The 230,686-nt window shown below is 58.7% G+C and carries 198 protein-coding genes, 8 tRNA genes, 1 other RNA gene and 7 pseudogenes (2 of these 214 cut by a window edge); 88 read left to right on the top strand and 126 right to left on the bottom strand.

Features of this window, described 5'->3' with window-relative positions; all coding sequences use genetic code 11:
* The 21 genes from AC06G5_RS09890 to leuC form a co-directional block, all read right to left on the bottom strand.
* On the bottom strand, positions 1 to 309 hold the 5' portion of the coding sequence (locus tag AC06G5_RS09890; RefSeq protein WP_413705317.1) for a (2Fe-2S)-binding protein. 231 nt of this gene lie to the left of the window's left edge; only the first 309 of its 540 coding nucleotides appear in the window; the start codon lies at positions 307 to 309; its stop codon lies off the left edge, out of view.
* Positions 302 to 3,133, bottom strand: coding sequence for a xanthine dehydrogenase family protein molybdopterin-binding subunit (locus tag AC06G5_RS09885; protein ID WP_480459345.1), 2,832 nt, complete (start codon positions 3,131 to 3,133; stop codon positions 302 to 304). Before AC06G5_RS09885 ends, AC06G5_RS09890 begins: the two co-directional genes overlap by 8 nt.
* Before the next feature lie 415 nt (positions 3,134 to 3,548).
* Positions 3,549 to 3,625: transfer RNA gene (locus AC06G5_RS09880), tRNA-Asp, on the bottom strand.
* Positions 3,626 to 3,717: 92 nt separating this feature from the next.
* A tRNA-Asp gene (locus AC06G5_RS09875) sits at positions 3,718 to 3,794 on the bottom strand.
* 53 nt (positions 3,795 to 3,847) lie between these two features.
* A tRNA-Val gene (locus tag AC06G5_RS09870) sits at positions 3,848 to 3,923 on the bottom strand.
* Positions 3,924 to 4,179: 256 nt separating this feature from the next.
* Positions 4,180 to 4,956 (bottom strand): SDR family oxidoreductase, encoded by a 777-nt coding sequence (locus AC06G5_RS09865; protein WP_413428629.1) that lies wholly within the window; start codon positions 4,954 to 4,956, stop codon positions 4,180 to 4,182.
* The gene (locus AC06G5_RS09860; RefSeq protein ID WP_413428628.1) at positions 4,953 to 6,164 is read right to left on the bottom strand and encodes an O-succinylhomoserine sulfhydrylase; all 1,212 of its coding nucleotides are present in this window, start codon (positions 6,162 to 6,164) and stop codon (positions 4,953 to 4,955) included. Before AC06G5_RS09860 ends, AC06G5_RS09865 begins: the two co-directional genes overlap by 4 nt.
* An 81-nt stretch (positions 6,165 to 6,245) precedes the next feature.
* Positions 6,246 to 7,751 carry an amidophosphoribosyltransferase gene (gene purF, locus AC06G5_RS09855; RefSeq protein ID WP_008016246.1) on the bottom strand — a complete coding sequence of 502 codons (1,506 nt, stop codon included), beginning with the start codon at positions 7,749 to 7,751 and terminating at the stop codon, positions 6,246 to 6,248.
* A 41-nt stretch (positions 7,752 to 7,792) separates the two neighbouring features.
* Positions 7,793 to 8,353, bottom strand: a complete 561-nt coding sequence (locus tag AC06G5_RS09850; RefSeq protein WP_480459343.1) for a CvpA family protein — start codon at positions 8,351 to 8,353, stop codon at positions 7,793 to 7,795.
* 98 nt (positions 8,354 to 8,451) lie between these two features.
* Entirely contained in the window at positions 8,452 to 9,132 is a 681-nt protein-coding gene (locus tag AC06G5_RS09845; RefSeq protein WP_413428627.1) for an SPOR domain-containing protein, read from the bottom strand.
* A complete protein-coding gene (folC, locus tag AC06G5_RS09840; protein WP_480459342.1) occupies positions 9,116 to 10,423 on the bottom strand; it encodes a bifunctional tetrahydrofolate synthase/dihydrofolate synthase in 1,308 nt (435 codons plus the stop codon). Before folC ends, AC06G5_RS09845 begins: the two co-directional genes overlap by 17 nt.
* The gene (gene accD / locus AC06G5_RS09835; RefSeq protein WP_007975665.1) at positions 10,420 to 11,340 is read right to left on the bottom strand and encodes an acetyl-CoA carboxylase, carboxyltransferase subunit beta; all 921 of its coding nucleotides are present in this window, start codon (positions 11,338 to 11,340) and stop codon (positions 10,420 to 10,422) included. The genes folC and accD overlap by 4 nt, the downstream gene beginning before the upstream one ends.
* Before the next feature lie 217 nt (positions 11,341 to 11,557).
* Positions 11,558 to 12,184, bottom strand: coding sequence for a phosphoribosylanthranilate isomerase (locus tag AC06G5_RS09830; RefSeq protein ID WP_480459340.1), 627 nt, complete (start codon positions 12,182 to 12,184; stop codon positions 11,558 to 11,560).
* 63 nt (positions 12,185 to 12,247) lie between these two features.
* Positions 12,248 to 13,072 (bottom strand): tRNA pseudouridine(38-40) synthase TruA, encoded by an 825-nt coding sequence (truA, locus tag AC06G5_RS09825; protein WP_032829430.1) that lies wholly within the window; start codon positions 13,070 to 13,072, stop codon positions 12,248 to 12,250.
* A gap of 282 nt (positions 13,073 to 13,354) precedes the next feature.
* Positions 13,355 to 15,970 (bottom strand): motility hub landmark protein FimV, encoded by a 2,616-nt coding sequence (locus AC06G5_RS09820; RefSeq protein WP_413705318.1) that lies wholly within the window; start codon positions 15,968 to 15,970, stop codon positions 13,355 to 13,357.
* Between the two features lie 205 nt (positions 15,971 to 16,175).
* The gene (locus AC06G5_RS09815; RefSeq protein WP_413428426.1) at positions 16,176 to 17,186 is read right to left on the bottom strand and encodes an aspartate-semialdehyde dehydrogenase; all 1,011 of its coding nucleotides are present in this window, start codon (positions 17,184 to 17,186) and stop codon (positions 16,176 to 16,178) included.
* 176 nt (positions 17,187 to 17,362) lie between these two features.
* On the bottom strand, positions 17,363 to 18,475 hold the full coding sequence (gene asd / locus AC06G5_RS09810; RefSeq protein ID WP_007986960.1) for an aspartate-semialdehyde dehydrogenase: 1,113 nt from the start codon (positions 18,473 to 18,475) through the stop codon (positions 17,363 to 17,365).
* A gap of 66 nt (positions 18,476 to 18,541) precedes the next feature.
* The gene (gene leuB / locus AC06G5_RS09805) at positions 18,542 to 19,624 is read right to left on the bottom strand and encodes a 3-isopropylmalate dehydrogenase (RefSeq protein ID WP_413428425.1); all 1,083 of its coding nucleotides are present in this window, start codon (positions 19,622 to 19,624) and stop codon (positions 18,542 to 18,544) included.
* A 65-nt stretch (positions 19,625 to 19,689) separates the two neighbouring features.
* Positions 19,690 to 20,457 carry a class I SAM-dependent methyltransferase gene (locus tag AC06G5_RS09800; protein ID WP_413705320.1) on the bottom strand — a complete coding sequence of 256 codons (768 nt, stop codon included), beginning with the start codon at positions 20,455 to 20,457 and terminating at the stop codon, positions 19,690 to 19,692.
* Between the two features lie 146 nt (positions 20,458 to 20,603).
* Positions 20,604 to 21,248, bottom strand: coding sequence for a 3-isopropylmalate dehydratase small subunit (gene leuD / locus AC06G5_RS09795; protein WP_413428423.1), 645 nt, complete (start codon positions 21,246 to 21,248; stop codon positions 20,604 to 20,606).
* 2 nt (positions 21,249 to 21,250) lie between these two features.
* Positions 21,251 to 22,681 carry a 3-isopropylmalate dehydratase large subunit gene (gene leuC / locus AC06G5_RS09790; RefSeq protein ID WP_413428422.1) on the bottom strand — a complete coding sequence of 477 codons (1,431 nt, stop codon included), beginning with the start codon at positions 22,679 to 22,681 and terminating at the stop codon, positions 21,251 to 21,253.
* A gap of 148 nt (positions 22,682 to 22,829) precedes the next feature.
* Here leuC and AC06G5_RS09785 point away from each other — a divergent pair, with 148 nt between their 5' ends.
* Positions 22,830 to 23,720: a LysR family transcriptional regulator gene (locus tag AC06G5_RS09785; RefSeq protein WP_413705321.1), complete on the top strand. Its 891-nt coding sequence runs from the start codon at positions 22,830 to 22,832 to the stop codon at positions 23,718 to 23,720.
* 67 nt (positions 23,721 to 23,787) lie between these two features.
* A complete protein-coding gene (locus tag AC06G5_RS09780; protein ID WP_480459336.1) occupies positions 23,788 to 27,066 on the top strand; it encodes a sensor domain-containing protein in 3,279 nt (1,092 codons plus the stop codon).
* Positions 27,067 to 27,120: 54 nt separating this feature from the next.
* Here AC06G5_RS09780 and AC06G5_RS09775 read toward each other — a convergent pair whose 3' ends face one another.
* The 10 genes from AC06G5_RS09775 to gltX form a co-directional block, all read right to left on the bottom strand.
* Positions 27,121 to 27,567, bottom strand: a complete 447-nt coding sequence (locus AC06G5_RS09775; protein WP_102701161.1) for an Hsp20 family protein — start codon at positions 27,565 to 27,567, stop codon at positions 27,121 to 27,123.
* A 132-nt stretch (positions 27,568 to 27,699) separates the two neighbouring features.
* On the bottom strand, positions 27,700 to 28,659 hold the full coding sequence (locus AC06G5_RS09770; RefSeq protein WP_413705322.1) for a tRNA dihydrouridine synthase: 960 nt from the start codon (positions 28,657 to 28,659) through the stop codon (positions 27,700 to 27,702).
* A 171-nt stretch (positions 28,660 to 28,830) separates the two neighbouring features.
* Entirely contained in the window at positions 28,831 to 29,274 is a 444-nt protein-coding gene (locus tag AC06G5_RS09765; protein WP_413421552.1) for an acyl-CoA thioesterase, read from the bottom strand.
* A 50-nt stretch (positions 29,275 to 29,324) separates the two neighbouring features.
* Entirely contained in the window at positions 29,325 to 30,158 is an 834-nt protein-coding gene (locus tag AC06G5_RS09760) for an alpha/beta fold hydrolase (RefSeq protein ID WP_413421550.1), read from the bottom strand.
* Positions 30,159 to 30,187: 29 nt separating this feature from the next.
* Positions 30,188 to 30,727, bottom strand: coding sequence for a TetR/AcrR family transcriptional regulator (locus tag AC06G5_RS09755; RefSeq protein ID WP_007986938.1), 540 nt, complete (start codon positions 30,725 to 30,727; stop codon positions 30,188 to 30,190).
* A gap of 183 nt (positions 30,728 to 30,910) precedes the next feature.
* Positions 30,911 to 30,986, bottom strand: a tRNA-Glu gene (locus AC06G5_RS09750).
* Between the two features lie 80 nt (positions 30,987 to 31,066).
* Positions 31,067 to 31,142: transfer RNA gene (locus AC06G5_RS09745), tRNA-Ala, on the bottom strand.
* 53 nt (positions 31,143 to 31,195) lie between these two features.
* A tRNA-Glu gene (locus tag AC06G5_RS09740) sits at positions 31,196 to 31,271 on the bottom strand.
* A 79-nt stretch (positions 31,272 to 31,350) separates the two neighbouring features.
* Positions 31,351 to 31,426 (bottom strand) — tRNA-Ala (locus tag AC06G5_RS09735).
* A 203-nt stretch (positions 31,427 to 31,629) separates the two neighbouring features.
* Positions 31,630 to 33,111, bottom strand: coding sequence for a glutamate--tRNA ligase (gene gltX / locus AC06G5_RS09730; protein ID WP_413705325.1), 1,482 nt, complete (start codon positions 33,109 to 33,111; stop codon positions 31,630 to 31,632).
* A 241-nt stretch (positions 33,112 to 33,352) separates the two neighbouring features.
* Between gltX and AC06G5_RS09725 the strand changes: the two genes are divergently transcribed.
* Positions 33,353 to 34,441 carry an HlyD family secretion protein gene (locus AC06G5_RS09725; protein ID WP_480459332.1) on the top strand — a complete coding sequence of 363 codons (1,089 nt, stop codon included), beginning with the start codon at positions 33,353 to 33,355 and terminating at the stop codon, positions 34,439 to 34,441.
* Positions 34,431 to 35,981, top strand: coding sequence for an MDR family MFS transporter (locus AC06G5_RS09720; protein WP_480459331.1), 1,551 nt, complete (start codon positions 34,431 to 34,433; stop codon positions 35,979 to 35,981). The genes AC06G5_RS09725 and AC06G5_RS09720 overlap by 11 nt, the downstream gene beginning before the upstream one ends.
* Before the next feature lie 144 nt (positions 35,982 to 36,125).
* Here AC06G5_RS09720 and uvrB read toward each other — a convergent pair whose 3' ends face one another.
* Positions 36,126 to 38,141: an excinuclease ABC subunit UvrB gene (gene uvrB / locus AC06G5_RS09715; protein ID WP_413421544.1), complete on the bottom strand. Its 2,016-nt coding sequence runs from the start codon at positions 38,139 to 38,141 to the stop codon at positions 36,126 to 36,128.
* A 335-nt stretch (positions 38,142 to 38,476) separates the two neighbouring features.
* Here uvrB and AC06G5_RS09710 point away from each other — a divergent pair, with 335 nt between their 5' ends.
* Positions 38,477 to 39,673 (top strand): amino acid aminotransferase, encoded by a 1,197-nt coding sequence (locus AC06G5_RS09710; RefSeq protein ID WP_413421543.1) that lies wholly within the window; start codon positions 38,477 to 38,479, stop codon positions 39,671 to 39,673.
* A gap of 231 nt (positions 39,674 to 39,904) precedes the next feature.
* The gene (locus AC06G5_RS09705; protein WP_046038165.1) at positions 39,905 to 40,114 is read left to right on the top strand and encodes a hypothetical protein; all 210 of its coding nucleotides are present in this window, start codon (positions 39,905 to 39,907) and stop codon (positions 40,112 to 40,114) included.
* Here AC06G5_RS09705 and AC06G5_RS09700 read toward each other — a convergent pair.
* Positions 40,111 to 40,341, bottom strand: coding sequence for a hypothetical protein (locus AC06G5_RS09700; protein WP_108217803.1), 231 nt, complete (start codon positions 40,339 to 40,341; stop codon positions 40,111 to 40,113). The two genes, AC06G5_RS09705 and AC06G5_RS09700, sit on opposite strands and share 4 nt — an antisense overlap.
* A gap of 227 nt (positions 40,342 to 40,568) precedes the next feature.
* On the opposite strand from AC06G5_RS09700, the gene AC06G5_RS09695 reads away from it, so the two are divergent.
* Positions 40,569 to 40,644 (top strand) — tRNA-Asn (locus AC06G5_RS09695).
* Positions 40,645 to 40,777: 133 nt separating this feature from the next.
* Here the strand turns inward: AC06G5_RS09695 and AC06G5_RS09690 are convergent.
* Complete coding sequence (locus tag AC06G5_RS09690; RefSeq protein WP_413421540.1) at positions 40,778 to 42,295, bottom strand: nucleobase:cation symporter-2 family protein; 1,518 nt, start codon at positions 42,293 to 42,295, stop codon at positions 40,778 to 40,780.
* A 254-nt stretch (positions 42,296 to 42,549) separates the two neighbouring features.
* Here AC06G5_RS09690 and AC06G5_RS09685 point away from each other — a divergent pair, with 254 nt between their 5' ends.
* Both AC06G5_RS09685 and AC06G5_RS09680 read left to right on the top strand, forming a co-directional pair.
* Positions 42,550 to 42,831: a BrnT family toxin gene (locus tag AC06G5_RS09685; protein ID WP_413421538.1), complete on the top strand. Its 282-nt coding sequence runs from the start codon at positions 42,550 to 42,552 to the stop codon at positions 42,829 to 42,831.
* Between the two features lie 3 nt (positions 42,832 to 42,834).
* Complete coding sequence (locus AC06G5_RS09680) at positions 42,835 to 43,140, top strand: BrnA antitoxin family protein (protein WP_413421536.1); 306 nt, start codon at positions 42,835 to 42,837, stop codon at positions 43,138 to 43,140.
* A 60-nt stretch (positions 43,141 to 43,200) separates the two neighbouring features.
* Here AC06G5_RS09680 and AC06G5_RS09675 read toward each other — a convergent pair whose 3' ends face one another.
* Positions 43,201 to 44,031 carry an arylamine N-acetyltransferase family protein gene (locus AC06G5_RS09675; protein WP_480459328.1) on the bottom strand — a complete coding sequence of 277 codons (831 nt, stop codon included), beginning with the start codon at positions 44,029 to 44,031 and terminating at the stop codon, positions 43,201 to 43,203.
* Between the two features lie 189 nt (positions 44,032 to 44,220).
* Between AC06G5_RS09675 and AC06G5_RS09670 the strand changes: the two genes are divergently transcribed.
* Positions 44,221 to 44,553, top strand: a complete 333-nt coding sequence (locus tag AC06G5_RS09670; protein ID WP_480459327.1) for a hypothetical protein — start codon at positions 44,221 to 44,223, stop codon at positions 44,551 to 44,553.
* A gap of 35 nt (positions 44,554 to 44,588) precedes the next feature.
* Here AC06G5_RS09670 and AC06G5_RS09665 read toward each other — a convergent pair whose 3' ends face one another.
* Together AC06G5_RS09665 and AC06G5_RS09660 are read right to left on the bottom strand one after the other, a co-directional pair.
* On the bottom strand, positions 44,589 to 45,995 hold the full coding sequence (locus tag AC06G5_RS09665; RefSeq protein WP_413421530.1) for a DUF1254 domain-containing protein: 1,407 nt from the start codon (positions 45,993 to 45,995) through the stop codon (positions 44,589 to 44,591).
* A gap of 112 nt (positions 45,996 to 46,107) precedes the next feature.
* Positions 46,108 to 47,679, bottom strand: coding sequence for a sensor domain-containing diguanylate cyclase (locus AC06G5_RS09660; protein ID WP_413421528.1), 1,572 nt, complete (start codon positions 47,677 to 47,679; stop codon positions 46,108 to 46,110).
* A 207-nt stretch (positions 47,680 to 47,886) separates the two neighbouring features.
* Here AC06G5_RS09660 and AC06G5_RS09655 point away from each other — a divergent pair, with 207 nt between their 5' ends.
* Entirely contained in the window at positions 47,887 to 48,354 is a 468-nt protein-coding gene (locus tag AC06G5_RS09655) for a hypothetical protein (RefSeq protein ID WP_413421526.1), read from the top strand.
* A gap of 219 nt (positions 48,355 to 48,573) precedes the next feature.
* On the opposite strand, the gene AC06G5_RS09650 is transcribed toward AC06G5_RS09655, so the two are convergent.
* The gene (locus AC06G5_RS09650; protein WP_480459326.1) at positions 48,574 to 50,325 is read right to left on the bottom strand and encodes a L,D-transpeptidase family protein; all 1,752 of its coding nucleotides are present in this window, start codon (positions 50,323 to 50,325) and stop codon (positions 48,574 to 48,576) included.
* A gap of 81 nt (positions 50,326 to 50,406) precedes the next feature.
* On the opposite strand from AC06G5_RS09650, the gene AC06G5_RS09645 reads away from it, so the two are divergent.
* The 6 genes from AC06G5_RS09645 (at position 50,407) to AC06G5_RS09620 (ending at position 56,064) form a co-directional block, all read left to right on the top strand.
* On the top strand, positions 50,407 to 51,108 hold the full coding sequence (locus AC06G5_RS09645) for a murein L,D-transpeptidase catalytic domain family protein (protein ID WP_413421523.1): 702 nt from the start codon (positions 50,407 to 50,409) through the stop codon (positions 51,106 to 51,108).
* A gap of 108 nt (positions 51,109 to 51,216) precedes the next feature.
* Complete coding sequence (locus AC06G5_RS09640) at positions 51,217 to 52,923, top strand: copper resistance system multicopper oxidase (RefSeq protein WP_480459325.1); 1,707 nt, start codon at positions 51,217 to 51,219, stop codon at positions 52,921 to 52,923.
* A 10-nt stretch (positions 52,924 to 52,933) separates the two neighbouring features.
* Positions 52,934 to 53,821, top strand: coding sequence for a copper resistance protein B (locus AC06G5_RS09635; protein WP_480459324.1), 888 nt, complete (start codon positions 52,934 to 52,936; stop codon positions 53,819 to 53,821).
* A gap of 52 nt (positions 53,822 to 53,873) precedes the next feature.
* On the top strand, positions 53,874 to 54,257 hold the full coding sequence (gene copC, locus AC06G5_RS09630) for a copper homeostasis periplasmic binding protein CopC (RefSeq protein WP_480459323.1): 384 nt from the start codon (positions 53,874 to 53,876) through the stop codon (positions 54,255 to 54,257).
* 3 nt (positions 54,258 to 54,260) lie between these two features.
* Positions 54,261 to 55,184 (top strand): copper homeostasis membrane protein CopD, encoded by a 924-nt coding sequence (gene copD, locus AC06G5_RS09625; RefSeq protein ID WP_413705328.1) that lies wholly within the window; start codon positions 54,261 to 54,263, stop codon positions 55,182 to 55,184.
* 118 nt (positions 55,185 to 55,302) lie between these two features.
* Positions 55,303 to 56,064, top strand: a complete 762-nt coding sequence (locus AC06G5_RS09620) for a transporter substrate-binding domain-containing protein (RefSeq protein WP_480459874.1) — start codon at positions 55,303 to 55,305, stop codon at positions 56,062 to 56,064.
* Between the two features lie 69 nt (positions 56,065 to 56,133).
* On the opposite strand, the gene AC06G5_RS09615 is transcribed toward AC06G5_RS09620, so the two are convergent.
* Complete coding sequence (locus tag AC06G5_RS09615; RefSeq protein ID WP_413421516.1) at positions 56,134 to 56,355, bottom strand: hypothetical protein; 222 nt, start codon at positions 56,353 to 56,355, stop codon at positions 56,134 to 56,136.
* Positions 56,356 to 56,460: 105 nt separating this feature from the next.
* Positions 56,461 to 56,583 (bottom strand): annotated as a pseudogene (locus AC06G5_RS09610) (DUF6124 family protein); the annotation flags it as partial.
* A gap of 371 nt (positions 56,584 to 56,954) precedes the next feature.
* Here AC06G5_RS09610 and AC06G5_RS09605 point away from each other — a divergent pair.
* The 7 genes from AC06G5_RS09605 to rffA all read left to right on the top strand — a co-directional run bounded on the left by AC06G5_RS09605 (position 56,955) and on the right by rffA (position 62,757).
* Positions 56,955 to 57,905 (top strand): glycosyltransferase family 2 protein, encoded by a 951-nt coding sequence (locus tag AC06G5_RS09605; RefSeq protein ID WP_413421514.1) that lies wholly within the window; start codon positions 56,955 to 56,957, stop codon positions 57,903 to 57,905.
* 2 nt (positions 57,906 to 57,907) lie between these two features.
* Positions 57,908 to 58,804: a DapH/DapD/GlmU-related protein gene (locus tag AC06G5_RS09600; protein ID WP_413421512.1), complete on the top strand. Its 897-nt coding sequence runs from the start codon at positions 57,908 to 57,910 to the stop codon at positions 58,802 to 58,804.
* Entirely contained in the window at positions 58,804 to 59,430 is a 627-nt protein-coding gene (locus tag AC06G5_RS09595; protein ID WP_413421510.1) for a hypothetical protein, read from the top strand. The genes AC06G5_RS09600 and AC06G5_RS09595 overlap by 1 nt, the downstream gene beginning before the upstream one ends.
* Before the next feature lie 293 nt (positions 59,431 to 59,723).
* On the top strand, positions 59,724 to 59,960 hold the full coding sequence (locus tag AC06G5_RS09590) for an acyl carrier protein (protein WP_057715611.1): 237 nt from the start codon (positions 59,724 to 59,726) through the stop codon (positions 59,958 to 59,960).
* 137 nt (positions 59,961 to 60,097) lie between these two features.
* Positions 60,098 to 61,060 carry a lysylphosphatidylglycerol synthase transmembrane domain-containing protein gene (locus tag AC06G5_RS09585; RefSeq protein WP_413421509.1) on the top strand — a complete coding sequence of 321 codons (963 nt, stop codon included), beginning with the start codon at positions 60,098 to 60,100 and terminating at the stop codon, positions 61,058 to 61,060.
* A gap of 17 nt (positions 61,061 to 61,077) precedes the next feature.
* Complete coding sequence (locus AC06G5_RS09580; RefSeq protein ID WP_480459321.1) at positions 61,078 to 61,491, top strand: class I SAM-dependent methyltransferase; 414 nt, start codon at positions 61,078 to 61,080, stop codon at positions 61,489 to 61,491.
* 126 nt (positions 61,492 to 61,617) lie between these two features.
* The gene (gene rffA / locus AC06G5_RS09575; protein WP_413421506.1) at positions 61,618 to 62,757 is read left to right on the top strand and encodes a dTDP-4-amino-4,6-dideoxygalactose transaminase; all 1,140 of its coding nucleotides are present in this window, start codon (positions 61,618 to 61,620) and stop codon (positions 62,755 to 62,757) included.
* Positions 62,758 to 62,916: 159 nt separating this feature from the next.
* Here the strand turns inward: rffA and AC06G5_RS09570 are convergent.
* Positions 62,917 to 63,099: pseudogene (locus AC06G5_RS09570) on the bottom strand (IS5/IS1182 family transposase); the annotation flags it as partial.
* 194 nt (positions 63,100 to 63,293) lie between these two features.
* Between AC06G5_RS09570 and AC06G5_RS09565 the strand changes: the two are divergent.
* Positions 63,294 to 64,937, top strand: coding sequence for a hypothetical protein (locus tag AC06G5_RS09565; protein WP_480459320.1), 1,644 nt, complete (start codon positions 63,294 to 63,296; stop codon positions 64,935 to 64,937).
* Between the two features lie 341 nt (positions 64,938 to 65,278).
* Here the strand turns inward: AC06G5_RS09565 and AC06G5_RS09560 are convergent.
* A pseudogene (locus AC06G5_RS09560) lies at positions 65,279 to 65,496 on the bottom strand (hypothetical protein); the annotation flags it as partial.
* 50 nt (positions 65,497 to 65,546) lie between these two features.
* Between AC06G5_RS09560 and dusA the strand changes: the two are divergent.
* Positions 65,547 to 66,551: a tRNA dihydrouridine(20/20a) synthase DusA gene (dusA, locus tag AC06G5_RS09555; RefSeq protein WP_480459871.1), complete on the top strand. Its 1,005-nt coding sequence runs from the start codon at positions 65,547 to 65,549 to the stop codon at positions 66,549 to 66,551.
* Between the two features lie 57 nt (positions 66,552 to 66,608).
* On the opposite strand, the gene AC06G5_RS09550 is transcribed toward dusA, so the two are convergent.
* The gene (locus tag AC06G5_RS09550; protein WP_413421556.1) at positions 66,609 to 67,442 is read right to left on the bottom strand and encodes an undecaprenyl-diphosphate phosphatase; all 834 of its coding nucleotides are present in this window, start codon (positions 67,440 to 67,442) and stop codon (positions 66,609 to 66,611) included.
* Positions 67,443 to 67,965: 523 nt separating this feature from the next.
* Between AC06G5_RS09550 and AC06G5_RS09545 the strand changes: the two genes are divergently transcribed.
* The 4 genes from AC06G5_RS09545 (at position 67,966) to AC06G5_RS09530 (ending at position 71,946) form a co-directional block, all read left to right on the top strand.
* Positions 67,966 to 68,706, top strand: a complete 741-nt coding sequence (locus AC06G5_RS09545) for a winged helix-turn-helix domain-containing protein (protein ID WP_413421502.1) — start codon at positions 67,966 to 67,968, stop codon at positions 68,704 to 68,706.
* A gap of 29 nt (positions 68,707 to 68,735) precedes the next feature.
* Positions 68,736 to 69,479, top strand: coding sequence for an EAL domain-containing protein (locus AC06G5_RS09540; RefSeq protein ID WP_413705333.1), 744 nt, complete (start codon positions 68,736 to 68,738; stop codon positions 69,477 to 69,479).
* A 34-nt stretch (positions 69,480 to 69,513) separates the two neighbouring features.
* Positions 69,514 to 70,194: a helix-turn-helix domain-containing protein gene (locus tag AC06G5_RS09535; protein ID WP_413421498.1), complete on the top strand. Its 681-nt coding sequence runs from the start codon at positions 69,514 to 69,516 to the stop codon at positions 70,192 to 70,194.
* Between the two features lie 357 nt (positions 70,195 to 70,551).
* Positions 70,552 to 71,946, top strand: coding sequence for an undecaprenyl-phosphate glucose phosphotransferase (locus AC06G5_RS09530; RefSeq protein WP_480459318.1), 1,395 nt, complete (start codon positions 70,552 to 70,554; stop codon positions 71,944 to 71,946).
* Positions 71,947 to 71,997: 51 nt separating this feature from the next.
* On the opposite strand, the pseudogene AC06G5_RS09525 reads toward AC06G5_RS09530, so the two are convergent.
* Both AC06G5_RS09525 and rfaH read right to left on the bottom strand, forming a co-directional pair.
* Positions 71,998 to 72,184 (bottom strand): annotated as a pseudogene (locus tag AC06G5_RS09525) (IS66 family transposase); the annotation flags it as partial.
* Positions 72,185 to 72,437: 253 nt separating this feature from the next.
* On the bottom strand, positions 72,438 to 72,944 hold the full coding sequence (gene rfaH, locus AC06G5_RS09520) for a transcription/translation regulatory transformer protein RfaH (protein WP_480459870.1): 507 nt from the start codon (positions 72,942 to 72,944) through the stop codon (positions 72,438 to 72,440).
* A 667-nt stretch (positions 72,945 to 73,611) separates the two neighbouring features.
* On the opposite strand from rfaH, the gene AC06G5_RS09515 reads away from it, so the two are divergent.
* The 14 genes from AC06G5_RS09515 to AC06G5_RS09450 all read left to right on the top strand — a co-directional run bounded on the left by AC06G5_RS09515 (position 73,612) and on the right by AC06G5_RS09450 (position 91,329).
* Complete coding sequence (locus AC06G5_RS09515) at positions 73,612 to 74,052, top strand: low molecular weight protein-tyrosine-phosphatase (RefSeq protein WP_480459317.1); 441 nt, start codon at positions 73,612 to 73,614, stop codon at positions 74,050 to 74,052.
* 37 nt (positions 74,053 to 74,089) lie between these two features.
* Positions 74,090 to 76,315, top strand: a complete 2,226-nt coding sequence (locus AC06G5_RS09510) for a polysaccharide biosynthesis tyrosine autokinase (protein WP_480459316.1) — start codon at positions 74,090 to 74,092, stop codon at positions 76,313 to 76,315.
* A 337-nt stretch (positions 76,316 to 76,652) separates the two neighbouring features.
* Positions 76,653 to 77,771, top strand: coding sequence for a non-hydrolyzing UDP-N-acetylglucosamine 2-epimerase (gene wecB / locus AC06G5_RS09505; protein ID WP_480459314.1), 1,119 nt, complete (start codon positions 76,653 to 76,655; stop codon positions 77,769 to 77,771).
* Between the two features lie 160 nt (positions 77,772 to 77,931).
* Entirely contained in the window at positions 77,932 to 79,197 is a 1,266-nt protein-coding gene (locus tag AC06G5_RS09500; RefSeq protein WP_480459313.1) for an oligosaccharide flippase family protein, read from the top strand.
* The gene (locus AC06G5_RS09495; RefSeq protein WP_480459311.1) at positions 79,194 to 80,258 is read left to right on the top strand and encodes a polysaccharide pyruvyl transferase family protein; all 1,065 of its coding nucleotides are present in this window, start codon (positions 79,194 to 79,196) and stop codon (positions 80,256 to 80,258) included. Before AC06G5_RS09500 ends, AC06G5_RS09495 begins: the two co-directional genes overlap by 4 nt.
* 1,318 nt (positions 80,259 to 81,576) lie before the next feature.
* Positions 81,577 to 82,569: a glycosyltransferase gene (locus tag AC06G5_RS09490; protein WP_480459310.1), complete on the top strand. Its 993-nt coding sequence runs from the start codon at positions 81,577 to 81,579 to the stop codon at positions 82,567 to 82,569.
* Positions 82,566 to 83,306, top strand: coding sequence for a WecB/TagA/CpsF family glycosyltransferase (locus AC06G5_RS09485; protein ID WP_480459309.1), 741 nt, complete (start codon positions 82,566 to 82,568; stop codon positions 83,304 to 83,306). The genes AC06G5_RS09490 and AC06G5_RS09485 overlap by 4 nt, the downstream gene beginning before the upstream one ends.
* 94 nt (positions 83,307 to 83,400) lie before the next feature.
* Positions 83,401 to 84,507 carry an FAD-binding protein gene (locus AC06G5_RS09480; RefSeq protein ID WP_480459307.1) on the top strand — a complete coding sequence of 369 codons (1,107 nt, stop codon included), beginning with the start codon at positions 83,401 to 83,403 and terminating at the stop codon, positions 84,505 to 84,507.
* A 1,098-nt stretch (positions 84,508 to 85,605) separates the two neighbouring features.
* Positions 85,606 to 86,718: a polysaccharide biosynthesis/export family protein gene (locus AC06G5_RS09475; protein ID WP_480459869.1), complete on the top strand. Its 1,113-nt coding sequence runs from the start codon at positions 85,606 to 85,608 to the stop codon at positions 86,716 to 86,718.
* A 13-nt stretch (positions 86,719 to 86,731) separates the two neighbouring features.
* Positions 86,732 to 87,391, top strand: a complete 660-nt coding sequence (locus AC06G5_RS09470; RefSeq protein ID WP_480459306.1) for a YjbF family lipoprotein — start codon at positions 86,732 to 86,734, stop codon at positions 87,389 to 87,391.
* The gene (locus AC06G5_RS09465) at positions 87,388 to 88,155 is read left to right on the top strand and encodes a capsule biosynthesis GfcC family protein (RefSeq protein ID WP_480459304.1); all 768 of its coding nucleotides are present in this window, start codon (positions 87,388 to 87,390) and stop codon (positions 88,153 to 88,155) included. The genes AC06G5_RS09470 and AC06G5_RS09465 overlap by 4 nt, the downstream gene beginning before the upstream one ends.
* Positions 88,152 to 90,236 carry a YjbH domain-containing protein gene (locus tag AC06G5_RS09460; protein ID WP_480459302.1) on the top strand — a complete coding sequence of 695 codons (2,085 nt, stop codon included), beginning with the start codon at positions 88,152 to 88,154 and terminating at the stop codon, positions 90,234 to 90,236. Before AC06G5_RS09465 ends, AC06G5_RS09460 begins: the two co-directional genes overlap by 4 nt.
* Positions 90,233 to 90,652 (top strand): VanZ family protein, encoded by a 420-nt coding sequence (locus AC06G5_RS09455; RefSeq protein WP_413421463.1) that lies wholly within the window; start codon positions 90,233 to 90,235, stop codon positions 90,650 to 90,652. The genes AC06G5_RS09460 and AC06G5_RS09455 overlap by 4 nt, the downstream gene beginning before the upstream one ends.
* A gap of 218 nt (positions 90,653 to 90,870) precedes the next feature.
* Positions 90,871 to 91,329: a phosphohexomutase domain-containing protein gene (locus AC06G5_RS09450; protein WP_413705346.1), complete on the top strand. Its 459-nt coding sequence runs from the start codon at positions 90,871 to 90,873 to the stop codon at positions 91,327 to 91,329.
* 35 nt (positions 91,330 to 91,364) lie between these two features.
* Here the strand turns inward: AC06G5_RS09450 and AC06G5_RS09445 are convergent, their stop codons facing one another.
* Complete coding sequence (locus tag AC06G5_RS09445) at positions 91,365 to 91,994, bottom strand: hypothetical protein (RefSeq protein ID WP_413705347.1); 630 nt, start codon at positions 91,992 to 91,994, stop codon at positions 91,365 to 91,367.
* A 71-nt stretch (positions 91,995 to 92,065) separates the two neighbouring features.
* Positions 92,066 to 92,440 carry a hypothetical protein gene (locus AC06G5_RS09440; RefSeq protein ID WP_480459299.1) on the bottom strand — a complete coding sequence of 125 codons (375 nt, stop codon included), beginning with the start codon at positions 92,438 to 92,440 and terminating at the stop codon, positions 92,066 to 92,068.
* 471 nt (positions 92,441 to 92,911) lie between these two features.
* Here AC06G5_RS09440 and tal point away from each other — a divergent pair, with 471 nt between their 5' ends.
* Positions 92,912 to 93,838 (top strand): transaldolase, encoded by a 927-nt coding sequence (gene tal, locus AC06G5_RS09435; RefSeq protein ID WP_413705348.1) that lies wholly within the window; start codon positions 92,912 to 92,914, stop codon positions 93,836 to 93,838.
* A gap of 112 nt (positions 93,839 to 93,950) precedes the next feature.
* On the opposite strand, the gene rssC is transcribed toward tal, so the two are convergent.
* From rssC to AC06G5_RS09420, 3 genes are all read right to left on the bottom strand, one after another.
* Entirely contained in the window at positions 93,951 to 94,433 is a 483-nt protein-coding gene (gene rssC, locus AC06G5_RS09430; RefSeq protein WP_085716736.1) for an anti-sigma factor antagonist RssC, read from the bottom strand.
* Entirely contained in the window at positions 94,433 to 95,614 is a 1,182-nt protein-coding gene (gene rssB, locus AC06G5_RS09425; protein ID WP_043302549.1) for a two-component system response regulator RssB, read from the bottom strand. The genes rssC and rssB overlap by 1 nt, the downstream gene beginning before the upstream one ends.
* Before the next feature lie 408 nt (positions 95,615 to 96,022).
* Positions 96,023 to 96,712 carry an MlaA family lipoprotein gene (locus tag AC06G5_RS09420; RefSeq protein ID WP_085716738.1) on the bottom strand — a complete coding sequence of 230 codons (690 nt, stop codon included), beginning with the start codon at positions 96,710 to 96,712 and terminating at the stop codon, positions 96,023 to 96,025.
* Positions 96,713 to 96,913: 201 nt separating this feature from the next.
* On the opposite strand from AC06G5_RS09420, the gene pcrP reads away from it, so the two are divergent.
* Both pcrP and AC06G5_RS09410 read left to right on the top strand, forming a co-directional pair.
* A complete protein-coding gene (gene pcrP / locus AC06G5_RS09415; RefSeq protein WP_480459298.1) occupies positions 96,914 to 97,534 on the top strand; it encodes an HAD superfamily inactivated hydrolase PcrP in 621 nt (206 codons plus the stop codon).
* A gap of 122 nt (positions 97,535 to 97,656) precedes the next feature.
* On the top strand, positions 97,657 to 97,920 hold the full coding sequence (locus tag AC06G5_RS09410) for a DUF4404 family protein (protein ID WP_413421449.1): 264 nt from the start codon (positions 97,657 to 97,659) through the stop codon (positions 97,918 to 97,920).
* A gap of 178 nt (positions 97,921 to 98,098) precedes the next feature.
* Here AC06G5_RS09410 and queF read toward each other — a convergent pair whose 3' ends face one another.
* Positions 98,099 to 98,929 carry an NADPH-dependent 7-cyano-7-deazaguanine reductase QueF gene (gene queF / locus AC06G5_RS09405; RefSeq protein WP_413705349.1) on the bottom strand — a complete coding sequence of 277 codons (831 nt, stop codon included), beginning with the start codon at positions 98,927 to 98,929 and terminating at the stop codon, positions 98,099 to 98,101.
* A gap of 61 nt (positions 98,930 to 98,990) precedes the next feature.
* The gene (copI, locus tag AC06G5_RS09400) at positions 98,991 to 99,527 is read right to left on the bottom strand and encodes a copper-resistant cuproprotein CopI (RefSeq protein WP_480459295.1); all 537 of its coding nucleotides are present in this window, start codon (positions 99,525 to 99,527) and stop codon (positions 98,991 to 98,993) included.
* 155 nt (positions 99,528 to 99,682) lie between these two features.
* Between copI and AC06G5_RS09395 the strand changes: the two genes are divergently transcribed.
* Together AC06G5_RS09395 and AC06G5_RS09390 are read left to right on the top strand one after the other, a co-directional pair.
* Positions 99,683 to 100,363, top strand: a complete 681-nt coding sequence (locus AC06G5_RS09395) for a heavy metal response regulator transcription factor (RefSeq protein ID WP_085716743.1) — start codon at positions 99,683 to 99,685, stop codon at positions 100,361 to 100,363.
* Positions 100,363 to 101,712: a heavy metal sensor histidine kinase gene (locus AC06G5_RS09390; RefSeq protein WP_480459294.1), complete on the top strand. Its 1,350-nt coding sequence runs from the start codon at positions 100,363 to 100,365 to the stop codon at positions 101,710 to 101,712. The genes AC06G5_RS09395 and AC06G5_RS09390 overlap by 1 nt, the downstream gene beginning before the upstream one ends.
* A gap of 138 nt (positions 101,713 to 101,850) precedes the next feature.
* Here AC06G5_RS09390 and AC06G5_RS09385 read toward each other — a convergent pair whose 3' ends face one another.
* From AC06G5_RS09385 to AC06G5_RS09375, 3 genes are all read right to left on the bottom strand, one after another.
* Positions 101,851 to 103,095: a lipoprotein-releasing ABC transporter permease subunit gene (locus AC06G5_RS09385; RefSeq protein ID WP_480459293.1), complete on the bottom strand. Its 1,245-nt coding sequence runs from the start codon at positions 103,093 to 103,095 to the stop codon at positions 101,851 to 101,853.
* A gap of 63 nt (positions 103,096 to 103,158) precedes the next feature.
* The gene (lolD, locus tag AC06G5_RS09380) at positions 103,159 to 103,842 is read right to left on the bottom strand and encodes a lipoprotein-releasing ABC transporter ATP-binding protein LolD (protein WP_178076692.1); all 684 of its coding nucleotides are present in this window, start codon (positions 103,840 to 103,842) and stop codon (positions 103,159 to 103,161) included.
* Between the two features lie 7 nt (positions 103,843 to 103,849).
* A complete protein-coding gene (locus tag AC06G5_RS09375) occupies positions 103,850 to 105,100 on the bottom strand; it encodes a lipoprotein-releasing ABC transporter permease subunit (RefSeq protein ID WP_413421437.1) in 1,251 nt (416 codons plus the stop codon).
* A 94-nt stretch (positions 105,101 to 105,194) separates the two neighbouring features.
* On the opposite strand from AC06G5_RS09375, the gene AC06G5_RS09370 reads away from it, so the two are divergent.
* Positions 105,195 to 105,776, top strand: a complete 582-nt coding sequence (locus tag AC06G5_RS09370; protein ID WP_413421435.1) for a PilZ domain-containing protein — start codon at positions 105,195 to 105,197, stop codon at positions 105,774 to 105,776.
* 14 nt (positions 105,777 to 105,790) lie between these two features.
* Positions 105,791 to 106,513: a glycerophosphodiester phosphodiesterase gene (locus tag AC06G5_RS09365; protein WP_007984279.1), complete on the top strand. Its 723-nt coding sequence runs from the start codon at positions 105,791 to 105,793 to the stop codon at positions 106,511 to 106,513.
* Positions 106,514 to 106,555: 42 nt separating this feature from the next.
* Here the strand turns inward: AC06G5_RS09365 and sthA are convergent, their stop codons facing one another.
* From sthA to AC06G5_RS09335, 6 genes are all read right to left on the bottom strand, one after another.
* The gene (gene sthA, locus AC06G5_RS09360; protein WP_007984277.1) at positions 106,556 to 107,950 is read right to left on the bottom strand and encodes a Si-specific NAD(P)(+) transhydrogenase; all 1,395 of its coding nucleotides are present in this window, start codon (positions 107,948 to 107,950) and stop codon (positions 106,556 to 106,558) included.
* 207 nt (positions 107,951 to 108,157) lie between these two features.
* The gene (locus AC06G5_RS09355; protein WP_480459292.1) at positions 108,158 to 109,180 is read right to left on the bottom strand and encodes an FAD:protein FMN transferase; all 1,023 of its coding nucleotides are present in this window, start codon (positions 109,178 to 109,180) and stop codon (positions 108,158 to 108,160) included.
* A gap of 739 nt (positions 109,181 to 109,919) precedes the next feature.
* Positions 109,920 to 110,276, bottom strand: coding sequence for a hypothetical protein (locus AC06G5_RS09350; RefSeq protein ID WP_413421431.1), 357 nt, complete (start codon positions 110,274 to 110,276; stop codon positions 109,920 to 109,922).
* Between the two features lie 122 nt (positions 110,277 to 110,398).
* Entirely contained in the window at positions 110,399 to 110,809 is a 411-nt protein-coding gene (locus AC06G5_RS09345) for a hypothetical protein (RefSeq protein WP_413421427.1), read from the bottom strand.
* Between the two features lie 594 nt (positions 110,810 to 111,403).
* Positions 111,404 to 112,495 carry a polymorphic toxin type 44 domain-containing protein gene (locus AC06G5_RS09340; protein ID WP_413421425.1) on the bottom strand — a complete coding sequence of 364 codons (1,092 nt, stop codon included), beginning with the start codon at positions 112,493 to 112,495 and terminating at the stop codon, positions 111,404 to 111,406.
* A gap of 301 nt (positions 112,496 to 112,796) precedes the next feature.
* Positions 112,797 to 114,260 carry a glyceraldehyde-3-phosphate dehydrogenase gene (locus AC06G5_RS09335; protein WP_480459290.1) on the bottom strand — a complete coding sequence of 488 codons (1,464 nt, stop codon included), beginning with the start codon at positions 114,258 to 114,260 and terminating at the stop codon, positions 112,797 to 112,799.
* A gap of 363 nt (positions 114,261 to 114,623) precedes the next feature.
* Here AC06G5_RS09335 and mfd point away from each other — a divergent pair, with 363 nt between their 5' ends.
* Genes mfd through AC06G5_RS09320 form a run of 3 tightly spaced genes read left to right on the top strand, consistent with a single transcriptional unit; the run spans position 114,624 to position 121,367 of the window.
* Positions 114,624 to 118,073: a transcription-repair coupling factor gene (gene mfd, locus AC06G5_RS09330; protein ID WP_480459288.1), complete on the top strand. Its 3,450-nt coding sequence runs from the start codon at positions 114,624 to 114,626 to the stop codon at positions 118,071 to 118,073.
* Positions 118,074 to 118,083: 10 nt separating this feature from the next.
* Entirely contained in the window at positions 118,084 to 118,662 is a 579-nt protein-coding gene (locus AC06G5_RS09325; RefSeq protein ID WP_413421419.1) for a CsiV family protein, read from the top strand.
* A gap of 11 nt (positions 118,663 to 118,673) precedes the next feature.
* The gene (locus tag AC06G5_RS09320) at positions 118,674 to 121,367 is read left to right on the top strand and encodes an SNF2-related protein (protein WP_480459287.1); all 2,694 of its coding nucleotides are present in this window, start codon (positions 118,674 to 118,676) and stop codon (positions 121,365 to 121,367) included.
* Between the two features lie 144 nt (positions 121,368 to 121,511).
* On the opposite strand, the gene AC06G5_RS09315 is transcribed toward AC06G5_RS09320, so the two are convergent.
* The 3 genes from AC06G5_RS09315 to AC06G5_RS09305 all read right to left on the bottom strand — a co-directional run bounded on the left by AC06G5_RS09315 (position 121,512) and on the right by AC06G5_RS09305 (position 124,138).
* Positions 121,512 to 122,249, bottom strand: coding sequence for an S-methyl-5'-thioinosine phosphorylase (locus AC06G5_RS09315; protein WP_480459286.1), 738 nt, complete (start codon positions 122,247 to 122,249; stop codon positions 121,512 to 121,514).
* Positions 122,250 to 122,261: 12 nt separating this feature from the next.
* Positions 122,262 to 123,260: a beta-N-acetylhexosaminidase gene (gene nagZ, locus AC06G5_RS09310; RefSeq protein ID WP_480459868.1), complete on the bottom strand. Its 999-nt coding sequence runs from the start codon at positions 123,258 to 123,260 to the stop codon at positions 122,262 to 122,264.
* A gap of 170 nt (positions 123,261 to 123,430) precedes the next feature.
* Positions 123,431 to 124,138: a TetR/AcrR family transcriptional regulator gene (locus tag AC06G5_RS09305; RefSeq protein WP_413421414.1), complete on the bottom strand. Its 708-nt coding sequence runs from the start codon at positions 124,136 to 124,138 to the stop codon at positions 123,431 to 123,433.
* Between the two features lie 229 nt (positions 124,139 to 124,367).
* On the opposite strand from AC06G5_RS09305, the gene lexA reads away from it, so the two are divergent.
* Together lexA and sulA are read left to right on the top strand one after the other, a co-directional pair.
* On the top strand, positions 124,368 to 124,976 hold the full coding sequence (gene lexA / locus AC06G5_RS09300; RefSeq protein WP_007974043.1) for a transcriptional repressor LexA: 609 nt from the start codon (positions 124,368 to 124,370) through the stop codon (positions 124,974 to 124,976).
* A gap of 10 nt (positions 124,977 to 124,986) precedes the next feature.
* Positions 124,987 to 125,463: an SOS-induced cell division inhibitor SulA gene (gene sulA / locus AC06G5_RS09295; protein ID WP_413421412.1), complete on the top strand. Its 477-nt coding sequence runs from the start codon at positions 124,987 to 124,989 to the stop codon at positions 125,461 to 125,463.
* Positions 125,464 to 125,556: 93 nt separating this feature from the next.
* Here sulA and AC06G5_RS09290 read toward each other — a convergent pair whose 3' ends face one another.
* From AC06G5_RS09290 to AC06G5_RS09260, 7 genes are all read right to left on the bottom strand, one after another.
* Entirely contained in the window at positions 125,557 to 125,790 is a 234-nt protein-coding gene (locus AC06G5_RS09290) for a hypothetical protein (protein ID WP_008023011.1), read from the bottom strand.
* 94 nt (positions 125,791 to 125,884) lie between these two features.
* The gene (locus AC06G5_RS09285) at positions 125,885 to 126,409 is read right to left on the bottom strand and encodes a DUF6586 family protein (RefSeq protein ID WP_085716758.1); all 525 of its coding nucleotides are present in this window, start codon (positions 126,407 to 126,409) and stop codon (positions 125,885 to 125,887) included.
* Positions 126,410 to 126,670: 261 nt separating this feature from the next.
* Complete coding sequence (gene topA, locus AC06G5_RS09280; RefSeq protein ID WP_413705359.1) at positions 126,671 to 129,298, bottom strand: type I DNA topoisomerase; 2,628 nt, start codon at positions 129,296 to 129,298, stop codon at positions 126,671 to 126,673.
* Positions 129,299 to 129,412: 114 nt separating this feature from the next.
* Entirely contained in the window at positions 129,413 to 129,649 is a 237-nt protein-coding gene (locus tag AC06G5_RS09275) for a DUF1653 domain-containing protein (RefSeq protein ID WP_007986363.1), read from the bottom strand.
* A gap of 98 nt (positions 129,650 to 129,747) precedes the next feature.
* Positions 129,748 to 130,923 carry an acetyl-CoA C-acyltransferase FadA gene (gene fadA / locus AC06G5_RS09270; protein ID WP_008023006.1) on the bottom strand — a complete coding sequence of 392 codons (1,176 nt, stop codon included), beginning with the start codon at positions 130,921 to 130,923 and terminating at the stop codon, positions 129,748 to 129,750.
* A gap of 29 nt (positions 130,924 to 130,952) precedes the next feature.
* Complete coding sequence (gene fadB / locus AC06G5_RS09265) at positions 130,953 to 133,100, bottom strand: fatty acid oxidation complex subunit alpha FadB (protein ID WP_413421409.1); 2,148 nt, start codon at positions 133,098 to 133,100, stop codon at positions 130,953 to 130,955.
* A 626-nt stretch (positions 133,101 to 133,726) separates the two neighbouring features.
* Positions 133,727 to 134,164: a hypothetical protein gene (locus AC06G5_RS09260; RefSeq protein WP_413421407.1), complete on the bottom strand. Its 438-nt coding sequence runs from the start codon at positions 134,162 to 134,164 to the stop codon at positions 133,727 to 133,729.
* A 104-nt stretch (positions 134,165 to 134,268) separates the two neighbouring features.
* Between AC06G5_RS09260 and AC06G5_RS09255 the strand changes: the two genes are divergently transcribed.
* Entirely contained in the window at positions 134,269 to 134,709 is a 441-nt protein-coding gene (locus AC06G5_RS09255; RefSeq protein WP_008022997.1) for a universal stress protein, read from the top strand.
* 186 nt (positions 134,710 to 134,895) lie between these two features.
* Here AC06G5_RS09255 and AC06G5_RS09250 read toward each other — a convergent pair whose 3' ends face one another.
* Positions 134,896 to 136,815, bottom strand: coding sequence for an ATP-binding cassette domain-containing protein (locus tag AC06G5_RS09250; protein WP_008022990.1), 1,920 nt, complete (start codon positions 136,813 to 136,815; stop codon positions 134,896 to 134,898).
* 213 nt (positions 136,816 to 137,028) lie between these two features.
* Between AC06G5_RS09250 and AC06G5_RS09245 the strand changes: the two genes are divergently transcribed.
* Positions 137,029 to 138,957: a transglycosylase SLT domain-containing protein gene (locus tag AC06G5_RS09245; RefSeq protein WP_413421402.1), complete on the top strand. Its 1,929-nt coding sequence runs from the start codon at positions 137,029 to 137,031 to the stop codon at positions 138,955 to 138,957.
* A gap of 99 nt (positions 138,958 to 139,056) precedes the next feature.
* Here the strand turns inward: AC06G5_RS09245 and AC06G5_RS09240 are convergent, their stop codons facing one another.
* Positions 139,057 to 140,844, bottom strand: coding sequence for an ABC transporter transmembrane domain-containing protein (locus AC06G5_RS09240; protein ID WP_413421554.1), 1,788 nt, complete (start codon positions 140,842 to 140,844; stop codon positions 139,057 to 139,059).
* Between the two features lie 251 nt (positions 140,845 to 141,095).
* Here AC06G5_RS09240 and AC06G5_RS09235 point away from each other — a divergent pair, with 251 nt between their 5' ends.
* The gene (locus tag AC06G5_RS09235; RefSeq protein ID WP_413421401.1) at positions 141,096 to 141,275 is read left to right on the top strand and encodes a PA1571 family protein; all 180 of its coding nucleotides are present in this window, start codon (positions 141,096 to 141,098) and stop codon (positions 141,273 to 141,275) included.
* Positions 141,276 to 141,354: 79 nt separating this feature from the next.
* On the opposite strand, the pseudogene AC06G5_RS09230 reads toward AC06G5_RS09235, so the two are convergent.
* Positions 141,355 to 141,441: pseudogene (locus AC06G5_RS09230) on the bottom strand (outer membrane lipoprotein carrier protein LolA); the annotation flags it as partial.
* A gap of 65 nt (positions 141,442 to 141,506) precedes the next feature.
* Positions 141,507 to 142,649, bottom strand: coding sequence for a 4-phosphoerythronate dehydrogenase PdxB (gene pdxB / locus AC06G5_RS09225; RefSeq protein WP_413421399.1), 1,143 nt, complete (start codon positions 142,647 to 142,649; stop codon positions 141,507 to 141,509).
* Positions 142,650 to 142,904: 255 nt separating this feature from the next.
* Between pdxB and AC06G5_RS09220 the strand changes: the two genes are divergently transcribed.
* Positions 142,905 to 144,305, top strand: coding sequence for an MATE family efflux transporter (locus AC06G5_RS09220; protein WP_413421397.1), 1,401 nt, complete (start codon positions 142,905 to 142,907; stop codon positions 144,303 to 144,305).
* 131 nt (positions 144,306 to 144,436) lie between these two features.
* Here AC06G5_RS09220 and tusA read toward each other — a convergent pair whose 3' ends face one another.
* Together tusA and rlmM are read right to left on the bottom strand one after the other, a co-directional pair.
* Positions 144,437 to 144,688, bottom strand: coding sequence for a sulfurtransferase TusA (gene tusA / locus AC06G5_RS09215; protein WP_057400193.1), 252 nt, complete (start codon positions 144,686 to 144,688; stop codon positions 144,437 to 144,439).
* Positions 144,689 to 144,884: 196 nt separating this feature from the next.
* Positions 144,885 to 145,958, bottom strand: coding sequence for a 23S rRNA (cytidine(2498)-2'-O)-methyltransferase RlmM (rlmM, locus tag AC06G5_RS09210; RefSeq protein ID WP_413421394.1), 1,074 nt, complete (start codon positions 145,956 to 145,958; stop codon positions 144,885 to 144,887).
* Between the two features lie 298 nt (positions 145,959 to 146,256).
* On the opposite strand from rlmM, the gene acnA reads away from it, so the two are divergent.
* The 3 genes from acnA (at position 146,257) to AC06G5_RS09195 (ending at position 151,588) form a co-directional block, all read left to right on the top strand.
* Positions 146,257 to 148,998, top strand: coding sequence for an aconitate hydratase AcnA (gene acnA / locus AC06G5_RS09205; protein ID WP_413421392.1), 2,742 nt, complete (start codon positions 146,257 to 146,259; stop codon positions 148,996 to 148,998).
* A 127-nt stretch (positions 148,999 to 149,125) separates the two neighbouring features.
* Positions 149,126 to 149,917: a CPBP family intramembrane glutamic endopeptidase gene (locus tag AC06G5_RS09200; protein ID WP_413421390.1), complete on the top strand. Its 792-nt coding sequence runs from the start codon at positions 149,126 to 149,128 to the stop codon at positions 149,915 to 149,917.
* Positions 149,918 to 150,022: 105 nt separating this feature from the next.
* Positions 150,023 to 151,588, top strand: a complete 1,566-nt coding sequence (locus AC06G5_RS09195) for a methyl-accepting chemotaxis protein (protein WP_480459282.1) — start codon at positions 150,023 to 150,025, stop codon at positions 151,586 to 151,588.
* Between the two features lie 195 nt (positions 151,589 to 151,783).
* Here AC06G5_RS09195 and AC06G5_RS09190 read toward each other — a convergent pair whose 3' ends face one another.
* A complete protein-coding gene (locus AC06G5_RS09190) occupies positions 151,784 to 152,461 on the bottom strand; it encodes an alpha/beta family hydrolase (RefSeq protein WP_480459281.1) in 678 nt (225 codons plus the stop codon).
* Between the two features lie 95 nt (positions 152,462 to 152,556).
* Between AC06G5_RS09190 and ccoN (AC06G5_RS09185) the strand changes: the two genes are divergently transcribed.
* The 8 genes from ccoN (AC06G5_RS09185) to ccoP (AC06G5_RS09150) all read left to right on the top strand — a co-directional run bounded on the left by ccoN (AC06G5_RS09185) (position 152,557) and on the right by ccoP (AC06G5_RS09150) (position 159,449).
* The gene (gene ccoN / locus AC06G5_RS09185; protein WP_111282303.1) at positions 152,557 to 153,981 is read left to right on the top strand and encodes a cytochrome-c oxidase, cbb3-type subunit I; all 1,425 of its coding nucleotides are present in this window, start codon (positions 152,557 to 152,559) and stop codon (positions 153,979 to 153,981) included.
* A gap of 10 nt (positions 153,982 to 153,991) precedes the next feature.
* The gene (ccoO, locus tag AC06G5_RS09180) at positions 153,992 to 154,600 is read left to right on the top strand and encodes a cytochrome-c oxidase, cbb3-type subunit II (RefSeq protein WP_085716778.1); all 609 of its coding nucleotides are present in this window, start codon (positions 153,992 to 153,994) and stop codon (positions 154,598 to 154,600) included.
* A gap of 3 nt (positions 154,601 to 154,603) precedes the next feature.
* The gene (locus tag AC06G5_RS09175; protein WP_413421382.1) at positions 154,604 to 154,801 is read left to right on the top strand and encodes a cbb3-type cytochrome oxidase subunit 3; all 198 of its coding nucleotides are present in this window, start codon (positions 154,604 to 154,606) and stop codon (positions 154,799 to 154,801) included.
* Positions 154,798 to 155,751 carry a cytochrome-c oxidase, cbb3-type subunit III gene (gene ccoP, locus AC06G5_RS09170; protein ID WP_413421380.1) on the top strand — a complete coding sequence of 318 codons (954 nt, stop codon included), beginning with the start codon at positions 154,798 to 154,800 and terminating at the stop codon, positions 155,749 to 155,751. The genes AC06G5_RS09175 and ccoP (AC06G5_RS09170) overlap by 4 nt, the downstream gene beginning before the upstream one ends.
* A gap of 482 nt (positions 155,752 to 156,233) precedes the next feature.
* Entirely contained in the window at positions 156,234 to 157,676 is a 1,443-nt protein-coding gene (gene ccoN / locus AC06G5_RS09165; RefSeq protein ID WP_007974131.1) for a cytochrome-c oxidase, cbb3-type subunit I, read from the top strand.
* Complete coding sequence (gene ccoO, locus AC06G5_RS09160) at positions 157,676 to 158,284, top strand: cytochrome-c oxidase, cbb3-type subunit II (RefSeq protein ID WP_007905434.1); 609 nt, start codon at positions 157,676 to 157,678, stop codon at positions 158,282 to 158,284. The genes ccoN (AC06G5_RS09165) and ccoO (AC06G5_RS09160) overlap by 1 nt, the downstream gene beginning before the upstream one ends.
* A 5-nt stretch (positions 158,285 to 158,289) precedes the next feature.
* The gene (locus tag AC06G5_RS09155; RefSeq protein ID WP_003175465.1) at positions 158,290 to 158,475 is read left to right on the top strand and encodes a CcoQ/FixQ family Cbb3-type cytochrome c oxidase assembly chaperone; all 186 of its coding nucleotides are present in this window, start codon (positions 158,290 to 158,292) and stop codon (positions 158,473 to 158,475) included.
* Positions 158,472 to 159,449, top strand: a complete 978-nt coding sequence (gene ccoP / locus AC06G5_RS09150) for a cytochrome-c oxidase, cbb3-type subunit III (protein WP_413421377.1) — start codon at positions 158,472 to 158,474, stop codon at positions 159,447 to 159,449. The genes AC06G5_RS09155 and ccoP (AC06G5_RS09150) overlap by 4 nt, the downstream gene beginning before the upstream one ends.
* Before the next feature lie 113 nt (positions 159,450 to 159,562).
* Here the strand turns inward: ccoP (AC06G5_RS09150) and AC06G5_RS09145 are convergent, their stop codons facing one another.
* A complete protein-coding gene (locus AC06G5_RS09145; RefSeq protein WP_480459280.1) occupies positions 159,563 to 159,877 on the bottom strand; it encodes a hypothetical protein in 315 nt (104 codons plus the stop codon).
* Between the two features lie 337 nt (positions 159,878 to 160,214).
* Here AC06G5_RS09145 and ccoG point away from each other — a divergent pair, with 337 nt between their 5' ends.
* The 8 genes from ccoG to AC06G5_RS09105 all read left to right on the top strand — a co-directional run bounded on the left by ccoG (position 160,215) and on the right by AC06G5_RS09105 (position 168,693).
* A complete protein-coding gene (ccoG, locus tag AC06G5_RS09140; RefSeq protein WP_413421373.1) occupies positions 160,215 to 161,630 on the top strand; it encodes a cytochrome c oxidase accessory protein CcoG in 1,416 nt (471 codons plus the stop codon).
* 11 nt (positions 161,631 to 161,641) lie between these two features.
* Positions 161,642 to 162,181, top strand: coding sequence for a FixH family protein (locus AC06G5_RS09135; protein WP_413421371.1), 540 nt, complete (start codon positions 161,642 to 161,644; stop codon positions 162,179 to 162,181).
* Between the two features lie 115 nt (positions 162,182 to 162,296).
* Positions 162,297 to 164,747 (top strand): heavy metal translocating P-type ATPase, encoded by a 2,451-nt coding sequence (locus tag AC06G5_RS09130; protein ID WP_480459278.1) that lies wholly within the window; start codon positions 162,297 to 162,299, stop codon positions 164,745 to 164,747.
* A 22-nt stretch (positions 164,748 to 164,769) separates the two neighbouring features.
* Positions 164,770 to 164,997, top strand: coding sequence for a cbb3-type cytochrome oxidase assembly protein CcoS (gene ccoS / locus AC06G5_RS09125; protein ID WP_085716788.1), 228 nt, complete (start codon positions 164,770 to 164,772; stop codon positions 164,995 to 164,997).
* Positions 164,990 to 165,673, top strand: a complete 684-nt coding sequence (locus AC06G5_RS09120; protein ID WP_413421367.1) for a sulfite exporter TauE/SafE family protein — start codon at positions 164,990 to 164,992, stop codon at positions 165,671 to 165,673. The genes ccoS and AC06G5_RS09120 overlap by 8 nt, the downstream gene beginning before the upstream one ends.
* Before the next feature lie 180 nt (positions 165,674 to 165,853).
* Positions 165,854 to 167,236: an oxygen-independent coproporphyrinogen III oxidase gene (gene hemN, locus AC06G5_RS09115; protein WP_413427391.1), complete on the top strand. Its 1,383-nt coding sequence runs from the start codon at positions 165,854 to 165,856 to the stop codon at positions 167,234 to 167,236.
* A 93-nt stretch (positions 167,237 to 167,329) separates the two neighbouring features.
* Complete coding sequence (fnr, locus tag AC06G5_RS09110) at positions 167,330 to 168,064, top strand: fumarate/nitrate reduction transcriptional regulator Fnr (RefSeq protein ID WP_007995802.1); 735 nt, start codon at positions 167,330 to 167,332, stop codon at positions 168,062 to 168,064.
* A gap of 80 nt (positions 168,065 to 168,144) precedes the next feature.
* Positions 168,145 to 168,693: an adenine phosphoribosyltransferase gene (locus AC06G5_RS09105; RefSeq protein WP_007985920.1), complete on the top strand. Its 549-nt coding sequence runs from the start codon at positions 168,145 to 168,147 to the stop codon at positions 168,691 to 168,693.
* 142 nt (positions 168,694 to 168,835) lie between these two features.
* Here AC06G5_RS09105 and AC06G5_RS09100 read toward each other — a convergent pair whose 3' ends face one another.
* The 5 genes from AC06G5_RS09100 to dnaX form a co-directional block, all read right to left on the bottom strand.
* Positions 168,836 to 169,984 (bottom strand): acyl-CoA dehydrogenase family protein, encoded by a 1,149-nt coding sequence (locus AC06G5_RS09100; protein ID WP_413705365.1) that lies wholly within the window; start codon positions 169,982 to 169,984, stop codon positions 168,836 to 168,838.
* Positions 169,985 to 170,181: 197 nt separating this feature from the next.
* A complete protein-coding gene (gene recR / locus AC06G5_RS09095; protein ID WP_057715679.1) occupies positions 170,182 to 170,784 on the bottom strand; it encodes a recombination mediator RecR in 603 nt (200 codons plus the stop codon).
* A 79-nt stretch (positions 170,785 to 170,863) separates the two neighbouring features.
* A complete protein-coding gene (locus AC06G5_RS09090) occupies positions 170,864 to 171,898 on the bottom strand; it encodes an NADP-dependent oxidoreductase (protein ID WP_413427389.1) in 1,035 nt (344 codons plus the stop codon).
* A gap of 275 nt (positions 171,899 to 172,173) precedes the next feature.
* On the bottom strand, positions 172,174 to 172,512 hold the full coding sequence (locus tag AC06G5_RS09085) for a YbaB/EbfC family nucleoid-associated protein (RefSeq protein WP_007985911.1): 339 nt from the start codon (positions 172,510 to 172,512) through the stop codon (positions 172,174 to 172,176).
* A gap of 67 nt (positions 172,513 to 172,579) precedes the next feature.
* Positions 172,580 to 174,661 carry a DNA polymerase III subunit gamma/tau gene (dnaX, locus tag AC06G5_RS09080; protein ID WP_413427388.1) on the bottom strand — a complete coding sequence of 694 codons (2,082 nt, stop codon included), beginning with the start codon at positions 174,659 to 174,661 and terminating at the stop codon, positions 172,580 to 172,582.
* 123 nt (positions 174,662 to 174,784) lie between these two features.
* Here dnaX and AC06G5_RS09075 point away from each other — a divergent pair, with 123 nt between their 5' ends.
* Positions 174,785 to 175,582: a substrate-binding periplasmic protein gene (locus AC06G5_RS09075; protein WP_413427387.1), complete on the top strand. Its 798-nt coding sequence runs from the start codon at positions 174,785 to 174,787 to the stop codon at positions 175,580 to 175,582.
* A gap of 95 nt (positions 175,583 to 175,677) precedes the next feature.
* On the opposite strand, the gene AC06G5_RS09070 is transcribed toward AC06G5_RS09075, so the two are convergent.
* The 7 genes from AC06G5_RS09070 to AC06G5_RS09040 form a co-directional block, all read right to left on the bottom strand.
* Positions 175,678 to 176,298 (bottom strand): methyltransferase family protein, encoded by a 621-nt coding sequence (locus AC06G5_RS09070; protein ID WP_413705367.1) that lies wholly within the window; start codon positions 176,296 to 176,298, stop codon positions 175,678 to 175,680.
* Positions 176,299 to 176,973: 675 nt separating this feature from the next.
* Positions 176,974 to 177,070, bottom strand: an RNA gene (ffs, locus tag AC06G5_RS09065) — signal recognition particle sRNA small type.
* Positions 177,071 to 177,180: 110 nt separating this feature from the next.
* Positions 177,181 to 178,347 carry a zinc-binding metallopeptidase family protein gene (locus tag AC06G5_RS09060; protein ID WP_413427385.1) on the bottom strand — a complete coding sequence of 389 codons (1,167 nt, stop codon included), beginning with the start codon at positions 178,345 to 178,347 and terminating at the stop codon, positions 177,181 to 177,183.
* 171 nt (positions 178,348 to 178,518) lie between these two features.
* Complete coding sequence (gene ligA / locus AC06G5_RS09055; RefSeq protein WP_480459275.1) at positions 178,519 to 180,876, bottom strand: NAD-dependent DNA ligase LigA; 2,358 nt, start codon at positions 180,874 to 180,876, stop codon at positions 178,519 to 178,521.
* A 91-nt stretch (positions 180,877 to 180,967) separates the two neighbouring features.
* Entirely contained in the window at positions 180,968 to 181,822 is an 855-nt protein-coding gene (gene zipA, locus AC06G5_RS09050) for a cell division protein ZipA (RefSeq protein WP_413427383.1), read from the bottom strand.
* 257 nt (positions 181,823 to 182,079) lie between these two features.
* Positions 182,080 to 185,568 carry a chromosome segregation protein SMC gene (gene smc / locus AC06G5_RS09045; RefSeq protein WP_413705369.1) on the bottom strand — a complete coding sequence of 1,163 codons (3,489 nt, stop codon included), beginning with the start codon at positions 185,566 to 185,568 and terminating at the stop codon, positions 182,080 to 182,082.
* Positions 185,569 to 185,570: 2 nt separating this feature from the next.
* Positions 185,571 to 186,230: a GntR family transcriptional regulator gene (locus tag AC06G5_RS09040; protein WP_480459274.1), complete on the bottom strand. Its 660-nt coding sequence runs from the start codon at positions 186,228 to 186,230 to the stop codon at positions 185,571 to 185,573.
* Positions 186,231 to 186,507: 277 nt separating this feature from the next.
* On the opposite strand from AC06G5_RS09040, the gene xdhA reads away from it, so the two are divergent.
* The 4 genes from xdhA to guaD all read left to right on the top strand — a co-directional run bounded on the left by xdhA (position 186,508) and on the right by guaD (position 192,626).
* Positions 186,508 to 187,962: a xanthine dehydrogenase small subunit gene (gene xdhA, locus AC06G5_RS09035; RefSeq protein WP_480459273.1), complete on the top strand. Its 1,455-nt coding sequence runs from the start codon at positions 186,508 to 186,510 to the stop codon at positions 187,960 to 187,962.
* Positions 187,955 to 190,354, top strand: a complete 2,400-nt coding sequence (gene xdhB, locus AC06G5_RS09030) for a xanthine dehydrogenase molybdopterin binding subunit (protein ID WP_480459270.1) — start codon at positions 187,955 to 187,957, stop codon at positions 190,352 to 190,354. Before xdhA ends, xdhB begins: the two co-directional genes overlap by 8 nt.
* Before the next feature lie 116 nt (positions 190,355 to 190,470).
* Positions 190,471 to 191,313 carry a xanthine dehydrogenase accessory protein XdhC gene (gene xdhC / locus AC06G5_RS09025; protein WP_085716804.1) on the top strand — a complete coding sequence of 281 codons (843 nt, stop codon included), beginning with the start codon at positions 190,471 to 190,473 and terminating at the stop codon, positions 191,311 to 191,313.
* Between the two features lie 8 nt (positions 191,314 to 191,321).
* Positions 191,322 to 192,626 carry a guanine deaminase gene (guaD, locus tag AC06G5_RS09020; protein WP_413705372.1) on the top strand — a complete coding sequence of 435 codons (1,305 nt, stop codon included), beginning with the start codon at positions 191,322 to 191,324 and terminating at the stop codon, positions 192,624 to 192,626.
* A 152-nt stretch (positions 192,627 to 192,778) separates the two neighbouring features.
* On the opposite strand, the gene AC06G5_RS09015 is transcribed toward guaD, so the two are convergent.
* Entirely contained in the window at positions 192,779 to 193,543 is a 765-nt protein-coding gene (locus tag AC06G5_RS09015) for a GntR family transcriptional regulator (RefSeq protein WP_008021853.1), read from the bottom strand.
* 343 nt (positions 193,544 to 193,886) lie between these two features.
* On the opposite strand from AC06G5_RS09015, the gene AC06G5_RS09010 reads away from it, so the two are divergent.
* Positions 193,887 to 195,101 carry a benzoate/H(+) symporter BenE family transporter gene (locus AC06G5_RS09010; protein ID WP_480459269.1) on the top strand — a complete coding sequence of 405 codons (1,215 nt, stop codon included), beginning with the start codon at positions 193,887 to 193,889 and terminating at the stop codon, positions 195,099 to 195,101.
* A 112-nt stretch (positions 195,102 to 195,213) separates the two neighbouring features.
* On the opposite strand, the gene AC06G5_RS09005 is transcribed toward AC06G5_RS09010, so the two are convergent.
* Positions 195,214 to 195,558 carry a YggL family protein gene (locus AC06G5_RS09005; protein ID WP_007971486.1) on the bottom strand — a complete coding sequence of 115 codons (345 nt, stop codon included), beginning with the start codon at positions 195,556 to 195,558 and terminating at the stop codon, positions 195,214 to 195,216.
* Positions 195,559 to 195,791: 233 nt separating this feature from the next.
* On the opposite strand from AC06G5_RS09005, the gene dacB reads away from it, so the two are divergent.
* Positions 195,792 to 197,252, top strand: coding sequence for a D-alanyl-D-alanine carboxypeptidase/D-alanyl-D-alanine endopeptidase (gene dacB, locus AC06G5_RS09000; RefSeq protein WP_480459267.1), 1,461 nt, complete (start codon positions 195,792 to 195,794; stop codon positions 197,250 to 197,252).
* A 125-nt stretch (positions 197,253 to 197,377) separates the two neighbouring features.
* Here dacB and AC06G5_RS08995 read toward each other — a convergent pair whose 3' ends face one another.
* The 4 genes and pseudogenes from AC06G5_RS08995 to rlmKL all read right to left on the bottom strand — a co-directional run bounded on the left by AC06G5_RS08995 (position 197,378) and on the right by rlmKL (position 202,923).
* Positions 197,378 to 199,777, bottom strand: coding sequence for a sensor domain-containing diguanylate cyclase (locus AC06G5_RS08995; protein WP_480459266.1), 2,400 nt, complete (start codon positions 199,775 to 199,777; stop codon positions 197,378 to 197,380).
* A 203-nt stretch (positions 199,778 to 199,980) separates the two neighbouring features.
* Positions 199,981 to 200,076: pseudogene (locus tag AC06G5_RS08990) on the bottom strand (hypothetical protein); the annotation flags it as partial.
* A 352-nt stretch (positions 200,077 to 200,428) separates the two neighbouring features.
* Positions 200,429 to 200,524: pseudogene (locus tag AC06G5_RS08985) on the bottom strand (hypothetical protein); the annotation flags it as partial.
* 128 nt (positions 200,525 to 200,652) lie between these two features.
* Entirely contained in the window at positions 200,653 to 202,923 is a 2,271-nt protein-coding gene (rlmKL, locus tag AC06G5_RS08980) for a bifunctional 23S rRNA (guanine(2069)-N(7))-methyltransferase RlmK/23S rRNA (guanine(2445)-N(2))-methyltransferase RlmL (protein ID WP_413422091.1), read from the bottom strand.
* 530 nt (positions 202,924 to 203,453) lie between these two features.
* Here rlmKL and rmf point away from each other — a divergent pair.
* The gene (gene rmf / locus AC06G5_RS08975; RefSeq protein WP_003223300.1) at positions 203,454 to 203,669 is read left to right on the top strand and encodes a ribosome modulation factor; all 216 of its coding nucleotides are present in this window, start codon (positions 203,454 to 203,456) and stop codon (positions 203,667 to 203,669) included.
* Positions 203,670 to 203,924: 255 nt separating this feature from the next.
* On the opposite strand, the gene AC06G5_RS08970 is transcribed toward rmf, so the two are convergent.
* From AC06G5_RS08970 to AC06G5_RS08830, 29 genes are all read right to left on the bottom strand, one after another.
* Positions 203,925 to 204,944 carry a quinone-dependent dihydroorotate dehydrogenase gene (locus tag AC06G5_RS08970; protein WP_413422089.1) on the bottom strand — a complete coding sequence of 340 codons (1,020 nt, stop codon included), beginning with the start codon at positions 204,942 to 204,944 and terminating at the stop codon, positions 203,925 to 203,927.
* 143 nt (positions 204,945 to 205,087) lie between these two features.
* Complete coding sequence (locus AC06G5_RS08965) at positions 205,088 to 206,458, bottom strand: hypothetical protein (protein WP_480459263.1); 1,371 nt, start codon at positions 206,456 to 206,458, stop codon at positions 205,088 to 205,090.
* 43 nt (positions 206,459 to 206,501) lie between these two features.
* The gene (locus tag AC06G5_RS08960) at positions 206,502 to 206,939 is read right to left on the bottom strand and encodes a hypothetical protein (RefSeq protein ID WP_480459261.1); all 438 of its coding nucleotides are present in this window, start codon (positions 206,937 to 206,939) and stop codon (positions 206,502 to 206,504) included.
* Positions 206,929 to 207,648, bottom strand: coding sequence for an oxygen-regulated invasion protein OrgB (locus AC06G5_RS08955; protein ID WP_413422083.1), 720 nt, complete (start codon positions 207,646 to 207,648; stop codon positions 206,929 to 206,931). Before AC06G5_RS08955 ends, AC06G5_RS08960 begins: the two co-directional genes overlap by 11 nt.
* Positions 207,620 to 208,186, bottom strand: coding sequence for a secretion system protein (locus AC06G5_RS08950; RefSeq protein ID WP_480459259.1), 567 nt, complete (start codon positions 208,184 to 208,186; stop codon positions 207,620 to 207,622). The genes AC06G5_RS08955 and AC06G5_RS08950 overlap by 29 nt, the downstream gene beginning before the upstream one ends.
* Positions 208,173 to 208,895 carry an EscJ/YscJ/HrcJ family type III secretion inner membrane ring protein gene (locus tag AC06G5_RS08945; protein ID WP_480459258.1) on the bottom strand — a complete coding sequence of 241 codons (723 nt, stop codon included), beginning with the start codon at positions 208,893 to 208,895 and terminating at the stop codon, positions 208,173 to 208,175. The genes AC06G5_RS08950 and AC06G5_RS08945 overlap by 14 nt, the downstream gene beginning before the upstream one ends.
* A complete protein-coding gene (gene sctI, locus AC06G5_RS08940; RefSeq protein ID WP_480459257.1) occupies positions 208,892 to 209,200 on the bottom strand; it encodes a type III secretion system inner rod subunit SctI in 309 nt (102 codons plus the stop codon). Before sctI ends, AC06G5_RS08945 begins: the two co-directional genes overlap by 4 nt.
* Before the next feature lie 59 nt (positions 209,201 to 209,259).
* A complete protein-coding gene (gene sctF / locus AC06G5_RS08935) occupies positions 209,260 to 209,520 on the bottom strand; it encodes a type III secretion system needle filament subunit SctF (protein WP_413422075.1) in 261 nt (86 codons plus the stop codon).
* Positions 209,521 to 209,530: 10 nt separating this feature from the next.
* Positions 209,531 to 210,703 carry a PrgH/EprH family type III secretion apparatus protein gene (locus AC06G5_RS08930; protein ID WP_480459256.1) on the bottom strand — a complete coding sequence of 391 codons (1,173 nt, stop codon included), beginning with the start codon at positions 210,701 to 210,703 and terminating at the stop codon, positions 209,531 to 209,533.
* A gap of 118 nt (positions 210,704 to 210,821) precedes the next feature.
* Positions 210,822 to 211,268 (bottom strand): transglycosylase SLT domain-containing protein, encoded by a 447-nt coding sequence (locus AC06G5_RS08925; protein ID WP_413422071.1) that lies wholly within the window; start codon positions 211,266 to 211,268, stop codon positions 210,822 to 210,824.
* Positions 211,265 to 212,899 carry a winged helix-turn-helix domain-containing protein gene (locus AC06G5_RS08920; RefSeq protein WP_413422069.1) on the bottom strand — a complete coding sequence of 545 codons (1,635 nt, stop codon included), beginning with the start codon at positions 212,897 to 212,899 and terminating at the stop codon, positions 211,265 to 211,267. Before AC06G5_RS08920 ends, AC06G5_RS08925 begins: the two co-directional genes overlap by 4 nt.
* 190 nt (positions 212,900 to 213,089) lie before the next feature.
* On the bottom strand, positions 213,090 to 213,374 hold the full coding sequence (locus AC06G5_RS08915) for an acyl carrier protein (protein ID WP_413422067.1): 285 nt from the start codon (positions 213,372 to 213,374) through the stop codon (positions 213,090 to 213,092).
* A gap of 105 nt (positions 213,375 to 213,479) precedes the next feature.
* Complete coding sequence (locus AC06G5_RS08910) at positions 213,480 to 214,469, bottom strand: IpaD/SipD/SspD family type III secretion system needle tip protein (protein WP_413422065.1); 990 nt, start codon at positions 214,467 to 214,469, stop codon at positions 213,480 to 213,482.
* Between the two features lie 13 nt (positions 214,470 to 214,482).
* Positions 214,483 to 215,589 carry an IpaC/SipC family type III secretion system effector gene (locus tag AC06G5_RS08905; protein ID WP_413422063.1) on the bottom strand — a complete coding sequence of 369 codons (1,107 nt, stop codon included), beginning with the start codon at positions 215,587 to 215,589 and terminating at the stop codon, positions 214,483 to 214,485.
* 24 nt (positions 215,590 to 215,613) lie between these two features.
* Positions 215,614 to 217,383, bottom strand: coding sequence for a type III secretion system translocon subunit SseC family protein (sctE, locus tag AC06G5_RS08900; RefSeq protein WP_480459255.1), 1,770 nt, complete (start codon positions 217,381 to 217,383; stop codon positions 215,614 to 215,616).
* A gap of 2 nt (positions 217,384 to 217,385) precedes the next feature.
* Complete coding sequence (sicA, locus tag AC06G5_RS08895; protein ID WP_413422059.1) at positions 217,386 to 217,868, bottom strand: type III secretion system translocator chaperone SicA; 483 nt, start codon at positions 217,866 to 217,868, stop codon at positions 217,386 to 217,388.
* 232 nt (positions 217,869 to 218,100) lie between these two features.
* Entirely contained in the window at positions 218,101 to 219,135 is a 1,035-nt protein-coding gene (locus tag AC06G5_RS08890; RefSeq protein WP_480459254.1) for an EscU/YscU/HrcU family type III secretion system export apparatus switch protein, read from the bottom strand.
* Complete coding sequence (gene sctT, locus AC06G5_RS08885) at positions 219,110 to 219,916, bottom strand: type III secretion system export apparatus subunit SctT (protein ID WP_413705381.1); 807 nt, start codon at positions 219,914 to 219,916, stop codon at positions 219,110 to 219,112. Before sctT ends, AC06G5_RS08890 begins: the two co-directional genes overlap by 26 nt.
* A 4-nt stretch (positions 219,917 to 219,920) precedes the next feature.
* Entirely contained in the window at positions 219,921 to 220,175 is a 255-nt protein-coding gene (locus AC06G5_RS08880; protein ID WP_128607088.1) for an EscS/YscS/HrcS family type III secretion system export apparatus protein, read from the bottom strand.
* 8 nt (positions 220,176 to 220,183) lie between these two features.
* Positions 220,184 to 220,843, bottom strand: coding sequence for an EscR/YscR/HrcR family type III secretion system export apparatus protein (locus AC06G5_RS08875; RefSeq protein WP_413422053.1), 660 nt, complete (start codon positions 220,841 to 220,843; stop codon positions 220,184 to 220,186).
* Complete coding sequence (locus AC06G5_RS08870) at positions 220,836 to 221,759, bottom strand: FliM/FliN family flagellar motor switch protein (RefSeq protein WP_413422051.1); 924 nt, start codon at positions 221,757 to 221,759, stop codon at positions 220,836 to 220,838. The genes AC06G5_RS08875 and AC06G5_RS08870 overlap by 8 nt, the downstream gene beginning before the upstream one ends.
* Positions 221,756 to 222,688, bottom strand: coding sequence for a SpaN/EivJ family type III secretion system needle length determinant (locus tag AC06G5_RS08865; RefSeq protein WP_413705383.1), 933 nt, complete (start codon positions 222,686 to 222,688; stop codon positions 221,756 to 221,758). Before AC06G5_RS08865 ends, AC06G5_RS08870 begins: the two co-directional genes overlap by 4 nt.
* Positions 222,685 to 223,140: a type III secretion protein gene (locus tag AC06G5_RS08860; RefSeq protein ID WP_413422047.1), complete on the bottom strand. Its 456-nt coding sequence runs from the start codon at positions 223,138 to 223,140 to the stop codon at positions 222,685 to 222,687. Before AC06G5_RS08860 ends, AC06G5_RS08865 begins: the two co-directional genes overlap by 4 nt.
* The gene (sctN, locus tag AC06G5_RS08855) at positions 223,124 to 224,410 is read right to left on the bottom strand and encodes a type III secretion system ATPase SctN (RefSeq protein WP_413422045.1); all 1,287 of its coding nucleotides are present in this window, start codon (positions 224,408 to 224,410) and stop codon (positions 223,124 to 223,126) included. The genes AC06G5_RS08860 and sctN overlap by 17 nt, the downstream gene beginning before the upstream one ends.
* Positions 224,407 to 224,814: an InvB/SpaK family type III secretion system chaperone gene (locus tag AC06G5_RS08850; RefSeq protein WP_480459253.1), complete on the bottom strand. Its 408-nt coding sequence runs from the start codon at positions 224,812 to 224,814 to the stop codon at positions 224,407 to 224,409. Before AC06G5_RS08850 ends, sctN begins: the two co-directional genes overlap by 4 nt.
* A 13-nt stretch (positions 224,815 to 224,827) precedes the next feature.
* The gene (locus tag AC06G5_RS08845) at positions 224,828 to 226,879 is read right to left on the bottom strand and encodes an EscV/YscV/HrcV family type III secretion system export apparatus protein (protein ID WP_480459252.1); all 2,052 of its coding nucleotides are present in this window, start codon (positions 226,877 to 226,879) and stop codon (positions 224,828 to 224,830) included.
* A 23-nt stretch (positions 226,880 to 226,902) separates the two neighbouring features.
* Positions 226,903 to 228,009, bottom strand: coding sequence for a type III secretion system gatekeeper subunit SctW (gene sctW, locus AC06G5_RS08840; RefSeq protein WP_480459251.1), 1,107 nt, complete (start codon positions 228,007 to 228,009; stop codon positions 226,903 to 226,905).
* Positions 228,006 to 229,658 carry a type III secretion system outer membrane ring subunit SctC gene (gene sctC / locus AC06G5_RS08835; RefSeq protein WP_413422037.1) on the bottom strand — a complete coding sequence of 551 codons (1,653 nt, stop codon included), beginning with the start codon at positions 229,656 to 229,658 and terminating at the stop codon, positions 228,006 to 228,008. The genes sctW and sctC overlap by 4 nt, the downstream gene beginning before the upstream one ends.
* 4 nt (positions 229,659 to 229,662) lie before the next feature.
* On the bottom strand, positions 229,663 to 230,448 hold the full coding sequence (locus AC06G5_RS08830) for a helix-turn-helix domain-containing protein (RefSeq protein WP_413422095.1): 786 nt from the start codon (positions 230,446 to 230,448) through the stop codon (positions 229,663 to 229,665).
* 174 nt (positions 230,449 to 230,622) lie between these two features.
* On the opposite strand from AC06G5_RS08830, the gene AC06G5_RS08825 reads away from it, so the two are divergent.
* Positions 230,623 to 230,686 carry the beginning of a CmpA/NrtA family ABC transporter substrate-binding protein gene (locus AC06G5_RS08825; RefSeq protein WP_413422035.1) on the top strand. 1,148 nt of this gene lie beyond the right edge of the window, so 64 of the gene's 1,212 nt are visible here — the first part of the coding sequence; its start codon is at positions 230,623 to 230,625; its stop codon lies off the right edge, out of view.

Below are 230,686 nucleotides of genomic sequence, written 5' to 3'. Positions count from 1 at the left end.
CTGCTGGACCGGGTTCAGCTCGGTGACCTTGCCCTGCTCGTCGCGGGTCGCATGGCCTTCGATGGTCCGGACCTTCTTGCCTTCGAAATAGTGCGCGCCGGTGATGCAGGTGCGCACTTCTTCGCTGGTGCCGTCGGGGTTGTCGACGATCACCACGCAAGCGTGGCAGATGCCCTGGCCGCAACCCAGGCGCGAACCGGTGAGGTTCTTGTACTCGTGCAGGTAGTCGATCATCGGCAGGTCATCAGGGATGTCCACCGGGCCGACGGATTGACCGTTGAGGGTCAGTTGAAGCGGACGGTTAGCCATTGAGGGCCTCCTTGATGCGTGCAGAAGTGATAGGCAGGTCGCGGACACGTTTACCGATGGCATGGGCCACGGCGTTGCCGATGGCACCGACCACCGGGATCATCACCACCTCGGCGATGCCCTTGGACGGGTCGCTCGGCGACAGTGGCGGAAGGATGTCCGCGGTCTGTTTCCACACCGCAACGTGACGCGCCATTGGCAGGCGGTAACGGTTGAAGTTCCAGTCGCCCTCCCCCGGCCCGCCCTCATACAGCGGCATCTCTTCCATCAACGCATGGCCGATGCCCATGGCGATACCGCCCTCGAGCTGGCCCTTGACCAGTTCTTCCACCAGCACCCGACCGCACTCGACCCACGAGTGATGATTGAGCACCGACACTTCTGCCGTACCTTTGTTGACCTTCACTTCCACCAGCGTCGCGACCGGGCTGTAGTAAGTCACTGCCGCGTTGTTCAACTGGGTTGCCGGGTAGGCGATGTTCTGCCGATCCAGCAAATGGAAACCGGCGCTGTTCATCTGCGCCTGCTTGGCCTTTGGCGCACCGTCGCCATACTTGACCGCCAGCCCGTCGAGCGGCAGACGCTCACGCACGCCGTCGATGCTGAATTCAGCCTCGGCCCAGCTCCAGCGGTTGAAGCCATGCACGGTCGCGCCAGTCACCAGCCCGCGCTCGTGGGCACGCTTGGCCAGCATCGCAAACGGCAACGGTTCCATGCCGTTGGCGGTGAGCTTGCCGTCGACCCAATGGGCGTCTTCGCGACGCACCACGTATGGGTTGGCCTGACCGCCATAAGGGCCTTGTCGCCAGATCTCCAGCGCCGCCGGCCACAGGCCGTGGTTGAACAGCACGCGCGCCGCTTCACGGGTGGCGTGGCTGAAGTAGTAGGCGGAGTTGGTCGCCGACGACGCCGAAGCGATTTTGCCGACCCAACGCGGGTTACGCAGGAAGTTGTCCTGCTCGGCCTGGCTCATGATGTAAGGGTTGCCGCCGGTGATCAGCTGCATTTCCTTCCAGTCGGTTTCGCCGGTCTTCACTTCGTGCGCAGGCAGACCGAGGAAGTCGGCCACTACCATCGCTTGCGAAGTGGACATGCCGGTGCCGATCTCGATGCCGATGTGACGCAAGTTGATGCGCCCTTCAGCGGTGAATTCGATGCTGGCCATCGGTGCTTCCGAACCGGTACCGAAGTCTTTCTGGCAGATGGCGAAGCCCACCCCATACCAGTTGTCCGGATCGGCGGCTTCGCGCTGCTGCTTGATCGCGTCGCGGTTTTTCCAGGTGTCGTGGACGGCCGCCTTGTCGAGAATCTCGTGCAGGCGCAACGCACCGGCCGGGATTGCACCCTGGGTGTTTTTCATACCCGAGCGCAGTGCATTCTTGCGGCGCAGCTCAATGGCATCGACGCCGAGGCGATCGGCGATTTCGTCGACCATCATTTCGGTCGACGCCATGCTCTGCAGGGTGCCGTAGCCACGCATCGACCCGGCTTCTACCGCGCGGGAATGGTAAGCGGTGACCTGCAGATCGTTCTGCGGCATGTAGTAGATCGACTGTGCTGCCGTGGCGCCCACTGCAGCCACCGAAGGGCTGTAGTTGATGCGCCCGCCACCGTCGACGCTCATTTCAGCGCGGAAGATCTTGAAGCTGTAGTCGTTCTTGTCCACCGCCAATTGATAGCGAATGTCGAACGGGTGACGCTTGATGCCGCTCTGGAACTGCTCATAGCGGTCGTTGGCCAGGCGCACCGGCACACCGGCGCCGTACAACGCCGCCAGCGCTGCGTAGTAGACGAAGATGTTGTGGTCTTTGGAGCCGTAACCGACGGTATAGCCCGGGTGCATGTTCAGGTTGGCCAGGCCGAAACGCGACGGCGCGATCATTTTCGCGGTTTCGGTCGCAGCTTCCAGCGGGCACTGGGTGGCGACGACGAAATGCAGGGTCTTGGTGGCCGGGTCGTACCAGCCGTTGCCGTTGTCCGGTTCCATGGCGGCCGGTTCGATCGACGGGGTCTTGTAGCACTCATCGAACACCAGCCAGTTGTCCGGCGGCGCATCGATCTGCTGCTTCATGCGCTCGGCGTAGAACAACCCGCGCTCGGTCAGGTTGCCGTGCAGGTTCGGCTGGGAGTTCCACACCGGACGACGGTTTTTCAGCATCGGGAACAGGATCGAGTCCTTGAGGCTGGCGAACTCATCTTCATCCGCCGAGGTCGCCCCGCCAACGCGCACGTAACGGAAGCTGCCGTACGGATCGCCTTCGTAGAACGGCACTTTGTCGCCGTAGCGGATTGCCTTGTCATTGAACTTGAGCTTGTTCTTGGCCTGACGGAAACGCTCGAAATCGTTCCAGATCAGGATCGCCACGGGGTGCCCGATAAACATCGGCACCTTGCCGGCCGGCAACAGTGGATCCGGTGCATGCTCCTCAGGGAACACGATACCGTCCTTGACCAGGTCTTCGGCGGTAACGATGCGGTCCGGCTGCAACTCGGCACCGAGCCATGACAGATCGATGCCTGCAAAGATGTGGTCGGCCTTGATGGTTTTGAGCAACATGGCGTGGCCTTGTTGCTGCGGCCAGCCCGGCATGTCCTTGGCGCGGATGTCGCGGGCAAAGACTTTGCTGCCGCAGACCTTGGACAAGGCATCGTTACGGGCGCGCGCCTTGCCATTGTTGCCGAGCCACTGCTCGGACGGCACGGTCACGCTGTTTTCCATCAAGGCGGCCAGCGCCTGGCTGCTCAATGGCGTGAGCGTCACGCTCACACCCGCTACCAGCCCGCCCTGAAGGAACGAGCGCCGGGATATATCACGGTTGGACATGGATCATCCTCTGGGCGGTCATGGGGTCCGCCCTTCTGATTATGTACTGGAAATCTCGAGTCTTGCAGAAGCCCTTCTGGACGTGGCAAAGGGCTGTAATGACAGTGCAAAGCTGACCGAAAGGTTAAGTTTATAGACTTACGACCCTGCGGAAAACCAAAAACTGACCAGAAAATCAAAAAAATGCGACTTTTTGGCGCAGTGCATTGAGGGTATCGACGGAAGACGAGAACAAGATTCGCCCTGCCCGAGAACAGGCAAGCAGAAAGGGCTGAGAGGAAAAATACAGGAAGGGAAAAATCAAATTTCAGAAACAAAAAACCCCGGTCTTTCGACCAGGGTCTTTGCTATCGACTCGAAGCAGCCAATGGCTTCTTCGTAGCTCCAAGGCGTTCAGTGGGCCTCGGGGCAGATATGGCGCAGCGGACGGGACTCGAACCCGCGACCCCCGGCGTGACAGGCCGGTATTCTAACCGACTGAACTACCGCTGCGTATCGCTTTGAGCAGATGCTCAAGTAACTCGTCTGACTGAAAACTCAGTAGCTTTTCAATCTCGAGCCAGGCGTGCCTGACTCGGAAAATATGGCGCAGCGGACGGGACTCGAACCCGCGACCCCCGGCGTGACAGGCCGGTATTCTAACCGACTGAACTACCGCTGCGCGTCGGTGGAGGCATTTCAGCCTACCTCTTGCTTTCGCAAGTATCTCGGGAGTGGTGGGTGATGACGGGATCGAACCGCCGACATTCTGCTTGTAAGGCAGACGCTCTCCCAGCTGAGCTAATCACCCGTTTGCATCTCCGAGGCCGCGAAATTTACGCAGGTAACGAACCTAAGTCAATACCCTGCTTGAAGTTTTTCTGAAAAAGACAAAATTCTTTCAATCGGGAGGGCACCTACAGCAGTCAGACCGCTTTCGCGAGCAAGCCCGCTCCCACATTGGACCGCGTTCTTTCAGACACAACACAATCCAATGTGGGAGCGGGCTTGCTCGCGAAGACGGTGGCACTTTCAACATCAATGCCGCAGACAGCGTCCTTGGCCGATTACTCGCTGTAAATCATCTTCTTGGTCATGCCGCCATCGACCACGAATTCCTGACCGGTGACAAATCCGGCATTCCTCGACAGCAGCCAGGCGACCATCGCCGCGACATCCTCAACCGTACCCACCCTGCCCGCCGGATGCTGGGCATGATCGGCCTCGGTCAATGGTTCAGCCCGCCGCACCGAGGGGTCGCGCGCGTCGATCCAGCCAGGACTGACGGCATTGACCCGGATCTCCGGACCAAGACTGATGGCCAACGCGTGAGTCAGGGCCAACAAACCGCCCTTGCTCGCCGCATAGGCTTCCGTGTCGGGTTCCGACTGCCCGGCGCGGGTCGAGGCCAGATTGACGATGGCACCGCTGTGAGCGCGCAGGTACGGTGCACAGTGCTTGGCCAGCAACATCGGCCCACTGAGGTTCACCGCCAACACCCGATTCCAGTGCGCCAGATCCAGGCTTTCCAGCGTGATGTTGTGTGGATCGGCAACTGCCGCATTGCACACCAGCGCATCGAGGCGCCCGAACTGGCCGAGCACCTCGGCCACGCCCAGCGCGACCTGCCCTTCGTTGGCGACATCCATGGCGATGAACCAGGCGTTGTCGCCCAGCACTTTCGCCACTTTCGAGCCGCGCTCCCGGTCCAGATCCGTCAGCACGACTTGCCAGCCTTCACTGATCAGCCAGGCCGAGATCCCCAGGCCAATGCCCCGCGCAGCACCGGTCACCAGCGCTACGCGGCCATTCGAGCTCGTGGTCGGCGTAGCCAACTCGATCACAGCGCAGCCAGGCCGCGCGCCAGATCGGCTTGCAGGTCCGCCACGTCCTCAAGACCGACCGCAATGCGGATCAGGCTGTCACGAATGCCCGCCGCTTCACGCTCTTGCGGCGCCAGGCGGCCATGGGACGTGGTGCTCGGATGCGTGATGGTGGTCTTGCTGTCACCCAGGTTGGCGGTGATCGAAATCAGGCGCGTGGCATCGATAAAACGCCAGGCCCCCTCTTTGCCACCCTTCACCTCAAAACTGACGACAGCACCGAAACCCTTCTGCTGACGCAGCGCCAGCTCGTGCTGCGGATGGCTCTTGAGGCCGGCGTAATGGACTTTCTCGATGCCTGCCTGCTGCTCCAGCCACTCGGCCAGTTGCTGGGCATTGGCGCAATGCGCTTTCATCCGCAGGTTCAGGGTTTCCAGACCCTTGAGGAAGATCCAGGCGTTGAACGGGCTCAGGGTCGGCCCCGCGGTACGCAGGAAGCCCACCACTTCTTTCATCTGCTCGCTACGACCGGCGACCACGCCGCCCATGCAACGGCCCTGGCCGTCGATGAACTTGGTGGCCGAGTGCACGACGATGTCCGCGCCCATTTTCAGCGGCTGTTGCAGTGCCGGCGTGCAGAAGCAGTTGTCGACCACCAGCATCGCGCCTTTGGCATGCGCGATTTCCGACAGAGCCGCAATGTCCACCAACTCGGCCAACGGATTGGACGGCGATTCGACGAACAGCAGCTTGGTGTTGGCCTTGATCGCCGCATCCCAACCGGACAGATCGGCCAGGGCAACGTAGTCGACTTCGATGCCGAAGCGCTTGAAGTACTTTTCGAACAGGCTGATGGTCGAGCCGAATACGCTGCGCGACACCAGCACATGATCTCCGGCGCTGCACAGGCTCATCACCACGGCCATGATGGCCGCCATGCCGGTGGCCGTGGCCACGGCCTGCTCGGCGCTTTCCAGCGCGGCAATGCGCTCTTCGAACGCGCGCACGGTCGGGTTGGTGTAGCGCGAATAGACGTTGCCCGGTACTTCGCCAGCGAAGCGCGCAGCGGCGTCGGCGGCGGTACGGAATACGTAGCTGGAGGTGAAGAACATCGGATCACCGTGTTCGCCTTCCGGCGTGCGGTGCTGACCGGCGCGTACGGCCAGGGTATCGAACGCTACACCTTCGAGGTCGCTGTCCAGCCGACCGGCATCCCATTCCTGACTCATGCTGTCACTCCTTGCCCTGCTCTTGATAGATGAAAGTCTTTTTGCCAGATACAAAACCGGCCCCTCAGGGCCGGTAGTCACTCAGTTGTTGTACAGATCGATGATCGCACTGACTGCCTGCGTCTTGACCTTGGAGGCATCGTTGCGTGCCTGCTCGATCTTGTTCAGGTAAGCCTCGTCGACGTCGCCGGTGACGTACTGGCCATCGAACACCGCGCAATCGAACTTGTCGATCTTGATCTTGCCGCCACCGACCGCTTCGATCAAGTCAGGCAGGTCCTGATAGACCAGCCAGTCGGCGCCGATCAGGTCAGCCACGTCCTGGGTCGAACGGTTGTGGGCGATCAGTTCGTGGGCGCTCGGCATGTCGATGCCGTAGACGTTCGGGTAGCGAACCGCTGGAGCCGCGGAACAGAAGTAAACGTTCTTCGCGCCGGCTTCGCGGGCCATCTGGATGATCTGCTTGCAAGTGGTACCGCGAACGATGGAGTCATCCACCAGCATCACGTTCTTGCCGCGGAATTCCAGCTCGATGGCGTTGAGTTTCTGGCGTACGGATTTTTTCCGCGCGGCCTGGCCCGGCATGATGAAGGTCCGGCCGATGTAGCGGTTCTTCACGAAGCCTTCGCGGAACTTCACGCCCAGGTGGTTCGCCAGTTCCAGCGCCGCGGTGCGGCTGGTGTCCGGAATCGGGATGACCACGTCGATGTCGTGATCCGGACGCTCGCGCTGGATCTTCTCGGCGAGTTTCTCACCCATGCGCAGACGGGCCTTGTAGACCGACACGCCGTCGATGATCGAATCCGGACGCGCCAGGTAGACGTGTTCGAAGATGCACGGGGTGAGGGACGGGTTGGTCGCGCACTGACGGGTGTACAGCTTGCCCTCTTCAGTGATGTAGACCGCTTCGCCGGGAGCCAGGTCGCGAATCAGGGTGAAGCCGAGCACGTCCAGGGAAACGCTTTCCGAGGCGATCATGTACTCGACGCCTTCGTCGGTGTGACGCTGGCCGAAAACGATCGGGCGGATGCCGTGCGGGTCGCGGAAGCCGACAATGCCGTAGCCGGTGATCATCGCTACGACGGCATAACCACCGACACAACGATTGTGCACGTCAGTGACGGCGGCGAACACGTCTTCTTCGGTCGGCTGCAACTTGCCGCGCTGGGCCAGTTCGTGCGCAAACACGTTGAGCAGCACTTCCGAATCGGAACTGGTGTTGACGTGGCGCAGGTCGGATTCGTAAATCTCCTTGGCCAGTTGTTCAACGTTGGTCAGGTTACCGTTGTGCGCCAGGGTGATGCCGTAAGGCGAGTTGACGTAAAACGGTTGAGCTTCAGCCGACGTCGAGCTGCCCGCGGTCGGATAACGCACATGGCCAATGCCCATGTGGCCGACCAGGCGCTGCATGTGACGCTGCTGGAACACGTCACGCACCAGACCGTTGTCCTTGCGCAGGAATAACCGGCCATCATGGCTGGTCACGATACCGGCAGCGTCCTGGCCGCGGTGCTGGAGGACGGTTAGCGCGTCATACAGCGCCTGATTGACGTTCGACTTACCGACGATACCGACGATGCCACACATGCGACGCAACCCCTACTTAATGGATCTGAACTGAGCACTACTCACTGAGGCGTTTTGACCATCGGCAAGAGTTGCTCCTTGAACGGAATATCAGCGGGTACGCTGATTCCGCTGGCAAGCCACTGACTGCTCCACCCGAGGATCAGGTTTTTGGACCAGTCGGCGACCAATAGAAATTTTGGCACGAGCTGTGACTCTTTCCACCACCCGTCCTGCTGTACCGGCCCCAGGCTCAACAGCCCGACGGCGACAACCACCAGCAACCCGCCACGCGCGGCGCCGAAGGCCATGCCGAGGAATCGGTCGGTCCCGGAGAGCCCGGTGACGCGAACCAGTTCGCCGATAAGATAATTGATCATTGCGCCTACGATTAAAGTGGCGACAAACATGATGGCACAGCCCGTGATTATACGGGCCGACGGTGTTTGAATGTACCCGCCCAGGTACTCGGACAGTGAGCCACCGAACATCCAGGCTACGACTCCTGCGATGATCCAGGTCACCAGCGACAGAGCTTCCTTGACGAAGCCGCGGCTCAGACTGATCAATGCGGAGATGGCGACGATTGCTACGATCGCCCAGTCAACCCAGGTAAATGGCACAGTGCAGCCTACAGACGGATAAGGCGGCGCATTTTAGCAGAGCCCATGCTTATCGGTAAGCTGCGATTGTCAGTGCATTTCATATCGGGGCGATAGTTTTAACCACGTTCCGGCTGAAAGCGCACGACAAACCCCTTGAGGTTCTGCTGGCGGTTGAGCAAGTCACGCAGACGGTCGGCTTCAGCGCGCTCGATCAGCGGCCCGACAAACACCCGGTTTTTGCCGTCGGCGGTACGGATGTAGGCGTTGTAACCCTGGCTGCGCAGGGTTTTCTGCAGTTTTTCCGCGCTTTCACGACTCGACAGGCTCGCCAGTTGCACCGACCAGCTGACAGACAAGCCATTGGCATCGACGCGGCTTTGCGTGGTGTCCGGCTTGCCCGGTGCCGCTGTAATGGGCTGGGCAGGCGCTGTCGCAGGCTTGGCGGCCAGAGCCGGGACCGGGGCTGGCGCAGGCGGCGGTGCAACCGGTTTGGCAGCCGCAGCGGTAGCAGGAGCTGGCGCCACCGGCACAGCTGGCACCGCCTGTGCTTCCTGCTGGGCGATTTCGTCATCGCTCGGCACGGGCTCCTGAGGCAAGGCTTGCGGCTCAGGCACCACCACGGGTTCGACCTGCACCTGAGGCATCACAGGCGCCTGCGGAGCCGCAGGGGCTTCGACCGTCACCTGGCGCTGTTCGTCCTGGCGGGAAAACAGCATCGGCAGAAAAATCACCGCCAGCGCAACCAACACCAGGGCGCCAACCATGCGCTGTTTGTATGCCTTATCCAGCAATGCCATTTGCCGCGTCCTCCGTGGAGCGCCGGGCCAGCCATTCAAGGGCCTCGGCGACACAATAAAATGATCCGAACAACAGGATTTCGTCGTCGTTCGTGGCCTGGGCACACTGCCCTTCCAGGGCGGCCGCTACACTTTCGTATGACGTGACCGAAGCACCCAGACCTTGCAACGCATCGTGCAAATCCGCAACCGGACGCGCCCGAGGCGAATCCAGAGGTGCGACAGCCCAGTGCTGGACACTAGCATTCAATTCGCCGACAACACCACCCAGGTCCTTGTCCGCCAGCAGCCCGAACACCGCCAATCGCTTGCCGACCGGCGGGCGACTGGCCAGGCGACGAGCCAGATACTCCGCCGCATGGGGGTTATGCCCCACATCCAGCAATAGATTCAAGCGCTTGCCTTGCCACTCGAACTCGCGGCGATCCAGACGACCGACCACCCTGGTTGCCCGCAGTGCCTCGACAATCTGCGTATCCACCCAAGGCAAGCCGAGCAACAAGTAAGCCTGCAACGCCAGCGCTGCGTTTTCCATCGGCAGATCGAGCAGCGGCAAGTCGCGCAACTCGACTGCATGCCCTTTTGCATCGACACCGCGCCACTGCCAGTTGTGATCGGTCACACCGAGGTCAAAATCGCGCCCACGCAGGAAAAACGGGCAATTGAGCTCGCGCGCCTTGTCCAGCAGAGGTTGTGGCGGATTCAGGTCGCCGCAGAGCGCAGGCGCGCCCTGACGGAAAATACCGGCCTTCTCGAAGGCCACGGACTCACGGGTATCACCGAGGTAATCCGCATGATCGACACCAATACTGGTGACCAGCGCCATGTCGGCGTCCACCACGTTGACCGTGTCCAGACGACCGCCCAGACCGACTTCCAGCACCACGGCATCGAGCCCGGAGCGCTGGAACAGCCAGAATGCCGCCAGGGTGCCCATTTCGAAGTAAGTCAGGGAGGTGTCGCCGCGCCCGGCCTCTACCGCGGCAAAGGCCTCGCACAGCTCGGCATCAGTGGCTTCGATGCCATTGACCTGCACCCGCTCGTTGTAACGCAGCAGGTGCGGGGAGTTGTAAACCCCCACCTTCAAGCCCTGGGCCCGCAGCAAGGACGCCACGAACGCACAGGTGGAACCCTTGCCGTTGGTCCCGGTGACCGTAATCACCCGAGGCGCCGGCTTGCCCAGTGCCATACGGGACGCTACCTGCTGCGACCGCTCCAGGCCCATGTCGATGGCTGAAGGGTGCAACTGCTCAAGGTAGGCGAGCCATTCGCCAAGGGTACGTTGGGTCATAGGCTGGCTGGCACCGGCGGAACCACGATCGGTTCGATAGGGGCAGCAACGAACTTAGGCGTCGGCAGGCCCATCATTTGTGCCAACAGGTTGCCAAGACGCGGACGCAGCTCCTGACGGTCGATGATCATGTCGATGGCACCGTGCTCCAGCAGGAATTCGCTGCGCTGGAAGCCTTCCGGCAGTTTTTCGCGCACGGTCTGCTCGATCACACGCGGACCGGCAAAACCGATCAACGCCTTCGGCTCGCCGACAATCACGTCGCCCAGCATCGCCAGACTGGCGGAAACGCCGCCGTAGACCGGGTCGGTCAACACGGAGATGAACGGAATGCCTTCTTCACGCAGACGCGCCAGTACCGCGGAGGTCTTGGCCATTTGCATCAGGGAAATCAGCGCTTCCTGCATCCGCGCACCGCCGGAAGCCGAGAAGCAGACCATCGGGCAACGTTTTTCCAGGGCGTAGTTGGCGGCGCGCACGAAACGCTCACCGACGATGGCGCCCATCGAACCGCCCATGAAGGAAAACTCGAACGCCGAAACCACGATCGGCATGCCCAGCAAAGTGCCGCTCATGGAAACCAGCGCGTCTTTTTCGCCGGTCTGCTTTTGTGCAGCGGTCAGGCGGTCCTTGTATTTCTTGCCGTCGCGGAATTTCAGACGGTCAACCGGCTCCAGGTCCGCACCCAGCTCGGTACGGCCTTCGACGTCGAGGAAGATGTCGATACGGGCGCGGGCGCCGATACGCATGTGATGGTTGCACTTGGGGCAAACGTCCAGGGTCTTTTCCAACTCCGGACGATACAGCACAGCCTCGCAAGACGGGCATTTGTGCCAAAGACCTTCAGGCACCGAGCTCTTCTTGACCTCGGAACGCATGATCGAAGGGATCAGTTTGTCTACTAACCAGTTGCTCATGCTTTCTTTCTCCAGTACCGGCGGCCCGAACGCTCTGGTTCGCAGCCCCGTGTATGCCCTAGCGCTAAATTCATGTGTGCGGCGACGATCGATGGACTGCCACGGTCAGCGCGAAACATGACCTGCGTGCAACCAGAAACCCTCGGATATGCCTGCTTTGTGCAGTGCATCCGCTTTGTACAGTGCAGTGGACGGCGGCAGTCTGCCAGCCGTCACATCAACAGGTGCTACCGCGTACCGCTTTGATGAATGCCTGAATCTTTGCGTGGTCCTTGATGCCCTTGCTCGCCTCTACCCCGCCGCTGACATCCACGGCGTAAGGCCGAACGCGCGCAACCGCCTCGGCGACGTTATCCGGCGTCAGACCGCCCGCCAGAATGATCGGTTTGCTCAGACCTTGCGGTATCAATGACCAGTCGAATGCCTCACCGGTTCCTCCGGGAATACCTTCGACATAGGTGTCGAGCAAAATACCGCTGGCACCTGGATAGGCATCACAAGCTGCCGCGATGTCATCACCGGCCTTGACCCGCAATGCCTTGATGTACGGCCGGTGCCAGCCTTCACACTCGGCGGCGGTTTCGTCGCCATGGAACTGCAACAGGTCCAGGGGCACGGCGTCGAGGATTTCCCCCAGCTCGCAACGGCTGGCATTGACGAACAAGCCCACGGTGGTCACGAACGGCGGCAGCGCCTTGATGATCGAGCGCGCCTGCTGGAACGTCACCGCACGGGGACTTTTGGCGTAAAACACGAATCCGATGGCATCCGCCCCGGCCTCGACGGCTGCCAACGCATCTTCCATGCGGGTAATCCCACAGATCTTGCTGCGAACGGCTGGCATGTCGACATAACTCCAAGACAAATCCGGGAAAGTCCCGGATGGTAGCAAAAGCGTTCGAGGGCGTCAGCCGCCAAGTTCCGAGAAACCGGTCAGGAAGTGCGGACCGATGTAACGCTCGGGCAATTCGAATTCGTCACGGTACTCGACCTGGACCAGATACAAACCGAATGGATGCGCGGTCACGCCACCGGTCCGTCGAATCCGGCTTTCCAGCACCTCTTTCATCCACTCCACCGGACGCTCACCGGCACCGATGGTCATCAGCACGCCGGCAATGTTGCGCACCATGTGATGCAGGAAGGCGCTGGCGCGAATATCCAGCACGATCATTTTGCCGTGACGGGTGACGCGCAGGTGGTGCAGCTCCTTGATCGGCGACTTGGCCTGGCACTGGCCGGCGCGAAAAGCGCTGAAATCATGGGTACCGAGCAAGTACTGAGCGGCCTCGGCCATGCGCTCGACATCCAGCGGACGGTGATTCCAGGTCACTTCTTCGTTCAGGTGCGCCGGGCGGATCTGATCGTTGTAGATCACGTAGCGATAACGCCGGGCGATGGCCTTGAACCGCGCATGAAAATGCGCCGGCATGACCTTGGCCCAACTGACACTGACGTCGTGGGGCAAGTTGATGTTGGCACCCATGGTCCAGGCCTTCATCGAACGCTCGACCTGGGTGTCGAAATGCACCACCTGTCCGCAGGCATGCACCCCGGCGTCGGTACGCCCGGCGCACATCAGCGAAACGGGTGAGTCGGCGACTTTGGACAAGGCGTTTTCGAGGGTTTCCTGCACGGTGAGCACCCCGGACGCCTGCCGCTGCCAGCCGCGGTAGCGCGAGCCCTTGTATTCAACGCCCAGCGCGATCCGGAAAAAGCCGTCGGCTGCCATTTCGGCGGCCGGGTTATCTATATTTGCCAAGGAGGGACAGCCTGCTGATGTACCAAAGGCGGGCATTATAAGGCCGCCGGGCGGGGATGCCAGAGAGATCTCCACTGACTGTTCCGGCCTCTTCGCGGGCAAGCCCGCTCCCACAAGGTTTTGTGAGCGCCACAGAACCCGGTGGGAGCGGGCTTGCTCGCGAAGGCGGCCTGGATGTCGACATCGCTCTTGCGGCCAAACAAAAACGGCAGCCTCAATGGGCTGCCGCTCTGTCTACAACTTGACGTGCACTCAAGCCAGGCGCGAAAGCATTTCCCTGGCTTCGCTCTTCTGCTCGGCACTGCCTTCGCTCACGACCTCTTTGAGGATGTCGCGGGCGCCATCGCTGTCGCCCATGTCGATATAGGCCTGGGCCAGATCGAGCTTGGTAGCGGCCTCGTCAGTACCCGAGAGGAAGTCGAAGTCATCATCGCCTCCCAGCGCGGCATCGGCCTCGGTAAAGGTCGGCTCGCCGATGTCGTTGGACAGGCTCTCCAGCTCGGCGTTGACATCATCCAGCTCTGCCGCGAACGCATCCGGCGCGTCCATTTCGTCGGCCAGCGACAGATCGAAATCGGCCGGCAATTCCAGATCATCCAGCGCGACCTCAGGAACAGCCGGGGTTTCGGCAACCGGGAAATCCTTCACCCCTGCATCCAGATCCAGCAGGAAATCGTCTTCAGCCAGCATCGCCGGCGACGGTTGCGCACCGAGATCCAGGTCAAGATCGAAGTCCGACAGATCGTCGAGGCTTTCCTTGATTTCAGTCTGTTGCTGCAACACCGACTCGAAACTCAGGTCGTCATCCAGCGGGAATTCTTCCAGATCCGCCAGCGCCGTCACTTCAGGCTCCGGCGCAGCTGCAGGCGCCACCGGTGTGATCGTGTCCAGATCGTCCAGGCTCAGGTCGAAGGCGCTGTCGAGATCGTCCTCGAACGGTGCCGGCTCTGGTGCCGGTGCCTGTGGCTCGTCGAGCAACAGATCCTTGACGTATTGCGCGTCCAGCTCGGCAGCAACGGCGGCTGCGGCGATGCCACCGGCAGCCACCAGCGCCATGGCCGGGAAGCGGCTTTTGAGTTTTTCAACCTGGGCGAAGTTGTCGCCATTGGCCACCAACTGACGCTCCTGGCCGACGAACGCATCGCGGTCGCCTTGCTGGCCGTAGACTTCCATCAGCTTCAAGCGCAGGTCGCTGCGCTTGGGCTCTTGCTTGACGCCATCCTCCAGCAATGCGGCAGCCTGGTTCAGGCGACCGGCATTGATGTGCGACTGAGCCTGGCCCAGCACGTCATCGGAGCGCTCGGCAGCCGGCGCCACCAATGGCGCGGCGATCGGCGTGGTCATCACGACCGGGGCAACCACCGGCGCGGGCGCGGGAGCAGGCGTCGGTGCAGTCGCCAGCTTCACGCTCGGCGGCGGAACTTCCAGGCCTTCGAAGCTGCTTTCCGGCAAATCGAGATCGGCCGAGAACGGCTGTTCTTCGGCCAAGGCACGCGCCATGCGCATATGTTTCTCGGCTTCTTGCTGGGCTTTGCGGCGGCGCGCCAGCAACAGCAGCAAGAGCAGCAGAATCACCGCACCGCCACCCACCAGGCCCAGCAGCACAGGATTGGTCAGCAACTCATTGAATTTCTGATCGTCGGAGGCGACCGGTGTCGCCTCGACAGGTTTCTCGGCCGGCGCCGGAGCTGCCTCGGGCGCCGTGGCCACTGGCGCCGCAGCTTCTGCCGGAGCAGGCGCGGCCACCGGGCTTGCAGCCAGCTCGGCCGACATTGCCGGGGCCGCTGCGGCGGCGGGTGCGCCATTCGCGCCCTCGACCTGCAACTTGGCCAGTTGATTGTTCTTCAACTCGATCAGGCGTTGCAGCTTGTCCACCTGACTTTGCAGGTCGGCCATGCGGCTTTTCAGTTCGGCGTTATCACGACGACTGGTGTCGAGGCTTTCCTGGGTCAGCGCCAGCTTGTTGGCGAGGGCCGTGGCATCTCCGGCAGCACCTTTGCCACGGTTCTTGCCGGATTCGGCGGAAACCAGGCTCAGCTTGTCAACGGCCGCTTGAGCCGCAGCACCATCGGTGCGAGCGCGATTGGTGGCGTCGATCTGCTGCTGCCCTGCCCCGGGCTTGGCCACATAACGGCGGCCCTGACGCCAGGCCTTGTTTTGCGCGGCCACTTCGGCAATGGCCTTGGGTTGCGCCAGGTTCGTGCTCTGCGCCTGGTCCGGCAGGCGCAGCACCTGGCCGGTTTTCAAGCGGTTGATGTTGCCGTCAATGAAGGCGTCCGGGTTCAGTGCCTGGATGGCCAGCATGGTTTGCTGGATCGAACCGCCATTACGCGCTTTTGCGGCGATTTCCCACAGGGTATCCCGTGGCGTGGTGGTGTATCGGGACGGCTTGGTCGCACCGGTAACCGGCGCGGCGACGGATTGAGTCGGTACAGGCTGCGCAGCCGCCTCGGCGGTCTGCGGCGAGAATTTCGATGGATCGAGCAACACACTGTAGTCGCGCAGCAAACGGCCGTTCGGCCACATGACCTGAACCAGGAACTTCACCATGGGTTCGGAAAGTGGCTTGCTGGAGGTCACGCGCAGGATGCTTTTGCCGCTGGCGTTAAGCACCGGGGTGAAGGTCAAGTCATTGAGAAACGCCTGGCGATCGACACCGGCCTTGGTGAAATCTTCCGGCGAAGCCAGGCTCGGCACCACTTCAGCAGCGGTGAGGTCCTTGACATCGAGCAGCTCGATTTCCGCTACCAGCGGCTGGTTGAGCGTCGATTTCAGGGTCAACTCCCCGAGCCCGAGGGCATGCGCCATACCGGAGGACAGCGCCGAGGCGGCCGCTATTGCTAACACCAGTTTGCGAACTTGAACCATTAGCTCATCCTTAGTTTGAACATTCCTCGGCCAGCGAGAAGGTATTGATAGCCGCTGCCGTAAGGCATTGCGCGCAACGGCGAGAGTCGTCGCGCGCGGTCATTTCATTGATGCCCCGGAAAGCCCCGCAAAGTGGCTCGCCTTCAGCATTCCGGCAAGCATAGGCTCGCCCGGAATCATTCGACAAATTGTTGCAAAGTATCTTTTACAGCAGGTCTTTTATCAACAACTCAGCCAGCTGCACAGCGTTGAGCGCTGCGCCTTTGCGTACGTTATCTGACGTCAGCCACAAATTAAGTTCCGACAGGTCGTCGATACCCTGGCGAACCCGACCCACATAAACCACATCCTGCCCTACCGCATCGCCCACCGGCGTCGGGTAATCGCCGGCTTCCACCAGCTCGATTCCGGGTGCGTCCTCCAGGGCTGCATTGACCTTCGCCAGGTCGATTTCACTCGCGGACTGCAGGGTCACGCTATAGCTATCGCCAAAAAACACCGGGGCTTGAATGCAAGTGACGGAAATCTTCAATGAAGGCAACGCCATGACCTGGCGCAGCTCACGCACCAGGCGCTTTTCCAGCAACGTATGACCTTGCTCATCCGGTTTGCCGACCTGGGCCAACAGGTTGAAGGCCATTTGCCGATCAAAGAATTTCGGCTCCAGCGGCCGCACATTCAGCAGTTCGGCGGTTTGCCGGGCGAGTTCAGTCACCGCTTCGCGGCCCTGGGCCGATACTGCCAGGCTGGCGGTCAGGCTGATGCGCTGCAAATCGAGCAATTCCATCAGCGGCGCGAGCACCACCGCCAGCGTGGTGGCCGACGGACTTGGACTGCTGACCTGAAACGGTCTTTTCAAGCCGGCCAACACCTGAGCGTTGGCCTCGGGCACGACCTGCGGCGCCTTTTCCGCCGGCAAGGCACCGGAGAGATCGATCACCGAGCAACCGACATCGGTCGCACGGGAAGCAAAACTCAACGAAACCGCCGGGCCGGCGGCAAAGAATGCCAACTGCACCTTGCTGAAGTCGAACTCATCGACTTCCCGCACCCGCACGTTCTTGCCGCGAAACGGTACGGAACTGCCAGCCGATTCGCTGCTGGCCAACAGGTGAAGGGTGCCGATCGGGAAATCGCGCTCTTCGAGAATCTGCACAAGTGTTTCGCCAACAGTACCGGTGGCGCCGATCACGGCAATATCAATGGACTGGCTCATGGTTTGACCTCTGGCGAAACGGGGGGAGCGGCACTTTACCGGGTGACTGGCATGCAGGCAATTCGGCCGGGCCTTGTGTTGGCTGTGATGGCCCCTTCGCGAGCAAGCCCGCTCCCACAAGGATAAAAAAACCCGCGCCTCTCTCAAAGCGCGGGTTCTTTCATTGCTTCAAACAATCAACGCTCGAGCAGGATCCGCAGCATGCGACGCAGCGGTTCGGCCGCGCCCCACAGCAGCTGGTCGCCGACGGTAAACGCGCCGACGAATTGCGAACCCATGTTCAGCTTGCGCAGACGGCCAACCGGGATGTTCAGGGTGCCGGTGACCTTGTTCGGGCTCAGCTCCTGAATGCTGGTCTCACGGTTGTTCGGCACCAGCTTGACCCAAGGGTTGTGCTGGCTGATCAACCCTTCGATATCAGCGATCGGTACATCTTTGTTCAGCTTGATGGTCAGTGCCTGGCTGTGGCAGCGCATGGCGCCGATACGCACGCAGATGCCATCGACCGGGATCGGGCTCTTGAAGCGACCGAGGATCTTGTTGGTCTCGGCCTGGGCCTTCCACTCTTCGCGGCTCTGGCCGTTCGGCAGTTCCTTGTCGATCCACGGGATCAGGCTGCCGGCCAGCGGTACGCCGAAGTTTTCGGTCGGGTATGCATCGCTGCGCATGGCTTCGGCAACACGACGGTCGATGTCGAGGATCGCGCTGGCCGGATCGGCCAATTGATCGGCGACAGAGGCGTGGGTCGCGCCCATTTGCTTGATCAGTTCACGCATGTTCTGCGCGCCGGCACCGGAGGCCGCCTGATAGGTCATGGCGCTCATCCACTCCACCAGGCCAGCTTCGAACAGGCCACCGAGGCCCATCAGCATCAGGCTGACGGTGCAGTTGCCGCCGATGTAGTTCTTGGTGCCCGCGTCCAGTTGCTGGTCGATGACCTTGCGGTTCACCGGGTCCAGAACGATCACTGCGTCATCCTGCATGCGCAGGCTGGACGCGGCGTCGATCCAGTAGCCCTGCCAGCCGGCTTCGCGCAGCTTGGGGAAGACTTCGCTGGTGTAGTCGCCACCCTGGCAGGTCAGAATCACGTCGAGGGTTTTCAGCTCTTCAATGCTGTAAGCGTCCTTGAGCGGAGCAATGTCCTTGCCCACGGACGGGCCTTGGCCACCGACATTGGAAGTGGTGAAAAACACCGGCTCGATTAGATCGAAATCCTGCTCTTCCAGCATCCGCTGCATGAGCACGGAACCGACCATACCGCGCCAACCGATCAGACCTACACGTTTCATCGCAACTACACCTTCTTGAAATGTGGGCCGCTGCCTTGTCTTGAATTTGGCAGCGGGCCCGAGAGATTACAGATTCCGCAGCGCGGCGACTACTGCGTCACCCATTTCCTGCGTACCGACTTTAGTGCAACCGGCCGACCAGATGTCACCGGTGCGCAAGCCCTGATCCAGCACCAGGCTGACGGCTTTCTCGATGGCATCGGCCGCAGCCTGCTGGTTGAAGCTGTAACGCAACATCATCGACACCGACAAAATGGTCGCCAGCGGGTTGGCAATGCCCTTGCCCGCGATGTCCGGCGCCGAACCGTGGCACGGCTCGTACATGCCTTTGTTGTTGGTGTCCAGGGACGCCGACGGCAGCATGCCGATGGAGCCGGTGAGCATCGAGGCCTGGTCGGACAGGATGTCGCCGAACATGTTGTCGGTGACGATCACGTCGAACTGCTTCGGTGCACGCACCAGCTGCATGGCGGCGTTGTCGACGTACATGTGGCTCAGTTCGACTTCAGGGTAATCCTTGGCCACTTGTTCGACCACTTCACGCCACAGCTGGCTGGACGCCAGTACGTTGGCCTTGTCCACCGAGCACAGCTTCTTGCCACGCACCATGGCCATGTCGAAACCGACTCGGGCGATACGGCGGATTTCGCTTTCGCTGTACGGCAGGGTGTCGTAGGACTGACGCTCGCCGTTTTCCAGGGTACGGGTACCACGTGGCGCGCCGAAGTAGATGCCGCCGGTCAGTTCGCGAACGATCAGGATGTCCAGCCCGGCAACGATTTCCGGCTTCAGGCTGGAAGCCTCGGCCAGTTGCGGGTACAGGATCGCCGGACGCAGGTTGCCGAACAGGCCCAGTTGCGCACGGATTTTCAGCAGGCCGCGCTCAGGGCGGATGTCACGCTCGATAGTGTCCCATTTCGGGCCGCCAACGGCGCCCAGCAACACCGCATCGGCTGCACGGGCACGCTCCAGGGTCTCGTCGGCCAGCGGCACGCCGTGCTTGTCGATGGCCGCGCCACCGATCACATCAAAGCTCAGGTTGAAGCCCAAAGCGAACTTGTCGCTGGCCAATTCCAGAACCTTGACCGCCTCGGCCATGATTTCCGGGCCAATACCGTCACCTGGGAGAATCAGAATCTGCTTGCTCATGCTTTCCTCATGTCATCAGTCGGTGCGCCCTTGGGCGCGCCCGGAAAAATTCTATCGTTCAGAGCTTATCGTTCAGCCATCAGCACCAGCACATCGGTACTGAACGAACCATCGGCCTCAATCTCGAAATATTCGCGCACTTCACTGCCCATCGACTGCTGCAACGCCCGGATCGCCGCGCGCATCACTTCAGGTGTGCGCATGCGTTCGACCCAGCTGTTGTACTCCAGGCGCAAGCGCTGACGGGTGGTACTGCGCGTATGCAGCCCCGCCTCGCTGACCTGGCGCAACCACTCACCGGCGGAATAATCGCGCACATGGCTGGTGTCGCGCAGCACTTCGACGCTTTGAAGGTAAGTGTCGAACAGCGGGCTGCCCGGTGACAACACGTCGATGAACGCCGCCACCCCGCCCGGCTTCAACACCCGACGCACTTCCCGCAGGGCAACACCAAGATCGCTCCAATGGTGCGCCGAATAGCGGCTGAAGACGAAATCAAACTCGCCATCGGCGAACGGCAGGCGCTCGGCGGCACCCTTGACCGTGGTCACGTTGCTCAAGCCACGATCGACAGCAGCGCCAGCCACTACGTCAAGCATCTGCTGCGACAGGTCGTAGGCCACCACTTCCCTGACCAGCGGCGCCACATGAAAACTCACGTGACCGGCGCCGCAGCCCAAATCCAGCACCCGGGCTTCGCCCTGCCCTGCCAGTTCCGCCTGTAGCAGCGCGAATTCAGTGCCCTGGGCGTGTACGGCGCTGCTCAGGTAGGCCGAAGCCTGTTCACCGAATTGCTTTTGGACTACCTGGGTGTGCTGGGCGGTGCTGGTCATTGGGACTTCCTTTTGGGGTGAGTCTTGTGGTGTCTGGGCGGCCGTCTTCGCGAGCAAGCCCGCTCCCACATTGGAATGCATTTCAAAATGTGGGAGCGGGCTTGCTCGCGAAGAGGCCGGCCCTATCTATACAAATCCCGGATCAATCAAGCGTCGCGAAACAACCACGGCTGGCTCGCCCGATGCCTGGCTTCGAACGCAGCAATCGCATCGCCGTCCTGCAAGGTCAGGCCGATATCGTCCAGGCCATTGAGCAGGCAATGCTTGCGGAACGCGTCTATTTCGAAGCTCAACACCTTGCCGTCAGGGCGGGTCACGGTCTGGGCCTGCAGATCGACCTGCAGCTGATAGCCCGGATTGGCCTCGACCTGCTGGAACAGTTCGTCAACTTCGGCATCGCTCAAGATGATCGGCAACAAGCCGTTCTTGAAGCTGTTGTTGAAGAAGATGTCGGCATAGCTCGGCGCGATGATGCTGCGGAAACCGTACTCTTCGAGCGCCCACGGCGCGTGCTCGCGGCTGGAGCCGCAACCGAAGTTCTCGCGGGCCAGCAAGACGCTGGCGCCCTGGTAACGTTCGGCGTTGAGGACGAAGTCCTTGTTCAGCGGACGCCTGGAGTTGTCCTGGTACGGCTGCCCCACATCCAGGTAGCGCCACTCATCGAACAGGTTCGGGCCGAAGCCCGTACGCTTGATCGACTTCAGGAACTGCTTGGGGATGATCTGGTCGGTATCGACGTTGGCACGATCCAAAGGTGCAACAAGACCAGTATGTTGGGTAAATGCTCTCATGCTTACTGCGCTCCCTGAATCATTTCACGGACGTCGACGAAACGACCGTTCACAGCGGCGGCCGCGGCCATGGCCGGGCTGACGAGGTGGGTACGACCGCCGGCGCCCTGACGGCCTTCGAAGTTGCGGTTGGAGGTCGAGGCGCAATGCTCGCCCGACTCCAAACGGTCCGGGTTCATCGCCAGGCACATCGAGCAACCCGGCTCGCGCCATTCGAAACCGGCTTCGAGGAAAATCTTGTCCAGGCCTTCCAATTCGGCCTGCGCCTTCACCAGGCCCGAGCCCGGCACCACGATGGCCTGCTTGATGGTCGAAGCCACCTTGCGGCCCTTGGCGATCACGGCCGCAGCACGCAAGTCTTCGATCCGCGAGTTGGTGCAGGAACCGATGAACACGCGGTCGAGCTGAATGTCGGTGATCGCCTGATTGGCGGTCAAACCCATGTACTTCAAGGCGCGCACGATGGAATCGCGCTTGACCAGGTCCATTTCCTTCGCAGGGTCCGGCACGTTCTGATCGACCGCCAGGACCATTTCCGGCGAAGTACCCCAGCTGACTTGCGGCTTGATCTGGGTGGCGTCGAGCTCAACGATGGTGTCGAACCTGGCATCGGCGTCGGAGACCAGATCTTTCCAGGCCTCAACGGCCAGATCCCACTCCGCGCCCTTCGGAGCAAATGGACGGCCCTTCACATAGGCCACGGTTTTTTCGTCGGCGGCTACCAGCCCAACGCGAGCGCCGGCTTCGATGGACATGTTGCAGATGGTCATGCGGCCTTCCACGGACAGGTCGCGAATCGCGCTGCCGGCGAATTCGATGGCGTGGCCGTTACCGCCAGCGGTACCGATCTTGCCGATCACGGCAAGCACGATGTCCTTGGCGGTGACGCCGAACGGCAATTGGCCTTCGACGCGCACCAGCATGTTCTTCATTTTCTTGGCGACCAGGCACTGGGTGGCGAGCACGTGCTCGACCTCGGAGGTGCCGATACCATGAGCCAATGCGCCGAATGCGCCATGGGTCGAAGTATGGGAGTCGCCGCAGACCACGGTCATGCCCGGCAAGGTTGCGCCCTGCTCCGGGCCGATGACGTGGACGATGCCCTGGCGAACGTCATTCATCTTGAATTCGACGATGCCGTACTCGTCGCAGTTGTCATCGAGGGTCTGGACTTGCAGACGCGAGACCTGGTCAACGATGGCGTCGATGCCGCCCTTGCGCTCCGGCGTGGTCGGTACGTTGTGGTCCGGGGTCGCGATGTTGGCATCGATGCGCCATGGCTTGCGCCCGGCCAGACGCAGGCCTTCAAAGGCTTGCGGCGAGGTCACTTCGTGGATGATGTGACGATCGATGTAGATCAGCGCAGAGCCATCGTCGCGCTGCTTGACCAAATGCGAATCCCAGAGCTTGTCGTAGAGCGTTTTGCCGGCCATCAGACGGTTTCCTCATCAGCTTGTTTCTATGCCCCGGGCTTTGACGATTTCAATAACCCTTTGGCTTGTGAGGTCGATCCTAGGGGGTTACATTAAATAACTCAAATTCATATTTTTTATGCTTTGGATAACCAACTGGAATGCATCCATGGACCTGGCCAATCTCAATGCCTTTATCGCCATCGCCGAGACCGGAAGCTTCTCCGGCGCCGGCGAACGCCTGCACCTGACCCAACCCGCCATCAGCAAACGCATCGCCGGGCTGGAGCAGCAATTGAAGGTGCGGCTGTTCGACCGACTGGGTCGTGAAGTGGGCCTGACCGAAGCCGGGCGCGCCCTGTTGCCGCGGGCCTATCAGATTCTGAACGTCCTCGATGATACGCGCCGGGCCCTGACCAACCTCACCGGCGAGGTGACCGGTCGTCTGACCCTGGCCACCAGTCACCACATCGGCCTGCACCGTTTGCCGCCTTTATTAAGAGAGTTCACCCGACGCTATCCAGACGTCGCGCTGGATATCCAGTTCCTCGATTCGGAAGTGGCCTACGAGGAAATCCTGCATGGCCGCGCCGAACTGGCGGTCATCACCCTGGCGCCGGAACCCCATGCACTGGTCAAGGCCACGCCGGTGTGGGACGACCCGCTGGATTTCGTGGTCGCCCCGGAGCATTCTCTGCTCAACAACGGCAAAGTCAGCCTGGCGGACATCGCCCGACACCCGGCGGTGTTCCCCGGCGGCAACACCTTTACCCACCACATCGTGCAGCGGCTGTTCGAAGCCCAAGGCCTGACGCCAAACATCGCCATGAGCACCAACTACCTGGAAACCATCAAGATGATGGTCTCGATCGGCCTGGCCTGGAGTGTTTTGCCGCGCACCATGCTCGATGATCAGGTGGCGCGCATACCTTTGCCGGGCATACAGCTCACTCGCCAGCTAGGCTATATCCTGCACACGGAAAGGACGCTGTCGAATGCTGCGCGGGCCTTCATGGCCTTGCTGGACGCTCAACTCGAACTGCCAGGGACTCAAGGCTAACTTGTGCTACTCCTATAGAGCCGCGAACACCTGCAACAAATGCCCAAACTCAGCTCAAGGCTTACCAATGCCGAAATCTGTTGACCGTATTCCGCCGATGCCGCGTATTCAGGCACTTGACCCGAAAAGCTCCGAACAGAGCTGGGAAAGCGCCTCGCAATTACTGGCCGCGCTCAACGGCGCGCGCCTGGGCGCCTGGTATTGGGACATCGAGCGCGGGCAGATCAGCTGGTCCCGGGGCACGCAGGCACTGTTCGGCTTCGATCCCCGGAAACCGCTGCCACATGATCTGGAATACCTCGACCTGTTGCCGCCGGAAGACCGCGCGAAAACCCTTCGCGCCTTCCATGCGGTCATCGCCGGCGCACCGCTGGAGCAGGCCATGCACCACCGCATTCGCTGGCCCGATGGCAGCCTGCACTGGCTGGAAATCAGCGGCAGCCTGTTGCCGGACAAGCACGGCAGGCCACGAATGATCGGCGTGATCCGCGAAATCACTCACCAGCGCCAGCGCGAACAGGCGCTGAGCAGTTCGGAAAAACGCTTCGCCACCCTGTTTCACCTGTGCCCGAACATGGTCCTGCTGACCCGCCAGGAAGACGGCCTGATCTCCGAAGCCAACCAGTACTTCGAAAGCCTGTTCGGCTGGCCGGTGCAAAACGCGATCGGCCGCACCACCCTCGAACTGGGGCTGTGGGTGCATCCCGAGCAACGGGCCGACCTGGTCAAGGCTACTAAAGCCAAAGGCGACCTGGTCAGCATGGAAGTGCAGTTTCGCGCCAGCAACGGCCAGATCCATGACGGCATCCTCAGTGCGCAAAAAGTCGAGCTCGAAGGCCAGCCCTATCTGCTGAGCACGTTCCTTGACACCACCGAACGCAAAGTCGCCGAACAGGCCCTCAAGGACAGCCAGGAGCGCCTCGACCTGGCCCTGGACTCGGCGCAACTCGGCACCTGGGACTGGCACATTCCCAGCGGCATGCTCTACGGATCGGCACGGGCCGCCCAACTGCACGGACTGGACGCCAAACCCTTCCACGAATCCTTCGACGAGTTCTTCGAAGGCGTGCCCGGCGAAGAACGCGACACCATGCGCGACGCCTACCGCAGCCTGCGTGAAGGCCCGGCCGGCAACTATCAATTGACCTACCGCGTGCAATTGCCCGACGGCAGCTCGCGCTACCTGGAAAGCCGCGCCCGCCTGTACCGCGATGAAAACGGCGTGCCGGTGCGCATGGCCGGCACATTGCTCGACATCACGGACCAGGTGGAGCGCGAACAACGGCTGGTGGCCTCCGAAGAGAAATTCGCCACGCTGTTCCAGGTCAGCCCCGATCCGATCTGCGTCACCCACCAGGACAGCGGCCTGTTCATTGAAATCAACTCCAGCTTCACCCAGACCTTCGGCTGGAGCACCGCCGATGTGATTGGCCGCAGCGCCGACGAAATCGGCCTGTGGGACGCCTCGGCGAAAAGCCTGCGACGGATCGAACAAGTGATCCGCGAACAAGGCCTGAACAATGTCGCCATTCTGGTCCAGCACAAGGATGGACAGGCCCTGACTTGCGTGATTTCCAGCCGCCAGATCAGCGTTGGCGACCAGCCCTGCATCGTCACCACGCTGCGCGATATCACCCAGCAACAGCGTTCGGAAGCGGCGCTCAAGGCCAGTGAAGAAAAATTCGCCAAGGCCTTCCACTCAAGCCCCGACGCCATCACCATCACCGAACGCGACACCGGGCGCTATCTGGAGGTCAATGACGGCTTCTGCCGCCTGACCGGCTACCGCGCCGAGGAAGTGGTGGGCCGCACGGTGTACCAGGTCGGGATCTGGGCGGAAGAAAAACAACGCTCGGCACTGCTGGCGGAACTGCAAATCAAGGGTCGGGTTCATCATCAGGAAATGCTCGGGCGCAACAAGCGCGGCGAACTGCTCACCGTCGAAGTCTCGGTGGAGCCGATCACCCTCAACGAAACCGCCTGCCTGCTGTTGACCGCGCGAGACGTGAGCCTGCTGAAAAACGCCGAAGCGCAGATTCGTCACCTGGCCTACCACGACCCATTGACCAACCTGCCCAACCGCGCATTGCTGATGGACCGCCTGAGCCAGCAGATCGCCCTGCTCAAACGTCATAACCTGCGTGGCGCGCTGATGTTCCTCGACCTTGACCACTTCAAGCACATCAACGACTCCCTCGGGCACCCGGTGGGCGATACCGTGCTGAAAATCATCACCGCGCGCCTGGAAGCCAGCGTGCGCATGGAGGACACCGTTGCGCGCCTGGGCGGTGACGAGTTCGTGGTGCTGCTCAGCGGTCTCGAAGGTTCGCGCAGCGAAGTCAGCGATCAGGTTCGCGAACTGGCCGACACCATCCGCGAACTGCTGTCGGAACCTATGTTCCTCGACGGCCAGCGCCTGCAAGTGACGCCAAGCATCGGCATCGCGCTGATCCCTGATCACGGTTCGACCCCGACCGACCTGCTCAAGCGCGCCGACATCGCGCTCTATCGCGCCAAGGACTCGGGGCGCAATACCGCGCAGATGTACCACAACACCATGCAGAAGGCCGCGAGCGAACGCCTGCGCATGGAAACCGACTTGCGCCTGGCCCTGTCCCGGGGCGAGTTTCACGTGCATTACCAACCCCAGGTCGACGCCCGGGGCGACCGCATCGTCGGCGCCGAGGCCCTGGTGCGCTGGAATCATCCGGAGCTCGGCGCGCAATCGCCCACCGACTTCATCAAGGTGCTGGAAGACAGCGGACTGATTCTGGAGGTCGGCACCTGGATCCTCGACGAAGCCTGCAAGGCCTTCAAGAAATTGATCGACGACGGACTGGTGAATCCATACAAATTCAGCCTGTGCGTGAACATCAGCCCGCGCCAGTTCCGCCAGAACGATTTCGTCGAACGGGTCGAAAACAGCCTCGCCACCTACGGGCTACCCTGCACGTTGCTGAAGCTGGAAATCACCGAAGGCATCGTGATCCAGAACCTGGAAGACACCATCAACAAAATGCGCCGCCTGAAAAAACTCGGCGTGAGCTTCGCCATGGACGACTTCGGCACCGGCTATTCCTCGCTGACCTACCTCAAGCGCTTGCCGGTCGACACCCTGAAAATCGACAAGTCGTTCATCCGCGACACCACCAGCGACCCGAACGACGCCGAGATCATTCGCGCCATCGTCGCCATGGCCCACAGCCTGGATCTGAAAGTGATTGCCGAAGGGGTCGAGACAGCGGAGCAACTGGAGTTCTTGCAAGGGCTGGATTGTCACTTCTACCAGGGGTATCTGCACAGTCAGCCGTTGCCGGTGGAGGCGTTTCAAAAACTCCTGAAGTGACGGCACACGGTCACAAAAAAGGGCGCCAATGGCGCCCTTTTCTCTTGCTCTGACTCAGTGTTGCAGAGCCGGTTTCTGCACCCCGTTGATCGGGATGCGCTTGGCTTTTGCCTCTTCCGGGATCACCCGCAGCAGGTCGATGCTCAACAGACCGTTGCTCAGGCCGGCAGCCTTGATCTCGATGTGGTCCGCCAGACGGAAGGACAGCTTGAACGCACGCTGGGCAATGCCCTGGTGCAGGAAGGTCACGCCTTCGTTGGCGTCACGTTTGCCACCACTGATGGTCAGCACACCCTTCTCGACTTGCAGCTCCAGGTCATCTTCCTGGAAACCGGCGGCGGCTACGACGATGCGATATTGATCGTCACCGTGCTTTTCCACGTTGTAAGGGGGATAGGTGCTGCCTGGCTCATTGCGCAGGGCGGTTTCGAACAGGTCGTTGAAGCGGTCGAAACCTACCGAGGAACGGAACAGTGGCGCGAGGGAAAATGCAGTACTCATGGTTCAAATCTCCTGAAAACAATCAGCAAGGTTTTTTGTCTCCGCGACCCGAATTCGGCATCGCGTACCCCTTAGATAGGGACCGCTGATTGCATTTCAAGAGAGTATTTTCTGCTTTTTTTAAAAAAAGTTTCAGGCGGCCTCAGCCACCGGCAGCCCCAACAAGCGCGAGACGTTATCCAGTTCGGTCTCACGCCGCAGGACGGTGAAGAGTTCCACCGCTTCGGGATAATTGCGGGTCAGCATCGCCAGCCATTGCTTCAGGCGCCCCGGTGATTGGCGGGGCGTCATCTGCGCCTTGGCTTGCAGCCAGAAGTCCTGGATCAGTGGCAGCAGCTCGTTCCAGGTCATCTCCACGACCTCTTCACCAGCACGGGCAGCGGCTATCTGCTTCGCCAGATCGGGGCGCGAAACCAGGCCACGACCGAGCATGATGTCTTCCACGCCGCTGATCTCGCGGCAGCGACGCCAGTCTTCGACGCTCCAGATGTCACCATTGGCGAACACCGGCACCTTGACCACGTCCTGCACGCGCGGAATCCACTCCCAGTGCGCCGGCGGCTTGTAGCCATCCACCTTGGTCCGCGCGTGCACCACGATATGCTCCGCACCGCCTTCGGCCAGGGCCGTGGCACACACCAGCGAACCGTCCGGGCTGTCGAAGCCGAGGCGCATCTTGGCGGTGACCGGAATGTGTGCGGGGACGGCACGACGAACCTGTTCGACGATCCGGTTGAGCAGCTCGGGTTCCTTTAGCAGTACCGCGCCACCACGGGATTTGTTGACGGTCTTGGCCGGACAGCCGAAGTTCAGGTCGATCACTTCGGAACCCAGTTCGCAAGCCAGCGCGGCATTTTCTGCCAGACACACCGGATCGGAACCGAGCAGTTGCACACGCAGCGGCACGCCGGAGGCCGTCCGGGCACCGTTGAGCAGCTCCGGGCCGAATTTGTGGAAATAGGCTGGTGTCAGCAACTGGTCGTTGACCCGAATGAACTCGGTCACGCACCAGTCAATACCGCCCACGCGGGTCAGCACATCGCGCAGGATGTCGTCGACCAACCCCTCCATGGGCGCCAAAGCAATTTGCATGAAAAACACACTCGAGGAAAAACGTGCAGCAGTTTACTGGTTTCAGCAGGACTCTGCAGAACATCGCAGATCCCCCTGTAGGAGCGAGCCTGCTCGCGAAAAACCCGAGACCACCGTGGGGAGCCAGACTGGTCGCGTTATCGTTGACGACCATCGCGAGCGAGCTCGCTCCTACATTGGCTGGAGCGATAGCAACGCCGGGCCGTACCCCTCGATGAACTCCGCCGGCATGCGCTTGGGCTTGCCCGTGGACAGTTCGATGCAGACGAAAGTGGTCTGCGCCCGCAGCAACGTCGAATTATCACTGGGGCGCTTCAACTGGAAGTGACGGGTCATTTTCAGGCGCTGGTCCCAATCGACGATCCAGGTCGCCAATTGCAACTCATCGTCTTCGTAGGCTGCTGCCAGGTAATCGATCTCGTGGCGCACCACCGCCATCGCCCGATCCAGCCGCCGGTACTCGACCAGATCCAGGCCAAGGCGCTGGGAGTGGCGCCAGGCACAGCGTTCGAGCCAGGTCACGTAGACCGCGTTGTTCGCATGCCCCAACCCGTCGATGTCCTCGGCGCCCACTTGCAGATCAATGATAAATGGCGTTTCCCGATCCCAGCCCATGCCCCATTCCCCCGGTCAGATAAATTCGACCGGGGCAGTGTAACGGATGCTCAAGCGGATTGGCGCGATTGCAGACTGCGACCGGCCAGCAGTGATAACACGCCATCAATCACCCGCGGGTCGGCCAATACACGCTGATGACCACCGTCCTTCAAGCGCAACAAGCGGCTGTCGAACCACGCTTCGTGGATCAACTCCGACTCGCTGACCGGGACAAAGTTGTCATCTTCGGCGTGAACGATCAGGCCGGGCATGTCGAGCTGATAGTGCGCAACATCCAGCATGGCGGCGCGCATGCCGACATCGCTCTCCACCTGGCGAATGAACGCCGAGCGGGCCTTCGGCGGCAGCCCCACATAACGGGCGAAACCACGCAGCACGCCAAGAATCCGCGCCGGGGCGGCAATGCTGACCAGGGTTTCCGTGCGCAAGCCCAACTGCACTGCAAGCATGGCACTGGCGCCTCCCATGGAGTGGCCGATGACCGCTTGCAAGGGTGGCAACTCGGCAGCTGCTTCAAGCATGGCACGGGCGAACAGCACCACATTCGCCTCGTTGCCAGGTGAGCGGCCGTGGGCCGGACCATCCAGGGCGACGACCGAGTAACCGGCATCGACCAGCGCGGTGATCAGGCTGGCAAATTGTGTCGGCCGACCTTCCCAGCCGTGCATCAGCATCACTGCCGGGCCTTGCCCCCAGCGCAGGGCCGAAAGACCAAACCGCAGGGTAATGCGCTCGGATCTCGCCAACAACGGCAGCTCCCAGTCACGGGGCGGCAGATTCCGCGGAGTCATGAAGGCCAGTCGCATTTTGCTAGCGACCAGTTTCGGGGCAAACCAGCCCAAGGTGCCATTAACGCCACGAACCCACTTTAACGCGCTCATCGCATTCTCCTCAGGCCGCAGCCTTCAGGTCAGCGCACTGCCGATTTGGCGGCGCGCAGCAATCGATCGGACAGCTCTCCCGGCCCCAGCGCCCGCGCCAGAGCCAGCCCACCCACCATCAAGGCCATATCGGCCAGGGCTTTTTCGGTTTCTTCAGGACTGGCCGCCAGCTGCGCGACCATCATTTCCACATGCTCATTCAGCGCGACACGAAAGGCTTCCGGCAGCCGCCCCAGTTCGCCGACAGATGCCGGGATCGGACAGGCCGATTCGGAGGAATCACGATGCTTGCGCGACAGATAAAACGCAGCCACCAGAGCGCGGCGCTCTTCGCCGGTCAACTCCGCGTCCATGTCGGCAATCAGGTCGCGACGATGACTGAGCAATTGCTTGAACGCCTCGAGCATCATCGCGTCCTTGCTTTCGAAGTGTGCGTAGAAGCCGCCGACCGTCAGGCCCGCCGCACCCATCACTTCGCCCACACTTGGCTCGGCCGGGCCACGCTGAATCAGCGCTGCGCTGGCAGCCTTGAGGATGCGTTCGCGGGTTTGAGCTTTTTTATCGTTCATCGTTGCCTCCGAATATTACGACTAGAATATTATTCTCATAATAATTTTACGCAAGTCGTGGATGTGACCGCTGGTCTGAAGAACAGTCTGGAAAGAAATGGGAGATTTGGCCAAACGCCAGACAAACAAAAGGGCCATTCAATAATTGAATGACCCTTATAAATCCCGCAAAGCGGGTAATCGTGGCGTCCCCTAGGGGACTCGAACCCCTGTTACCGCCGTGAAAGGGCGGTGTCCTAGGCCACTAGACGAAGGGGACACAAACCCTTCTATACAACTGATCAGTGCTGAGAGCTGATCGATTCAAGGCCGGTGTGGCCAGACCTTGAACTGTAAAATTGGTGGAGCTAAGCGGGATCGAACCGCTGACCTCCTGCATGCCATGCAGGCGCTCTCCCAGCTGAGCTATAGCCCCGGATTTTTCGCCTCGCGGCGGAGCGACATCTTGCAACATCGCTTCTGTAAAACTGGCGTCCCCTAGGGGACTCGAACCCCTGTTACCGCCGTGAAAGGGCGGTGTCCTAGGCCACTAGACGAAGGGGACGCAAACCCTTCTATACATCTGATCAACGCTGAGTGTTGATCGCTTCAAGGCCGGTGTGGCCAGACCTTGAAGTGTAAATTGGTGGAGCTAGACGGGATCGAACCGTCGACCTCTTGCATGCCATGCAAGCGCTCTCCCAGCTGAGCTATAGCCCCTCATCGTTGATGTCATCGCTGAGGACGGGGCGAATCTTAAGGGCGTATCGAAAGCCTGTCAAACTTATTTTTCAAAAAATTTAAAATTTTTTGCCGACATAACAATCACTTACCGCCCTCCCCCCGAAAAATCGGGGGTCTGAGGACCACTGCGCGCCCAACGACGGGCGTACACAATGGCCATCAGTCCTGCATCAAGCGTGTCAGGCGATAGCGCCCAACAGCTTTTCCCACTCTTTGTTTTCTTTCTTCGACACGCCGCCCAACAGGTCAATGGCCTGGCGCAGACGGAAACGGGTCAGGTCCGGCCCGAGAATTTCCATCGCATCAAGCACCGACACCGAACTGGCCTGGCCCGTGATCGCGGCGAACATCAGCGGCATGGCATCACGCAGCTTCAGCTCCAGGGACTCGACCACTGCCTGAATGGTCGCGGTGATGCTGTCCTTCTCCCACTGACGCAGGCTTTCGAGCTTCCACAGGATCAACTGCATCAGCTGGCGGACCTGATCGCCCGACAGCTTCTTGGATTCGAACAACTTCGCATCCGGGTTCACGCCACCGGCAAAGAAGAACCCGGCCAGCGGTGCCACCTGGCTGAAGGTTTCGACCCGGCCCTGCACGTGCGGCGCGATCTTCATCATGTAGTCGGAATTGAACGCCCACTTCTGCACGCGTGCGGCGAACTCTTCCACCGGCAGGTCACGCAGCCACTGACCGTTGAGCCACGACAGTTTCTCGATGTCGAAGATCGGCCCGCCAAGGGACACGCGCTTCAGATCGAAGTTGTCGACCATTTCCTGCAACGAAAACTTCTCGCGCTCGTCCGGCATCGACCAGCCCATGCGCCCCAGGTAGTTGAGCATCGCCTCGGGCATGAAGCCCATGCGCTCGTAGAACGTCACCGAGGTCGGGTTCTTGCGCTTGGACAGCTTGCTCTTGTCCGGGTTACGCAGCAGCGGCATGTAGCACAGTTCCGGCTGTTCCCAACCGAAGTACTCGTAAAGCAGGATCAGCTTCGGTGCCGATGGCAGCCACTCTTCGCCGCGCAATACGTGGGTGATGCCCATCAGGTGATCGTCGACCACGTTGGCCAGGAAGTACGTCGGCAGGCCGTCGGTCTTCATCAGGACTTGCATGTCCATGCGGTCCCACGGGATTTCAACGTCGCCGCGCAGCATGTCCGGCACCACGCAAACGCCTTCGCTCGGTACTTTCATACGGATGACGTGCGGCTCGCCAGCCGCCAGGCGACGGGCGACTTCTTCCTTGGACAACAGCAGCGCGCGGCCGTCGTATCGCGGGGTTTCACCGCGAGCCATCTGCTCGGCGCGCATCTGGTCCAGCTCTTCGGCGGTGCAGAAGCACGGGAAGGCGTGCCCCATGTCGACCAGTTGCTGGCAGTACTTCTGGTAAATGTCGCCGCGCTCGCTTTGACGATACGGACCGTGCGGGCCGCCGACGTCCGGGCCTTCGCTCCAGTCGATCCCCAGCCAGCGCAAGGCGTCGAAAATCTGCTGTTCGGACTCGCGGGTCGAACGCAGCTGGTCGGTGTCTTCGATCCGCAGGATGAACTCACCGCCGTGCTGCTTGGCAAAGCAGTAGTTGAACAAGGCGATGTAGGCGGTACCTACGTGGGGATCCCCGGTAGGCGATGGCGCGATGCGAGTGCGGACGGTGGTCATGGCATGTCTCGAAAAGATAAAAAGCGAAGTTCAAAGCGAACGTCAAACAAGAGGCGAATGGTAACAGGCGACACAGGCCAGGCTCCAGCGAACAGGGCATTTAAGCCAAGGTTGCGTCTGTAACGCCCGTATGGCGCGGTGAATGGCCGAATATCAGCCGATGGCATTTACCGCTTATCGGCTGTATGCCAGATTTGCCTGCTGATAACTTCTCTTACAATTTCTCGACTACAGTTTGCCCATGCCTGCCCAACTCAAGCGTCGCCTCTTCACCTTCCTGCTGATTGTCCTGTTGATTGGCGGGGGCCTGTTTGCCCACTGGTTCTTCAAGGGGCGCTTTTATGAAAGCACCGACAACGCTTATGTCCAGGGCGAGATCACCCGTGTGTCGAGCCAATTGGGCGCGCGCATCGATCGGGTGCTGGTGCAGGACAACCAGCATGTCGAGAAAGGCCAGTTGCTGATCAAACTCGAAGGCGACGACTTCCGACTCGCTGTCAACCGTGCCAGCGCGACCCTCGCCACCCGCGAGGCCGAACGCCTGCAAGCCCAGAGCAAACTGACCCAGCAGGCCAGCCTGATTGCCGCCAGCGAAGCGCAAGTTGAGTCCAGCCAGGCCAGCCTGGGTCGCTCGCAGATCGACCTCACCCGCGCCGAGACCTTGCGTAAACCCGGTTATGTCTCGGAAGAACGGGTGACCACCCTCTCCGCCGACAACCACATTGCCCGTTCGCAACTGGCCAAGGCCCAGGCGGACGCGCAAAGCCAGCGTCAGCAGGTCAACGCACTGACCGCCGAAATCAAACGCCTCGACGCGCAGATCGCCAACGCCAGGACCGACCTCGCCCAGGCGGAACTGAACCTGACCCGCAGCGAAATCCACGCGCCCATCAGCGGCCTGATCGGCCAGCGTGCAGCCCGCGAAGGCCAATTCGTGCAGGCCGGCGCCTACCTGCTGTCGATCGTGCCGGACGAAGACATCTGGATTCAGGCCAACTTCAAGGAAACCCAGATCGGCCACATGCAGCCCGGGCAGAAAGCCGAGCTGACCTTCGACGCCTACAGCGACACCCCGATCGAAGCCCGGGTCGACAGCCTGTTCGCCGCCTCGGGCGCACAGTTCAGCCTGTTGCCGCCGGACAATGCCACCGGCAACTTCACCAAAGTCGTACAACGGATTCCGGTAAAACTGACCTTCGCCGCCGATAACCCGCTGCGCGGCAAGATCCGCCCGGGCATGTCGGTGACCGCCAAGGTGAACATCAAGGACGCCCCTGACGACGTCACCACCAAAGTGAGCAGCAAAGACGCCCCTGACGATGGCCGGTGATCAACTGATCCGCCCGGCCGGCGAACCGACCCGGCGCGACTGGATTGCGGTGATGAGCGTGATGCTCGGCGCCTTCATGGCGGTGCTGGACATCCAGATCACCAACTCCTCGCTCAAGGATATCCAGGGTGCGCTGTCGGCAACCCTGGAAGAAGGTTCGTGGATCTCCACCTCGTACCTGGTGGCGGAAATCATCATGATCCCGCTCACCGCCTGGCTCGTGCAGCTGCTGTCGGCACGGCGCCTGGCGGTTTGGGTATCCCTCGGGTTTCTCGCGGCCTCCCTGCTCTGCTCCATGGCCTGGAGCCTGGAAAGCATGATCGTGTTCCGCGCCCTGCAAGGGTTTACCGGTGGCGCGCTGATTCCACTGGCGTTCACCCTGACTCTGATCAAGCTCCCTGAACACCACCGCGCCAAAGGCATGGCCATGTTCGCCATGACGGCCACCTTCGCCCCCTCCATAGGTCCGACCCTCGGCGGCTGGCTGACGGAGAACTGGGGCTGGGAATACATCTTCTACATCAACATCCCGCCCGGCCTGATCATGATCGCCGGCCTGATGTACGGTCTGGAGAAGAAACAAGCGCACTGGGAATTGCTGAAAAGCACCGACTACGCCGGCATTCTCACCCTCGGCGTCGGACTCGGCTGCCTGCAGGTGTTTCTGGAGGAAGGCCATCGCAAGGACTGGCTGGAGTCGAACCTGATCATGACCCTGGGCAGCATTGCGCTGGTCAGCCTGATCACCTTTGTGATCGTACAGTTTTCCAAACCCAATCCGCTGATCAACCTCGGCATCCTCGGCAACCGCAACTTCGGCTTGTCCAGTATTTCCAGCGTCGGGATGGGGGTCGGGCTGTACGGCTCGATCTACCTGTTGCCGCTGTACCTGGCGCAGATCCAGAACTACAACGCCCTGCAGATCGGCGAAGTGATCATGTGGATGGGCGTGCCGCAGCTGTTTCTGATTCCGCTGGTGCCCAAGCTGATGAAGTTTGTCTCGCCGAAATGGCTGTGCACGCTGGGTTTCGGGCTGTTCGGGTTGGCGAGCTTCTCTTCGGGCGTGCTGAACCCGGACTTTGCCGGGCCACAGTTCAATCAGATCCAGATCATCCGCGCCCTGGGGCAGCCACTGATCATGGTGACCATCTCGCTGATCGCCACCTCCTACATCCTGCCCCAGGATGCGGGATCGGCGTCGAGCCTGTTCAACATCCTGCGCAACCTCGGCGGGGCCATCGGCATCGCCCTGCTCGCCACGCTGCTGGATGCGCGGACCAAGGTCTACTTTGACTACCTGCGTGAATCCATCGTGCCGAGCAATCCGCAGGTGGCTGAACGCCTGGCATCGTTGACCAACACGCTGGGCAATGAAACCGCAGCACTGGGCAAGCTCAGCGAGATAGCGCATCAACAGGCGTCGATCATGGCCTATAACGATGCGTTTCATTTTGTCGGGATTGCGCTGGGGATCAGCATGGTGGCGGTGTTGCTGACCAAAAAACTGCCGGCTGGCCTCAAGGCTGGCGAAGCGCACTAGTCAGTCTTTCTTGTAGTGCCCTGACTGGCCTCTTCGCGAGCAAGTCGGATCGCCGCACCGCCGCTCCCACAGGTTTTGTAAACGCCACAGAACCTTGTGGGAGCGGGCTTGCTCGCGAAGAGGCCCGCACACTCACCACAAATCTCAGACTGTAATCAACCGCTCCCGCAACTTGCCAATCTCATCGCGCATTTGCGCTGCCGCTTCAAACTCCAGATCACGCGCCAACGCATACATCTTCTCTTCCAGGGCCTTGATACGCTTGGCAATCTCGCCCGGTGTGCGCAATTCGGCTTCGTATTTGGCATTTTCCTCGGCGGCCTTGGCCATGCCTTTGCGCTTCTTGCTGCGCGAGCCGGGCACGGTGGCGCCTTCCATGATGTCGGCAACGTCCTTGAACACGCCTTTTGGCGTGATGCCGTTAGCCAGGTTGAAGGCGATCTGCTTGTCGCGGCGACGCTCGGTTTCGCCGATCGCGCGCTCCATGGAACCGGTAATCCGGTCGGCATACAGAATCGCCCGGCCATTGAGGTTACGTGCCGCGCGCCCGATGGTCTGGATCAGCGAGCGCTCGGAACGCAGGAAGCCTTCCTTGTCGGCATCGAGGATCGCTACCAGCGAGACTTCCGGCATGTCCAGACCTTCGCGCAGCAGGTTGATGCCCACCAACACATCGAAAGTGCCGAGGCGCAGGTCGCGGATGATCTCTACGCGCTCCACGGTGTCGATGTCCGAGTGCAGGTAGCGCACGCGCACGCCGTGGTCGGCCAGGTAATCGGTCAAATCCTCGGCCATGCGCTTGGTCAGCGTGGTGACCAGCACTCGCTCTTCCAGAGCGACGCGCTTGGTGATTTCCGACAGCAAGTCGTCGACCTGGGTCAATGCCGGGCGGATCTCGATTTGCGGGTCCACCAGCCCGGTCGGACGCACCACCATGTCAATGACGCGCCCGGCGTGTTCGGCTTCATAGTTGCCGGGGGTCGCCGAGACGAAAATCGTCTGCGGGCTGATGCTTTCCCACTCATCGAAACGCATCGGCCGGTTGTCCAGGGCCGAGGGCAGGCGGAAACCGTACTCGACCAGCGTCTCTTTTCGCGAACGGTCGCCCTTGTACATGGCGCCAACCTGCGGAACGCTGACATGGGACTCGTCGATCACCAGCAAGGCATCCGGCGGCAGGTAGTCATAAAGCGTCGGCGGCGGCGCGCCGGCTTCGCGACCGGACAGATAACGCGAGTAGTTTTCGATGCCGTTGCAGTAACCCAGTTCGAGGATCATCTCCAGATCGAAACGGGTGCGCTGCTCCAGGCGCTGGGCTTCCACCAGCTTGTTGTTGGAACGCAGGTATTCCAGGCGCTCCTGCAACTCGACCTTGATGCCTTCGACAGCGTCCATCAGGGTTTCCCGTGGCGTCACGTAGTGGCTCTTCGGGTAGAAGGTGAAGCGCGGCAGCTTGCGAATGACTTCGCCGGTCAGCGGATCGAATGCCGACAGGCTTTCCACCTCATCGTCGAAGAGCTCGATGCGGATCGCTTCAAAATCGGATTCCGCCGGATGGATATCGATCACATCGCCACGCACGCGAAAGGTCGCACGGGCAAAGTCCATGTCGTTGCGGGTGTATTGCAGGTCGGCCAAGCGTCGCAGCAATTCACGCTGATCGAGCCGGTCGCCGCGATCCACGTGCAGCACCATCTTCAAATAGGTTTCCGGGCTGCCCAGACCGTAGATGCAGGACACCGTGGTGACGATGATCGCGTCCTTGCGCTCAAGCAATGCCTTGGTCGCCGACAAACGCATCTGTTCGATGTGGTCGTTGATCGAGGCGTCTTTCTCGATGAAGGTGTCCGAAGACGGCACGTAGGCTTCAGGCTGGTAGTAGTCGTAGTAGGAAACGAAATATTCCACCGCGTTGTTCGGGAAGAACGCCTTGAACTCGCCGTACAACTGCGCCGCCAGGGTCTTGTTCGGCGCCAGCACCAGGGTCGGGCGCTGCACCTGGGCGATCACGTTGGCGATGCTGAACGTCTTGCCCGAGCCGGTCACACCGAGCAGCGTCTGGTGCGCCAGCCCGGCCTCGATGCCCTCGACCATCAGGCGGATGGCTTCCGGCTGATCGCCGGCAGGCTCGAAACGGGTGACTAGCTGGAATTCAGACATTAAATACCTCTGGATCACTCTTGCCGGCCAAACCGGCATGAACGAGAAAGACCGCAAACGACCGATGTCGCCCGAGGAAAAAACTGGATTGTGCTCAATGTGGAGCCGATTGCCAGCGCTTTCAAGGCAAACGTCCTACATCGCGCAAAACCTTTGCCGACGCCATTCGACTAACGGTCGCAAAATAATCGGAAAAACTTACCTTAAAAGCCGAATCGCCTGTCGCCATTGATCGCGGATGGCCTCTATACTAGCTCCCCGTTTGTGCACCGCTCTAGTGCATTCGGCTGGAGCGCGACACGTCCCTCCACTCTCCATTCAGAGCCGCCGCAATAATGAGCCTGTTCTCCGCTGTCGAAATGGCACCACGCGATCCAATCCTGGGCCTCAACGAAGCATTCAACGCCGATACCCGCACCAACAAAGTCAACCTGGGGGTCGGTGTTTACTGCAACGAGGAGGGGCGAATTCCACTCCTGCGCGCCGTTGTCGAAGCCGAAACCATTCGTGCCGCTCAACACGTTTCCCGTGGCTACTTGCCAATCGACGGCATCGCCGCCTACGACCAGGCTGTGCAGAAATTGCTGTTCGGCAAAGATTCGCCGCTGATCGCCGCCGGCCGTGTGATCACCACCCAGGCCGTTGGCGGTACTGGCGCCCTGAAAATCGGTGCTGACTTCCTCAAGCAACTACTGCCGAACGCCGTTGTGGCGATCAGCGACCCGAGCTGGGAAAACCACCGCGCCCTGTTCGAAACCGCCGGTTTCCCGGTGCAGAACTACCGTTACTACGACGCTGCCACCCACGACGTGAACCGTGCCGGCATGCTGGAAGACCTGAACGCGCTGCCAAACGGCTCGATCATTGTGCTGCACGCCTGCTGCCACAACCCGACCGGCGTGGACCTGAGCCCGGCGGACTGGAAAAACGTGCTGGACGTGGTTAAAGCCAAAGGCCACGTGCCATTCCTCGACATGGCGTATCAAGGTTTCGGCGATGGCATCGACGAAGACGCCGCGGCCGTGCGCCTGTTTGCCGAGTCGGGTCTGACTTTCTTCGCTTCCAGCTCGTTCTCCAAGTCGTTCTCGCTGTACGGCGAGCGCGTGGGTGCCCTGTCGATCGTCAGCGAATCGAAAGAAGAAAGCGCGCGCGTGCTGTCGCAAGTCAAACGCGTGATCCGCACCAACTACTCCAACCCGCCGACCCACGGTGCCAGCGTTGTCGCTGCGGTGCTGAACAGCCCGGAACTGCGCGCCCAGTGGGAAGCCGAACTGGCCGAAATGCGCCTGCGCATTCGTGGCATGCGTACCCAGATGGTCGACCTGCTGGCACAAAAAGCGCCGCAGCGCGATTTCAGCTTCGTCGGTCGTCAGTGTGGCATGTTCTCCTACTCCGGCCTGAGCGTTGAACAGGTTCACCGTCTGCGCAACGAGTTCGGCATCTACGCCCTGGACACCGGCCGCATCTGTGTGGCCGCGCTGAACCAGAGCAACATCAAGGTTGTGACGGACGCTATCGTCCAAGTCATCTGATGACGCCTTGAAATGAAAAACGGGAAGCCTTTGGGCTTCCCGTTTTTTATTTGTCACAGATAATTCTCAACACAACGACCCAGCCCTCTAAACTCCACACAAGTCAAATGTGGGAGCGGGCTTGCTCGCGAAGACGGCAGCACATTCAATACTTGTACAACCTGACCCACCGCTTTCGCGAGCAAGCCCGCTCCCACAGGATTTATGTACCAAGCATTCCCGAGAACCCACATGAAAAACGATGACCTGCGCGCCGACCGCGATGACCTGGATGACCTGGATCACTTCATCCCCCGCGCCCCGACAAAACGTGGCAACAACCTGGTAATGCAAGTCGCTGCCGGTGTATTCCTCGGCGGCCTGGCCCTGTGGCTGGTGCAATTGGGTGCCACGGCGCTCTACGCCAAACTGATGCTTGGCACGATTACCTTCGGCGGTTAAGCCAGTTCGCTCGCACGCTGGCTGGCAGCGTCGTCGTAGGCGACATACAGCGATTCCGCGACCTGGCTCTTGATCGCTTTAGTGCTTTCCAGGCCCAGGACGAAGCCTTCGGCCTTGCCACCCGCGCGGTTCAATGCTTCAGCGGTGCCGGCCTGAGTGATGGCGTCGAACAACTTTTCGGCGTGAGGGCCGACACCTTTGGGCAGGCTGATCTGAGAGATGCTCATGGGTACACCCCATGGTGTAGAGGTGTGAGGGTCAAATGATTCATGGCGCGTACCTTTTCGGCGAATGGCCGGCAGCGCGTGTCACCACTTCCGGGCGGCCATGGTAGACCTCTGGGGCGATCCTGGTAACCGCCAATCGCCGCCAAACCACCGTCCGTCCCGATGATTCACTCAAATTGTTATTCGATGCTTGACTTCTCTTTTTGAATCAGTAAGATACGCGCCATTCCGCGATAGCTCAGTTGGTAGAGCAAGTGACTGTTAATCACTGGGTCCCTGGTTCGAGTCCAGGTCGTGGAGCCAGACGCAACATCGAAGAGCCCCTGAATCGAAAGATCCAGGGGCTTTTTTGTGGCCGATTGAAAAGCCAACTCCTGAAAAGCAAAAAGCCGATCTGTCTATTCAACAGATCGGCCCTTTTCAGTTGCCGTGAACGTCAGACGTGTTCACTGCTTTTGACGTGCACCGCCCGTGGTTCTGCCACGCCGTGTTCCGAATCCAGCACCGGAATCTCCTTGCCGTCGCAATCGTGCAGTTTACCGTCGCTGAAATAGTCCCCTTCACGCAACGCTGCCAGATCCTGATAACGCAGCACCCGCTCGGTACCGGCCGCAAAGACCGATTGCTGGTCGGAGTTACCGGCAGTGAGATGGTTGAAGGTCAGGTTCAGCACGATGGCCATGATCGCCGAAGAGCTGATGCCCGAATGGAAAATGGTCGCGAACCAGCTTGGGAAGTGATCGTAGAAGTTCGGCGCCGCGATCGGGATCATGCCGAAGCCGATGGAGGTGGCGACAATGATCAGATTGACGTTGTTGCGGTAGTCGACCTTGGACAGGGTCCGAATGCCGCTGGCCGCAACGGTGCCAAACAGCACGATGCCGGCGCCACCCAGTACGGAGGTCGGCACGGCGGCGATGACCCGGCCCATGAATGGCAGCAGGCCGAGGATCACCAGGAACAGACCGCCGGTTGCCACCACATAGCGGCTCTTGATGCCGGTGACCGCCACCAGCCCGACGTTCTGGGCAAAGGCGCTTTGGGTGAAGGAACCGAAAATCGGCGCGAACATGCTCGACAGCATGTCGGCGCGCAGACCGTTGCCCAGGCGCTTGGAGTCAACCTTGGTGCCGATGATCTCACCGACGGCAAGGATATCCGCCGAAGTCTCCACCAGCGTCACCATCACCACGATGCACATCGACAGGATCGCAGCGAAGTGGAAGGTCGGCATGCCGAAGTGGAACGGCGTCGGGAAGCCGAACATCGGGCCCTGGGTCACGGATGAGAAATCCGCCATGCCGAGGAACACCGCGATGATCGTGCCGATGACCATGGCCAGCAGAATCGACAGACGGGAGATGGTCGCACTGCCGATTTTGCTCAGCAGCAGCACCAGCACCAGTGTCACCGCCGCCAGGCCGATATTCGCCATGCTGCCGAAGTCCGGCGCGTGACTGTTGCCGCCCATGGCCCAGCGCGCGGCTACCGGCATCAGCGTCAGGCCGATGGTGGTAATCACGATGCCGGTCACCAGCGGCGGGAAAAACCTGGTGATGCGCGAGAACACCGGTGTTATCAGCAATCCGATCAGGGACGCCGCTATGACCGCGCCCAGCACCGACTGAAACCCGCCCTCCCCGCCACTGCTGACAATCGCCACCATGGTCGCGACGCCAGAGAAGGACACGCCCTGCACCAGCGGCAACTGACAACCAAAAAACGGTAAACCCAGGGTTTGCAGCAGCGTTGCCAGCCCCCCCGCAAACAATGAAGCAGCAATCAACAAACCGATGTCCGCCGGCGAGAGCCCGGCCGCCTGGCCGATAATCAATGGCACCGCGACGATACCGCCATACATGGTTAGAACATGTTGCAGGCCATAAGCCATATTCGCGCCGATCCCAAGATTTTCGTCCTCGGGCCGTTGGTGTGAAACATGGGGCGTTTTCATGGTAGGGGGTTCCCTGGTTTTTGTTATGCGCACACTGTATGCAATAGTCAGGACAAATGTCTATAGAGTTGTATACAACTTATCAGTCACAAAATGGATACCTGTCCATTTCCCCTGGTTGCCACAAGCGCAGCCCCCGCCTGAAACCTTGAAACACATCCCTTCCCGGGCAACCCCTGTTGCTGACTAGTCTTTTCGGCTCCTGGCGCTCATCAGCAAAGCCACCTCTTTCACATACATATAAAGTATGCATAATGAAGTCATTCGAGATTCAGTTCCACAAGGCAAAGAACGCAGCCAACAAACTCAAGCACCAAGGCATCAGCCTCGCAGAGACCGAACCGGTATTCCATGACGAACGAGCGCTGACCCTCGAGGACAACCACCATGATGAACAACGCTGGATCACCATGGGGCTGGATGCCAAAGGCCGTTTGCTGGTCGTCGCGTACACCTGGCGCGATCCGAATTTCGTTCGAATCATTTCCGCGCGCATCGCCACCAAAAGCGAACGCCGTCAGTACCTGGAGGCATGACCGATGAAAGACCAATACGATTTCAGTAACGCCAAACGCGGGGCCGTGGCGCCCGCCAAAGGCAAGACCCGCATTACCATCATGCTCGATGACGCCGTCATCGAAGCCGCCCGGGCACTGGCAGAAAACGAGGGGTACGGCTACCAGACGGCGATCAACAATACGTTGCGCCGAGCCCTGCTCAACGAAGCCAAGCCTGCACAGCTAAAACCAACAATCACCCCTGCCGAACTCAAGGGCCTGGAGCAGAAACTGGCAGAGGCCTTGAGTGAAATTCAGCGGGTGATGGAGCCGGGAGTTCGGCCCTGAAACGTAAAGGGCTGATCGATCGGATCAGCCCTTGGCGATGTGACGTATTCGATCGGCCCGCTATTGCGGCGCTGCGATCAAGCGTTCCAGGGTCCGCACCAACTGCGCCTGTTCCGGTACGCGAATGCCGAACTCGCTGTCCAGCAAGCCAATCAATTCCTGCACATCCGTCACCTCTCGCCGCTCGCTGTCATGGCCAATCCGGTGAATCGCGAAGCTGCCGTTATTGAGCGTACGGCGCCACCCCTCCCCGGTGCGCGCCACCATCAGTTGTTTGGCGAAAGTCGACTCAGGGTGGGTCGAGACGTACCAGTTGCCCACGGCAAAATCGATGTCTTCCTGGCGTTGCAGGTCGAAGATGTACATCGCTCGCCATTCACCCGCAACATTGGCGCGCAGGGTAAAGCCGTCGACGTGCAGGTCGATGCGATACGGCTCGTGAGGAGTGAGTTGTTCGGCGCGGGAATCGAGCAACAGTGGCGCGGTCGGCACCATGCCACCGAAGCCGACGTCGGTGATGTAGCGTACGTCGTCGATGATGACCAGGCTCAGGCGATGGGTCCGGGCAGTCCAGGCCCCCTCCGGCTGGCCCATCACCACCCGGCCACTGATGGCACGGGCGTCGAAACCCAACGATTGAAGCAAGACCAGGAACAGATTGTTGAGTTCGTAGCAGTAGCCGCCACGACCATCGTGCAAGACCTTCTGTTCGATGGACGGCAAGTCGATCAGCACCGGTTCGCCGGATAATGTGGTGAGGTTTTCAAACGGAAAAGCGCCGGTATGGCGCAGTTGCAGTTGGCGCAAGGTGTCCAGGGTCGGTGCCGGGGGCGCATCGAAGCCCAGGCGTTGCAGATACAAAGCACGGTCAGTCAGGCGTGGCTCGCTCATCGTTCAATCCTTTTGCACGCAAGCGGCGGATTGCTCCGCCAGTGGCCGCTATGTATACGGGATCAGGCACTGCCGCCGACAATTGATTTAGCCAATCACCCGGCATGAAAAACTCAACGCGGCTTGTGCGAATCCAACTGCGCCCCCTTCGCACCAACATCAGGTAACGACTCATCCCAGGAGACGACCATGATGAACATCAGAATGACTTCGCTGCTCTTGGCGGGATTGTTGTCGGCAACGCCCCTGGCTGCGTTTGCGGCGTCCGGCGATGGCGCTGGCGCTGGCACGACCAACACGACATCGGGCGCAACCCGCAACTCAACCATGCTGCCAGACAACAAAAGGCCCAGCGCCCCTTCGGGCGACTACAGCCGCGGTCAAGGCTCCAGCTCGTCAATCGGCACCACCGGCGTCAATGGTCCGGGCAGTGGCGCGGGCGGTGGCACCGGCGCCCCCGGCGGCGGAACCGGTGGCGCCGGTGGCGGGACGGGCAGCTGGACAGGCAAAAGCAGCCAATGACAGGCAGTCGTTGGCTGCTTCTTGTCGTCTGCGGTCTACATCGGCTGGACCGCCGGCGGGTTCCATTTGCCATTCAGCGCCTCGGCTTTCGGGCCGTACAAGCGCATGGTCAGGTTGAACGGCCCCTTGGGCGCCGGCAGCCAGTTGGCCTCAAGATCCTTGCCGGGGCTTTCGTTCTGGAAATAGAGGTCCAGCGAGCCATCGGCGTTGCCCTTGAACGGCATCCAGCTACTGACCGCAAAACGATTGAGTGAATTGGCGATCTGGAAGCCTTCCGGGTCATACAGGGTGATCGACCAGAAGGCGTTCACCGGCGGCGTCTCACCCTTGTTGAAATGCAGCACGTATTTGTTTGCTCCGTCGAGCGGCTTGCCGTTGCTGTCGCCGATGTTCAACGGATAAATCGCGTCCTCGGGCAGGTTGGCACCGAGTCCCACCTGCGTAACGATGGCGCGCTTGAGGTAGTAGTTGCCATAGACGCCCATGGTGTCGGTGTTCATCGACCAGCCATTGACCTCCCGCGCCAGGGTCGGCACTTTCCAGGTCATCAGCGCCTGCGCATCCTGGGGCACCGTTTGTAGCGCGGCCTGGATTTGCGGATCCAGCGCGTCCATGTCGAACGGCTTGCCAGCTTCGATTCCAAGACGCTTGATCTGCGACAGCATGGGCTGGTCGGTGCTGTGCGGCGGGTTCACCTTCAGCAGGTCGGCAGCGTAGGTGAAGTAGTTGGCAGCCGACATGGAGTCGACCTGAATCTTCGGCGGCGTCTTCATGTCCACCGCCGGGTCGATTTTCACGGTGACGGCTTCAGGCTCCTTACCCAACCGGGACAACGGCGTCACCGTGTAGCCAGCCTGGATCTTGTGCACCGCCGCGTAATCCGCCGCACCGTCCGTCTTGGTACGGCCGATGACCCAGACAAACGGGGTTGGCGCCGGCAGGTGATTCATCCCGGCGGGCACGGTGCCGGACCACCCCGGCGGCGTCACCAGGAATTGCCCGGCCTCGGTGCCCGTGGTGCGCCAGCCCGGCGAAGCGAACACATCCGTCCACATATCGAGCATCGGCAACAGGTAGAAACGCCCTTCGGTATCCGGCGCGGCGATCACCAGCGGTTCGTTGGTCAAGTCCAGCCAGGCAATCGAATACAGTGTGTCGAAGTTAGAGCGCACCACCCCTTTGAATTCGGCAGGCGGGTACTGCGGCACACTAACAAACATGTTCATCGGGCCTTTGCCGAACTCCTTGCCCGGCTCGATGTTGGTGAATTGCTTGCGGGTAATGTCCATGCTCAACAGCGGGTAAAAATAGATGTAGGCATCCACGCCGATCGCATGAGCTTCTTCGGCGGTGATTTTCGATTGCGCGTGGCTGGCCAGCGGGAAAATGGCAGCCGCTGCGACGGTCAAAGCAACGGCTGTCAATGTTTGAGGTATCAACATGTTGGCGATCGTCCGTACGAAGGGGAGTCTGCCGGATTCGACAGAACTTACGAAACTCTAGACGATCAATTCCGCCAGGCCCGAGAGACGGACAACCGGCAGGAGGAACACTTCAGCGATCGGAACGCATCAACGCCTCGACACCGCCGGCCATCGACAACGTTGCCACACGGTTTCGCCCCGAATGCTTGGCTTGATACAACGCCGCATCCGCCCGCTCGACAAACACGTTCATGCTGTCACGCCCCGACGGCACGAACGAATAGCAACCCAGGCTGACCGTCACGTAACCGTTGGGCGAGCCGGTGTGACTGATGCTCTTGTCGATGACGCTGCGGCGGATCTGCTCGGCAATCGTCATGGCGCCGTGGATGTCGGTGTCGGGCAGCAGCACCGCAAACTCTTCACCGCCGTAACGCACCGCCAGATCGGCCTTGCGGTGGCAGCAACTCTTCAGCGCGCGTGCCACTTCGGCCAGGCAGTGATCCCCCACCACGTGGCCGTAGGTGTCGTTGTAGCGCTTGAAGTAATCGATATCGAGCATGATCAGGCTCAAGGGGCTCGCCTGCCGGGCGCCGCGCCCGAACTCGACGTCCAGCGCCCGCTCGAACAAGCGGCGGTTGGCCAGCCCGGTCAGGCTGTCGTGGGTGGCGATCAGTTCCAGCGCTTCCTGGGCCCTGCGCAAATCCGACTCGACCCGCTCGCCCACACGCACCTGATGAATGAACACCCAACCGAACAACCCCACGCCCACTAACACCAGGGCAACGATGAGACTGGAGCGAAACGCCGTGTCATACCAGCCCGCGAGAATGGAATCGGTGGACGACGCGGCGGTGACCACCAGCGGATACGCCTCCAGCTGTCGGTAACCGTACATCCGTGTCACACCATCGATGATGGACGTGAACGTCGCATTGCCGGAGGTGGCCAGTGGCAGCGACTTCTGGAAAATCTCGCTCTGGGCCAGCGACGTGCCGATCTGCGCCTCTACAAAAGGTCGACGCGCCAATAGCGTGCCATCGGTCAAGCCGAGAAACATCGAGCCGTTGTCGTCGAGGCTGAAGCTTTTGAAGAACTGGTCGAAGTACGACATCTTGATGCCGGCCAGCAATACGCCCTGGAAATGGCCGTTCCTGTCGTTGACCCGTTTGGAAATCGGAATGATCCACTCACCGTTTTCCCGACTGCGGATAGCCGGGCCGATATGCGCCACCGACGATACGTTCTGCTGGTGATACTTGAAGTACTCGCGATCCGCGACGCCGGGCCCCCGGGGCAGGTTTTCAAACGAGGTCACCACCCACTGGCCCTTCTGGTCGAACAGCAGGATGCCGTGCAGTTGATCCAGGGCCAGCACTCGCCGGGCGAAGGTCTGCTGCAAGCGCGGCAGTTGATCCGGGCCGAAACCGTCGACTTGAATCCAGTCCACCAGGCTGGTCAGCACCAGGTCGGCCTTCATGAAGGTGTCTTCGGCTTGCTGCGCCATGGCCCGCGTCAGGTTCGAAGACGCCACTTGCGCCAGGCTCAGGTCATGGCGACGGGACTGTTCCAGTTGCAGGTAGAGCAAACCGCACAGGCACAGGCACACCGTGGCAATGAACAGTACCGCGGCCTTGCGCAGCGGCAGACGTTTCAATGCGACGCCTGGGGCGTGGTCCGGGTCGTTAAAGCGTGTGGGCAAAAGTTCATCCTGTCGGGGCAAGGCATGGGCAACGACCCAAAGCCCTCAGTCTTCTTGGGGCCTAGTTTACGGGGTTATCCATGACAAATGGGCGATCACTTGCCCGGTGGTTACACTTGCCCGGTGGTGCTGCAAACATGACCCAGGGCAGCACTGCCTGCGCGCCAACGAGCTACGATTAGAATGACATCAATACAGGGAATCGACATGAGCAAGGCAGACGAGCTCGCGGCAAAATTGAAACAAACACGGCTTGCCGGCGCGGATCAGGCGATCGATACCTGGCCGGGCCAAGTCTACGAACTGTATCACCGGATAGAGGGCTGGCTGCAGCCCTTGACCGAAGTTGGCCTGGTCCTGCGGCGCAACCCCACCCATGTGATCGAGATTTGCCCGACCCGGGGCACTTACCGCTATGCCATCGACCAGCTGGTAATCTCCGGAAACGCCCACAGCCTTACCTTTGACCCGGTTGCGCGCTTCACAGCCGATGGCGAGGGACGGATCGAAATTCACTCACAAACCAACGAGTTCGCCCTGTTGCGCACCGTGGACGAACGCGGTGAAACACACTGGTGGCTACAAACGATCGAACAGGCCACAGCGCAGCTGGACGCGGTGGCGCTGACGGAAACCGATCTGCTGGCAGTGGTGCAGCAAGGATTGGCGCTTTAGGGAGTTTGCCGAACGGCCTGGTAATACCTGTAGGAGCGAGCTTGCTCGCGATGGTCGTTAACGATGACGCGTGCTTACTGACTAAACGCAGCGCTCTCGAGTCCATCGCGAGCAAGCTCGCTCCTACAGTATTAGCCCATGGGCGTCCGTTTTCAGCATTAGCCCATAGCCGCCCGTTTTCAGCATTACGCTCCATAGGCGCCCGTTTCCAGTCTTCCGTTATAGCTTGTTCTGCCCTGTCACCATCAGCGGTATCTCTGCACGACGCAAGTCCAGGGCCGGCAACTTCACAGGCTGACTCAAGCCCTGCAACACCCTGGCATCGTAATCATAAATGTCGGGCTTGAATGTCACCCGCCCGTCAACGCTCAGGTCCACGGTCCAATAGGCCAACAGCACCGGCACTTTCACCGGTAGCACGATGTTCTCGGTCCTGCCATTGGCCAACTGCTTCTGAATGCCGGCGCTGTTCCAGCGCACCGGGTCGTTGAACAACAACTCGACCAGTTGCAACGGGTTTTCCACGCGGATGCAGCCTGAACTGGTGGCCCGAACCGTTTTCGCAAACAGTTCGCGGTGCGGCGTGTCATGCAGGTAAATCGCATAGTCGTTGGGGAAGCGGATCACCACCTGCCCCAGCGAGCTGTCAGGCCCGGCATCCTGACGCAGGTGGATGCCTCGCGGGTTACTCCAGTCAACGCTCGACGGATCGAGCTCATTGCCTTCGCGATCGAACACGCGAATCCGGTTGGCCGCCAGATAACCCGGATCGTTCTGGACTTTCGGAATCACATCCTGCTTGAGGATGGTCGGCGGCACGGTCCAGGTCGGGTTGAACGTGACGTAGGTGATTTCGGCCTGGAACACCGGCGTACTGCGCACCGGTTTACCGACTTGCACCCGCGAACGCCAGATCGGCAGGCCGTCGCGGTACATCGCCACCTTGTATCCGGCGATATCAACGATCACGAACGTGCCCTGAAGCTTGTACAACAGCCAGCGGGCACGCTCCATGTTGACCCGCACCTGATCGATCCGCGCCTCGACCGGCACGTTCAGCGCCGCCAGCGTCGCCGCCCCCGCCACGCCATCGGCTCCCAGGTATTGCTCGGCCTGGTATTTCTTCACCGCGGCAACGACCTTGTCGTCGTAACCGGTTTTTTTCGACAGGTGCGGGTTCAGGTAACCGCCCGCCACCAGGCGCGCACGCAATTGGGCGACAGCCACCCCGTCCATGCCGGGCTTGAGCGATTGCCCTTCGGTGACTTTCGGCCAGCCGCCCGCATCACGGACCTGGCGCAACCGGGCCAGGCCTTCACGCAAGTTGCGGTAAATCTCTTCCTGAGGAGGCGCCTCGGCGAATGCGCGTGCCACGTCATGGGTATCGAGGGCGGCGAACAGGTTGTTCATGTCCTCGCGGGCGCCGCCGGCTGGGTCGAAGTTCCAGTGAATGTCCAGCCGCGACGGATCGACCTTGCCCCGTCGCAGTTGCAGCAGTGCGGTGATGAACGTGCGGGTGGCCGCCATGTCGAACATCGCCCGTTGCGCCGTGGAAGGCGCGGCGGCCATCAGCGATTGATGGGCCTGGGCGAGTTCGGAGATGCGGAAATCCGCCGGATTCAGGCCGTCGATCCGGGTGTCTTCGAGGCTCTTGAGTAACTGGGCCACATCACGGTCGTCCGTCCACGCCGCGCGATAGTTGCGATGCATATAGAAATCCAGCACCACCCGGCTGACATCCACACGCTGATGGCGCCTGGACGTGAGCAACGGCGGAAAGGCCGAACGCAGCGGTTCCAGCGTCGCCTGAATCGCCTGGCCGACCGCGTCGTCGGGGGCCGCGGCATCGATTGTGCTGCTCGCCGCAGATACCGGCTCAATCGGCGAAGTTTGCCCAATCGCCGCACCGCTGATCAGAAAGCCCATAAAAAATATGCGGCTTATGACGAATGACCTTGTTAACTGCACCATGGATAATCCTTAATCCCCCGTTTCAAGCGGCCAACTTTCCGCTCGCTGCTAGACTCGAAATTATCATGATGAGACCCGACTATGGCGCTAAACCGCTTTGGCCTTTTATTTGCCATTTTACTGACGTGCCTTTCAGTAACGTCAGCCTACGCCGATTCGCTTGAAAACGCGCTGGTCAAAGCAGCGCCAGGCGCCGACGCCAAAGTGATTGCCCTGGCCGTTCGCGCCACTCAATGCAGCCGCGCCCAGGGTATCGCCCCAGCCCAAAGGCTGGCAGTGATCGATTATTCCCTGCCCTCGACCGAACAACGCCTGTGGGTATTCGACCTTAAACGACGCAAGTTGCTGTTTCACGAACTGGTCGCCCATGGCCGCAACAGCGGCGAAAACATGGCCACGCTGTTCTCCAACCGCAACGAAAGCCACGCCACCAGCCTCGGCCTGTTCCGCACACAAGAGAGCTACCTCGGCCAGAACGGTTACTCGCTGCGCATGGAAGGCCTGGAGCCCGGCTTCAACGATAACGCCTATGACCGGGCCATCGTCATCCACGGCGCGCCCTATGTCAGCCCGGTGCTGGCCCGCGCCAACGGGCGGATTGGCCGCAGCCTGGGTTGCCCGGCCGTGAGACCGGCGATTGCCCATCGGCTGATCGATTCGATGAAGGACGGGCAGTTGTTGTTTTCCTACTACCCGGACCAGCGCTGGTTGAAATCGTCTTCCTACATCAACTGCGGCAGCGACACTGTGGCCTCAAGGGAAAAGTCCACTTCACGCCAGTAAGCAACGCCCCCACCTGTCAAAACTGTAATCCCCGCCTCAGCCTGCTGAAAGGCACCGCCCGCTAGCCTCGTCGACAAGTTCAACAGGCTGACGGGCGGAACACACGGCATGCACTCCCACACTTCAAGACGCACCTTCGTCAAAGGGCTGGCCATCGGCGGGCTCTTCGGCGGCCTCGGGTTATGGCGCACGCCGGTCTGGGCGCTCAACAGTCCCGGCGAACCACAGGTGTTGGCCGGTAACGATTTCGACCTGTTCATCGGCGAATCCCCGGTCAACTTCACCGGGCAGCCACGCACCGCGATGACCATCAACGGCGGCATTCCCGGCCCGCTGTTGCGCTGGCGCGAAGGCGATACGGTGACGCTGCGGGTGCGCAACAAGCTCAAGGACAGCACGTCGATTCACTGGCACGGCATCCTGCTGCCAGCCAACATGGACGGCGTGCCGGGGCTGAGCTTCAAGGGCATCGAGCCGGGCGGCCTGTACGTCTACCAGTTCATCGTGCGGCAGAACGGCACCTACTGGTATCACAGCCATTCGGGGCTTCAGGAGCAATCCGGCGTCTACGGTCCGCTGGTGATCGACGCCAAGGACCCGGAGCCATTCCAGTACGACCGCGACTACGTGGTGATGCTCAGCGACTGGACCGACGAAGACCCGGTCGGCCTGATGAAGACCCTGAAAAAACAGTCCGATTACTACAACTTCAACAAACGCACCGTGGGCGACTTCATCCACGACGTCAGCGAAAAAGGCTGGGGGCCGACCGTCGCCGATCGCAAAATGTGGGCCGGGATGAAGATGAACCCCACTGACCTGGCGGACGTCGGCGGCGCCACTTACACCTACCTGTTGAACGGCCAGGCACCGGACACGAACTGGACCGGAGTGTTCCGCCCGGGGGAAAAGCTGCGGCTGCGCTTCATCAACGGCTCGGCCATGACCTACTTCGACGTGCGCATCCCCGGCCTGAAAATGACCGTGGTCGCCGCCGATGGCCTGCACGTCAAACCGGTGAGCGTCGACGAGTTTCGCATTGCCGTGGCGGAAACCTTCGACGTCATCGTCGAACCGACCGAAGCGGCCTACACCCTGTTCGCCCAGGCGATGGATCGCACCGGCTACGCACGGGGCACCCTGGCGGTGAAGACCGGACAGGTTGCGCCGCTGCCACCACTGGACCCGCGCCCCCTGGTGACCATGGATGACATGGGCATGGGCGGCATGGACCACGGCAGCATGGCGGGCATGGATCACAGCACCATGGCCATGGGCGACATGCCCGGCATGCAGGCCCACCCTGCCTCGGAAAGCGACAACCCGCTGGTGGACATGCAAGCCATGTCCACCTCGCCGAAACTCGACGACCCCGGCATGGGCCTGCGCAACAACGGTCGTCGCGTCCTCACCTATTCCGACCTGCGCAGCACCTTCGACGACCCCGACGGCCGCGAGCCCGGCCGCACCCTGGAACTGCACCTGACCGGGCACATGGAAAAATTCGCCTGGTCGTTCAACGGCGTGAAGTTCTCCGATGCACAGCCGCTGCGCCTCAAGTACGGCGAGCGACTGCGGATCGTGCTGGTCAACGACACGATGATGATGCACCCCATCCACCTGCATGGAATGTGGAGCGACCTCGAGGACGAGAACGGCCAGTTCATGGTGCGCAAACACACCATCGACATGCCACCGGGTTCCCGGCGCAGCTATCGGGTCACTGCCGATGCGCTCGGCCGCTGGGCCTATCACTGCCATCTCCTGTACCACATGGAAATGGGCATGTTCCGTGAAGTTCGCGTGGAAGAATGAGGCGCACCCCATGATTCGATTCACCCCGTTTTTTTTCGCCCTCGCGACCTCGACGGCGATGGCCGCCAGCGATGACATGCAAGGCATGGATCACAGCCAGATGGACCACGGCCAGATGCAAGGCATGGATCACAGCCAGATGCAAAGCATGGACGAAGGCCAGATGCAGCCCGCCGCGCCCAGTGAAAGTCGCACGCCGATTCCGCGGCTGACCGATGCCGATCGCGCTGCGGTGTATGCCGATCCCGCCGGTCACCACGTACATGACAACACGCTCAATTCGTTTTTCCTCGCCGACAAACTGGAATGGCAGGACGCCGATGATGGCAGCACCCTGGCCTGGGATTTGTCCGGTTGGGTCGGCGGTGACATTGATCGCCTGTGGCTGCGCTCCGAAGGCGAACGCAGCAACGGCGTGACCGAAGACGCGGAAATCCAGGCCCTGTGGGGCCACGCCATTTCCCCCTGGTGGGACGTCGTCAGCGGCGTGCGCCAGGACTTCAAGCCCGGCGCCCCGCAAACCTGGGCCGCGCTCGGCGTGCAAGGCATGGCGCTGTACAACTTCGAAGCCGAAGCCACAGCCTTCATTGGCGAAGGCGGCCAGAGCGCCGTGCGGCTGGAGGGCGACTACGACATCCTGCTGACCAATCGGCTGATCCTGCAGCCGACCGTCGAACTCAACGCCTACGGTAAAAACGATCCGCAACGGGGCATCGGCGCGGGGCTGTCCAACACAGAAGCCGGCCTGCGCCTGCGCTACGAAATCCGCCGGGAAATCGCACCCTACCTCGGCGTCACCTGGGACCGCACCTACGGCAACACCGCCGACTTTGCCAACGACGAAGGCGAGGACCGCAGCGAAGCACGCCTGGTGCTCGGCATTCGGCTGTGGTTCTGAACAGATTCACCTCAAACCAACAACAACCGCTTCAAGCGGTAAAGGACCTTGCATGCGCCTCATCAAACCCACCACCGTCGCCATCGCGCTGATCACTGGCCTGCTCATGAGCACCCTCGCTCAAGCGCATCCCAAACTGCTCTCCTCCACTCCGGCGGAAGGCGTCGAAGGTGCGTCACCCGACAAGATCGAACTGCACTTTTCCGAAAACCTCGTCACTCAGTTTTCCGGCGCAAAACTGCTGATGACCGAAATGTCCGGCATGGCCCACGCCCCGATGCCGGTCAAGGCCAAAGTCAGCGGCGGCGGTGATCCGAAGACCATGTTCATCATGCCGACAGCACCCTTGACTGCCGGCACTTACAAGGTCGAATGGCGCGCGGTGTCGTCGGACACCCACCCGATCACCGGCAACGTCACGTTCAAAGTGAAATGATCGATGAGCGAATCGGCCAACGTCGTGCTGCGGTTTGTGTTGTATGTGGATTTGATGCTGTTGTTTGGCGTGGCGTTGTTCGGGCTTTTCAGCTTTAAAGGACAGGAACGGCTATCCGGGACGGTGCTGCCGTTTCGCCGATTGTTGACGGGAACAGCCGGGCTCGGCGCGCTGCTGTCCTTCGCTGGCATGGTACTGATGGTCCGCGCCATGAGCGGCGAATCAGACATTGCCGAGTTGCGCCCTCACATCGAGATGATGCTGCTGGAAACAGACGTCGGATTGGCCTGGGCCGTGCGGATGATTGCATTGACGGTCGCGGGATTGGCCTTGATGCTCAACCCGCGCGCACCCGGCATCAGCCTGGTGATCGCCGCCACTGCCGGCGGCATCGCCCTTGCCAGCCTGGCCTGGAGCGGGCATGGCGCCATGGACGAAGGCGGTCGCCGTTTCTGGCACTTTGCAGCGGACATCCTGCACCTGTTGGCGGCGGGCGCCTGGCTCGGGGCGTTGCTGGCGTTTGCCCTGATGGCTAAAACTCGCGCCCTGCAATCGCCAGCAAACATTCGCTTGCTGGCTCGCGCAGTCAGGCGATTTGAACTTGTTGGTGCCTTGATCGTTGTGATCATCACCGTGACGGGCGTGGTGAACTACCTGTTCATCGTAGGACCGAAACTCGATGAGGTTTTATTCGGCCACTACGGAATTTTGCTGGCGATCAAAGTGCTGCTGTTTGCCGGGATGCTGGTGCTGGCGGCATTGAACCGCTTTCATCTTGGGCCCCTGCTGGAGCGGTCGTTGCGAGAGGGCCAATATCGCGTGGCGGCCCTTGCCCTTCGGCGCAGCGTGGTAGTCGAGATGGCTGCTGCGGTATTGATTGTGGGGTTGGTGGCATGGTTGGGGACATTGAGCCCGGAAGGGGAATGAGCAATCTTCAGGGGGACGTTGATTTTTCACACCGGTGAAAGATTCACTACACTCCCCCGCTTCAACCCCACACCAGCACAAAAGCCCGATAACAATGAAAAACAGCACAAGAGCAATGATGCTCGGCGGCCTGCTCGCACTCTCCCTTGGCGCCCAGGCAGAACCTTCGCATCTGGACAGCGTCATGCAACAGGGACAACTGCGCGTTTGCACCACCGGCGACTACAAGCCCTACACCTTCAAAGCCGAGAACGGCGAGTATTCCGGCATCGACATCGCCATGGCCCGCACCCTGGCCGAAAGCCTGGGCGTCAAGGTCGAGTGGGTGCCCACCACCTGGAAAACCCTGATGCCCGACTTGCTCGCCGGCAAGTGCGACATCGCCATGGGCGGCATCTCGGTCACCCTGGAACGGCAGAAAAAAGCCTTCTTCAGCACCGCCCTGGACGTCGATGGCAAAATCCCGCTGGTGCGCTGCGAAGACCAGGCGCTGTACCAGACCGTCGACCAGATCAACCAGCCCTCGGTTCGCCTGGTCGAACCTGCCGGCGGCACCAACGAGGCGTTCGTCCACGCCTACCTGCCCCTGGCGCAATTGCAGCTTCGCGACAACATCAGCATTTTTCAGCAACTGCTGGATAAAAAAGCCGACGTGATGATCACCGATGCATCGGAGGCGCTGTATCAGCAGAAGCTCAAACCGGGTCTGTGCGCAGTCAACCCGACGCACTACATGCAATACGGCGAAAAAGCCTACCTGCTGCCCCGGGACGACATCACCTGGAAACAGTACGTCGACCAGTGGCTGCACCTGGCCAAGGCTACGGGCAACTACCAGAAGATTCTGCGGCAGTGGCTGGCCGTGCCCGGCGCGAAATAACCGATCGTTGTTTCCCGCACAAAAAAGGGCGCTCCCAGAGGAGCGCCCTTCTTCATTGCGGTTCCCGTATCAGTCGTCGTGCAGCAAACCCGAGCCGTATTCGCCGAAGCTATTGCCGAGCGCACTGCCATGGAAATTCATCTTGCCGGGGTTGCTGCTGGTCGGCCCCGGACCAAAGCCGGCTGGCTGCACGGAGTCGACCGAATAATCGCTACGGGAGCTCACGCCCGAACAGGCGCTCAACAACAAAGCACCGGCGATCAGCGAAACTTTGACGAGGTTTGCGATCATTTTTCTACTCCTGTGGATTGAGGCGCGGGGACATGACATTTGGCGGTCATCCTATGCCTCGTCTGTGCCGGGGATCATGAAATTTTGTGGGGCGACAGCGTTGGTTCAGGAAACGTGTGCACCTGGCGATATTTCACCCCCACTGCCTTGCGGATCGACATTGTCCAATGTTCGATTCACTAACAACTCCCCCACCACAGCCAGTTGCTGAATCGACAACGCCAGACTGAAGACCACTACACCCCGAACAGATTGAAAACGAGAGGTAAAGGTTCCAGCACCGTGACACCCTTCCCCCCATAGCTTAAAATCCGCGCCTTTAAGCGACCTATCAACATGCCTCGTTCGGTGCCCTGTACACAGTTGTCCGACACCTGGTTGCTGGTAGAGCCTGATGGCCCACTTTACATGAGCGGTAATGCAGTTCATGTGTTCGGTGGCCGGTTCCCTGAGGATTACCAATCGGTTGGCATATGGCATCCCCCCCTCTGCACGTGATGCCAAGTAGCAAACAACAACTCTACAAGCCTGTAAGTCCAGGCAGGACGCGTTAGCAGCATGCGTCATCGCACAATCGAATGATCAGGATGAGGCTCAAGGTGAATAATAAAACCGTCTCAGTAAGCTTGGTGGTACCCGTTTATAAAAGCGCTAGTACGCTCCCGCAATTTTACGAACGCGCGCGCGCGACTCTTGATCAGATTTGCGACGACTGGGAGATTATTCTTGTCGATGACGCGAGCCCGGACCAGACGTGGCTTGCAGCTCTGGCACTTCACGAACAAGACCGCAGAGTCAAAGTCGTTCGCTTCGCGAAGAACAAGGGGCAACAACATGCCACGCTGTGCGGCATCGGCTATGCCTGCAAACGCTTTGTCGTGACAATCGACGATGACCTTCAGTGTTTCCCCGAAGACCTCCCACTGTTTATTGATCAACTTCAAGCCGGCAAGCATGTCGTCATCGGAAAGATCCCGATGGCTGAAAAACAGCACAGCGCCTGGCGCAACATTGCTTCGCGCATCAACCAGAAACTGGTTAGCAAGGTCATGGGCAAACCGACCGGTTTCAGCCTCTCGAGCTACAGGGCCATGAGTCAACAGGTGGCAAAACAGCTCGTCAGGTATCAGGGTTCCCACCCACATATCGCCGCGATGCTTTTTAATTCGGTGCCCGTCAGCATGATGGCGAACGTGAGCATTCGCCACGCGCCGCGCGCCGATGGCGGCCCGAGCACTTACACCCTTGGCAAGATGTTCAAAACGCTTTCGTTCCTTATCGTCAATTATTCCCTGTTGCCACTTCGCTATGTGTCGATCTGGGGCTTTTTGGTCAGCGCGTCGAGCATTTTTTTCGCCATGTATGTTCTGCTGCGCACCCTCCTGACCGATCATGTAGTACCAGGCTGGGCATCGCTGGCGATCTTGCTGTCATTCCTCGCCGGTAACATCCTTCTGGCACTGGGTGTGCAAGGCGAGTACCTCGGAAGACTGGTCGAAAATGCAACCCACCTTAGTCAGTTCCCCATTATTGAAGAGCATGTGGAGTAATGATGACATCCGCTTACCGCGTCGTGGATTACTTCCCTGCTGAACACATTTTAAACGATGGGGTCTTTGCACACCTCGACGAAATCGATGCGCAAACACCTGGCGCACTGGTGTACTGTCAGAACTTGCACTATTTGCAAAAAGCCTTGGCTACACCCAACGTCGCGTGTGCCCTGTGCCCCGAAAGTTTGAAAAATGAAGAATTAGCGACTGAAAAATCAATTGTGTTCTGTGCCGACCCACGCGCTTCTTTTTTTCACCTCTACAACCGTTTGAGTGAAGAAAAAAAGTGCGCAACTGCGCAAGCACCGACCATCGGCAAAAATTGCACGCTGCACCCCAGCGCCGTTATCTCGCCACTGGCCACACTGGGTAACAATGTCGAAATTTCAGCAAATGTGGTGATCGAAGGCCCTGTCGAGATCGGGGACAATGTCTACATCGGTTCAAATGCGGTGGTAGGCGCCGAGGGCTTGATCACGCTACGCAACGACAACGGCACGCTGATGGTGGTCAAACATCAGGGCGGTGTACGCATTGAATCGGGTTGCCAGATACTTGCTGGCGCAGTAATCGCCAGGTCCTTGTTCCAGCAACCGACAACCATCAGCGAAAATTGCCAGATCGGCATCATGACCAATGTTGGTCATGGCGCCGTGATTGGCAAGAACTCGGTGATTTCCGGCAATACTGTTATTGCAGGACGCACACGCCTGGGGGCCGGTGCATGGGTTGGTGCCTCTTGCTCCATCGCACAGGGCCTTGTGATTGGCGACGCGGTACAAATAAAAATGGGCTCGGTCGTCATCGGCGACATCGCGCCAAACAGCGTCGTCTCCGGAAACTTCGCAATCAATCACAGGACCAACATGACAGCCCACCTCAGGAAACAAAAGTGATGCACTCCATCGAGCTATCACTGGGATTCAAAGGCGAACGAACCTACATACAAGGGGCCGACATGCTCAATGCCGCGATGCAGGCAATCACTCGCCACGCACCGCACGCACGCATCGAAAAGCTGGACTTCAGAATCAGTACAATGACCAGACATCTACTCACCTGTCACTGGTGGCCGAGATCAACCCCTCGATCATTGCCGGGTGAGGCTGTCGCTACCTTCACCTTTCAACTCGATGGTATTGATCATGAGGGCAAATTGATTCAAGGCGAAGGTTGCGCCGATACACGACGTGCTTACGACGAGTCACTGGTTGAAAAACAATGTGTTTTCACACCCGCCCATCGGTCAGTGAGCCTGACGACCATGCCAGATGACTTCTCTCCGATCGAAGTACTGGTATCCATGAACAAGGCACTGCATCTCAAGGAGTTGAGCATACCCAGTGGCAGCCAGTGGGTTTTCTGTCGCTGGGAAAGCCCGAAGTGGCCGCCGTGCTTTGGCTTGAGCGGGGTAGAGCTGACACTTGAGCAGACGCTGGGCACCCGATTGACCCGTAGTCGCATCCAGCTCAATGCAGATCATATCGGCATGCTCTATTTCAGTGCCCTCAAAGTCGAGTAGCCTACCGCCAGCATACGAACCTTGCAGTAAGGCGAGGTACCAATTCAGCGAGGCTTATGGCTCGACGGCCAACACTACACACCTCTCTCGACAGATGCTAATGTCCTGCATCTTTTTGAAGCAGGCAACAGAGCAGGCCCCCTTTGTTGCATGGAGTGTGGCAACATGACCACCGTTCAGCTCAGTGGCCTGCAGACAACCTCGTCAACTGCCAGCAATGCCACTAAGCTCCTCCCGCAGTACAAACGTACCGGCCGGGGTAACTTCAACACCTACACGATGAAACACTAACCATGCCCCAGACAAAAGAACAACTTATCAACATTATTTCCCAGGCTGATGTTGTAGCAGATGCCTCAACGCTGCGCGACAACATCAACCTGAGCGACCAGGGCATTGACTCTCTCGGCATGTTCAACATCATTCTGTCTATCCAGGATCACTACGCCATCGAGATCCCTGACGAGGATATTGAAGACCTTAAATCCATCAATGACCTGGCCGACTACATAAAATCAAAACTGCAATAACCGACATCCCTTGTCATGTAAGGGAGGGAGGCAGACAGTATGTTCACTCTCCCTCATGCTGTTCTCGACCGTGACAGGGCTCGCCAACCTATTATCGACACAACGTTAGCGTCACCCTCCTACGTTGAGCACCCAGCATGCCTTTAATGCTTTTGAAGTTGTTGATCGTAATTTTTATCTATGCATTTCTCATACACACATTTGACCTTAAGCTAACGGCATTAATCAGCGACATTACAGCATGGCACTACCTTGCGCTGGCTGCTGTTATCCCAATCACTTTGAGTTCTTTTTTTTCTGCCAACCGCTGGCAAGTGTTCCTGCGGCTCAATTCGATTGACGAAGCGTTAACAAACCTCTGGAAAATAAATCTGGTATCTCAATTTCAAGGTTTGATTTTACCCTCAACACAGGGAGCGGATGCCTTTCGTATGCTTCACATCGAACGACGCCACCCGAAAAAGCGGGGTACCGCAGGCAGTACGGTAATTATTGAGCGCATGATTGGACTATTGGTGTTATGTACCTTTACCCTTTTTGCCCTGCCCTTCTTACCTGCATCAGACAACTACACGCTGCTCATCATGACCGTCGGAGTCGTCAGCAGCATAGCAGTAGTGACCCAGATTATATTGACCAGCAAAAAAATTCATGCACTTTATAGCCGCCGCACCGTCAAAAACCCGTTACTTACTCTATTGCTGGTGTATATTCAAAAGCTTCATGCCAGCACGATAAACTTCCCCTACCGGCAGGCGCTCACGTCATCCCTGCTTTTTATCTGCTGTTATCAAATATCTCTGATATCGGTAGTTTATCTGGTATTTCGTGCCTATGGCTATGACATCCCCTTCATTCAGCACTTTGCTCTCTATCCAGTCATCGCCATCCTGACCATGGTTCCAATAACAGTGGGCGGGCTTGGGGTACGCGAAGGTTTTTTTGTTTATTTTTATGGCCTACTGGACGTACCAGCCAATATAGCCGTGGGCGCCTCCCTGGCAAACTACATTCTAATGGCGCTGATCCCTGCCACTTGCGGTGGCTTTATTTATTTGTGGGATACTATTCGGGAAAATCGCCAGAAGGACAAAAACTAAAACAGAGAGCCACATTGATGCCCCCAGATCGCACCCCGTTCCCCAAGTCCGCCTTTGAGGCGCTTGCCCTGGCAGAGGCACGCAGCTTTGTGCTGGAAGGGATTCACCAGGAGTATCCCGAAACGATACTCTCCGGCACCGAGTCTTTCGATAAAGGCCTGATGCACGTACGTCGACACGTGCCCAGCGCAAGCTTAGAAAAGCTGGAGGCGCGTGCCATGAACGATGCCGAGCGATTTGATGGAATTGGCGCTTTTGATGTCATCGAACATATCGATGAAGATGAACAGGTGCTGGCGAATCTTTCCCGCGCACCGCATAAGGATGGCCAGCTATTGCAGACCGCCCCCCCAGCATCGCTGGCTGTGGCTGGCACGACAGCGCCCCGGTCAAAAAAATGCGGAAGTAAACAGCGAGCTCGATATTTCTGACCGGACCAATCGACTCCTTGAGTTCGTTATGAAGATAGAGTTTGGCCTTTTGAAGGCAGGTATCACCTTTCCCCTCGGCGGCTCACTCTTGCTGTTAGCCAAAAAACGATAATCTGGAGACCTACAGTGAGCGACTTTAAAATTCCCTTCAATCGCCCTTACATGACGGGAAAGGAACTTTACTATATTGCAGAAGCGAAGTTCCTTAATAAGCTTGCTGGTGACGGCCCCTTCACTCGACGCTGCCATCAGTGGCTTGAACAGCACACCAACAGCGAAAAGGCATTGTTGACGCACTCTTGCACTGCTGCTCTGGAGATGTCAGCCCTATTGCTGAATATTGAACCTGGGGATGAGATCATCATGCCCTCCTATACCTTCGTCTCCACTGCTAACGCTTTTGTATTGCGCGGTGGAATACCGGTGTTTGTCGATATCAGAAACGACACACTGAATCTGGACGAGCGCTTGATTGAGGCTGCGATTACACCTCGCACCAAGGCAATCGTTCCGGTTCACTACGCTGGCGTCGCATGCGAAATGGACACGATTATGGAGATCGCCCGCCGGCACGGTCTCCACGTGGTTGAGGACGCTGCGCAGGGAGTCATGGCCTCCTATAAAGGAAGAGCCTTGGGCAGTATTGGTGATCTGGGCGCATATAGCTTCCACGAAACCAAGAACGTGATATCCGGCGAAGGGGGCGCGCTATTGGTTAACGACCCGGCACTGTCATTACGCGCCGAGGTTATTCGAGAGAAAGGTACCGACCGAAGCCGTTTCTTCAGAGGTGAAGTGGACAAGTACACCTGGCAGGAAGTCGGTTCTTCCTACCTGCCAGGTGAATTGACCGCCGCTTTTCTTTGGGCGCAGCTGGAAGAGGCACAGTCAATTACACAAAATCGCCTGGATAGCTGGAACCACTATCACCAAGTGCTCGAAGGGCTTGAATTGACAGGTGCAGTACGCCGCCCGATCATTCCGGCAGATTGCACACACAATGCACACATGTACTATGTCTTGCTTGCTCCCGGCATCGATCGCCAACGCACGCTAGAGAAGCTTAAACACGACAATATCCACCCGGTGTTCCATTACGTTCCGCTGCATTCCTCACCGGCAGGACTGCGCTACGGCCGAAAACATGGCGCGATGACAAATACAGACACCCTGTCGGAGCGCTTGATTCGCTTGCCACTGTGGGTGGGGCTGACAAAGGAGCAACAGGCAGGTATCGTCGACTCGCTACAGCGCGCCATTTCCTGAAGGGAACACGCAGCGTGCAATTGCTGATCTGCACACTGCGTAGCTGCACCCATGACATTGGATGCACGGTACATCGTTACCAGTAGCTAAATGCACTAACCGCTCAGCACACCAATGACCTGACCGCTACTTCTGGCGAGTACTAAAAATGAGGGATTACCGGCTGAACTGGCGCAACGAAGTGATTTTATAAAACGCCTCTTCCATCGCCGGATCGCCCAATGCAAACCAGTTTTGCAGCAGATGAAGCACCACCCGATCCATTTCAGCCAGAAAACGCTCATGCCGGGTTTGCTCACACTTGCAGGCATATTCGAAGTCGGAAAATCTCATCTCGCTCATGCGGGGCTCGCTTCAGGCAGTCAGAGCGCATTTCAGCACATCCAAGGACTTACTCGGGGTTTCCAGAGAGCTTTCAGGTTCGATGGATGCAATGTAGGTCCAACGCCGGGATTGGGCTATCATTGGCACCGATTAATAAACCTTTACTGACGAAGATGGAATAATCGATTTTTAAATCGACCGGGTGTTGAAGAATGAGAGATGTTTTAACAAATAAAATTCCAATAATTGTTCTGGCATTGTTCTTTGCTGTATTACTCAGCGGGGTATTTCTTCCGGTTTACTCCGATGAAGTCATGACAAAATTCAGGGTTGCGCGGCTCTTTCTGGAGGGCGGGAATGCAGTTACTCTTTATCCACAATGCACAACAACTGTAGGGCGGACAGTTTCATGGATATTCTATCCGGCCGGCATATTACTGTCGGCGATCTATGCCCACCTGGGTCCTTTTGGCTTGAGAGTGAGCGGTATTACTTTATCGCTGATCTGGTTTGCCTTGCTCGCTTATTGGTGCTTGACGCAGGCGCGTGATGCTGGAGGGGCTCTTCAGCGTTTCGCTGGATTGGTCGCGGTGGCTTCACTGGGTGTCCTACCCTATCTGTGGGTCTTGTCGCGTCCTGAACAATTTCTGATGCTGCCGATCCTGGTGTTTTGTTTGTTGGCACTCTTCTTCAAGGAGCGGAAGTCTGCGCGCGCGCAGGTGGCGATGACTGCCGGACTTGCATTGTTGCTGACGTTATTTTTCTATTCGCACCCCAAGAGCATGTTCTATGCGCCATTCGCGCTAGCGGCCGTGTGGTTGGCGACGGCAAACTACCACAAAGCGATTCGCTATGGTTTGTGGCTGTTCGTCGTAGTTCTGTGCGTTCAGAACTTTCACTATTTCAATGCGCTGGCGGGCTGTCAGGATGCGCCGTACATTCAAAAAATGCTGGCGGCCAACACATTGTTACCGGGTATGTTGTTCTCTGCACCAGTTGAGTTTGTCAGCGCCGCATACAACAATTTAATAAGCTTTCCTGACCGGTTGCTGATACATCTGACCTTTAATGCCACTTTTCAATCAGGCTGGTTGCCTCCTATCGTTGACAGCTTTGAATCGTTGCCGTACCTCAATCTTGCCATTTATTATTCCCTGTACGCGTTTATTATCGGAATCCACGTTGTAAGCATCCTGGTATTTCTGTTGCAAGTGGTTCGCCGCCAAGTAACTGCGCCTGTCGTGCTGGCGCTGTTGTTGGTCGGCGCGGATTTAATCAATGCGTTTTTTTACAACATCCAGAATTTTTATGCAGGCATTCAATTCATGCCTGTGTCGATCATCATCACCGCCCTTTTGATGCATTCCCGGCGCGCAGTGAAGCCGAGTAACCCCCTCACGTTAACAGCCTATTCACTGTTGTTGCTGCTATCCATGGCGTCGATGGTGACACTGTTAACCCTCGTGACCCCTGGCATTACACGCAACTCCTCCTTCGCTCAATCGAGTTTGCCAGGGCAGCCGCTTTCGATTCCGGTGCTGGGGACTCAGCTTCATTTGGATTCAATCAGTAAGCTGGGGACGTCATGTGGCATCCCTGCAGAGTCGGCAGAAAATGTCGTAGTGGACCACATGACATATTTTGCCTTTTTGCGCGACAAGAAACCTATCCACGTGCTCTACGTGTCTGAGATTGGCTACGGTGGCGACTTGAGTAACGGCAGGCTGCTGCCATTTCTCAAAGGACTGAATAGCCCAGGCCTGGTCACGCGCTGCGAATGGGTGCCGTATGATTTCCGGCAGGCGCAGCAGAAGGACGATATGGGCTACTGCTGTGTCAATTTCAGTAAAATCTGACTGGCGTTACCGGCTTTATTGCTCTCGGCACCCCGGAAACGGGAGGCCGAGGGGTTTCGACGCATCAGGTAATCGCGCGCCCAAGCATGCCGGTGCATATGGACGCTCCCTGCCGGTCAACGCCTCAATTGCGGCTGATCTCGTCGGCCCGGTGCCATGCCTTGATCCGCGACTCATCTCCTCGACTTCTTTTTCCAGCACCTGAAAGTGCTCGATCAATCGCTCTATAAGCTGCCGGAACGAGACCGGTAGCTCATAAGCCGCACCTTCGATTACGACTCGGGGGTCGCGTAGCAATGCGGGTGACTCCTTGCGGCACAATCGATCCAAACTCGGCAAGCAGCCAACTGAGTTTCGCGCCGCCCGAGCCAGACTTGGGCCGTGGTCTTGCGATCGTAAGCCTGGCTTTCCTGATAAACTGTCACACCCTTTGCCTGATGCGGATCTGTGCGGTGTACGCTGCAGAGCCATTCTTGCGCTTGCGAACGGTGATTGATCCCTTGGATTTTGCTGCACGAGTGGTTTGCGTTGCTACATTGCAGCAAGGCTCTCTCAACATTAAGCAAAAACCGTAGTAAGTCGTAGCAAATGAGAAGTAGCTAAATGCCGATGAAACCCACAGAAAACCTAGCCTATCCAACAAATTCGGTATCCAGGAGGTTTTCTGTTGCGCCCATGATGGATTGGACCGACCGCCACTGCCGCTATTTCCTGCGTCTGCTGTCGAAGAACGCCCTGCTCTATACCGAAATGGTCACCACCGGTGCCCTGCTCAATGGCGATCACGAGCGTTTTCTGCGGCACAACGAGGCCGAGCACCCGCTGGCGTTGCAGCTTGGCGGTAGCGTGCCGCTGGACCTGGCCGCGTGTGCGCGCATGGCGCAGGAGCATGGTTACGACGAGGTGAACCTGAATGTCGGCTGCCCGAGCGATCGGGTGCAGAACAATATGATCGGCGCGTGCCTGATGGGACATCCGCAGTTGGTGGCCGATTGTGTGAAGGCGATGCGTGATGCGGTGTCGATTCCGGTGACGGTCAAGCACCGTATCGGGATCAACGGGCGGGACAGCTACGAGGAGCTGTGTGATTTCGTCGGCACGGTGCGGGATGCCGGGTGCACCAGTTTTACCGTGCACGCGCGGATTGCGATCCTGGAGGGGTTGTCACCCAAGGAAAACCGCGACATTCCACCCCTGCGTTATGACGTGGCGGCGCGATTGAAGGCAGACTTTCCGGAGCTGGAGATCATTCTCAACGGCGGGATCAAGACGCTGGAAGCCTGCCACGAACATTTGCAGACCTTCGATGGCGTGATGCTGGGCCGCGAGGCGTATCACAACCCTTATGTGATGGCCGAGGTGGATCAACAGCTGTTTGGCAGCACGGCGCCGGTGATCAGCCGCGCCGAGGCGTTGGCGCAGTTGCGGCCTTATATTGCAGCGCATATCGATGCCGGTGGTTCGATGCACCACATCACCCGACATGTGTTGGGGCTGGGCACCGGGTTCCCGGGGGCGCGCAAGTTCCGGCAGTTGTTGTCGGTGGATATCCACAAGGCCAAAGAGCCTTTGGCCTTGCTGGATCAGGCGGCGGGGCTGCTTGAGGGGTGTTAACGGTTAACCGCGCCCCCTGCGGACCAGGCTGCATGTCCTGCAAGCCTGGTGCAATTGTCAGAGCGCTGCAGCCCCGCTCCAGTCAACCCAACCGAATACCCACGTTGCCAGAATCAGCAAACCGAATCCGATCCGGTACCAGGCGAATACGGCGTAACTGTGGCTGGCGATGAACTTGAGCAAACCGCGTACGGCGATCATGGCGAAAAAGAACGCCGCGACGAAACCCAGCGCAAACACTGGCAGGTCGCCAGCCTGAAACAGGTCCCGATACTTATAGCCTGAATACACTGCGGCACCGACCATGGTCGGCATCGCCAGAAAGAACGAAAACTCCGTGGCAGCCTTACGTGACAGACCAAACAGCAACCCACCGATAATCGTCGATCCAGAACGCGAAGTGCCCGGAATCATCGCCAGGCATTGTGCGAAACCGACCTTGAGGGCGTCAGTCCAGCGCATATCGTCAACATGGTCGACATACACCACATGTTCCCGCTGCTCGGCCCACAACATGATGATGCCACCCACCACTAATGCCACAGCTACAGTGATCGGATTAAACAGATACTCATGGATCTTATCGGCAAACAACACCCCCAGGACCACTGCCGGGAGAAAACCGATTAATAGATTCAAGGTGAAACGCTGTGCATTGCGCTGGGTCGGCAAGCCGGTAACGATCTCGAGAATCTTGCGGCGGAACTCCCAGACAACCGCGAGGATCGCGCCCAATTGAATGATGATGTTAAAGGCCATGGCTCGCTCACCGCCGAAGCCGAGCAAGTCCGCGACAATAATCTGGTGCCCTGTACTGGATATAGGCAAAAACTCCGTCAGACCTTCGACCACCCCTAAAATCAACACCGTTATGGTTGTCCAAAGATCCATCAATCCCCCCTCATCGACAAATACCAATGCGGCGCCTTCGCTCTAATTCAACGCCAACACGAAAGTAAAGCGCATTAGGCCGACTAATAAAACTCTATGTTATGAAACGTCCATGACCGACACCACCAACAGGAGCGTTATATAACAGTTAATATTGGATGGTACCGAGTCAAGCAAGAGCAATACCCCGCACTTAAGACAACAAATCCTTGCAGCCTCATGGCACCCAATCAAAAAAACTCAAGTAACGGGAACTTTAGCGACATGCACGGTCGTATTGGTGCGAAAATGCGGGGGCCGGGACAAAAGATGGCACATCGCTATACCATGTCAAATCACGAGATTGCCATCGATGATTAGGCATCTCGAACCACAGGCGGGCAACCGATCACGCCAGAATCACCGGCAATGTTAAAAAAACGAGACGACCGTCTGAAAAAACAGTGAAATGTTACCAATTGTCAGTCACAAACGAGAATTGGTGCTTTAACATTCAAATGCCAGCACCCATCCGAGTCAAAGCATGATGCTTACAGGGAAAATAACGACTACAGGCCACAGTGACGTGAAGGAGGAGACAGGTATTCTCACCATTGGACGAACCCATACGCTAGCTGAGGGCTTCAGGGAATTAGTCGAAAGTCACGTAGGCAAGGATATTGCCGTTGATACAATGTGCTTTAGCAACCCACTCAAAAGAAACAAGAGTCCTGATTCGTACCGGGCAATTTTTATCGTTATCGACAGCCCACAAGCGTTTGTTGAAAGCCTCACCCTGGTAGAAAATATTCGCGCCGAAAATCTGGCGTCAATAATTTCCATAGCCATCACCGGCAGAGGCACCTACAACAAGATGAAATATTATCTTGCCGGGGCCGACTACTGTATTAATTGCGACACTTCTGCAGACGAAAATACTGACGCGCTGTCCGAATTTTTTAACAGTCCAGAATGGCAAAAAAAGCATAATCTGCTTTTGGACCCCACTCGCATGTGCCTTATTGGCGACTATAAAAAACTGGATGTATCGTTTGCAGAAATGAAAATCCTTGAGGCTTTCTCTCAGACAAAAAACCAGATATTGAGCCATGATGAAATCGCCAGAATCATGGGGCTGAATATAAATTTTTATGACCCAAGAGCCTTGGAAAAGTCGATCAGTCGCCTTCGAGGCAAAATAAAAGGCATGTATGGCACCAACGCCATTCAAAGCATCCGCGGGCATGGATATCGTTTAATCAGGGGTCTGATCTCGACAACCTGATTTTTAATGTAGAAGGGAGTTTCTGTATTATGAGCGCAACAGGGAGCGTGCCAATCTATGATCACGCAGAGCATTACCTGTCTCGACAATTGATCCTCACTCGGGATGACTGCCCGTTTGGCAGCGAGATCAGAATACATTTTGACGACTCTGTTTCCGCGACTTGCGCGCCTGAGCCGTATCAGATGAGTGGGATCTACAGTGAAGTACTGATGCAAACCAGGCTGATTGCCTTTTCGCTGAAAGACCGCAACACGGCTAACGGAAATAAATACCTGAGCCGTAGATTTGTTTGCGTAGGACAGTCGGATCTCGCCAACTCCGCACTCACGGAAGAGTTGATACAGACCGGCGCCGCTCTGCGCGAATTCGGCCAGACGCTGGTTATCGCACTCAATGAACTCCCCCTCTCGGCAATCAGTTTTGCTGAAAAAAAGAAAATCCTTCACAACATATATCTGTTGAAAGATCACGGCATAGAAATCGCGTTCGACGACTACAAAATCGACGATGAAAGTATCGAAATCTTTACAACCCTGAATTTATTCGACTATATAAAGATCCCGATTTCCTCTCTAGACTTGAGCCTCAAGCTCAGTGGCAACCCAGAGTTATTCAATCGCCTGCACGAACGCATGACCATGCTCACTCACAACACAAAAGTCTCCTTTATAGCGGACAGAGTCGAGCATGCTGCCAGCCATATACTGGCTCGCGCGTTGCCCTTTGATTACTTCCAGGGGAGTCATTACTCCCCTGCCGACAACCTTTGAACCAACACCCAGACGTGCACCTAAGGAGAGAGCCATGGATAGCAGCACAAACCTCCCCAGAAAATACTTTGTTGTGGTTACCCACAACCCCGCACTACAACTAGAGCTTGAGGCATTACTGTCCAGCAAGCGATACAACAGCTACGGCACGTCACAGGCAAAGATGTTTTTTGAAGGTGTTGCTCCACCCACTTCCGCCCCCAAGCTTATGGAACTCATTTCCCCGCAAGTGGCCAGAATGGTTCCTCCGGTTATCAAGCATGATACTCAGCGCGTACTTTCGACGTTCAAGTCCGAATGGCAAGCCGCTCAATCCGTAACGAAATTTACTCACTTCACATCAACCGCAGTCAACTCCAGAGATGACACCAGGGAATGCGTCTCCCAACCGGCCAAACCGCACGTTCCGGTGGCGGAAACCTGGCGACTGAGCGATGTCAGCGGCGCGTTGATCAAAGATGACGTGGAAATTGTCTTGACCGGCCTTGAGGCCACGCTGCTTAAAAAGATGCTGCACCATGATGATCGCGTGGTCAGCAAGGAGGACCTTATCCGTAGCATCGGCAGAGAACCTGAGCAATATCGGGGTCTGGAAATGTGCCTGAGCCGATTACAGGAAAAGTTTAAAAACGCCAGCAACGGCGAACGCCTTTTTCGTGCAGTCAGGAATCGCGGGTACTGCCTGATACAAAAAATCGTACGCGTAAAAATCTAGCCTGAACAATTAAAATGGTTCGCTCCGGCAGTGCAATACAACAACAATAAAGCACGCCATTTTATCCCCTCCATGCCCCCTCAGCACCCACCTGTAAATCCGCGTTATAAAAGCTGAATCCAGACTATTTCTAACGCCCTTCTCGCCCAGACATATCAACCAGATACAGAAACCACTCGTTAAAAGTCGTCAGACAGTGCTCGCCCCAATAAATTAATCTACCCACTGATGACTGCGCCGCTATTTTGGCGCTTCGATCGTCAATGCACCGCCATCTAATATGAACAATAACTCTTACTGCATTGATTTTGGCTCTTGTCTGTCGAAACACGAATGGACGTATTTTGGGGATACCGTATGGTTAACAATCTTCGTATCAATCGAAATACCACCCTCAAAGGACTGACCTTCTGGGGACAGTGGGCACTGGGTCAGGGCTTTGTAGTCGCCCTGTTACTTCTATTGGTTTATTACCAGAATGGAACGGTAGAGTTCTATTATCGAGTATGCGCAACGCTTACTGTGCTTGCATCGGTTCCGGCCTATACATGGTGCGGCGTCTATGCAAAGAAGGACAATTACCTGGAGGGGTTGATAAGACTACTGATGGGTTGGTCAATGACACTGGCAGCGTTAGCTATTGTCGCCTTTCTCTGCAAGGCCAATGAACTGTTTTCTCGTCAAATCATTCTGATATGGGCGGTCTGCTGCTACATCGGACAGGCGCTGTTGTACGTCCCGCTGCATGGTTTTTCAAAGTACTACCAACGGGCGCGTCAAATTGAGCGTAGAACGCTGATTGTGGGTACTGGCGAGCTCGCGCTGGGATTGGCCAACAAGCTTCGTGCCCTCGAGCACTTCCCATTGGTCGGCCTGGTAAGCTCCGACACCACGCCTTTGCCGGAGACAGGCGCATTACCTGTCGTAGGCCCGCAAGACGAACTGCTCGAACTGATCAAGACGCATGACATCCGACGCCTGTACATCACGCTCCCCCTGAGCGAAGCGGCACAAATCGAAGAAATGTATGTCGATTTGCTGGATGCCAACGTCGATGTTGTCTGGGTCCCGGACTTGAACAGCCTGACGCTGCTCAATCACTCGGTCAGTGACGTGGATGGCATGCCGGCAATCCACTTGATTGAATGCCCACTGACCAGCCAACCCACTGCCGCGTTGAGCAAAAGCCTGCTCGATAAAAGCGTGGCGCTGATGGCCATTATCGCTCTAAGCCCGTTACTGTTGATCATTGGCCTGGCCGTCAAATTCACCTCCCATGGTCCGGTATTTTTCAAACAGGACCGCCACGGATGGAACGGGAAGGTCATCAAAGTCTGGAAGTTTCGCTCCATGCGTGTGCATGACGATCACGAGGTGAAGCAAGCCAGTCGTAACGACTCGCGGATCACCCCGATCGGGCGCTTTATCCGTCGCACTTCCATCGATGAGTTGCCGCAGCTGTTCAATGTCTTGCAAGGTCATATGGCGCTGGTCGGACCACGTCCTCATGCCGTTGCGCACAATAACTACTACTCCGGCAAGATTCTCGCCTACATGGCTCGCCACCGGATCAAACCGGGGATCACCGGGCTGGCTCAAATCAACGGGTGCCGCGGCGAGACCGACACCATCGACAAGATGCAGAAGCGCGTCGAGATCGACCTCAAGTACATCAATAACTGGTCGTTGTGGCTGGATGTGAAAATCCTGGTGAAGACGCCGTTCACCTTGCTGTCAAAAGACATTTATTGAGGGTGCGCCTGCAGGTTAACCAGGGGGGCGCAAACCATTTAGCCAGTGCGTTTGCGCCGTCACTTGAGGCAGGGCCTTCTCCAGCCATACCTGCAACTGCACCAACACCGGCAGGTTGTTCTGCTGCCGGCTCTCTTGGCGATGTTCATCGCCAACTTCTTTTAAGTCTCCGCTCGATACCGTACAGATTTTTGACCAGATTCAGGGCGATACCGGCACGCCCGGGCTTACCTTCAGGCAGGCGCAACAGCAGCAGTTGTCCGCTAAAAAAGTGGGGCCGGGGTAATCGCGTGGCGACAAACACTGCATTCGCCAACAGGAGCATCAGCCATGCCGCAAAGCTGCGGCCCTGGCTGAGACCGCTGCTTTCCTGGCGCTGTGAATAAAGCTCAATGCCTACTGGGGAGGGAGGAGTGAAGACGGGGGCAACTGACCTTGTTGCCAGAACGCTATCTGCTTGTTGATTGGCTGGCCGGGAGCAATGCTCCGAGTCAATGCTTACTGATACCAACCAGGGGCATGCTGATTTTCTGCTCACGTTGAAGCAATGTCATCAGGAGCAACACTCGCTGCTCGCCCTCCATCGCCAGGAAGATCGCTTCCACATCGACAAAAGGCCCCTCGTTAATACGCACCCGCTCTCCACAAGCAAACCGGGCCTCCACAGAGGCTCCGCTATCGTGCTCATGAAGTTGTGCGATCAAGTCATCACCTACGGGTAGCGGCTTGCCTCCAAAACTGACAATTCGCAATACACCGCGGGTAGAACGCAAAGGCGCCCAGCTCTCACCTGCGCCGAGCTGGATAAACAGATAACCCGGAAACAGCGATTCGCGAACAACCCTCCTGCGCCCCTGCAAATCACGCTCGCGCCGATGCGTAGGGCGAAAACAGGTATATCCCTGGTTTACCAGATTGATCTCTGCACGCTCGTCCTGGCTCGCCTTGCATTGCACCAGATACCATGCGCTAGAGGTGAGACCCTCAGGCAAGGTCATTTGAACAGCCGAAGCACTATGGATGGACACAATCAGCCCCTTCTGCACCTATGTGGTCAAGTCGCTCCGTGGTTTTCTCATCGATCTTGCGACGGGTTTCTCCCAAGGATGGAAATGCACCTGAAAAACGGAGTTGGCCGATCATCGAAACTTAACCCCTCAAAAACATGCGAAGCTTATTAGCAATACACGAACGCCAGAGAATCCTTCGCCCAAGGCAAAAACCCCGAACATCTTCAGCATCAAACTACCTATCAAGAAATTTAACACACTCCAATACGGGACAACACAAAAAAGCCAAAAACGTTATAAATCGTCAGGTCAGAACCAATAATGTTATTTAACTGTTATTTAATATCTGACTTTATATATGGAATTTTTTTCGCCATATGCATTCAATATTTGCGTGGCATTTAATGGTTGATGTTGTCGTGGGTTGCCAGTTATGATTTTTAGCACAGAAACTGTCAAGCACGCTCCAAGTCAGGATTCCAGCAGGCCAGAGTCTTAGCAGTCAAAAGCTTCATTCAGCACGGTAACTCCTCACGGAAAGAGGCACACACCCAATCGCTGCAAGCTGTCACAAAAGTGCCATTGAAGAAAAGCATAGTTTCAGTCTTTCCAATTGCACGATCACCGCAAGTGTGAAATTTCCAGGGAGGTTGCCTTGTTTAACAAGATTCTAATCGTTTGCATTGGCAACATTTGCCGAAGCCCCACTGCCGAACATTTGTTACGAGCAGCACTGGGGCAGTCCGATATCGAAGTTAGCTCCGCAGGTCTTGGCGCACTACAAGATCACCCGATCGAACCCACCGCCCGGATCGTACTGGAAGAGCATGGCCATCTGCCAGAAGAGCACAAAGCCAATCAACTGACCCACGCAGCCATCAGCGAATCGGACCTGATCCTGGTGATGGAGCAGTCGCACATAGACCGTGTTCTCAAGATCGCGCCTGAAGCGCGAGGCAAGGTCCTCTTGCTGGGCAAATGGCAGGACAACCGCGAAATCAGCGACCCCTACCGTCAGGGCAAACCCGCTTTTGTGCATGCATACGCGTTGATTGAAGAAGCAGTAACCGCCTGGGCAAGGCGTCTCGCACGCTAAACCATTCCTCGAATACCTGTTAAAAAAGAACCCACTTATGCAGCAAACTCCAGCATTAACCTCACATGACGATGATGAAATCGACTTGATGGGCCTACTCGGGACACTGGTCGATCATAAATGGTTGATTGCCGGGATCACTGCTGTCTCCATGGCTGTTGGCACGGCCTATGCGGTCCTGGCCACTCCTGTATACCAGGCAACTGCCTTGATACAGGTAGAGGCAAAAAAGAATGACATGCTCGGCTTCTCCGATATCAACAGCATGTTGGGTAAAGAGTCACCTTCAACCACCGAAATCGAATTAATCAAATCGCGTGCCATCATCGGCAAGGTTGTCGAGAATCTATCGCTCGATATCACTGTCGAGCCGAACCGTTTTCCGGTGATTGGCGAATTTATTGCTCGTCGGTTCAAACCAGACGCAGTTAATACGGTTGCGACGCCATGGTTTGGCATGAATAGCTTTGCCTGGGGTGGTGAAACCCTGAAAATATTCCAGCTTGAGCTCCCACAAGAGCTTCTGGGTGAAGAACTAACTTTCGTCAGTGGCGAAAGTGGCCGCTTCACTTTGCTGGATGAAGACAACAATGTCCTGGTCGAAGGCCAAGTGGGGCAACCCTATGACAAAGACGGCATTAAACTGCAGGTCGAAGTGTTGCAGGCGAATCCTGGTACTACGTTCAATATCGTGCGTGACCCACGCCTGACCAGTATTTTGAAGTACCAAAAGGTACTTGATGTATCAGAGCGCGGTAAAGAATCCGGCATGATCGGAATGGCTCTTGAAAGCGAGGAACCGGCTGAAGCCATTCAAATCCTCAATGAAATCGCCAAGCTCTATGTACGACAAAATGTCGAGCGGACATCGGCCGAAGCCGCTCAAAGCCTCGAGTTTCTAAACGATCAATTGCCTCAGGTCCGTAAAGATCTGGAAAAAGCCGAAAACGCCCTGAACAAGTATCAAATTCGTAGTAAATCCATCGATATCAGCCTGGAAGCCAAGGCCATTCTCGATCAAATCGTGGCGCTGGATACCAGCATCTCCGAATTGAAATTGCAGCAAGCGGAAATGGATCGCAAGTTCACCCGTCAGCATCCCGCCTATCGGGCCTTGCTCAGTCAATTGGGCGAGCTGACAGCCAAGCAGGATGGCTTGGCCAAAAAAGTCGAGGGCCTGCCTTCAACACAGCAAGAACTGCTTAGCCTCACCCGCGATGTAAAAGTCAGCACCGAAATCTATACCCAGCTCCTGAATAAATCCCAGGAGCTGGATGTGATGCGTGCCGGCACCGTGGGCAACGTGCGCTTGATCGATACCGCCGATGTGGATCTACGCAAGCCCGTTAAACCCAAGAAGGCCCTGATCGTACTCATTGCCACCCTGTTCGGGGCTTTCCTGGCGATTGCATTGGTGCTTTTTCGCAAAGCCCTTAACCGAGGCGTGGAAAATCCGGATCAAATTGAACAGCTGGGATTGCCGGTTTACGCATCCATTCCTTTCAGCGCACTGCAAAAAACTGAAGAAAGCAAAATCCTCCGAAGTGGCCGAGGTCGCGCTAACAACGCTGCCCCCATACTGGCCAGCAGCCACCCAACTGACCTGGCGATAGAAGGATTGCGCAGCCTGCGCACCAGTCTGCACTTCGCCATGCTCGAAGCCAGCAATAATCGCCTGATGATCTCCGGCCCGAGCCCCAAGGTAGGTAAAACGTTCGTTTCCGCCAACCTCGCCGCAGTCATCGCCCAGACCGGGCAGCGTGTATTGCTGATCGACGTGGACATGCGCAAAGGTTATTTGCATAAAGTATTCGGAACTCCCGCTGAAAACGGCCTTTCAGATTTACTCGTCAAGCGCTGCGACCTGGCAACCGCGATCAATAAAACCGAATTCGAGAACCTTGACGTTATCGGCCGCGGACAAATACCGCCCAACCCTTCAGAACTGCTGATGCACGCAAACTTCAGTGCCTTTCTGGACCAGGTCAGTACCCAGTACGACCTGGTGATTCTGGATACTCCACCGCTGCTGGCGGTGACGGATGCCGCGATTGTCGGTCGCCAGTCGGGCACCAGCTTGATTGTGACGCGCTTTGCGCTGAACCCGGTTCGTGAAATTGAATTGACCATGCGTCGCTTTGCTCAAAATGGCATTGATTTGAAAGGCGCCATTTTCAATGGCGTTGAAAAACGCGCCTCGGCCAAATATGGCTACGCCGACTATGGTTATTACAACTACGAATATAAATCAGAGAACGTTTAGTTAACTAAACGTTATTTAATCCCGCTACCGTCGAGCAGAAGTGCATGGCGGTAGCCATATCAACTCCACCTTGCTACCTGCAGCTTAAAAAAGACGCAGACACATTAATAAATAATAACGCTCTCAGGGACTGGCAATTAATCCTGGGGCGGTAGCGTGGAAAAAATCAAATTCGTGGTACCCCACGTCGATGGTTATCCGTTAATTCGGCGCATTTCTCTGGATCAACAAAGGTTGGCTCACCGTTGTTTTATACAGCATCGATCTGAAACGACATTTGTTAGTCAGTCCAAATATCCCTCCACCTTCAGCTACGAACATAGCAATGGATCGCCCTATGAAGACCCTATGCATTTTTGGTACCCGTCCTGAGGCCATTAAAATGGCTCCACTGGCGTTGGCGCTGGCGGCAGATGAACGCTTTAAGGCGAAAGTCTGCGTGACCGGCCAACACCGTGAAATGCTCGATCAAGTGTTGGGGTTGTTTGCCATTGAGCCGGACTTCGATCTGAACATCATGAAACCCGGCCAGGACCTGACCGATGTAACCAGCGCGATCCTGCAGGGCCTGAAAAAAGTCTTGGCAGAATTCAAACCCGATATCGTGCTGGTTCACGGTGATACCGCCACCACCTTTGCTGCCAGCCTCGCGGCCTACTACCAGCAGATTCCGGTTGCGCACGTGGAAGCCGGTTTGCGCACGGGTAACCTCTACTCTCCGTGGCCGGAAGAAGGCAATCGTAAGCTCACGGGGGCGTTGGCCAACCTGCACTTCGCGCCAACCGAAACGTCACAAGCCAATCTACTGCGCGAGGGCGTCAATCCAGACACTATCGTCGTCACTGGCAACACAGTGATTGACGCCCTGCTGGATGTCGTCAAGCGTCTCGATCAGGACCAGGCACTGCTTGCCCAAGCCTCTGCACCGGCGGCCTTCCTGAACCCTGCTCGAAAACTGATCCTGGTTACAGGCCATCGCCGGGAAAGTTTCGGTGACGGTTTCGAACGCATCTGTCAGGCGTTGATGGAGGTTGCCCAGCAACATCCAGAGGTTGACATCGTCTATCCCGTGCACCTGAATCCCAATGTGCGCGAGCCCGTCAATCGCCTACTGACCGGCATTGACAACATTCACTTGATCGAACCCCTGGACTACCTGCCTTTCGTCCACATGATGAGCCGTGCGCATATCATCTTGACCGACTCCGGAGGCATCCAGGAGGAAGCGCCGTCACTGGGCAAACCCGTGCTGGTGATGCGCGATACCACAGAGCGGCCAGAGGCTGTTGCCGCAGGCACGGTGAAACTGGTCGGCACCGAAACTGCCGATATTGCCCGCGAGTTGAACCGATTGCTGATCGATACAGCCGCGTACCAAACAATGAGTCGCGCCCATAACCCTTACGGCGACGGTAATGCCTGCCAGCGCATTCTTGAAGCGCTGCTCAAACATTAAACCGCTTAGCCGCTGTTGCTTTGCTCAGCGGCTATCTCACTTAAAAAATACATCTAGCAAACCGTAAACAGTTGTCGGGCAATAAAACAACCCTTTGCGTCCACCCGAGCACTATCTCTTTGGCGGCCGCAAAAAATCAAATTGAAGAGTCTGCCATCACATGCTAATCGGCAACCGAATAATTAACCAACTATGTTCTTTAGTATCGAAAGGCATTGAACTAGGTAAAATATTCATACTCAATGTTATTAGTGCAAGGTCGTTAGGTGCGGAAGACTTCGGAACTCTTTCTTTTATAATATCAGTAGCAACAGTAATGGGTGTAATAACTGAGTTTAGAGTTCAAGACGTGATGATAAAAAAAATCTCAATGGGAGAAAATGAAAATAAAATCATAATAAATGCCATAGCCATTTGCCTTTCTTTCAGTACAGCTGGTTTTTTAATCACAACATTTTTTTCATGCGTTACAGATACCAACATCAGTTGGAAAAATTACTTAGCCTTGTACTCCGTTATATTTATCGCCTCCAGCCTAAAAGTATTCAAGTATGCGTTCATAGCAAATAGAAACAACATAGCCAACTGTGCTGTTGAGGCTATCTCTCTTATTGCTTCATTCGTCCTTTTTCTTTGCCTCTTTAACGAAAACCTAACAATAGATTCATATATATACATAAGAATATTTGATGCAGCAATGGTGTCTATACTAGGCTTTGCCATGTACAAAGTCGCTTATAGATTCAAGTTTACAAAACCAGACCTCGTTAGTATACGATCAATCATCATAGAGTCCGGACCGCTTGTACTATCTGGCTTCGTGGTCATACTTCTTCAGAAAATAGACCAAATAATGATAAAGTACATGCTTGGCAATTACGAACTTGGAATCTACAGTTCTGCCGCCAACATCATTACTGTTTTCTCTATAGCCCCAATGCTCATTAGCCAAACAAACTCCCCATCCATATTCCGCTTAACGAAAGATAGTCTTGAATATCAAAACACGCGAATGAAATACATACGCAACATTGCATTTCTTGGGTTGGCAATGTCATTAATTTTATTAGGTGCGAGCAAGTACATCATAAGCATACTTTATGGCGAGGCATATGCGGAGGCCGAAAACATTTTAAAAATATCTTTCTTGACCCCATTTGTAATAGCTCTAGGGGCAGCCAGTTCGCAAATAATTATAGCCGATAACAATTCAAGCATTGTGTTCTACAAGTCGATCATGGCCTTAATCTTAGGAGCCACTCTGAACTTCATATTAATCCCATTAATGGGAATAGAAGGCGCAGCAATATCCACGCTTTCAGCGATGCTACTAAGCAATGTTGCCTCCAACATATTTATAAAAAAATACAAATACATATGGCACCTACAGTGCGATGCAATTTTCCTCAAGGACAGTAAACAATGACCGCTAAAGCTGTATACACCCTAACATTTCATGGGGTATTAAATCATGGTGCCGTATTGCAAGCCTACGCCCTTCAAAATTACATTCTAAGCAAAGGATTTGATTCTGAAATTATCAACTATAAGCCATGGTACTTATCTTACCAAATTCTTCGCCCTGCCAAAGGCATAGGCAAGACAATCCTCAAGTACAAAAGACTATACAAATTCAGACAATTCACAAAAAAACATCTAGCGCTAACTACGCATAGCGTAACGAGCCAAAAAGACTTTCGCAAACTTGACAATTATTTCGCAGTAGTTTGCGGTAGCGATCAAATATGGAATAAGTTCATCACAGGAAAAAAATACGACCCTGCTTTCTTTTTAAACTTCGCACCTAACAGTGCACGAAAAATAGCGTATGCGGCAAGCGCAGGTGGAAACTCGCTATCCCAAGACCATACACAACTGAGCCAATATACCAGGTCGTTTGACAGCATTGGAGTTAGGGAACAACATCTCAAACTAGATCTTTTTGAGAATAAACTCCACCACTCCCCTGAGTTAGTTATTGACCCAACATTCCTAATTAGCAAATATGACGGCATTGCGAGCTACAAGCGCGTCCCTGCTGGGAAATATATAGTTTCATACGAGGTCAGCTCCGAGAGCACCCGAAGCAAACTAAACGACTTTATAATTACCCTGAAGAACATGACGGGTTTACCTGTTTACCACATTGGTGACAAACCCATCAGTGCAGCAGATCATTGCTTATTGGATATTTCACCCAGTGACTGGATAGGCATAGTTCAATCAGCAACATTAGTTTGCACCAACTCATTCCACGGCACCGCACTATCGCTCAACTTTGAGAAACCATTAGTATTTGTAACGCACCTAGAGGATGAAAAAAACGCCAGGCCTTTAAGCCTGCTAAATAAAACAGACTTAAGCTGCGTCGCTTACGATAATATCGACGAACTTAAGAGTAGAAACATTTGGCAAAAATACGACAAATCTAAACTGTTAGACTTTATAAAATATTCTCAGGATTTTTTAGACCGAGCACTACAATGATTAGGGTGACCATCGCGCTTATTAAAATCGTGTACAGACGAAGGATCAGATCACTATCCGATGGCACGACATCATCTAATAACATGACCATGATTCCTAGGCGCAGATATGAATAAAGGAGGGTATTACCCACAAGGGATAAGAATAAAGCTCAAACTGAGCTATATTGTATACGCAATGGTTTTCTTGTTATGTTTTGACAGTGTACTTAAAATCCCTGTCGGCCCAATATTTATGCAGCCCGGCATACTTATTGGGCTATTAACATTACTACTAATCACTTTAAATAACATCAATTCAAACAAACCCTTTCTGACTAAAAACCTCCTAGACAAACCTACATCAATCTTACTTATATATTCAATAGCTCACATAGCCTTAGCAAAAAACTTAGACGTATACTTTGCCATACTGTCTTATTTAGCCATCTATGCACTGATGTATATATTCATAAACCATGTGTACGCGTACGTTAACTGGAGCAAACTCTCTAAACTTGCAGTTATTACATTGGTTTCGACGGGACTCATACAATACCTTTTTATTAACATATTTAATATTCAATTAGAACTCCGGGGACTGGACTCCAGCTATTATGCAAACAAAGGGAATCTAGGGACCCGTATGCGAGGCTTTTTTTTAGAGCCTAACTGGTATGGACTTGCTTTATTTTCTTGGCTTTTTTTATACTATTATCACCAACAACAAAAAAAACTGACTGATTATGGATTGGCTTCCTTATCAATCCTTTGTCTGTATCTGAGTGAGAACAGAACCATCTTCATACTCTTAGCTATTTGTGTGTTTAGCATTTACGCTGAGCGGCACTTAAAATCATTCCGACGAATAATCCCAATCGCTATTGTTGCCACTGCCGCCATTATCTATTTTTATTTCTCCATAGCTGTAAATGACTTTGATGATAGGTCGGCCATGGCCAGGACCTACACTGCAGCAAACATTATCAACATTTGGTTAACCGACAACCTAATCACAAAAATGATTGGTCACGGACTCTCTAACTGGGGTTACTACTCCAACATTTTAGAGTTTAGTAGGAGCAACTACACTTTTGACCAAGCACTAACCAGACGAGACAACGCTGAAATATATGTATATTTATTTGAGATGGGAGCAATTTCTTTTGCGATTTTCGCATATGATCTATTTAGCATAGGAAAAAAATCCAAAACATTATCCCCACCTATATTTGTAGCTTGCATATATCTCTCATCTTTATTCTATCCAATTTACGGCTTTATCATGTACCTTATTCCCCTAATGGTAATCAGATGTGGAATATTCAGAGGACAACAGAATGCTAATCCACTTAATTAACCATTCTTCAAAGGAATTAGGAGGCGCGCAAAAAATATTAAAGCTTCTTTATGACGATAACGCAGAAGAATCAAAAATCATTTCGTTTGACTATATCCTAGATAAAAATGGTCAGCGACGATCCAGTACGCTCTATGCTTTCTTATTATTTGCTATCGAATTAGTCAAAAACCCAAACAACACATTTATTATTCACCACCGCATGTTTCTTCTACCCTTTATACTTTTTAAAAAAATCAATATTATATTCGTATGTCATAGTATTTTCCCTAATAAAAATTATATATTCAGCCTCCTGAGCAATACTAAATGTATTGCGGTATCACCCGAAGTCAAAAACTATCTACTCGATTTAAATCCAAAACTTAATGTCGTGACTATTTCTAATGGGGTATCGAGTAATCCATCAGAAAATTTTGAGCATCTAGACAATGACCTATTTGAAGTTGGATATATTGGGCGCCTGGGCACTGAAAAAGGAATTGATGTCCTACTTGATGCCTTTATTATATTTTCAAAGCAAAATAGTCATATTAAAACCAAACTACATATCGTCGGTTCAGGAGAGCTTGAGTCATTACTATTAACAAAAATCCAATCAGAACAAATGGAGGGAACAATTGTACTTCATGGCTACTCTGAAACGCCGTTTACTACACTCAAAAACATAGATCTATTAGTTGTCCCTTCTCAATACGAGGGTTTCGGCCTGGTTTTTTATGAGGCATTGGAAAGACGACATATGGTGTTAGCATCCAACATCCCAGTATTCCGAAAAAAGGATAACGATGTAGGAGTGTATTTTTTTACACCCAATGATCTGATAGACCTGGTTGAAAAAATAACCATATGTTACAAAAACCAAAAACAGTGGCTAGACAACAATAATACTCCCAAAAAACGGCATGACTTTTTTACAGTAGATGAAATGCTATCAAGATATAAAACAGCATTAAAGGCGCATGCTAAATGAACGACAACAATCTATTCGGCCTCCGTTACGAACTTGATTCAAAAGCAGAGACCATTTCAAAAATCTGTGCATCTATAGACAGCGGGCGAAAGTGTTTTGTTCGAAGCGACTTAAACGTTGCAACTATTGTTAACTGCCAAAAAGACCCAATACTTTTAAAGGCAGTCAATAGCTCTCATCTTATTAATATCGACGGGATGGGTGCGTTATGGGGGGCGAAGCTACTAAACCTCGCAATCCCCGAACGGGTAGCTGGTGTAGATTTGTTCACTGAATTACTAGAAGTTGCAGAAAAAAACAAGTATTCAGTGTATTTTCTCGGCGCGACTAGTCTAGTACTAGAGAATATGATTGAAAACGTTTCGAGCCGATTAACCAATCTCAAAATAGCAGGATATAACGATGGCTATTTTTGGGGAAGAGAGGCTGAAATAGTCGATCAGATCAATGCATCGGGTGCGAATATGCTTTTTATAGGTATCAAGTCGCCTGAAAAAGAAATGTTTATCTATAAGTGGGCTCCGAAACTTAACGTCGAATTTGTCATGGGCGTCGGTGGTAGTTTTGATGTCGTTTCTGGAAAAGTTAAACGTGCTCCTAGATGGATGCAGAACTCCGGATTGGAATGGGCATTCAGGATTTATCAAGAGCCGCGGCGCATGTGGAAAAGGTATTTAACGTCAAATCTTGCCTTCCTGAAAATGTTAATTCAGAGGAAACTAGAGACTAAATCATAGCCGAAGTAGATAGAAACACTACACCTCTCCAAGGCTCTGCTTTGTAACTCACTTAAATCAACCACCCGCCCATCTAGATCACGAAGTCAATACTATGAACCTGAGTAATAAAATCCAAAACTCATTCAAAGTTAAATCACATTGCACTGAAATCTTCAAAGTGCACACTGTCGATAGCTTGGTCAGCAAAGGAAAAGGTGGACTTTTCACTTCAAAGACCTCAATCGTAGGTGGTGGATATAACATTATCCCTAGAAGTTTTGTAGACGGCCTAGTAGTGCAGTCCAATCTAAACACCATAGAAACGACTGAAGACGACAACAACCATGTATTAGTTAAAGTTGGCTCTGGTGTTGTTTGGGATGATCTTGTTGGCTTTACTGTTAGCAAAGGCTATCTTGGGTTGGAAAATCTATCCTTAATTCCAGGTTCGGTTGGCGCGGCACCGGTGCAAAATATTGGTGCATACGGCGCGGAAGCTTCTACATTCATTCAGACGGTTCATTGCTACAACTTAAAAACTGGGATTTTCAGTGATTTAAGTAAAGACGAATGCGAGTTTGGCTATCGAACTAGTCACTTCAAATCCAAACCTGAACTTTTCATTTGCTATGTTACCTTTAGACTATGCAAATCAAATTTATCAGTAAAAGAGCTGATCAACTCAACAACATATTCAAAGCTCGAATTTCTGAAGGACACCCTTCGCCTAATACGTCTATCCTTTAAAAGCATAACATTTAAACTTTCCCCTCGGCCAAAAATCAAATTTAGCTTTTCTTGCATTCGGGATATTTTAACGCTTTGCATTCTCCCTGCTAAAATCAAGCGCAAGATTGTAAGTGTTATTAGGACCAAGACCCTTCACAACCCTGACAAAATAGGAAATTGCGGTTGTTTTTTTAAATGCCCTATTTTACCTTATGCAGAGTTTGAGGATTTAAGAAACCAGTTCCCAGAAATTGAATGGTTTGAGCACGACAAACAATCGGTTAAAATATCTGCTTGCTGGCTTATGAAAAAAACCAATTGGGCCGGGAAAAAGTCCAATAACGTACTTACCGATACAAAGCGTCCTGTCGTTTTATTAAATGCCGGAAGTGCTACCGGAGAGGACGTACTGCATGTCATGAGCCAAATTCAGCATGATATTAAATCGAAATTCAATATCTCCCTAGAGGCCGAAGTAGTTGTACTATAACACTCTCTAATCATACCGAGCTTCTCAGCCACTCTATGAACCTTGAAATGCAAACAAGGAATCTAGGGCATGATAGAGCGTTCAAAAACAATGGCTTCAGCGACTTAAAGTATAGAGACCACTTAACAGCAATTATAATTCGTAATTTTCAATACTGCGCGCTTATGAAAAATAGCAAAGCCTTCCCAAAAAAATCAAAAATCGCACACAGCTTTTTCGGCAGTTGATTATTTTATACTATGCGACGAAAGCTAAATCAGCCGGCTTGGAAAACCATTAGCGCAATGCTGGGTCACCCCCCAATAAAAATCGCTCATTAGTTGGATTTCAAGGCCAGGCGTGGCTTACCGGAAATGATTGCCGATACTTCGCACTGGCAAGCCACTAACCCACAACGCTATGGCCAGTGGCACTATTCATCACTTGTAAGGCGTGAAAATCAGGTGCGAACCACGACATTTGCACCACATACCCGTTAACAATTGTTATAAACAGCGAACATGTTAGAAAACGTCAGACCCATTAGGCGTCCTACGCAGGTATTCTTGAGGCAATAATCGCAAAATAAATCTCACTGAGGAATGGCCCAGAGGTCCACTCTCACCGAGTTCGAATCAATACTATCCTTAACGTTACTGGACGCTCAGAGTTTTTGGCCTTGCACGCTCGCTTCTTAGTCTCACCGCCAATACCGACGATGCATCAAAAAGGAATCTACCATGACCAAACTACTTGCTTCCGCTCTTATGCTTTCTTTGAGTGCCTCCGTTTTGGCCGCTGAGCCTCCCGCAGCGTCTTCTGCTCCAGGCACACCTGCAAAACCCGCAGCAAACGCTCCTTTGAATCTGTCCACCCCCCTCGTGGGCAGCCTGACCACAGGGACTGCTCTCGGCATCGGCGCGGCAGTTATAGCCGGTGCTGCTGCCCTGTCATCCAGCGGTGGCGGCAGCAACAATGACGGCGGCACTACTGGCACTACCGGCACTACCGGCACCACCGGTACACGCTAAGCGCACCGCGAGGTCGATAGCCTTCTACCACCCGGAGCAATCCGGGTGGTTCCGTTCTGACGTGTTCCCTCCACAAGTGTCCTCAATCATGATTCGTAGTTTGTCGCTCGCTGTGCTTGCAGGTATAGCCCTGCAAGGCTGTATGTTCTCACCCGGTCAACACCTGGATACCAGTCAGGTCGGCCGTGATGGCTCACCGGAAAGCAGTCGGATCGAGTTGATTCCGATAACGCCCAAACTGATTGCCCAGAACGCGGCGACAAAAGTGCAAGCCTCTGTGCCCGCCGAGTTGTTGGCGTACACGCCGGGGGCTTACCGGATTGGTGCAAATGATGTGTTGTACATCACTGTGTGGGACCATCCTGAGTTGACTGCGCCATCGGGTACGCAACAACAAATTGATGCGAACGGTCGTCTGGTACGCCCGGACGGCACCATGTTTTACCCCTATATCGGCAATATTCACGCTGCGGGTAAAACCATCGAGGAGCTTCGCGGTTTTATTGCCGAGCGCCTGACACAATTCGTCGACAGCCCTCAGGTTGATTTGAGTGTCTTGCGGTTTGCCAGTCAAAAAGTAGTTATTTCCGGTGCAATTTTAAAAGCCGGTCAACAGCCCATTACCACTTCGCCGCTCAGTGTCGTCGAAGCCCTGGGTACCGCGACTGTCGACCCGTTGAATGCCGACCTTGCCGGCCTGACACTGACCCGGGACGGACGTGAGTATCCGCTCGACCTGGACTCGCTCAACAGCAAAGGCTCGCAGCTGCATAACGTCTATTTGAAAGACGGCGATCAGTTGTACCTGCCCTACAACGACCGCAAGAAGATCTACGTCATGGGCGAGGTCAACCAGCCTCGGGCGCTCACGTTCAAGATCAATCGGATGAATCTGGCGGATGCGGTCGGCACGGTCGGTGGACTGAACCAGGCCACATCCAACGGCAATGCGCTGTATGTGATTCGAGGCGCCGAAAACCTTGAGACCGAGCCGGCAAAAGTCTTTCAACTGGACGCCGAATCGCCTACCGCCTTTGCTATCGCCAGCCGCTTCGATCTGCAACCCCAGGACATTGTCTACGTCGGCCCTGCAGGCGTGACCCGCTGGAACCGCTTGATCAGCCAGTTGCTGCCATCGGCCGTTATCCTGGGTACCGGAGCAGCGGCTCAAAACAATCTCAGTGAAGCCAGCAGTCGATAAGGTTTGAGCCGCTTTGAAAACTTTGCGTAACAGCGCATGCCTGGCGGTGGGTTTACTGCTGTGTGGCTGCAATCCGTTGATGCAGGCGTCCCTGGATACCTTTAAAGCCTCCACATTGGGCGTCCAGCCGCTGGAAGTGACTGCGGCGCAAGTGGAGGCCGTGCCCTATGCGCAGATCAAGGTCACCACGGACTCCAGCGTAGGTGTGTTGGCGAAGCTTCGCCAGCAGGGCGACCTGGAGTTCTGGGTCGCCTCCGGCAAGCAGGTGTTGTTGATGCGCGATGGCCTGGTCGTGCGCACTGTCGGCCTGGGCATCAATCTCGATGGCACGCGCTTCGACGGTGAATCGCCGTTCAAGCTTGGCTTGCAGCGATTGCCCGACGGTTACAGCAGTACCCGCTGGATTGATGTCTATCAGGGTCCGCGGGTCGGACTGGCTGTCAACAGTCGTTTCAGCCGACAAGACATCGAAACCGTTACCATCCTCGACAAGGACTATGCGTTGCAGCGCATAGACGAACGCGTCGACATACCCGAGCTGGGATTCAAGGCCACCAACCGTTTTTGGGTCAGGCCTGACGATGGCTTGATCCTGCAGAGCGAACAACATCTCACGCCGGAACTTTTCTTGAAGATTGTGCAATTGCGCCCTGATCGGGAGGCGGTTCGGTGAGATATTCGAAAACGCTGTTGGCTTGCCTGTTGCTGGCAAGTTCTGCGATGACTCAGGCCGCTGTCACCGTCACGGGTGATGTACAGAACGCCGGATCCTTTCCGTTCGTGCCAGGTGCACGCTTGCTCGATGCCGTCAGCCACGCACGCCCGAACGCCGAAAGTTACTGGCTGGCCGCCGCCTGGCTGCACCAGCCAATGGTAGAGCAGCAAATCCGCCTTAAAGCCGGTGTGCTGTTCGATCTGAAATTGCTGCAACGTGGGGCCTTGCTGGAAGAAAAAAGCAGCCTTGCGGCCCTGGCTGCGCGCTTGTTTGAAGAGGTCAGCCGACTACCCGTCACCGGCCGAAAAGTCGCGGTGCTCGACCCCGTGGCACTGGAGGTCGCGTTCGCCCGCAATTACCCGCTCAATGACGGCGACCAGCTGATTTACCCTCTACGCCCGACTACGGTCACTGTCCTGGGCGCAGTTGAAAAGCCCTGCACGCTGCCTTATCGCGCCCTGCAGCCAGCCCATGAATATCTCGAAAGCTGTCTGCCGGTGACCGACGCAGATGCCGATTACCTGTGGTTGATTCAGCCCGATGGCCAGGTCCAGCGAGTCGGTATCGCCGCCTGGAACCGTGAAGACGGGGTGATTGCCGCCGCCGGCAGCACGATTCTGGTGCCTGTGCGAAACGATGATCCGGATCTGCCTACCCCCGATTTGAACGAACAGCTGGCCCAGTTTCTCGCCACCCAACCGCTGCCCGAGGTGGCCCCTTGAAGTTACGTTTTGCCGCCGTAGTGTTGTTACCCTACAGCCTGGCTCATGGCGAGCCGCGTTTTACCCAGAATGATTTCGGTGGCGTCGGTTTGTTGCAAACCCCCACCGCACGGATGGCACCCGCTGGCGAATTCAGCTTGAACGCCAACCGCACAGACCCTTATTCGCGCTATAGCATTTCAATACAGCCCCTTGATTGGCTGGAAGGCAGTTTTCGCTATACCGCTATCAGCGACCGTAAATACGGGGCCGAATCATTCAGTGGCGACCAGAGTTATAAAGACAAGGCGGTCGATGTCAAAGCCCGCCTCTGGCAAGAAAGCCACTGGTTGCCCGAAGTCGCGCTCGGTTTTCGCGATGTCGGGGGCACCGGCCTGTTTTCCAGTGAATACTTTGTGGCGAACAAACGTTACTACGACCTGGATTTCAGCCTGGGCGTTGCTTGGGGCTACATCGGTAACCGCGGGGATTTCGAGAACCCGCTGGGGTACCTCGATGAGCGCTTTGATACACGCCCGGTAAACACGGGCGCGGACGCGGGCAACGTCAATACCAACTCGTATTTTCGGGGCTCGCCCGCGTTGTTTGGCGGCGTGGCCTATCAGACGCCCTGGTCGCCCTTGAGCCTGAAACTCGAGTTCGACGGTAACGACTACAAGCACGAGCCGCTGAAGAATAGCCTGAAGCAGGACTCGCCCATCAACATCGGGGCGGTCTTCAAGCTGAGTGACTCTGTCGATTTGACCGCCGGTTGGGAGCGCGGCAATACCGCGTTGTTCGGCATCACTTTTCATACCAATTTCGCCAGCCGCAAGGCGCCGGCCAAGCGCTACGACCCTGCCATCGAAGCGCTTCCGGCAAGTGCGCCGACTACGCCGCTTAATCAGGTCGACTGGGCCGGGGTTTCCAAACGACTGGAAGACAACGCAGGTTACAAGGTCGAGCGCATTGCTCAGCGCGATTCCGAGCTGATTGTGTATGGCGAGCAGTCGCGCTACTTCTACTCAGCCAAAGGCGTTGGCCGGGCCAGCCGGATTCTGGACAACAGCGCGAATGACGAAATCGACTGGTTCACGCTGGTGAACAAGCGTTACGACATGCCCGTGGAAGAAACCAGTGTGCCCCGCGAAACCTTCCGGGAGGTGGTGAACAACCGGCAAGACCTTGCGGACCTGCACCGCACCACCGAAGTGAACCGGGCCACGCCACACATTGAAAACACGCTGTACACCCAGGCCCTTGAGCGTTTTACCTATGGTATCGGCTTGGGTTACAAGCAAAACATTGGTGGCCCTGACGGCTTGCTGTACCAACTGACCGCTGATGTGGACGCAGAATACCGCTTTACCCGCAACACGTGGACGAGCGCGGTCATCAGCACCAATCTCCTGAACAACTTCGACAAGTTCAAGTACGACGCGCCGAGCAACCTGCCCCGAGTGCGGACCGATTTGCGCAAGTACGTCATCACCTCCGATGTAACGATGCCGACATTTCAACTCAACCATGCCAAGCAACTGGATCAGGACTTGTATGGCATGGTGTATGGCGGCTATCTGGAGTCAATGTTCGCCGGGGTCGGTGGTGAATTGCTGTACCGCCCCATGGGCGAGCGCTGGGCCTTGGGTGCTGACTTGAACTATGTACGCCAGCGTGAGTTTGACCAGGGGTTTGGCCTGCGCGGGTACAAGACCGTGACCGGTCACATCACTACCTATACGGAATTGCCGTTCGATTTGCAGGCGGCGGTCAGTGTCGGACGTTACCTGGCGCGCGATTGGGGTGCCACGTTTGATGTGTCGCATGAATTCAGTAACGGCGTGAAGTTCGGTGGCTGGGTCACCCGCACTACGGCCTCGTCTGAAGAGTTCGGCGAGGGCAGCTTCGACAAAGGTATCTATATCTCGGTCCCCTTCGACGAGCTGATGAGCGTTTCCACGATGCGTCGCGCCAATTTGGTCTGGGCTCCGCTGACTCGCGATGGTGGCGCGCGTCTTAACCGCCAGTATTCGCTGCACACCATGACCGATGGCCGCGACAAAGACGCGTTCTATAAAAACTTTGAGAAAATTACCGAATGAGTTCGTTATTCCTCGGTGTCACACAACTTCCCCAATGGATACGAACGCTGTTTTTCATCGGTGTTGGCGTGGTCTTGCTGACAGCCGGATTGCGAGCGCAACCGATTCCCGAAGCCTTTGCCCAGGAAGACAAACTGCATCACTTGGTTGGTTTTTTCGCATTGTCTTTTAGTTGCCGGCTGGCCTTCCCTCGGGTCAAGGCGCGCTGGATTGCCTTGGGCTGTCTGCTGACGGGGATCCTGATCGAATATGCACAAGGACTGATGCCGCTGCGCACGGCATCACCTTACGACGCCTTGGCGAATACTGTCGGTGTGCTGATCGGCTTGATGGCGTGGCGCTGGATGCGCCATTGGTCGTGCAAGCAGTCAGAAGTTCTCGATGTAATGCATCGCATTACAGAGCGAAACCGTTAGGCAGCCAGTCGAACAGTCCACTCAGTTCCCGGACACTCAAGACTATGGCTTCGTCCGTGAGCATAGCGAGAACACGCCTGCAAACATCAAAGCACTGAATCGACGCGACCAATTTCTGTTGTGAGAATTTGTACAAGAAAGGCCTGTAAACGGAATTTTTTCAGCTCTTGGGTGCCGCGCTTCTGAGCGGCCATCAATCTTTTGCAAGGCAGACCACTATGAACGCTTCCAGATCACCGATCGACTCTGTCTATAAATCGCTGGACCCTTTTGCACCCGGCAATATGGTTTTGGGGCAGAAGTTCACCGAGGGCAACAGTGGATTGATGGCCTGGTTGCGGACCTACGAAAATGCTCCCTCCACTATCACCCCGGAGCCAAAGTTGTTGGTGGAGCGCATCGGGCTCTTTCCTTCCTCGGGTGATATTCGGCGCATGGTCGGCAATCCCGTTGCGGTACTCGAACACTTGCGAACCCTGTATGCCGGTGAAGCACTGGATGTCGATGACAGTGACGGCCTAAGCCTGACGTTCGCTCAATGGCGCTTCAAGATCTGCCCAGCGGAGAGCGAGATCCTGCTGAAGGTTGAGAGTCGAGGCGATGTTGCACTGATGCAGAAAAAGACTGCAGAGCTGCTGGATCGGATCGAAGACAAAAATAGTAGTGAGTGCTGGTGACGCCACTTCGCCAGAACTCACAATCGCAGCAAAATCTACAACCTTGATGATTCGCCGGCAGTGCGCCAGTGAGGCTGCATGAATGCCTTTTCTGCCCCCGAAAGAGTTACTGCGAAAGAGTTCAAGAGCTTCTCAGCTGTATATTTTGGAATGCTCGTACTCAGCATGATAATCGCGAGCCCCAGCATGAGGGCCGTCCGGGGAATTTTACGAACCTCCTTTCTCTCCAGCCTGAAAAGAAATACGCACGCCGCGGCTGACCCCACCACCGCCCCGGCAATGGCTTCCGGCAGGGGATGAATCGTCTGCCCGACATACTGGACGCTGAACCACCAGGTCGACAGCAGCCCCGCCCCCAGTGCCAGCCAGCGAAGACGATGATCCAGTTGGCGCAACAGCAAACTCAACACAACGGTCGACACCAGGCAGGCGTTCATTGCGTGGCCGCTGATGACTGCGATATCCAGGCTCTCCAGGCCGATTCCCCAGCCCTTGAACAGTACTTTACTGATACCTACGACGAAATAGGCTATGAACAGTACGCCTAGCCATAAGAGGGCGAGTTTTCTCGATGCGGTGCACCATAACCAACCAGCGACGACCATGGCCGCTGGAAGCATGACGGTGATTCCGGCGTATTGTGTGATGTACAGTTTTGAGACCAATCTACTTCCTCACGCCTCGTGCAATTTTCCAGTGTAATGGACACTGGGCGCGTGTTCAGAAGACACAATGCTCATCGATCCGAAAAGCACTTCAGACGATTCTCTACGACAACCACCGAATAACTCGCGATGTGCATTGCCAGGCCGTCCTCTATCAGGGCTTCCAGCAAGGCAGCTTGTGCCGCGAAGCGCAGGTCGCGATTGAGCTTTCGAGACGCGTGCATCTGATCGATCAGGACATGCGTGACTTGATAAGGGGTGTTGACTCTCAGACGCCCCAACCAGACGGGGATTTTTTTTGCGCTTTTGGATTGCCCGATACTCAGCACGCAGGTCGCCTTGTCCGAAGCGTTGCCTTTCGAAACCTCCATGATTTCTTCAAACACGCCGGTCAGTTTTTTTAGTGCGTAGCCAAGCATCAAATCATCAAATGCATCCAAAAACATATTCCTCTTCACGTTGTGAAGTTATTTCTACAAACACATATTCGCGATTATTACATTACACTTTATTTTATATATGTACTGGACGTATTCTAACGATCAAGACCTCTGTCAGATAACATTACACTTGTTAGCGCGAAGACTAACTTGACCACGGTATTAATTGACTTTTTATAACAATTATTGAGCCCGCATTCGAACTATATAGACTTCAACGATATCGATAATTACGCGCAAGGTGATGCGTGAGTTATCAGAGGATTCAGGGGCCAGGTGATCCGGTTGCAAGGCGTTAACCGTCCGGTCAGTTGAACCTGTGAGCCCGCTTGGCATCTTATTCATCGATACCATGCCCCGCCTTTCAAACAGCCGTTTTCAGGTTGTTGCCGCAGGGGCCGCCGATACACGTACACGCCCTTGAGTGGCTGTCAGCGCTCGGGTAATGTCATCAGACCCATAGGACAGAGCACGCCCATGACTTCCAAGCTGGAACAACTCAAACAAATGACAACCGTGGTTGCCGACACCGGCGACTTCGAAGCTATCGCTCGCGTTAAACCCGTGGACGCCACCACCAACCCTTCACTGCTGCTCAAGGCCGCGGCCATTCCCGCGTATGCCGAGTTGCTGAACGCCAGCGTCAATGACTGCAAGGGCGATGTCGGCCTGGCCAGCGACCGCTTTGGCGTGGCCGTGGGGCAAGAAATCCTGAAAGTGATCCCGGGCCGTATTTCCACCGAAGTGGATGCGCGTCTGTCGTTCGACACTGACGCCATGTTGAAGCGCGCGCATCGCCTGATCGAGCTGTACGACAAGGCTGGCATTGGCCGTGGCCGCGTACTGATCAAGATCGCATCCACCTGGGAAGGCATCCGCGCTGCCGAAATCCTGGAAAAGGAAGGCATCCAGACCAACCTGACCCTGCTGTTCTCCTTCGCTCAGGCCGCCGCTTGTGCCGACGCCGGAGTGTTCCTGATTTCGCCGTTCGTGGGCCGTATCTATGACTGGTACAAGAAAGCCAACGGCAACGACTACACCGGCGCGGATGATCCGGGCGTGCAGTCGGTGACGCGCATCTACAACTACTACAAGGCCAATGACTACAAGACCGTGGTCATGGGGGCGAGCTTCCGCAATCTGGGCCAGATCGAACAACTGGCCGGCTGCGACCGCCTGACCATCAGCCCGGACCTGATCGACAAGCTGGCGGCGGATACCGGCAAGCTGGAGCGCAAGCTGGTGCCGGGCAATGCCGGTGAAGCGCGCCTGAGCCTCAACGAATCGCAGTTCCGCTGGCTGTCCAACGAAGATGCGATGGCGACCGAAAAACTGGCTGAAGGCATTCGTCAGTTCGCGCGGGATCAGGAGAAGCTCGAGGCGTTGTTGCAGGCCAAGCTGTAACAGCTGACAGGCCAACGCAAAAAGGGCGAACCCTCACAGGTTCGCCCTTTTTTTTGTATGTGCCTGGTGACTGTCAGGACGCCATCGCGAGCAAGCTCGCTCCTACAGGGGATCAGTGCCGCTCGAGGGCATTCACCAGGTCATGGAAGGCTTCGCGATTGGTGTCGTTCAGGCCCATGAGGATTTTGTGCGCTTCGAGCACTTTGATCCGCACCACTTCTTCGGACTGATCCTGGTCTGGCAGGTCGTCCAGGCATTCCGGGCACGGTACAGGCTTGTCAACGATGTTGAACACCTGCTCGAAGCCCATGGACTGCAGTAGACGCGTGATGTCTTCGTGGGTGGTGACGACGGTCGGCAGCAGGCCGACTTTCTGCCGCGACAGGATCGACAGCTTGGCCAGCAGGCCAAGCGTGGTGCTGTCGATGCTGCGGGTTTCGGTCAGATCGATCACGATCGCGTTGAAATTCAACGCGTTGAAGATCCGCTCGATAGTCGCATCCAACGCCGAACACAGGGTCAGGCGAACTTCACCGACGAACTTCAGGACGAAGGTGCCATCCTGCTCGGCGAACTGGATTCTACCAGTACTCATCAAAGATTCCTGCTCAACACCAACAGGGCGATATCATCCGGCATCTCCCCTAGCGTGGCCAATCCAAAAACCTGCCGCAACCCATCCAGGGTGCCGCCCGCAGCCTTGACCCGTTGGGGCAACGCCGCTTCTTTTTCTTTGAGTGTGGGTTCTGGCAAAAGATCCAGAATGCCATCAGACATTAGCGTCAGGCTGAACGTCGGTGGCAGTTCCAGCACGTGGTCTTCGTAAGTGGCCTCGTTGAAAAGGCCCACCGGCAGACCACGCCCATCCAGATAACGAACACTGTCTGGCGTGTACAACACTGGCAACGGCAGATGACCGCCGATGCTATAGGTCAACAAACCTGTCTCCTCGTCGATGACTCCACCGACCATTGTGACGTGTTTACCCAGCTTACAACTGATCAGGCCCCGGTTGATATGACCAAGAACCTCTGAAGGCTTGAATTCCGGCAAGGTGCCGCTGCGCTTGGATTCGAACAGCAGGCGCGTGGTCATGAACTTCAACAGCACCGTGACGAAGGCTGAAGAGGCGCCATGACCGGAAACGTCCGCCAGGTAAAAGGCTACCCGGCGCTCGTCGACCCGAAAGTAGTCGACGAAATCACCCGACAGGTACAGCGACGGGATGATCTGGTGAGCGAACTTGAACTCGTCGATGGCCCATGGGCTGACCGGCAGCATGTTCATCTGTACCTGGCGACCGGCGTTCTGGTCCTCCTGGAGCAGGTTCAGGCTGGCGGCGAGCTCGCGGTTGGCCTTCTCCAGCTTCTCGCGGTAGCGCTGATTCTCCAGCAACAGGCGCGCACGATCCAGGGCCCGGCGCACAGAGTGCTCGAGCACGGCCAGATCTTCGAGAGGCTTGATCAGGTAGTCCGCTGCGCCCAGGCGCAGGGCTTCGACCGCGTCGTTCATCACGCCCGCACCCGAAACCACAATCACCGGCGTTTGCGGCGACAGCTCGGTGACCTGGCGGATGAGTTCGAGTCCGCCCATCTGCGGCATGCGCAGATCGCAGATGACCAAATCGGGCTTGTCTTGCTCGAATACCTGAAGACCCTGCTGACCATTGCTGGCCTGCAAGACGCTGAATCCACTGTCTTCCAAATAGGCGGCGAGGCTCGCGCGCACTACTTCGTCATCATCGATTATCAGCAGCGTGGCACTGGTTTTTGGCATGTGGGCAAACGGCGCCAGAATTAGGTTGGCGTAGCAGGCGGGGACTACAGCCCGGCACTGACTACTGGATTCGCTTTCTAGCCTCTCTGTCGCACCGCTTTCGGGCATTTGCCCTACACACATGTTCACCAGAGGTGCCCTTCTAAGGCGCAGACGGTACTCCCATCCGCGGGGCGTTTCAAGCTCACGCCGATGGTCGCTTGACGTCTTTATTTGTCAAATCACCGAGAGTTATAAGAACAGACAAATCCGTAACCCAATGGAAGGATCGAACCCATGAGTCAAACCGCTCGGGACTACAGCGAAAAGCGCTATTTCATCCACATGGGGACCGATTCCGGTCAAGCCGCGCTTCGCGAATAAAAAAAGGCGACCTTGAGGGTCGCCTTTTCAATTTACCGGTCGAGGTTAAAAATCGTCTTCGACCTGACCGTCTTTCACCTTGAATTCACGGTTCTGCAAGTACGCGTTACGAATGAAGGTGTACTTGTCGCCGGTGATCAGCTTCTCGCTCGACAGCAGGTTGGCACGGGTATCGATGATGTCCAGGGCAAAGAACGAGTTACGCACAGGCACGTCGTTGACGTAACGATAAGCACCGGTATAGCTGTCGACGTACTTGGACGGCGCATCACGCAAGGTGCTTGGCCCCAGCAGTGGCAGCATCACGTAAGGGCCGCTGCCGACACCCCAGTAACCCAGCGTCTGACCGAAGTCTTCATCATTGCGCTGCAGGCCCATCTTGGTGCCGACATCAATGACGCCCAGCAAGCCGAAGGTGGTGTTGAAGATGATTCGTGCGGTATCAACGCCTGCGGCGCGAGGTTTGGCCTGCAGGATATCGTTTGCCAGGTTGCGCACATCGCCGATGTTGCGGAAGAAGTTGTGAACGCCGTCTTCGACAAACTGCGGCGTCACGTACTGGTAGCCCTGGGCCAGGGGTTTCAGCGCGTAGGTGTCGATCACATCGTTGAACTTGTAGATCGGGCGGTTGACGCTTTCCCAAGGATCCTCTTCCGTGGCTGCCTGGGCAACGAACGGAACCAGCATCGCACTGGCGCATACACAAATCCTGGCTAGATGATTGCTCCAGCGCATAGAAAAAAACTCCTTGGTCTGTACCGGCTCGGGCGCTTGGCCCAGGCAATAAGTTGGTAAGTATATGACGTAAACGCCGTTTAAGGCACTTTGCACAAAAGCCACACCGACGGAATCGTGCCAAATGTGAGCGATTCACACCCATGTCACTCAACTGTCACCGTCGCCCACTAGCCTTCAGGCTATTTCAGGGACGTCCTCATGCCACTCGCCGAAGCCTTGCTCCAAACTGCCCCCAGCCTTACCGCCGTACTGTTCGGCCTCAGTGGCTGCCTGGTGGATTTCGGCGCACACACGCGCCGGCACGGCAGCCATTCGGCCGAACACGCCGAGGCCACGCCCGGTGCACTGGATAGCCTGCACAGCTTGCAGCGCCAGAAAATCCCCTGCGCCTGGCTCGATGAACTGCCCCCTGCCCTCAGCCAATCCCTGGCCGCTGCGCTGCCGGAGTGGATCAAACCATCGCAACATCCAGAAACATACATTCCTTGGCCCGCCCCGAATGCCTGCTGGCAGGCCTTGATGGCCCTGAACGTCGACCGACTCGACGGCTGTGTACTGGTGAGCGGTGAGCCCCGCTTGCTGCAAGCGGGGCTCAATGCCGGGTTGTGGACCATCGGCCTGGCGTCCTGCGGCTCGCTGTGCGGGTTGACGCCTCAGGAATGGCACGCGTTGACCCAGCAGGACCGCGACATCAAACGCGCCAAGGCGACGATGCAGCTGTTCGGCCTGGGCGTGCATTCGGTGATCGATCACCTCGGTGAACTCGACACCTGCCTGGCCGATATCAGCTTGCGTCGGCTCAAGGGCGAAAAGCCCTGACCGAGATCATGCAGGTTGCGCGCGAGTGGATTAATCTAAAGGGAAGCCATAGATCTTTGGCGTGCCGCCTTGGCGTGCCGCTGCGGTCTATGCCAGTGCCTATCGAGAAAAGGAAGAACGCCATGCCTGCCCGCGAACTGCAAGAACAGCTCAATGCCCTGCGCGAGCAATTGGAACAGAATCCTCCGTTGTCTGAAGAAGAACGCGCCGAACTGTACGAGCTCATGCAGCAGATTGAACTGAAGCTTGAGCTTGAAACCAAAACCCAGGACTCCAGCCTCGCCGACGGCGTCAACCTGGCCGTTGAGCGCTTTGAAGTCGATCACCCCGCCATCGCTGGCACCTTGCGCAACATCGTGAACGCCTTGGTCAGCATGGGTGTCTGACACCCCTTCCCTGAATGAAAAAAGCCCTGCTGGCGATAGCAGGGCTTTTTCATTTCCACGATTGGCAACCCACAAATCCCCTGTGGGAGCGGGCTTGCTCGCGAAGGCGTAGTGTCAGCCAATGAAGTCTCGACTGACACACCGCCTTCGCGAGCAAGCCCACTCCCACATTGGCAATTTACTGGCGGACCAGGCGATGGTTCGGCAGCTGCACTTCTTCAGTACTGCGATACGGGTTGATATCCAGCCCGCCACGACGCACATAACGCGCATACACCGTCAGTTTCTCCGGCTTCAGCAACCGCTGCAGGTCGAGGAAGATCCGCTCCACACATTGCTCATGGAAATCCGAATGCTGACGGAAGCTGACGATGTACTCGAGCAGACTCGCGTGATCCAGCGCCGCACCACGGTACTCCACCGCCACGCTGCCCCAGTCCGGCTGGCTGGTGACCGGGCAGTTGGACTTGAGCAAATGGCTGTGCACGCACTCCTCGACAATGTGCGAATCATCGCAACGCAGCAGTTCCGGGCGTGGATGCTCGTAGTTGCTGACGCTGATATCCAGCTCATCGATGCACACGCCCGGCAACGCCACGACGCCTTCGCTCTCGACATCCTTGAGACTGCGGATGCGCACACCCACCGGCTTGCCGGCAGCCACCGACAAATCCCTGGCCAGCGTCGCCTCAAGGCTCGCGGTATCGGCAAACGGCGTCTGGTTCAGGGAGTTGAGGTACAGCTTGAACGACTTCGATTCGATGATGTTCGGCGAATCCGCCGGAATGCTGAATTCGCCGATCGCCACCACGGGCTTGCCCGACGGCAGCAGCCAGGACAGCTCGAAGCAGTTCCAGAAGTCCACGCCTTTATACGGCAGGGTTTGCGCCGTCAGGCCCAGTTCGGCCCACTTCGCGGTGCGCGGGATCGGGAACAGCAAGGACGGCGTGTAAGTGGCGATGTATTCGCTGGACTTGCCCAGCGGCGAGTGTTCGGCTGCGGGATGCATGGCGGAAACCTGACTGAAGAATCAGCGGATTCTATCAGCCTTTGCTCCCGCCTTTGAGTGCTTACTGACTGACAGTCAGTTTACCGACCATGCCGGCCTGATAATGGCCGGGGATGTTGCAGGCAAACTCGAGGTTGGTGGCCTTGCTGAAAGTCCAGGTCAGCTCGGCGGTCTGGCCCGGCTCCACCAGCACGCTGTTCGGATCGTCATGCTTCATGCCGTGATCCATTTTGCCGTGATCCATGCCGGCCATGTCGCCATGGCCCATTGCCTTCATGGCGGTCGGCGTCAGCATGCCGCTCTGTTGCATCTGCAACATTTCCTGCTGGTGCCTGGCATGCATCGCCGCATCCCCGAGATTGAACTCATGCAACAACTGGCCTTTATTGACCAGTACGAAGCGCACGGTTTCCCCGGCCTTGATGTCGATGGCCTGCGGCGTGAAGGACATGTCACCCATGACCACCTCGACACTGCGGGTCGCCTTGGCCGCCGGGGCCGGTTGGCCGAAGTCGTAGGTCTGCCCGGCGTCCGCCCACACCGGTGAACTCAGCGCCAGCAAACACACGATTTGCGCCACGGATTTGCGTAAAAACATCGTCGTACTCCAACAAGATAAGGCTCAGCATGCACAAAACTCTAAACTGCTGCCACTGCCCGCAACCTGACAGCCAGATTACAACTTTGTCAGGTTGACCTGTGTGAACGCTGCCCACGGTATAAAGCGTTCGTACCATTTGCCACGAGTCGCCCATGAAACTGCTGATCGTCGAAGACCAACCGAAAACCGGCCATTACCTGCGCCAGGGCCTGGCCGAGGCCGGGTTCAACACTGAACTGGTGGCCGACGGCAGCACCGGTCAGCAATTGGCCCTCAGCGGCGAATATGCCCTACTGATTCTCGATGTGATGCTGCCCGGTCGTGATGGCTGGCAGATTCTTCAAGCGGTGCGCAGCGCTGGCCTGGACACGCCGGTACTTTTTCTGACTGCGCGTGACGCCGTGGAAGACAGGGTTCACGGCCTTGAACTGGGCGCCGACGATTATCTGGTCAAGCCGTTTGCCTTCTCCGAGTTGCTGGCGCGAGTGCGCAGCCTGTTGCGCCGCGGTAGCGCCACGCCGCAGGAAACCAGCCTGCAACTGGCCGATTTGCGCCTGGACCTGATCCGTCGCCGGGTCGAACGCAGCGGCCAGCGTATCGACCTGACCGCCAAGGAATTCGCCCTGCTGGAAATGCTCCTGCGCCGCCAGGGCGAAGTCCTGCCCAAGTCGCTGATTGCGTCCCAGGTCTGGGACATGAACTTCGACAGCGACACCAATGTCATCGAGGTGGCGATCCGTCGCCTGCGCCTGAAGATCGACGATGAATTCCCCAACAAGCTGATCCATACCGTGCGCGGCATGGGTTATGTCCTTGAAGAGCGCCCCGCCTGATGCGCCGTCTGTCCTTGAGCAGCCGGTTGGCGCTGCTGTTTGCCGCATGCACCGCCGTGGTGTCGTTGTTCGCCGGGGTGCTGTTCAGCCGCGCCAGTGAGGTGCATTTCATTGAACTCGACCAGCAACTGCTGGACGGCAAGTTGATTGGCTTGCGTCGGGCCCTGCACGACTTTCAGTCGAGTGACGGCGAAGTGAAGCTGGTGGAGCAACTGAGCCGCCAGGCTGATCTGTCCCTGCGAATCACTGGCAGCGACGGCCGACGCTGGTATGACAGCTCGACAAACCTACCGCAGGCATTGCCGAGCCAGTCCGGATTGTCGACGGTGAGCCACGAAGGCACGGACTATCGCGTCCTGAATGCGCCGCTTTTCCCGGACAAACCCGAATCACCGCAACTGACCCTGCTGCTGGACATCACCCACCACCAGCACTTCCTGCAACGCATGCAACATTTGATCTGGCTGACCGTCGGCCTGTCAGCCCTCGCCACTGCGCTGCTGGGCGCCTGGGCGGCACGCAGCGGCTTGCGCCCGTTGCGGCGGATCAGTGCGGTCGCCAGCGGTGTTTGCGCGCAATCGCTGAACTCGCGGTTGCCGGAAGACAACATGCCGCCGGAACTGGCGGAAATGGCCCACAACTTCAACGCCATGCTCGGACGCCTCGACGACTCGTTTCAGCGCCTGTCGGCGTTTTCCGCCGACATTGCCCATGAACTGCGCACGCCACTGTCGAACCTGCTGACCCACACCCAGGTCACCCTCACCCGCCCTCGCCCCATCGAGGACTACCGCGAAGCCCTGCACAGCAACCTCGAGGAGCTGCAGTGGATGGCGCAACTGGTCAACGACATGCTCTATCTGGCCAAGGCTGACCATGGACTGTTGATCCCCAAACGCGAATCGCTGGAACTGGCAGAAGAGGCAGACCTGCTGCTGGAGTTTTTTGCGCCGCTGGCGGAAGACGCCCAGGTCAGGCTTAGCCGCGAAGGCCTCGGACGCATGGAAGGTGACCGCAGCATGCTACGACGGGCACTGTCCAACCTGCTGGACAACGCGCTGCGCTTCACCCCGGCCCAGGGCACGGTACAGGTCACGATTGACGAGCAAGCCGATTGCCTGAGCCTGCGGGTGGAAAACTCGGGAGACGGCATTGATCCGCAGTTGCTGCCGCGCTTGTTCGACCGTTTTTACCGGGCTGACCCGGCACGCCGCGAAGGCAGCAGTGAACATGCGGGATTGGGGTTGGCGATCACCCGGTCGATCATCCGCGCCCATGGTGGGCAGATTCGTTGTGAATCGGAGCGTGGATGGACGCGGTTTGTGATCGAGTTGCCAAGGGGGGATTGAGGCCGGCAGGGCCGGCTTGCGTCACCTGTAGGAGCTGGCTTGCCAGCGAAAGCGGTTTCCGCAAGTGTCATAGAGGCTAGCAGGCCCGGCCTCTTCGCTGGCAAGCCAGCTCCTACGAAGAGCTGGCGGTGTAACGGCTTACGAATACCGCAGAGCGGTAGCCGGCTCGACCTTCGCCGCCCGCCATGCCGGGTAAACCGTGGCCAGGAAGCTCATGACGAAGCCCGCCGTGCAGATCAGCGCCACGTCGGCGCCTTGCAGCTCGGACGGCAGGTTGCTGACGAAATACACATCGGAACTGAAGATGTGCTGCCCGCTGACCCGTTCGATCCAGCCGACCATCTCGCTGACGTTCAATGCGGCGATCACGCCCAGCACACCGCCAATCAAGGTGCCGACGATCCCGATCACGGTGCCCTGCACCATGAAGATCGCCATGATCTCCCGCGGCGTGGCACCGATGGTACGCAGGATCGCGATGTCCGCGCCCTTATCGTTCACCACCATGATCAGGGTCGCGATGATGTTGAACGCCGCCACCGCGACGATCATCAGCAACAGCAGGCCGATCATGGTTTTTTCCATTTTCATTGCACTGAACAGGCTGCCCTGGGTGTGGGTCCAGTCGTCAGCCTTGTAGGCGGCGCCCAACCCCGTGGCGATGTCGCTCGACACTTGTGGCGCGGCATACAGGTCCTTCACCGCCAGGCGCACGCTCTGCACCTGATTCGGCTCCCAGTGCTGCATCTGCGCGGCATCGGCCATGTGGATCAGCGCCATCGTGCCATCCAGTTCGGCGCCGACCTTGAACACGCCGACCACATTCAGACGTTGCATGCGTGGGGTAATGCCGCCCGGCGCATTGCTGACTTCCGGCACGATCAGGGTGATCTTGTCGCCAACGTTCAAGCGGAAGCGGCGCGCCGTGATCTCGCCGATCACCACGCCGAACTCGCCCGGCTTCAGGGCTTCGAGACTGCCCTGGACGATATGCTTGGCAACAATCGACACCTGGCCTTCCAGCGCCGGGTCGACACCGCTGACCTGGATTGGCTGCATCGTGCCCTTGTAAGAGAGCATGCCTTCCATCTCGGTGAACGGCACCGCCGCCGTCACCTCCGGGTTTTTCATCGCCGCCGCTGCCACCGGCTGCCAGTCATCGATCGGGTTGACGCCGACGATGGTGGCGTGAGGCACCATGCCGAGGATGCGCGAACTCATTTCGCGCTGAAAGCCGTTCATCACCGACAACACCACGATCATCGCCAGTACGCCGAGGGCGAGGCCGATCATCGAGGTCATCGAGATGAAGGAAACAAAGCGATTGCGGCGCTTGGCGCGGGTATAGCGCGTGCCGATAAAGATCGATAACGGTCTGAACATTCGCTGGGGCACCGTATAAGAATAAAAGACCCGATGCCCTTTCAGGCACCGGGTTTCAGCCAATCAGATGGGGGTTAGACAGCCTTCCTGCAGGTGCAGGACGCGATCCATCTGGCGGGCCAGGTTCATGTCGTGGGTCACCACCAGGAACGCCGTGCGCATCGAGGTGCTGAGCTCCAGCATCAAGTCCTGGATGCCCTGGGCGGTGTGGGCGTCGAGGTTGCCGGTCGGCTCGTCGAGCATCACCAGGCCCGGTTTGTTCACCAGGGCGCGGGCGATGGCCACACGCTGACGCTCACCACCGGACAGTTCGGCCGGCTTGTGCTCCAGGCGATGGCCCAGGCCTACCCGCTCCAGCAACGCCGTGGCCCGTTGACGCGCTTCAGGGATCGCCGTCTTGCCGATCAGCAGCGGCATGCAGACGTTTTCCAGGGCGGTGAATTCCGGCAGCAAGTGGTGGAACTGGTACACGAAGCCGAGGGCGCGATTGCGCAACAGGCCGCGCTTCTTCTCGCTCAGCGCCGACAGTTCTTCACCGTCGAGCCAGACGCTGCCCTTGGTCGGTGTATCGAGGCCACCCAGCAGATTGAGCAAGGTACTTTTACCCGAGCCCGACTTGCCGACAATCGCCACACGCTCGCCCGGATGCATTTCCAGTTGCAGCCCGGCCAGGACCTCTACCGACTCCGGACCTTCCTCGTAGGACTTGCCCAGGTTGCGGCAGCTCAAGATTGCTTTATCACTCATGCCCGACTCACTCATAACGTAGCGCCTCCGCCGGCTGGGTGCGCGCGGCACGCCAGGCTGGATACAGGGTGGCGAGGAAACTCAGGACCAACGCCGCGGAGCAGACCATCACGACGTCCTGGCTCTGCACCTGCGACGGCAGGTAATCGATGAAGTACACGTCGGCGTTGAGGAACTTGTGGCCGATCAGGCCTTCGAGGGCCGAGATCGCGGCACTGACATTCAGCGCGGCGAAGATGCCGACCACGGCGCCAATGGCCGTACCGACCACGCCAATCACGGTGCCCTGCACCATGAACGTGCGCATGATCGTGCCCGGCGTGGCACCCAGTGTGCGCAGGATCGCGATGTCGCCCTTCTTGTCGTTCACCACCATCACCAGCGTGGAAATGATGTTGAACGCGGCGACGGCAACGATCAGCAGCAGCAACAGGCCGATCATGGCTTTTTCCATGCGGATCGCCTGGTACAGGTTGCCGTGGGTACGGGTCCAGTCGCGGGCATAGAAACGGTCTTCGCCAAGATCGCGGGCGATGCTCCACGCGGTGCGCGGTGCCTGGAACAGGTCGTCGAACTTCAGGCGCAGGCCCTGGACCTGATCCGGTTTCCAACGATGCAGCCGGGCCAGATCCTGCAGGTTGGTGACGCCGAGATAGCCATCGAGCTCACCGGCACCGACATGGAAAATGCCGACCACGGTAAAGCGTTTCATGCGCGGGAACATCCCGGCCGGGGTCACGGTGACCTCCGGGGCGACGAAGGTCAGCTTGTCGCCGACGGCGGCACCGAGCTTGGCCGCGGCCTTGTCGCCGATGACGATGCCGAATTCACCCGGCACCAGATCGTCGAGTTTTCCCTGCGTCATGAAGTGATCAATGATCGACACCTGGCGCTCTTGCACCGGGTCGATGGCATTGAGCAGGACTTTCGAGACCTTGCCGTTATTGGTCAGCAAACCCTGCATTTGCGTAAACGGCGCCACGGCCGTCACCTGCGGGTTCTGCCTGACCTTGGCCGCCAGGCTTTGCCAGTCGCTGATCGGCTCGCCGGACTCGATGGTCGCGTGGGGCACCATGCCCAGCACGCGGGTACGCATCTCATGATCGAAGCCGTTCATCACCGACAGCACCACGATCATCACGACTACGCCAAGGGCGAGCCCAATCATCGAAGTCAGGGAAATGAATGACACAAAATGATTGCGACGCTTTGCACGGGTGTAACGCGTGCCGATAAATACGAAGAGAGGTCTGAACATGTCGGGGCTTGTTCGGAGGGAAAAGGAACGTCCTTGTGGCGGGGGTCGATAACCAGCTTTACACTCAGACCACCGCCGCTACCATGGGTTCGCCATGTCGACATTAGATGAAGAAGATCGCCGCGAATACTACCGTATCGAGGATACGATCGCACTGGAAATTCGGCCCCTGTCCGCTACTGAAGCCGCAGGCCAGGAAGTGTTGCAGGATGCTTCCCCACTCTTCAACTTGCTCAGCGAACTGCACCTGAGCGAATTCGAGTCGCAACACCTGTTGCGCCAGATCAGCGAACGCGACCGGACCATCGCGGCGTTCCTCAAATCCCAGAACAGACGCATCGATTTGCTGAGCCAGGTGATCGCCATCACCGCGCTCGGGCAAATCGGCGAACCGCAGCCGGTGATCATCTCCGAAGGCGGTGTCGACTTTCAGCATCCATCGCCCATTGCCACCGGCGCACGCCTGTCGGTCAAGCTGGTGTTGATGCCGCAAGCCCTGGGTCTGCTGCTGCGTGCTCGCGTCACCCATTGCGACCGCAAGGGCGATGGTTATGACGTCGGCACCGAGTTCGAGCACCTGACCGACGCCCAGCGCCAACTGTTGGCCCGCCACATCTTGCAAAAGCAGGCCCAGGAACGACGCCTGGCCCGCGAACAACTCGAATCAGGCAATTAATTTAAGGAAGAACCGTGACTCTCATCTACGGCCATCGCGGCGCCAAGGGCGAAGCACCGGAAAACACCCTGACCAGCTTTCAGGAATGTCTCAAGCACGGCGTGCGTCGCTGCGAACTGGACCTGCACCTGTCCATGGACGGCGAGCTGATGGTCATCCACGACCCGACCCTCAAACGCACCACTGACCGTCGCGGCAAGGTCGTCGAACACACGGCGGCCGAGCTTGTGACCTATGACGCACGCAAGGGTGGCCCGGGCTGGATCAAGCCCTGCCCGATTCCGACCCTGGAAGAACTGTTCGAGAAATGCGACTTCGATCACTGGCAGCTGGAAGTCAAAAGCGCATCACGGATGCGTGCCGCGACCACCGTGCTGGCGATTCGCGAGATGGTCCAGCGTCATGGCCTGATGGACAAGGTGACCATCACCTCGAGCTCCCGTGAAGTGCTCAAGGCCGCGCTGGAGTTGGTGCCGGATGTGTCCCGGGGGCTGGTGGCCGAATATGCCTGGCTCGACCCGCTGAAGGTCGCGGCCAGTTATGGCTGTGAAATTCTGGCGTTGAACTGGACCCTGTGCACGCCGGAACGCCTGCAAAGGGCGCAGCGTCAGGGGCTGCATGTGTCGGTGTGGACCGTCAACGAGCCTGCGCTGATGCGCAGACTCGCCGACTTCGGCGTTGACAGCCTGATTACAGACTTTCCCGGTTTGGCCACCGCCACGCTCGAGAATTGCTGAAATCGGTCTCCCCGGCCGGCTCAGGCCACCGGCCGGAGCCGCTCAAAAAAGCCGGTTGAGGCCGTCGTAGGCCGCTACCCGATAGGCTTCAGCCATGGTCGGGTAGTTGAACGTGGTGTTGACGAAGTACTTGAGCGTGTTCAGCTCGCCCGGCTGGTTCATGATCGCCTGACCGATGTGCACGATCTCCGACGCCTGATAACCGAAGCAGTGAACGCCCAGCACTTCCAGGGTTTCACGGTGGAACAGGATCTTCAGCATGCCTTGCGGCTCGCCGGCGATCTGCGCCCGCGCCATGCTCTTGAAGAACGCCTTGCCGACTTCGTAAGGCACCTTCGCCTGGGTCAACTCCTGCTCGTTCTTGCCGATCGAGCTGATCTCCGGAATGGTGTAGATGCCGGTCGGCACGTCATTCACAAAGCGCCAGCTACCGTTATCCACGATGCTGCCGGCAGCCGAACGACCCTGGTCGTGGGCGGCACTGGCCAGGCTTGGCCAGCCGATCACGTCACCGGCGCCGTAGATGTTCGGCACACAAGTGCGGTACGCCTCGTCGACTTCGATCTGGCCACGGCTGTTGACCTTCACGCCGATGTTTTCCAGACCCAACTGGTCGGTGTTGCCGGTACGACCGTTGCACCAGAGCAAGGCGTCGGCCTTGATCTTCTTGCCGGACTTGAGGTGCAGGATCACGCCATTGTCCACGCCTTCGACGCGGTCATAGTCTTCGTTATGGCGAACCGTGATGTTGTTGTTGCTGAAGTGATAACTCAGGGCCTGGGAAATTTCCGAATCCAGGAAGCTCAGCAACTGACCACGGTTATCCACCAGCTCGACCAGCACACCCAGGCCGCTGAAGATCGAGGCGTATTCGCAGCCGATCACGCCAGCGCCGTAAACGATGAGTTTGCGCGGGGTGTGGCCGAGGCTGAGGATGGTGTCGCTATCGTAGATACGCGGGTGGTGGAAATCGATGTCCGCCGGGCGATAAGGGCGCGAACCGGTAGCGATGATGATGTGCTTGGCCACCAGTTTTTCGACCACACCGTTGGCGCAGACCACTTCGATGGTTTGCTCGTCAGCGAAGCTGCCGGTGCCGAAGAACACGTCGACGCGGTTACGGGCGTAGTAGCCGGTGCGCGAAGCGACTTGCTTGGAGATGACTTTCTCGGCGCTTTTCAGCACGTCCGGGAACGAGAACCAGCGCGGCTCACCAATGGCCCGGAACATCGGGTTGGTGTTGAACTGCATGATCTGCCGCACCGAGTGACGCAGTGCCTTGGACGGGATGGTGCCCAAGTGAGTGCAGTTGCCGCCGACCTGGCGACGGCTATCGACCATCGCCACCTTGCGCCCTGCCTTGGCGGCGTTCATTGCCGCGCCTTCCCCCGCCGGGCCGGAACCCAACACCACCACGTCGTAGTTGTAGACAGCCATGCGTACTCCTCAGAACAGGCCGCGGCACCCTCGGCACCTGCGGCTAAATCACGCCAACCTGTGGCATGAAGGAACAATTTGGGGCCAGTGCAGAACCCGGACACAGTCTATAGAAGCGTCAACGCCGCGCACATTAACCCTTGGTCGCGTCGTAGGCTACTTTTGCCTGCACTACAACGCCAGTTTTCAATGCTCGAATCGCCACAATCACTCGGCTTTTTCGCCACTGAGGCGTTCAAAAGCGTGACTGCTGCGTGTGACGAAACCTGTATCGGCACGAATCACAAAAAATGCACCGATATCGTGCTTTTCTGCGTAGTCCCAACCGCGCTCCGGGCCGAGAATCAGCAACAGCGTCGATAAGCCATCGGCCATCAACGCCGAAGGATGAATCACCGTGACAGATGCCAGGGCATGTGAGACCGGCGCACCGGTACGCGCATCGAAAGTGTGGGAAAAACGCCGACCGCCCTGCTCGAAATAATTTCTGTAGTCGCCGGAGGTGGACAGGCCATAACCGTCGACAAGCATGACTCGCTCGGCGACTTGCCGGTCATCCCGAGGCTCTTCCAGGGCGATGCGCCATGGCGAACCGTCGGCCTTCCTGCCGGATGCCTTGAGCTCCCCCGTCGCTTCGGCGAGATAATCGTGAATGCCCATTGCCTCGAGTCTTGCGGCAATCGTGTCCACCGCATAACCGGCGGCGATGCTGTTGAAATCGACCTCGACGGCGGCGTCCTTGCACAGCTGGTCGCCATCGATGCGCAAATGCTCGTGGCCGACGCGCTTGCGGGCTTCGGCGAGCGCTTCGGCGGTCGGGACTTTTTCTTCACGGGCTTGCGGACCAAACCCCCAGAGGTTCAGCAACGGCTCCACCGTCAGATCGTAGGAACCATCGCTTTGCACCGACAGTTGCTCGCCCACGCGGACCAGCTCGAGGATCGACACCGGCATCGCCTGACAGCGGTTGGCCGGCAGTGCATTGAAGCGTTCGATGTCGGAATCGCTGCGGTAAGTCGACATTTGCCGGTCGACTTCGGCCAGGATCTTTTCGACTTCTATCTGGACGACTGCCGGCGCGGGAACACCGGCGTGACGGACGTACTTGATCGAATACGTGCTGCCCATGGTGGGGCCGCCGAAAGACTCCATCGAATCGCCATGGCCGCAACCAGACAACAGGCCAATCCAAACGATCAGACCGCCCAGGCGCCAGCTCAATACATCCATCTTTTACAGCCCGCCCCGACATAGCCCCAAGGCCGACCATTATGCACCACCCCTGAACCGGCTTACCGGCAAAGACGACTGCAAATGTTCAATGTGTAGGAGCGAGCTTGCTCGCGATGGTCGTCAACGATAACGCGTGCTGACTGGTTAAACGCAGCGCTCTTGACTCCATCGCGAGCAAGCTCGCTCCTACAAAGTTCTTAACCGAACAGTACTGGCTGCCAATGTTGGTCTTTTCATGGAGTCGCGGTATCCGTGGTGCATTGTTTCAAGCGACCCGAATCCGTGCCACTGCCTTCGCTGAGATCAATGTCGCCGCTGGCATCGAGGTATATGTGCGTATAGGACCATGTCGGGGTGATATTTACGCAGTGTCGGAGATCTTTATCGTTCCACCAAGAGATCTCCATGAAAAACTTCTCATCTGGAAACAAGGACCCATGATCCCGTGTGCTGCTGCCTGGAGGGAGGCCTCCTTTGTAAATCCGGTGTTGCACATTCCAGATGAACCGCAGTTCGTCAGCGCCGTTCTTGGAGTAATGGACGGTTGCGGTAGGCAACACAATAATTCGCCAGAGGACAATCAGCAAAAGCACCAGCAGGGGCAGTAATAGCGGTAGCAACGGAATCCATAGCCACCGAATGTAACGCGACCGAGGTTTTTTAGGCGTGGACACGGACTTCATATCCCCAAAGTCGCGCTACAAAATGTGTAGTCGTTTTTATTCCTTTGCCTCTTTCATGGGCTAGCCGTGTCTGTGGTGCATTGTTTTAGTCGATCCGAATCCGTGCCGCTGCCTTCGCTGAGATCAATATCGCCGTTGGCATCAAGGTAGATGTTCGTATTCGGCCACCTCGGAGTAATGTTGACGCAGTGGGCACGAACGTTTTTGCTCCACCAGGATATTTCCATAAAAAAATCGTCATCAGGAAACAGAAAACCGTTATCGACTGTACCTCCGCCGGGCTGCATCCCGCCCTTGTATATCCGGTGCTGGACATTCCAGATGTACCTGAGTTCCTCCCTTCCATTTTCGGAGTAGTGAATGGTCACGGTCGGAAGTGCGATATCCCAATGGTCGAGAGCCAGAAGCACAGCGAGAATCCACAGCCATCGATTGTGCCGTATTCGGGGTTTATTTGCAGACGTGGACACAGACTCCATCTCCCCAGAATCGCGCTACAAAAAGTGCAGTCTTCTTTTATCACCTTGCCTCTTCATGGAGTCGCGGTATCCGTGATGCATTGTTTCAAGCGACCCGAATCCGTGCCACTGCCTTCGCTGCGATCAATGTCGCCATTGGCGTCAAGGTAAATGTGCGTATTGGGCCACTTAGGGGTTACGTTAACGCAGTGTCGGAGAGCGCCATCGTTCCACCAGGAAATCTCCATGAAAAATTTCTCATCTGGAAACAAGAAGCCATAATCACGTGTACCGCCCCCAGGCTGCATCCGCCCTTTGAATATCCGGTGCTGTACGTTCCAGATGTATTTAAGTTCCTCTTTAGCATCTTTGGGGTAATGGATAGTCACAGTAGGCAACCCAATATCCCATTGGGTAATGACCAGAAAAACAACTGGGATCCATAGCCACCACTTGTGCGATCTTCGCGGTTTACTTGCAGACATGGACACGGATTCCCTCCCCCCAGTTCTCTGGAGCAACTGCTAACACTTTATTCATGATCATCTGCGCTATTATCCCGCCATCAGGGTGCTGATTGGCGGGTTTTATACCGGTGCTTATCGACACTCTATCAGCTATATCATCCCACGCTCGCAACTCAGCATAAGGACCGACCATAAAATGAGGGTCGGGCGTTATATTTTTTAATATCGCACTCATTTCTGAGGGCATTCCTTTAATCGATCTGAATCGGTTCCGCTAGCGTGACTGCTATCGAGAGATCCATCTGCCCCAATATATATACTAGTCGTAGGCCACTTAGGATTTATAGCTATACAATGACTTTTTCCTGAGGCAGTCCAGTCAAACCGCATAAAAAAATCATCATTTGCAACAAGATGGCCGGGGCCTCCTGTAGATTGGCCGGGGAAAATTTCCCCTCGAAATATATCGTGCTGGGTATTTAGAACAAACTCCAACTTCCCGCCTCCCTCCTTTGAGAAATAGATTTTTACCCTCGGCACGGAGACATACCAGATAAAATACATCAGAAACAATATTACTAGCAGTCTACGCATAAACAAATGCAGCACCTTTTATTCGCATTTGTGGACACTTATACCTTTCCCCCAATCAGCAGGATCCCCGGCAAGCACTTCATCCATAATTATCTTGGCACTGACCCCTTCGGTTGAATAAATTCTGAAAAGGCTTACACCAATAGCTATAGACTTCCTATCCGGTATGTCATCCCATGCCCTTAATCCCTTTATGTCCTCTGAACGATTAGGGCCGGGCCTATTTTCCCAATCCTGAAGCTTACGGACCGCGTCGGAAATGATCTGCTCAGCACCTGCGCCATCCAGCAACACCCGCTCGGAAAAACCTGCAGCCATTCCTACGTAGCCATAATGAATATTCGACCAAATGTCATAAAAATAATCGTACCTTCCCTGTTTGTGGCGAACATCACCTCCAAAGTTGGCCTTTATCTTCGGCTTGTGATCCCAAGACCGATTCTGCCCAACCCGCTCTGCCCACAGCGCAAAAGCCTCGGCTTTTTTGGCAAGGGCGATGCTGTGGAAATTGGGTTGACGGCCGAGTCGGAGATAAAATGGAATTTCCATGTATTTACTTGTTTCAGCCTCAGGGTTATAGCTATTCAACTCCTTCATTTTCAGCACCGAAGCATGGGTGATGTTTCGATTCATCTCGCCGGCAATGTAGGCGGCAAGCTCTTCCATTTGATCAGGATGGTTACAGGCTCCGCCTCCATCAAGGTTGCCGAGTGGGGCAGTGACTTTTTCTGCAAGCTTTGGATCGGCCACCCCGGATTTCGTCGTAAACCCGCTATCCGCTTGAGTCGTTGGCGACCCGGCGGCGCTGGTGGCTTGCCGTGCAGGACTGGCCTTATTCCGATAGCTGGCGGTGAACACCGAGGGAATCAGTTGCGCTTTACAGGGGCAACCACTATGGCTGTCCAGCGTGCCCGCCATGGCTTTGCCATGACTGATCATGTGCGAAATGCCGCCGACAATTTTGTAAGTCTTGCCGTCCTTGCCACAGGTGACTCGATCACCATCGCGGGCATGGGCAATGCCGTACATCATGATCCGGGTGTCACCATCCAGGACCTTGCCGCCACAGGTGGTCTTGTCGTCCAGGCCAATGTAATAACCCTTGCTCACTGTTACTTCTCCTTATCATTCGGCCGTCCGCAATAATGCGGTGGACGCTAACAGCGTCGCGACCCCAACGGCAGGGCCTGCAGGACGATCAGGAAATTTCGCCAAAAGAAACAATCCATTTCCTACAAGAGTGTTTCTAAAGCGGATTTCTTCGGAAAGAAAAGTCAGAGGGGTCGATAACAATCGGCATGAAAAAACGGCCTGTCGAACCACGCATACCCACAGGACGTTGCGCCCATGCGGGGCGCACAAACAAAAACGCCCCGACCAAGGTCGGGGCGTTTTCATGTGCAGCTAAGGCTTAGCGCGGGAATGCTGGCGGGTTTACACCGGCCATGTCTTCCATCACGCGAACCACCTGGCAGCTGTAACCGAACTCGTTGTCGTACCAAACGTACAGAACAACGCGGTTATCCTGGGTGATGGTCGCTTCAGCGTCCACTACGCCTGCGTGGCGCGAGCCAACGAAGTCGGTGGAAACCACTTCCTGGGAGCTCACGTAGTCGATCTGCTTGTGCAGGTCCGAGTGCATGGCCATCTGGCGCAGGTACTCGTTGATCTCTTCGCGAGTGGTGGCCTTTTCCAGGTTCAGGTTCAGGATAGCCATCGACACGTTCGGCGTAGGAACGCGAATCGCGTTGCCGGTCAGCTTGCCCTTGAGCACTGGCAGCGCCTTGGCGGCTGCGGTGGCGGCACCGGTCTCGGTGATTACCATGTTCAGCGGCGCGGCGCGGCCACGACGGCTGCCCTTGTGGAAGTTGTCGATCAGGTTCTGGTCGTTGGTGAACGAGTGAACGGTTTCGACGTGGCCGTTGACGATGCCGTACTTGTCGTTGACTGCCTTGAGCACCGGCACGATGGCGTTGGTGGTGCAGGAAGCCGCCGAGATGATCTTGTCGTCAGGGGTAATGTCGCCATGGTTGATGCCGTGAACGATGTTCTTCAGCGCGCCCTTGCCAGGTGCGGTGAGGATCACGCGAGCAGCGCCCGGGCAGGCCAGGTGCTGGCCCAGGCCGTCGGCGTCACGCCATACACCGGTGTTGTCGACGATCAGCGCGTTTTCGATGCCGTACTGGGTGTAGTCGACTTCGCTCGGGCTCTTGGCGTAGATAACCTGGATCAGGTTGCCGTTGGCGGTGATGGTGTTGTTGGCTTCATCGATGGTGATGGTGCCATCGAACGGACCATGGACCGAGTCACGACGCAGCAGGCTGGCGCGCTTGACCAGGTCGTTCTCGGCGCCCTTGCGGACAACGATGGCGCGCAGTCGCAGGCCGTCGCCACCACCGGTTTTCTCGATCAGGATGCGTGCCAGCAGACGGCCGATACGACCGAAGCCGTAAAGGACAACGTCGGTGCCTTTGCGGGCGGAAGCGTTCTGCTGACCAACCACGTCGGCCATCTCTTCACGGACGAACTGCTCGGCACTACGGCCATTGCCTTCGGCCTTGTATTTGGCCGCCAGCTTGCCCAGGTCTACCGAAGCGGCGCCGAGCTTGAGCTCGCTCATCGCCTTGAGCAGCGGGAATGTTTCGTGGACGGAGAGTTCGGTTTCGTCGGTCTGGCGATGACGGGCAAAGCGGTGCGCTTTGAGGATCGAAATCACCGAGCGGTTGATCAGGCTGCGGCCATAGATCGAGCTCACCACGTTGTTATTGCGGTAGAGCTGACCGATAAGCGGAATCATCGCTTCTGCGAGTGCTTCACGGTCGATCCATTCACCAAGACACTGGTCGGGCTTCTGAGTCACGGGAACCTTCCACATGTAGGGGCAGAAAAAAGGGGCTACATTATGCCGCCGAGTGACAGCGGTAGCAATGCGCGCCCGTCGTGCTTTACGTAACAAATCGTCGTTCAAAAAAATTACGCCTCGCTCCAGCCCAGTAAAACCGGGGCTTTCAGCACAGTCAATTTTTTGGAGCCAAAGTCTCGTTGTCCGTAACCCTCCGTAACACTCGTTGTTTTTGCCACTACATATTCATTAATTCTAGGTAAAAAAGCGCAGAATTTTGTCTTTACCACTACATTTCGCCAAACCCGTGCTTTAGACACAGTCAGCAACTGACAGGCGGCATCGTAGACCGCTACAATTACCGACTTTGTCGCAACGCTTGGAGCTCAACCTTCCGTGCCCGTTCTGCGTCTACCGCTTCTCCCTGCCGCGGCAGGTAAACAGCACTGGGGCAACCTGCCCGGTGCCGCCCTGAGCCTGGCCATTGCCGAGGCCGCCAGCGCTGCCAAGCGCTTTACCCTGCTGCTGACCGCCGACAGCCAAAGTGCCGAACGGCTGGAACAGGAGCTGGGTTTCTTCGCCCCGGATTTGCCCGTACTGCACTTTCCCGATTGGGAAACCCTGCCCTACGACCTGTTCTCACCGCACCAGGACATCATTTCCCAGCGTATCTCGGCGCTCTATCGACTGCCGGAGTTGAGTCATGGCGTGCTGGTGGTGCCGATCACCACGGCCCTGCACCGCCTGGCGCCCACCAAATTCCTGCTCGGCAGCAGTTTGGTGCTGGATGTCGGCCAGAAGCTCGACGTCGAGCAAATGCGCACCCGGCTTGAAGCCACCGGTTATCGCTATGTCGATACCGTGTACGAGCATGGCGAGTTCACGGTCCGCGGCTCGTTGATCGACCTGTTCCCGATGGGCAGCAAACTGCCATACCGCATCGACCTGTTCGACGACGAAATCGAAACCCTGCGCACCTTCGACCCGGAGAATCAACGCTCCATCGACAAGGTCGACTCGGTCAAGCTGCTGCCGGCCAAGGAGTTCCCGCTGGAGAAAGAAGCCGTGACCCGCTTCAAGGCGCGTTTTCGCGAGCGCTTCGATGTCGATTTCCGTCGCTGCCCGATCTTCCAGGACTTGAACAGCGGGATCACCCCGGCCGGTATCGAGTACTACCTGCCATTGTTCTTCGAAGAAACCTCGTCGCTGTTCGATTACCTGCCACAGGACACGCAAGTGTTTTCCCTGCCGGGCATCGAACAGGCCGCCGAGAATTTCTGGAACGATGTGCGCAATCGCTATGAAGAACGCCGTGTCGATCCTTCCCGCCCTTTATTACCGCCAGCCGAGCTGTTCCTTCCAGTGGAAGACTGCTTCGCGCGCCTGAAGAACTGGCCGCGCGTAGTGGCCAGCCAACAGGACATTGAAAGCGGTGGCGGCCGCGAGCGCTTCCCGGCTCGAGAACTGCCGAACCTGGCCATCGAAGCCAAGGCCACCCAGCCATTGGCGGCACTGGCTGGTTTCCTCGACGAATTCCCCGGACGCGTGCTGTTTACCGCCGAATCCGCAGGCCGCCGCGAAGTGCTGCTGGAACTGCTGGAACGCCTGAAGCTGCGACCGAAAACCGTCGACAGCTGGCCGGACTTTGTCGCCGGCAAGGAGCGTCTGGCCATCACCATCGCACCACTCGATGAAGGCCTGCAGCTCGACGACCCGGCCCTGGCCCTGGTTGCCGAAAGCCCATTGTTCGGTCAGCGCGTGATGCAGCGTCGGCGTCGCGAAAAGCGCGCCGATGCCAACAACGATGCCGTCATCAAGAACCTCACCGAGCTGCGCGAAGGTGCGCCGGTGGTGCATATCGACCACGGTGTCGGCCGCTACCTGGGCCTGGCGACCCTGGAAATCGACAACCAGACCGCCGAGTTCCTCGCCCTGGAATACGCTGAAGGCGCCAAGCTGTATGTGCCGGTGGCCAACCTGCACCTGATCGCCCGCTACACCGGCAGCGACGACGCCCTGGCCCCGCTGCACCGCCTCGGCTCCGAGACCTGGCAGAAAGCCAAGCGCAAGGCCGCCGAACAGGTTCGCGACGTGGCCGCCGAGTTGCTCGACATCTATGCACGCCGTGCGGCCCGTGAAGGCTACGCCTTCGCCGATCCGAAAGCTGACTACGCCACCTTCAGCGCGGGTTTCCCGTTTGAAGAAACCCCGGACCAGCAAACCACTATCGAAGCGGTGCGCGACGATATGCTCGCGCCCAAGCCCATGGATCGCCTGGTGTGCGGCGACGTCGGCTTCGGCAAGACCGAAGTGGCGATGCGCGCCGCGTTCATCGCCGTGCATGGCGGCAGGCAAGTGGCGATCCTGGTGCCGACCACCCTGCTCGCCCAGCAGCACTACAACAGCTTCCGCGACCGTTTCGCCGACTGGCCGGTGACCGTGGAAGTGATGAGCCGCTTCAAGTCGGCCAAGGAAGTCAACGCGGCGGTCGCGGACCTGGCCGAAGGCAAGATCGACATCGTCATCGGCACGCACAAGCTGCTGCAGGACGACGTCAAAATCAAAAACCTGGGCCTTGTGATCATCGATGAGGAACACCGTTTCGGCGTGCGCCAGAAAGAACAGCTCAAGGCGCTGCGCAGCGAAGTCGACATCCTGACCCTCACCGCCACGCCAATTCCGCGCACGCTGAACATGGCGGTGTCGGGCATGCGCGACCTGTCGATCATCGCCACTCCGCCGGCCCGTCGCCTGTCGGTACGCACCTTCGTCATGGAGCAGAACAAGAGCACGGTCAAAGAGGCCTTGCTGCGTGAATTGCTGCGTGGCGGCCAGGTCTACTACCTGCACAACGACGTGAAGACCATCGAGAAGTGCGCCGCCGACCTCGCCGAACTGGTACCGGAAGCTCGAATCGGCATCGGTCACGGGCAGATGCGCGAACGCGAACTCGAACAGGTGATGAGCGACTTCTACCACAAGCGCTTCAACGTGCTGATCGCCTCGACCATCATCGAGACCGGCATCGACGTACCGAGCGCCAACACCATCATCATCGAGCGCGCCGACAAGTTCGGCCTGGCGCAGTTGCACCAGTTGCGCGGTCGGGTCGGACGTAGCCACCACCAGGCGTACGCCTACCTGCTGACGCCACCGCGCCAGCAAATCACCCCGGACGCGGAAAAGCGCCTGGAAGCGATTGCCAACACCCAGGACCTCGGCGCGGGCTTCGTGCTCGCCACCAACGACCTGGAAATCCGTGGCGCCGGCGAACTGCTCGGTGACGGCCAGAGCGGGCAGATCCAGGCTGTCGGTTTCACGCTGTACATGGAAATGCTCGAGCGCGCAGTGAAGTCGATCCGCAAGGGCGAGCAACCGAACCTCGATCAACCGCTGGGCGGTGGCCCGGAAGTCAACTTGCGGGTACCGGCACTGATTCCGGAAGACTACCTGCCGGATGTCCACGCCCGCCTGATTCTCTACAAGCGCATTGCCTCGGCCACCGATGAAGACGGTCTCAAGGATTTGCAGGTGGAGATGATCGATCGTTTCGGCCTGTTGCCGGAACCGACCAAGAACCTGATCCGCATCACTGCACTGAAGTTGCAGGCCGAGCAACTGGGCATCAAGAAAGTCGATGGCGGCCCGCAAGGCGGTCGCGTCGAGTTCGCCGCACAGACGCCGGTCGACCCGCTGACACTGATCAAGCTGATCCAGAGCCAGCCAAAACGCTACAAATTCGAAGGCGCCACGATGTTCAAGTTCATGGTTCCGATGGAGCGCCCGGAAGAGCGCTTTAATACTGTAGAGGCACTCTTCGAGCGCCTCGTTCCGACAACTGCTTGAAGGACGCCGCATGCGCCTGTTTCGCTCACTGACCTTGCTGACCCTGTTGATGCCGGCACTGGTTGCGCCTACGGCATTTGCCGATGACCTGTATCAGGTCGAAATGATTCTGGTCCGCCAAAACGCCGTGCCGGCGATTGTCAGCCGTGCCGCACCGGAAGACTGGGCGGCTGGCGCACAACCGGTCAGCCCCGACAGCCTGCGTACGCCAAGCCTGAATGGCGAGGTGGAAAAACTCACCAGCAGCGCCGACTACACGGTGTTGCTGCACAAAGCCTGGCAACAGACCCTCGGCGAAGCTGGCAGCAAAGTGGCGATCAGCGACGGCAAGGAACAATATGGTCAGTTCCCGATCGAGGGCACGCTGAACATGAAGCTGGGACGCTTTACCGATGTCGACGCCGATTTCTGGGTCAATCAGATCGATGCCAATGGCATGGTGACCGCCAGCGAGCGCTTGAAACAGGAAAGCCACACCAAGAACGGCCAGCTGAACTTCCTCGACAACGGCCACCTCGGCCTGCTGATCAAGATCACCTCGCTGACCGCCCCAGCCCCCCGCCCAGCTCCCGAAGAAATTCCGGACTGATTGAAGTCCCTATGTCCGCGACCCTGAGCAAACCCCTGGCACCGTCCTGGGTCAGCCGATTCAAGGAACAGAGCCTGGAGCGTGGCCGCCGCTACGCGCTGGAGAATCGCGTCAGGATCGTTGAAGCCGGCGATGCCACGATCATCGCCGCGTGCGAAGGCTCTGGCGGTAACGTTTACCGTCAGACCATTCGCCTGCGCGAGTCAGCCAAGGGCACCCTGCTGATGGTCGACGCCACTTGCTCCTGCCCGGTCCACAACAACTGCAAACATTGCGCAGCGGTGCTCCTGCAAGTGCAGGAAACCCTCGACTACCCAGCCGCCGCCAAAGACGCCGAACTCCTGGAAAAACTCCAGGCAGTCCTGGAAAACCGCAGCCCGAAAGCCCCGCCACAAGTGCTGGTGGACAATGTGCAACCCGTCCCGCGCCTGTGGCTCGCCAGCATCGAGTTCAGTGCGTTCGAACCGCGCAACGGTCGAATGCAGCGTTACATTCAGCATCGCGCGGCGCTGTCTTTCAGCTATCTGGACGAGTACGTTTCCGGTCAGAAAAACGCCGACATCCTGATTCGTCAGGAGACCCAGACGCTGCGGATAAAACGCCACCCGGAAGTGGAACAGTCCTACCGGGAACAACTGCGAATCCTCGGCTTCAAAGTGGCCACCCGGCAAAGCAAGGCCTTGCCGGAAAGTGCCGGCGAGCTGTTCGAGATGGTCAATGACAGCGCCTGGCTGACTTTTACCCTCAATGAACTGCCGAAGTTGCGCACCCAGGGCTGGGAATTGCAGATCGACGAGGACTTCGGTTTCGACCTGACGGCGGTAGACGACTGGTACGCCACGGTCGAACAGGTACCGGAGCGAGACTGGTTCGATCTGGAGCTGGGGATCATCGTCAACGGCGAACGCCTGAGCCTGTTGCCGATCCTGCTCAACCTGATGCGCTCCCACAGCGAAATCCTCAATCCGGAACGCCTTGCCCGACGACGCGACGACGAGCTGATCCTGGTCAATATTCCCAATCGCCCGAACTCCGAACACGGGCCACTGCAAGTCGCCCTGCCCTTCGGCCGCTTGAAGCCGGTGCTGGCAACCCTTGGCGAGTTCTACCTGCAGGAGCCCGGCGAAACCACGCTGCGCCTGAGCAAGGCCGATGCCACGCGCCTGAACCCGCTGGAAGACATGCCACTGCTCTGGGAGGGTGGAGAGCAGATCCGCACCTTTGCCCAGCGCCTGCGCGACATCAAGGACCACACGACCATTGCCCCGGACGGCCTGAATGCGACGCTGCGTCCGTATCAGCTCGAAGGCTTGAGCTGGATGCAATCACTGCGGCAGCTGGAAGTGGGCGGAATTCTCGCGGACGACATGGGCCTGGGCAAAACCCTGCAGACACTGGCGCACGTCCTGAGCGAGAAAAACGCCGGCCGCCTCGATCGGCCGTGCATGGTCGTGATGCCGACCAGCCTGATCCCCAACTGGCTCGACGAAGCGGCGCACTTTACGCCCCAGCTCAAAGTACTGGCGCTATACGGTGCCAGCCGCAAAAAGCACTTCGACAAGTTGGCCGATTACGATCTGATCCTGACCACCTATGCACTGCTGCCCAAGGATGTCGAACGCCTCGCGGCGCAGCCCTTGCACATACTGGTGCTGGATGAAGCGCAATACATCAAGAACCCCGGCAGCAAGGCGGCCCAGGCTGCCCGCGAGCTCAACGCCCGGCAGCGCCTGTGCCTGAGCGGCACACCGCTGGAAAACCATCTCGGTGAACTGTGGTCGCTGTTTCACTTTCTCTTGCCCGGCTGGCTGGGCGACGTCAAAAGCTTCAACCGCGATTACCGCGTGCCGATTGAAAAACGCACCAGCGAGGTCAGGCTTCAGCACCTCAACGGCCGGATCAAGCCGTTCCTGCTGCGCCGCACCAAGGAACAGGTGGCCACCGAGTTGCCACCGAAAACCGAGATCATCCACTGGGTCGAGCTCAACGAGGCCCAACGCGACGTCTACGAAACCATGCGCCTGGCCATGGACAAGAAAGTCCGCGACGAAATCACCCGCAAAGGCGTGGCCCGCAGCCAGATCATCATTCTGGAAGCACTGCTCAAGCTGCGTCAGGTGTGCTGCGATTTGCGCCTGGTCAACGAGGCGACCCTGCCGAGCCGTGGCAGCACGTCAGGCAAGCTCGACAGCCTGATGGAAATGCTCGAGGAATTGTTCGAGGAAGGTCGGCGGATCCTGCTGTTCTCCCAGTTCACTTCAATGCTGTCGCTGATCGAAGACGAACTGAACAAACGCGGCGTGGCCTATGCCCTGCTGACCGGCCAGACCCGTGATCGCCGCACACCCGTGAAGGAATTCCAGAGCGGCAAGCGTCAGATTTTCCTGATCAGCTTGAAGGCAGGTGGCGTGGGCCTGAACCTGACCGAAGCGGACACGGTGATTCATTACGACCCGTGGTGGAACCCGGCGACGGAGAACCAGGCGACCGACCGGGCGTATCGCATCGGCCAGGAGAAGCCGGTGTTCGTTTACAAAATGATTGCCCGCGGCACGGTGGAAGAAAAGATTCAGCACCTGCAAAAGGAAAAATCCGACCTCGCGGCCGGCGTGCTGGATGGGCGCAAGGCCGGGGACTGGAAACTGCAGAACGATGATATCGAGGCGCTGTTTGCGCCGCTGCCGAAAAACCTCGAAAAACGCTGAGATTTGCGGCGTCTGAACCGGCCTCTTCGCGAGCAAGCCCGCTCCCACATTTGATTTGTGTTTAGCCTCAACAGTGGAGGCAACACAAAACCACTGTGGGAGCGGGCTTGCTCGCGAAGGGGGCGACTCGGCATAGCGCCTGACTCAGCCCTTGAGCACCCGCGCCAACGTCGATTTCACGTTGCCCATACCGTCATGCAATGCCTGCTCGATCTCGGCCATGGTGATTACGGCCGTCGACTTGCCCGCCGCCGGGTTCACCACCAGCGCCAGGCAGGCGTAATCCAGTTCCAGTTCGCGGGCCAGGGCTGCTTCGGGCATACCCGTCATACCGACGATGTCGCAGCCATCGCGCTCCAGCCGGGCGATTTCAGCCACCGTCTCCAGGCGCGGCCCTTGAGTGCACGCATACACGCCATGACTGCTGTAGCCCACGCCTTCCGCCGCCAATGCCGCGATCAGTTGCTGGCGCAATGGTTCGCTGTAGGGGTAGCTGAAGTCGATATGGGTGACGTGCTCCAGATCATCGGCAAAGTAAGTGTGTTCACGACCGCTGGTGTAGTCGATCAACTGATGCGGCACGCAGAAATGCCCTGTGCCCATGGCGGAATGAATTCCACCCACGGCATTGACCGCGAGAATCGCCTGCGCCCCGGCCTGCTTCAACGCCCAGAGGTTGGCGCGGTAGTTGACCTGATGCGGCGGAAAACGATGCGGATGACCGTGACGTGCAAGGAACAGCACTTCCTTGCCGGCATATTCGCCGATCTGAACGTCGGCCGAAGGTGCGCCGTAAGGCGTGTCCACTGTCAGTGACTGACGAATGCTCAGGCCTTCGAGCTGAGTCAGGCCAGTGCCACCGATAATCGCGTAAACCGTCATAACGAACAGTCCTTAATCAATCAATTGAGCTTCTTTGAGCGCGCCGACAGCGGTCAGCCAGCGCGGGGCCTGACGGTATTCGGTGCTGGCGAACGACTGGCCGCGCATCCGCGCAATACGCTCGGATGGCTTGACCTTCAGACGCTGGGCAGCGCTCAGGGCGAGCTCGGCGGCCGCACGGTCGTTGCACACCAGGCCCATGTCGCAGCCGGCAGTCAGCGCTGACTCGATTCGACTGGCGGCATCGCCGACCACGTGAGCCCCCGCCATGGACAAGTCATCACTGAAAATCACCCCGTCGAATTGCAACTCGCCGCGCAGGATTTCCTGCAACCAGCGACGGGAAAAACCGGCCGGCTGGGCGTCGACTTGTGGATAGATCACATGGGCGGGCATGACCGCGGCCAGTTGCTTGCTCAATCTGGCAAACGGCACCAGATCGTTGGCGCGGATCTCATCGAGACTGCGTTCGTCGTTGGGGATCGCGACGTGGGAATCCGCTTCGGCCCAGCCGTGACCGGGGAAGTGCTTGCCGGTGGCCGCCATGCCTGCGCTGTTCATCCCGCGGATGAAAGCACCGGCCAACCGGGCGGCGCGCTCCGGGTCACCCTCGAACGAACGGGTACCCACCACCGCGCTGCGTTGGTAATCGAGGTCGAGCACCGGGGCGAAACTCAGGTCCAGGCCAACGGCCAACACTTCGGTCGCCATGATCCAGCCACACTGCTCGGCCAGGTATTCGGCGTTCGGGTTGTCGGCAATGGCGCGCATGGCGGGCAACCGCACGAAACCCTGGCGCAGGCGCTGCACGCGACCGCCCTCTTGATCCACCGCCAACAGCAGATCGGGACGAATGGCGCGAATGGCTGCACTCAGCTCGCGCACTTGACGCGGATGCTCGATGTTACGGGCAAAGATGATCAAGCCACCCACTTCGGGCTGGCGCAACAATTGGCGATCTTCAGCCGTCAGCCAGGTACCGGCGACGTCCACCATCAACGAGCCTTGCAAGCCAGCAGTCATAGTTTTTCCTTGATAACAGAAAACCCGCCCCACACGAATTCGCCACCGGGGGCAGTGCCCGGCAGGTCGGCGGTATCAATGGGAAACGGGTTCAGAAACAGAGTCGGCATGGGCGGCTAGCTTAGCGGATGTCAGCTGCCGCGCCCACCCGTGTACGGTTAAACCTTGGCGGCAACCGGCGTCGATTTAGTGCGCGGACGCAACTGGGCTGTGGCCATGGCCGCATCCGTCACACCGGATTCGGCGCGCATGCCGGCGGCCAGGAATGGCACCATCAGGCGCATGACCTGCTCGATCGAAGTGTTCACGCCAAAGTCGGTTTCAGCAATCGCCCGCAAGGCCTTGATGCCGGACATGCTGAACGCTGCCGCACCGAGCATGAAGTGCACGCGCCAGAACAGTTCGATGGGGGGAATGCGCGGCGCCGCTTCGTTGACCAGCGTCATGTAGCGGCGGAACACCTTGCCGTACATGTCTTCCAGATAACGACGCAGGTGGCCCTGGCTCTGACTGAACGCCAGCCCCAGCAAACGCATGAAGATAGACAGGTCGTTGCCACTGCGCGGCTGCACCACCAGTGCCTGCTCGACGAGGATTTCCAGCAACTCTTCGAGTGTCGGCCTGATTTCAGGCTTGGCCTGACGCCGCTCCAGCTCTTTATCGAGACTGATGCAGAACGGCCCGAGGAACCGCGAGAAAACCGCCTGGATCAACGCCTTCTTCGAACCGAAGTGATAGTTCACCGCCGCCAGGTTGACACCCGCCTTGCTGGTGATCAGACGCAACGAGGTTTCAGCGAAACCTTTTTCCGCGAACAACTGCTCGGCGGCATCAAGAATGCGTTCAACGGTTTCCGACTGGGCCATGGCTACTCCGCCTGACAAACACTTGTTTGAAACATACGTTTCAGCCTGTGCCTTGTCAAGTCTGGCAGTTCGTTTTGGGAATGGTCGGTCAGACATTTAACCACACAACGACAAAGCTTCAATCCACTGACTGATTGACCGTCCGGCGGCGACTGAAAAAAGGAGCATTGCCAAGACCGCCTTACTGTATATAATCCCAGTCACTGTATAAAAAAACAGAGCGATCAATATGCTAAAGCTGACGCCACGACAAGCAGAGATTCTGGCTTTCATCAAACGCTGCCTGGAAGACAACGGATATCCACCCACCCGCGCGGAAATCGCTCAGGAACTGGGTTTCAAGTCACCCAATGCAGCGGAAGAGCACCTCAAGGCGCTGGCCCGCAAGGGTGCCATCGAGATGACGCCTGGCGCCTCCCGTGGCATTCGCATCCCTGGCTTCGAAGCCAAGGCCGACGACTCCACCCTGCCGATCATTGGCCGGGTCGCAGCCGGTGCCCCGATTCTTGCGCAGCAACACATCGAAGAGTCCTGCAACATCAATCCTGCCTTCTTCCATCCGCGTGCCGACTACCTGCTGCGCGTCCATGGGATGAGCATGAAAGATGTCGGCATTTTCGACGGCGACCTGCTGGCGGTCCACACCACCCGCGAAGCCCGCAACGGCCAGATCGTGGTTGCGCGAATCGGCGACGAAGTGACCGTCAAGCGCTTCAAGCGTGACGGCAGCAAAGTCTGGCTGATCGCCGAGAACCCCGAGTTCGCCCCTATTGAAGTGAACCTTCAAGATCAGGAACTGGTGATCGAAGGCTTGAGTGTCGGCGTCATTCGCCGCTAAAGGAGGCACCATGCAGTTCCCACAGACATCACCACAGCAAGCCCAACTGCCGTTGTTCGAAGCGTTCATGGCACAGCCATTGGCGCCGATTCTGAAAGACGTAGTCGAGTCCCCCTGGAGCGCCGAACCTGACGTTTTCAGCGAGCTGTCACTGCGTGGTGCAGCCGGGAACTGCCTGAGCCTTCTGGCCCCCATCCTCAGGGAATTGAGCCAGGACCAGGATGCTCGCTGGCTGACACTGATCGCGCCGCCCGCCAGCCTGACCCAAGCCTGGCTGCGAGATGCCGGCCTCAACCGCGAGCGCATCCTGTTGTTGCAACCGCGGGGCAGCCAGAGCGCCCAGCAACTGACCTGCGAAGCGTTGCGCCTGGGGCGCAGCCATACGGTGGTCAGCTGGATCAACCCGCTGAGCTCCCAATCGCGGCAACAACTGATCAGCGCCGCCCGCACCGGGGACGCTCAGAGCCTGAATATTCGACTGGGTTAACTGACAGGCAAAACGCGGGCTTCACCGCGCGAGGCTTCTCCAGGGACAGAGAAGCCGATGAGTAGCGATATCAAGAAAAACGACAGACGGGGATCAATGCAGAACCCGTGTCCCCTCTTCCTTGTCGAATTCGCCTTCAACCAGGCGACCTGCCATCTGCACACCGACGCTCAACATCGCCTTGGCGACTTCCACGTGCTGCCCTTGCAGGAACGCTTTGGCGTCCTCGGAGAAATCCAAAGTAACCAGAGAACCCTCGTCCTCGGCCCTGCGCAGCTCGATTCGGCCGTCTGGTAACTCGACAATTTCTAGAAAGGACGTTGGCATAAAGGACTGTTCTCCACGAAAGGCGGGGATTATATAGGCATCGCTCGGGCTTCGCTTGGGATCTTGACCAGATGTCATCACCCGACGGCGAGTGTCAGCACTCGTTCAACCCTTCACGAAACCGGATCGCCAACGCTTTCAGGTTCTGACGCCAGCTCTCCAGCTCCTCCCGACTCAGTTCCTCCGGCGCGTCCTCTTCATCCAGATTGACAGCCTGAATCAGTGGCTGAGTCACGTCCCCTTTCGGCTTGTGCGGCGCGCGTGGTGGCTGAAACAGCGCAGCATGGGCGGCCAACAGTCTGGCCAGCCAGGTCTCCGGGTTATTGGCCAGCTCGACCATCTCGGCCATTTCCGGAATGGCGATGGTTTCCAGCACCTCGCGAGTCAGCAACAACTCTGCACGGGACGCATTGGCCTGAGGCAAGCGATAGAAACCGGCGATTTCGTGACACAGGCCCAACAGCGCGCCGTACAGGTGAAACAGCGCGGATTCGCGTCCGGCCTGGATCAGCGCCAGCGAATTCATTGCCCGACTTTCTTCAGTACGGGCCAGTGCTTCCAGCGACAAGCCGGCGAAGTAAATCTTCTGATTGGTGCGGGTATAAAGTTCGTGGGCCATGACGGCAGCCTCCACAACGAAATAATTGCTTCATGCAGGTATGACAGTGTCGTGGATCACCCGATCCGACCGCAAGCCCAAAACAAAAAGGCCGCATGAAAACCCGAAGGTTCTCATGCGGCCTTGCGCACTGACTGTAGGAGCGAGCTTGCTCCGGGCGGCGTTCCGACGATGGTCGTCAACGATGACGCGGGCCTACAGGATGCCCGCGTTGCTCTCAGGTCCATCGCGAGCAAGCTCGCTCCTACAGGGGTGGCGGCTTTACGCCTTGGCTGCCGGACGCTTGTCTTCGACCGCCCACTTGCCGCCGTCGTAGAACGCTTTCCAGCCAGTCGGCTTACCGTCGACCTCGGTCTGTACGTACTGCTCCTTGGTCTTGCGACTGTAACGAATCACAGCCGGGAGGCCATCCGGATCTTTCTTCGGCGCTTCGCAGAGGAAGTGATACTTCGGATCGATCTCATCCTTGTGCGGGATGATTTCCATCACCAGCGGAGCACGAGTCTCGCGGTTTTTCGGGAACTGGCTGGCCGCCAGGAACAGGCCGGATGCACCGTCGCGCAGAATGTAGGTGTCGTTGACCTTTTCGCACTTCAGCTCAGGCATCTTCACCGGGTCCATCTTCGGCGGCGCCGCATCACCGCTCTTCAGCAGTTTGCGGGTGTTCTTGCAGGTGGCATTGGTGCAACCGAAGAACTTGCCGAAACGGCCAGTCTTGAGTTGCATTTCGCTGCCACACTTGTCGCACTCCAGGCTCGGACCTTCATAGCCCTTGATGCGGTAAGTGCCCTCTTCGATTTCGTAGCCATCGCAATCCGGGTTGTTACCGCAGATGTGCAACTTGCGCTTCTCATCGAGCAGGTAGGCATCCATCGCCGTGCTGCAGATCGGGCAGCGATGCTTGCCACGCAACACCAGCGACTCCGATTCACCCTCGTCGTCCGCAGCGATTTCATCGCCCGGCACCAGGTTCACGGTGGCCTTGCAGCGTTCTTTTGGTGGCAGGCTGTAACCCGAGCAACCGAGGAACACACCGGTCGACGCGGTACGGATCTGCATCGGGCGACCGCAGGTGGTGCACGGGATGTCGGTCATCACCGGCTGGTTGGCACGCATGCCGCTTTCCGGGCTTTCGGCCACTTCGAGTTTCTTCTTGAAGTCGCCGTAGAACTCGTCGAGCACGTTTTTCCAGTCACGTTCGCCCTGGGCCACGTCATCGAGATGCTCTTCCATGCCCGCAGTGAAACCGTAGTCCATCAGGTTGGAGAAGCTCTCGGCCAGACGCTCGGTGACGATGTCGCCCATCTTTTCCGAGTAGAAACGACGGTTGTGCAGCGCCACGTAGCCGCGGTCCTGGATGGTCGAAATGATCGCCGCGTAGGTCGAAGGACGACCGATACCACGCTTTTCCATTTCCTTCACCAGGCTGGCTTCCGAGTAGCGCGCCGGCGGCTTGGTGAAATGCTGGGACGGATCAAGCTTGATCAGCTTCATCGCGTCGCCCTGGGCCATGTCCGGCAATACGTCGTCGTCGCCCGGCTTGGCGATTTGCGGCATGACGCGGGTGTAACCGTCAAACTTCAGGATGCGGCCCTTGGCGCGCAGCTCGAAGTCACCGGCACCCACAGTGACGGTAGTCGACAGGTATTGCGCCGGCAGCATCTGGCAAGCGAGGAACTGGCGCCAGATGAGCTCGTAGAGGCGCTCAGCGTCACGCTCCATGCCCGACAGCTTGCTTGGCTCGGTATTGGCGTCGGACGGACGAATCGCTTCGTGAGCCTCTTGTGCGCCTTCCTTGCTGCTGTAGACGTTCGGGGTTTCCGGCAGGTACTTCTTGCCGAACTCGCCTTCAATATAGGTACGCGCCATCGCCACGGCATCAACCGAGAGGTTGGTGGAGTCGGTACGCATGTAGGTGATGTAGCCGGCTTCGTACAAACGCTGGGCCATCATCATGGTTTTCTTCACACCGAAGCCCAGGCGGTTGCTCGCGGCCTGCTGCAGGGTGGAGGTGATGAACGGTGCCGACGGCTTGCTGCTGGTCGGTTTGTCTTCGCGCTTGACGATGCTGTAGCTGGAAGCCTTGAGCTTCTCCAGCGCCGCCATGGCCTGGGTTTCATTGAGCGGCTTGAAGGCTTCGCCTTTCTCGCGGGCCACGTCGAAACGCACGGTCGCGCCTTTGGCGGTGCCGAGGTCGGCGTGAACTTCCCAGTACTCTTCCGGGATGAACGCGCGGATTTCACGCTCACGCTCAACCACCAGCTTCACGGCAACCGACTGCACGCGACCGGCGGACAGACCACGAGCGATCTTGGCCCACAGCAGTGGCGAAACCATGTAACCCACGACGCGGTCGAGGAAGCGACGCGCCTGCTGGGCGTTGACACGGTCGATATCCAGCTCGCCCGGCTGGGAGAAGGCTTCCTGAATCGCCTTCTTGGTGATTTCGTTGAACACCACGCGCTTGTAGCGGCTGTCGTCACCACCGATGGCTTCGCGCAGGTGCCAGGCAATGGCTTCCCCCTCGCGGTCCAAGTCGGTTGCGAGATAGATGGTGTCAGCATCCTTGGCGAGCCGGCGCAGCTCTTCGATGACTTTTTCCTTGCCTGGGAGGATCTCGTACTTGGCTTTCCAGCCATGATCGGGATCGACACCCATGCGCGCGACCAGCTGCTTGCGCGCCTTTTCTTTCGGCGACAGTGCCGGCGCTTCACCCGCAGCAGCCTTGCCGCGCTTGGCGGCTGGCTCTTTGCTGGCGCTAGCCGAACCGCTGGTGGGCAGGTCTCGGATATGGCCGATACTCGACTTCACCACGTATTCGTTGCCCAAATACTTGTTGATGGTCTTGGCCTTAGCCGGGGATTCCACAATGACCAGCGATTTGCCCATGGATCAGAAAATTCCTGAATTCGAGAAGTGAAAGGCGATTGGCGCCTGACGCGGCACCGCTATATATAGTGGCAACAAGGTGAGGTCAAGCGCAGGGTATTGCGCGAACTCAGCTTATGGCTTGGTAAAAAGGCTTTCTTCAGCCTGCACCAAAGCAAAGCGTGGCACCTGTTCACCGTCAACCTCGACGGACTCCAGGAACATGCTCAAGGGACGTACCCAAAAGCCGTAATCGCCATACAGGGCTTGGTAGAAGACCACTTCTTCTTCGGTTTCCGAATGCCGCGCAACACTGAATACGCGGTACTGCGGACCTTTGTAATGTTGGTAGAGCCCAGGTTGTATCGGCATGCTTTGGCCCTCACTCAAATTTTTTCAAATAAAAAACAAAATAAATCCGGAAAAACAAAAACCGGGGCACTTGGCCCCGGCTTCCATCAACGAGACGCTTAAACGCGTTCGAAGACGGTGGAGATGCCTTGGCCGAGACCAATGCACATGGTGGCCACCCCGAAGGTGCCGCCATTCTGCTTCATTACATTGAGCAAAGTGCCGGAGATACGCGCACCGGAGCAACCGAACGGGTGGCCCAGGGCGATGGCGCCACCGTGCAGGTTAACCTTCTCGTTCATCTTGTCGAGCACTTTCAGATCTTTCAGCACTGGCAGGGCCTGTGCGGCGAAAGCTTCGTTGAGCTCGAAGAAGTCGATGTCGGAGATACCCAGACCCGCGCGTTTCAATGCTTTTTGTGTGGCCGGTACTGGACCATAGCCCATGATTGCCGGATCCACACCTGCCACTGCCATCGAGCGAATCACTGCCAGAGGCTGGATACCCAGGTCCTGTGCGCGCTGTGCCGACATCACGATCATGCACGAAGCACCATCGGTGATCTGCGACGAAGTACCCGCTGTCACGGTGCCACCCTTCGGATTGAACGCCGGCTTCAGAGCCGCCAGGCTTTCCAGGGTAGTTTCCGGACGAATGGTTTCGTCGTAGTCGAAGGTTTTCAGGAAACCGTTCTCGTCGTAGCCCTGCATCGGGATGATTTCGTCTTTGAACTTGCCTTCCACGGTCGCCTTGTGGGCGAGTTGGTGGGAGCGCACGCCGAAAGCGTCCTGTTGCTCGCGAGTGATGCCGTGCATTTTGCCCAGCATTTCCGCGGTCAGGCCCATCATGCCCGAGGCTTTCGCCGCGTACAGCGACATGTGCGGGTTCGGATCGACACCGTGCATCATGCTTACATGACCCATATGCTCGACGCCGCCAACAACGAATACGTCACCATTGCCGGTCATGATCGCTTGCGCTGCAGTGTGCAGAGCGCTCATCGACGAGCCGCACAGACGGCTAACGGTCTGGCCGGCCGACGTGTGCGGGATCTGGGTCATCAGCGACGCCATGCGCGCGATGTTCCAGCCCTGCTCCAGGGTCTGGTTCACACAGCCCCAGATCACGTCTTCGACTTCGTTCGGGTCGACCTTGACGTTACGTTCCAGCAGTTTGCTGATCAGGTGCGCCGACATGTCTTCGGCGCGGGTGTTGCGGTGCATGCCGCCCTTGGAGCGGCCCATCGGAGTACGACCGAAGTCGACAATCACGACGTCTCTAGGATTCAAGCTCATAAGTTCACTCTCACTCTAGTTGGGGGCGCTTAACCGAAGAAGCTCTGGCCGTTCTTGGCCATTTCGCGCAGCTTCGCGGTCGGGTGGTACAGCGCGCCCAAATCAGCGTACTGGTCAGCCAGGGCAACGAACTCTGCCACACCGATGGAATCGATGTAGCGCAGCGCACCGCCACGGAATGGAGGGAAACCAATACCGTAGACCAGACCCATGTCGGCTTCGGCAGCGGTTTCGACGATGCCGTCTTCCAGGCAACGCACGGTTTCCAGGCACAGCGGGATCATCATCCAGTTGATGATGTCTTCGTCGGTGACTTCGCGCTGCTCGTAAACGATCGGCTTGAGCACTTCCAGTACCGAAGGATCGGCGACTTTCTTCTGCTTGCCTTTCTTGTCGGTCTCGTAGGCGTAGAAGCCCTTGCCGTTCTTCTGGCCCAGGCGCTTGGCTTCGTAGAGCACGTCAACGGCCGAGCGACGGTCGTCTTTCATGCGGTCCGGGAAGCCTTCGGCCATCACGTCACGACCGTGGTGGCCAGTGTCGATGCCGACCACGTCCATCAGGTAGGCCGGGCCCATTGGCCAGCCGAACTTTTCCATGATCTTGTCGATACGGACGAAGTCCACACCGGCGCTGACCAACTTGGCGAAACCGCCGAAGTACGGGAACAGCACGCGGTTGACCAGGAAGCCCGGGCAGTCATTGACGACGATCGGGTTCTTGCCCATTTTCTTGGCGTAGGCAACGGTAGTCGCGACGGCCAGTTCACTGGACTTCTCGCCACGAATCACTTCCACCAGCGGCATCATGTGCACCGGGTTGAAGAAGTGCATGCCGACGAAGTTTTCCGGACGCTTGAGGGCCTTGGCCAGCAACGTGATGGAAATGGTCGAGGTGTTGGACGCCAGGATGGTGTCCTCTTTGACCTGGTCTTCAACTTCAGCCAGTACAGCCTGCTTGACCTTGGGGTTTTCGACGACCGCTTCCACCACCAGGTCCACGTGACCGAAATCACCGTACGACAGGGTTGGACGAATGCCGTTGAGCACTTCAGCCATTTTCGCGGCGGTCATGCGACCTTTATCAACGCGGCCGACCAGCAGTTTGGCGGCTTCGGCCAGACCCTGCTCGATACCGTGCTCGTTGATGTCCTTCATCAGGATCGGCGTGCCTTTGGAAGCCGACTGATAGGCAATACCGCCACCCATGATGCCGGCGCCCAGTACGGCAGCCTGCTTCACGTCCTTGGCGATTTCGTCGTAGGCCTTGGCCTTTTTCTTGAGTTCCTGATCGTTCAGGAACAGACCGATCAGGCTCTGCGCAGCAGAGGTCTTGGCCAGCTTCACGAAACCTGCGGCTTCGACTTCCAGCGCCTTGTCGCGACCGAAGTTCGCAGCTTTCTGGATGGTCTTGATCGCTTCAACCGGCGCCGGGTAGTTCGGGCCAGCCTGGCCGGCCACGAAACCTTTGGCGGTTTCGAAAGCCATCATTTGTTCGATGGCGTTCAGCTTCAGCTTTTCCAGCTTCGGCTGGCGTTTGGCCTTGTAGTCGAATTCACCGGAGATGGCGCGCTTGATCAGTTCCAGCGCGGCGTCTTGCAGCTGCTCAGGAGCAACCACGGCGTCGACAGCGCCAACTTTCAGCGCGTCTTCAGGACGGTTTTCCTTGCCGGCGGCAATCCACTCGATGGCATTGTCGGCACCGATCAGGCGCGGCAGGCGCACAGTACCGCCGAAGCCCGGGTAGATGCCCAGCTTGACTTCCGGCAGACCGATCTTGGCCGTAGTGGACATGACGCGGTAGTCCGCCGCCAGGCACATTTCCAGACCACCACCCAGCGCGATGCCGTTGATCGCGGCGACGGTCGGGACGTTGAGGTCTTCGAAATCGCTGAAAATCTTGTTGGCTTCGAGGTTGCCAGCAACAAGTTCTGCATCCGGCAGCTTGAAGTTGTCGACAAATTCGGTGATGTCGGCACCGACGATGAACACGTCCTTGCCACTGCTGACGATCACGCCCTTGATCGAAGCATCTGCCTTGATGGTGTCTACGGCCTGACGCAGTTCGTTCAGGGTTAGACGGTTGAACTTGTTGACGGACTCACCCTTGAGGTCGAACTTCAGTTCGACGATGCCACTTTCAAGAGCCTTAACCGTGATGGCTTTACCTTCGTAAATCATCAACTGATCTCCACGATATGGAAGCTGAACAGTACACGTCGGAAGCAGGCGACCGGCTTGGCAGGACGTTAAACGTCGATGCTACGCCAATCTGCCCGGCACACCCGCCAACGCGATAGTCGGGATTCTGTAGGAGCGATCTGAAAACAAACGCTCAATTCATACGCCCGTTTGATTTGGGTACGCCACCTTCACGGAATTTCCGCCAATTGTCAATCGCCCAGAATGCGGGTTGAAAAGCGACTTTGCGGTCATTTCTGTAAGACGAAGGCCTGCAACACGCGGCTGCATGTGGAGACATTCATAAGATCAATCATTAGAAAATTCGCCCTAATTCGCTGCAGCCCGTGCTTAACAGGCTACGCTGGCGGAACCAGGGGAAAAAGTTGAACGCTTTGGCGAACGCCCAGCGTAAGATCAGCCCACACCGTTTTTACCGGCCTGCCTGGCCAACTCCAGCCCGATGATGAATGTCGGGCTTTTTATTGCCTGCTAAAAAAACGCCAATTGCCCCTCTCTGTAGGAGCGAGCTCGCTCGCGATGAACCTGAGAGCACCACAGGGTGTCAGGCTTCCCACGTCATCGTTGACGACCATCGCGAGCTCGCTCCTACAGGGGGTCGGGTTTCAGGCGAGTGCCTTGAGGGTGGCATCGATTTGTTGCAATACCTCGGCCTCACCCTTCTCGCCCCAGTACAAGGTGATCATTTGTTTGTCCGCCTCGACTTTGTAGACGTTGGCCGGCAATTTTTCGAAATGATCGAGCAGCGCCCTGTCCTCACAGGCTTCCTGCCATTGATTCACCCACAGACCCGGTGATTTTTGCCAGTAGCTCCAGCACGCTGGCTGATTGCCGCGGCGCGGACGATGGTACTGGGCGCACGGGCTTGGCGGCTCCTGGCTCAGCCAGTGCGGCCATTCCTGCGGCGCCAGTTGCATGGCCAGGCCGATGCGCCGGGCCTCCATCCGCAGGCCGATACGCCCACTCTGGGCACGTGAGGGACGCAACCATGCCAGCGGGCTGAGTACCACCAGCAGGATTGACACCACTATCCAGACCGTCATATCTGTACTCCCGATTCTTGATGAGCCCATTGTGTCACTTTGGAACCAATGCGCTTGAAACCAGCCATACTTACCAATATTGCAATCCTCAGGAGGAGCACCTCATGCCCTACAACCATATTCTGGTCGCTGTAGATCTGACCGAAGAGTGCGACCCTGTGATCCACCGCGCTCGCGAGCTGTCGGTGAGCAACGGCGCGAAACTGTCACTGGTGCACATTGTCGAGCCGATGGCGATGGCCTTCGGTGGCGACGTGCCAATGGACCTGTCACAACTGCAACAGCAGCAGTTCGATCAGGCCAAGGAGCGCCTTGACCGGTTGATCAACAAGTATCCTGAACTCTCGAAAGAGTACAGCCACCTGACCTATGGCCAACCACGCCAGGAAATCCATCACATGGCCAAGGAACAGGAATGCGACCTGATCGTCGTAGGCAGTCATGGCCGCCACGGCCTGGCACTGCTTCTGGGCTCCACCGCCAATGACGTGCTGCATGGCGCGCCTTGCGATGTGCTTGCGGTGCGCCTGCAAAACAAAAGCTGAAAACACAGCCCCCCCTGTAGGAGCGAGCTTGCTCGCGATGGTCGCCAACGATGACGCGGGCAGCCTGACACCCCGCGGTGCTCTCAGGTTCATCGCGAGCAAGCTCGCTCCTACAGGGGATCGGGTTTCATATGAAAAACCCGGCGTTCACATGTGTGAAGCCGGGCTTTTTTATTAACGGATCAATCAGGCATCCAGCTCGGCCCAACGCTCGACCATGATGTCGAGCTCAGCCTGCAACTGTTCCAGCTGAGCAATCACCGCAGCCGTTTCGGCAGCAGGACGCTGATAGAAGCCCGCATCCGCCATCTGTGCTTCAACGGCGGCAATCTGCTGCTCCATGGCTTCGATCTGCCCCGGCAACGCTTCCAGCTCGCGCTGCAACTTGTAGCTGAGCTTTTTCTTCGCCACTGGCGCTTCGACGGCTGCCGCCACCGGCGCAGGCTCGGCCTTCACCACAGCGGAGTTCAGGTCGGCCTTGCCCGACTTGCTCTCGGTCACGCCCAGCAGGCGCGGCGAGCCGCCCTGACGCAGCCAGTCCTGGTAGCCACCGACGTACTCGCGCACCTTGCCTTCGCCTTCGAAGACCAGGGTACTGGTGACCACGTTGTCGAGGAATGCCCGGTCGTGGCTGACCATCAGTACGGTGCCGTTGAAGGTCAGCAGGACCTCTTCGAGCAATTCGAGGGTCTCGACGTCGAGGTCGTTGGTCGGTTCGTCGAGTACCAGCAGGTTTGCCGGCTTGCTGAACAATTTGGCCAGCAACAGACGGGCACGCTCACCACCGGACAGCGCCTTGACCGGCGTACGCGCACGCTGCGGGCTGAACAGGAAGTCGCCGAGGTAACTCAGCACATGGCGGCTCTGGCCGTCGATGTCGATGAAGTCGCGACCTTCGGCGACGTTGTCGATCACGGTTTTTTCCAGGTCCAGCTGATGGCGCAACTGGTCGAAGTAGGCGACATCGATCCGGGTGCCCTCTTCCACTTTGCCGCTGGTTGGCTGCAAGCCGCTGAGCATCAGCTTCAGCAGCGTGGTCTTGCCGGTACCGTTGGCGCCGAGCAGACCGATACGGTCGCCGCGCTGCAGCACCATGGAGAAGTCCTTGATCAGGAACGGACCGTCCGGGTGAGCGAAGCTCACGTTATCGAGCACCATCACCTGCTTGCCGGACTTGTCGGCGGTTTCCAGCTGGATATTGGCCTTGCCGGTACGCTCACGACGCTCGCTGCGCTCGACACGCAAGGCTTTCAGCGCACGTACGCGGCCTTCGTTACGGGTACGACGGGCCTTGATACCCTGGCGAATCCACACTTCTTCCTGGGCCAGGCGCTTGTCGAACAACGCGTTGGCGGTTTCTTCGGCGGCCAGTGCGGCTTCTTTGTGCACGAGGAAGCTGGCGTAGTCGCCGTTCCAGTCGATCAGGCCGCCGCGATCCAGTTCAAGGATGCGGGTTGCCAGGTTCTGCAGGAAAGAACGGTCGTGCGTGATGAACAGCACGGCGCCCTGGAAATCCTTGAGCGCTTCTTCAAGCCAGGCGATGGCACCGATGTCCAGGTGGTTGGTCGGTTCGTCGAGCAGCAGCAGGTCCGGCTCGGACACCAGGGCCTGGGCCAGCAGGACGCGACGACGCCAGCCGCCGGACAACTCGGCGAGGGTCTTGTCGGCCGGCAGTTGCAGGCGGCTCAAGGTGCTGTCGACAAGCGTCTGCAAGCGCCAGCCATCGCGGGCTTCGAGGTCGTGCTGGACGTGCATCAGCTTGTCCAGATCGGCATCGGTGACGATGTTCTGGCTCAGGTGGTGATACTCGGCGAGCAACGCACCGACGCCATCCAGGCCTTCGGCCACCACGTCGAACACTGTCCGCTCGTCGGCTACCGGCAATTCTTGCGGCAATTCGCCGATCTTGAGCCCGGGTGCGCGCCAAACGGAGCCGTCATCGGGCTTCTGGTCGCCCTTGACGAGCTTCATCATGCTGGACTTGCCAGTGCCGTTGCGGCCGATGATGCACACCCGCTCACCACGGGCGATCTGCCAGGACACCTTGTCCAACAACGGCATAGCGCCGAAAGCAAGGGACACATCGCTGAATTTGAGCAGGGTCATGAGCTTCTCCAAAAACCGGGCGCGCATTCTACCTGACTTGAGGCTTCACAAGGCCGGCAATTTCACTCTCGTAGCACTCTGAACGACAAATGTTGCGAACTGATGCGGGAAGACCCGCAAAGCTTTCGCCGGCTGCTGGCAAAAGGCTAAGCTACAGACAATTCAGTGCGGGCCTGGCCCGCACTTGTCATGATTTCTCTGCCCGGACGTCTCATGCGCAGTCGCCTCTTCAGACTTTTATCCTGTTTTCTTCTCTCTGCCGCTGCCGTTCAATCCGCCCAGGCGGTGGACCTTTCCACCCAACGCCAGTATTACGATGAAGCCAAACGCGCCCTGGCCAAGGGCGATAGCGGCCCGTACTTCCGTTACAGCCAGGCCCTCGCCGATTATCCACTGGAACCGTACCTGGCTTACGACGAGCTGACAGCACGCCTGAAAACCGCGAGCAACGCCGAAATCGAGAAATTCCTCGCCGAACACGGCGACCTGCCCCAGGCCAACTGGATGAAACTGCGCTGGTTGCGCTGGCTGGCGGAACGGGGCGACTGGGCGACCTTCGTCAGGTATTACGACCCCAAGATGAACTTCACCGAACTGGACTGCCTGAATGCGCAGTACCAGGTCAGCCATAACCTCAAATCCGAAGGTTATGCCAACACTGAAAAGCTCTGGTTGACCGGCAAATCCCAACCCGAGGCCTGCGATGCCTTGTTCGGCATGTGGGCCGCGGACGGCCAGTTGACCGAGCAAAAACGCTGGGAACGCGCCAAACTCGCGGCCCAGGCGCGCAACTACCCGCTGGCCAACAGCCTGGTCAACGGCATGACCACCCTCGCCCCTCGCGGTCGCCTGCTGGTGGACGTCGCGCAGAAACCGGAACTGCTCAACCAGCCGTCACGCTTCACCCCGGCCGATGAAGCCATGTCCGACGTGGTCAGCCTCGGCCTGCGCCGCCTGGCTCGCCAGGACCCGGACAAGGCCATGGACCTGCTTGATGGCTACGCCAGCAGCATGCACTTCTCCCGGGATGAAAAAGTGGCGATCGCCCGGGAAATCGGCCTGACCCTTGCGCGACGTTTCGACAGCCGTGCGCTGGATGTCATGACCAAATACGACCCCGAGCTGCGCGACAACACGGTTTCCGAATGGCGCTTGCGCCTGCTCCTGCGCCTGGCGCGCTGGGACGATGCCTATCAGTTGACCCGCCGCCTGCCCCAGGACCTGGCAACCACCAACCGCTGGCGCTACTGGCAGGCCCGTAGCCTGGAACTGGCGCAACCGCAGAATCCGGAAGCGCAGACGCTCTATAAAAGCCTGGCCCGCGAACGCGACTTCTACGGCTTCCTCGCCGCCGATCGCTCACAGTCGCCCTACTCGCTGCTCAACAAACCGCTGGTGCTCAGCCAGGCCACCATCAACAAAGTGCGCAATACCCCTGGCGTGCGCCGCGCCCTGGAGTTGCACGCCCGCGGGCAGGTCGTCGATGGTCGCCGCGAGTGGTATTACGTCAGCCGCCACTTCAGTCGCGACGAAATGGTCGCCCAGGCCAAGCTGGCCTACGACCTGAAATGGTACTTCCCGGCGATCCGCACCATCAGTCAGGCGCAGTATTGGGACGACCTGGATATCCGTTTCCCGATGGCTCACCGAGAAACGCTGGTGCGTGAAGCGAAGAACCGCGGCCTGCATCCGAGCTGGGCGTTCGCCATCACCCGCCAGGAAAGTGCGTTCATGGATGACGCCCGCTCCGGGGTCGGCGCCTCGGGCCTGATGCAACTGATGCCCGCCACCGCCAAGGAAACCGCACGCAAGTTCAGCATTCCCTATAGCTCGCCACAGCAATTGTTCGATCCGGACAAGAACATCCAGCTCGGTGCCGCCTACCTGAGCCAGGTGCACAGCCAGTTCAACGGCAACCGTGTGCTTGCCTCCGCCGCCTACAACGCCGGCCCCGGCCGCGTACGCCAATGGCTGCGCGGTGCGGACCACCTGAGTTTCGACGTGTGGGTAGAAAGCATCCCGTTCGACGAAACCCGCCAGTACGTGCAAAACGTATTGTCGTACTCGGTGATCTACGGTCAGAAGCTCAATTCGCCACAACCGATCGTGGATTGGCATGAGCGGTACTTCGATGATCAATGATCACTGTAGGAACGAGCATGCTCGCGATGGACATTAGAGTGCCGCCGGGTGTCAGGCATCCCGCGTCATCATTGACGACCATCGCGAGCAGGCTCGCTCCTACAAGAGTTCCCCAGCGTTAATCAATCCATCACTGAACTGCAACGCCGCCAACCGCGCATACAACGCATTGCTGGCGATAAGCTCCTGATGCGTCCCCACCGCCACCAGTTTCCCCTGATCCATCACCGCGATCCGGTCGGCGTTTTTCACCGTGGCCAGACGATGGGCAATCACCAAGGTGGTTCGGTTTTTCATCAGGCTCGGCAGCGCCTGCTGGATCAGGTGTTCGCTCTGGGCGTCGAGGGCACTGGTGGCTTCGTCGAGGAGCAGGATCGGGGCGTCCACCAGCAGCGCACGGGCGATGGCCAGGCGTTGGCGCTGGCCGCCGGACAGGCCGAGCCCGCCATCCCCCAGATGCGTCTGGTAACCGTTGGGCATGGCTTCGATAAAGTCATGGGCGTAAGCGATTTTTGCCGCTTCCTGCACCTCGGCCGAAGTCGCCTTCGGATTACCGTAGCGAATGTTTTCTTCAATGCTGCCGAAAAACAGCGCCGGGGTTTGTGACACCAGGGCGAAGCAGCGGCGCAGATCCAGTGGATCGAGTTGAGTCAACGGCACGCCATCGAGCAGGATGCGTCCCTCGGCCGGGTCGTAAAAGCGCAGCAGCAAGTCATATACCGTCGACTTGCCGGCCCCTGATGGCCCGACCAGCGCCAGCGTCTCGCCGGCATTGACGGTCAGGTTCAGGCCGTCGACAGCATAACTTTCCGGCCGCGACGGGTAGGAAAAACGCACATTCTGCAATTGCAGGTGGCCGTCGACCCGTTCCGGCAGCGTCACCGCGCCCGACACCGGTGGCAGAATGATGTTTTCCGAGCGCAGTAACTCGGCAATCCGTTCGGCCGCGCCGGCTGCCCGCTGCAATTCGCCGATCACCTCGCTCAACGTGCCGAACGCACTGCCGACGATCAGACTGTAGAACACGAATGCCGCCAGCTCGCCGGCAGAAATTCGCCCGGCGATGACGTCCATGCCGCCAACCCAGAGCATCACCCCGACCGCGCCCAATACCAGGACGATCACCAGGGTAATCAGCCACGCCCGCTGGAAGATACGCTTGCGCGCGGTGTTGAAGGCCTCCTCCACCGTCACGGCAAACCGTCCCTCGTCCTGGGCCTGATGGTTGTAGGCCTGCACGGTCTTGATCTGGCCAAGGGTTTCCGACACATAACTGCCGATATCGGCAATCCGGTCCTGACTCAGGCGCGAGAGGTTACGCACCCGGCGTCCGAAGATCAGGATCGGCGCGATCACCAGGGGCAAGGCCACCACCACGATGCTGGTGAGCTTGGGGTTGGTGATGAACAACAGGACGATCCCGCCGATCACCATCAGCAGATTGCGCAAGAACAACGACAGCGAAGAACCGATGACCGACTGCAGCAGCGTGGTATCGGCGGTCAGGCGGGACTGGATTTCGGAACTGCGATTGTCTTCGTAAAACCCGGGGTGCAGATAAATCAGATGATTGAACACCTGACGCCGTATGTCGGCGACGCAGCGCTCGCCGATCCACGACACCAGGTAAAACCGCACAAACGTACCGATCGCCAGCCCCATGACCAGCAACATGAACAGAGCGATGGACTGGTTGAGCAGATGCGGTGACTGGGTCATGAACCCCTTGTCCACCAGCAGGCGAATGCCCTGCCCCATGGACAAGGTGATGCCAGCGGTGACGATCAACGCCAGCAAGGCGCCGAAGGCCGGCCAGCGATATGGCTCGATAAAACGACTGGCCAGGCGAAAGGCACGGCGGTGACGAACAGAGAGCATCGAATTCATCCAGGACAAAGCAGTCAATAGAGTCAGCCTACACCGCTCAATGGGGTGGCTCGCTGCAAATCACAATGAGTCAGGTTAATTATGTCCGCCAACACTAGAGGCTAGACGCTATTGGTCTAAAGTTCGGCTAGCCACGTGGTGGCATTTCTGGTGGACTGGTTCTGTCCCCCGGGAAAGATCGCAGGGAGTTGTCATAGCCCGGTCACCTGGCGGTTCTACAGTAAGCACACAACCTGATGAGGAGACAGGCCATGTCCTTGCAACACAGCAGCGATGACAAGATTCAAGTGATCCGCACGCAACCAGACCAGTCTCTGGGTTGCTCGATTATTGACGAGCAGGGTCGCGAAGTACCGATCACTGAAAAGATGATCCAGACCGCTTGCCGCGAACTGGAAAAGCGATTGGTCAAACCTGCCGAACAAAAGTGATATAGCCACCGTCTTCTTGACCCGGCCCATTGTTGGCCGGGTTTTTTATTGCCGGCAAAAAAAGCAATTACCCCTTCTCTGTAGGAGCGAGCTTGCTCGCGATGAACCTGAGAGCACCGCGGGGTGTCAGGTTTCCCGCGTCATCGTTGGCGACCATCGCGAGCATGCTCGCTCCTACAGGGGATTTGTGGTGCATGAAGATCCTGCTCGCGAAGGGGCCACCGCGGTCCATCAGATTGCCGTCGCCCCCAACGCCGCCACAATCCTCTGCAGCTCAGCCGAGTCACCCTCGATCCGCACCTGCAACCCGTCGATCTCACGGCGCGACGGGTATTGCTTGCGCAGCACATCGAATGCCGCACGCTGCTCGCTGACACTGCCGACAAGGCTGCGACGGAAATCCGCATCGTCACGACGCGGGTCATACACGCCACGGCAAAGCATCGCCAACGCCCAGGCCGGGTCGGTTTGCGCATCCAGGGTCACGTGCGACAGCCACGGCGCCGGCAGCAAATCGCTCAGGCTGACGCGGGCCGGTTGCCCGAGGAAGTCGCAATACGCCTGATAGATCTGCGCGGTCCCCCGCTGCCTGCCATCGAGGCTGTAACCGGCAATGTGCGGCGTTGCCAGCACGCACAGTTCGGCGAGCGCCACGTCGACTTCAGGCTCGCCTTCCCAGACATCGAGCACCGCTTGCAGGTCTTCGCGCTCCAGCAGCACATCGCGCAGTGCCGCGTTGTTGACCACAGGTCCGCGACTGGCATTGATCAGCCAGGTGCCGGACCTGAGCTGGTTCAGACGTTTTTCATCGAACAAATGCCAGGTCGACTGCTGGCCCTGCTTGGTCAATGGCGTGTGCAGACTGATGACGTCGCACGTCTCGATGATCTGCTCGAGGCTGACGTAGTCACCGCCTTCAGCCGCTTGCCGTGGTGGATCGCACACCAGCACCTTCCAGCCCAGGCCTTGCAGGACCTTGACCAGCCGTCCGCCCACTTCACCGGCACCGACCACACCGTAGGTCCGCCGGGTCAGGTCGGCGCCTTCGATTTCGGCCAGGGTCAGCAAGCTGCCGAGCACATAGTCGACCACGCCGCGGGCATTGCAGCCCGGCGCGCTGGCCCAGGTGATACCGGCCTGCTGAAAGTAATCCAGATCCAGATGATCGGTGCCGATGGTGCACGTACCGACAAAGCGCACCTTGCTGCCTTCGAGCAGCGCGCGATTGACGTTGGTCACCGAACGCACCAGCAGCACATCGGCCTGCTCGACCGTGGCACGGTCGATGGCGCGCCCCGGCATCCGGCGGATTTCACCGAAGCCTTCAAAGAAAGCATCGAACAGGGGGATATTTTCGTCGGCAACAATCAGCATGGCAGGCTCCTTTGGCGGGTTGGCAGTGTAGGCGCAGAATGCATCCCTGTGTAGGAGCGAGCATGCTCGCGATGGGCGTTAACGATAACGAGGGCTGCCTGAATGAACTCGGTGCCCTGACATTCATCGCGAGCGAGCTCGCTCCTACGGGGAGAGCGGTGCGATTACAAATACCCAACACAGTCTTTTCCTGACCGCTGCGTCAACGCGTAGAATGCGCGGCCCTGCGCATCAAAACCTCTGGACGCTTCGCTTGTGAATTCCGTGACTGACACTACCGCCACCCCACGCACGACCCCGGTTCGCCTGGAACTCAAGGGCCTGCTCGGCCTGGCTCTGCCCATCATGATCGCGCAACTGGCCACCACCGCCATGGGCTTCGTCGATGCAGTCATGGCCGGCCGCGTCAGCCCGCGGGACCTGGCCTCCGTGGCCCTGGGCAACTCGATCTGGATTCCGGTCTACCTGTTGATGTCCGGTGTGCTGCTGGCGACCACACCCAAGGTCGCACAACGCTTTGGCGCCAGGCAGTTTGACGAGATCGGGCCACTGGTGCGCCAGGCACTGTGGCTCGCACTGTGTGTCGGGCTGATCGGCAGTGGCCTGCTGCTCGGCGCCGAGCCGATCCTGCACTGGATGAAAGTCGATCCACAATTGATCGAGCCGAGCATGGGTTACCTGCACGGTATCGCCTTCGGCTTGCCGGGCATGGCGTTTTATTACGTACTGCGCTGCTACAGCGATGGCATGGGGCGGACCCGTCCGAGCATGGTCATCGGCCTGTGCGGCCTGCTGCTGAACATCCCGCTGAACTATGCGTTGATCTATGGCCATTTCGGTGCACCGGCCCTGGGTGGCGTCGGTTGCGGTTGGGCCAGCGGTATCGTGATGTGGTTCATGGCCTTGAGCATGGCCGGCTGGACGTTCTGGGCCCCCTTCTATGCCCGCACCCGCGTGCTGGTGCGCCTCGACCGTCCGCAATGGGCGGTGATCAAGCGCCTGGTCGGCATTGGCCTGCCGATCGGTATCGCGGTCTTCGCCGAGTCCAGCATCTTCGCGGTCATCGCCCTGTTGATCGGCAGTCTCGGTTCTACCGTGGTGGCCGGGCATCAAATCGCTCTCAATATCAGCTCCTTGCTGTTCATGATTCCTTACTCGCTGGGCATGGCGGTAACGGTGAGGGTGGGTCAGGCACTGGGGGCCGGCAATCCCTGGCAGGCACGCTTTGCGGCGAAGGTCGGGCTCGGCGCGGCACTGGTGTTCGCGGCATTCTCGGCGAGCCTGATCCTGCTTTTGCGCGAGCCTATCGCCTCGATCTATACACCTGACAGGAACGTGATCCAGATTGCGTCGATGCTGATTGTCTATGCCGCGCTGTATCAGTTTTCCGATGCCATCCAGGTGATTTGCGCGGGCGCGTTGCGTGGCTACCAGGACACCCGGGTGACGATGATCCTGACCTTGTTCGCCTATTGGGGCATCGGCCTGCCGGTCGGCTACGTGCTGGGGCTGACCGACTGGTTCGGCCCGGCCAGCGGCCCGAGCGGGCTGTGGGAAGGGCTGATCGCCGGCTTGAGCTGTGCGGCGCTGATGCTGTCGATCCGCCTGACGCTAAGTGCGCGCAAACGGATTCGTAACAGCCGCTCGGCCGGTTGACTTGCGAAAATTGTAGGAGCGAGCTTGCTCGCGAAGGTCGTGAACGATAACGCGCAAAAACCAGATGCCCAACGGCACCTTCGTTATTTTCGCGAGCAAGCTCGCTCCTACAGTGGCGTCATGATGCGAGCTTAAACAGACTTCTTGCGAATCCAGTAGAGGTAGGTGCCTTCCTCCTCGTGCTGCCCCACCAGTTCGTGGTCGAGAAACACACAGAACTTGGGAATGTCGCGACGGGTCGACGGGTCGGTGGCGATCACCTTGAGCAGGCCGCCGGGCACCAGGTCACGGATGTGCTGGTGCAGCATCATCACCGGCTCGGGGCAGTTGAGGCCGGTGGCGTCGAGGGTGCCGTCTACCGGCGTATCAAGCATTTCACTCATGATTCACTCCTGAAACTGGCCGGCATTGTCGCGCATTGCCGGGTGCAACGTCATCTGTGGCAAAACGCCGCCCTGGTGGGATTACCACTGACCTGTGGGAGCGGGCTTGCTCGCGAAAGCGGTGTATCAGCAACGTTGATGTCGACTGACACGACGCCTTCGCGAGCAAGCCCGCTCCCACAGGGGGTCTCGTCAATCAGCGGGTCTTGGGTTTCTTCACGTCCAGCCGACGCAAATGGCACGTCACTTCCTCGCGGTCGTGGTACAGCTGCTTGCAGCCGATCTCGACCTTGATGCCCCGTGCCTTGAAGCCATCGGCAATACGCTCCAGCAACCGTTTCACTTCGGCATAACGCTGTTTCATCGGCAGCTTGAGGTTGACCACCGCCTCGCGGCAATGGCCGTCGCCGATCCACTCTTCCAGCATCGCGGCGTTACGCGCCGGCTTCTCGACGATGTCGCAGACCATCCAGTCCACCGGCTGCTTGGGCTTGAAGGTGAAACCGTCGGCCATCAGATGTTGCACCAGACCGGTGTCCATCAGGCTTTCGGCCATCGGGCCGTTGTCGATGGCGGTCACCAGCATGCCGCGGTTGACCAGTTGCCAGGTCCAGCCACCGGGAGCGGCCCCCAGGTCGACGCCGGTCATGTCGCTGTGCAGGCGCTCGTCCCACTGGTCGCGCGGGATGAAGTGGTGCCAGGCCTCTTCCAGCTTCAGGGTCGAGCGGCTCGGCGCCTCCCGTGGAAACTTCAAACGGGGAATGCCCATCGGCCACATGGCCGAGTTGTTCGATTCGGCCAGGCCCATGAACACTTCACGACCGCTTTTGAAGGTCAGCAGCAGACGCGGCTTGTGCGCGTCCTCCACCAGTTTGCCAGCAGCCATCAGCGCCTTGCGCAGGTGCACTTCGAATTTCTTGCAGAAGTTCGACAGTTCCTTGCCATCGTTGGTGTCGACCATTTCCAGCCACAGGCTGCCGCACAGCGGAAAGTCCGCCATATGATCGAGGATCACGCTGATGCGGTCGGTTTCCGGCAGGTCGATGAATATCCCCCGGGCCCACTGGCGCGGGAAGATCAGCTCGGCGAAACGCTGCCCGCGCATCAGGCGCTCGGCGCCGTCTTCTTCGGTGCAGACGAATTCGGCGCAAGCCGTGGCGGCCTTGGCCTTGGCATAACCGGCCACGTTCAGCCGTGCGGCAAGGTCGGAAATCTCGGAACAGACTTCACCTTCGAAGCCCGGCCGGCAATGCATGAATAGGGTGTTCATTCTTACTCCTGGACCCTGTAGGAGCGAGCAGGCTCGCGATGGACTCAAGGGCGGCGCATGTATTCAGGAAACACGCGTTATCGTTAACGTCCATCGCGAGCAGGCTCGCTCCTACAAAGAGAGACCGCTTGCGCTAAAGCAAAGCCTGTCACGAAAACCGGCGCATGATAGCCGAGATCGGGAGCTGGAGCTTGTCGATAGAGTCCGGTTATTAGCCAGCTACCGAAAACAGGGCTAGGTTTAAGGCTCTGTCCGTTCCCTCAGTCCGTAGCCGTGCGGACTTAAAGGAGTGATTGCAATGCCGTCCCTCGATAGCCTGAAGACTTTGAAAACCCTGCAAGTCGGCAACAAGACCTACCACTACTTCAGCCTGCCCGCTGCCGCCAGGAGCCTGGGCGAGCTGGACAAGTTGCCGATGTCGTTGAAGGTACTGCTGGAAAACCTGCTGCGCTGGGAGGACGAAAAAACCGTCACCGGCGCCGACCTCAAGGCCCTGGCCGCGTGGCTCAAGGAGCGTCGCTCTGACCGCGAAATCCAGTACCGCCCGGCGCGGGTGCTGATGCAAGACTTCACCGGCGTACCGGCGGTGGTCGACCTGGCCGCCATGCGTGCGGCGATGGCCAAGGCCGGCGGCAATCCGCAGCGGATCAACCCCTTGTCGCCGGTGGACCTGGTGATCGACCACTCGGTAATGGTCGACAAGTTCGCCAGCAGCAGCGCCTTCGAACAGAACGTCGACATTGAAATGCAGCGCAATGGCGAGCGTTATGCGTTCCTGCGCTGGGGCCAGAGTGCCTTCGATAATTTCAGCGTGGTGCCGCCGGGCACCGGGATCTGCCACCAGGTGAATCTTGAATACCTCGGCCGCACGGTCTGGACCAAGGACGAGGACGGCCACACCTATGCCTTCCCCGACACGTTGGTGGGCACCGATTCCCACACCACCATGATCAACGGCCTCGGCGTGCTCGGCTGGGGTGTCGGCGGTATCGAGGCGGAAGCGGCGATGCTCGGGCAACCGGTGTCGATGCTGATTCCGGAAGTGATCGGTTTCAAACTCACCGGCAAGCTCAAGGAAGGCATCACCGCCACCGACCTGGTGCTGACCGTCACCCAGATGCTGCGCAAGAAAGGCGTGGTGGGCAAATTCGTCGAATTCTACGGCGACGGCCTCGCCGACCTGCCGCTGGCCGACCGCGCGACCATCGCCAACATGGCTCCGGAATACGGCGCCACCTGCGGTTTCTTCCCGGTGGACGAGGTAACGCTGGAGTACCTGCGCCTGTCTGGCCGTACCCTCGAAACGGTGCAACTGGTCGAGGCCTACAGCAAGGCTCAGGGCTTGTGGCGCCTGCCCGGCCAGGAGCCGCTGTTCACCGACAGCCTGGCGCTGGACATGGGCAGTGTCGAAGCCAGCCTCGCGGGACCGAAACGCCCGCAGGACCGGGTGTCGCTGCCGAATGTCGCCCAAGCCTTCAGTGACTTCATCGACCTGCAATTCAAGCCCACCAGCAAGGAAGAAGGCCGCCTGGAAAGCGAAGGCGGTGGCGGCGTCGCCGTCGGCAACGCCGATATGGCCGGTGAAGCGGATTACCACCACGAAGGCCAGACCTATCGTCTGAAAAACGGCGCGGTGGTGATTGCCGCCATCACCTCCTGCACCAATACCTCGAACCCGAGCGTGATGATGGCGGCCGGGCTGGTGGCGAAGAAAGCCGTGGAAAAAGGCCTGAAGCGCAAGCCTTGGGTAAAGAGTTCGCTGGCCCCCGGCTCGAAAGTGGTCACCGACTACTACAAGGCGGCCGGCCTGACCCAATACCTCGATGAATTGGGCTTTGCCCTGGTCGGCTATGGCTGCACCACCTGCATCGGCAACTCCGGGCCGCTGTCGGAGCCCATCGAGAAAGCCATCCAGCAAGCCGACCTCACAGTGGCTTCCGTGCTCTCGGGTAATCGCAACTTCGAAGGCCGGGTGCATCCATTGGTGAAAACCAACTGGCTGGCCTCCCCGCCGCTGGTGGTCGCCTATGCGCTGGCGGGCACGGTACGTACCGACCTCAGCCGCGAGCCATTGGGCAATGACAAGGACGGCAAACCGGTTTACCTGCGGGACATCTGGCCAAGCAGCAAGGAAATTGCCGACGCGGTCACCCAGGTCAACACCGCGATGTTCCACAAGGAATACGCCGAAGTGTTCGCCGGTGACGAGCAATGGCAGGCAATTGAAGTCCCGCAAGCGGCGACCTATGTCTGGCAGGACGACTCAACCTACATCCAGCATCCACCGTTTTTCGACGACATCGGCGGCCCACCGCCAGTGGTCAGGGATGTCAGCGGCGCGCGCGTCCTGGCACTGCTCGGCGACTCGGTGACCACCGACCACATCTCCCCCGCCGGCAACATCAAGGCGGACAGCCCGGCCGGGCAATACCTGCGCGACAAAGGCGTGGAACCGCGGGACTTCAACTCCTACGGCTCGCGGCGCGGCAACCATGAAGTGATGATGCGCGGCACCTTCGCCAACATCCGCATACGCAACGAAATGCTCGGCGGCGAGGAAGGCGGCAACACCCGCTACATACCCACCGGGGAGAAAATGCCGATCTACGACGCCGCCATGCGTTATCAGGCTTCGGGCACGCCGCTGGTGGTGATCGCCGGCCAGGAATACGGCACCGGATCGAGTCGCGACTGGGCGGCCAAAGGCACCAACCTGCTGGGAGTGAAGGCGGTCATCGCCGAAAGCTTCGAACGGATTCACCGTTCCAACCTGGTAGGCATGGGCGTGCTGCCGTTGCAGTTCAAGCTGGATCAGAACCGCAAGAGCCTGAAACTCAACGGCAGTGAAACCCTGGACATCCTCGGCCTGACTGGCGTCGAGCTGACTCCACGGATGAACCTGAACCTGGTCATAACCCGTGAAAACGGCAGCAGCGAAAAAGTCGAAGTGCTGTGCCGCATCGATACGCTCAACGAGGTGGAGTACTTCAAGTCCGGAGGGATTCTGCACTACGTGTTGCGGCAATTGATCGCGTCTTGACCGAGCGCTGACAAAGACACCGCCTTCGGGCGGTGTTTTTGTTGGGGACAGTCAGTAAGCTATCGCGAGCAAGCCCGCTCCCACAGACGGTGGCCGCGCGCCGCAAATCCCGACACAAGGACTTCAAATGATTGCCCTGCCATGGACGTTTCTGGCCCTGCTCACCCTCGGCTATGGACTGGCGCTGACTTACGGCCATCTCGGTTGGCTCTCTGCAATCTCGGTGTTCCTGTTACTGGTCGCCGGTGCGGCGGTTCGCCAGCGCGAAATTCCTTTTGTTCGCTATCTCGGCCACGGGCTGTTTATCGTCCTGGCTTTGACCCTGGCGACACATTGGCTTCCCGGCTTCTACAACGGTCGCGGTATCGATCCCCAGCGTTTCACCGATAACGCCGTGTTATTTGCGATGCACCTGAATCTGGACAAACCGCTGATCGGCTTCTGGCTGTTGCTGGTTTGCCCGTGGATTGTCGGCCGCCGTTCGCTTCGGCCAGCGCTGTATGCCACCTCACTGGCACTGACCTTGAGCGCCCTGCTGGCACTGGGCGGCGCGCTGTTGCTGGGGGTCATCGCCTGGGCGCCGAAATGGCCGGATCAAGCCTGGTTGTGGTTGCTGAACAATCTGCTGCTGGTGACGCTGGTCGAGGAAGCACTGTTTCGTGGCTACATCCAGGGCGGCCTGAGCCGGTGCCTGAAACACCGCCCCCAGGGTGAAAACCTCGCCCTGTTGCTGGCGTCATCGGCCTTCGGCCTGGCCCATATCGGCGCAGGATGGCAGTGGGTGTTACTGGCAACGCTGGCCGGGGTCGGCTATGGCCTGGCCTACCGTTTCGGTGGGCTGGCGGCCGCAATCGCCAGCCACTTTGGCTTGAACCTGCTGCACTTCGGCCTGTTCACCTATCCGATGCTCGCCGGCTGACGCATGGGTCATTTTGCGACGCATGGCTGATTATCGAAAAATAATCTCAACAATCCGCCGATCTTGCCGATACAGCACTTGAAAGCCTTGCGGATTAAGAAAGCCATGCGTAACAACCAGCCAATTACACAACGCGAGCGGACCTTCCCGGCTCAGCAACGGTTGATTTCCACCACCGATGCCAAGGGCATGATTACCTACTGTAACGACGCATTCGTCGAAATCAGCGGGTTTTCCCGAGAGGAGCTGATCCGCGCACCGCACAACCTGGTCCGTCACCCTGATGTGCCGGCCGCGGTGTTCGCACACATGTGGGGCACACTGAAACAAGGCTTGCCATGGATGGGCATTGTCAAGAATCGCTGCAAGACCGGTGATCATTACTGGGTGAACGCCTATGTGACACCGATCTTCGAAGGCAATCAGGTGATCGGTTACGAGTCGGTGCGGGTCAAGCCCACCGCCGAACAGATCCGCCGCGCCGAGGCGCTCTACCAACGCATCAACCAGGGCAAGTCGGCCGTACCCTCGTCGGATAAATGGCTGCCGATCCTGCAGGACTGGCTGCCGTTCATTCTGGTCAGCCAATTGAGCTTCATGATCGGTGCGTCGCTGAACTCCCATTGGGGGTTTGCCCTGGCAGCCGGGCTCTCGGTGCCGCTGGGCCTGATGGGCCTTCAGTGGCAACAACGCGGCCTCAAGCGCTTGCTGCGCCTGGCCGAGCAGACGACCTCCGACCCGTTGATCGCACAGATGTACACCGACAGTCGCGGCGCCCAGGCGCGTCTGGAAATGTCCATCCTCAGCCAGGAAGCACGCCTGAAAACCTGCCTGACGCGCCTGCAGGACACGGCCGAACACCTGACCGACCAGGCCAGGCAGTCCGATACCCTGGCGCACAACAGCTCCAGCGGTCTGGAACGTCAACGCGTCGAAACCGAGCAAGTGGCCACCGCGGTCAACCAGATGGCCGCTACCACCCAGGAAGTCGCCAGCCACGTGCAACGCACCGCTGACGCCACCCAGGAAGCCAATCGCCTGACCGGTCGCGGTCGTGACATCGCCGGGGAAACCCGCGAAGCCATCCAGCGCCTGTCGGTGGTGGTCGGTGAAACCGGCGTGACCGTGACCCAACTGGCCAAGGACAGCAACGAAATCGGTGGCGTGGTCGACGTGATCAAAGGCATCGCCGACCAGACCAACCTGCTGGCCCTGAACGCCGCCATCGAAGCGGCCCGTGCCGGCGAAATGGGTCGTGGCTTCGCAGTGGTTGCCGACGAAGTCCGTCAGCTGGCGCAACGAACCAGTGAGTCCACCGGGCAGATTCATACACTGATAGCCAAGCTCCAGCAAACCGCCAGCACCGCCGTGCAGACCATGGAAGCCGGGCATCGTCAGGCGGAAGAAGGCGTGGCGCGGGTACTGGAAGCGGACCAGGCACTGGTAGGGATCAGCGAAGCGGTGGCCAACATTACCGACATGACCACCCAGATCGCTGCCGCGACCGAAGAGCAAAGCGCCGTGGCCGAAGAAATCAGCCGCAACATCAGCAACATCTCGGAGCTGGCGGACCAGACCTCGGAACAGGCGCAGAACTCGGCATTGCTGAGTGAAGAGCTGACCAAGACAGCCAATACCCAGTACTCGTTGGTGGAGCGGTTCAACCGCTGATTGTGGTTGATTCATAAAAAACCCGGACAGTGGAAACTTCCGGGTTTTTTATTGCCACTCTGAAAGTGATGTTGCCTGGCAGGTCGCATTCGCGAGCAAGCCCGCTCCCACATTCGACCGTATTTCTCTGTTAGAACCCGGTCAACTGTGGGAGCGGGCTTGCTCGCGAAGTGGCTCTCAAGGGCATTAAAAATCTCACCGAAGAAATGCAGCCACTCTCTGCGCCGCAGCCGCCAAATGCTGCTCATGGGTAAACCCCGAAGCCTTCAACGGCTTCAAGTCATGATCCCCCGCCACCAGCCAGAACACTTCGATACCCGGCGATAGCGCATACCCCTCGACCGCCTCACGATTGCCCAGTGCATCGCGCTCGCCCTGCACGATCAGGGTCCGAGTCTTCAACCCGGCCAAATGCTCGACCCGCGGTTTCTCCGGTTTGCCCACCGCATAGAACGGATAACCCAGGCACACCAGCGCGTGCGCCCCCAACTCATCGACCAGCAGACTGGCCATTCGCCCGCCCATGGACTTGCCACCCATGGCCAACGGCCCAGTGACATGGCGTCGCACCTGGGCATACACCTCGCGCCAGCATTCCAGCAGTTTCGGCGCCGGGTTCGGCGGGCGCTTGCCGCCATCCACACGCCGCTGCGCCATGTACGGAAATTCGAAACGCAACACGTTGATGCTTTGAACGGCGAGGCGTGCAGCCATGTCGCTCATCCAGTCGCTGTCCATCGGTGCGCCGGCGCCGTGGGCGAGGATGAGCGTCGCCGCAGCCTTGCCGGCCGCAGCATTCCACAACCATCCATGATCCCGCACGCACTGCGCCCATTGATCCCCGTCAATACCGGCCTTGTGCCCTTTGTCCATGCTTGCCTCGCTTTCAGTCTGCCTATAACTCCGGCCGAAGGGTGCACTGCCTTGCGCGAGCGCGCCCACTTCGGCTGAACCGTGGATGGGGAACCATGAACACTTCTATCAGTACCGCCTACAACTACAAGGTGGTCCGCCAATTCGCCATTATGACGGTGGTGTGGGGCATCGTCGGCATGGGGCTCGGGGTTTTTCTCGCTGCCCAGTTGGTCTGGCCCGAACTCAACTTCAATTTGCCGTGGACCAGCTTCGGCCGCTTGCGCCCGCTGCACACCAACGCGGTGATCTTCGCCTTTGGTGGCTGCGCGTTGTTTGCCAGTTCGTTCTATTCGGTGCAACGCACCTGCCAGACCCGGTTGTTCGCACCGAAAATCGCCGCGTTCTGTTTCTGGGGCTGGCAGCTTGTAATTCTCCTGGCGGCCATCAGCCTGCCGCTGGGCTACACCAGTTCCAAGGAATACGCCGAGCTGGAATGGCCGATCGACATCCTGATCACCATCGTCTGGGTCGCCTACGCCATCGTGTTCTTCGGCACGATCATGCAGCGCAAGACCAAGCACATCTATGTCGGTAACTGGTTCTTCGGCGGATTCATCATCACCGTGGCGATCCTGCACATCGTCAACAACATGGAATTGCCGGTCAGTTTCACCAAGTCCTACTCGCTGTACTCGGGCGCCACCGATGCGATGGTCCAGTGGTGGTACGGCCACAACGCCGTAGGCTTTTTCCTCACCGCCGGCTTCCTCGGGATGATGTACTACTTCGTGCCGAAACAGGCCGAGCGCCCGGTGTATTCCTATCGCCTGTCGATCGTGCACTTCTGGGCGCTGATCACGTTGTACATCTGGGCCGGTCCGCACCACTTGCACTACACCGCACTGCCGGACTGGGCGCAGTCGCTGGGCATGGTGATGTCGCTGATCCTGCTGGCGCCGAGCTGGGGCGGGATGATCAACGGCATGATGACCCTGTCGGGCGCCTGGCATAAGTTGCGCAGCGACCCGATCCTGCGCTTCCTCGTGGTGTCGCTGGCGTTCTACGGCATGTCGACCTTCGAAGGGCCGATGATGGCGATCAAGACCGTCAACGCCCTCTCCCACTACACCGACTGGACCATCGGCCACGTACACGCCGGCGCGCTCGGCTGGGTGGCGATGATCTCCATCGGCGCGCTGTACCACATGATCCCGAAAGTCTTCGGCCGCGAGCAGATGCACAGCATCGGCCTGATCAACGCGCACTTCTGGCTCGCCACTATCGGCACCGTTCTGTACATCGCCTCGATGTGGGTCAACGGTATCGCCCAGGGCCTGATGTGGCGTGCGGTGAACGAGGACGGCACGCTGACTTACTCCTTCGTCGAAACCCTGGTGGCCAGCCATCCAGGCTTCGTCGTGCGGCTGGTGGGCGGGGCGATCTTCCTCAGCGGCATGTTGCTGATGGCCTACAACACCTGGCGCACCGTGCGGGCCTCGCAGCCTGCCGAAGTCGCCGCTGCCGCGCAGATGGCCTGAGGAGTCCGCCATGAAACACGAAACTATCGAGAAAAACGTCGGCCTGTTGCTGCTGCTGATGATCCTGGCCGTGAGCATCGGCGGCCTGACCCAGATCGTCCCGCTGTTCTTCCAGGACGTGACCAACAAACCGGTGGAAGGCATGAAGCCCTACACCGCGCTGCAACTGGAAGGTCGCGACATCTATATCCGCGAAGGCTGCGTCGGCTGCCACTCACAGATGATCCGTCCGTTCCGCGCCGAAACCGAACGCTACGGGCACTACTCGGTGGCCGGTGAAAGCGTCTGGGATCACCCGTTCCTGTGGGGCTCGAAACGCACCGGACCGGACCTGGCACGGGTCGGCGCGCGCTACTCGGATGACTGGCACCGGGCGCACCTGTACAACCCGCGCAATGTCGTACCGGAGTCGAAGATGCCGGCCTACCCGTGGCTGGTGGCCAACCAGCTCGACAGCAGTCATACCGAAACCAAGCTGCGTGCCATGCGCACCCTGGGCGTGCCGTACACCGACGAGGACATCACCGGTGCCGTCGCCTCGCTCAAAGGCAAGAGCGAAATGGATGCGCTGGTCGCCTACCTGCAAGTGCTCGGCACTGCCATCAAGAGCAAGAGGTGAGCAATGTTCATTGAAATGAGCACTGGAATGATCCGCGGCCTGGGCACGGTCGTGGTGTTCGTGGCCTTCGTCGGCCTGACCCTTTGGGTGTTCAGCGGCAAGCGCGGCCCGGAATTCGCCGAAGCGCGCCTGCTGCCGTTCGCCGACGAGCCACAACCCGACATCACCGAAGAATCAGCAACAAGGAGTACCCGGCCATGACCACCTTCTGGAGTACGTGGATCTGCGTACTGACCATCGGCAGCCTGATCGGCCTGACCTGGCTGCTGATCGGCACCCGCAAGGGCGAAACCAAGGGCAGCGTCGACCAGACCATGGGCCACAGCTTCGACGGCATCGAGGAGTACGACAACCCGTTGCCGCAATGGTGGTTCATGCTGTTCGCCGGCACCCTGGTGTTTGCGGTCGGTTACCTGATCCTCTATCCCGGCCTGGGCAACTGGAAAGGCATCCTCCCCGGCTATGAAAACGGCTGGACCGGCGTGCACGAGTGGGAAAAGGAAATGGCCAAGGCTGACGCGAAGTTCGGGCCGATCTTCGCCAGGTTCGCGGCGATGCCCGTGGAAGAAGTGGCCAAGGACCCACAGGCGCTGAAAATGGGTGGCCGCCTGTTTGCCTCCAACTGCTCGGTGTGCCACGGCTCGGATGCCAAGGGTGCATACGGCTTCCCCAACCTGACCGACAGCGACTGGCGCTGGGGCGGCAGCGCAGAAACCATCAAGACCACCATCATGGGTGGCCGGATGGCGGCGATGCCGGCCTGGGGTGAAGTCCTGGGGGAAGAAGGCGTGAAGAACGTCGCCGCTTATGTGCGCCATGACCTGGCCCGCCTGCCGTTGCCTGCCGACAGCAAAGCCGACCTGCAGGCCGGACAGCAGGCATTCAGCACCACCTGCGTCGCCTGTCACGGGGCAAACGGCCAGGGCACTGAAGCCATGGGCGCGCCGAACCTCACGCACCCGACCGGCTTCATCTACGGCACCAGCCTGACGCAGCTTGAACAAACGATTCGGCATGGTCGCCAGGGCCATATGCCGGCGCAAAATGAACTGCTCGGCAATGACAAGGTGCAATTGCTGGCCGCGTATGTGTACAGCCTGTCCCACGGTTTGAATACCGAGCGCCTGCAGGCTGAACACAACCGCGAATAAATCCCGAGCGCTCTGCTGCCGCATTCTCCCGGATGCGGCAGTTCCCTGCCCCTTTGCGACCCATTGTCGCACCCTCGCACAGACTTTCTTTCGGAACCCCGGATTCGAGTCTAAGCTTCCCCCCATGCGGACTGGCCGGTGCCGGTTCCAGGTCGACCCTGAACGATGTGTTCGACGAATCTGCCCGATGACAGGCCGCAAAGGCTGGTAGATACCGGCTGTCGCGCCAGTTGCCTTCGGTCAGCCAAACGTTGCGTTTGAACACACCCCGTTACATCCGACCTGACCCCCTCGCCTGATCAGTCCGACGGGACGTTTTGCCCACGGGTATTTTTGTCCCTACGCGGCGCATGGAAAGGCCGCAGAATCAGCATTTGAAAGCATTGACCCAGGTCATGGCGCGTTGCAATGACCCCCTGCTTTCTCCATACTTGCGGCCGATTTTTAATCCTAATAAAACACCCAAACCGTGGAACCTTAGAATGAGCACAGCAATCAGTCCGACTGCTTATAACTATAAGGTAGTCCGCCAGTTCGCCATCATGACGGTGGTCTGGGGGATCCTTGGCATGGGGCTCGGTGTCTTCATCGCCTCGCAACTGGTCTGGCCGGAGTTGAACTTCGGTCTGCCGTGGACGAGCTTTGGACGCCTGCGCCCGCTGCACACCAACCTGGTGATTTTCGCCTTCGGTGGATGTGCACTGTTTGCCACTTCTTATTACGTCGTGCAGCGAACCTGCCAAACGCGACTGATTTCCGACAGCCTCGCCGCCTTCACCTTCTGGGGATGGCAAGCGGTGATTGTCGGCGCGATCATTACCTTGCCGATGGGTTTCACCACCACCAAGGAATACGCGGAACTGGAATGGCCCCTGGCTATTCTGCTGGCCATTGTCTGGGTCACCTACGGTCTGGTGTTCTTCGGCACCATCGTCAAGCGCAAGACCAAGCACATCTATGTGGGTAACTGGTTCTACGGCGCGTTCATCGTCGTGACCGCGATGCTGCACATCGTCAACCACATGTCGCTGCCGGTCAGCCTGTTCAAGTCCTACTCGGCCTACTCGGGTGCCACCGACGCGATGATCCAGTGGTGGTACGGCCACAACGCCGTGGGCTTCTTCCTGACCACCGGCTTCCTGGGGATGATGTACTACTTCGTGCCGAAACAGGCCGAGCGTCCGATCTACTCCTATCGCCTGTCGATCGTGCACTTCTGGGCGCTGATCACCCTGTACATCTGGGCCGGTCCGCACCACCTGCACTACACCGCACTGCCGGACTGGGCTCAGTCCCTGGGCATGGCCATGTCGATCATCCTGCTGGCTCCAAGCTGGGGCGGCATGATCAACGGCATGATGACCCTGTCGGGCGCCTGGCATAAGCTGCGCACCGACCCGATCCTGCGCTTCCTGGTGGTGTCCCTGGCGTTCTACGGCATGTCGACCTTCGAAGGTCCGATGATGGCGATCAAGACCGTCAACTCGCTCTCGCACTACACCGACTGGACCATCGGCCACGTACACGCCGGCGCTCTGGGCTGGGTGGCGATGATCTCGATCGGCGCGATCTACCACATGATCCCGAAACTGTTCGGTCGTGCGCAGATGCACAGCACCGGCCTGATCAACACGCACTTCTGGCTCGCGACCATCGGTACCGTTCTGTACATCGCTTCGATGTGGGTCAACGGCATCACCCAAGGCCTGATGTGGCGTGCAATCAACGATGACGGCACCCTCACCTACTCGTTCGTCGAAGCGCTGCAAGCCAGCCACCCTGGCTTCATCGTTCGCGCCCTGGGCGGTGCGTTCTTCGCCACCGGCATGCTGTTCATGGCTTACAACGTTTTCCGCACCGTACGCGCCTCGAACCCGGCAGAAGCTGAAGCCGCCGAACAGATCGTTGTAGTTGGAGCTCACTGATGAAGCATGAAGCAGTCGAGAAGAATATTGGCCTGCTGGCCTTCTTCATGGTCATCGCCGTCAGCGTTGGCGGCCTGACCCAGATCGTTCCGCTGTTTTTCCAGGATGTCACCAACAAGCCGGTCGAGGGCATGAAGCCCCGCACCGCCCTTGAACTGGAAGGCCGGGACGTTTATATCGCCAACGGTTGTGTCGGCTGCCACTCGCAGATGATCCGTCCGTTCCGCGCCGAGACCGAACGCTACGGCCACTACTCGGTCGCCGGTGAAAGCGTCTGGGACCACCCGTTCCTGTGGGGTTCCAAGCGTACCGGTCCGGACCTGGCCCGTGTCGGCGGTCGTTACTCCGATGACTGGCAGCGTGCGCACTTGTACAACCCGCGCAACGTAGTGCCTGAGTCGAAAATGCCGGCCTACCCGTTCCTCGTGGAAAACAAGCTCGACGGCAAAGACACCGCCAAGAAAATGGAAGTCTTGCGCACACTCGGCGTCCCTTACACCGACGAAGACATCGCCGGTGCCAAGGATGCCGTGAAGGGCAAAACCGAAATGGACGCGCTGGTGGCCTATCTGCAAGGCCTGGGCACCATCATCAAAAGCAAACGGTGATCTAAATGGATATCGGGATGATTCGTGGCCTGGGCACCGTAGTTGTCATGGTGGCCTTCATCGGACTGGCACTGTGGGTGTTCAGCCCCAAGCGCAAGTCGGAGTTTGAAGACGCGACCTTGCTGCCTTTCGCGGATGATCCCGAAGCCATCAAGCACGTCGAGCAAGCTTCTAGGAGTAACAAAGAATGACTACATTCTGGAGTCTGTACGTCACAGTCCTCAGTCTCGGTACGATCTTTTCCCTGACCTGGCTGCTGCTGTCGACCCGCAAGGGCCAGCGCGCAGAGCAAACGGACGAGACCGTGGGGCACTCCTTCGACGGGATCGAGGAGTACGACAACCCGCTGCCGAAATGGTGGTTCATGCTGTTCGTGGGCACCATCATCTTCGCATTGGGCTACCTGGCGCTGTATCCGGGCCTGGGTAACTGGAAAGGCCTGCTGCCGGGTTACGGCTACCTCGACAACGAGAAGCAGACCCCGTTCGCCAACGGCCAGACCGGCTGGACCGGCGTTCACGAGTGGGAAAAGGAAATGGCCAGGTCGGACGCCAAGTTCGGTCCGATCTTCGCCAAGTTCGCGGCCATGCCAATCGAAGAAGTGGCCAAGGACCCGCAAGCCCTGAAGATGGGTGGCCGCCTGTTCGCCTCCAACTGCTCGGTTTGCCATGGTTCCGATGCCAAGGGCGCCTATGGCTTCCCTAACCTGACCGACGCCGACTGGCGCTGGGGCGGCGAGCCGCAAACCATCAAGACCACCATCATGGGCGGCCGTCATGCCGTGATGCCTGCGTGGGCTGAAGTGATCGGCGAGCAAGGCGTGGCCGACGTGGCCGCATTCGTGCTGACCAACCTCGATGGCCGCAAGCTGCCGGAAGGCACCAAGGCCGACCCGGCTGCCGGGCAGAAACTGTTCGCCACCAACTGCGTGGCGTGCCACGGTCCGGAAGGCAAAGGCACGCCAGCGATGGGCGCACCTGACCTGACTCACCCTGCCGCGTTCATCTACGGTTCGAGCTTCGCTCAACTGCAGCAGACCATCCGTTACGGCCGTCAGGGCCAGATGCCTGCGCAAGAACAGCTGCAAGGCAACGACAAGGTTCACCTGCTGGCCGCTTACGTCTACAGCCTGTCTCACGGCGAGAAGGCAGCGGACGCCCAGTAAGGCAAACGCTTGAAGCAACAAAAAACGGCCCCGCCAATGTGAATTGGCGGGGCCGTTTTCATTCAAGCTTGCGAGAGGATTCCCGGATCGATCATGCGATTCCCGGGACTGACTCAGAGAATATTGCCGCCCCCCAGACTATCCAGAGAGCCCGAACCCGTGCTCCTGCCGGACTCCTTCAGCGGGTTGTCAGTCATGCCGCCCCCCAGGCCTGTGGAAGCCTCGACCTTGGGAAAGGCACCCTCTGACTCAAGCGTGGCAAGAGCCGTTTCAAGATAAGCGTTCAGCAACGGAGCTCCCGGAATTCCCATGCTGAGGATTGTCCTTAACACATCGATTTCCCGGCCAACATCCGATTCCTGTTCCATAGCGTCATCCATAATCTTTCTTCCTTGAAAAAAGCCCACCGCAGAAACATCAGCAATCAATTTTGCGGCGCACGTTTAATGCCATAAGCGGCACAAAAAACAATACAGCCGTGGCAATTAGTCCTTCAATCCATCTTTGTCTCAAGGCATGTAGGACGCCGCAGCCCCACCTGACAACAACACCCGGCAGAAATCCGTCCATACTCAACAAGTCAATTGACCTGCATCATCCTTTGTTACATTCGCTACACCATTCGTGATTTTTCCCCAACGCGACCAAAGGTCACACCCTTGAGCCAGAGCGACAGGCGTATCATTAAGCCACTGCAACACCCCTTTTTGACCCCGGCCGGCACGTACTGACCGAGGCATTTTTCCACTGCCGTGGGATGCAATGATGAGCAACCAGATTCCGGTACACGACATCACTCCACCCAACAAGAACGCGAACAACAGCGTCGACCTCTACGCCTCCAGAGAAAAAATCTACACCCGTGCCTTCACCGGCCTGTTCCGCAACCTGCGGATGACCGGCGGTGCCGTGTTGTTCCTGCTGTATTTCGGCACGGTGTGGCTGAACTGGGGCGGTCACCAGGCGGTCTGGTGGAACCTGCCGGAGCGCAAGTTCTTCATTTTCGGCGCCACCTTCTGGCCCCAGGATTTCATCCTGCTGTCGGGCATGTTGATCATCGCCGCGTTCGGCCTGTTCTTCATTACGGTCTATGCAGGCCGGGTCTGGTGCGGCTACACCTGCCCGCAGAGCGTCTGGACCTGGATTTTCATGTGGTGCGAAAAGGTCACCGAAGGCGACCGCAACCAACGCATCAAGCTCGACAAGGCGCCGATGAGCGCCAACAAGTTCCTGCGCAAATTCAGCAAACACGTCATGTGGCTGCTGATCGGCTTCGTCACCGGCATGACCTTCGTCGGCTACTTCTCGCCGATCCGCGAATTGACCATCGACTTCTTTATCGGTGAAGCGGATGGCTGGTCGTACTTCTGGGTCGGCTTCTTCACTCTCGCCACTTACGGCAATGCCGGCTGGTTGCGCGAACAGGTGTGCATCTACATGTGCCCGTACGCGCGCTTCCAGAGCGTGATGTTCGACAAGGACACCCTGATCGTCTCCTACGACCCGCGCCGTGGCGAGTCCCGTGGCCCGCGCAAAAAAGGTATCGACTACAAGGCCCAGGGCCTGGGTGACTGCATCGACTGCACCATGTGCGTCCAGGTCTGCCCGACCGGTATCGATATCCGCGACGGCCTGCAAATCGAATGCATCGGTTGCGCCGCCTGCGTCGATGCCTGCGACGCCGTCATGGACAAAATGGAATACCCGCGCGGATTGATCAGCTACACCACCGAGCACAACCTGTCCGGGCAGAAAACCCATAAACTGCGCCCGCGCCTGATCGGCTATGCCGTGGTGCTGCTGGCGATGATCAGTTTGCTGGTGACGGCGTTCTTCATGCGTTCGCTGGTGGGTTTCGATGTCAGCAAGGACCGCGTGCTGTACCGCGAGAACGCCGAAGGCCGGATCGAAAACGTCTACAGCCTGAAAATCATGAACAAGGACCAGCGCGACCATACCTACGTGCTCGAAGCCTCTGGCCTGCCGGATCTCAAATTGCAGGGCCGGCGCGAGATCAAGGTCGCGGCCGGCGAGATCGTCAGCCAGCCTGCCGAACTGTCCGTCGCACCGGAAAAACTGCCGTCGAGCACCAACGAGGTGAAATTCATCCTCAAGGATGCCGATGACGACAGCGTCCACATTGAAGCCAAGAGCCGGTTCATCGGCCCACAAAATCGTTGAGAGAACTGAACATGCCCGCTGCAACTGCCGCAAGTCCCTGGTACAAGCACCTCTGGCCATGGATCATCATCGGGATCCTGGCCTGCTCGGTGACCCTGACCTTGTCCATGGTGACCATTGCGGTGAACAACCCGGACAATCTGGTCAACGACAACTACTACGAGGCCGGCAAAGGCATCAACCGCTCCCTCGACCGTGAGCTGCTGGCCCAGACCCTGAAAATGCGCGCCAGCGTGCATCTCGATGACTTGACCGGCGAAGTTGACCTGCGCCTGAGCGGCGAGAGCCAGCCCAAGACCCTGGAGCTCAATCTGATCTCGCCGACCCAGCCGGAGAAGGATCGCAAGATCACCCTCACCCGCAGCGAAACCGAACAGGGCCGCTACATCGGCCAGTTGAGCGACAAGATTGAAGGCCGGCGTTTTGTCGAATTGCTCGGTACTCAGGACGACCACATCTGGCGCATGTTCGAAGAGGAACCGGTCAGCCATGACAAGGATCTGCTGCTCGGTGATGAACCGCTGCAAGGTGCGGAAGACCTGAAGAAGTAAAAAGCCTGCGCTTCGCGAGCAAGCCCGCTCCCACAGTTGATCCCTGTGGGAGCGGGCTTGCTCGCGAAGAGGCCCTACCTGACGACAGAGTTCCAGCGGCATTAATGAAAACCTCATGACCACCCCTCTGCCCTGCTATCACTGCGCCCTGCCCGTCCCGACCGGCAGTCGCTTCACCGCCGTCGTGCTCGGGGAGTCCCGCGAGTTCTGCTGCCCGGGTTGCCAGGCCGTGGCCGAAGCCATTGTCGCCGGCGGCCTGGAAAGCTATTACCAGCACCGCAGCGAAGCCTCGGCCAACCCCGAAGCGCTGCCGGTGCAACTGGTGGACGAACTGGCGCTGTACGACCGCGCCGATGTGCAGCAGCCCTTTGTCCGCCACGATGGCGAACTCGCCGAAGCCACGCTGTTGATGGAAGGCATCAGTTGCGCAGCCTGTGGCTGGCTGATCGAAAAACACCTGCGCGCCTTGCCGGCCGTGGCCGAAGCGCGCCTGAACCTGTCCAACCATCGCCTGCACGTACGCTGGACCGATGCGCAGTTACCGCTGAGCCACGTCCTCAGCGAACTGCGCCAGATCGGTTACGCCGCACACCCGTATCAGGCCGACCGGGCCAGCGAACAACTGGCCAGCGAAAACCGCCTGGCCCTGCGTCAGCTCGGTGTGGCCGGGCTGTTGTGGTTCCAGGCGATGATGGCAACCATGGCCACCTGGCCTGAATTCAACATCGACCTCAGCCCTGAACTGCACACCATCCTGCGCTGGGTCGCCCTGTTCCTCACCACCCCGATCGTGTTCTACAGTTGCGCGCCGTTTTTCAAAGGCGCCATGCGCGATCTGCGCACCCGCCACCTGACCATGGACGTTTCCGTGTCGCTGGCCATCGGCAGCGCCTACATTGCCGGGATCTGGACGTCGATCACCGGGGTCGGCGAACTGTATTTCGATGCCGTCGGCATGTTTGCCCTGTTCCTGCTGGCCGGGCGCTATCTGGAACGGCGCGCCCGCGAGCGCACGGCCGCCGCCACTGCACAGCTGGTGAATCTGTTGCCCGCCTCGTGCCTGCGCTTGGCACCCGATGGCCAGAGCGAACGCATTCTGCTCAGCGAACTGTATGTCGGCGACCGGGTTCTGGTTCATCCGGGTGCCATTCTCCCGGCTGACGGCAAGATCCTCGACGGTCAGTCGAGTGTCGACGAGTCGCTGCTGACCGGCGAATACCTGCCGCAACCACGCACCCTCGGCGATGCGGTCACCGCTGGCACCCTGAACGTCGAAGGCGCGCTGACCGTTGAGGTTCAGGCCCTGGGCCAGGACACTCGCCTCTCGGCCATCGTTCGCCTGCTTGATCGTGCCCAGGCCGAAAAGCCGCGCCTGGCGGAAATCGCCGACCGCGCCGCGCAATGGTTCCTGCTGTTGTCGCTGATCGCCGCCGCCGCGATTGGTCTGCTGTGGTGGCAACTGGATGCCTCGCGAGCCTTCTGGATTGTGCTGGCGATGCTGGTGGCGACCTGCCCTTGCGCCTTGTCGCTGGCGACGCCGACCGCCCTCACCGCGGCCACCGGCACGCTGCACAAACTCGGTTTGTTGCTGACCCGCGGCCATGTCCTGGAAGGCCTGAACCAGATCGACACAGTGATTTTCGACAAGACCGGCACCCTCACCGAAGGCCGCCTGGCATTGCGCTCGATCCGCCCGCTCGGCGCGCTCGACAGTGATCGATGCCTGAGCCTCGCCGCCGCCCTGGAGAACCGTTCCGAACATCCGATCGCCCGTGCGTTCGGACGCGCGCCACTGGCCGCTGAAGAAGTCCACAGCACTCCGGGCCTGGGCCTGGAGGGAGTGGTCGAGGGGCGACGCCTGCGCATCGGCCAACCGCGTTTCGTCTGTGAACTCAGCGGCGCCGGGGTGCCGTCGATACCCGAAGAAGCCGGCCAATGGCTGCTGCTCGGCGACCGCCAGGGACCGCTGGCCTGGTTCGTCCTCGATGATCGCTTGCGTGCCGATGCGCCCGCATTGCTGGCCGCGTGCAAGGCGCGTGGCTGGCGCACGCTGTTGTTGTCCGGTGACAGCTCGCCGATGGTCGCCAGCGTGGCGGCGCAACTCGGTATCGATGAAGCCCGCGGCGGTTTGCGGCCGGACGATAAACTGCAGGTCCTGCAACGACTGCACAAGGAAGGTCGCAAGGTGTTGATGCTCGGTGACGGGGTCAATGACGTGCCGGTACTGGCGGCTGCGGATATCAGCGTCGCCATGGGCTCGGCCACCGACCTGGCGAAAACCAGTGCCGATGCCGTGTTGCTGTCCAACCGCCTCGACGCGCTGGTGCAAGCCTTCAGCCTGGCGCGGCGCACCCGTCGGGTCATTATCGAGAACCTGCTGTGGGCCGGGTTGTACAATGGCCTCATGTTGCCCTTCGCCGCCCTCGGCTGGATCACTCCGGTATGGGCTGCGGTGGGCATGTCGATCAGTTCGTTGACCGTGGTGTTGAACGCGCTGCGCCTGACTCGGATGCCGAGCGCGCCCGCCCTCTCCACCACGCCAGAAACCCGCCCGCTGCCGGCCTGAGCCGCGCGGGCATGGAGTCCAGATGCCAGCTCTTTACGTGATGATTCCCGCTGCGCTGCTGATCGTGGCCATCGCCGTCTATATCTTCTTCTGGGCGGTCGACAGCGGTCAGTACGACGACCTCGACGGCCCGGCCCACAGCATCCTGTTCGACGACCAGGACCCGAACCACACCGCCGCCGTCGATGAGGCCAGCGGTCAACCAACCAATCCGGCCAAACCGCAAGACAAGGCCCCGCCCCATGCTTGAATTGGCGCCCCTGCTGGTGTCTGCGGTGATCCTCGGCTTGCTTGGCGGCGGCCATTGCCTGGGCATGTGCGGCGGCTTGATGGGCGCGCTGACCCTGGCGATTCCCAAGGAACAACGCAGCCGCCGCTTTCGCCTGCTGCTGGCCTACAACCTGGGACGGATTCTGAGCTATGCCTGCGCCGGACTGCTGATCGGCCTGGCCGGATGGGCCGTGGCCAGCAGCCCGGCGGCGATGTTCCTGCGTATCCTCGCCGGACTGCTGCTGGTCGCCATGGGCCTGTACCTGGCCGGCTGGTGGAGCGGCCTGACCCGTATCGAAAGCCTCGGTCGAGGCTTGTGGCGGCACATCCAGCCAGTCGCCAACCGGTTGCTGCCGGTATCGAGCGTGCCGCGCGCGCTGCTGTTGGGTGCACTTTGGGGCTGGCTGCCGTGCGGCCTGGTCTACAGCACCTTGTTATGGTCGGCCAGTCAGGGCAACGCGCTGGACAGTGCGTTGTTGATGCTCGCGTTCGGGCTCGGCACCTGGCCGGTGCTGCTGGCCACAGGCCTTGCCGCAGAGCGCATCACCGCACTTTTGCGCAAACGCAGCGTGCGGATGGCCGGCGGCTTGTTGGTCATGCTGTTCGGCATCTGGACCTTGCCGGGACCCCATCAACATTGGCTGATGGGGCATTGATCGGCGGCGCGCCCCTTCGCGAGCAAGCCCGCTCCCACTTCCCTGTGGGAGCGGGCTTGCTCGCGAAGAGGCCGGTACAGGTACCACAATTCTTGACCCTTGATGCAAATCAAGATCCCCCGCCCCGCCCTCGCATAAAGTGGCCGACACTGCCAGCCTATCCGGGGGAATGCCCGCATGATGCTCGACGCCATTCGTTGGGACACCGATCTGATCCGCCGTTATGACCTGGCGGGACCACGCTACACCTCGTACCCGACCGCCGTGCAATTCAACAGCCAGGTCGGCACCTTCGACCTGTTTCACGCCCTGCGCGACAGCCGCAAGGCCCAACGCCCGCTGTCGCTGTACGTGCACGTGCCGTTCTGCGCGAACATTTGCTATTACTGCGCCTGCAACAAGGTGATCACCAAGGATCGCGGCCGGGCGCAGCCGTATTTGCGGCGCCTGGAACAGGAGATCCGCTTGATCGCCTGCCACCTCGACCCCACGCAGAAAGTCGAGCAACTGCACTTCGGTGGCGGCACGCCGACCTTTCTCAGCCATGACGAACTGCGCCAATTGATGGCGCACTTGCGCAAACACTTCAATTTGCTGGACGACGATTCCGGCGACTACGGCATCGAGATAGACCCGCGTGAGGCCGACTGGTCGACCATGGGCCTGCTGCGCGATCTGGGCTTCAATCGGGTCAGCATCGGCCTGCAAGACCTCGACCCGGCGGTCCAGCGCGCAGTCAATCGCCTGCAAAGCCTGGAAGAAACCCGCGCAGTGATCGACGCTGCCCGCACCTTGCAGTTTCGCTCGATCAACATCGACCTGATCTACGGCCTGCCGAGACAGACGCCGGAGAACTTCGCCCGCACCGTCGAAGAGGTCATCCGCCTGCAACCGGACAGATTATCGGTGTTCAACTACGCCCACCTGCCGGAACGCTTCATGCCGCAGCGGCGCATCAACAGCAATGAACTGCCGACACCCGCGCAGAAACTGGAAATGCTACAGCGCACCATTGAGCAGTTGATCAGCGCCGGCTACCGCTACATCGGCATGGACCACTTCGCCCTGCCCGACGATGAGCTGGCGATTGCCCAGGAAGAATCGACCCTGCAACGCAATTTCCAGGGCTACACCACCCATGGTCACTGCGACTTGATCGGTCTCGGCGTCTCGGCAATCAGCCAGATCGGCGACCTTTACTGCCAGAACAGCAGCGACCTGAACCACTATCAGAACGCCCTTGCATCAATGCAACTGGCCACCAGCCGCGGCCTGCTGTGCAATGCCGATGACCGGTTGCGGCGTGCGGTCATCCAGCAGTTGATCTGCCATTTCAGTCTCGAATACGCCGACATCGAACAGGCCTTCAACATCGATTTTCAAGGCTACTTCGGCGAACTCTGGCCCCAACTGCAAGACATGGCCAAAGACGGACTGATCGAGCTCGATCGCGACAGGATCACCATCCTGCCCGCCGGGCGACTGTTGGTGCGCTCGGTGTGCATGGTCTTCGACGCGTACCTGGAACAACACAGCCGGCAACGATTCTCACGGGTGATCTAGAGCACTGCGACAAAAGCGCCACAGGCTGGCCCCAATGTCCTCGGGTGAGTTACCCTTACGTCTTATGTGTGAATTCCCACAAGGATTGAAGAAATGTCCGAGCCAGTAAAACTGCGCGCTCATAATCAAGCCCATTGCAAGGATTGCAGCCTGGCCCCTCTTTGCCTGCCACTTTCGCTGAATCTGGAAGACATGGATGCACTGGACGAAATCGTCAAGCGCGGCCGACCGCTGAAAAAAGGTGAGTTTCTGTTTCGCCAGGGCGATACCTTCGATTCTGTCTACGCAGTCCGTTCTGGCGCCCTCAAGACCTTCAGCCTGAGCGACACCGGTGAAGAACAGCTCACCGGTTTCCACCTGCCCAGCGAACTGGTCGGTCTGTCGGGCATGGACACCGAAAAGCACCCGGTGTCGGCTCAAGCCCTGGAAACCACTTCGGTGTGTGAAATCCCCTTTGAACGCCTCGACGAACTGGCCCTGCAACTGCCGCAGTTGCGCCGTCAGTTGATGCGCGTGATGAGCCGCGAAATCCGTGACGATCAGCAGATGATGCTGCTGTTGTCGAAAAAGACCGCCGACGAACGCATCGCCACCTTCCTGGTCAACCTTTCGGCACGTTTTCGCGCCCGGGGTTTTTCCGCCAATCAGTTCCGCCTGAGCATGTCGCGTAACGAAATCGGCAACTACCTGGGCCTGGCGGTAGAGACCGTGTCCCGCGTCTTTACGCGCTTCCAGCAAAACGAATTGATCGCGGCAGAAGGCAAGGAAATCCGGATCATCGACCCGATCCAGCTTTGTGCCCTGGCCGGTGGCTCACTGGAAAGCTGAATCAAACCGTTGCGGCTGAGCGAAACGGTTCAGCCGCCGTTATACTTCGTCGTTTGCAGCCCTGCCAGGATTCTCCGACTATGGCCTTCGACTCCTTCGACATCAAATCCCTGATTCGCCCTGTCATCGACTTCCCGAAACCGGGTGTGATCTTTCGCGACATCACCCCGCTGTTCCAGTCGCCCACGGCCCTGCGCCTGGTGATGGACAGCTTCGCTCACCGTTACGTCGAGGCTGACTTCACCCATATCGGCGCGATGGATGCCCGTGGCTTCCTGATCGGTTCGGTACTGGCCTATCAGTTGAACAAGCCGCTGGTGCTGTTCCGCAAGCAAGGCAAGCTGCCGGCTGACGTGCTGGCCGAGGGCTATGCGACCGAATACGGCGAAGCCTTCCTGGAAGTGCACGCCGACAGCCTGTGCGAGGGGGATTCGGTGGTGATGTTCGATGACCTGATCGCGACCGGCGGCACCCTGATTGCCGCCGCAAACCTGATCCGCCGCATGGGCGCCCGGGTGCATGAAGCGGCGGCGATTATCGATCTGCCGGAACTGGGTGGCTCGCAGCGCCTGGAAGACATGGGCATTCCTACGTTCTGCCTGACGCAGTTTGCGTTGACTGACAAGTAATCTGGCGCCTGTACTGACGCCTTCGCGAGCAAGCCCGCTCCCACAGTGCATTGCATTGTTCCTGACAGTACGCGGTCAAGTGTGGGAGCGGGCTTGCTCCGGGCGGCGATCCGACGAATGGCGTCAGCCGCCACACCGCCGATTACAGCCCCATCTGCTTGCCGATGATCTCGTTCATCACTTCCCGCGTCCCGCCGCCAATCGACAGGATCCGGTTGTCGCGGTACAGCCGCTCCACCAGACTCTCGCGCATGTAACCCAGCCCACCGAGTATCTGCACCGCATCGGTGACGATCCGGTCTGCCGTATCGGTCGCAAAGTTCTTGGCCATGGAAATCTCCTTGATCACGCTCTGCCCCGCCGCCATTTTCGCGGCCTGGCGGTAAGTGAACTCCCGGGACACTTCCAGCCCGGTCGCCATCTCGGCGAGACGGTGCCTGATCACCTGAAACTTGCCGATCGGTTTGCCAAAGGCTTCACGCTGGCGTGCCCACTTCAGGCTCTCCTCCAGCGCCAGTTGTGCGGTCATGTTGGCCATCAATGCCAGGGCAAGGCGTTCACTCTGGAAATTGCCCATGATGCAGGCAAAGCCCATGTTCTCGGCGCCTATCAGATTTCCCGCGGGCACTCGGCAATCATCGAAGAACAGTTCCGCCGTGTCTGACGCCCACCAGCCCATTTTCTTCAGTTGCCGTCCTACGGTGAAACCGGGTGTGCCTTTCTCGATCAGCAACAGGCTAATGCCAGCGAAACCTGGCTCGCCGGTTCGCACCGCGACGGTATAAAAATCCGCGCGCACACCGCTGGTGATAAAGGTCTTGCTGCCACTGACCCGGTAAAAATCGCCCTCTCGCACGGCACGAGTCTGCAGGTTGGCGACGTCGGAGCCGCCACCGGGCTCGGTGATGGCCAGGGCGCTGATCTTTTCTCCCGACAGCACCTGCGGCAGCACACGATCACGCACTTCGGGCCGGGCCCACTTGAGAATGGGCGGCAAGCCGATATCCAGCGAACCCAGGCCGGCAACCAGGCCGCCCGAGCCGCAGCGCATCAACTCTTCACTGGCGGCAACCTTGGCGAACAGATCCCCTTCGTGGCTGCCGCCATAAACCTCCGGGTAACCGATGCCGAGAATCCCCGCCGTGCCGGCCTTGAGGTAGAGCTCGCGAGGAAAGCTTTCGGCTTCTTCCCACTGCTCGATATCAGGAAGAATCTCGCGCTCGACGAAACGTCTGACGCTGTCGCGGACCAATTGGTGGCTGGGGTCGAAGTATTCCTGAAAGGCAGGCATCGGCGAGCTCCACTGAAGGGGTCAGTGAAGTTAACCGAGCGCTTGCTTGGTTTTCAACAGGATTGTGTGAATCAGTGAAACCGAGGCGCGCCCTTCGCGAGCAAGCCCGCTCCCACAGGGGATTGCATTCCATATGTGGGAGCGGGCTTGCTCCGGGCGGCGATCCGACGAAGGCGCCAGAAAAGACACCACAAAACTCAGAGCGAAATCGGCTTGCGCCCGGCAAACGAATGCGCCAGCGTGCCGCCATCGACCAGTTCCAGCTCGCCACCGAGCGGCACGCCATGGGCGATACGCGAGGCGATCAGGCCTTTGCTGCTGAGCAATTGGGCGATGTAGTGCGCCGTGGCTTCACCTTCCACGGTCGGGTTGGTGGCCAGGATGACTTCGGTGAAAGTGCCGGCCTCTTCGATCCGTGCCATCAATTGCGGAATGCCGATGGCTTCCGGCCCCAGGCCGTCGAGCGGCGACAGATGGCCCTTGAGCACGAAATAGCGCCCGCGGAAACCGGTCTGCTCCACGGCATAGACGTCCATCGGGCCTTCCACCACGCAGAGCAAGGTGTCGTCGCGACGGGTATCGGCGCATTGCGGGCACAGATCATCTTCAGTCAGCGTACGGCACAAGCGGCAGTGACCGACCCCTTCCATGGCCTGGCTCAGGGCCAGAGCCAGTCGCGAGCCGCCGCTGCGGTCGCGTTCGAGCAACTGCAACGCCATGCGCTGGGCGGTTTTCTGACCCACGCCTGGCAAAATTCGCAGGGCGTCGATCAGTTGGCGAATCAAAGGGCTGAAGCTCATGGTGGAAAAGTCCGACAAAACAACGAGACGCGGTTTATACCCGCGCCTCGGTTAAGCGTCAAATTGCAGCGTCAATAACTCAGTCCCGGGAAACCTGAACCACCAGTTTGCCGAAGTTGCGCCCTTCCAGCATGCCGATGAACGCATCGGGAGCCTGCTCCAGGCCATGGACCACATCTTCGCGGAATTTCACTTTGCCATCGCGCACCCAGGGCGCCATGGCACTGAGGAATTCCGGCTGGCGATCACCATAGTCATCGAACACGATGAAGCCCTGGATGCGCACCCGCTTGGTCAACAAGGTGCGCTGCAACAGCGGCAGGCGATCCGGCCCGCTCGGCGCTTCATAGGCGTTATAGGAGGCAATCAGGCCGCACAGTGGAATCCGCGCCTTGGGATTGAGCAACGGCACCACGGCGTCGAACACTTTGCCGCCGACGTTTTCATAATAAATGTCGATGCCTTTGGGACAGGCGTGTGCCAGTTCTTCAGCAAAATCGGGGCTCTTGTGGTCGATGCAGGCGTCGAAACCCAATTCATCGACCACATACCGGCACTTGTCCGCGCCGCCGGCCACGCCGACCACACGCAGTCCCTTGATTTTCGCCACCTGGCCGACCACCGAACCCACCGCGCCGGACGCCGCTGCAACCACCAGGGTCTCGCCGGCCTTGGGCTGGCCGATGTCCATCAGTCCCATGTACGCGGTCATGCCCGGCATCCCCAACACCCCAAGGGCCATCGACGCACTTGGCAATCCCGAGGGCACCGGGATGATGCTGCGTCCGTCATTGATGCTGTGGCTTTGCCAACCGGTGGCACCGACCACCAGATCACCTTCCTGAAACTTCGGATTGAGCGATCGCTCGACCCGGCTGACAGCGCCCCCGGTCATGACTTCGCCGATTTCCACCGGTGCAGCGTAGGAAGGTGCGTCACTCATGCGTCCGCGCATGTAGGGATCCAGCGACAGGAAAACGGTCTTGAGCAGCACCTGACCGTCGGCCAGATCCGGCAGCGGTACCCGCTCCATTCGGAAGTTTTCCGGCGTTGGCGCGCCTACCGGGCGAGAAGCCAGGACAATACGTTGATTGAGGGTCATGGGGTCGGACATGGCAGCGTCTCCTGTAATCGATGAGGTTCGGTGATATAGGGAGCAGACCTTTGTGGTGGTTTGGCGTTCGATGTTTATTCAGCAAGACCGAGGCGACTTCTTCGCGAGCAAGCCCGCTCCCACATTTGGAATGCAATCCCCTGTGGGAGCGGGCTTGCTCCGGGCGGCGATCCGACGATGGCGGCATGTCAGCCACACATATCTGTCAGCCAGAAACAAAAATGCCAGGCGCAATGCCTGGCATTTTTGTAGCTCATCTGCCGCCTGAAGGCGAATCAGAATGGCAGTTTCATGCCCGGCGGCAGTTGCATGCCGGCAGTCATGCTGCCCATTTTTTCCTGGCTGTTGGCTTCGATCTTGCGCACGGCGTCGTTGACGGCGGCAGCGACGACCGCTTCGAGCATTTCCTTGTCGTCCTCGCTCAGGCCTTCAACCAGGCTTGGGTCGATGGTGACGCTCTTGACGTCATGGCGACCGGTCATCACCACGGTGACCATATCGCCACCGGCCTTACCGGTGACTTCGGCGTTGGCCAGTTCTTCCTGCATCTTGGCCATTTTTTCCTGCATCTGCTGCGCCTGCTTCATCAGGCCGGCCATGCCACCTTTCATCATGGTAATCACCTCAAAAGTACTTGGATCAAAACAGCGCCCGGCCCATGCGGCCGAGCACCTTCAGTTATTAGCCCTGAGTGACCAGGGCGTCGACAGGCTCAATAGTATCGTTACGGATCACCGCACCGAACTGCTGCATCATTTGCTGGATGAACGGATCACCGTGGATCGATTCCTCCGCCTCGCGCTGACGGTCGGCGCGGCGCCGAGAAGCCGCCTGTGCCGGAGTTTCCTGCTCGGGCTTGATCAGCTCGATGTTCAGGGTCAGCGTGCGCTGGTGATACTGGTTCAGCGCATCGTTGAGACGACGCTGCTGAGTGGCGTTGAACAAGGCACTGTGTGCCGGGTCCAGGTGCATCAGCCAATTGTCGCCATCCACCGCGATCAGCGTGCAGTTGGCGGCGATACTGCCGGTCATGCCGGAAATCGGCAATTTCGGGAACAGCTCCAGCCATTGCAGGGCCAGACCGGTGGCCGGCATTGCCGCGGGCTCAGGCTCGGGTTCCGGAGCCGGGTCAGCAGCATGCTCGCTGGCCAGTTCGTCGAGGTAACTGTAGGCCGAATCCATGTCCGGCTCGATGTAATCCTCGTCCAGCGGCGGCTCGTCATCCAGGTCCATGCCCGGCGTCGCGGCATCGACGTCGGCCACCGAAGGTTCCGGGATCGGCGCGGCAGCCCACTCAGGGGCGTCCGGCACCACGCTGTCCGGCGTCGGCAACGGCATCGGCGGTAATTCGGGTTGTTCGCTGGCGGTTTCCAGTACAGGCTCCACCGCCGGTTGCTGAACGGGCGCGGGCTCGACCGGGTCATTCCATGGCAGGTCGACAACCTCTTCAACCACCACCGCTTCAACCACAGGCGCAGGCGCAGGCTCTGGCACAACGACCGGCGCTTCCGGTTCCGGCGCAGGCGCTGGCGCCGCCACCGGCACAGCCGCTATCGGTGCTACGGCCGCAGCGACTACCGGCGCAACAACCGGCGCGGCAGCCACTGAATTTGCGGAATCAACTGTGGCCTGGCTGATCCCCACTGGCTTTAGCGGTTGCCTTGGGGCATCCGCGGTGTCTGCGGGCCGGAATGCCAGCATCCGCAGCAACACCATTTCAAAACCGCCCCGGGGATCCGGCGCCAGCGGCAAGTCGCGGCGGCCGATCAGGCCCATCTGGTAGTAGAACTGCACGTCTTCGGCCGGCAACGCCTGGGCCAGTGCCAGCACGCGATCACGGTCGCCATGACCGTTATCGACACCTTCCGGCAACGCCTGGGCGATGGCAACGCGGTGCAGCACATTGAGAATTTCCGAAAGCACGCCGTTCCAGTCCGGGCCCTGTTCGGCCAGGTGGCGGACGGCTTCGAGCAACGCCTTGGCATCGCCTTCGATCAGCGCATGCAGGACGTCGTAGACCTGCCCGTGATCGAGCGTCCCGAGCATCGCCCGCACGTCGGCCGCCAGGACCTTGCCTTCACCGAAGGCAATGGCCTGATCGGTCAGGCTCATGGCATCACGCATCGATCCGTCGGCGGCACGGCCCAGCAACCACAGCGCATCGTCTTCGAACGGTACGTTCTCGGCACCCAGCACGTGGGTCAAGTGCTCGACAACGCGTTCCGGCGTCATGTTCTTCAGGGAGAACTGCAGGCACCGCGACAGAATCGTTGCCGGAAGTTTCTGCGGATCAGTGGTCGCCAGGATGAACTTGACGTAGGGTGGCGGTTCCTCAAGGGTTTTGAGCAGCGCGTTGAACGAATGGCTGGAGAGCATGTGCACTTCGTCGATCAGGTAGACCTTAAAGCGCCCGCGGCTCGGGGCGTACTGCACGTTGTCGAGCAATTCGCGGGTATCTTCGACCTTGGTGCGGCTCGCGGCGTCGATTTCGATCAGGTCGACAAAGCGGCCTTCGTCGATTTCGCGGCACACCGAGCATTCACCGCAGGGGGTCGAAGTGATACCTGTTTCACAGTTCAGGCATTTGGCAATGATCCGCGCGATGGTGGTCTTGCCGACCCCACGGGTACCGGTAAAGAGGTAGGCGTGGTGCAGCCGCTGGCTGTCCAAGGCATTGATCAGAGCCTTGAGCACATGGGTCTGGCCGACCATTTCGCGGAACGAGCGCGGACGCCATTTACGTGCAAGAACCTGATAACTCATCGAAAACCGTCGCAGCGAAGGAAGCAGAAGCGGCTAATGCTAGCGGAGCAAGGCACAAATTGCATCCGGTGCGCTCGTGTATTCTGGCCAAGCTGCACATCGGGGGCTTTTAACGGAGTATTTATGAGGCTGGCCATGGGGGCATTGCTGTTGATCAGCCTGGACGGAGCGGCCGCGCCAGCACCGCTGCGCTTCGTGATAAGCGACAGTTGGACCATGCCCATGGTGCAACTGGAACGGGGCAAACCGACCCAGGGCATCCTGTATGACGTGATGCTCAGTCTCGCGACCCAGGTCGGCTTACCGGCCGAATTCCATGTATTGCCCCGCGGGCGAGTGCAAAGCGCCATGGAGCAAGGCGAGGTCGATGTCCGCTGTTATGCCGCGCAATCGTGGCTGCCCCGGCAGTCCGGCGACTACATCTGGAGCATCCCGCTCTTTACCCAGCCCGACCTGTTGGTCGCCCGGCATGCGCAGCCCGACGCCGTGAACCCGGCAGATCTGCCAAACCAGTCCATCGGCACCGTGCTGAGCTACAGCTACCCGACCCTGCAACCGCTGTTCGACACCAACCAGTTGCATCGCGACGACGCACGCAGCCAGGAACAGGTGCTGGAAAAACTCCTCGCCGGCCGCAACCGCTATGCAGTCAGCAATCAATGGAGCCTGGACTGGTTCAATCAGCGCCTGCTGCCGGAACAACAACTGCACAGTGTGGCGGTGCTGCAGGAGCAGAATATCGGCTGCTACGTACGCAACGACCCGCAAGTGCCGGTGGAGCGCATTCTGCGCACACTGGTGCGGATGAAGATGTCCGGGGAGATCGATGAGACTGTTCGGTTGTATATCGGTGGCGAGCCTGTGGCTGTGGATAAATCGGAAACAACAAAAAACCGCCCCGGACAAGATCCTGGCAACTAGCCAAAGGGTGTTTTCAGAAAGATAACGCGAGAGAACACTCGCCTGGCGTTAAGGTGGCAACCCCACATGTAAGCGTGCCAGTCAACACCCGGAAACTAAAATATGAATGGAACAAGCCGAAAACGAACACCCTGCATATACTCTCGATATAATGGATCAAGAGAAAGATGCGCTTCCTCTCGAAATATTCGCGCGACCAGAAAACCGATAGTTGCTGCATAGATCGTTACATTCGCCAGCGATGTATTTTCCAACACATAGCCCGTAAACGTCAGACAATAACTGGCATAGATAGGATGACGCACCACGCGATACATCCATGCAGTCTTGATAACCCGCTTCGCTGCAACGATCGCAAAGCTGCGGTTTAGAGAAAGCACCCCCAGCACCTGAATGACCGTTCCCACAACAATCAGAAAACTCGCCCACGGGAGTATTCCCCAAGCCTCCGGCCGGAAAAATAATGGGGCAAACGTCCCACCTGCCGCCATCAACCAGTCGAGCGGAATGACCGAAACCGTCTTTGGTTCGCTTCGAAAAATGTACAAAACTGCTGTCAGCGTCTCGGCGAGACAGAACAAAAGCATGGTCAGTTCATGCGTTTCCTGAAATCGGACCAGATGAGCATAAGCAAAAACACTCCACACCCCCGCCAGGATAACTCCGCTATAAAATCCGACCCATCTCGACTGCAGCACTGTAGACAATGAACTCATGCCAGACACTCCCGCCCGAAAAGCAACCAAAATCCGTTTTGAGGTGCCTTAATTTGCACCCCCTTACCCACTGACATTGTCGACACTGCGATTACGTCACCACTGTTCATCACAGCCTAGCTAAAAATCAGACCTCAAGCCTCCACCTTGAAAACACTCTAATGGCAAGACTGAAGTCCGTCCCCGCCCGACTCAGCGACAAGTCAAAACTCCGACACTTTCACGATTCCTTTCAAAACGCACGCCTGCCTTAATGCCTTGAAACTATCGTTCCTTACAACTTGATAGAACTAAGCATTTACCCATAATAACCAATAGGACCAGATATCAATCCGTGCAAATATCGAATCTTCATAACAACATGGCCAACTATTCGATTTGCCTATGGCGATGACTCCGGTAAACCCAAAAAATCAACGGAAGATTGCCCCTGATCGGACCAGGACACGTAGCCAATGGAGTGTGGAGTGTTTGCCAACCTGGGCCAGCAGCGAGAAGGTGTGCAAAGATGCCACAGCAAGGCAATTGGAGAGCGCAGTAAGGTTTTGAAGAGTGCAAACGTAAAGCCTGTACGCTCGCATGGCGCACCACTTTGGCGTACCAGAACGCAGTCACACTTCGAGATTTTTTACTGACAAATCCTTGTAGACTCAAGGATTTAGAGATAGGTGGCGACCCCACCAGCCACACCCCGGCACACAATGTCACCGCTGCGGCTGCTCCCTTCCAGGCCTGACCGGGTTCACGGCTGATCGTTGCGGGGGGACCGATGGGGTCACCATAACGACGCTCACCTGACGGCGAGCCGCGCCATTGTACCTATCTGAGGCGAAGTTACAACCGTTGGTTAGGATTAAAAATATGAGGGGGTTCAAGCACTTGCTATTGCGCCTGAAGCACCTCGTCCGCCCTGCCGCCCTCCTGCTGAATCACCAGGTGGATAAAGTGCAGCCTGGCGATCACCGCAGGCGGCAGGACGAACGGATAGAAATCCGGCTGCCCCATGCTGCGTGACAGTTCATTGAGCATGCCGGCCAGTTCGATCCACGCATTGACGAATGACAGAAAAGCCCCGCCACCTGGATGCTGCGGATCGTAGAGGGTTTCAGGCGGAAACGGCTGATAGTCGAATTCCAGTTCCCGAGCGCTCATGCCAAAGCCCAGCGCGGTGTCCACGGCATCCATCATGTGCAGGTAATGCGCCCAGGTTTCCGCCCAGTCTTCCCACGGGTGCATGGTCGCGTAGGCGCTGACGTAGTGCTGTTGCCAGTCGGGCGGCGCACCCTGCTGATAATGTCGCTCAATGGCTTCGGCATAGCTGGCGCGCTCATCGCCGAACAACCGGCGAAAAGGCTCCAGCCAATGGCTGCTGGCAATCAAGCGGTCCCAGTAGTAATGCCCGACCTCGTGACGAAAATGCCCGAGCAGCGTGCGATAGGGTTCGTGCAAATGCACTCGCATCTGCTCGCGGTGCGCGTCGTCGGCTTCCTTTATATCGAGGGTGATCAAGCCATTGGCATGCCCCGTGGTGGGCGGTTTGCCTTCGAGGTCCATGCCGATGAAATCGAAGGCAAGACCAGCCTCTTCATCGACTGTCCTGGGAAGCACCTGCAACCCCAGGCTGACCAGTTGCGCGACCAGACGCCGCTTGGCGGTTTCCACCTTGCGCCAGCGCTCGTGATTCTCGGTTATCGACAGATCAGGAATGGTGCGATTGAGACTGCAGGCAACGCACAAGACTTCATGGTCATTGGCAGGCAGCAACCAATTACAGGCCGCCGGGGAATCGAGGTTGGCGCAACGTCGAAACAGGCCAGCCTCCAGATCGACATCAAGCAGCCAGGTGCCCGCTTGCGCACCCGGCTGCAGTGAGGACAAGCGACTCTGCTCCGGCTGATAACCCAACGCCGCCGAACAGGCCAGGCACTGGCTGTTGCGAAAAAACAGCGACTGCCCGCAACGACATGGCCACACCTTGCTGTTGCGCGAACTTTCACCCATGAACGGCGCGGTGATGCGCGAGCTGAGCTGTTCGAAGAAACGGTACATGGCGATCTCTCCCTGGGCTTGCCAAGACTAGATCATTTCCCAAGGAGGATCGTTCCCAGGTCGAACGCACCCCCTGTAGGAGCAAGCCTGCTCGCGATGGAGTGTCAGTCGACATCAATGCGCCTGATCCACCATCGCGAGCAGGCTCGCTCCTACAGGTTGAATTGCTGCTCAATCTACCTTGCCGTACCCGCGCAATGTTTCAACAAACGCCTCTTCATCCAGCACTTTCAAGCCCAGCTCATTAGCCTTGGTCAACTTGGAGCCCGCGCCGGGTCCAGCCACCACGCAATGGGTCTTGGCCGACACGGAGCCGGCGACCTTGGCCCCCAGGCTTTCGAGCTTGTCCTTGGCCACATCGCGGCTCATCAGCTCCAGGGAGCCGGTCAGCACCCAGGTCTGCCCGGCCAGTGGCAAGCCTTCGACAACCTTCTTCTCGCTCTGCCAGTGCATGCCGAAATCGACCAGTTGCTTCTCGGCCGCTTCGGCCAATTGGCGATTTTCTTCGAGCGCAAAGAACTCGCGCACCGAATTGGCTTGTTTCTCCGGTAGCGCCTGACGCATGTCGAGCCAGTCAGCGCCGATCACCGCCTGCAACGAGCCGAACTTGTCCGCCAGTTTCTGCGCCCCTCCCGGACCGACCGACGGAATATGCAGCTTGTCGAGGAAACCGCCCAATGTCGTACTTGCGGCAAACTCGGCACCCAACTCGCCCTGATCCTGAATCTGCATGCCATGCTTGAGCAAATCGGCGATCACCTGCTGGTTGTGCGCGTCCTCGAAGAAGCTGTGGATCTCGTACGCGACTTCCAGCCCGACGTCCGGCAAGTACGTCAGCACCTGTGGCAAGGCCTGTTGCACCCGCTCCAGCGAACCCAGGGAGCGGGCCAGCACCTTGGCCGTCTCCTCGCCGACATCGGGAATGCCGAGGGCGTAGATGAACCGTGCCAGGCCTGGCCTCTTGCTGTCTTCGATGGCGCCGAGCAGGTTCTTGCTCGACAGCTCGGCAAAGCCTTCCAGATCGACGATCTGCTCGAACGTCAGGGCGTACAGATCGGCCGGCGAACTCACCAGGCCTTCGTCCACCAGTTGCTCGACACTCTTCTCACCCAGGCCCTCGATGTCCATGGCGCGCCGGGACACGAAGTGAATGATTGCCTGTTTGAGTTGCGCGCCACAGGCCAGGCGGCCGACGCAGCGATACACCGCGCCTTCGCTGACCGTCTCGCGGCCCTTGCTGCGCTTGATCAGTTGCGTGCGCTCGACATGGGAACCGCACACCGGGCACAGCTCGGGAATCTGCACAGGCCGGGCGCTTTCCGGACGACGCTCCATGACCACTTGCACCACTTGCGGAATCACGTCACCCGCACGACGGATGATCACCGTGTCACCGATCATCAGGCCCAGGCGCGCCACTTCATCCATGTTGTGCAGCGTGGCGTTGGCCACCGTGACACCGGCGACCTTGACCGGTTTCAGACGCGCCACCGGCGTCACTGCACCGGTGCGGCCGACCTGGAACTCCACATCGAGCAGTTCGGTGAGTTCTTCCATCGCCGGGAATTTGTGGGCGATGGCCCAACGCGGCTCACGGGCGCGAAAACCCAGTTCGCGCTGGGAGGCAATGCTGTTGACCTTGAACACCACACCGTCGATTTCATAAGGTAGCGCGCTGCGCCGCTCACCGATGTCGCGGTAGTAATCCAGACATTCGGCGATACCCTGCGCCAGCTTCAGCTCATGACTGATCGGCATGCCCCAGGCCTGGAGTTGCTGCAAATTGCCGGCGTGCGTGTCGGCAATGTCCGCCGACACCTGGCCGATGCCATAGCAGCAGAATTCCAGCGGACGATTGGCGGTGATCTTCGAATCCAGCTGGCGCAAACTGCCTGCCGCCGCGTTGCGCGGGTTGGCGAAGGTCTTGCCGCCGACTTCCAGCTGCGTGGCATTGAGCCGCTCGAAACCGGCCTTGGACATGAACACTTCGCCACGCACTTCCAGGGTCGCCGGCCAGCCAGTGCCGTGCAGCTTGAGCGGAATATTGCGTACCGTGCGCACGTTGACGCTGATGTCTTCGCCAGTCGTGCCATCACCGCGGGTCGCGCCGCGCACCAGGATGCCATCCTGATACAGCAGGCTGACGGCCAGGCCATCGAGCTTGGGTTCACAGCTATATTCAACGGTTGCGCCGCCACCGAACAGGTCGCCCGCCGGCAAATCCAGGCCTTCGGTCACCCGACGGTCGAACTCACGCATGTCGGTTTCTTCGAAGGCGTTGCCGAGGCTGAGCATCGGTACTTCGTGGCGCACCTGGGTAAACGCCGACAGCGCCGCGCTGCCCACTCGCTGGGTGGGCGAGTCGCTGGTGATCAGTTCGGGATTGGCCGCTTCCAGCGCCTTGAGATCGTTGAACAAGCGGTCGTATTCGGCGTCCGGAATGCTCGGCTCGTCGAGCACATGGTAACGATAGTTGTGCTGATCCAGCTCAGCGCGCAGCTCTAAAATACGGTTCTTGGCGGCGGTCATGGGTGTTCTCTCATAAAGCAAAAGAGCAGCCGAGGCTGCTCAATCCGTTTTGCCGATCATCCCGCGCGCCGCGCGGGAATAACCATTTCAATCAACGCTTCTGGGTCAGGGCGCGGCGTTCGAATTCCACGATGCGCTGACGGTAGTGCTCGATCGTCTGGGCGGTCAGTACGCTGCGCTGGTCGTCCTTCAGTTCGCCGTTGAGCTCCTGGGACAGTTTACGCGCCGCGGCCACCATCACGTCGAAGGCTTGCTTCGGATGGCGAGGGCCTGGCAGGCCCAGGAAGAAGCTCACCGCCGGGGTGCTGAAGTGGTCGATGTCGTCCAGGTCGAATACGCCCGGCTTGACGGCGTTGGCCATGGAGAACAGGACTTCACCGTTGCCCGCCATGCTTTCGTGACGGTGGAAAATATCCATCTCGCCGAAACGCAGGCCGCTTTCCAGAATGTTCTGCAACAGCGCAGGGCCCTTGAAGCCGGCAGCGTCGCGGCAGATCACGCTGATCACCAGCACTTCTTCAGCTTGCGGCTGTTCCTTGTCGCCGACCGATGGCGAGGACTTGGTTTCGGCCGGGAAATCATCGTCGCGGCTGCTGAAACTCGGGCCGCCGTCCAGATCCAGGCTGAGGTTCATGTCGCCCTGGGAAGGCTCGCTGTGGCCACGCTTGCCGCGCTTGGAGCCCGACTCGCGAGGCTCCCGGGCCGGCATGCTCACCGACGGCAGGTCCTGCTCGTCCAGTTGCGGCTCTTTATGGGTGTCCAGCACTCGCGGCGGGCCCAGCAGCTCGGCGCTGCTGTCCTCGTCCGGCAGGTTGGACAGACTTCGATCAAGACGGAACTTCAGTTTTCCCTTGCCGCCGCGCATACGGCGCCAGCCATCGAAAAGAATACCGGCAATGACAATTATGCCGATGACGATCAGCCACTCGCGCAGACCGATTTCCATGTAATCCCGTGCCTCTATGAAAAATGCTGAAAAATAAGGGGTTTACAACCTGTAAACCGCTTTAAAACGTGGCGCCAACTCTATGTTCTGACAGGCGTTTTGCCCACGTATACGAAAAATTGACATTAAACTAGCACGACCAAAGGTAACTTTACACCGTCTACCACGTCGGCTAGCGCGAATATGTCGATTGGCCAGCAAGTCGAAGCGTGGAAAAGAGTCCTACGAACCGTAAACACTCTTCCTGCAATCACGACTCAGGCGTCCACCATCGCCATCGCCTCCTCGACATCCACTGCCACCAGACGTGAACAACCGGGTTCGTGCATCGTCACACCCATCAGTTGTTCGGCCATTTCCATGGCGATCTTGTTGTGGGTGATATAGATGAACTGCACTGTCTGTGACATCTCTTTTACCAATCGCGCGTAGCGTCCAACGTTAGCGTCATCCAGCGGCGCGTCAACTTCATCGAGCATGCAGAACGGCGCCGGATTCAATTTGAAGATCGCAAAAACCAGGGCCAATGCGGTCAGGGCTTTTTCGCCGCCGGAGAGCAAATGGATGGTGCTGTTCTTCTTTCCGGGCGGCTGCGCCATGATTGTTACCCCTGTATCGAGTAAATCTTCGCCCGTCAGTTCCAAATACGCGCGGCCTCCACCGAAAACTTTTGGGAAAAGCGCCTGTAAACCGCCATTGATCTGATCAAAGGTATCCTTGAAACGGTTGCGGGTTTCCTTGTCGATCTTGCGAATCACGTTCTCAAGGGTGTCGAGCGCTTCCACCAGATCGTCATTCTGGGCATCCAGATAACGTTTACGCTCCGATTGTTGCTGGTACTCATCGATGGCCGCCAGGTTGATCGCGCCCAGGCGCTGAATCCTCGCGGCGATGCGCTCAAGTTCTTCCTCGGCTTCCTTCTCGCTGGCCTCGGCAGTCAATGTCGCAAGTACGCCGTGGAGATCGTAGCCGTCTTCCAGCAACTGGTCGTGCAAGGTCTTGCGGCGCACGGTCAGGGCTTGCCATTCCATGCGTTGGGTTTCGAGCTGACTGCGAATCAACTGGGATTGTTGTTCGGCCTGGCTGCGGCGCTTCTCGGCGTCGCGCAATTCGCGGTCGGCGTCTTCAAGGGCGATCTGCGCGGTCTTGAGCTCTTCGTCGACGGTCATGCGTTTGTCGAGCAACTCCTCGAGCTTCAAACGCAATTCTTCCAGTGGCGCTTCGCCCTCCTCCAGATTGAGGCTCAGTTGCTCGCGCTTTTCGGTCAGCCGCTCGGACTGCATCTCCAGACGCTCCAGCGCCTGGCGCGTCGAATCATGCTGTGCCTTGAGCGAACCTAAACGCACCGCCAACTGGTGGGCGTGATCCTTGTGTTGCCGCGCTTCCTGACGCACCCGGTCCAGGCGCTCACGCAAACTGTCGCGCTGCGCCAGCAGCAACTCACGCTGCTCAGTGTCCAGCGCCATGCTGTCGAGGGCTTCCTGCAATTGCAGGCGCGCTTCGCCGATGTTTTCGTGCTCCAGGGCGCGTTGTTCGTCCAGCTCGGTGAGCTCTTCGTCGAGGCGGGTACGGCGCAGGGTCAATTGCTCGACCTTGGCTTTGCCGGCCGACAATTGAGCCTTCAACTCACCTTGCTGACGCGCTTCGTCCTGCAGCAAGCGGCGCAAATGTTCGCGACCGTTTTCCTGCTGACGCTGCTGGGCCCTGAGATTCTGCAGTTGGGTTTCCAGGGTTTCGACAGCGGCTTCAAGCGCTTCGCGCTCAAGGCCCAGTTGCTGGATTTCCTGACCACGGGCGAGCACGCCGCTTTCCGCTTCACTGGCCCGGCGCACCCGCAGAAAATGCCGACCGACCCAGTAACCGTCACGACTGATCAGGCTCTGCCCGGCAGCCAGTTGCCCGCGCAAGGCCAAGGCCTGTTCAAGGCTGTCGACCGGCTTGACCTGCCCCAGCCATGGCGACAGGTCGATCTGCGCTTCAACCTTGTCCAGCAAGCTGCCCGGCACTCGTACGCCATCGCTGGCCGGGCTGAGCAAACGCAAATCGCCCTGGGCAAAGCCCGACAGATCGAAATCGTTGAAATCGTCCACCAGCACCGCTTGCAAGTCGGCACCGAGCACGGTTTCCACCGCCAGCTCCCAACCGGCTTCAACCTTCAGCCCTTCGGCCAGGCGCGGACGATCCGCCAGGTGCTGCTCGCGCAGCCATTCGGCGGTACCGGTACCCGGGTCGAGCGCGGCTTGCTGCAAGGCTTCAAGCGAAGCCAGCCGCCCGTTGAGCCGCTGCAAATCGCCTTGGGCCTGTTGTTGCGCCGACAGCGCCTGCTGCAGCTCCTGACGCAATTGCTCAAGCTTTTCGACCTGTGCTTCTTCGCTGGTCTGCAAATCCTCAAGGGTCGCTTCGGATTCAGCGAGCTGCTCGCTGAGTTCCATGATCGCCGCGTCTTCCGGGTCCGCCGAGAGCAAGGCGCGCTCTTCACCAAGACGCTTCTGGCGATCGGCCAGACGCTCAAGGCTGGTTTCCAGCTGCTGGATCCGCGATTGCTGCACTTCGGCCTGACGGCGCGGCTCGGCGGCGCTGAGGTTGAACGTATCCCACTGCTCTTGCCAGCCATGCATGGTGGTTTCGGATTCTTCCAGCGCGGCAGCGGCCTCTTCGGCGGCGGCGCTGGTGACTTCCTGCTCCGGGGTGAGCATGTCCAGCTCTTCGCCGAGGGTCAGCAGCAGCGTGCGGTCGTGGCCCAGGTGCGATTCGGTTTCCAGGCGTGCGCGCTCGGCTTCTTTCAGGTCGTCCTGCAATTGCCGCAGACGCTGCTGGCCGTGCTGGATGCTCTGCTCGACCCGGGCAATGTCGCCGCCGACCGAGTAGAAGCGCCCTTGCACCAGATTGAAGCGCTCCGACAGGTCGTGGTGCCCGTCACGCAGGCGCTCGATGCTCGCGTCGGCATTGCGTTGCTCGGCCACCAGGGCTTCGAAGGAAACTTCCTGATTACCGATGATCGCTTCACGCTGGCCGACCTGATCGTTCAGCGCCTGCCAGCGCAAGGCCGACAGCTGGGCCTTGAGCTGACGCTCCTCGCCCTTGAATTCCTGATACTTCTTGGCGGCCTCGGCCTGGCGGTGCAAGCGTTCGAGCTGACGCTCAAGCTCTTCGCGCAGGTCGGTGAGGCGCTCAAGGTTTTCGTGGGTGCGGCGAATGCGGTTTTCCGTCTCGCGCCGGCGCTCCTTGTACTTGGAGATCCCCGCGGCCTCTTCAATGAAGTTGCGCAGGTCTTCGGGCTTGGATTCGATCAGCTTGGAGATCATCCCCTGCTCGATGATCGAGTAGCTGCGCGGGCCGAGGCCGGTGCCCAGAAAGATATCGGTGATGTCGCGGCGCCGGCATTTGGTGCCGTTGAGGTAATAGGTGGTCTGACTGTCGCGGGTCACTTTGCGGCGAATGGAAATTTCCGCGTACGCGGCGTATTCGCCGAGCAAGGTGCCGTCGGAGTTATCGAACACCAGTTCGATGCTCGCCTGGCTCACCGGTTTGCGGCTGGTCGAGCCGTTGAAGATGACGTCGGTCATCGACTCGCCACGGAGGTTCTTGGCCGAACTCTCGCCCATCACCCAGCGTACGGCGTCGATGATGTTCGATTTGCCGCAGCCATTGGGCCCGACCACCGCCGCCATGTTACTGGGGAAGTTCACCGTGGTCGGGTCGACGAAGGACTTGAACCCCGCCAGCTTGATGCACTTGAGCCGCAAGATCAGGCGTCCGTCAGAGCGGAGATCACCAGATCGCAGCTGCGCTGGGCGTAAGCCGTCAGCACCACGCGAATCTGCGCAAAGTCACGGGCGATCACGGCCGCGAGCAAGCGTTCGAACAGTTCCAGGAACTCGCTCATCGAAGCCTTGCGCTGGTCCAGGGCAAGGAAATAGGCGCGACTCATGGCCGGCTGCAGATTCTCGACGGTTTCCTGCAAGTACGGGTTGTTGGCAAACCCATAGGTGGCACGCATCACGTTGAAACTGTCATCGACGAAGGTGTGGATGTCCTGGCGCTCGTAGCTGGCGGTCAGGCGCTGCTGGATTTGCACGAACGGCGCCAGGTCGGCCTGGACTTTCCAGCCACTGGCCACGGAGTTGGCCAGCAGGATGTACATCTCGCTCATCAGCGTGCACAGGCTCTGCACCTTGTGCGGCGTGAGCTCGGTGACGTGGGCGCCACGGCGCGGCAGGATCGCGATCAGGTGCCGGCGCTCGAGGATCAGCAAAGCCTCGCGGACCGAACCACGGCTGACATTGAGGGCCAGCGTGACCTTCTGTTCCTGGATGCGCTCCCCGGGCTTCATTTCGCCGCGAATGATGCGTTCGGCGAGGTGGTGAGCGATTTGCTCGGCGAGGCTGTCCGGCGCCTTGAACGTCATGGTTGTCCTTCAAACTCTTTGATCTGTACAAGCGGCGCAGTGTAGCGCAATTGCTGCATCAGGGCGGAGTGCCCGCCCGGAGGTTTTTTGGCACGATTCAAGCAAATTCAAGCAAAAAGGCAGGCTAACGAACCAGCGACAATAATTAACGAACAGGTGGTTGATCGACAAAATGCATTTTCCTGACCTTTAAGTCAGAAAATCATTGACCGAAAAGTCAGACCTGCTAAATTCGGTCCTATCGGTTAACAACAATAATGAGTCTGCGAGGCCTTCCGTGATCCAGTTTTTACTAAACCAGGAACTCCGTAGCGAGCACGCCCTGGACCCGAACCTGACCGTGCTCAATTATCTGCGCGACCATGTGGGCAAACCCGGCACCAAAGAAGGCTGCGCCAGCGGTGACTGCGGCGCCTGCACCGTGGTGGTCGGCGAATTGCAGACGGATGATGACGGCCGCGAACACATTCGCTATCGCAGCCTCAACTCGTGCCTGACCTTCGTGTCGTCCCTGCACGGTAAACAACTGATCAGCGTTGAAGACCTCAAGCACAAAGGTCAACTGCACAGCGTGCAGAAAGCCATGGTCGAGTGCCACGGCTCGCAATGCGGTTTCTGCACCCCAGGCTTCGTGATGTCGCTGTTTGCCCTGCAAAAGAACAGCGATGCACCGGATCATGCCAAGGCCCACGAAGCACTGGCCGGCAACCTCTGCCGCTGCACCGGCTACCGGCCGATCCTGGAAGCCGCCGAGCAATCCTGCTGCGCCAAGCAACCGGACCAGTTCGACGCCCGCGAGGCCGAGACCATCGCGCGCCTGAAAGCCATTGCCCCGACCGATATCGGCGAACTCAACAGCGGCGACAAACGCTGCCTGGTGCCATTGACCGTGGCCGACCTGGCCGATCTCTACGACGCTTATCCACAGGCCCGCCTGCTGGCCGGCGGTACCGATCTGGCGCTGGAAGTCACGCAGTTCCACCGCACTCTGCCGGTGATGATCTACGTCGGTAACGTCGCCGAGATGAAGCGCATCGATCGCTTTGACGATCGCCTGGAAATCGGTGCCGCTACATCCCTTTCCGATTGCTACGAGGCCTTGAACGCCGAGTACCCGGACTTCGGTGAACTGCTGCACCGCTTCGCGTCCTTGCAGATCCGCAACCAGGGCACCCTGGGCGGCAACATCGGCAACGCCTCGCCAATCGGTGACTCGCCACCGCTGCTGATCGCCCTCGGTGCGCAAATCGTCCTGTGCAAAGGCGACACCCGCCGCACCCTGGCGCTGGAGGATTACTTCATCGATTACCGCGTCACTGCGCGCCAGGAAAGCGAGTTCATCGAGAAGATCATCGTGCCGCGCGCCAGCGTCGAAAAACTGTTCCGCGCCTACAAAGTCTCCAAGCGCCTGGACGACGACATTTCCGCCGTGTGCGCTGCCTTCAACATTCGCCTGGAAAACGGCGTCGTCGCTGAAGCCCGCGTCGCCTTCGGCGGCATGGCGGCCATCCCGAAACGCGCTGCCGCCTGCGAAGCCGCATTGCTTGGCTCGCCATTCAACAACGCCACCGTTGAACGCGCCTGCGCCGCCCTGGGCGAAGATTTCACGCCGCTCTCGGACTTCCGCGCCAGCAAGGAATATCGCCTGCTCAGCGCGCAGAACCTGCTGCGCAAATACTTCATCGAACTGCAAACACCGCACATCGAGACTCGGGTGACCGCTTATGTCTAATCATCACGCCGTAGAGAAGACCCAAGCCGAATTGGCTGAACTGTTCGCCAAGGACCTGACCACCGGTGTCGGCCGCAGCGTCAAGCACGACAGCGCCGCCAAGCATGTCGCCGGTGAAGCGCAGTACATCGACGACCGCCTGGAGTTTCCGAACCAGTTGCACGTTTATGCGCGCATGTCGGACCGCGCCCATGCCCGCATCATCAGCATCGACACCGCGCCCTGCTACGCCTTCGAAGGCGTGCGCATCGCCATTACCCACGAAGACGTACCGGGCCTGAAAGACATCGGCCCATTGATGCCCGGCGACCCGTTGCTGGCCATCGACACGGTGCAGTTCGTCGGTCAGGTAGTGGTGGCCGTGGCCGCCCGCGACCTGGAGACCGCACGCAAGGCCGCCATGGCCGCCGTGATCGAATACGAAGACCTGGAACCGGTGCTGGACGTGGTCGAGGCCTATCGCAAAAAGCATTTCGTGCTGGACACCCACACCCATCAACGCGGTGATTCGACAGGGGCATTGGCGACCGCGAAAAACCGTATCCAGGGCACGCTGCACATCGGCGGCCAGGAGCACTTCTACCTCGAAACCCAGATCTCTTCGGTAATGCCCACTGAAGACGGCGGCATGATCGTCTACTGCTCCACGCAGAACCCCACCGAAGTGCAAAAACTGGTGGCGGAAGTGCTGGACGTGTCGATGAACAAGATCGTCGTCGACATGCGCCGCATGGGCGGCGGTTTCGGCGGCAAGGAAACCCAGGCCGCGAGCCCGGCCTGCCTGTGCGCGGTGATCGCGCACCTGACCGGCCAACCGACCAAGATGCGCCTGCCACGGGTCGAAGACATGCTGATGACCGGCAAGCGCCATCCGTTCTATGTCGAATACGACGTGGGCTTCGACGACAGCGGGCGCCTGCATGGCATCCAGCTGGAACTGGCGGGTAACTGCGGCTGCTCGCCGGATCTGTCGAACTCGATTGTTGACCGTGCCATGTTCCACTCCGACAACTCGTACTACCTGGGCGACGCGACCATCAACGGTTATCGCTGCAAGACGAACACTGCGTCGAACACCGCCTACCGTGGTTTCGGCGGCCCGCAAGGCATGGTCGCCATCGAAGAAGTGATGGACGCGATTGCCCGGCATCTGAACCTCGACCCGCTGGCAGTGCGCAAGGCCAACTACTACGGCAAGACCGAGCGCAACGTCACCCATTACTACCAGACCGTCGAGCACAACATGCTCGAGGAGATGACCGCCGAACTGGAAGAAAGCAGCCAGTACGCCGAGCGTCGCGAAGCCATCCGTCGCTACAACGCCAATAGCCCGATCCTGAAAAAAGGCCTGGCGCTGACCCCGGTGAAATTCGGTATTTCCTTCACCGCCAGCTTCCTCAACCAGGCAGGCGCCTTGGTGCACGTCTACACCGACGGCAGCATCCACCTGAACCACGGCGGCACGGAAATGGGCCAGGGCCTGAACACCAAGGTCGCGCAGGTCGTGGCCGAAGTGTTCCAGGTCGAAATGGACCGCGTGCAAATCACCGCGACCAACACCGACAAAGTACCGAACACCTCGCCGACCGCCGCTTCCAGCGGTGCCGACCTTAACGGTAAGGCCGCGCAGAACGCGGCGGAAACCATCAAGCAACGCCTGGTGGAATTCGCTGCCCGCCAATACAAGGTCAGCGAAGAGGACGTGGAATTCCACAACGGCCACGTGCGCGTACGCGACCATATCCTGACCTTCGAAGCACTGATCCAGCAGGCGTACTTCGCTCAGGTGTCGCTGTCGAGCACCGGGTTCTACAAGACCCCGAAAATCTACTACGACCGCAGCCAGGCCCGTGGCCGGCCGTTCTACTACTACGCCTTCGGTGCGGCGTGCTGCGAAGTGCTGGTCGACACCCTGACCGGCGAATACAAGATGCTGCGCACCGACATCCTCCACGACGTCGGCGCCTCGCTGAACCCGGCCATCGACATCGGCCAGGTCGAGGGTGGTTTCATCCAGGGCATGGGCTGGCTGACCATGGAAGAGCTGGTGTGGAACAACAAGGGCAAGCTGATGACCAACGGCCCGGCCAGCTACAAGATCCCGGCCGTGGCGGACATGCCGCTGGACCTGCGGGTGAAGCTGGTGGAAAACCGCAAGAACCCGGAAGACACGGTGTTCCATTCCAAGGCCGTGGGCGAGCCGCCGTTCATGCTTGGCATCGCCTCGTGGTGTGCAATCAAGGACGCGGTGGCGAGCCTGGGCGATTACAGGCATCAACCGAAAATCGATGCACCGGCGACCCCGGAGCGGGTGTTGTGGGGCTGTGAGCAGATGCGCCAGTTGAAGGCGGCGAAGGCTGTCGAGGCTGAAACCGAGCTGGCTTCACTCTAAGACCGAGGCGCCGCCTTCGCGAGCAAGCCCGCTCCCACATTTGGAATGCAATCCCCTGTGGGAGCGGGCTTGCTCGCGAAGAGGCCCGAACAGACAACAACGATGTCGAGGTGAACATGTACAACTGGATCGACGCCCTCGCCGACCTGCAAAACCGGGGTGAGCCCTGCGTGCTGATAACCATCATCGAAGAGCTCGGCTCGACGCCGCGCAATGCCGGCTCGAAGATGGTCATCAGCGCGAACCAGGCCTTCGACACCATCGGTGGCGGACACCTGGAATACAAGGCCATGCAGATTGCCCGCGAGATGCTGGCCAGCGGCAAACAGGACACCCATCTGGAGCGCTTCAGCCTCGGTGCCAGCCTCGGCCAATGCTGCGGTGGTGCCACGGTATTGCTGTTCGAACCGATGGGCCAGGTACAGGCGCAGATCGCCGTGTTCGGTGCCGGCCACGTGGGCCGGGCGCTGGTGCCACTGCTGGCCAGCCTGCCTTGCCGGGTGCGCTGGATCGACTCGCGGGATGCGGAGTTTCCCGAACAGATCCCCCATGGTGTACGCAAGATCGTCAGCGAAGAACCGGTGGATGAAGTCGATGATCTCCCTGCCGGGAGCTATTGCATCGTGATGACCCACAACCATCAACTCGACCTCGAACTCACTGCCGCGATTCTCAAGCGCAACGACTTCGCCTACTTCGGCCTGATCGGCTCGAAGACCAAGCGCGTGAAGTTCGAACATCGCCTGCGCGACCGCGGCTTCGACACCAGCGTCGTGCAACGCATGCGCTGCCCGATGGGTATCGGCGAAGTCAAAGGCAAGTTGCCTGTGGAAATCGCCATCTCCATCGCCGGCGAAATCATCGCCACCTATAACGCGAATTTCGGTCAGCACACCGCCAGCACCGGATCGATTGCCAAATTGCTGCCTGCGTCACGCCGCAGCCAAGCCTCCAACTGAGAATTCTCATGCCTCTGACTCGAAAAGCCTACCGCGCCGCCATCCTGCACAGCATCGCCGACCCTGCCATCGTGGGCATCGAAGCCTCCTACGAGTACTTCGAAGACGGTTTGCTGGTTGTGGATAACGGCCAGATCAGCGCCCTCGGCCACGCCAGCGAACTGCTGCCGACCCTGGCGGCCGACGTCGAAATCACCCACTATCAGGACGCACTGATCACTCCCGGCTTCATCGATACCCACATCCATTTGCCGCAAACCGGCATGGTCGGCGCCTACGGCGAGCAATTGCTGGACTGGCTCAACACCTACACCTTCCCGTGCGAAAGCCAGTTCGCCGACAAGGCCCACGCTGACGAAGTCGCGGACATTTTCATCAAGGAACTGCTGCGCAACGGCACCACCACCGCGCTGGTGTTCGGCAGCGTGCACCCGCAATCGGTGAACTCGTTCTTTGAAGCCGCCCAACAGCTGGATCTGCGGATGATCGCCGGCAAGGTGATGATGGACCGCAACGCGCCGGACTACCTGACCGACACCGCCGAATCCAGCTACGTGGAAAGCAAGGCGTTGATCGAGCGCTGGCACGGCAAGGGTCGCCTGCACTACGCCGTCACCCCGCGTTTCGCACCGACCAGCACCCCGGAACAACTCACCCTGGCCGGCCAGTTGCTGACTGAATACCCGGATCTGTACATGCAGACCCACATCAGCGAAAACCTCAAGGAGATCGAGTGGGTCAAGGAGCTGTTCCCGGAACGCAAGGGCTACCTGGACGTCTACGATCACTACCAGTTGCTCGGCGAGCGCTCGGTGTTCGCCCACGGCGTGCACCTGTGCGATGAGGAGTGCGCGCGACTGGCAGAAACCGGTTCGGCCATCTCGTTCTGCCCGACCTCGAACTTCTTCCTCGGCAGCGGCCTGTTCAACCTGCCGATGGCCGAGAAGCACAAGCTCAATGTCGGCATCGGCACCGATGTGGGCGGCGGCACCAGTTTCTCGCTGCTGCAAACCCTCAACGAAGCCTACAAGGTCATGCAGCTGCAAGGCGCACGCCTGAGCCCGTTCAAGTCGCTGTATCTGGCAACCCTCGGTGGCGCCCGCGCGCTGCGTCTGGAAGACAAGATCGGCAACCTGCAACCGGGCACCGACGCCGACTTCCTGGTGCTGGACTACAACGCCACGCCACTGCTGGGCTATCGCCTGAAGCAGGCCAATAACATCGCCGAGACGTTGTTCGTGTTGATGACGCTGGGGGATGACCGGACGGTGCTGCAAACTTATGCGGCGGGGAATCTGGTGCATCAGCGGTAAAATTTGCCAGGCATAAAAAATCCCCCGGTGGTGTTCAGCCCCGGGGGATTTTTTGTGTCATTGATGCCGCCTTCGCGAGCAAGCCCGCTCCCACAGGTGTACGCATTCCAATGTGGGAGCGGGCTTGCTCGCGAAGCAGGCACCGCGGTCCATCAGATTTTCGCTGGCGAACGCCCTGGCTTCTTGGTCTGCAACAAATGCGAGAACACCGCATGCAGATCATCCGAAGCACTTTCCTCGTCGAGGTTGAGCTTGCTGTCGATGTGATCCATGTGATGCATCATCAAGTCGACCGCCAGTTCAGCGTCGCGTTTCTCGATGGCGTCGATCAACTGGGTGTGCTCGTCGTAGGAGCAGTGGGAACGGTTGCCGCTTTCGTACTGGGCGATGATCAGCGAAGTCTGGGACACCAGGCTGCGCTGGAAGCTGATCAACGGGGCGTTTTTTGCCGCTTCGGCCAGTTTCAGGTGGAATTCGCCCGACAGGCGGATGCCGGCACCACGGTCGCCACGGGAAAAGCTGTCGCGCTCGTCGTTGACCATCTGGCGCAATTCGGCAATCTGCTCGGCGGTGGCGTGCTGCACCGCCAATTCGGTGATCGCGCGCTCGACCAGACGTCGGGCCATGAACACCTGTCGCGCCTCTTCGACGCTCGGGCTGGCGACGACGGCGCCGCGATTCGGACGCAGCAGCACCACGCCTTCATGGGCCAGGCGCGACAAGGCGCGGCGAATGATGGTGCGGCTGACCCCGAAAATTTCCCCCAGCGCTTCTTCGCTCAACTTGGTGCCGGGCGCCAGACGCTGCTCGAGGATGGCCTCGAAGATATGCGCGTAGACAATATCGTCCTGGGTACCGCTGCGGCCGGCTTTGCCTGCTCGCGGCTGTTTCTTTAGGGGTTGCAACTGTTCGTTCATGGGCACTCGAGTCGGAAGAACTGCGGCGAATTGACGGTGACTGTAATACGGCACAGTGGGTCGCTGGCAAGTATCGCGTAAAAAACACCACGATTGTACACAATGGATGGTGGCAACACGACTGTACGGCTGAATGTTGCCTCGGCTGTATCGCAACGCCTGGTTACTTTTGAGTTTAGGCTTGTTCGCAGAATCCGCCCTCCTGTGGGAGCGGGCTTGCTCGCGAATGCAGTCTGTCAGCAACATCAATGTCGACTGACACGCCCTCTTCGCGAGCAAGCCCGCTCCCACATGGCTCTGCATCGCTGCGGACATCTTCATTGGTATAAGGAACACCGCCGTCATGAACGACGCCACGCACACCCAACTCCGTCCATTGGCCGATACCTCGACCTCGGCCATCGTCGCCGGGTTCATCGCCATGATGACCGGCTACACCAGCTCCCTGGTGCTGATGTTTCAGGCCGGGCAAGCGGCGGGCCTGAGCAGCGGGCAGATTTCTTCGTGGATCTGGGCGATTTCCATCGGCATGGCGGTGTGCTCCATTGGCCTGTCCCTGCGCTATCGCACGCCGATCACCATTGCCTGGTCGACCCCTGGTGCCGCGCTGCTGATCACCAGCCTGGGCGGCGTGAGCTACGGTGAGGCCATTGGTGCCTATATTACCTGCGCGGTGCTGGTGACGATTTGCGGGTTGACCGGCAGCTTCGAACGGCTGGTGAAAAAAATCCCGGCATCCTTGGCCGCCGCCCTGCTGGCAGGGATCCTGTTCAAGATCGGCAGCGAGATTTTCGTCGCGGCGCAACACCGCGCCGGCCTGGTATTGGGGATGTTTGTCACTTATCTGCTGGTCAAGCGCCTGTCGCCGCGCTATGCGGTGTTGGCGGCATTGCTGATCGGCACGGCATTGTCAGGCTTCATGGGGCTGCTGGACTTCAGCGGTTTTCACCTGGAGGTGGCGACGCCGGTCTGGACCACGCCACACTTCTCCCTGGCAGCGACCATCAGCATCGGCATCCCGCTGTTTGTCGTCGCCATGACGTCACAGAACATGCCCGGTATCGCCGTATTGCGCGCCGACGGTTACACGGTGCCAGCCTCGCCGCTGATCACCACCACCGGCATCGCCAGCTTGCTGTTGGCACCGTTCGGCTCGCACGGGATCAACCTGGCGGCGATCAGCGCAGCGATCTGCACCGGACCGCACGCCCATGAAGATCGCAACAAGCGCTACACCGCAGCCATCTGGTGCGGGATTTTCTACGGGTTCGCCGGCGTGTTCGGCGCGACGCTCGCCGCATTGTTTGCCGCGCTGCCCAAGGAACTGGTGCTGTCGATTGCTGCGCTGGCGCTGTTTGGCTCGATCATCAACGGCCTGAGCATTGCCATGAGCGTAGTGAAGGAGCGTGAAGCCGCGCTGATCACCTTCATGGTCACGGCATCGGGGCTGACGCTGTTTTCCATCGGTTCGGCGTTCTGGGGGATTGTCGCGGGGGTGGTGACGCTGGTGATCCTGAACTGTAGGAGCGAGCCTGCTCGCGATGGTCGTCAACGATAACGCTGGAAACCTGAGACCCCGCGGCGCTCTCAGGTTCATCGCGAGCAAGCTCGCTCCTACAAAGAGCAGGCAAAAAAACGGCGACCCTCGGGTCGCCGTTTTTTTCAGAACATCAAGCTACCGGATTGATCGGCTTTTCCGGGTACCAGACGTCCAGCAGCGGGCTGACTTCAACGCTGGTCAGCTCGGTGCGGCCTTTGAGCCAGGCTTCAACGGCAGCGCGCTGTTCAGCGCTGACCGAGCCACGCTTCTGCAGGCAAACCAGACCGTAGTCGTCGCCGCCAACATAACCCAGGCCGTTGGCTTCCATGGCTTCTTTGAGGAACGCATCGAGGAAAGCATCAATGGCTTCATCAGCCAAATCTTCTTTGAAATCCAGGTTCAGTTCGAAACCCAGCTCTTGAAATTCATCGACGCACAGTTTTTTGCGCAGACGCTGGGAACGGTTAGTCGCCATTGGAACAATCCTCTTAAGTAATAACGGGCGGCACTTTAGCAGTTTAAGCCGCCGATTGCCTGACTCTGTGGGCCACTATGCCTACCGTCGGTAAAAAATAGCCCGTCAGACCGCCCGCGTACGGCACAAGCGGTGACACCTTGGGGCATAATGCCGACACTTTCATGACCATTGAGGGAATTTATCGCCATGCCCTCATCTTATTTCCCCTCGGCTGTAGGGTTTTATTTCAGATGATCAAATCTTTGCGTCCTTTGCTGTTGGCCGGTTTTCTTCTCCCCCTGGCCCTCTCTGTTTCCGCTGCCCCCATCAACACTGCGTTGTCGCCCAACGTTGAAAAAGCCCTGAAGGCCAGCAAGTTGCAGGACAACGCCCTGTCGCTGGTGATGATCCCGCTCACCGGTCCCGGCACCCCGACGGTGTTCAACGCAGACGTTTCGGTCAACCCGGCGTCGACCATGAAACTGGTCACTACCTACGCGGCCCTGGAAATGCTCGGCCCGAACCATCAGTGGAAAACCGAGTTCTACACCGACGGCACCCTCAGTGGCGGCATCCTCAACGGCAACCTCTACCTCAAGGGTGGCGGCGATCCGAAGCTGAACATGGAAAAACTCTGGCTGCTGATGCGTGACCTGCGTGCCAACGGTGTCACCCAGGTCACCGGCGATCTGGTGCTGGATAAAACCTTCTTCGTGCAACCGCAACTGCCGGAGTTCAATGACGACGGCAACGACGAGAACAAGCCGTTCCTGGTCAAGCCCGACTCGCTGCTGGTCAACCTCAAGGCGCTGCGCTTCGTCGCACGCAATGATTCGGGCAAGGTACTGGTCTCGGTGGAACCGCCGATTGCGAGCATCCGCATCGACAACCAGGTCAAGGCCCTCAACTCCAAGCAATGCACCGGTGGCGTGCGCTACAACCCGGTGGCACAGGCCGATGGCAGCGTGACCGTGACCGTCGGCGGTCAGTTGGGTGAAGGCTGCAGCTCGCAGACTTACCTGTCGCTGCTCGACCATGCGACCTACACCGCCGGCGCCGTCCGGGCGATCTGGAAGGAACTGGGTGGCAGCATCCAGGGCAAGGATGTGCTGGCGCCAACACCGAAAGATGCCAAGGTACTGGCCCGGGCATTCTCGCCGGACCTGGCGGAAGTCATCCGCGACATCAACAAGTACAGCAACAACACCATGGCCCAGCAGTTGTTCCTGAGCCTTGGCCAACGCTTCCGCACCGACGCCGATAGTGACGACGCGAAGGCCGCCCAGCGTGTGGTACGTCAGTGGCTGGCGAAAAAAGGCATCACTGCGCCGCATCTGGTGATGGAGAACGGCTCCGGCCTGTCCCGCTCAGAGCGCGTCAGCGCCCGGGAAATGGCCTCGATGCTCGAAGCGGCGTGGCACAGCCCGTATGCCGCCGAATACATCAGCTCGATGCCGATTGCCGGCACCGACGGCACCATGCGCAAGCGCCTCAAGACCACTGCGATGCGCGGTGAAGCCCATGTCAAGACCGGCACCCTGAACACCGTGCGGGCGATTGCCGGCTTCAGTCGCGACGTCAACGGCAACACCTGGGCGGTGGTTGCGATCCTCAACGACAAGGCCCCGTTCGGCGCCTCTTCTGTGCTCGATCAGGTGCTGCTCGACCTGTACCGCCAACCGAAAACGCCGCAGACGGCTTCGGTTCTGTAAAGCACCACACACCCCATGTGGGAGCGGGCTTGCTCGCGAAGACGGCGGCACATCCAACCTCGATGTGACTGACAAACCGCCTTCGCGAGCAAGCCCGCTCCCACATGAGTCGCGTACAACCCGGGTTAATTCATCTCCCCTTCTACCCGATCCCTTCCTGCCTGCTTCGCCGCATAGACCCCCGAGTCCGCGCGTAACAGCAAGGCATCGGCGCCCTCTCCGGCCCGCCAACTGGCAATCCCGAAACTGGCGGTAACGGTACCGACATCTTCGATGGGTGAACTGCGCAAGCCTTGCCACAATTGCCGGGCCAAAATGTAGGCATGTTCGCCGTTGATATCCGGGCACAGCACCATGAACTCCTCACCGCCCAAGCGGCAGAACACATCGGTGCGACGCAACCGGTGGCCGATCCGTTGGCAGACCGCCTGCAACACCCGATCACCAATGGCATGGCCATGCAGGTCATTGATGCGCTTGAAATGGTCGATATCGAGCATGATCACTGACAAATCCCCACCGCCGCGCTCTACCCTGGCCATTTCGGTGGTCAGGCGCTCCTGGAAATAACGCCGGTTGTGGATACCGGTCAGCGAGTCGGTGACCGACAACGCGCGCAATTCTTCTTCCACCCGCTTCATATCGGAAATGTCCGAGATGTAGCCGTGCCACAGCACACCGCCACCGGGCAGTTCCTCCGGAGTGGCTTCGCCGCGAACCCAACGCAAACCACGTTGCGGCAGTTGCACGCGGTATTCTTCGCGCCAGGGGCTGAGGGTATCGGCCGAGGCACGGATCGAGGCGCGGACACGGGTGGTGTCCTGCGGATGAATCCGGGTGAAGATCGACTCGGCATTGAGCAGCAGCACGTCGGGCTCCAGCTCGTAGATCTCGCGAATGCCGTCGCTGGCGTAGATCACACTGAAGCGCCCGTCGAACTCCATCTTGAACTGGTAGATGCCACCGGGCACGTGGGCGCTGAGTTTCTTCAACAGCAGGTCCCGCGCCGCGAGCGCTTCATGGACCCGTTTGCGTTCGGTGATATCGATGCACACCGCCAGGTGCCCGACCCACAGGCCTTGCTCATCGAGCACCGGTGTCGCGAGCATGTTGACCATCAAATGGCTGCCATCGCCGCGCACCAGCGTCCACTCCCGCGCCTCGTGGCTGCCCTCCATGTCGCCTTCGACCAGCATCGCGTGGCAGGCTGGAACCGGTTTGCCATAACGTGCACTCAACTCCGCCGAGCGAGCGGCCAGTTCCCGGGGCAGGTGCAGGCTCTCCAGGGTCATATGGCCGACCACTTCGGCACTGGTATAGCCAAGCATCTGCTCGGCACCCGCGTTGAACGTGCTGATGACGCCGCGCAGGTCGGTGGCGATGATCGCAACCTGGGTGGCGGCATTCAGCACGCCACGCAGCTGACCATGGGTGCCGCGCAGCTCTTGCTCCCGATCGCGCAACTCCTGGGTGCGTTGCTCGACCAGTCGCAACGCCCGCTGCCGCTGACTGACCAGCACATACAGCAACGCACTGAGCAGCGCGCTGAGCAAACCACCCAGCACCATCACACTGGTCACCGATGAATGGTTGGCCTGGATAAAGGCTTCGCTGGGCTGGATATCGACTTGATAGTCATGGTCGGCCATGCGCAACAGGCGCGTGGCCGACAACTCGCTGATGGCCGGCGGGTTGGGCGACTCGAACAGCACTTCATGCTGGTCGTCGGTCGACAAATCGAGGATGCGCACCGATAGATAATCGCGGTTCGCTTCCGGCAGTCCGTCCGCCAGCAACTGGCGCATGCTGATCACGGCCATGACATAACCGTAGGGCTTCGTGGCCTTGTGGTACTGACTGTTGCGCTGCATGACCGGCGCGACCAGCAGCACCCCCCGTGCATAAGCCGGCTCGATATTCACCAGATGCATCGGTTGCGACACCGCCATACCGGCATGCTGATCAGCCCGATCGAGCGTGGCGCGCCGCAGCGGCTGGGCCAGCAAGTCGTAACCGAGGGGAGAACCGAGCTTGCTTTGGGTCTGGCTATAGAGCACCGCCACGTACTCGTCACGTTCGCCCGCCAGTTTCAGCTGACCGTCGGCATCGAGTTCGCGCAGGGAGAAGTTACTCAAGCCTTCGTCACGCACACGGCGCTCGAACGCCGCCCGCTGCTCGCTGGTGACCCGTTCCGCGTAGGAATAGGCTTGGGTTCGCAGCAGCAAAGGCTGGGTATAACCGTCGAATTCGGCTCGGGAAACCGAATCGGAATTGGCGAAAAAACGGCGCAGGCCATCGAGGCGCTGCTCCTGATCTTCGAAACGCTCTTCGATACGGCTGTAACGCTCACTGGCCAGCAGTTGAAAGCGTTGCCGCAATTGATGGTGAAACAGATTCAGCGTCGACCACGCCAACAACCCAGTGAGCACCCCGCCGACAAGTAACACCAGCAGCGCGATCAGCCAGGCCGAGACATCTTCGCTGATAAACCCCAGGATTTTTGGGCGCACGGCGTGCAACGACATAAAACGCAAACTCAAAACGCCAGGTGCGGGAAAGCCCTTTGGCCATGAGTTGAGTTATAGCTATTAGCCACTAATTTGACCAGTACCCTGTAGGAGCGAGCCCTGCTCGCGATGGGCTCAAGAACTCCGCGTGCATTCAGAAAGCACGCGTTATCGTTATCGACCATCGCGAGCAAGCTCGCTCCTACAGGTGGGTTCAACCGTCAACGGGCCGTGATCTTCCAGGCGCGATGGATCTTGGCGTTGCGGGCAAAATCCGGATCGATGGTCTGGGCGGTGATTTCCTCGACCGCATAACGCTCGCCGAAGCACTGTAGGAGCGAGCTCTGCTCGCGATGGGCTCAAGAACTCCGCGTGCATTCAGAAAGCACGCGTTATCGTTATCGACCATCGCGAGCAAGCTCGCTCCTACAGGTGGGTTCAACCGTCAACGAGCCATGATTTTCCAGGCGCGATGGATCTTGGCGTTGCGGGCAAAATCCGGATCGATGGTCTGGGCGGTGATTTCCTCGACCCCATAACGCTCGCCGAAGCACTGTAGGAGCGAGCTCTGCTCGCGATGGGCTCAAGAACTCCGCGTGCATTCAGAAAGCACGCGTTATCGTTATCGACCATCGCGAGCAAGCTCGCTCCTACAGGTGGGTTCAACCGTCAACGGGCCGTGATCTTCCAGGCGCGATGGATCTTGGCGTTGCGGGCAAAATCCGGATCGATGGTCTGGGCGGTGATTTCCTCGACCGCATAACGCTCGCCGAAGCACTGTAGGAGCGAGCTCTGCTCGCGATGGGCTCAAGAACTCCGCGTGCATTCAGAAAGCACGCGTTATCGTTATCGACCATCGCGAGCAAGCTCGCTCCTACAGGTGGGTTCAACCGTCAACGAGCCATGATTTTCCAGGCGCGATGGATCTTGGCGTTGCGGGCAAAATCCGGATCGATGGTCTGGGCGGTGATTTCCTCGACCGCATAACGCTCGCCGAGGTTGGCCTCCAGTTCGAACTTGCGGAAGTTGTTGGAGAAGTACAACACCCCACCAGGCGCCAGACGCGCCATGGCCAGGTCAATCAGTTGCACCTGGTCGCGCTGCACGTCGAACACGCCTTCCATGCGCTTGGAGTTGGAGAACGTCGGCGGGTCGATGAAGATCAGCTCGTACTCGTCACGACTGGCTTCGAGCCACGCCATCACATCTCCCTGCTCCAGGCGGTTCTTGTCGGAAAAACCGTTCAGTGACAGGTTGCGGCGTGCCCAGTCCAGATAGGTTTTCGACAGGTCGACACTGGTGGTGCTGCGCGCGCCGCCCTTGGCCGCATGCACACTGGCCGTTGCGGTATAGCAGAACAGATTGAGGAAGCGTTTGCCGGCCGCCTCTTTCTGGATACGCATGCGCATCGGCCGGTGGTCGAGGAACAGACCGGTGTCGAGGTAGTCGGTGAGGTTCACCAACAGCTTCACGCCGCCTTCATTGACCTCGACAAATTTGCCCTGCGCCGCCTGGCGCTCGTATTGTTTGGTGCCACTCTGACGCTCGCGGCGCTTGACCACCACACGGCTCTTGTCGATGTTCAACGCCTGCGGGATGGCTGCCAGGGCATCGAACATGCGGGCCGATGCTTTTTCCGGATCGATGGATTTCGGCGCGGCGTATTCCTGCACATGGACCCAATCGTGATACAGGTCGATGGCCATTGAGTATTCCGGCATGTCGGCATCGTAGACGCGGTAGCAGTCGATGCCTTCACGCTTGACCCACTTGCCCATGGCCTTGAGGTTCTTTTGCAGGCGGTTGGCGAACATCTGCCCGCCTTCGCTCAGACGCGGCTGCTCGACCACCGGAGCCGGTGCCGGTGTCGGCTTGATCGGGTTGCCGTTTTTGTTGAACTTGCGTTCCTGCGGCTCGTTTGGCGCCTGATCATAGGCGGCTTGTTCACGCTCGACCTGGCGTTGCTCCGGGGTGCGGCGCTCGCCGGTGACGAACTGGTCCGGCAGCACTTTGATCAGCAGCAGCTTGCACGGCAAGGCGCCGTTCCAGAACGAATACTGCTTGTGGCTGCGGATGCCCATGCGCTTGCCCAGGTCCGGCGCGCCGGTGAACACCGCCGCTTCCCAGTTCAGGCAGGCCTGGCGCAGGCGTTCGCCGAGGTTCTGGTAGAGGTAGAGCAGGCTCGCCTCGTCGCCCAGACGCTCGCCGTACGGAGGGTTACAGATCACCAGGCCTTTCTGGTTCTGGTCCGGGCGCGGCTCGAAAGTCGCGACTTCACCCTGATAGATCTTGATCCACTCGCTCAGGCCGGCCCGTTCGACGTTGTTACGGCCCGGTTGAATCAGTCGTGGATCGGCTTCATAGCCGCGAATCCACAACGGTGGCTTGGCCAGCCCGGCCTCTGCGCGCTCGGACGCTTCTTCGTGGAGTTTTTTCCACAGCGCCGGAACGTGACCGAGCCAGGCGGTGAAGCCCCACTGCTCGCGACGCAGGTTCGGCGCGATGTCGGCGGCGATCATCGCCGCTTCCACCAGGAACGTGCCGACACCACACATCGGGTCGGCCAGAGCGCCGCCTTCGGCTGCGATACGTGGCCAGCCGGAACGAATCAGGATCGCGGCCGCGAGGTTTTCCTTCAGCGGTGCCGCACCTTGCTGCAGGCGATAACCACGCTGGTGCAGGCTGTGACCGGACAGGTCGAGGGACAGGATGGCTTCGCCACGGTCCAGGCGCAGGTGGATGCGCAGGTCCGGGTTGAGCTTGTCGATGGACGGACGGTCGCCTTGCGGGGTGCGCAACTTGTCGACGATGGCGTCCTTGACCTTCAGTGCGCCGAAGTGGGTGTTGTCGATACCCGAGCCATGGCCGCTGAATTCGACGGCCAGGGTGCCGTCATTGAGCATGTGGTCTTCCCACTCGATGTCCAGCACGCCGTGGTACAGGTCTTCGGCATCTTTCATCGGGAAACGCTTGAGCACCAGCAGCACGCGGTTGGCCAAGCGCGACCACAGGCACAGGCGATAAGCGGTTTCCATCGTGGCCATGCCGCGCACGGCAGAGGTGTGCTCCCGCGCTTCCTCAAGGCCAAGCCCGACGGCTTCCTCGATGAGCAGGCCTTCAAGGCCTTTTGGGCAAGTGAGGAAGAGTTCGAAACGATCGGACATGGGAATTCCAGAACCTTTAGCTGAGTGACCGGGCAACGCATTGCCGGTCCGGTTTTCAATCAGGCGCTTTTCTCGAAGAGCGCCCGCGTAGCACGAAGTTGTGCCGTTCCACCCTTGCTGCCCGGGTTAAATGAGCTTAGATGCAAGGGCAGATAAAAAAGTTGATGCAACAAAATGTCATAAGTCGACCCTTCGTCGAATAGTGCTTCCCGGCAACGGGAGCCATTCTCACTAAAGGATTAAGCCCATCATCCAGCGCAGGGCCGATCATACCGGGGTTTGGCCAATAAATACGCTACAAACACGCTGTTACTTATGGCCTTAGCACATTAATAGTTACGTCCTTATGACAAAACGATCATTCCCTCGATGTGACGCATTGGTTAGAACTCAATACAGGTTGGCGCCACAACGGACGCCAACACCTTGGCTCGCCACGCCGGCAGCGAGCCCCCAACGGCAGACATTTCTGCCAGACCTCGATTGAGGTCAACGCGATAAATACAGTCAACAAGTGAGGGCAACACCCTATGAGAAGACTTAAGCGTGATCCGTTGGAAAGAGCATTTTTGCGCGGATATCAATATGGCGTTGGTGGTAAATCCCGTGAGCTTTGCCCATTTACTCTACCGTCGGTACGTCAAGCCTGGATCAACGGCTGGCGAGAAGGACGCGGCGACAACTGGGACGGTATGACCGGCACTGCGGGAATCCACAGACTCAACGAACTTCACGCCGTCGGCTAATTACAGGGCACAACACTCCGACACGACAATCTGATTTTGTACTGAATTAACCACGCACGTCCCATCCGGACGGCGGGCTCCGGCCCAGGGGCTCCTTTTAAGGAGCCCTTTTTTATGCCTGCTTATTGGCCCAGAACAACCCCTTGTAGGAGCGAGCTCGCTCGCGATGAACCCGAGAACACCGCGTGTATCCAGAAAGCACGCGTTATCGTTAACGACCATCGCGAGCAAGCTCGCTCCTACAAGTACAAAGGCTCAGCGCAGGGCGGCGATGGCGTCTACGGATTCACGAATCAGCGCCGGGCCTTTGTAGATGAAGCCCGAATAGATTTGCACCAGGCTCGCGCCTGCGGTGATTTTCTCCGCCGCGTGCTTGCCTTCGGTAATGCCACCGGCAGCGATGATCGGCAGGCGACCACCCAGTTCCGATGCCAGCACTTTCACGGTGTGGGTGCTCTTGTCGCGAACCGGTGCGCCAGACAGACCACCGGCCTCGTCGCCATGCTCCATGCCTTCGACGCCTACGCGGCTCAGGGTGGTGTTGGTGGCGATGACGGCATCCATTCCGGTTTCGATCAGCGCTTGTGCAACCTGCGCGGTTTCTTCGTCGCTCATGTCCGGCGCGATCTTGATCGCCAGCGGTACATGCTTGCCATGACGCAAGGCCAGCTCCGCACGGCGCTCGGCCAGATCAGCCAGCAACTGCTTGAGCGAATCACCGAATTGCAGGCTGCGCAGGCCCGGCGTGTTCGGCGAACTGACGTTGACCGTCACATAGCTGGCGTGGGCGTAAACCTTGTCCAGGCAGATCAGGTAGTCATCCACCGCGCGCTCGACCGGCGTATCGAAGTTCTTGCCGATGTTGATACCCAGCACGCCCTTGTACTTGGCCGCCGCCACACGGGCCAGCAGGTGATCGACGCCGAGGTTGTTGAAGCCCATGCGATTGATGATCGCCTCGGCTTCCGGCAGACGGAACAGGCGTGGCTTCGGGTTGCCCGGCTGCGGACGCGGCGTGATGGTGCCGATTTCGACAAAACCGAAACCCAGTTGGGCGAAGCCATCGATGGCTGCGCCGTTCTTGTCCAGGCCGGCGGCCAGTCCCACCGGATTCGGGAAGTCCAGGCCCATGACATTCACCGGCATTTTCGCCGGGGCCTTGCACAGCAAGCCGTTGAGCCCAAGACGTCCGCCCGCGCCGATCAGGTCCAGGGACAGATCGTGGGAGGTTTCCGGGGAGAGTTTGAACAACAGCTGACGGGCCAGGGTGTACATGGGCGGGTTGGACTCAGGGCGGCGAAAAGTGGGGCGATTATAGCCATGTGGAGGGTGGCGGGCGAGAAACTCTGCGATTCAACGTCGCAGACCTCATCCACCACCCGGATCGCCGCTGTCGAGCCGGGTGGTGGCCAATCAGGTTACGCCTGCAACTGCGCTGCAGGTTTGGCCTCAGGCGTGCTCTGGGAGCAACTCCAGATGAATGGGAAGTAGATGAGCATCATCATTATCCCCAGGCCGATATTCAGGAGTTGAGCTTGAGTGTTTTCACCAAGTTCAGTCAACGACAGTTTAACGGCTATGGCCCCCAAGATAAGAACAAGGCTCATAAACGCACAAGTTCGCGACGCCCCGTTATTGAACAGCGCATTCCCCGCCTGTTGTGCCGTGGGCACGCGTGCTTCGGTGCGCACTTCAAGGACACGTTGCTGGAGTGATTCGGGGTCAACCGATACCGACCCCAACCCCACTGATGGCGATAACAACGGCCAGCTTCGGCACAGGATAAAGACGAAATCGTCAATCACCGCGCCAAAAGCATTGAGCGTCCCGGCAATGGCATCGGCCCCCAGGCTCCAACCAACGCCCGTCGCAGCGCGCCCCGGGCCACTGAGAGGCATCAGTGCGCCCAATTGCTCCAACAGATACTGCACCGTACCAAAAGCTGCCATGGAGACTCCCGTCGCTTGGGCAGTCACCGCTCCGGCGTTGTCATTCAAAGGAAAGAAGGCATTGCACAGGTCCCGGGCAAATGTATAAACAGTCGTATTGATCGCCGTCGATAGCATTGAGCTGGATGCACCGGTAAGATGCGCCGCGATCAGCGACCCCATCGTGATGCTCGCCATACACACTCGGCCCAGTCGAGTCTGAAGATTGGCGGTGCCTGCGCACTCATCGCGGATAGCCCCCATCAGGCTCAGTGCCGGTCCAATCATCGTGATGGCGGCCACCTCCCATGCGCGAGATGTCTCGGGTGAATCGCCCTCCCGAATAGCTTTCTCCACGTAAAAACCGACCAGCTGACGCAATACTGTGGTCAGCGCGACAACCAGGCCTGTGCGCGCCGTAACATTAAGCAGGTTCAGCCCGGGCCCTCGGGCGCTCTCAAGCCACCCCAAGCCCGCATCAACAAAGGACTGCATTCGACTTTCGCGGGTTTGCTGGGTATCAAGTGCATTGAGCTGGTTGACTGCAGCGGATAGCGCCCCCAATTGCTCCCCTTGCAGAGAGCCCCCTTCTTCAATGAAGGCATTCACCGCTGTTACCACATTTTGACCTGTCTCGCCCTGCTCTTCACGGCACTGCTGCAACGCACTCTCAACGCTGCGAGCCAGGCGCGTCATTCCCGCGGCAACGTCCCTGGGTGATCCCAGCGTTCGCGCTTGAAAACCCGGGCTCGCGAGATCAAGAGCCTCTATCAAACGGCTGCCAGCTGAACTGACGCGTGAGGTGTCATTGCCTGAAATAGCAAAGATATTTCCAGTTGAACCACCAATCGAGTTAACCATCGTTGCTTCCCTGATCAGCTAATAAAATTTTTACTGCTCGGCCTCACCACTCACTCTTCTCCCAAGCCTCATCCTCCATCGGTTGGAACACATCACGCAGGAAGCTCTTGACGAAGACGTCCATGCTGAACGCGAGGCCATTGGCACCTTTGATTTCCTTATAAAGCTGCGATTTTTCCAGCCCGTCGTCCTTCAATCGAAACAGCACCTGCAGGGTGACTGCCATCAACGCCTTGGCAGTGGGGTACGCGGGCGATTCTCCATCTGCACTTCGAAGTGAACGGAGAAACTCATGGATGACCTTTTCTCCCTGCCCCTCCATGGTCGACAGCAACACATACAAGCGCTCGAATTCGGGGTCCGGGCGCTTGTTTTCAGGCACGTTCTGGCTGGCCGCAAGCACACGCGACTCAAGCGACCCGACCGTTGTGCTCTCCCCGCTCTCAGTCGTGCGCAGACTCAAAGCGGTTTCAATCCTCATGGCGGACCTCGGTCGGGGCAGTTTGATTGCAACCGGCCGAGCGTTCGGCAAAGGTCGAATACAGATCCGTGAGGGCCTGCATGGAAACCCGGTCCAGAGCGCGAACCGACTCCGGCAGATTCGCCACGCACGCCAGCAACCGCGGTTCCAGCCGTTGCCGGGCCGTTTCCACATCGAATTCGAGCAACTGATCCGCAAGCCGCACCACATAGCGCTCTTGCGGGTGATAGTCGAGGACCAGTTCGCCGGACCAGAGCCCGCGCAAGCGCTCGCGCAGTTCCTTGCCTTGCGGCCGGCAATGCAGTGGCAGCAGCACTTGCAACACCGCGCCCGTGTCGCCCGGTTGCTCGCTCAGCCAGCGCTCCAGCATGTCATCCAGCCATTCGGGACGACTCAAGGCTTGTGCGAGCAAATCGCGGGCGGCCTGCGCAAGGTCTTTGCGCAATTGCAGCCCCAGCGCCTGGGACTTCAGCAAACCGTCAGCCAACTGCCCGGTCGCGCACAAGATGCCCTCGGCATAGCCTTCCTGAAAGGCCTGGGCGCAAACTGCCACGGCATCACGTCGGGCCTGCTCGATACAATCACGGGCCCAGCGCTGCGCCTGCTGCTGCAAGGTGCGACGCCGACGCGCGGCGGCAATGTCCTCGCGCAACACCAGCGCCTCGCTCGACTCGGGAAGTTCAGTCAGGGTTCGGATAGTGTCGAGCATGCTGCACCGCCAGAAAGAAAAGCACCGGGCTGGGTTCAGTGACCGGCCATTGCTTGTGCAAGCGCACAACCGGTTCGGAAAATTGCAGGGCCAGGCGTTCGAGCAACATGGCCGGTACTTGCTCGTGCCAGCTCCATAACGCATTGAGGCCAGCGGCTTCGACCTGTTCCATTGAAACAGGCAAGGATTCGATTGGCAGGCCGCTTCTGACTCTTAAGTTGCAACCGGCGAACCGGCGCAATGGCAATGGCAGGCAGAGCAGCGCCGCTCCTCGCGCCAGATCGGGCATCAAGCGATGAGCGCCCATCAACCTGGCGATTCGGGGCAATTGTCGCCAATGGCGAACCCATTGTTTCGCCACGGAGGTCAGCGATGGCGAAGGCCACGGACCTTGCAGTTCCAGACCTTCAAGCACTATCCGGTTGAGCAGGTTTCTTGCCTCAGGGCTATCGAATCCCGCCGGGACAGTCAGGCGCTGAGGGTGCAGGTAACCCAGAGGCTCGGCGAGAATTTGCCCTAAACATTCAGCGTGCGACATCACGCCCTCCTGCGTTCGAATGGCGGTAAGTCCAGGCTGTGCCACCGGCCAACAACAGTCCGGTGATTACGGCCAACAACCACGTCCAGTACGAATGCCCCTGCGTAGCGGCCACGGACGGCGCGACATGCTGTGTCGGGGACCGTTTCGACAACACTACCGAGATGTTCTCGTACTCGACCGTCGCAAAACTGTTCTTGAGAAAACGTTTGATATTGGTGATCAGCAATTGCGGTTCGATATCGCGCTCATGGATTGCCACCGCCGAGAGGTGAATGGGCGGCGACTTGCGCCCGCCTTCACCGGCATCCAGGTCGTAGCTGACATGTACCCGCGCTGAAACCACACCTTCGAGCACACCCAGCGACTGTTCGAGCCGCTGCTCCAGCGCTGAGTACAGCCGGGCTTTTTCAGCGCGGGGCGAGGCGACCAAAGAGTCGGCGGGAAACATCTGCGCCACTTGCAGGCGTGGCCTGGAGGGCAGCGAATAGAGGTTGAGCAAATCGACGGCGGCGGAAAAATCCACCTGATCGATTTTCACCGAATAGCCGGATTTGCCAGCGTCGATTTTCACCGCCGCGATGTTGTTGCGTTGCAGGACCGACAGCACTTCATTGGCCTGCTGCTGGTCCAGCCCTTCGAGCAGATTGGGTTGGCGACACCCCGACAGCGCCAGGCACAACACCATCAACAACACGCCTGGCTTCATGACGCACGCAACAGGGTTTCGGCCGTGCCGACCGCTTTGCGCACCAGCACGTTGAGCAAATTGATGTCCACGTTGTATTGCCCGGTCATCTCCTGCAATTGCGCCAATACTTCAGGGCTGGCGATATCGGGGCTTTGCATTACCTGGTTGATGGCTGCCACCTCCTGCTCGCTGTTGACTGCGGAACCGGCGAACGCTTCGATCAACCGAGACTCCAGGGAAACGATCGGACCCGTCTGCGGGCCGCGCAACTCAGTGAACGCTGTGCGCTGGATTGACGAAGCGAAAATGTTTTCAATAGACATGCGATGCACCCATGAGAATGGCCATCGTCACGCACCAATGGCCGGCCGGAAAGAAAGCGTCAGCGAGCCGCCTGGATGATCGCCATGTCGATGTCCTTGAAGCCCTTGATCGTGTTCGTCTGGGCGTTCCGGAATACCGTGTAGGAGGAAAATGCGGCCTGATAGGCGGCCAGCAGACCGGGGTCCGATGCATCCTTCTTCAAGTCTTCCAACGCTTTGTCCAGCGCGGTCTTGAGGGAGGCGGCACCGTTTTCGAACGCTGCGGCCTGACGCCCGAGAAAGTCATCGGGAAAGTCTATGGGTCTACCGATCTCAGCCATGAATCACCTTTCAGTGTTGTGTTGGAAAATGCCAGGATGACGAGGTCATCTTGATGTAGCCCTGCGGGCCGGTTAGAAACGATTTGCCCTTGAGCGTGTCGTCCTTGAGCTCGACAGCGAAATGCACGAAGCGATTACCCCACTGTCGGTAAAAATCGTCGATGTATTGGCGAGCGGCGGCCAGTTCGGAATCCTGCAAGTTGCCGGTCACTGCAAAGGTGACGCTGTCACCCTGCTCGACCCGGCTATAGCCCAGTGAAAGGCGTTGCAAGCCGTCCTGCGCCAGATCGCTGAGCAGGTGGTCATCCTGTACCTGCACCGCGATATCCCGGGCATAAGGGGCAGCTGCCAGCAGCGCATCGAGCAGTGCTTTTTGCTTTTGGGGCGTCAGCAGATTGCGTTGAGCGCTCAGCAACAGTCGCGGTACCGACGGGTCCTTGAGATCGAGGGAGTGCCAGGCGAGTTGCGGATCATGGTCGACCAACAGCTGCTCCAGTCGACGACGTTCCTGGTCGATCACCAGCACCTTGCCGCTCAGCGTGTTGTGGCGCATCAATACCTGCCGGCTCCAGCCGGCATCGCGCTCGGAAGTCACAAATACATAGACCGAATCATCACGACCGGGCAGCACCTCCACCTGCGCACTGGCACCTGCGATCAGCGCGCGAACATCGGTTTCAGGCGTCGGTTCCGGGACCGACCAGATGCCGACCAAGGCGACCAGCACAGCCAGCACCAGGCCGCTGGCGGCCCATCGCGTCAAAGGGGAGCGCCACCACACGACAGTGGCTGTATCGGATGAAATACTGTGGGGCGGTCGCAGCACTTCAGGCACCCAGGATTGATTCCCGGGACGCAAGGCAATCTGCAGTTCGCCGACCTGCACCCTGGTTTGAAAGTCGCAGTGGCGTATTTCGGCTGACTCGTTGAGCAGCCGCAGCGAAAGGCCATCCGTCGTGACTTGATCCGTCAGCACCTCAAAATTGCAGCCCCCCTGATCCAGGGGGATGAAGATGGCATCCGCCGGAACGCTGGCAGTCAATGCCCCCTCCCCCAGCAGATCCACCGCCCCCACCACGAACAAGGTGGTGGTTTCGCCCAGGGGGAATTCGCAGCCTTGCAGCGGACCGTTGAGTATCCGTAACACGCAGGGTCGCGAGGTGGGGGCCGCCAGGACAGTCACCGTTCAAGCTCCAGAGCTGTGAAATGAGTGGCCATGGTAGAAAGGCTGGCGGCAGGGTTCCTGATCGAATTCTGCCGATTACACCCTGAAGAGCATCAGAATCCCCCAGCCAACCGTCTCAAGTTGCCGTGATGACCTGATAACGCTTCCAGACCTTGCGTGCGTAGCGAAGACGCGCGGCTTGCATGCGGGGTGAGTTGCCGGCGTTGTAGGCGCCCACCGCTGTCCAGTTGTAACCATAACGGGCGACAAAACCGGCCAGCACCGACGCACCGACCTCGACCGAGAGGCAAGGCTCATCCAGCAGCCGCTGTTCGGTGATGCCCTGTGCATTCAATCGGGGAAAATGGCTGCTGTTGATCTGCATCAGCCCGATGTCCCGTGTGCCGTCCTTGTTATGGTTGATTGCACCTGGCTGCAGGCCTGATTCGACATCGGCAATCGCCCGGAGCAGTTCGGGTTCGATTGCATGCTGCTCCCCTGCTCGACTCCAGCACCAGGCATGGGCCTGATCCGCGCCAAGACACACCAGCACGATCAACCCGTTGATCATGCGCAGCCTCATGCCAGACGCCGTCCTTTATCGAACGCCGGCCGATCCTGTAATGGAACAGCCGGGGGCGACACCGGATGGCAAACGTCTGTCGAGCGCAGCAAGGATTGCCAGAGTGGCGCAATAACTGCCCCACCCTGCCCCTCGCCAATGGCTGGAGACTTCATCAGGCGCATCCAGTTTGCATACTGGTTGCGGGCGATAAGTGGATTGCCTCCGAATAGCACACTCCAGGCTGCCAGCCCCTGCTCACCGACAGCGCTTTCAACCAGACCGGCTTGTTCGAGTTCATGCCAGGCTACCGCATGCTGACCGAAGTACGCCAACACCAGTGCATGCAGAATCATCGACAGAGGATTGCCCCCTTTACCTTGCTGCAGGGCCCGACGCGCCATGAGCACGGCTTCGGTGGCGCCTTGTGAAAGCGCGATACGCACGCGCAAGACCTGCGCCCTTACGCAATCCGGATCATGATGCAGGCACTTGTCGATACTCTGTGCCGCCAGCTCATTGCGCCGCCAGAACCAGTGATGCCACGCATGAAAGTAATGCACGTCAGCCTGGTCGGCAGTCAGGAGACAACGTCGAAAAAGCGCCTGCGCCGCCTGTTCGCAACCGCGAAGACTGGTGAGCAGCGCCAGGCGAGTCAAAGCCGGAATGCTGCCAGGGTCCAGTGCCAATGCATTGGAAATCGCCGTATGAGCCTCTTCCACCGCTCGTCCCTGATAACAAAGACCGATCATCGCCTGCCCCAGCCACACATCCGCCAAACCACACCAGGGCGGCGCATACCCGGCATCGAATTTCAGGCACTGTCGAAACTGCACCAGGGCATCGCGCAGGCTTTGCGGCGTGTGCTGTTGCAAGCTGCACAAGCCACTGAGATAAGCCACGGCGGCTGGGTACGAAGCACAAGAGTCACCAACGGGACGCAGCCCTGGAGTACGTTGCGCAACCAGACAGGCCAATGTGCCAAGCGCCTCTGCGAGGTCACAGGCGTCCAGTGTCTGACCATGCAATAGAGTGTGATCGCTGCCACGGATCAACTCGACCGACCACAGTTGTTCACTCGTGCCGGTGCAGCGCCCACTCAGGCAGTAGTCCGCGGAGAACTGCTCAACCAACGAGCGCACATCGACTGGTTGTCTGCAGGCCGCCATCAATCCCGAGGGGATGATATGCAATGCCCCGCCGAATACAGTGGTCAACTGACGGATCATTACATCCTGCAGATCCAGCGCTGAAGTCTCGTCCAGATTTCGTAATGGCAGAACGGCCAGCGAAGGTGATGCGGTCTTCGCCTGGTTCGGCGCGTCGAGCTCGACAACCGGACAGGTGAATCGATAACCCTGGCCGTACACTGTTGCAATAAAATCCCTGTTCTCCCTGAGCAACTTGCGCAAGGCGTAAATACAACGAGTCAACGACTCCTCCGCGGCATCCATCCCGGGCCATACCTGATCCAGCAAAAGATCCTTGCTGACCACCGAACCCGCCGACTTCAGCAGCAGACGCAATACGTTCAACTCCTTGGGTGGGATGTGAACTCCTTGTCCATCTCGCATCAGCGTTCCATCGCTTTGCAATTGCCAGTGTTTAAAAACAAATGATTTCACCGGCGTTCGATCAGCTGCACTGTCCATACTCTGAGACATCTCTATAGAAAGGTACTGAAGCGCAATTGAGCCTGTGGGTGGTCAGGCTCAAGATGACAAGCTGCGCGACTATAGAAAGTTGAGCGGGACTAATCCGTAGGACTTAGCTATTGAAATCAAATGTTTTTCCGGAAAGCGTTGTAGGAATTTTCGTTACATTGATTAACAGCACATCAATTTACAGGCTGCTTTTATCTGGGTCATTGAAACCACCCATACCCTTCACCGAAAAACAAACATCCTTGACCGTCCTCCACGTCCCGACATCAGCCTCAGACAGTTCAATACCGAACGTTTCATTCAGCGCCATCACGATTTCGACCAGACTTATGGAGTCCACACACAAATCCTCCAGCAACCGCGAATCGATCTGAATTTTTCGTCGGCCCGCAGGAAAGTAATCCGACAACACCTTGATTACCTTGCTTTCAACTTCAAAAGCATTACTCAAATCATTCGACATTCTTTATCCAGTGCAGTGAGAAGCAGGCGTAAGGCGAGTTCAGACGAACCGTGACACCCGCTTCATGAGAGTGAAAACTTCTTGATTACGCTATTTTCATACGCATCAAAAATTCAACATAGCCTTCAACATGTCGGAAAACTGATTGAGATGCGAAGACAAAGTCTTGTTGAAATTGTCATGATAAGAGTTGGCGTTCGAATACTTCTGCGTGAAGGACTGCAGCATGTTTTTCATGCGTTCCTCCTGGGCATTGAAACCGGTTTGCCAGGCCTGGAATTTCGCGGTATCCCAAGTAATCCAATAAACATTGGGTGGCAGGCTGTTCATCATCGTATTCAGCGGCCCGAGGTCCATGACCACGCTGAACGTGCCGTCCCCGTTATTGTGAAGGCAGGTGGCAGGCAGGCCTAACGCCTTGAGCCATTTTTCTGCTTCCTCCCTGGTAGCGCCTGCCATGCCTGGAGCGGGAAACAATACTGCCGCCGGATTTGGAGGTGAGTACTTTCCAATCAGCGCATGCAACGCGTGCCTGATGTCGCCCGCATTTATCTTGACCTCTTTACCTTCGTTCGCGCCTTCAATCCAGTCCTTTAACTTTGCAGTTATCTCCGCGTTGAAGTCCTTAAAGAACTCCGAGTAAGCCGCGATGATATGTTCATAACCGGCCAGATAACCGTTCTTGATCAGGTCGATCAGTTCAAGCAGCTTATCGAAAAAATCATTCGATGATTTCACGCCAGCTTCGAAATCGTCCACAATCTCAGCCGGCACGGGCATCTTTTGCAGGCTGTGCTCGAAGAGTTTCTGCCGCTGTTCCGCAGAAAGCGTTTGCAAGCAATGAGTGATCAGTGCGCCGTACTGCTCAACTTGCTGCGCGCCCATCTGCGACCGCACCTGAAATTTGTCCGGTTGGGCTTTAAGAAGATTTTCAAGGCTACGATTGAGCGTTTTAGTCGAGCTTTCGAGCAACCCCGCCAAGGCAGAAGCGGTATTGACGTCTCGAAGCATTTCAGCAGGTACGGATGTTTCAGTGCCCACGTTGAAATCTGCCGGTGGTTTAAGCGCTGACAGCGTGGTTTTCGTAATGATCATGCTGTTCCCCTGCTCAAGCACTTATGGCGCGAATGACTTCAGCGCGCGATTGAAACAGCTGCATCACCATCTCCATCAGCTTTTGCAACAGCGCCGCCTCGGCCGAATCTTTCTGCCCGACTTCATCGCTCAAACTCTTCTGGGTGTTCTGCGCACTTTGCTGCAAGACCTCCTGCTCACGTGCAGCGTGCTCGGCCATGCGCACCATGCCGGACACCACCTGGCTCATGCTCATCGACATTGCGTTGAGCGCACGACCAATTTCCAGCTTCTTCTCAATGCCCTTTCCGCCCATCTGGCTCAACCAGTCCGAGGTCTGCCCGACTTTCTGCGCCTTGAGCATTTCCCCGTCGAACCAGGCTTGTTCTTGAGGTGTCAGCGTGGAGCCCTTGGGTTTGAAATCGACTGAGGTGGTGCGGCCAAAATCATCGAAGGTCTTGATCTTGTAGGTGGTTTGCGGGTTCCAGTCATCGCGGTTTCGGTCACGCCTGAGGTCGCGTTCGACGTTGCCGGCGTCCAGGGAGTTGCGCTTGTGCAGGTTGATGTCCGCATGCTTCAGCCCTAGCCCCTGGAACGTCTTGACCATGGCGAAGCCGGCGATGGCACCGGAAACCACGGCGGCGGTGATGGCACTGTTGAGCGCGGCCCTGCCCGACTCGACAATGGCGGCGCCCTGGGACTTGGCGGCGTCGGCGGCCATGACGCTGAAATGCCCGCGCAGTTGCGCATTGGCTACCCGCGCGATGTTCAGTGCGATGATGGCGGCAACCAGTACACTCGCGTGTTTTTCCCAGGCGCCGGGGTCGAACATCAGATCGTTCCTGACTTTATCGTCGAGCAAACTCATGCCCCCTGCAAAGTCTTGCCAATCGGAATCGGAGGGCTGGTAGGCATTAATGGTGTTTTTGAGCGCCTCGGCAGTAACCGCCGTGGGTTGAGTGTCATGGAGCACTTGCACTCCCACGACCTGGTCGATCAACGCCGAATCCGAAAGGCGTTTGTCATTGCGATCTTTTGAAAACCGTTCCTGGGTAATCAATTCGCTCAGGCCGGCATCGTTGGCCAGATCGTGAATGAATACCGCAGGCGAGGTGCTGCCAACAGGGCTGGATCCGCTCATTAGAAACTCCTTTTATCCATATGCTCAAACGTGCCGTGCGATATGCAGGCTCACGGAATGACTGCGCTGCAAATCGGCAAACACCTGCTCGACCTGACGGGTTCTGTCCTGCATCGCATTGCCGTAATCCTCGACCAGTCGGGTCAGGTAGGACGTGATTTCCTCGCTGATCGCCATGCGCACCTTCACATCAGCCAAATGCACGGCAGCCTGGGCCTGGTGTGCGCCACTCCTGATCTGCAATCCGCCCTGCACCGCCACATTGCTGAACTCGGTGAAGGCCTGAGCGATCTCAAGGTTGGCGGCGTAACGGGCGAGTGTCACAGGGTCGGCGCCACTGGTGATGAAGCTGCGCAGTTGGGTCAGCATCTGGGTCAGCGAGTTGCCCACCGATGTAGCCAATTGCCGGGCTGCCTGCATCGCCGCCGGTGCCGCCTGGGCAATGACCGAAGCCAGTTTCGAAGCGACGGCGCTGACCATGGGGCCGATCACCTGCACCCCGACGACGGCCACCAGCGCAACGGCAGCCAGGGTTGCGGCGATGCCCTGGATCATGCCGGCGATTTGTGCAATGTCCTTCGCCGTTTCCTCATCGACGCCAACAGCCAACAGCAACTTGATGTAGAGCTCGGTGAACAACTTGATGGCTTCCTGCATCACGGTGGTCAGCGGTTTCATGGCTTCGGCCATGAACGACTTTCCGGTCGCTTCCTTGACCACCGCATCGGAAATCATGATCGCCGCACCGATCACGCCCACGGCGATAAGCACCGGGTTGGCGGTCAGCACGCCGGCAACGATGGTCGCCACGGCCAAAACGGCGCCGACGATCGCGCCGATGCAGCCCATGGTCTTTTGCAACGCCTCGGCCTTGCGGACTTCCTCCAGATACTTTTCCGATTCAAGTTTCATGTGCTCCTGAAGCCTGGCCTGCAACTCCTGGAACAGCTCCTGACTGAGTTCCTCCTTGTTCTGCGCGGACTCCCCCAACAGCTCGATGATTTTCAGTCGGTTCAACAGCGCCAGCGCGCTGCTGCTCAACGTCTTTTCATGGGACTCCTTGATGGAGGAACCGCCGAGACCGGCCTCCTGTGCTTTCGCGGCTACCACGGCCAGGGTTTTGGCACAGGCATTGGCGATCTCGATCAGTTTCAGGTGAGCATTGGTGGCTTTTTGAAACGTCTGGATATGGTCCGCCAACTCGCCTTTGAGCTGGTCACGATGCGCCAGCTCGCTCGCATATTCCGGTGACTCCGGATCAAGTTCGGCCAGGCGGGCTTCGCTTTCCTCCAGCAGGCCCTGAAAATGCTGAACACGCTCGCGCAGTTTCTCGAGTTTTTCCTGGCTGCCGCCGATGGCCTCCTCGGCTGTCGCCAATGCCTCGACCGCAGCGGCATATTCGGCAGCCAGTTTTTCATGCCCCTGTTGTTTAGCGCCGGCCATGCTTTGCAACATCGCAAGGCGATTCTTCAGCTTGTTGACATCGACCTCACCAATCAGCTCGCTGATCATCGCCATCAACAACGTGAACAGATCACCGTTGGCTTCCTGTTTATTACCGTCAGCACGGGGCGGTGGCGCATGCAGCACTGGTCTTCCCGCGCCACTTGGGGATGTGCCGTGCTGACCTTCGTAATTCATCGACATCAGGCGAGCCAGCGCCTCCTGGCCGGCTTTCTGAAAGTCCACCGTCCTGGCAGCTTCGGCGGCGGCCTTGCCATATTTTTCAAAAGCGTCAGTTCGACTCAATGCCCCCTGAAATGCCGGATTGAAAGTGCTTCTGATTTCACTCATGTTCAGTCCTCCGAACAGTCCTTTTCAATTTGACTCAAGGTGTCGAGATACACCTGAGCCTGCTTGCGCAGATCATCTTCCGAGGCCTGCTCAAGCACATGTTCGAAACACAACCTGGCTTTTCCGACCTTACCCAGCGCCAGATGACACTGGCCGGTGTAGAACATCGGCCGCCAGTCGTTCTTGCCCTGGGCAAAGGCGATCGCATACAGGTCGATCGCTTTCTGATGGTTCTGCTTGAGCTGGTGTACCGCGGCCAACCCCATCCAGTAATGGCTGTTGTAAAAGTCGTAGATGCACAGGAAGTGAAAGAACTTCTCGGCGTCGTCCAGCCGGCCCTGCTCATAAAACTGGTGAGCAAAGGCATACAGGCTGTTCATCTGCTCATCGCTGATGCCCTGCACATCCTTCAACGGCGCGCCTGCGAGCACCGCATCCACCACTTCAAGGGCGACCTGTTCATCTTCTTTGTTGTTGCGACTCATCAGCCACACTCCTGAAAAAACGTCAGCGCTGCTGACCAATGCATTGAGCCAAAGCGCTGGCGAAGGCGCTGCCAAATTGCGCTCATGCCAACGCCGGGATGGATAACGACCCCTGCCCCCCTGTAGGAGCGAGCTCGCTCGCGAAAAACCAGAGGGCGCCGTTGGGTGTCAGTTTTTTGCGCGTTATCGTTCACGACCATCGCGAGCTAGCTCGCTCCTACAAGGATCGGGGTCAGGCTTGTTCGACCTGTTCGAGCCAGATCAACAGGCGCAGCACTTCTTCGATTTCCTGCACCTGGAGGAAGCTGTAGCGCTGGTGGGTCTTGAAGATCCGCCGGGCCAGCGCGATATCGTTGATCACCGGCACACCGACCTCCTTGGCATACGCTCGAACGGCCAGGGCGCGCTGGTTGGTTTCCATCAGGGAGATGAACGGCAGCACGGTGATTTCCGGGCGGAAATACACGCCGATGGCAATGTGGGTCGGGTTGGCGATGATCATCCGCGAGCTGCGCACGTCGGATTTGACCTGTTCCGACAGCAATTCCCGATGCAGGTCACGACGACGTCCCTTGATTTCCGGATTGCCGTCCTGCTCCTTGTGTTCGCGCTTGACCGAGTCCTTGTCCATCATCTGATCTTTCATGAACAGCCAATACTCGCTGAGCGCATCGAGCACCACGATCAACAGGACACAGGCCAGAAACACCAACACCAGCACCAGCAGCAAATGCCCCCAGATGGCGAACAGATCCGGTGCCTGGGCAAACAGTTGGGCGAACAGCAATTGCCGCTGCGTGACCCAGACGATCCACAGCGCCAGGGCAAAACTGCCCAGATACAACAGCGCTTTGACCGTGTCCTTGACCGTGCGCAGGCTGAACAGTTTCTTGAAGCCATTGATCGGGTTCAACGCACCCAGGTTCAGCTTCAAGGCTTCGCTGGCCAGGGCAAAACCGCTTTGCAGCAACGCGGGCAATGCACTGGTCAGGACACATACCAGCAACAGCGGCAGCAGCGCCTTGAGCCCCACGACCACCAGCATCGCCGAGTAATTTTTTAGGTCGACGTCGAAGTCACTGGCGATGATGCGTCGATAGACTTCCATGATTTCAATCAGCGAACTGTTGAACACCATGTAGCTGATGCCGCACAGGGTCAGGCAGGTGACCACCAGGTCCTTGGCCTTGAACGTCTGCCCCTTGCGCGACGCATCCCGCAGGCGCTTGGCTGTCGGCTTCTCAGTCTTCGAGGCGCTGGACGACATCGACCGCCTCCCCGTCGGCACCCAGATAATGCTCCAGCGCCTGGGACTTCATTCCCATGCGCAGCACTTCGTCCGGCAGGTGCACGGCGAAATACAGCATCAACACCACCAATGCCACCAGGCTCTTGACCGTCAACGACACCGAGAATGCGTTCATCTGCGGCGCATACCGCGACAGCAAGCCGAGCAACGCTTCGCTGATCAACAGAGTGGCCACCACCGGCGCGCTGATCACCAGTGTCTTGCTCACCAGCGCATCCAACAGGCTCAGGATCGGTTGCAGGTACAGCTCGCAGCCGTTAGCCGGCGCACAGATCCGGTAACTGTGGCCGACGGTCTCAAGCATCAACAGCATGCCGCCGCCTTCGAGATACACCGCGGCGGCGAACAACTGGAGGAAGTTCGCCAGTTCCGAAGTGTCGACACCGTTCGCCGGGTCCACAGTGCTGCTGAGCATCGCCCCGCGCTGATTGTCGATCAGGTTGCCCATGGCGTGCAGTACCCAGAACGGCCAGCACAGCAGGCATCCCAGCAATACACCAATCCCCGCCTCGCGCAGCAACAGACCAAAGAACGCCAGCCCGTCGAGGGCAGGTAATGGCACACCAACGTAGGCCCAGAACCCCAGCGCTACCAACACAATGACCGCTTGACGCGCAGCGCCAGTGAGCACGCTGCTGTTGAGAAACGGCAGCATGAAAAAAATCGGCGCCAGCCGTGCAACGCCCAGAATCGCCGCGGCGAACAACGCGTACAGATCGAAAAACAAGGTCACCGACATCGGCCTAGCCCAACGCCAGACGCATGACTTCACGACTGAAATCGAGCAGGGTTTCGCCATACCAGCCCGAGAGCAGAAACAGGCACGCCGCAACCGCCAGCAGCTTGAAACCAAATGGCAGCGTCTGCTCCTGCAACTGGGTCACGGTCTGAATCAACCCGACCACCAGGCCGACCACCGTGGCGACAATGATCGGCCAGGCCACCATCAACAGAATCAGGTACAGGGTCTTGTTGCCGGCATAGACCAGATCGTTCATGGCCGCCCCTACGCCAGCAAGGTCAGGTATTGCTTGACCAGCCCGGTCGACAGCAATGCCCAGCCGTCCAGGGCGACAAACAACACCAGTTTGATCGGCACCGAAATGATCACCGGGCTCATCATCATCATGCCCAGCGCCAGCAGGATGCTGGAGATGACCAGGTCGACAATCACGAACGGCAAATACAGATAGAAGCCGATCTTGAACGCGCTTTTGATTTCACTCAGCGCATAGGCTGGCAGCAATGCAAACAACGAGGGGGTGAGTTCTTCATCGGCAGGCAGACCGGCTTCGTGTTCATCCTGCACCGTTTGGGCCCGCTCGAAGAACAGCGCCAGTTCAGGGTCGGTGTACTTGCGCAGGTAGTCCTTGTAGCCGCCCAAACCATTCTCGGCAAAATTCACCACTGACTCGATATCGGTGAACGCCACCGCCTCTGCCTTGTAATAGCCATACCCCTGCTTCATCACTGGCGTCATGACGAAAACCGCCAGCATCAGGGCAATCGCATTGAGGGCCATGTTCGACGGCACTTGCTGTAATCCCAAGGCGTTGCGCACGATAACGAAGACGATGGAAAACTTGATGTAGCAGGTGCCTGCCGCTACCAGAAACGGCAGCAAGGACGCGAATGCCAACAGCGCGATCAGCGAGACGTCATTCATCGCGGGGTTTCCGATAGACCTCGAGCAATTCGACGCCCAACTGTTCGTCCAGTTGCACCAGTTCCCCACGGGCAACTCGCTTGCCATTGGCGCGAATCTCGATTTGCCGTGCGGCATCGTCAGCCAGCGGGATCAGTTGTCCGTCGATGATCTGCGACAGCGTGGCCAGGTCGATTTCATGGGTAGCGAGCAGGAACTCCAGGCGTACCGGCAGAGTATCAAGGCCGGCCTCTGAACGGGGTTCCGGCATGTTCTGTTGATGGGCATCGGCCACGGTCGATTGCATGAGTATTCCCTCTTCGGTAAACGTGAAAACGCCGAGGCATCGATCCGTCAGCCAACATTGTTGAGTGCGCTGAATGATCCGCAGGACATCGCCCTCGTTCAGTCGGATCTGGCGCGCAACGCTCAGGTGACTGACACCCAGCATCAGCTCCAGACGCAGCGGCAAATCACTCAGCCACGAGTTGGCCCCCCGGGTTTCATGAACGACGCGTGCGCAGGGCAATTGCGTAAACCACACTCGCCCCAGAGGCGTGTCGAGCCACGGCAAGTCGTGGGTTGGCAGTTCGTTGGGGACGACACAATCGACATCGGCCATCTCCCGGTAGTGCAACTCCTCCACTCCCGGCAGCAAGGGTTGTGGTACCGCTCGAAACAACCCGGCGATACTCGCCACCGAGCACTCGACCGCCAACAGCGACTGTAATTGGGGGAGCGAGTGATGCAGCCAGTCGCGGGCGACGATCAGCCCCCGCCAGCCACCGTCATTACCCCGTGCGCGAAAACCTAGATAGCCGGGCAGCTTTGGCAGCCGACCCGCCCCTGCACAGTGACCGGCACACCGCCAGCGTTGAACCGCCTGCAGGTGGGCATGCGCCTGGGCGTCGACCCTGCGCAGTTTCAACGCGCTCATGCCGGAAGCCCGGGATCTTCGGCCTGCTCGTCGTCCGGCGCCTGGTGGGAGCCCTGACGCTGTTGCTCGCCGCCGCTGTCTGTCAGCCGCCAGGCAGGCTCGCGAACCTGCTCGAAGGGCACCTTGATTTGCTCGAACACCAAGGCATTGCTCGGGCTGAGCTGCAGGTTCCGGGTGGGTTCGTCTGGCACGCGGCTAATGGTCACTTGTCCGCTGGCAGTGCCTTTGTTGAACGGTACCTGCAGCAAACTCCGGTCCGAACCCGACAGGGTTTCAAGCGTTACGTCGAGCGCTGGCAGCGGTTGCAGTGTCGCAGGTGGAAGGATGGAAAGTCGTGCAACCCACGGCACCTGGCGCGGGGTTGGATGGCTCGACAAGGCTTCGGGCAATGGCCCATCGAAGGTGGGTACCGACGGTGCACTGGAATTGGCAGCACGCTCGACTGACAGTGATTCGACGGTGCTCGATGGGCGCTCGATCAACACCGGCTCAACCGCGATCGATGGACGCCCGATCAATGCCGGTTCAACCGAACTCGAAGTTGGCGGATTCAAGTGCGGTGACGCTGTGACCCGATTGATGGGGGAAGCAGCAGCTGCCATTGATTGCGGCAACAAATGGTTTATCGGCTTGCCGTACAACGGGCTCGCTTGTGGATAAGACGTCGCCACCCGGGCAGTCGATCGTACCTCGTCGCGCTCGAGATCCGTCGCCTGGGCGATGGCCATCGATTGTCGAGACCCTGTGCGCCCCGTTTCGATCACGGGGCGATGACGCAGGATCAAGGTCGCCATAAGCTCCAGTACACCTTGCGGCAGCTCCTCCTCTTGCTCAGATACAAGCATGTCTCGCAGCTCATCCATGGAGCCTTCGGTGACGGGGTCCAGGGCCTGAACCGGCAGAAGTGAAATGACAGATACATCTTTCATCGCTGAACTCCGCTCATTTCTTCTGTCTCTCGCTCTTCCCGGCGCACCCGCTCAAGTCGTTGCTCACGCAACAGCTGCTGGACACACCGCTCGTACTTGTCGTGTTTGCGCTGCAGAAAACGCAGTTGCTCGCGCTGCTCATTCAATGTTTTCTCGACCTGTCGGCACTGCTGATCCACACGATCTAGCTCGACCCGCAACAGATCGATCTGCCGACGGATCACGGCCTGCCTGCGCAGCAGCGCCAACAGCTGCCCGTGATCCAGCACACAGTCGTTGGCGCGATGACTGGCCAGCAGACTTTGCAGCGCAGCTTCCTGCCCTTCGAAATCGACCCGCTCCTTTAGCAGCGGCTGCAATTGCTGTTGCGTACGCAGTACGGCCCGCTCGCCACGCTGGCGACGAAACAGACTGAACGCCAACAAACGCTGCCGATCAGGCAATGAGTTCATGCAAGCTCCGTACGGTTTCTTCCGGTTCACAACATTCTTGCGTGGGTTGACGCAGCCACCGGGTGAGGGCCTCGCGGTGCTGCAGCGCGTGGTCATTGGCGGCATCGGCGCCTTGGGTGTACTCGCCCATATCGAGGAAAATCTGCAGCTGCTCAAGTCGCGTCAGCATTTCCCGGGTCGCCGCCGCCAGTTGCTGTACCTCGGGCGGGGTGACTTGCGTCGCCACGCGGCTGACGCTGCGCAAGACATCGATCGCCGGGTAGTGACCTTTGGCCGCCAGGGCACGACTGAGGTACACATGGCCGTCAAGAATGGAACGGATCTCCTCGGCGATCGGGTCCGGCTCATCGTCACTTTCCAGCAAGACCGTGTACCAGGCCGTAATGCTGCCGGAAGCGGTCACACCGGGTCGCTCCAGCAAGCGTGGCAAGGCATCGAACACCGAGGCCGGATACCCCCGCCGCGCCGGTGCTTCACCGGCCGCCAGGGCCAGGTCGCGTCGAGCCCGGGCGTAGCGTGTCAACGAGTCGAGCAACAACACCACGCGCCGACCCTGGTCACGAAAATACTCGGCGATGGCCGTGGCCTGCAGGGCCGAGTTGCAACGATCCACCGACGAAAAATCCGAAGTGGCATACACCACCACACAACGGGAGCGCTTTTCGGACTGGCGCAAATGCTCGATGAATTCGGTCACTTCGCGCCCGCGTTCGCCAATCAGGCCGATGACAAATACATCGGCGTCAGTGTGGTTGATCAACATGTTGATCAAGGTGGTTTTGCCGGAACCGGCAGCGGCAAAAATGCCGATGCGCTGACCGACACCGCAGGTCAGCAAGCCGTCGATGACACGAATGCCGGTGCGCAGCGGCTGCGCCACCGGGCGCCGCTGCTGGTACGACGGCGGGTCGGCATCCACGGGATAGTCCTGTTGAGCCACCGCCGTTGACGGCGCCAGGCGCTCGACGATGACGCCCCGGGGATCGACCACGCTGCCGAGCAAGGCGTCGCTGCAGGTCAATTGCAGTGTCGCGCCCGTGGGCACAATCATCGACTCCCTGGACAAGCCTTTCGCATCGCCGAGCAAACTGAGCAACACAGCACCGGGCTTGAAGCCAATGACCTGCGCCCTGGCCGCAATATCAGGCAAGCGCCAATGCCGACGCACTTCACAGACCTCGCCGATCACCACGTTGCCCAGCGCCGCTTCAACCAAGGGACCGCTCAGTCGCAAAGGATGGGCAGCGGTTCTCTCCAGTCGCCCGCTCACAGACGCAGAATGCCGTACAGCTCTTCGAGCACCACCACAAAATGGTCCAGGGCCTGGGCGAAATGGCTGGCATCACTGAGGGCGTGTTCGTTGCACATCAACCGCAACTCGAGCTGCCCTTCTACCTCGCACAGGTGCAACTGCCCACTGTGGGACCAGGGGCAACCCTGCAGTAAAATCTGCAACAACGCAGCGGCGCTATGGCCCAATTGTGCAGGCCCGATCTCCATGACTGCGGCCCAGACCCATATATCCCCGTCCACGTCCCCGACGTTGACATCGGGCAGATCCCTCATTTGCATTTCAATCGTGCTGTGACTGTCAAAATGTCCGATCTGGCTGTCCTTGCAGCCGCTGTGGCGCAGTGCTTCGCGCAACAGGTCAGCGATATCCATTGGCATCATTTACAGGTTTTCCTTACAGCGTTTTGATGACATTGACCGAGACCGTTTCGGAAACTTCGCCGAACGACATCACGTCCAGCTCCCTGAACCGTCCCTCGATCAGCTTCTTGATGTAGCGCCGCACATCGACCGAACACAGCAGCACCATGTCCTTGTGGGCGATGTGCACACTGTCCAGACCGACAGACAGTCGGTCCATCAGCTCCTCCGACTCGGCCGGTTCCAGGTTGATGAAACTGCCGCCCGACGTTTGTCGAATCCCTCGTCGCACCACCTCTTCGAACTCCGCCGACAACAACAGCACACGCAGGTCATTGCCCTGGGCAAACTTGTTGCTGATGTAGCGGGCCATCGCGCCGCGGACGTGCTCGACCAGTGCCAGTACGTCCTTTTCCCGCGACGCCCAATGGGCCAGCGACTCGAGAACTAGCTTCATGTTGCGCACTGAAATGCGCTCGCCGATCAACCGCTGCAGCACCTCGGCGATCTTCTGCACCGTGACGTGGCGATACACTTCCTTGAGCAGATCGGGGTAGCGCGCTTCCATTTCGTCGAGCAGTTGCTTGGTTTCCTGCACGCCAAAAAACTCCTGGATATTGCGCGCCAGCAGCGTGACCAGGCAGCGATAGCATTCCTCGTCCGCCGCACGCAGGTGATACCCCAACTGCTGCACCCGCTCCCTGTCGGCCGCGTTGACCCAGATTCCGCCCAGGCGATTGCTGTCATTGCCACGCACCAGGGCAATGCCCAGGGGCTCCAGCTCCGGCGAGTAGTCGAGCAGACGCCATTGATCGAAATGGATGTCGAACTGTTCGGCGCGTACTTCATTGATCAATACCGCCACTTGATGGGCCGGCAACGCCTCGCTGGGGCGAATCTGCGGTTCGGGAATGCGCAACCCGTAGTCGACGAAAAACTGGCTGCGAAAACGTGCGGCCCAGCGGGCCTTGCTCAACTCTTCCAACCGCGCCGTGGGCACCAGCAACATCAAGGCGACGGTTTCGGTGGCAATGTTGTCAATGTCGTCGAGCAGACCCGATCCGCTCTGCATGGCATCCCCCTGGGCAGAGGTCGGGCGGTTTTCATTTGTACTTTCACCTCGGGAAGCCTTGCGCTGCCGGACGAACACCACCAGTGCCAGGACGGCGGCAATAGGCAGGAAAGTCAGCAACGGAAACCCGGGCAGCAGGCCGACACCCACCGCCAGCAGCGCCGTCACCCCCAGCACGAACGGATGCCCCAGCATCTGCGCGAGCATGTTGCGCCCCAGGTTGGCGTCATCGCCGTTGACACGAGTGACGATGAAACCGGCACCGATGGCGATCAGCAGTGCGGGAATCTGCGCCACCAAACCATCGCCAATGGTCAACAGGGTGTAGGTCGACAAGGCTGTGGACATGTCCATGCCCATTTGCCCGACGCCGATGGCCATGCCGCCAATGAAGTTGACGAAGATAATGATGATGCCGGCGATCGCATCGCCCTTGATGAACTTCATCGCGCCGTCGAACGAGCCATACAACTGGCTTTCGCGCTCCAGCACGCTGCGTTTTTCCCTGGCTTCCTCGGCAGTGATGGCGCCGGCCTTGAGGTCACCGTCGATGCTCATCTGCTTGCCCGGCATGCCGTCCAGCGAGAAGCGCGCCGCGACTTCGGCCACCCGCTCCGAGCCCTTGGTGATCACGATGAACTGGACAATGGTGACGATGGAAAAAATCACGAAGCCCACCACCAGGCTTTCGCCGATCACGAACTCACCGAAGGACGCGATGATCTCCCCCGCATCGGCCTGACTGAGAATCAGCCGGCTGGTGCTGATCGACAGCGCCAGGCGAAACAGCGTGGTCAACAGCAGCAAGGCCGGAAACGTCGAAAAGCTGAGGATGCGTTCGATGTAGAACGAGCCCATGAACACCAGCAGCGAGATGACGATGTTCAGGCCGATGAGAAAATCCACCAGCACTGTCGGCAGGGGAATGATCAGCATGGCGATGATCATCACCATCAGCGTCAGGATCAGCAGCTCCGGGCGCGCGCCGACGTTGCGCAAAAACACATTGAGCATGGCAGGTCAGTTCCGGGAAAAAGTCATGAGCCACCACCGCGGCGTCGCTGCTCAATACATTCGTGGGCATAGGCGATGTCAGCCAGTCGGGTGAACTGCTGTGCCAGACGCACCGGCGCCTCTTCATCGGCAAACAGCGGTGTCGGCAGTTGCAGGCTGAGCCGGCGCACCGTTTGTAGAACGGTCGAGCGTTCACGGTGCGGACTCAACAGCACGCCCTCGCCCAATGCGCCGAGCAGCAGCTGATCTAGCTCATCGGGGTAGGCCAACAGGCCGAACAGGAACACCAGCCAGTCAGGCTCGTGGGGGTTGTGCCGGCAGATGAGAGCATCACCGAGCAGGCGGCCGATGAACAGCTCATCGGCTGAACGCAGGCACTTCAGCTCGTTCACCCTGACCAGCAGTTGGCCGAACTCTGCGCGCGAGCAACTGGGATCCTGGGCACTGATGTCGGTGAGCAACGCCGCTTCGATGAAGGCCAGCACGCTCATGCGTTGGTGTGGACCGTACAGCGCGATCCAGCCCTGGTAGCAACTGAGCGGACCTTGGTCCGACTCGAGAAAATCGCGGTACGTCTCACGCAACAGGCCTGCGTGCACCGCCATGCCTTTACCGAACATCCGGGCTTTCAGGGCGGCGTTGATCCCGGCGTTCATGCGCTTGGGGGAGCCCTGGGCAACCACCGTCTGCAACAGCGTTTCGAGTCGCCGACGAGTGCCTGTCTCGAGTTTCCTGCGGCGCAACAGTTCTCGTAGCACCAATGCCAGGTCGCTGTCATCGGCGAACAGTTTTCGCGCCATTTGCAACAGCCAGGTGACGGATTTATCGGTCAACCGGGCAAGGTTGAGTATCTGTCGCGCCTTGGGCACGGTGTCGTCGTCCAGGACCCTTTCGAAGTTATCGGTCAGGGTGTCGGACTTGAGTTCGAAATGCCGACGACCACGGAACTGCGCCAGTGCCGCGGACATTTCATCGCTGCTGTGTACAAAGCGCTGGACGGTGGCGGTCGTACCGCTGTCGTCGAGATCGATATCGGCATCTGCCTGCGGCTGTGGATGCTCAGCAGCTTTCTCGGTATTAAGCCTCGCCTGGGCGGCTCGCCCTCCGGTGGAAATCGGTGGCAGGATCATTTTATGGCTGCCCGAAAATAGGCACGGCGCACACGCTCATGCTGCTCCGGGCTCAGCAACTGCGTGGCCGGTTCAGTCGTGGCGGGTTGCAGTACGTCGACAATCTCCTTGGGTTGAATCAGGAACACCCGCACCGTATTGGCCGAGCGATTCTGCCGATAGCTGAACAAGCGTCCGACCCACGGAATCGAACCCAGTACCGGGATCCGGCCGACTTGCTCGCTGTTGTCATCGCGGGTGAAACCGCCCACCAACAGACTCTTGCCCTGAGGCACCCGCGCCACCGTGCTGATCCGTGTGCGGCCGACCGTCGGCAATGTGCCAGGCTGCTTGCCCTGATCCGGTTTTTCGACCTCGTTGCCGTCCTCGATATTGAGCGACATCTCGACCTCGTCCGCCTGGGCGAAACGGGGCAGTACACTGACCAGCGTGCCGTAGGTGACGTGCTGCAAATCGACACTGCGCTCGCCCACCAGCGGGGCATAAAACGTGCGGTTGTTGTCGAAGATCGCCGGTACGTTTTCCTGGGTGAGGATGACCGGTCGCGAGACCACGTTGGCCCGGTTGGTGCGCTCCAGCGCCATGACCTGGGTCACGAACGACAGGCCATCGAGGGTGGTCGCCGAGCCGGCATTGAGCGATGCAGCGAATTTCCCCGACCTCAACGCACCTTGCCAGTTGATGCCCAGTTGATTGAGTTCATCCTTGTGCAAATCAATGATCCACAACGACAGTTCCACGTGTCGTTTCGGCGTGTCCAGCGCACTCACCAGGTTCTCGATAAAGCGCACTTGCTCCGGCAACCCCTTGACCAGCAAGGCGTTGGTGTCCGGGTATGCCACTACCCGAATGTTTCCGGCAGCCATGTCTCGCGCAATGATCCGCGGCGCTGCCGGGTCCTGATCCGCAGGGTTGGTTGCCAGGCCTTCCAGGGGAAACGCCGGCATCAATCCCTGTGGACGCGGCGCAGGAACTTGCGCCACCGACGGCTCGAACTCGCGCGTCTCACCGCGCAACAGATCCTCGATCACGGTGGCCAGCCCGGGGATGGTCACCTTGTCATCGCGCAGTTCGTACTTACGGTCGCTGACAAAGGTGTTCCGTACCTGAATGACACCGATCTGCTGCTTGCCCAGCAACAGTTCCGAGCGCTGGTTATCCATCATCCCGGCCGCTTGCACAACCAGATCGACATACATCGGCGGCCCCGACACATGGAAAGTACGCAGACCGTCATGACGCAACGGATAACGGGCATCGTGCAATCCGGAGCGCTCCAGGAACGCCTGCAGCCTGGCCACGGTCAGGGTTTGCAGCGAGACCATGGAGCTTTTGATTTCCGGGGCGTCATACAGATAAATCGCCTGACCGTCGCTGTACCAGATCAAGCCCATTTGCGAGGCGACGCGCTCAAAGGTTCGTTGCGGCACGAGCAGATCGAACGTACCGGAGATCCGCTTGATCGCAGCAGCCTTGCTGACGATCACCGGCTTGCCCAGTGATCCGGACAGCTCGCTGAAAAAGGTGCGTGCGCTCTGTTCACGGGCCTCGAAACTGAAAACATCGGCCTGCGCGGCAAAGGGTGCGAGCAGGAACACGCCACTTAAGCAGATGGGCAAAAGGGATATGGACAACGATCGGCGGTTCATCGACTCACTTGCCTGGAAGGTAGGTAATGTCGGCCAGGCTGCTGGGGGCAAAGCCCACCAGTTCACGGATTTCCTTGGAGAAATGCGAAGAAGAGGCAAAACCGAACTCCAGCGCCACATCCGTCAGGGAGCCGTCCTGCAGACTCATGTTCAGCAGTGCCTGGGCCGTCCGCCAGCCACGCAAGGCAGGCTTGGCTGCCGTGCCCAGCGCCTGTTGGCACAGTCGACGAAAATGCGACACGGAAACGCCATAACGCTGCGCCAGGATGCTCAACTTTTCGCTGTGGGTGCCCTGCTCCAGCAGGAAACGCACAAGTCCGTAACTCTCGGTATGACGCAGCACGCTGGCAAAGGCTTGATAAGCCAAACCACCGGTCATGGCCTGTTCGATATACCAGCGCTCAAGCGCTCTCTCGGACTGAACGGTTTGATGCGCCACCGGCAATGCCGCCCAGGGAGCCTGGTTGAGTCGTTGATCGTTCAGCGCGTTCCCCAGATCGATGAACACTTGCAGTTTCACCAGTGCTGCTTGCGGAATTGGCAAGACCTGCACACTGCCGCGCACCTCAAATACTCCGTTCATCGCAATCAGCCCTTCCCAGCCGACCTGCAGGTGGCAGGCCGATGCGCACCGTTGCGAAACCAGATGTACAGGGGATTCGCTGACGCACAGATGCAGCACCCGCCCGCTGAAACGGGCATCAGGGAAACCTGGTGCGCCTGGTGATTCGATGTGCACGCCAACCTCCTTCACAGCCTGACGATCAGGAGTCGGCAGGATGAAAGAGATGGCGCGTTGAATCCTGATGGAAAGCTGATGAAGCCCGGACTGGCATATGCCTTGCACCATTCAAGGCACCAGCACCCATGCCAACGACGGAATGTGTGCAAAGACAATGGCGTCGTCCCCGGCCTGCTCATGCACGGACCGGTGACGACGTTTTTTTTGCAAGGTGAACGCGCGATGAACGAACCGTCAGCCGGCCCTCTGGCCTGGGTCAATGGCAGCGATGCCCCGGAAAAAACCG

The organism is Pseudomonas sp. WT-JTC, assembly GCF_056711565.1.
Note: the sequence above shows the minus strand (reverse complement) of the source record. Positions and strands in the feature narration are given on the sequence as shown.

What these genes read in the sequence shown, in the direction of transcription:
- AC06G5_RS09635 (WP_480459324.1), top strand. Translation starts at nt 52,934, where the DNA reads ATGATTCGATTCACCCCGTTTTTTTTCGCCCTCGCGACCTCGACGGCG.
- AC06G5_RS08905 (WP_413422063.1), bottom strand. Translation starts at nt 215,589, where the DNA reads ATGAGCGGATCCAGCCCTGTTGGCAGCACCTCGCCTGCGGTATTCATT.
- AC06G5_RS09500 (WP_480459313.1), top strand. Translation starts at nt 77,932, where the DNA reads ATGCTAATCGGCAACCGAATAATTAACCAACTATGTTCTTTAGTATCG.
- AC06G5_RS09770 (WP_413705322.1), bottom strand. Translation starts at nt 28,659, where the DNA reads ATGCAAATTGCTTTGGCGCCCATGGAGGGGTTGGTCGACGACATCCTG.
- AC06G5_RS08950 (WP_480459259.1), bottom strand. Translation starts at nt 208,186, where the DNA reads ATGTCGCACGCTGAATGTTTAGGGCAAATTCTCGCCGAGCCTCTGGGT.
- recR (WP_057715679.1), bottom strand. Translation starts at nt 170,784, where the DNA reads ATGAGCTTCAGCCCTTTGATTCGCCAACTGATCGACGCCCTGCGAATT.
- AC06G5_RS08875 (WP_413422053.1), bottom strand. Translation starts at nt 220,843, where the DNA reads ATGAATGACGTCTCGCTGATCGCGCTGTTGGCATTCGCGTCCTTGCTG.
- AC06G5_RS09540 (WP_413705333.1), top strand. Translation starts at nt 68,736, where the DNA reads ATGAGCGCAACAGGGAGCGTGCCAATCTATGATCACGCAGAGCATTAC.
- xdhB (WP_480459270.1), top strand. Translation starts at nt 187,955, where the DNA reads ATGTCTAATCATCACGCCGTAGAGAAGACCCAAGCCGAATTGGCTGAA.
- AC06G5_RS09650 (WP_480459326.1), bottom strand. Translation starts at nt 50,325, where the DNA reads ATGGTGCAGTTAACAAGGTCATTCGTCATAAGCCGCATATTTTTTATG.
- lexA (WP_007974043.1), top strand. Translation starts at nt 124,368, where the DNA reads ATGCTAAAGCTGACGCCACGACAAGCAGAGATTCTGGCTTTCATCAAA.
- AC06G5_RS09260 (WP_413421407.1), bottom strand. Translation starts at nt 134,164, where the DNA reads ATGACGGTCTGGATAGTGGTGTCAATCCTGCTGGTGGTACTCAGCCCG.
- AC06G5_RS09010 (WP_480459269.1), top strand. Translation starts at nt 193,887, where the DNA reads ATGAACGACGCCACGCACACCCAACTCCGTCCATTGGCCGATACCTCG.
- AC06G5_RS08945 (WP_480459258.1), bottom strand. Translation starts at nt 208,895, where the DNA reads ATGAAGCCAGGCGTGTTGTTGATGGTGTTGTGCCTGGCGCTGTCGGGG.
- rssB (WP_043302549.1), bottom strand. Translation starts at nt 95,614, where the DNA reads ATGCCAAAAACCAGTGCCACGCTGCTGATAATCGATGATGACGAAGTA.
- ccoP (WP_413421380.1), top strand. Translation starts at nt 154,798, where the DNA reads ATGACCACCTTCTGGAGTACGTGGATCTGCGTACTGACCATCGGCAGC.
- AC06G5_RS09275 (WP_007986363.1), bottom strand. Translation starts at nt 129,649, where the DNA reads ATGCCGATACAACCTGGGCTCTACCAACATTACAAAGGTCCGCAGTAC.
- AC06G5_RS09375 (WP_413421437.1), bottom strand. Translation starts at nt 105,100, where the DNA reads ATGTTCAGACCTCTCTTCGTATTTATCGGCACGCGTTACACCCGTGCA.
- purF (WP_008016246.1), bottom strand. Translation starts at nt 7,751, where the DNA reads ATGTGTGGCATCGTCGGTATCGTCGGTAAGTCGAACGTCAATCAGGCG.
- AC06G5_RS09775 (WP_102701161.1), bottom strand. Translation starts at nt 27,567, where the DNA reads ATGAGTACTGCATTTTCCCTCGCGCCACTGTTCCGTTCCTCGGTAGGT.
- folC (WP_480459342.1), bottom strand. Translation starts at nt 10,423, where the DNA reads ATGACCCAACGTACCCTTGGCGAATGGCTCGCCTACCTTGAGCAGTTG.
- AC06G5_RS09200 (WP_413421390.1), top strand. Translation starts at nt 149,126, where the DNA reads ATGATTGCCCTGCCATGGACGTTTCTGGCCCTGCTCACCCTCGGCTAT.
- AC06G5_RS09105 (WP_007985920.1), top strand. Translation starts at nt 168,145, where the DNA reads ATGGCCTTCGACTCCTTCGACATCAAATCCCTGATTCGCCCTGTCATC.
- acnA (WP_413421392.1), top strand. Translation starts at nt 146,257, where the DNA reads ATGCCGTCCCTCGATAGCCTGAAGACTTTGAAAACCCTGCAAGTCGGC.
- AC06G5_RS09615 (WP_413421516.1), bottom strand. Translation starts at nt 56,355, where the DNA reads ATGATCGCAAACCTCGTCAAAGTTTCGCTGATCGCCGGTGCTTTGTTG.
- AC06G5_RS09800 (WP_413705320.1), bottom strand. Translation starts at nt 20,457, where the DNA reads ATGACCAGCACCGCCCAGCACACCCAGGTAGTCCAAAAGCAATTCGGT.
- AC06G5_RS09760 (WP_413421550.1), bottom strand. Translation starts at nt 30,158, where the DNA reads ATGAGCGCGTTAAAGTGGGTTCGTGGCGTTAATGGCACCTTGGGCTGG.
- rlmM (WP_413421394.1), bottom strand. Translation starts at nt 145,958, where the DNA reads ATGAACACCCTATTCATGCATTGCCGGCCGGGCTTCGAAGGTGAAGTC.
- AC06G5_RS09755 (WP_007986938.1), bottom strand. Translation starts at nt 30,727, where the DNA reads ATGAACGATAAAAAAGCTCAAACCCGCGAACGCATCCTCAAGGCTGCC.
- rssC (WP_085716736.1), bottom strand. Translation starts at nt 94,433, where the DNA reads ATGAGTACTGGTAGAATCCAGTTCGCCGAGCAGGATGGCACCTTCGTC.
- AC06G5_RS09490 (WP_480459310.1), top strand. Translation starts at nt 81,577, where the DNA reads ATGCTAATCCACTTAATTAACCATTCTTCAAAGGAATTAGGAGGCGCG.
- sulA (WP_413421412.1), top strand. Translation starts at nt 124,987, where the DNA reads ATGCAGTTCCCACAGACATCACCACAGCAAGCCCAACTGCCGTTGTTC.
- AC06G5_RS09685 (WP_413421538.1), top strand. Translation starts at nt 42,550, where the DNA reads ATGAAGTCATTCGAGATTCAGTTCCACAAGGCAAAGAACGCAGCCAAC.
- AC06G5_RS09530 (WP_480459318.1), top strand. Translation starts at nt 70,552, where the DNA reads ATGGTTAACAATCTTCGTATCAATCGAAATACCACCCTCAAAGGACTG.
- ccoG (WP_413421373.1), top strand. Translation starts at nt 160,215, where the DNA reads ATGAGCAACCAGATTCCGGTACACGACATCACTCCACCCAACAAGAAC.
- sctC (WP_413422037.1), bottom strand. Translation starts at nt 229,658, where the DNA reads ATGAACCGCCGATCGTTGTCCATATCCCTTTTGCCCATCTGCTTAAGT.
- AC06G5_RS09495 (WP_480459311.1), top strand. Translation starts at nt 79,194, where the DNA reads ATGACCGCTAAAGCTGTATACACCCTAACATTTCATGGGGTATTAAAT.
- AC06G5_RS09240 (WP_413421554.1), bottom strand. Translation starts at nt 140,844, where the DNA reads ATGAATTCGATGCTCTCTGTTCGTCACCGCCGTGCCTTTCGCCTGGCC.
- ccoP (WP_413421377.1), top strand. Translation starts at nt 158,472, where the DNA reads ATGACTACATTCTGGAGTCTGTACGTCACAGTCCTCAGTCTCGGTACG.
- AC06G5_RS09060 (WP_413427385.1), bottom strand. Translation starts at nt 178,347, where the DNA reads ATGTACCGTTTCTTCGAACAGCTCAGCTCGCGCATCACCGCGCCGTTC.
- sctE (WP_480459255.1), bottom strand. Translation starts at nt 217,383, where the DNA reads ATGAGTGAAATCAGAAGCACTTTCAATCCGGCATTTCAGGGGGCATTG.
- AC06G5_RS09705 (WP_046038165.1), top strand. Translation starts at nt 39,905, where the DNA reads ATGAAAAACGATGACCTGCGCGCCGACCGCGATGACCTGGATGACCTG.
- AC06G5_RS08850 (WP_480459253.1), bottom strand. Translation starts at nt 224,814, where the DNA reads ATGATGCCAATGGATATCGCTGACCTGTTGCGCGAAGCACTGCGCCAC.
- AC06G5_RS09815 (WP_413428426.1), bottom strand. Translation starts at nt 17,186, where the DNA reads ATGAGCCAGTCCATTGATATTGCCGTGATCGGCGCCACCGGTACTGTT.
- leuB (WP_413428425.1), bottom strand. Translation starts at nt 19,624, where the DNA reads ATGAGCAAGCAGATTCTGATTCTCCCAGGTGACGGTATTGGCCCGGAA.
- AC06G5_RS08960 (WP_480459261.1), bottom strand. Translation starts at nt 206,939, where the DNA reads ATGAGGATTGAAACCGCTTTGAGTCTGCGCACGACTGAGAGCGGGGAG.
- AC06G5_RS09535 (WP_413421498.1), top strand. Translation starts at nt 69,514, where the DNA reads ATGGATAGCAGCACAAACCTCCCCAGAAAATACTTTGTTGTGGTTACC.
- leuD (WP_413428423.1), bottom strand. Translation starts at nt 21,248, where the DNA reads ATGAGAGCATTTACCCAACATACTGGTCTTGTTGCACCTTTGGATCGT.
- AC06G5_RS09580 (WP_480459321.1), top strand. Translation starts at nt 61,078, where the DNA reads ATGCCCCCAGATCGCACCCCGTTCCCCAAGTCCGCCTTTGAGGCGCTT.
- AC06G5_RS09780 (WP_480459336.1), top strand. Translation starts at nt 23,788, where the DNA reads ATGCCGAAATCTGTTGACCGTATTCCGCCGATGCCGCGTATTCAGGCA.
- AC06G5_RS09245 (WP_413421402.1), top strand. Translation starts at nt 137,029, where the DNA reads ATGCGCAGTCGCCTCTTCAGACTTTTATCCTGTTTTCTTCTCTCTGCC.
- AC06G5_RS09315 (WP_480459286.1), bottom strand. Translation starts at nt 122,249, where the DNA reads ATGACGGTTTACGCGATTATCGGTGGCACTGGCCTGACTCAGCTCGAA.
- AC06G5_RS08845 (WP_480459252.1), bottom strand. Translation starts at nt 226,879, where the DNA reads ATGCTCAATGTGTTTTTGCGCAACGTCGGCGCGCGCCCGGAGCTGCTG.
- ccoN (WP_007974131.1), top strand. Translation starts at nt 156,234, where the DNA reads ATGAGCACAGCAATCAGTCCGACTGCTTATAACTATAAGGTAGTCCGC.
- AC06G5_RS09155 (WP_003175465.1), top strand. Translation starts at nt 158,290, where the DNA reads ATGGATATCGGGATGATTCGTGGCCTGGGCACCGTAGTTGTCATGGTG.
- AC06G5_RS09290 (WP_008023011.1), bottom strand. Translation starts at nt 125,790, where the DNA reads ATGCCAACGTCCTTTCTAGAAATTGTCGAGTTACCAGACGGCCGAATC.
- AC06G5_RS08890 (WP_480459254.1), bottom strand. Translation starts at nt 219,135, where the DNA reads ATGTCGTCCAGCGCCTCGAAGACTGAGAAGCCGACAGCCAAGCGCCTG.
- AC06G5_RS09620 (WP_480459874.1), top strand. Translation starts at nt 55,303, where the DNA reads ATGCTCGGCGGCCTGCTCGCACTCTCCCTTGGCGCCCAGGCAGAACCT.
- ccoO (WP_007905434.1), top strand. Translation starts at nt 157,676, where the DNA reads ATGAAGCATGAAGCAGTCGAGAAGAATATTGGCCTGCTGGCCTTCTTC.
- AC06G5_RS09255 (WP_008022997.1), top strand. Translation starts at nt 134,269, where the DNA reads ATGCCCTACAACCATATTCTGGTCGCTGTAGATCTGACCGAAGAGTGC.
- AC06G5_RS09830 (WP_480459340.1), bottom strand. Translation starts at nt 12,184, where the DNA reads ATGCCAGCCGTTCGCAGCAAGATCTGTGGGATTACCCGCATGGAAGAT.
- fnr (WP_007995802.1), top strand. Translation starts at nt 167,330, where the DNA reads ATGTCCGAGCCAGTAAAACTGCGCGCTCATAATCAAGCCCATTGCAAG.
- ccoN (WP_111282303.1), top strand. Translation starts at nt 152,557, where the DNA reads ATGAACACTTCTATCAGTACCGCCTACAACTACAAGGTGGTCCGCCAA.
- AC06G5_RS08870 (WP_413422051.1), bottom strand. Translation starts at nt 221,759, where the DNA reads ATGAGCGCGTTGAAACTGCGCAGGGTCGACGCCCAGGCGCATGCCCAC.
- AC06G5_RS08910 (WP_413422065.1), bottom strand. Translation starts at nt 214,469, where the DNA reads ATGATCATTACGAAAACCACGCTGTCAGCGCTTAAACCACCGGCAGAT.
- AC06G5_RS09665 (WP_413421530.1), bottom strand. Translation starts at nt 45,995, where the DNA reads ATGTTGATACCTCAAACATTGACAGCCGTTGCTTTGACCGTCGCAGCG.
- AC06G5_RS09135 (WP_413421371.1), top strand. Translation starts at nt 161,642, where the DNA reads ATGCCCGCTGCAACTGCCGCAAGTCCCTGGTACAAGCACCTCTGGCCA.
- tusA (WP_057400193.1), bottom strand. Translation starts at nt 144,688, where the DNA reads ATGAGTGAAATGCTTGATACGCCGGTAGACGGCACCCTCGACGCCACC.
- ccoO (WP_085716778.1), top strand. Translation starts at nt 153,992, where the DNA reads ATGAAACACGAAACTATCGAGAAAAACGTCGGCCTGTTGCTGCTGCTG.
- topA (WP_413705359.1), bottom strand. Translation starts at nt 129,298, where the DNA reads ATGGGCAAATCGCTGGTCATTGTGGAATCCCCGGCTAAGGCCAAGACC.
- AC06G5_RS09545 (WP_413421502.1), top strand. Translation starts at nt 67,966, where the DNA reads ATGATGCTTACAGGGAAAATAACGACTACAGGCCACAGTGACGTGAAG.
- AC06G5_RS09645 (WP_413421523.1), top strand. Translation starts at nt 50,407, where the DNA reads ATGGCGCTAAACCGCTTTGGCCTTTTATTTGCCATTTTACTGACGTGC.
- asd (WP_007986960.1), bottom strand. Translation starts at nt 18,475, where the DNA reads ATGAAACGTGTAGGTCTGATCGGTTGGCGCGGTATGGTCGGTTCCGTG.
- AC06G5_RS09005 (WP_007971486.1), bottom strand. Translation starts at nt 195,558, where the DNA reads ATGGCGACTAACCGTTCCCAGCGTCTGCGCAAAAAACTGTGCGTCGAT.
- AC06G5_RS08925 (WP_413422071.1), bottom strand. Translation starts at nt 211,268, where the DNA reads ATGAGGCTGCGCATGATCAACGGGTTGATCGTGCTGGTGTGTCTTGGC.
- rlmKL (WP_413422091.1), bottom strand. Translation starts at nt 202,923, where the DNA reads ATGTCCGATCGTTTCGAACTCTTCCTCACTTGCCCAAAAGGCCTTGAA.
- AC06G5_RS09285 (WP_085716758.1), bottom strand. Translation starts at nt 126,409, where the DNA reads ATGGCCCACGAACTTTATACCCGCACCAATCAGAAGATTTACTTCGCC.
- AC06G5_RS09600 (WP_413421512.1), top strand. Translation starts at nt 57,908, where the DNA reads ATGACATCCGCTTACCGCGTCGTGGATTACTTCCCTGCTGAACACATT.
- sctI (WP_480459257.1), bottom strand. Translation starts at nt 209,200, where the DNA reads ATGTCTATTGAAAACATTTTCGCTTCGTCAATCCAGCGCACAGCGTTC.
- AC06G5_RS09075 (WP_413427387.1), top strand. Translation starts at nt 174,785, where the DNA reads ATGAGGCTGGCCATGGGGGCATTGCTGTTGATCAGCCTGGACGGAGCG.
- AC06G5_RS08955 (WP_413422083.1), bottom strand. Translation starts at nt 207,648, where the DNA reads ATGCTCGACACTATCCGAACCCTGACTGAACTTCCCGAGTCGAGCGAG.
- AC06G5_RS09670 (WP_480459327.1), top strand. Translation starts at nt 44,221, where the DNA reads ATGATGAACATCAGAATGACTTCGCTGCTCTTGGCGGGATTGTTGTCG.
- AC06G5_RS09410 (WP_413421449.1), top strand. Translation starts at nt 97,657, where the DNA reads ATGCCTGCCCGCGAACTGCAAGAACAGCTCAATGCCCTGCGCGAGCAA.
- wecB (WP_480459314.1), top strand. Translation starts at nt 76,653, where the DNA reads ATGAAGACCCTATGCATTTTTGGTACCCGTCCTGAGGCCATTAAAATG.
- AC06G5_RS09175 (WP_413421382.1), top strand. Translation starts at nt 154,604, where the DNA reads ATGTTCATTGAAATGAGCACTGGAATGATCCGCGGCCTGGGCACGGTC.
- sctW (WP_480459251.1), bottom strand. Translation starts at nt 228,009, where the DNA reads ATGATCCTGCCACCGATTTCCACCGGAGGGCGAGCCGCCCAGGCGAGG.
- AC06G5_RS09320 (WP_480459287.1), top strand. Translation starts at nt 118,674, where the DNA reads ATGTCCGCGACCCTGAGCAAACCCCTGGCACCGTCCTGGGTCAGCCGA.
- sthA (WP_007984277.1), bottom strand. Translation starts at nt 107,950, where the DNA reads ATGGCTGTCTACAACTACGACGTGGTGGTGTTGGGTTCCGGCCCGGCG.
- AC06G5_RS09345 (WP_413421427.1), bottom strand. Translation starts at nt 110,809, where the DNA reads ATGTCTGCAAGTAAACCGCGAAGATCGCACAAGTGGTGGCTATGGATC.
- AC06G5_RS08860 (WP_413422047.1), bottom strand. Translation starts at nt 223,140, where the DNA reads ATGAACTCATTGCCTGATCGGCAGCGTTTGTTGGCGTTCAGTCTGTTT.
- AC06G5_RS09190 (WP_480459281.1), bottom strand. Translation starts at nt 152,461, where the DNA reads ATGGACAAAGGGCACAAGGCCGGTATTGACGGGGATCAATGGGCGCAG.
- AC06G5_RS09675 (WP_480459328.1), bottom strand. Translation starts at nt 44,031, where the DNA reads ATGAGCGAGCCACGCCTGACTGACCGTGCTTTGTATCTGCAACGCCTG.
- uvrB (WP_413421544.1), bottom strand. Translation starts at nt 38,141, where the DNA reads ATGTCTGAATTCCAGCTAGTCACCCGTTTCGAGCCTGCCGGCGATCAG.
- AC06G5_RS08915 (WP_413422067.1), bottom strand. Translation starts at nt 213,374, where the DNA reads ATGTCGAATGATTTGAGTAATGCTTTTGAAGTTGAAAGCAAGGTAATC.
- AC06G5_RS09195 (WP_480459282.1), top strand. Translation starts at nt 150,023, where the DNA reads ATGCGTAACAACCAGCCAATTACACAACGCGAGCGGACCTTCCCGGCT.
- AC06G5_RS09820 (WP_413705318.1), bottom strand. Translation starts at nt 15,970, where the DNA reads ATGGTTCAAGTTCGCAAACTGGTGTTAGCAATAGCGGCCGCCTCGGCG.
- AC06G5_RS09395 (WP_085716743.1), top strand. Translation starts at nt 99,683, where the DNA reads ATGAAACTGCTGATCGTCGAAGACCAACCGAAAACCGGCCATTACCTG.
- guaD (WP_413705372.1), top strand. Translation starts at nt 191,322, where the DNA reads ATGCCTCTGACTCGAAAAGCCTACCGCGCCGCCATCCTGCACAGCATC.
- AC06G5_RS09585 (WP_413421509.1), top strand. Translation starts at nt 60,098, where the DNA reads ATGCCTTTAATGCTTTTGAAGTTGTTGATCGTAATTTTTATCTATGCA.
- copC (WP_480459323.1), top strand. Translation starts at nt 53,874, where the DNA reads ATGCGCCTCATCAAACCCACCACCGTCGCCATCGCGCTGATCACTGGC.
- AC06G5_RS09355 (WP_480459292.1), bottom strand. Translation starts at nt 109,180, where the DNA reads ATGGATGTATTGAGCTGGCGCCTGGGCGGTCTGATCGTTTGGATTGGC.
- AC06G5_RS09370 (WP_413421435.1), top strand. Translation starts at nt 105,195, where the DNA reads ATGTCGACATTAGATGAAGAAGATCGCCGCGAATACTACCGTATCGAG.
- AC06G5_RS09475 (WP_480459869.1), top strand. Translation starts at nt 85,606, where the DNA reads ATGATTCGTAGTTTGTCGCTCGCTGTGCTTGCAGGTATAGCCCTGCAA.
- sicA (WP_413422059.1), bottom strand. Translation starts at nt 217,868, where the DNA reads ATGAGTCGCAACAACAAAGAAGATGAACAGGTCGCCCTTGAAGTGGTG.
- truA (WP_032829430.1), bottom strand. Translation starts at nt 13,072, where the DNA reads ATGGCAGCCGACGGCTTTTTCCGGATCGCGCTGGGCGTTGAATACAAG.
- AC06G5_RS08970 (WP_413422089.1), bottom strand. Translation starts at nt 204,944, where the DNA reads ATGTACACCCTGGCCCGTCAGCTGTTGTTCAAACTCTCCCCGGAAACC.
- AC06G5_RS09440 (WP_480459299.1), bottom strand. Translation starts at nt 92,440, where the DNA reads ATGTTTTTGGATGCATTTGATGATTTGATGCTTGGCTACGCACTAAAA.
- dnaX (WP_413427388.1), bottom strand. Translation starts at nt 174,661, where the DNA reads ATGAGTTATCAGGTTCTTGCACGTAAATGGCGTCCGCGCTCGTTCCGC.
- AC06G5_RS08995 (WP_480459266.1), bottom strand. Translation starts at nt 199,777, where the DNA reads ATGTCGTTGCACGCCGTGCGCCCAAAAATCCTGGGGTTTATCAGCGAA.
- tal (WP_413705348.1), top strand. Translation starts at nt 92,912, where the DNA reads ATGACTTCCAAGCTGGAACAACTCAAACAAATGACAACCGTGGTTGCC.
- AC06G5_RS09085 (WP_007985911.1), bottom strand. Translation starts at nt 172,512, where the DNA reads ATGATGAAAGGTGGCATGGCCGGCCTGATGAAGCAGGCGCAGCAGATG.
- AC06G5_RS08865 (WP_413705383.1), bottom strand. Translation starts at nt 222,688, where the DNA reads ATGAAAGATGTATCTGTCATTTCACTTCTGCCGGTTCAGGCCCTGGAC.
- AC06G5_RS09655 (WP_413421526.1), top strand. Translation starts at nt 47,887, where the DNA reads ATGAGCAAGGCAGACGAGCTCGCGGCAAAATTGAAACAAACACGGCTT.
- dusA (WP_480459871.1), top strand. Translation starts at nt 65,547, where the DNA reads ATGAAACCCACAGAAAACCTAGCCTATCCAACAAATTCGGTATCCAGG.
- AC06G5_RS09720 (WP_480459331.1), top strand. Translation starts at nt 34,431, where the DNA reads ATGGCCGGTGATCAACTGATCCGCCCGGCCGGCGAACCGACCCGGCGC.
- AC06G5_RS09565 (WP_480459320.1), top strand. Translation starts at nt 63,294, where the DNA reads ATGAGAGATGTTTTAACAAATAAAATTCCAATAATTGTTCTGGCATTG.
- AC06G5_RS09595 (WP_413421510.1), top strand. Translation starts at nt 58,804, where the DNA reads ATGCACTCCATCGAGCTATCACTGGGATTCAAAGGCGAACGAACCTAC.
- ligA (WP_480459275.1), bottom strand. Translation starts at nt 180,876, where the DNA reads ATGACCGCCGCCAAGAACCGTATTTTAGAGCTGCGCGCTGAGCTGGAT.
- zipA (WP_413427383.1), bottom strand. Translation starts at nt 181,822, where the DNA reads ATGGAAATCGGTCTGCGCGAGTGGCTGATCGTCATCGGCATAATTGTC.
- AC06G5_RS09100 (WP_413705365.1), bottom strand. Translation starts at nt 169,984, where the DNA reads ATGCCTGCCTTTCAGGAATACTTCGACCCCAGCCACCAATTGGTCCGC.
- ccoS (WP_085716788.1), top strand. Translation starts at nt 164,770, where the DNA reads ATGCCAGCTCTTTACGTGATGATTCCCGCTGCGCTGCTGATCGTGGCC.
- AC06G5_RS09390 (WP_480459294.1), top strand. Translation starts at nt 100,363, where the DNA reads ATGCGCCGTCTGTCCTTGAGCAGCCGGTTGGCGCTGCTGTTTGCCGCA.
- AC06G5_RS09090 (WP_413427389.1), bottom strand. Translation starts at nt 171,898, where the DNA reads ATGTCCGACCCCATGACCCTCAATCAACGTATTGTCCTGGCTTCTCGC.
- AC06G5_RS09690 (WP_413421540.1), bottom strand. Translation starts at nt 42,295, where the DNA reads ATGAAAACGCCCCATGTTTCACACCAACGGCCCGAGGACGAAAATCTT.
- fadB (WP_413421409.1), bottom strand. Translation starts at nt 133,100, where the DNA reads ATGATTTACGAAGGTAAAGCCATCACGGTTAAGGCTCTTGAAAGTGGC.
- AC06G5_RS09130 (WP_480459278.1), top strand. Translation starts at nt 162,297, where the DNA reads ATGACCACCCCTCTGCCCTGCTATCACTGCGCCCTGCCCGTCCCGACC.
- accD (WP_007975665.1), bottom strand. Translation starts at nt 11,340, where the DNA reads ATGAGCAACTGGTTAGTAGACAAACTGATCCCTTCGATCATGCGTTCC.
- rfaH (WP_480459870.1), bottom strand. Translation starts at nt 72,944, where the DNA reads ATGACCTTGCCTGAGGGTCTCACCTCTAGCGCATGGTATCTGGTGCAA.
- AC06G5_RS09860 (WP_413428628.1), bottom strand. Translation starts at nt 6,164, where the DNA reads ATGAGTCAGGAATGGGATGCCGGTCGGCTGGACAGCGACCTCGAAGGT.
- AC06G5_RS09680 (WP_413421536.1), top strand. Translation starts at nt 42,835, where the DNA reads ATGAAAGACCAATACGATTTCAGTAACGCCAAACGCGGGGCCGTGGCG.
- AC06G5_RS09590 (WP_057715611.1), top strand. Translation starts at nt 59,724, where the DNA reads ATGCCCCAGACAAAAGAACAACTTATCAACATTATTTCCCAGGCTGAT.
- pdxB (WP_413421399.1), bottom strand. Translation starts at nt 142,649, where the DNA reads ATGCTGATTGTTGCCGACGAAAATATCCCCCTGTTCGATGCTTTCTTT.
- AC06G5_RS09885 (WP_480459345.1), bottom strand. Translation starts at nt 3,133, where the DNA reads ATGTCCAACCGTGATATATCCCGGCGCTCGTTCCTTCAGGGCGGGCTG.
- hemN (WP_413427391.1), top strand. Translation starts at nt 165,854, where the DNA reads ATGCTCGACGCCATTCGTTGGGACACCGATCTGATCCGCCGTTATGAC.
- AC06G5_RS09510 (WP_480459316.1), top strand. Translation starts at nt 74,090, where the DNA reads ATGCAGCAAACTCCAGCATTAACCTCACATGACGATGATGAAATCGAC.
- AC06G5_RS09250 (WP_008022990.1), bottom strand. Translation starts at nt 136,815, where the DNA reads ATGACCCTGCTCAAATTCAGCGATGTGTCCCTTGCTTTCGGCGCTATG.
- AC06G5_RS09120 (WP_413421367.1), top strand. Translation starts at nt 164,990, where the DNA reads ATGCTTGAATTGGCGCCCCTGCTGGTGTCTGCGGTGATCCTCGGCTTG.
- AC06G5_RS09710 (WP_413421543.1), top strand. Translation starts at nt 38,477, where the DNA reads ATGAGCCTGTTCTCCGCTGTCGAAATGGCACCACGCGATCCAATCCTG.
- AC06G5_RS09420 (WP_085716738.1), bottom strand. Translation starts at nt 96,712, where the DNA reads ATGCGCTGGAGCAATCATCTAGCCAGGATTTGTGTATGCGCCAGTGCG.
- rmf (WP_003223300.1), top strand. Translation starts at nt 203,454, where the DNA reads ATGAGAAGACTTAAGCGTGATCCGTTGGAAAGAGCATTTTTGCGCGGA.
- gltX (WP_413705325.1), bottom strand. Translation starts at nt 33,111, where the DNA reads ATGACCACCGTCCGCACTCGCATCGCGCCATCGCCTACCGGGGATCCC.
- xdhC (WP_085716804.1), top strand. Translation starts at nt 190,471, where the DNA reads ATGTACAACTGGATCGACGCCCTCGCCGACCTGCAAAACCGGGGTGAG.
- AC06G5_RS09700 (WP_108217803.1), bottom strand. Translation starts at nt 40,341, where the DNA reads ATGAGCATCTCTCAGATCAGCCTGCCCAAAGGTGTCGGCCCTCACGCC.
- AC06G5_RS09785 (WP_413705321.1), top strand. Translation starts at nt 22,830, where the DNA reads ATGGACCTGGCCAATCTCAATGCCTTTATCGCCATCGCCGAGACCGGA.
- lolD (WP_178076692.1), bottom strand. Translation starts at nt 103,842, where the DNA reads ATGAGTGATAAAGCAATCTTGAGCTGCCGCAACCTGGGCAAGTCCTAC.
- AC06G5_RS09550 (WP_413421556.1), bottom strand. Translation starts at nt 67,442, where the DNA reads ATGGATCTTTGGACAACCATAACGGTGTTGATTTTAGGGGTGGTCGAA.
- AC06G5_RS08965 (WP_480459263.1), bottom strand. Translation starts at nt 206,458, where the DNA reads ATGGTTAACTCGATTGGTGGTTCAACTGGAAATATCTTTGCTATTTCA.
- AC06G5_RS09235 (WP_413421401.1), top strand. Translation starts at nt 141,096, where the DNA reads ATGTCCTTGCAACACAGCAGCGATGACAAGATTCAAGTGATCCGCACG.
- AC06G5_RS09725 (WP_480459332.1), top strand. Translation starts at nt 33,353, where the DNA reads ATGCCTGCCCAACTCAAGCGTCGCCTCTTCACCTTCCTGCTGATTGTC.
- sctF (WP_413422075.1), bottom strand. Translation starts at nt 209,520, where the DNA reads ATGGCTGAGATCGGTAGACCCATAGACTTTCCCGATGACTTTCTCGGG.
- dacB (WP_480459267.1), top strand. Translation starts at nt 195,792, where the DNA reads ATGATCAAATCTTTGCGTCCTTTGCTGTTGGCCGGTTTTCTTCTCCCC.
- copD (WP_413705328.1), top strand. Translation starts at nt 54,261, where the DNA reads ATGAGCGAATCGGCCAACGTCGTGCTGCGGTTTGTGTTGTATGTGGAT.
- AC06G5_RS09070 (WP_413705367.1), bottom strand. Translation starts at nt 176,298, where the DNA reads ATGAGTTCATTGTCTACAGTGCTGCAGTCGAGATGGGTCGGATTTTAT.
- AC06G5_RS09305 (WP_413421414.1), bottom strand. Translation starts at nt 124,138, where the DNA reads ATGGCCCAGTCGGAAACCGTTGAACGCATTCTTGATGCCGCCGAGCAG.
- AC06G5_RS09335 (WP_480459290.1), bottom strand. Translation starts at nt 114,260, where the DNA reads ATGTGGAAGGTTCCCGTGACTCAGAAGCCCGACCAGTGTCTTGGTGAA.
- queF (WP_413705349.1), bottom strand. Translation starts at nt 98,929, where the DNA reads ATGCATCCCGCAGCCGAACACTCGCCGCTGGGCAAGTCCAGCGAATAC.
- AC06G5_RS08880 (WP_128607088.1), bottom strand. Translation starts at nt 220,175, where the DNA reads ATGAACGATCTGGTCTATGCCGGCAACAAGACCCTGTACCTGATTCTG.
- AC06G5_RS09015 (WP_008021853.1), bottom strand. Translation starts at nt 193,543, where the DNA reads ATGAACGAACAGTTGCAACCCCTAAAGAAACAGCCGCGAGCAGGCAAA.
- leuC (WP_413428422.1), bottom strand. Translation starts at nt 22,681, where the DNA reads ATGGCCGGCAAAACGCTCTACGACAAGCTCTGGGATTCGCATTTGGTC.
- pcrP (WP_480459298.1), top strand. Translation starts at nt 96,914, where the DNA reads ATGCCACTCGCCGAAGCCTTGCTCCAAACTGCCCCCAGCCTTACCGCC.
- AC06G5_RS09765 (WP_413421552.1), bottom strand. Translation starts at nt 29,274, where the DNA reads ATGGGCTGGGATCGGGAAACGCCATTTATCATTGATCTGCAAGTGGGC.
- AC06G5_RS09845 (WP_413428627.1), bottom strand. Translation starts at nt 9,132, where the DNA reads ATGGCATTGCTGGATAAGGCATACAAACAGCGCATGGTTGGCGCCCTG.
- AC06G5_RS09325 (WP_413421419.1), top strand. Translation starts at nt 118,084, where the DNA reads ATGCGCCTGTTTCGCTCACTGACCTTGCTGACCCTGTTGATGCCGGCA.
- sctT (WP_413705381.1), bottom strand. Translation starts at nt 219,916, where the DNA reads ATGTCGGTGACCTTGTTTTTCGATCTGTACGCGTTGTTCGCCGCGGCG.
- AC06G5_RS09640 (WP_480459325.1), top strand. Translation starts at nt 51,217, where the DNA reads ATGCACTCCCACACTTCAAGACGCACCTTCGTCAAAGGGCTGGCCATC.
- copI (WP_480459295.1), bottom strand. Translation starts at nt 99,527, where the DNA reads ATGTTTTTACGCAAATCCGTGGCGCAAATCGTGTGTTTGCTGGCGCTG.
- AC06G5_RS09040 (WP_480459274.1), bottom strand. Translation starts at nt 186,230, where the DNA reads ATGACGTTCAAGGCGCCGGACAGCCTCGCCGAGCAAATCGCTCACCAC.
- AC06G5_RS09455 (WP_413421463.1), top strand. Translation starts at nt 90,233, where the DNA reads ATGAGTTCGTTATTCCTCGGTGTCACACAACTTCCCCAATGGATACGA.
- AC06G5_RS09485 (WP_480459309.1), top strand. Translation starts at nt 82,566, where the DNA reads ATGAACGACAACAATCTATTCGGCCTCCGTTACGAACTTGATTCAAAA.
- AC06G5_RS08920 (WP_413422069.1), bottom strand. Translation starts at nt 212,899, where the DNA reads ATGGACAGTGCAGCTGATCGAACGCCGGTGAAATCATTTGTTTTTAAA.
- fadA (WP_008023006.1), bottom strand. Translation starts at nt 130,923, where the DNA reads ATGAGCTTGAATCCTAGAGACGTCGTGATTGTCGACTTCGGTCGTACT.
- AC06G5_RS09450 (WP_413705346.1), top strand. Translation starts at nt 90,871, where the DNA reads ATGAACGCTTCCAGATCACCGATCGACTCTGTCTATAAATCGCTGGAC.
- AC06G5_RS09385 (WP_480459293.1), bottom strand. Translation starts at nt 103,095, where the DNA reads ATGTTCAGACCGTTATCGATCTTTATCGGCACGCGCTATACCCGCGCC.
- AC06G5_RS09480 (WP_480459307.1), top strand. Translation starts at nt 83,401, where the DNA reads ATGAACCTGAGTAATAAAATCCAAAACTCATTCAAAGTTAAATCACAT.